General features: G+C 38.7%; 185 protein-coding genes, 6 tRNA genes and 1 pseudogene (2 of these 192 only partly in view). 111 read left to right on the top strand and 81 right to left on the bottom strand.

The genetic code is table 11. The features are described from left to right. The 23 genes and pseudogenes from JKA74_RS06940 to JKA74_RS06830 form a co-directional block, all read right to left on the bottom strand. Nucleotides 1-2,547, bottom strand: partial view of an FG-GAP-like repeat-containing protein gene (locus JKA74_RS06940; protein WP_201430434.1) — the 5' portion only. 1,827 nt of this gene lie to the left of the window's left edge; only the first 2,547 of its 4,374 coding nucleotides appear in the window; the start codon lies at nt 2,545-2,547; the stop codon falls past the left edge of the window. Nucleotides 2,548-2,552: 5 nt separating this feature from the next. Next, nucleotides 2,553-12,398, bottom strand: a complete 9,846-nt coding sequence (locus tag JKA74_RS06935) for a hypothetical protein (protein WP_201430433.1) — start codon at nt 12,396-12,398, stop codon at nt 2,553-2,555. Nucleotides 12,399-12,403: 5 nt separating this feature from the next. After that, nucleotides 12,404-13,408, bottom strand: a complete 1,005-nt coding sequence (locus JKA74_RS06930; protein WP_201430432.1) for a hypothetical protein — start codon at nt 13,406-13,408, stop codon at nt 12,404-12,406. A gap of 4 nt (nt 13,409-13,412) precedes the next feature. Next, on the bottom strand, nt 13,413-15,509 hold the full coding sequence (locus JKA74_RS06925) for a fibronectin type III domain-containing protein (protein ID WP_201430431.1): 2,097 nt from the start codon (nt 15,507-15,509) through the stop codon (nt 13,413-13,415). Next, on the bottom strand, nt 15,496-20,148 hold the full coding sequence (locus tag JKA74_RS06920; protein ID WP_201430430.1) for a hypothetical protein: 4,653 nt from the start codon (nt 20,146-20,148) through the stop codon (nt 15,496-15,498). Before JKA74_RS06920 ends, JKA74_RS06925 begins: the two co-directional genes overlap by 14 nt. Nucleotides 20,149-20,714: 566 nt before the next feature. Continuing rightward, nucleotides 20,715-20,798, bottom strand: a tRNA-Leu gene (locus JKA74_RS06915). Between the two features lie 144 nt (nt 20,799-20,942). Continuing rightward, nucleotides 20,943-21,572, bottom strand: a complete 630-nt coding sequence (locus tag JKA74_RS06910; RefSeq protein WP_201430429.1) for a response regulator transcription factor — start codon at nt 21,570-21,572, stop codon at nt 20,943-20,945. Then, nucleotides 21,573-22,328: a sensor histidine kinase gene (locus tag JKA74_RS06905; RefSeq protein WP_201430428.1), complete on the bottom strand. Its 756-nt coding sequence runs from the start codon at nt 22,326-22,328 to the stop codon at nt 21,573-21,575. Between the two features lie 126 nt (nt 22,329-22,454). Further along, the gene (locus JKA74_RS06900; RefSeq protein ID WP_201430427.1) at nt 22,455-23,129 is read right to left on the bottom strand and encodes a hypothetical protein; all 675 of its coding nucleotides are present in this window, start codon (nt 23,127-23,129) and stop codon (nt 22,455-22,457) included. A 188-nt stretch (nt 23,130-23,317) separates the two neighbouring features. Continuing rightward, the gene (locus JKA74_RS06895) at nt 23,318-23,752 is read right to left on the bottom strand and encodes a hypothetical protein (protein WP_201430426.1); all 435 of its coding nucleotides are present in this window, start codon (nt 23,750-23,752) and stop codon (nt 23,318-23,320) included. 118 nt (nt 23,753-23,870) lie between these two features. Continuing rightward, entirely contained in the window at nt 23,871-25,754 is a 1,884-nt protein-coding gene (locus tag JKA74_RS06890) for an ABC-F family ATP-binding cassette domain-containing protein (RefSeq protein ID WP_201430425.1), read from the bottom strand. A gap of 421 nt (nt 25,755-26,175) precedes the next feature. Continuing rightward, nucleotides 26,176-28,083, bottom strand: coding sequence for a RecQ family ATP-dependent DNA helicase (locus JKA74_RS06885; protein ID WP_201430424.1), 1,908 nt, complete (start codon nt 28,081-28,083; stop codon nt 26,176-26,178). Between the two features lie 8 nt (nt 28,084-28,091). Then, the gene (locus JKA74_RS06880; RefSeq protein WP_201430423.1) at nt 28,092-28,421 is read right to left on the bottom strand and encodes a helix-turn-helix domain-containing protein; all 330 of its coding nucleotides are present in this window, start codon (nt 28,419-28,421) and stop codon (nt 28,092-28,094) included. Next, on the bottom strand, nt 28,408-28,761 hold the full coding sequence (locus JKA74_RS06875) for a type II toxin-antitoxin system RelE/ParE family toxin (RefSeq protein ID WP_236587581.1): 354 nt from the start codon (nt 28,759-28,761) through the stop codon (nt 28,408-28,410). The genes JKA74_RS06880 and JKA74_RS06875 overlap by 14 nt, the downstream gene beginning before the upstream one ends. A gap of 42 nt (nt 28,762-28,803) precedes the next feature. Next, nucleotides 28,804-29,577 (bottom strand): enoyl-CoA hydratase/isomerase family protein, encoded by a 774-nt coding sequence (locus JKA74_RS06870; RefSeq protein WP_201430422.1) that lies wholly within the window; start codon nt 29,575-29,577, stop codon nt 28,804-28,806. A gap of 2 nt (nt 29,578-29,579) precedes the next feature. Next, complete coding sequence (locus tag JKA74_RS06865; protein ID WP_201430421.1) at nt 29,580-31,697, bottom strand: ComEC/Rec2 family competence protein; 2,118 nt, start codon at nt 31,695-31,697, stop codon at nt 29,580-29,582. 103 nt (nt 31,698-31,800) lie between these two features. After that, the gene (locus JKA74_RS06860; RefSeq protein WP_201430420.1) at nt 31,801-32,193 is read right to left on the bottom strand and encodes a MerC domain-containing protein; all 393 of its coding nucleotides are present in this window, start codon (nt 32,191-32,193) and stop codon (nt 31,801-31,803) included. 394 nt (nt 32,194-32,587) lie between these two features. Next, the gene (locus tag JKA74_RS06855; RefSeq protein WP_201430419.1) at nt 32,588-33,130 is read right to left on the bottom strand and encodes an RBBP9/YdeN family alpha/beta hydrolase; all 543 of its coding nucleotides are present in this window, start codon (nt 33,128-33,130) and stop codon (nt 32,588-32,590) included. A gap of 34 nt (nt 33,131-33,164) precedes the next feature. Continuing rightward, nucleotides 33,165-33,463 (bottom strand): annotated as a pseudogene (locus JKA74_RS06850) (HigA family addiction module antitoxin). Between the two features lie 172 nt (nt 33,464-33,635). Then, entirely contained in the window at nt 33,636-34,451 is an 816-nt protein-coding gene (locus JKA74_RS06845) for a hypothetical protein (RefSeq protein WP_201430418.1), read from the bottom strand. Between the two features lie 780 nt (nt 34,452-35,231). Further along, entirely contained in the window at nt 35,232-36,083 is an 852-nt protein-coding gene (locus JKA74_RS06840) for a tetratricopeptide repeat protein (protein WP_201430417.1), read from the bottom strand. 617 nt (nt 36,084-36,700) lie between these two features. After that, nucleotides 36,701-37,138, bottom strand: a complete 438-nt coding sequence (locus tag JKA74_RS06835; protein ID WP_201430416.1) for a GNAT family N-acetyltransferase — start codon at nt 37,136-37,138, stop codon at nt 36,701-36,703. Beyond that, entirely contained in the window at nt 37,135-38,103 is a 969-nt protein-coding gene (locus JKA74_RS06830; RefSeq protein WP_201430415.1) for a PhoH family protein, read from the bottom strand. Before JKA74_RS06830 ends, JKA74_RS06835 begins: the two co-directional genes overlap by 4 nt. 92 nt (nt 38,104-38,195) lie before the next feature. Here JKA74_RS06830 and JKA74_RS06825 point away from each other — a divergent pair, with 92 nt between their 5' ends. Continuing rightward, the gene (locus JKA74_RS06825) at nt 38,196-38,975 is read left to right on the top strand and encodes an SAM hydrolase/SAM-dependent halogenase family protein (protein ID WP_201430414.1); all 780 of its coding nucleotides are present in this window, start codon (nt 38,196-38,198) and stop codon (nt 38,973-38,975) included. A 58-nt stretch (nt 38,976-39,033) separates the two neighbouring features. On the opposite strand, the gene JKA74_RS06820 is transcribed toward JKA74_RS06825, so the two are convergent. From JKA74_RS06820 to JKA74_RS06805, 4 genes are all read right to left on the bottom strand, one after another. Continuing rightward, a complete protein-coding gene (locus JKA74_RS06820; RefSeq protein ID WP_201430413.1) occupies nt 39,034-39,861 on the bottom strand; it encodes an alpha/beta hydrolase in 828 nt (275 codons plus the stop codon). 87 nt (nt 39,862-39,948) lie between these two features. Beyond that, the gene (locus tag JKA74_RS06815) at nt 39,949-40,680 is read right to left on the bottom strand and encodes an MIP/aquaporin family protein (RefSeq protein WP_201430412.1); all 732 of its coding nucleotides are present in this window, start codon (nt 40,678-40,680) and stop codon (nt 39,949-39,951) included. 4 nt (nt 40,681-40,684) lie between these two features. Next, entirely contained in the window at nt 40,685-42,184 is a 1,500-nt protein-coding gene (gene glpK, locus JKA74_RS06810) for a glycerol kinase GlpK (RefSeq protein ID WP_201430411.1), read from the bottom strand. Nucleotides 42,185-42,210: 26 nt separating this feature from the next. Further along, nucleotides 42,211-43,776 carry a glycerol-3-phosphate dehydrogenase/oxidase gene (locus tag JKA74_RS06805; RefSeq protein WP_201430410.1) on the bottom strand — a complete coding sequence of 522 codons (1,566 nt, stop codon included), beginning with the start codon at nt 43,774-43,776 and terminating at the stop codon, nt 42,211-42,213. Between the two features lie 133 nt (nt 43,777-43,909). Here JKA74_RS06805 and JKA74_RS06800 point away from each other — a divergent pair, with 133 nt between their 5' ends. From JKA74_RS06800 to JKA74_RS06740, 13 genes are all read left to right on the top strand, one after another. Further along, nucleotides 43,910-44,671 (top strand): DeoR/GlpR family DNA-binding transcription regulator, encoded by a 762-nt coding sequence (locus JKA74_RS06800; RefSeq protein WP_201430409.1) that lies wholly within the window; start codon nt 43,910-43,912, stop codon nt 44,669-44,671. An 82-nt stretch (nt 44,672-44,753) separates the two neighbouring features. After that, nucleotides 44,754-47,492 carry a hypothetical protein gene (locus JKA74_RS06795; protein WP_201430408.1) on the top strand — a complete coding sequence of 913 codons (2,739 nt, stop codon included), beginning with the start codon at nt 44,754-44,756 and terminating at the stop codon, nt 47,490-47,492. A 5-nt stretch (nt 47,493-47,497) separates the two neighbouring features. Next, nucleotides 47,498-49,132, top strand: a complete 1,635-nt coding sequence (locus JKA74_RS06790) for a mechanosensitive ion channel family protein (protein ID WP_236587578.1) — start codon at nt 47,498-47,500, stop codon at nt 49,130-49,132. 21 nt (nt 49,133-49,153) lie between these two features. Next, nucleotides 49,154-50,311, top strand: coding sequence for a cystathionine gamma-synthase (locus tag JKA74_RS06785; protein WP_201430407.1), 1,158 nt, complete (start codon nt 49,154-49,156; stop codon nt 50,309-50,311). A 9-nt stretch (nt 50,312-50,320) separates the two neighbouring features. After that, on the top strand, nt 50,321-52,006 hold the full coding sequence (locus tag JKA74_RS06780; protein WP_201430406.1) for a 1-acyl-sn-glycerol-3-phosphate acyltransferase: 1,686 nt from the start codon (nt 50,321-50,323) through the stop codon (nt 52,004-52,006). Further along, nucleotides 51,999-53,039: an NAD(P)H-dependent glycerol-3-phosphate dehydrogenase gene (locus JKA74_RS06775; RefSeq protein WP_407659041.1), complete on the top strand. Its 1,041-nt coding sequence runs from the start codon at nt 51,999-52,001 to the stop codon at nt 53,037-53,039. The genes JKA74_RS06780 and JKA74_RS06775 overlap by 8 nt, the downstream gene beginning before the upstream one ends. 180 nt (nt 53,040-53,219) lie before the next feature. Next, nucleotides 53,220-53,993: a ParA family protein gene (locus JKA74_RS06770; protein WP_201430404.1), complete on the top strand. Its 774-nt coding sequence runs from the start codon at nt 53,220-53,222 to the stop codon at nt 53,991-53,993. Between the two features lie 3 nt (nt 53,994-53,996). Beyond that, on the top strand, nt 53,997-54,911 hold the full coding sequence (locus JKA74_RS06765; RefSeq protein WP_201430403.1) for a ParB/RepB/Spo0J family partition protein: 915 nt from the start codon (nt 53,997-53,999) through the stop codon (nt 54,909-54,911). Nucleotides 54,912-54,913: 2 nt separating this feature from the next. Continuing rightward, entirely contained in the window at nt 54,914-55,528 is a 615-nt protein-coding gene (locus tag JKA74_RS06760) for a DUF5683 domain-containing protein (protein WP_201430402.1), read from the top strand. 19 nt (nt 55,529-55,547) lie between these two features. Then, the gene (dapB, locus tag JKA74_RS06755) at nt 55,548-56,258 is read left to right on the top strand and encodes a 4-hydroxy-tetrahydrodipicolinate reductase (RefSeq protein ID WP_201430401.1); all 711 of its coding nucleotides are present in this window, start codon (nt 55,548-55,550) and stop codon (nt 56,256-56,258) included. A gap of 37 nt (nt 56,259-56,295) precedes the next feature. Continuing rightward, nucleotides 56,296-57,426: a signal peptidase I gene (lepB, locus tag JKA74_RS06750; protein ID WP_201430400.1), complete on the top strand. Its 1,131-nt coding sequence runs from the start codon at nt 56,296-56,298 to the stop codon at nt 57,424-57,426. A 139-nt stretch (nt 57,427-57,565) separates the two neighbouring features. Further along, a complete protein-coding gene (locus tag JKA74_RS06745; protein WP_201430399.1) occupies nt 57,566-58,468 on the top strand; it encodes an RluA family pseudouridine synthase in 903 nt (300 codons plus the stop codon). 68 nt (nt 58,469-58,536) lie between these two features. Further along, nucleotides 58,537-59,469 carry an NAD(P)-dependent oxidoreductase gene (locus tag JKA74_RS06740; protein WP_201430398.1) on the top strand — a complete coding sequence of 311 codons (933 nt, stop codon included), beginning with the start codon at nt 58,537-58,539 and terminating at the stop codon, nt 59,467-59,469. 424 nt (nt 59,470-59,893) lie between these two features. Here JKA74_RS06740 and JKA74_RS06735 read toward each other — a convergent pair whose 3' ends face one another. Continuing rightward, nucleotides 59,894-62,590 (bottom strand): putative LPS assembly protein LptD, encoded by a 2,697-nt coding sequence (locus tag JKA74_RS06735; RefSeq protein WP_201430397.1) that lies wholly within the window; start codon nt 62,588-62,590, stop codon nt 59,894-59,896. A gap of 85 nt (nt 62,591-62,675) precedes the next feature. Between JKA74_RS06735 and JKA74_RS06730 the strand changes: the two genes are divergently transcribed. The 4 genes from JKA74_RS06730 to JKA74_RS06715 all read left to right on the top strand — a co-directional run bounded on the left by JKA74_RS06730 (nt 62,676) and on the right by JKA74_RS06715 (nt 66,993). Next, nucleotides 62,676-63,461: an N-acetylmuramoyl-L-alanine amidase family protein gene (locus JKA74_RS06730; protein WP_201430396.1), complete on the top strand. Its 786-nt coding sequence runs from the start codon at nt 62,676-62,678 to the stop codon at nt 63,459-63,461. Between the two features lie 11 nt (nt 63,462-63,472). Beyond that, the gene (locus tag JKA74_RS06725; RefSeq protein WP_201430395.1) at nt 63,473-64,405 is read left to right on the top strand and encodes an MlaD family protein; all 933 of its coding nucleotides are present in this window, start codon (nt 63,473-63,475) and stop codon (nt 64,403-64,405) included. Between the two features lie 75 nt (nt 64,406-64,480). After that, entirely contained in the window at nt 64,481-66,112 is a 1,632-nt protein-coding gene (locus JKA74_RS06720) for an acyl-CoA carboxylase subunit beta (protein WP_201430394.1), read from the top strand. Nucleotides 66,113-66,123: 11 nt separating this feature from the next. Then, nucleotides 66,124-66,993 carry a transglutaminase-like domain-containing protein gene (locus tag JKA74_RS06715; RefSeq protein ID WP_201430393.1) on the top strand — a complete coding sequence of 290 codons (870 nt, stop codon included), beginning with the start codon at nt 66,124-66,126 and terminating at the stop codon, nt 66,991-66,993. 64 nt (nt 66,994-67,057) lie between these two features. Here the strand turns inward: JKA74_RS06715 and JKA74_RS06710 are convergent, their stop codons facing one another. Together JKA74_RS06710 and JKA74_RS06705 are read right to left on the bottom strand one after the other, a co-directional pair. Further along, on the bottom strand, nt 67,058-67,639 hold the full coding sequence (locus JKA74_RS06710) for a redoxin domain-containing protein (protein WP_201430392.1): 582 nt from the start codon (nt 67,637-67,639) through the stop codon (nt 67,058-67,060). A gap of 5 nt (nt 67,640-67,644) precedes the next feature. After that, nucleotides 67,645-68,280, bottom strand: coding sequence for a 4'-phosphopantetheinyl transferase family protein (locus tag JKA74_RS06705; protein ID WP_201430391.1), 636 nt, complete (start codon nt 68,278-68,280; stop codon nt 67,645-67,647). Between the two features lie 16 nt (nt 68,281-68,296). On the opposite strand from JKA74_RS06705, the gene JKA74_RS06700 reads away from it, so the two are divergent. The 3 genes from JKA74_RS06700 to folB all read left to right on the top strand — a co-directional run bounded on the left by JKA74_RS06700 (nt 68,297) and on the right by folB (nt 70,420). Next, nucleotides 68,297-69,211, top strand: coding sequence for a WD40 repeat domain-containing protein (locus JKA74_RS06700; RefSeq protein ID WP_201430390.1), 915 nt, complete (start codon nt 68,297-68,299; stop codon nt 69,209-69,211). A gap of 111 nt (nt 69,212-69,322) precedes the next feature. After that, complete coding sequence (locus JKA74_RS06695) at nt 69,323-70,057, top strand: DivIVA domain-containing protein (protein ID WP_201430389.1); 735 nt, start codon at nt 69,323-69,325, stop codon at nt 70,055-70,057. 6 nt (nt 70,058-70,063) lie between these two features. Further along, entirely contained in the window at nt 70,064-70,420 is a 357-nt protein-coding gene (gene folB / locus JKA74_RS06690) for a dihydroneopterin aldolase (protein ID WP_201430388.1), read from the top strand. A gap of 19 nt (nt 70,421-70,439) precedes the next feature. Here the strand turns inward: folB and JKA74_RS06685 are convergent, their stop codons facing one another. From JKA74_RS06685 to JKA74_RS06675, 3 genes are read right to left on the bottom strand one after another with little or no spacing between them, the layout of a single operon-like run. After that, nucleotides 70,440-71,141: a hypothetical protein gene (locus JKA74_RS06685; RefSeq protein WP_201430387.1), complete on the bottom strand. Its 702-nt coding sequence runs from the start codon at nt 71,139-71,141 to the stop codon at nt 70,440-70,442. Continuing rightward, a complete protein-coding gene (locus tag JKA74_RS06680) occupies nt 71,131-71,910 on the bottom strand; it encodes an LVIVD repeat-containing protein (protein WP_201430386.1) in 780 nt (259 codons plus the stop codon). Before JKA74_RS06680 ends, JKA74_RS06685 begins: the two co-directional genes overlap by 11 nt. A gap of 36 nt (nt 71,911-71,946) precedes the next feature. Beyond that, on the bottom strand, nt 71,947-72,501 hold the full coding sequence (locus JKA74_RS06675) for an LVIVD repeat-containing protein (protein ID WP_201430385.1): 555 nt from the start codon (nt 72,499-72,501) through the stop codon (nt 71,947-71,949). A 254-nt stretch (nt 72,502-72,755) separates the two neighbouring features. Between JKA74_RS06675 and JKA74_RS06670 the strand changes: the two genes are divergently transcribed. After that, the gene (locus JKA74_RS06670) at nt 72,756-74,738 is read left to right on the top strand and encodes a tetratricopeptide repeat protein (RefSeq protein ID WP_201430384.1); all 1,983 of its coding nucleotides are present in this window, start codon (nt 72,756-72,758) and stop codon (nt 74,736-74,738) included. Between the two features lie 6 nt (nt 74,739-74,744). On the opposite strand, the gene JKA74_RS06665 is transcribed toward JKA74_RS06670, so the two are convergent. Both JKA74_RS06665 and JKA74_RS06660 read right to left on the bottom strand, forming a co-directional pair. Beyond that, nucleotides 74,745-75,812 carry an agmatinase family protein gene (locus JKA74_RS06665; protein WP_201430383.1) on the bottom strand — a complete coding sequence of 356 codons (1,068 nt, stop codon included), beginning with the start codon at nt 75,810-75,812 and terminating at the stop codon, nt 74,745-74,747. A gap of 10 nt (nt 75,813-75,822) precedes the next feature. Continuing rightward, entirely contained in the window at nt 75,823-76,320 is a 498-nt protein-coding gene (locus JKA74_RS06660; RefSeq protein ID WP_201430382.1) for a SixA phosphatase family protein, read from the bottom strand. Between the two features lie 133 nt (nt 76,321-76,453). On the opposite strand from JKA74_RS06660, the gene topA reads away from it, so the two are divergent. Further along, nucleotides 76,454-78,886, top strand: coding sequence for a type I DNA topoisomerase (topA, locus tag JKA74_RS06655; protein WP_201430381.1), 2,433 nt, complete (start codon nt 76,454-76,456; stop codon nt 78,884-78,886). Nucleotides 78,887-79,282: 396 nt separating this feature from the next. On the opposite strand, the gene JKA74_RS06650 is transcribed toward topA, so the two are convergent. Then, nucleotides 79,283-80,050 carry an XRE family transcriptional regulator gene (locus JKA74_RS06650; protein WP_201430380.1) on the bottom strand — a complete coding sequence of 256 codons (768 nt, stop codon included), beginning with the start codon at nt 80,048-80,050 and terminating at the stop codon, nt 79,283-79,285. A 78-nt stretch (nt 80,051-80,128) separates the two neighbouring features. Beyond that, nucleotides 80,129-80,392, bottom strand: a complete 264-nt coding sequence (locus tag JKA74_RS06645; protein ID WP_201430379.1) for a hypothetical protein — start codon at nt 80,390-80,392, stop codon at nt 80,129-80,131. Between the two features lie 107 nt (nt 80,393-80,499). Between JKA74_RS06645 and dinB the strand changes: the two genes are divergently transcribed. The 5 genes from dinB to JKA74_RS06620 all read left to right on the top strand — a co-directional run bounded on the left by dinB (nt 80,500) and on the right by JKA74_RS06620 (nt 87,282). After that, the gene (gene dinB, locus JKA74_RS06640) at nt 80,500-81,696 is read left to right on the top strand and encodes a DNA polymerase IV (RefSeq protein WP_236587576.1); all 1,197 of its coding nucleotides are present in this window, start codon (nt 80,500-80,502) and stop codon (nt 81,694-81,696) included. Between the two features lie 69 nt (nt 81,697-81,765). Beyond that, on the top strand, nt 81,766-84,732 hold the full coding sequence (locus tag JKA74_RS06635) for a DNA polymerase III subunit alpha (RefSeq protein ID WP_201430378.1): 2,967 nt from the start codon (nt 81,766-81,768) through the stop codon (nt 84,730-84,732). Between the two features lie 132 nt (nt 84,733-84,864). Continuing rightward, nucleotides 84,865-85,467, top strand: a complete 603-nt coding sequence (locus tag JKA74_RS06630; RefSeq protein ID WP_201430377.1) for a SatD family protein — start codon at nt 84,865-84,867, stop codon at nt 85,465-85,467. A gap of 1 nt (nt 85,468) precedes the next feature. Further along, nucleotides 85,469-86,161 carry a DUF3307 domain-containing protein gene (locus JKA74_RS06625; RefSeq protein WP_201430376.1) on the top strand — a complete coding sequence of 231 codons (693 nt, stop codon included), beginning with the start codon at nt 85,469-85,471 and terminating at the stop codon, nt 86,159-86,161. 149 nt (nt 86,162-86,310) lie between these two features. Further along, nucleotides 86,311-87,282, top strand: a complete 972-nt coding sequence (locus JKA74_RS06620; RefSeq protein WP_201430375.1) for a hypothetical protein — start codon at nt 86,311-86,313, stop codon at nt 87,280-87,282. Nucleotides 87,283-87,562: 280 nt separating this feature from the next. Here JKA74_RS06620 and kdsA read toward each other — a convergent pair whose 3' ends face one another. Both kdsA and JKA74_RS06610 read right to left on the bottom strand, forming a co-directional pair. Next, nucleotides 87,563-88,396, bottom strand: coding sequence for a 3-deoxy-8-phosphooctulonate synthase (gene kdsA, locus JKA74_RS06615; RefSeq protein ID WP_201430374.1), 834 nt, complete (start codon nt 88,394-88,396; stop codon nt 87,563-87,565). Between the two features lie 3 nt (nt 88,397-88,399). After that, on the bottom strand, nt 88,400-88,978 hold the full coding sequence (locus JKA74_RS06610) for a KdsC family phosphatase (RefSeq protein ID WP_236587574.1): 579 nt from the start codon (nt 88,976-88,978) through the stop codon (nt 88,400-88,402). Nucleotides 88,979-89,054: 76 nt separating this feature from the next. Here JKA74_RS06610 and JKA74_RS06605 point away from each other — a divergent pair, with 76 nt between their 5' ends. Next, on the top strand, nt 89,055-91,478 hold the full coding sequence (locus JKA74_RS06605; RefSeq protein WP_201430373.1) for a penicillin acylase family protein: 2,424 nt from the start codon (nt 89,055-89,057) through the stop codon (nt 91,476-91,478). Further along, nucleotides 91,475-91,846, top strand: coding sequence for a hypothetical protein (locus JKA74_RS06600; protein ID WP_201430372.1), 372 nt, complete (start codon nt 91,475-91,477; stop codon nt 91,844-91,846). The genes JKA74_RS06605 and JKA74_RS06600 overlap by 4 nt, the downstream gene beginning before the upstream one ends. A 34-nt stretch (nt 91,847-91,880) precedes the next feature. On the opposite strand, the gene JKA74_RS06595 is transcribed toward JKA74_RS06600, so the two are convergent. Then, nucleotides 91,881-92,414, bottom strand: coding sequence for a DUF4920 domain-containing protein (locus tag JKA74_RS06595; protein WP_236587572.1), 534 nt, complete (start codon nt 92,412-92,414; stop codon nt 91,881-91,883). A 113-nt stretch (nt 92,415-92,527) separates the two neighbouring features. Between JKA74_RS06595 and JKA74_RS06590 the strand changes: the two genes are divergently transcribed. The 3 genes from JKA74_RS06590 to JKA74_RS06580 all read left to right on the top strand — a co-directional run bounded on the left by JKA74_RS06590 (nt 92,528) and on the right by JKA74_RS06580 (nt 96,419). Further along, entirely contained in the window at nt 92,528-92,716 is a 189-nt protein-coding gene (locus tag JKA74_RS06590; RefSeq protein WP_201430371.1) for a hypothetical protein, read from the top strand. Between the two features lie 149 nt (nt 92,717-92,865). Then, nucleotides 92,866-96,096: a leucine--tRNA ligase gene (gene leuS, locus JKA74_RS06585; protein WP_201430370.1), complete on the top strand. Its 3,231-nt coding sequence runs from the start codon at nt 92,866-92,868 to the stop codon at nt 96,094-96,096. A gap of 86 nt (nt 96,097-96,182) precedes the next feature. Continuing rightward, nucleotides 96,183-96,419: a hypothetical protein gene (locus JKA74_RS06580; protein ID WP_201430369.1), complete on the top strand. Its 237-nt coding sequence runs from the start codon at nt 96,183-96,185 to the stop codon at nt 96,417-96,419. A 78-nt stretch (nt 96,420-96,497) separates the two neighbouring features. Here the strand turns inward: JKA74_RS06580 and JKA74_RS06575 are convergent, their stop codons facing one another. Both JKA74_RS06575 and JKA74_RS06570 read right to left on the bottom strand, forming a co-directional pair. Continuing rightward, nucleotides 96,498-98,288: a 4Fe-4S binding protein gene (locus JKA74_RS06575; RefSeq protein WP_201430368.1), complete on the bottom strand. Its 1,791-nt coding sequence runs from the start codon at nt 98,286-98,288 to the stop codon at nt 96,498-96,500. 104 nt (nt 98,289-98,392) lie between these two features. Further along, nucleotides 98,393-99,730 (bottom strand): NAD(P)/FAD-dependent oxidoreductase, encoded by a 1,338-nt coding sequence (locus JKA74_RS06570; RefSeq protein WP_201430367.1) that lies wholly within the window; start codon nt 99,728-99,730, stop codon nt 98,393-98,395. 136 nt (nt 99,731-99,866) lie between these two features. On the opposite strand from JKA74_RS06570, the gene JKA74_RS06565 reads away from it, so the two are divergent. Continuing rightward, nucleotides 99,867-100,592 carry a DUF547 domain-containing protein gene (locus tag JKA74_RS06565; protein ID WP_201430366.1) on the top strand — a complete coding sequence of 242 codons (726 nt, stop codon included), beginning with the start codon at nt 99,867-99,869 and terminating at the stop codon, nt 100,590-100,592. Between the two features lie 325 nt (nt 100,593-100,917). After that, a complete protein-coding gene (locus JKA74_RS06560) occupies nt 100,918-101,667 on the top strand; it encodes a flavodoxin family protein (RefSeq protein ID WP_201430365.1) in 750 nt (249 codons plus the stop codon). A gap of 144 nt (nt 101,668-101,811) precedes the next feature. Here JKA74_RS06560 and JKA74_RS06555 read toward each other — a convergent pair whose 3' ends face one another. Genes JKA74_RS06555 through JKA74_RS06545 form a run of 3 tightly spaced genes read right to left on the bottom strand, consistent with a single transcriptional unit; the run spans nt 101,812 to nt 103,137 of the window. Beyond that, a complete protein-coding gene (locus JKA74_RS06555; RefSeq protein ID WP_201430364.1) occupies nt 101,812-102,357 on the bottom strand; it encodes a type 1 glutamine amidotransferase domain-containing protein in 546 nt (181 codons plus the stop codon). A gap of 39 nt (nt 102,358-102,396) precedes the next feature. Next, a complete protein-coding gene (locus JKA74_RS06550) occupies nt 102,397-102,849 on the bottom strand; it encodes a ferritin-like domain-containing protein (RefSeq protein ID WP_201430363.1) in 453 nt (150 codons plus the stop codon). 39 nt (nt 102,850-102,888) lie between these two features. Then, nucleotides 102,889-103,137 carry a DUF7218 family protein gene (locus tag JKA74_RS06545; RefSeq protein ID WP_201430362.1) on the bottom strand — a complete coding sequence of 83 codons (249 nt, stop codon included), beginning with the start codon at nt 103,135-103,137 and terminating at the stop codon, nt 102,889-102,891. A 357-nt stretch (nt 103,138-103,494) separates the two neighbouring features. On the opposite strand from JKA74_RS06545, the gene JKA74_RS06540 reads away from it, so the two are divergent. After that, entirely contained in the window at nt 103,495-104,382 is an 888-nt protein-coding gene (locus tag JKA74_RS06540; protein ID WP_201430361.1) for an EamA family transporter, read from the top strand. Nucleotides 104,383-104,454: 72 nt separating this feature from the next. Here JKA74_RS06540 and JKA74_RS06535 read toward each other — a convergent pair whose 3' ends face one another. The 3 genes from JKA74_RS06535 to JKA74_RS06525 form a co-directional block, all read right to left on the bottom strand. Next, nucleotides 104,455-105,996, bottom strand: a complete 1,542-nt coding sequence (locus JKA74_RS06535) for a S8 family serine peptidase (RefSeq protein ID WP_201430360.1) — start codon at nt 105,994-105,996, stop codon at nt 104,455-104,457. Between the two features lie 293 nt (nt 105,997-106,289). Beyond that, nucleotides 106,290-107,084 carry a hypothetical protein gene (locus JKA74_RS06530; RefSeq protein ID WP_201430359.1) on the bottom strand — a complete coding sequence of 265 codons (795 nt, stop codon included), beginning with the start codon at nt 107,082-107,084 and terminating at the stop codon, nt 106,290-106,292. 14 nt (nt 107,085-107,098) lie between these two features. Next, on the bottom strand, nt 107,099-108,337 hold the full coding sequence (locus JKA74_RS06525; protein WP_201430358.1) for an ABC transporter permease: 1,239 nt from the start codon (nt 108,335-108,337) through the stop codon (nt 107,099-107,101). 162 nt (nt 108,338-108,499) lie between these two features. On the opposite strand from JKA74_RS06525, the gene JKA74_RS06520 reads away from it, so the two are divergent. The 3 genes from JKA74_RS06520 to JKA74_RS06510 all read left to right on the top strand — a co-directional run bounded on the left by JKA74_RS06520 (nt 108,500) and on the right by JKA74_RS06510 (nt 114,162). Further along, a complete protein-coding gene (locus JKA74_RS06520) occupies nt 108,500-109,765 on the top strand; it encodes an asparagine synthetase B (protein ID WP_201430357.1) in 1,266 nt (421 codons plus the stop codon). 1,100 nt (nt 109,766-110,865) lie between these two features. Continuing rightward, nucleotides 110,866-112,422: a DUF4842 domain-containing protein gene (locus tag JKA74_RS06515; RefSeq protein ID WP_201430356.1), complete on the top strand. Its 1,557-nt coding sequence runs from the start codon at nt 110,866-110,868 to the stop codon at nt 112,420-112,422. A 210-nt stretch (nt 112,423-112,632) separates the two neighbouring features. Further along, nucleotides 112,633-114,162 carry a hypothetical protein gene (locus JKA74_RS06510; protein ID WP_201430355.1) on the top strand — a complete coding sequence of 510 codons (1,530 nt, stop codon included), beginning with the start codon at nt 112,633-112,635 and terminating at the stop codon, nt 114,160-114,162. 90 nt (nt 114,163-114,252) lie between these two features. On the opposite strand, the gene JKA74_RS06505 is transcribed toward JKA74_RS06510, so the two are convergent. The 3 genes from JKA74_RS06505 to JKA74_RS06495 form a co-directional block, all read right to left on the bottom strand. Continuing rightward, complete coding sequence (locus JKA74_RS06505; RefSeq protein WP_201430354.1) at nt 114,253-115,194, bottom strand: DUF6929 family protein; 942 nt, start codon at nt 115,192-115,194, stop codon at nt 114,253-114,255. 440 nt (nt 115,195-115,634) lie between these two features. After that, the gene (locus tag JKA74_RS06500; RefSeq protein ID WP_201430353.1) at nt 115,635-115,877 is read right to left on the bottom strand and encodes a GIY-YIG nuclease family protein; all 243 of its coding nucleotides are present in this window, start codon (nt 115,875-115,877) and stop codon (nt 115,635-115,637) included. A gap of 37 nt (nt 115,878-115,914) precedes the next feature. Next, nucleotides 115,915-115,988: transfer RNA gene (locus JKA74_RS06495), tRNA-Arg, on the bottom strand. 266 nt (nt 115,989-116,254) lie between these two features. Between JKA74_RS06495 and JKA74_RS06490 the strand changes: the two genes are divergently transcribed. After that, complete coding sequence (locus tag JKA74_RS06490; protein ID WP_201430352.1) at nt 116,255-116,995, top strand: outer membrane beta-barrel protein; 741 nt, start codon at nt 116,255-116,257, stop codon at nt 116,993-116,995. Between the two features lie 162 nt (nt 116,996-117,157). On the opposite strand, the gene JKA74_RS06485 is transcribed toward JKA74_RS06490, so the two are convergent. Genes JKA74_RS06485 through rpoN form a run of 3 tightly spaced genes read right to left on the bottom strand, consistent with a single transcriptional unit; the run spans nt 117,158 to nt 119,988 of the window. Beyond that, the gene (locus JKA74_RS06485; protein ID WP_201430351.1) at nt 117,158-117,937 is read right to left on the bottom strand and encodes an enoyl-CoA hydratase/isomerase family protein; all 780 of its coding nucleotides are present in this window, start codon (nt 117,935-117,937) and stop codon (nt 117,158-117,160) included. A gap of 3 nt (nt 117,938-117,940) precedes the next feature. Beyond that, nucleotides 117,941-118,510 (bottom strand): PA-phosphatase, encoded by a 570-nt coding sequence (locus JKA74_RS06480; RefSeq protein WP_201430350.1) that lies wholly within the window; start codon nt 118,508-118,510, stop codon nt 117,941-117,943. A gap of 50 nt (nt 118,511-118,560) precedes the next feature. Next, nucleotides 118,561-119,988 (bottom strand): RNA polymerase factor sigma-54, encoded by a 1,428-nt coding sequence (gene rpoN / locus JKA74_RS06475; protein ID WP_201430349.1) that lies wholly within the window; start codon nt 119,986-119,988, stop codon nt 118,561-118,563. A gap of 245 nt (nt 119,989-120,233) precedes the next feature. Here rpoN and asnS point away from each other — a divergent pair, with 245 nt between their 5' ends. Beyond that, nucleotides 120,234-121,685: an asparagine--tRNA ligase gene (gene asnS / locus JKA74_RS06470; RefSeq protein WP_201430348.1), complete on the top strand. Its 1,452-nt coding sequence runs from the start codon at nt 120,234-120,236 to the stop codon at nt 121,683-121,685. A gap of 295 nt (nt 121,686-121,980) precedes the next feature. Here the strand turns inward: asnS and JKA74_RS06465 are convergent, their stop codons facing one another. From JKA74_RS06465 to JKA74_RS06430, 8 genes are all read right to left on the bottom strand, one after another. Further along, nucleotides 121,981-123,591: an energy transducer TonB gene (locus JKA74_RS06465; protein ID WP_201430347.1), complete on the bottom strand. Its 1,611-nt coding sequence runs from the start codon at nt 123,589-123,591 to the stop codon at nt 121,981-121,983. Nucleotides 123,592-123,990: 399 nt separating this feature from the next. Beyond that, nucleotides 123,991-124,596 (bottom strand): hypothetical protein, encoded by a 606-nt coding sequence (locus JKA74_RS06460; RefSeq protein ID WP_201430346.1) that lies wholly within the window; start codon nt 124,594-124,596, stop codon nt 123,991-123,993. 283 nt (nt 124,597-124,879) lie between these two features. Continuing rightward, nucleotides 124,880-126,046 (bottom strand): MFS transporter, encoded by a 1,167-nt coding sequence (locus JKA74_RS06455; RefSeq protein ID WP_201430345.1) that lies wholly within the window; start codon nt 126,044-126,046, stop codon nt 124,880-124,882. Nucleotides 126,047-126,064: 18 nt separating this feature from the next. Continuing rightward, nucleotides 126,065-126,637 (bottom strand): NUDIX domain-containing protein, encoded by a 573-nt coding sequence (locus JKA74_RS06450; protein WP_201430344.1) that lies wholly within the window; start codon nt 126,635-126,637, stop codon nt 126,065-126,067. Nucleotides 126,638-126,724: 87 nt separating this feature from the next. Beyond that, nucleotides 126,725-127,093, bottom strand: a complete 369-nt coding sequence (locus JKA74_RS06445) for a CoA-binding protein (protein ID WP_201430656.1) — start codon at nt 127,091-127,093, stop codon at nt 126,725-126,727. 32 nt (nt 127,094-127,125) lie between these two features. Next, complete coding sequence (locus tag JKA74_RS06440; RefSeq protein ID WP_201430343.1) at nt 127,126-128,697, bottom strand: NAD(P)/FAD-dependent oxidoreductase; 1,572 nt, start codon at nt 128,695-128,697, stop codon at nt 127,126-127,128. 19 nt (nt 128,698-128,716) lie between these two features. Further along, the gene (locus JKA74_RS06435; RefSeq protein ID WP_201430342.1) at nt 128,717-130,552 is read right to left on the bottom strand and encodes a toxin-antitoxin system YwqK family antitoxin; all 1,836 of its coding nucleotides are present in this window, start codon (nt 130,550-130,552) and stop codon (nt 128,717-128,719) included. Beyond that, nucleotides 130,552-131,499 (bottom strand): tryptophan 2,3-dioxygenase family protein, encoded by a 948-nt coding sequence (locus JKA74_RS06430; protein WP_201430655.1) that lies wholly within the window; start codon nt 131,497-131,499, stop codon nt 130,552-130,554. Before JKA74_RS06430 ends, JKA74_RS06435 begins: the two co-directional genes overlap by 1 nt. A gap of 180 nt (nt 131,500-131,679) precedes the next feature. Between JKA74_RS06430 and JKA74_RS06425 the strand changes: the two genes are divergently transcribed. The 5 genes from JKA74_RS06425 to JKA74_RS06405 all read left to right on the top strand — a co-directional run bounded on the left by JKA74_RS06425 (nt 131,680) and on the right by JKA74_RS06405 (nt 136,583). Then, on the top strand, nt 131,680-132,867 hold the full coding sequence (locus tag JKA74_RS06425) for an acyl-CoA dehydrogenase family protein (RefSeq protein WP_201430341.1): 1,188 nt from the start codon (nt 131,680-131,682) through the stop codon (nt 132,865-132,867). Between the two features lie 8 nt (nt 132,868-132,875). Beyond that, nucleotides 132,876-133,478 carry a hypothetical protein gene (locus JKA74_RS06420; RefSeq protein WP_201430340.1) on the top strand — a complete coding sequence of 201 codons (603 nt, stop codon included), beginning with the start codon at nt 132,876-132,878 and terminating at the stop codon, nt 133,476-133,478. A gap of 122 nt (nt 133,479-133,600) precedes the next feature. After that, a complete protein-coding gene (locus JKA74_RS06415; protein ID WP_201430339.1) occupies nt 133,601-133,882 on the top strand; it encodes a sll1863 family stress response protein in 282 nt (93 codons plus the stop codon). 225 nt (nt 133,883-134,107) lie between these two features. After that, nucleotides 134,108-135,430 (top strand): serine hydrolase domain-containing protein, encoded by a 1,323-nt coding sequence (locus JKA74_RS06410; RefSeq protein WP_201430338.1) that lies wholly within the window; start codon nt 134,108-134,110, stop codon nt 135,428-135,430. A gap of 67 nt (nt 135,431-135,497) precedes the next feature. Continuing rightward, nucleotides 135,498-136,583 carry a mechanosensitive ion channel family protein gene (locus JKA74_RS06405; protein WP_201430337.1) on the top strand — a complete coding sequence of 362 codons (1,086 nt, stop codon included), beginning with the start codon at nt 135,498-135,500 and terminating at the stop codon, nt 136,581-136,583. Nucleotides 136,584-136,588: 5 nt separating this feature from the next. Here JKA74_RS06405 and JKA74_RS06400 read toward each other — a convergent pair whose 3' ends face one another. Together JKA74_RS06400 and JKA74_RS06395 are read right to left on the bottom strand one after the other, a co-directional pair. Further along, a complete protein-coding gene (locus JKA74_RS06400) occupies nt 136,589-138,856 on the bottom strand; it encodes a patatin-like phospholipase family protein (protein WP_201430336.1) in 2,268 nt (755 codons plus the stop codon). A gap of 128 nt (nt 138,857-138,984) precedes the next feature. Next, nucleotides 138,985-139,629, bottom strand: coding sequence for a response regulator transcription factor (locus tag JKA74_RS06395; protein WP_201430335.1), 645 nt, complete (start codon nt 139,627-139,629; stop codon nt 138,985-138,987). A 47-nt stretch (nt 139,630-139,676) separates the two neighbouring features. On the opposite strand from JKA74_RS06395, the gene JKA74_RS06390 reads away from it, so the two are divergent. Then, nucleotides 139,677-141,095 carry a response regulator gene (locus JKA74_RS06390; RefSeq protein ID WP_201430334.1) on the top strand — a complete coding sequence of 473 codons (1,419 nt, stop codon included), beginning with the start codon at nt 139,677-139,679 and terminating at the stop codon, nt 141,093-141,095. Between the two features lie 67 nt (nt 141,096-141,162). Here JKA74_RS06390 and pyk read toward each other — a convergent pair whose 3' ends face one another. Both pyk and JKA74_RS06380 read right to left on the bottom strand, forming a co-directional pair. Next, nucleotides 141,163-142,599 (bottom strand): pyruvate kinase, encoded by a 1,437-nt coding sequence (gene pyk / locus JKA74_RS06385; protein ID WP_201430333.1) that lies wholly within the window; start codon nt 142,597-142,599, stop codon nt 141,163-141,165. Between the two features lie 97 nt (nt 142,600-142,696). Then, the gene (locus JKA74_RS06380; protein ID WP_201430332.1) at nt 142,697-143,122 is read right to left on the bottom strand and encodes an IPExxxVDY family protein; all 426 of its coding nucleotides are present in this window, start codon (nt 143,120-143,122) and stop codon (nt 142,697-142,699) included. A 153-nt stretch (nt 143,123-143,275) separates the two neighbouring features. On the opposite strand from JKA74_RS06380, the gene JKA74_RS06375 reads away from it, so the two are divergent. From JKA74_RS06375 to lgt, 5 genes are all read left to right on the top strand, one after another. Beyond that, nucleotides 143,276-143,512 (top strand): acyl carrier protein, encoded by a 237-nt coding sequence (locus JKA74_RS06375; RefSeq protein ID WP_013453317.1) that lies wholly within the window; start codon nt 143,276-143,278, stop codon nt 143,510-143,512. A 23-nt stretch (nt 143,513-143,535) separates the two neighbouring features. Further along, entirely contained in the window at nt 143,536-144,789 is a 1,254-nt protein-coding gene (fabF, locus tag JKA74_RS06370; RefSeq protein ID WP_201430331.1) for a beta-ketoacyl-ACP synthase II, read from the top strand. Between the two features lie 9 nt (nt 144,790-144,798). Then, nucleotides 144,799-145,530 (top strand): ribonuclease III, encoded by a 732-nt coding sequence (gene rnc / locus JKA74_RS06365; protein WP_201430330.1) that lies wholly within the window; start codon nt 144,799-144,801, stop codon nt 145,528-145,530. A gap of 412 nt (nt 145,531-145,942) precedes the next feature. Next, the gene (nadE, locus tag JKA74_RS06360; protein ID WP_201430329.1) at nt 145,943-147,790 is read left to right on the top strand and encodes an NAD(+) synthase; all 1,848 of its coding nucleotides are present in this window, start codon (nt 145,943-145,945) and stop codon (nt 147,788-147,790) included. A gap of 50 nt (nt 147,791-147,840) precedes the next feature. Further along, nucleotides 147,841-148,917, top strand: a complete 1,077-nt coding sequence (gene lgt / locus JKA74_RS06355; RefSeq protein WP_201430328.1) for a prolipoprotein diacylglyceryl transferase — start codon at nt 147,841-147,843, stop codon at nt 148,915-148,917. Nucleotides 148,918-149,001: 84 nt separating this feature from the next. On the opposite strand, the gene yidD is transcribed toward lgt, so the two are convergent. Next, nucleotides 149,002-149,220 carry a membrane protein insertion efficiency factor YidD gene (gene yidD, locus JKA74_RS06350; RefSeq protein ID WP_201430654.1) on the bottom strand — a complete coding sequence of 73 codons (219 nt, stop codon included), beginning with the start codon at nt 149,218-149,220 and terminating at the stop codon, nt 149,002-149,004. A 41-nt stretch (nt 149,221-149,261) separates the two neighbouring features. Here yidD and JKA74_RS06345 point away from each other — a divergent pair, with 41 nt between their 5' ends. Next, nucleotides 149,262-150,824, top strand: coding sequence for a BamA/TamA family outer membrane protein (locus tag JKA74_RS06345; RefSeq protein ID WP_317193574.1), 1,563 nt, complete (start codon nt 149,262-149,264; stop codon nt 150,822-150,824). Here JKA74_RS06345 and JKA74_RS06340 read toward each other — a convergent pair whose 3' ends face one another. After that, the gene (locus tag JKA74_RS06340; RefSeq protein WP_201430326.1) at nt 150,825-151,475 is read right to left on the bottom strand and encodes a toxin-antitoxin system YwqK family antitoxin; all 651 of its coding nucleotides are present in this window, start codon (nt 151,473-151,475) and stop codon (nt 150,825-150,827) included. Between the two features lie 91 nt (nt 151,476-151,566). Between JKA74_RS06340 and JKA74_RS06335 the strand changes: the two genes are divergently transcribed. The 5 genes from JKA74_RS06335 to JKA74_RS06315 all read left to right on the top strand — a co-directional run bounded on the left by JKA74_RS06335 (nt 151,567) and on the right by JKA74_RS06315 (nt 159,470). Continuing rightward, complete coding sequence (locus JKA74_RS06335) at nt 151,567-152,385, top strand: PorV/PorQ family protein (RefSeq protein ID WP_201430325.1); 819 nt, start codon at nt 151,567-151,569, stop codon at nt 152,383-152,385. Further along, nucleotides 152,382-154,460: a ComEA family DNA-binding protein gene (locus JKA74_RS06330; protein ID WP_201430324.1), complete on the top strand. Its 2,079-nt coding sequence runs from the start codon at nt 152,382-152,384 to the stop codon at nt 154,458-154,460. Before JKA74_RS06335 ends, JKA74_RS06330 begins: the two co-directional genes overlap by 4 nt. After that, nucleotides 154,457-155,179 (top strand): hypothetical protein, encoded by a 723-nt coding sequence (locus JKA74_RS06325; RefSeq protein WP_201430323.1) that lies wholly within the window; start codon nt 154,457-154,459, stop codon nt 155,177-155,179. The genes JKA74_RS06330 and JKA74_RS06325 overlap by 4 nt, the downstream gene beginning before the upstream one ends. Nucleotides 155,180-155,340: 161 nt before the next feature. After that, entirely contained in the window at nt 155,341-158,886 is a 3,546-nt protein-coding gene (smc, locus tag JKA74_RS06320) for a chromosome segregation protein SMC (RefSeq protein ID WP_201430322.1), read from the top strand. 161 nt (nt 158,887-159,047) lie between these two features. Next, nucleotides 159,048-159,470 (top strand): hypothetical protein, encoded by a 423-nt coding sequence (locus JKA74_RS06315; protein ID WP_201430321.1) that lies wholly within the window; start codon nt 159,048-159,050, stop codon nt 159,468-159,470. 473 nt (nt 159,471-159,943) lie between these two features. On the opposite strand, the gene JKA74_RS06310 is transcribed toward JKA74_RS06315, so the two are convergent. Then, nucleotides 159,944-160,015, bottom strand: a tRNA-Glu gene (locus JKA74_RS06310). A gap of 92 nt (nt 160,016-160,107) precedes the next feature. Continuing rightward, nucleotides 160,108-160,179 (bottom strand) — tRNA-Glu (locus JKA74_RS06305). 172 nt (nt 160,180-160,351) lie between these two features. Between JKA74_RS06305 and gap the strand changes: the two genes are divergently transcribed. Both gap and JKA74_RS06295 read left to right on the top strand, forming a co-directional pair. Further along, the gene (gene gap, locus JKA74_RS06300) at nt 160,352-161,344 is read left to right on the top strand and encodes a type I glyceraldehyde-3-phosphate dehydrogenase (protein ID WP_201430320.1); all 993 of its coding nucleotides are present in this window, start codon (nt 160,352-160,354) and stop codon (nt 161,342-161,344) included. A 399-nt stretch (nt 161,345-161,743) separates the two neighbouring features. Next, nucleotides 161,744-163,777 carry a tetratricopeptide repeat protein gene (locus JKA74_RS06295; RefSeq protein ID WP_201430319.1) on the top strand — a complete coding sequence of 678 codons (2,034 nt, stop codon included), beginning with the start codon at nt 161,744-161,746 and terminating at the stop codon, nt 163,775-163,777. Between the two features lie 792 nt (nt 163,778-164,569). Here the strand turns inward: JKA74_RS06295 and JKA74_RS06290 are convergent. The 3 genes from JKA74_RS06290 to JKA74_RS06280 form a co-directional block, all read right to left on the bottom strand. Then, nucleotides 164,570-166,813 (bottom strand): Tex family protein, encoded by a 2,244-nt coding sequence (locus JKA74_RS06290; protein WP_201430318.1) that lies wholly within the window; start codon nt 166,811-166,813, stop codon nt 164,570-164,572. A gap of 69 nt (nt 166,814-166,882) precedes the next feature. After that, the gene (trpS, locus tag JKA74_RS06285) at nt 166,883-167,857 is read right to left on the bottom strand and encodes a tryptophan--tRNA ligase (protein WP_201430317.1); all 975 of its coding nucleotides are present in this window, start codon (nt 167,855-167,857) and stop codon (nt 166,883-166,885) included. A 27-nt stretch (nt 167,858-167,884) separates the two neighbouring features. After that, the gene (locus JKA74_RS06280; protein ID WP_201430316.1) at nt 167,885-168,262 is read right to left on the bottom strand and encodes a DoxX family protein; all 378 of its coding nucleotides are present in this window, start codon (nt 168,260-168,262) and stop codon (nt 167,885-167,887) included. Between the two features lie 174 nt (nt 168,263-168,436). On the opposite strand from JKA74_RS06280, the gene JKA74_RS06275 reads away from it, so the two are divergent. Further along, on the top strand, nt 168,437-169,537 hold the full coding sequence (locus JKA74_RS06275) for a DUF1573 domain-containing protein (protein WP_201430315.1): 1,101 nt from the start codon (nt 168,437-168,439) through the stop codon (nt 169,535-169,537). 368 nt (nt 169,538-169,905) lie between these two features. Here JKA74_RS06275 and JKA74_RS06270 read toward each other — a convergent pair whose 3' ends face one another. From JKA74_RS06270 to JKA74_RS06255, 4 genes are all read right to left on the bottom strand, one after another. Beyond that, nucleotides 169,906-171,261, bottom strand: coding sequence for a toxin-antitoxin system YwqK family antitoxin (locus JKA74_RS06270; RefSeq protein ID WP_201430314.1), 1,356 nt, complete (start codon nt 171,259-171,261; stop codon nt 169,906-169,908). A 237-nt stretch (nt 171,262-171,498) separates the two neighbouring features. Continuing rightward, on the bottom strand, nt 171,499-172,677 hold the full coding sequence (locus tag JKA74_RS06265; RefSeq protein WP_201430313.1) for an acetyl-CoA C-acyltransferase: 1,179 nt from the start codon (nt 172,675-172,677) through the stop codon (nt 171,499-171,501). Between the two features lie 73 nt (nt 172,678-172,750). After that, entirely contained in the window at nt 172,751-173,662 is a 912-nt protein-coding gene (locus JKA74_RS06260; protein WP_201430312.1) for a tetratricopeptide repeat protein, read from the bottom strand. Beyond that, complete coding sequence (locus JKA74_RS06255; RefSeq protein WP_201430311.1) at nt 173,659-174,627, bottom strand: vWA domain-containing protein; 969 nt, start codon at nt 174,625-174,627, stop codon at nt 173,659-173,661. Before JKA74_RS06255 ends, JKA74_RS06260 begins: the two co-directional genes overlap by 4 nt. 260 nt (nt 174,628-174,887) lie before the next feature. Between JKA74_RS06255 and JKA74_RS06250 the strand changes: the two genes are divergently transcribed. From JKA74_RS06250 to JKA74_RS06045, 42 genes are all read left to right on the top strand, one after another. Continuing rightward, nucleotides 174,888-174,976 (top strand) — tRNA-Ser (locus tag JKA74_RS06250). Between the two features lie 53 nt (nt 174,977-175,029). Next, nucleotides 175,030-175,103: transfer RNA gene (locus JKA74_RS06245), tRNA-Pro, on the top strand. 284 nt (nt 175,104-175,387) lie between these two features. Next, the gene (locus JKA74_RS06240; protein WP_201430310.1) at nt 175,388-176,635 is read left to right on the top strand and encodes a site-specific integrase; all 1,248 of its coding nucleotides are present in this window, start codon (nt 175,388-175,390) and stop codon (nt 176,633-176,635) included. A 78-nt stretch (nt 176,636-176,713) separates the two neighbouring features. Continuing rightward, nucleotides 176,714-177,082: an ArsR/SmtB family transcription factor gene (locus tag JKA74_RS06235; RefSeq protein WP_236587567.1), complete on the top strand. Its 369-nt coding sequence runs from the start codon at nt 176,714-176,716 to the stop codon at nt 177,080-177,082. Beyond that, entirely contained in the window at nt 177,079-177,468 is a 390-nt protein-coding gene (locus JKA74_RS06230; protein WP_201430308.1) for a metal-sensing transcriptional repressor, read from the top strand. Before JKA74_RS06235 ends, JKA74_RS06230 begins: the two co-directional genes overlap by 4 nt. 34 nt (nt 177,469-177,502) lie before the next feature. Beyond that, nucleotides 177,503-177,706 carry a hypothetical protein gene (locus JKA74_RS06225; protein WP_143156028.1) on the top strand — a complete coding sequence of 68 codons (204 nt, stop codon included), beginning with the start codon at nt 177,503-177,505 and terminating at the stop codon, nt 177,704-177,706. 42 nt (nt 177,707-177,748) lie between these two features. After that, entirely contained in the window at nt 177,749-178,348 is a 600-nt protein-coding gene (gene merTP, locus JKA74_RS06220) for a mercuric transport protein MerTP (RefSeq protein WP_201430307.1), read from the top strand. Next, nucleotides 178,349-178,561, top strand: a complete 213-nt coding sequence (locus JKA74_RS06215) for a GDCCVxC domain-containing (seleno)protein (RefSeq protein WP_073094976.1) — start codon at nt 178,349-178,351, stop codon at nt 178,559-178,561. It abuts the gene before it with no gap. A gap of 149 nt (nt 178,562-178,710) precedes the next feature. Next, the gene (locus JKA74_RS06210) at nt 178,711-179,091 is read left to right on the top strand and encodes a hypothetical protein (protein ID WP_201430306.1); all 381 of its coding nucleotides are present in this window, start codon (nt 178,711-178,713) and stop codon (nt 179,089-179,091) included. Nucleotides 179,092-179,263: 172 nt separating this feature from the next. Then, on the top strand, nt 179,264-180,562 hold the full coding sequence (locus tag JKA74_RS06205; RefSeq protein ID WP_201430305.1) for a hypothetical protein: 1,299 nt from the start codon (nt 179,264-179,266) through the stop codon (nt 180,560-180,562). Nucleotides 180,563-180,783: 221 nt separating this feature from the next. Next, nucleotides 180,784-181,218 carry an HYC_CC_PP family protein gene (locus JKA74_RS06200; protein WP_407659038.1) on the top strand — a complete coding sequence of 145 codons (435 nt, stop codon included), beginning with the start codon at nt 180,784-180,786 and terminating at the stop codon, nt 181,216-181,218. 106 nt (nt 181,219-181,324) lie between these two features. Further along, nucleotides 181,325-185,149, top strand: a complete 3,825-nt coding sequence (locus JKA74_RS06195) for an efflux RND transporter permease subunit (protein ID WP_201430303.1) — start codon at nt 181,325-181,327, stop codon at nt 185,147-185,149. Between the two features lie 10 nt (nt 185,150-185,159). Then, nucleotides 185,160-186,584 (top strand): TolC family protein, encoded by a 1,425-nt coding sequence (locus tag JKA74_RS06190; protein ID WP_201430302.1) that lies wholly within the window; start codon nt 185,160-185,162, stop codon nt 186,582-186,584. An 18-nt stretch (nt 186,585-186,602) separates the two neighbouring features. Further along, nucleotides 186,603-188,390, top strand: coding sequence for an efflux RND transporter periplasmic adaptor subunit (locus JKA74_RS06185; protein ID WP_236587565.1), 1,788 nt, complete (start codon nt 186,603-186,605; stop codon nt 188,388-188,390). Between the two features lie 249 nt (nt 188,391-188,639). After that, nucleotides 188,640-189,050: a DUF3347 domain-containing protein gene (locus JKA74_RS06180; protein WP_236587563.1), complete on the top strand. Its 411-nt coding sequence runs from the start codon at nt 188,640-188,642 to the stop codon at nt 189,048-189,050. 80 nt (nt 189,051-189,130) lie between these two features. Continuing rightward, nucleotides 189,131-189,583 (top strand): 5-fold beta-flower protein, encoded by a 453-nt coding sequence (locus tag JKA74_RS06175; RefSeq protein WP_201430300.1) that lies wholly within the window; start codon nt 189,131-189,133, stop codon nt 189,581-189,583. A gap of 92 nt (nt 189,584-189,675) precedes the next feature. Continuing rightward, complete coding sequence (locus JKA74_RS06170; RefSeq protein ID WP_201430299.1) at nt 189,676-190,113, top strand: hypothetical protein; 438 nt, start codon at nt 189,676-189,678, stop codon at nt 190,111-190,113. Nucleotides 190,114-190,141: 28 nt separating this feature from the next. Then, nucleotides 190,142-190,606 (top strand): YybH family protein, encoded by a 465-nt coding sequence (locus JKA74_RS06165; RefSeq protein WP_236587560.1) that lies wholly within the window; start codon nt 190,142-190,144, stop codon nt 190,604-190,606. 19 nt (nt 190,607-190,625) lie between these two features. Beyond that, the gene (locus tag JKA74_RS06160; RefSeq protein ID WP_201430298.1) at nt 190,626-191,312 is read left to right on the top strand and encodes a hypothetical protein; all 687 of its coding nucleotides are present in this window, start codon (nt 190,626-190,628) and stop codon (nt 191,310-191,312) included. A 10-nt stretch (nt 191,313-191,322) separates the two neighbouring features. Then, entirely contained in the window at nt 191,323-193,677 is a 2,355-nt protein-coding gene (locus tag JKA74_RS06155) for a multicopper oxidase domain-containing protein (protein ID WP_201430297.1), read from the top strand. 10 nt (nt 193,678-193,687) lie between these two features. Continuing rightward, nucleotides 193,688-195,001: an APC family permease gene (locus JKA74_RS06150; RefSeq protein WP_073094959.1), complete on the top strand. Its 1,314-nt coding sequence runs from the start codon at nt 193,688-193,690 to the stop codon at nt 194,999-195,001. Continuing rightward, the gene (locus JKA74_RS06145) at nt 194,998-195,711 is read left to right on the top strand and encodes a PepSY domain-containing protein (protein ID WP_201430296.1); all 714 of its coding nucleotides are present in this window, start codon (nt 194,998-195,000) and stop codon (nt 195,709-195,711) included. The genes JKA74_RS06150 and JKA74_RS06145 overlap by 4 nt, the downstream gene beginning before the upstream one ends. Before the next feature lie 32 nt (nt 195,712-195,743). Continuing rightward, complete coding sequence (locus tag JKA74_RS06140; protein ID WP_236587558.1) at nt 195,744-196,292, top strand: DUF2911 domain-containing protein; 549 nt, start codon at nt 195,744-195,746, stop codon at nt 196,290-196,292. Between the two features lie 18 nt (nt 196,293-196,310). Then, entirely contained in the window at nt 196,311-198,365 is a 2,055-nt protein-coding gene (locus tag JKA74_RS06135; protein WP_201430295.1) for a copper-translocating P-type ATPase, read from the top strand. 92 nt (nt 198,366-198,457) lie between these two features. After that, nucleotides 198,458-198,856: a hypothetical protein gene (locus tag JKA74_RS06130; RefSeq protein WP_201430294.1), complete on the top strand. Its 399-nt coding sequence runs from the start codon at nt 198,458-198,460 to the stop codon at nt 198,854-198,856. Nucleotides 198,857-199,005: 149 nt separating this feature from the next. Next, the gene (locus JKA74_RS06125) at nt 199,006-203,382 is read left to right on the top strand and encodes a CusA/CzcA family heavy metal efflux RND transporter (protein ID WP_201430293.1); all 4,377 of its coding nucleotides are present in this window, start codon (nt 199,006-199,008) and stop codon (nt 203,380-203,382) included. Between the two features lie 15 nt (nt 203,383-203,397). Continuing rightward, nucleotides 203,398-204,597 (top strand): efflux RND transporter periplasmic adaptor subunit, encoded by a 1,200-nt coding sequence (locus JKA74_RS06120; protein ID WP_201430292.1) that lies wholly within the window; start codon nt 203,398-203,400, stop codon nt 204,595-204,597. Between the two features lie 14 nt (nt 204,598-204,611). Next, nucleotides 204,612-205,028: a Fur family transcriptional regulator gene (locus JKA74_RS06115; protein WP_201430291.1), complete on the top strand. Its 417-nt coding sequence runs from the start codon at nt 204,612-204,614 to the stop codon at nt 205,026-205,028. An 83-nt stretch (nt 205,029-205,111) separates the two neighbouring features. Further along, complete coding sequence (locus JKA74_RS06110; RefSeq protein WP_201430290.1) at nt 205,112-205,447, top strand: hypothetical protein; 336 nt, start codon at nt 205,112-205,114, stop codon at nt 205,445-205,447. An 18-nt stretch (nt 205,448-205,465) separates the two neighbouring features. Next, the gene (locus tag JKA74_RS06105) at nt 205,466-206,083 is read left to right on the top strand and encodes a hypothetical protein (RefSeq protein ID WP_144606384.1); all 618 of its coding nucleotides are present in this window, start codon (nt 205,466-205,468) and stop codon (nt 206,081-206,083) included. A 13-nt stretch (nt 206,084-206,096) separates the two neighbouring features. Next, on the top strand, nt 206,097-208,046 hold the full coding sequence (locus tag JKA74_RS06100; protein ID WP_201430289.1) for a heavy metal translocating P-type ATPase: 1,950 nt from the start codon (nt 206,097-206,099) through the stop codon (nt 208,044-208,046). 44 nt (nt 208,047-208,090) lie between these two features. Next, nucleotides 208,091-208,939 (top strand): RteC domain-containing protein, encoded by an 849-nt coding sequence (locus JKA74_RS06095; protein WP_201430288.1) that lies wholly within the window; start codon nt 208,091-208,093, stop codon nt 208,937-208,939. 89 nt (nt 208,940-209,028) lie between these two features. Beyond that, on the top strand, nt 209,029-209,310 hold the full coding sequence (locus JKA74_RS06090) for a helix-turn-helix domain-containing protein (protein ID WP_073094955.1): 282 nt from the start codon (nt 209,029-209,031) through the stop codon (nt 209,308-209,310). A gap of 150 nt (nt 209,311-209,460) precedes the next feature. Then, nucleotides 209,461-210,087, top strand: a complete 627-nt coding sequence (locus JKA74_RS06085; protein ID WP_201430287.1) for a hypothetical protein — start codon at nt 209,461-209,463, stop codon at nt 210,085-210,087. Next, complete coding sequence (locus JKA74_RS06080) at nt 209,999-210,733, top strand: AAA family ATPase (RefSeq protein WP_317193566.1); 735 nt, start codon at nt 209,999-210,001, stop codon at nt 210,731-210,733. The genes JKA74_RS06085 and JKA74_RS06080 overlap by 89 nt, the downstream gene beginning before the upstream one ends. 56 nt (nt 210,734-210,789) lie before the next feature. Further along, entirely contained in the window at nt 210,790-211,014 is a 225-nt protein-coding gene (locus tag JKA74_RS06075; RefSeq protein ID WP_317041589.1) for a helix-turn-helix transcriptional regulator, read from the top strand. Then, nucleotides 211,011-212,297 carry a DNA methyltransferase gene (locus tag JKA74_RS06070; RefSeq protein WP_073094952.1) on the top strand — a complete coding sequence of 429 codons (1,287 nt, stop codon included), beginning with the start codon at nt 211,011-211,013 and terminating at the stop codon, nt 212,295-212,297. Before JKA74_RS06075 ends, JKA74_RS06070 begins: the two co-directional genes overlap by 4 nt. A gap of 1 nt (nt 212,298) precedes the next feature. Beyond that, the gene (locus JKA74_RS06065) at nt 212,299-214,503 is read left to right on the top strand and encodes a sensor histidine kinase (protein WP_201430286.1); all 2,205 of its coding nucleotides are present in this window, start codon (nt 212,299-212,301) and stop codon (nt 214,501-214,503) included. Nucleotide 214,504: 1 nt separating this feature from the next. Further along, nucleotides 214,505-215,755: a hypothetical protein gene (locus JKA74_RS06060; protein ID WP_201430285.1), complete on the top strand. Its 1,251-nt coding sequence runs from the start codon at nt 214,505-214,507 to the stop codon at nt 215,753-215,755. Between the two features lie 7 nt (nt 215,756-215,762). Beyond that, nucleotides 215,763-216,437 (top strand): HNH endonuclease signature motif containing protein, encoded by a 675-nt coding sequence (locus JKA74_RS06055; RefSeq protein WP_201430284.1) that lies wholly within the window; start codon nt 215,763-215,765, stop codon nt 216,435-216,437. A gap of 832 nt (nt 216,438-217,269) precedes the next feature. Continuing rightward, nucleotides 217,270-217,887 carry a hypothetical protein gene (locus JKA74_RS06050; protein ID WP_201430283.1) on the top strand — a complete coding sequence of 206 codons (618 nt, stop codon included), beginning with the start codon at nt 217,270-217,272 and terminating at the stop codon, nt 217,885-217,887. 264 nt (nt 217,888-218,151) lie between these two features. Further along, on the top strand, nt 218,152-218,574 hold the full coding sequence (locus tag JKA74_RS06045; protein WP_201430282.1) for a DUF6943 family protein: 423 nt from the start codon (nt 218,152-218,154) through the stop codon (nt 218,572-218,574). A gap of 492 nt (nt 218,575-219,066) precedes the next feature. Here JKA74_RS06045 and JKA74_RS06040 read toward each other — a convergent pair whose 3' ends face one another. After that, nucleotides 219,067-219,474, bottom strand: coding sequence for a DUF5675 family protein (locus tag JKA74_RS06040; RefSeq protein WP_201430281.1), 408 nt, complete (start codon nt 219,472-219,474; stop codon nt 219,067-219,069). Nucleotides 219,475-219,485: 11 nt separating this feature from the next. Beyond that, nucleotides 219,486-220,259, bottom strand: a complete 774-nt coding sequence (locus tag JKA74_RS06035; protein WP_201430280.1) for a hypothetical protein — start codon at nt 220,257-220,259, stop codon at nt 219,486-219,488. Nucleotides 220,260-220,450: 191 nt separating this feature from the next. On the opposite strand from JKA74_RS06035, the gene JKA74_RS06030 reads away from it, so the two are divergent. Next, entirely contained in the window at nt 220,451-220,651 is a 201-nt protein-coding gene (locus tag JKA74_RS06030) for a hypothetical protein (protein ID WP_236587555.1), read from the top strand. A gap of 520 nt (nt 220,652-221,171) precedes the next feature. Here JKA74_RS06030 and JKA74_RS06025 read toward each other — a convergent pair. Beyond that, nucleotides 221,172-221,933 carry a hypothetical protein gene (locus JKA74_RS06025; RefSeq protein WP_201430279.1) on the bottom strand — a complete coding sequence of 254 codons (762 nt, stop codon included), beginning with the start codon at nt 221,931-221,933 and terminating at the stop codon, nt 221,172-221,174. 139 nt (nt 221,934-222,072) lie between these two features. On the opposite strand from JKA74_RS06025, the gene JKA74_RS06020 reads away from it, so the two are divergent. The 5 genes from JKA74_RS06020 (at nt 222,073) to JKA74_RS06005 (ending at nt 229,011) form a co-directional block, all read left to right on the top strand. Then, complete coding sequence (locus JKA74_RS06020; RefSeq protein ID WP_201430278.1) at nt 222,073-222,678, top strand: PDDEXK family nuclease; 606 nt, start codon at nt 222,073-222,075, stop codon at nt 222,676-222,678. A gap of 1,430 nt (nt 222,679-224,108) precedes the next feature. After that, nucleotides 224,109-224,258: a type I restriction-modification system subunit M N-terminal domain-containing protein gene (locus JKA74_RS20860; RefSeq protein WP_262895926.1), complete on the top strand. Its 150-nt coding sequence runs from the start codon at nt 224,109-224,111 to the stop codon at nt 224,256-224,258. 238 nt (nt 224,259-224,496) lie between these two features. After that, on the top strand, nt 224,497-225,864 hold the full coding sequence (locus JKA74_RS06015; protein WP_236587554.1) for an MATE family efflux transporter: 1,368 nt from the start codon (nt 224,497-224,499) through the stop codon (nt 225,862-225,864). 458 nt (nt 225,865-226,322) lie between these two features. Then, complete coding sequence (locus JKA74_RS06010) at nt 226,323-228,371, top strand: serine/threonine-protein kinase (RefSeq protein WP_201430277.1); 2,049 nt, start codon at nt 226,323-226,325, stop codon at nt 228,369-228,371. A 4-nt stretch (nt 228,372-228,375) separates the two neighbouring features. After that, a complete protein-coding gene (locus JKA74_RS06005; protein WP_201430276.1) occupies nt 228,376-229,011 on the top strand; it encodes a hypothetical protein in 636 nt (211 codons plus the stop codon). 228 nt (nt 229,012-229,239) lie between these two features. On the opposite strand, the gene JKA74_RS06000 is transcribed toward JKA74_RS06005, so the two are convergent. After that, on the bottom strand, nt 229,240-229,404 hold the full coding sequence (locus JKA74_RS06000) for a hypothetical protein (RefSeq protein WP_201430275.1): 165 nt from the start codon (nt 229,402-229,404) through the stop codon (nt 229,240-229,242). A 56-nt stretch (nt 229,405-229,460) separates the two neighbouring features. Here JKA74_RS06000 and JKA74_RS05995 point away from each other — a divergent pair, with 56 nt between their 5' ends. Both JKA74_RS05995 and JKA74_RS05990 read left to right on the top strand, forming a co-directional pair. Further along, entirely contained in the window at nt 229,461-230,159 is a 699-nt protein-coding gene (locus JKA74_RS05995) for a hypothetical protein (protein ID WP_201430274.1), read from the top strand. 434 nt (nt 230,160-230,593) lie between these two features. Next, a protein-coding gene (locus JKA74_RS05990) for a nucleotidyltransferase family protein (protein ID WP_201430273.1) crosses the window boundary here: on the top strand, nt 230,594-230,686 show its beginning. Its footprint extends 216 nt past the window's final position; 93 of the gene's 309 nt are visible here — the first part of the coding sequence; the start codon lies at nt 230,594-230,596; its stop codon lies beyond the right edge, outside the window.

Genomic DNA, 230,686 nt, shown 5'->3' with positions numbered 1-230,686 from the left:
CAAAGTACCGGTATTTTTACTGTACCAGTTGACGCTTGTAAAACCAGGGCCCACATCAAAAAACAATTCACTGCCTGTACAGGCCAGGGTATCACTATGCAGTTTAAAATCCGGGAGGCTCAAAGCTTCAATAATAATGGTATCACTATTCTGACAGCCATTGGCATCCGTTACCAGCACCGATAGAGTATCGGTTTGCAACACTGCCCACTTAAGCACTTCCGAAACTTCGGTTAGTTGCCCTTCCTTTTTTGAGTACCATTCCACCAATGCCCAGTCGCCCGGTACTTCCAATGTGGTGGAATCTTTCCGGCAAATTTGCCGATCAACCCCCAGGCCTACAACAGGCAGGGCATTCACATTGACCACAACTGTATCCATCATGCTACAGTTATTCAAATTGATTTTCTCAATAAATATACTGTCACTTTCTGTGAAAAACCTGGAAATATTAGTCTGATCCTCTGCAATTAAGCCACTTTTGGCACTGTACCAGTTGACCTGGTTCTCCGTAGCTTCCAAGTATAATTCCGTACCGCTACAAATACTGGTATCCCTGATGGCAATGCTTTCCGGTAGTGCCCATACGTCAATAAAAATCGTATCCATTTGTGAACAGAAAGTCAGCTGGTTAATGGCTTCAATAACAATGGTGTCTTTTCTTTCCACCTTAAAAGAAAGCATGCTGCCGCTCAAAGGAGCAAAACTATTGTTGAGAGATGACCAGTTGATGGTATGATCAGCTAAGTCCAATTCAAAAATGGCTGTATCGTTCAGGCAATAAGAGGTGTTTTCAGCTAAATCTATGACAGGCAGGTCCAATGCAGTAACCTGAACAGTATCATATTTGATACAAGCCAAATCGGTATTGGTTACTTTTACTACTATCTCTGTATCCCCGGTAACAACATACTCAAGGGATTTGCTGTTTTCACTAAGTAAATCCCCGTCCCCATTGTACCAGTCTACTTTCTCCCCCACAGTATTGACTTCCATTCTTAAAGTATCCCTGCTACAGATTTCCAGGTCCGCGCCCAGGAATATTTCCTCACAAACCACAAATTCCAATTCGCCTGAAAACCCGCCACCTGCTTTGCTTTGGTCGATGGCATGTACTTTATAATAGTACCTGTCTTCAGGAATGCCAAATAGCAACAGGCTATCCATGGTAAACAAAGCTGTTTTGGTAGATGACCTGAAATAGCCATCAGATAAATCGGATTGTGCTGCCAAAATGATATCATTGGCCTCGTTCCGCAACTGCACTTCATAAGTTAAATTGTCAGCAATAGAATGATCATCAGTAGGCGCATCCCAGGCCAACATCACTGTATCATTTGCATGATAAGCTCTTAGGTTTGTGGGGGCAGTTGGTACCGTATTGGTAGCGGTAAAATTGTTGTTATAGAGAATGGATGCAGATTGATTGCCTACTTTCTCTATGGATAAGCCGGTTACAAATAAATCCGGAAGCAAGTCATTGTTAAAATCCACTAAGTTGGATTCCCCATTGATCATGCCCGGCAGTACGATGGCGGAATTGTCAAAAGTGAAGTCACCATTTCCAAGGAAAATCTGATGGTCCCTTTGATTGTCATCATCCAAACCAAACATATGCAGGTCCATGAACCCATCCGCATTAATATCCGCAGCTGACAAAGCACCACCTTTTAATTGTGTTAAGCCATGGGAAGTTTTTTCCACAAAAGTGCTCCCGTTATAGCTTATAATGGAAGTCTTTGGATCACCAGCACTATTTACCCCCATGTAGGTGATTTCAAGGTAGCCATCCTGATTCAAATCGTCAATTGCGACCTTCTGCATCAGGATATTTTGAATACCTGAAATAGAAATTTCGGTATATGCATCATCTTCAGGAAGATAGCGCATTACAGCAGTTGCATAAAGCCCATTAGTATTTATCCCGGAAATCAGGATATCAGCAAATCCATTTTTATTGAAATCGGCCGTATGAATAGCACCATTATAAAGCGCGGGCAAGTTATAATCTTTTTCCTCCCAGCCTGTTGGGGTTTGTAAATTCACTATCACTTCAATGTTGCCATCCTGTGTTAACCCACTGATAATAAAATCAATCTTACCATCTTTATTCAAATCAGCTCCATGAATTTGGGCAGCGCTTAAGCCGGTAAATGAAGTAAGCTTGCTAAAATTGCCATTGCCATCATTCTCATAAAGAGAAGTTTCGGCCACAGACTCAGCATCTATTCCGGCTATCAGGAGATCCAGGTCGCCATCATTATCATAATCAAATGATTCAAAGGCTGCATTCGATAAATCGAAAGGCTGAGCGGAGGATGAAAAGGTATTGTCTCCATTGTTCAATAGTAGCGTCAGGCTATAGTTTCCCAGCCCGTCATCTCCTCCAATCAACAAGTCCGGGTCTCCATCATTGTCAAAATCTGCCCACAATGATTTGCTATAGCCTAAATCCGGAATATTGCTTCCTGCAATGGACTGCATATCCTGTGCTTTGATGGCAATAGCACTTCCTACAATAAAAATGATAACTAATCTTACAATCATTGGAATTACTTAACTATAAATTTTCTTGACACTTCATCAAAATCGCTGCGTATTTTGAGTACATACAATCCTTCAGGCAGATGCATTTCTTTAAAATCTATGACATGGGTCTTATTGGCTTTATTGGTTTTTATTTCTTTCAGCTTCAGGGCCAATTGCTGATTAACAAGCATTACGGTAAGCTCAGATTCCACATTCATCTTTACTTCAAGGCGGAAATTGCCATCATTGGGATTTGGGTGTATGAGGATATCTAGAAACTTTCCTTCCACTGCATTTTTAGAGAGATGTAATTCATCTTGTAACTCTTCATCCGGCTTTTCAGTGACTTCAATCCATTTTTCGATATAGTCACTGCACTCACCTGAATGAGCCGTCATCCCTATTTTATAAGTACCGGTTTCCCTGAAAACGATTTTCTGGCTTAAATTACTTTGAGAAATTATTTCAGCTGCCTCTTCATTCAACCAATCAACACTCTGAGGCTGAGGCTTGGAGATATCCACCATTACTATAGTATCATGCACGTAGGAGGTGCTGGTCAATACAAAGTCAGCCACCAGAATATCTTCCTTTTTCACCAGCTCAAACTGAAACTCATCCTGGCAACCCTCAGCCGTGTTGGCATTGATGGTATAAATACCCTCCTGCTGAATAGTAGCAAACCTTCCGCTTGATACATAACCATTGGCAGAAGCCCATGAAACATCTGTCCATACTTCTCCTGCATCCAGCGTAACAGAGCCGCCCACACATATTTCAATGTAGTCTTCAATGTCCACAATTTCATACTTTGGCGGATCATTGAGACTAAAGGAGGTTGAGATGAAACATCCACTGGCATCGGTTACTGTGACAGAATACTCAGCTGCCGGAAGGTTTACCAGGTTTTCTTCCTGGCTTCCATTGCTCCACAAATAAGTATAAGGGGCTGTTCCTCCCACCACATCCAGCGTAATACTGCCAGTGGATGCCCCGTTACAGCCAGGATCCACCTTTTGATTTTGTCTGAAATCTATTCCGGCCGGATCGCTAATGGTGATATTAAATGGTAAAGAACAATTATTTTCATCGGTAACCACCACCTGATAACTTCCCTGGCTAATGCCTTCCAGATGATTGGAAGCATGTCCATTGTTCCATACATAGCTAAGCTCACCGGTTCCACCCGATGCCAGTACAAAAATTTCACCGTCTTCATCACCCACACAGGAAGGAGTAGCCGTAAACACGCTATCGATTACTATCCCCGGTGTGGCAGGAATTAAAAATTGCTTTTGAACAGAACAACCATTGGCATCATTAACCACTACATCATAGATCCCGGCTTCTACTTTGTTTAGCACCGCATCATCACTTCCATCACTCCATAAATAGGTATAAGTACCTGTTCCGCCCTCAATGTCCAATTCAATAGAAGCGTCATCTTCCCGTGCACAGGATGGTTGCTGAATAGTGAAGTCACTGATTTGCAGGAGTTCGGGAGAAATTAAGGTATAAGTAGCTGAAAGACGACAAGCTTTGCCATCATAAACTTCCACGGTATAATTCCCTTCTCCCAGTCCATTGATTGTACTGCCATTGGCACCAGTGGACCATTCATACCTATAGTTGCCATTGCCACCACTTGCACTTACAGAAATACTACCATTAAACCCGTTATAACAGCCTGGATGGTTAATTGTAGTTTCTGCTATTATTAACTCTAAAGGCTCATCTACTTCTACATTACCACTTTTGGTGCAACCATATTGATCTTCCGCAGTATATGCGTAAGTACCGGCAGGTATTCCTGAAAGTTTCTTACCAATCTTTCCATTGGTCCATCTCACGATTGGTGATCTCATTCCCACCACTTCCACAATGATGCTTCCATCACTCTCCCCTAAACAGGAAGGCTCAGTTATACTATGTTCAAAATAAATAGAATCCCGCTCAGGAATGCTGAATACGGTATCAATAGAACAGCCATTATTATCCACCACAGTAAGTGAATAATTCCCTTGTGCAGCAAGTAGGGAGTTTCCGGATGACCCGTTTTCCCATGTGTAATTATAAGGGGCAGTGCCTCCATTGGCCATTACTTTTAATTGTCCGTCAGCACCTTCTTCACAAGTAGGTGATAAGGCCAAAAGCTGTTCCAACGAAAGAATGGAAGGTTCGCCCAGGGAAATGGTTTTTTCAACAATACAGCTTCCTTTCTGAATACTCACAATATGTTCTCCGGCTGTAAGTCGGGAAGCCTTTGTTCCTGTTTCGCCATTAGGCCACACCACTTGCAGCTGATCAGAAGCCTGTGAGATAAATAATTCAACAGTGCCATCTGCACCACCAAAACAAGATGGAAGCACCTTTTGTACGGAATCCAATACAATAGGATCGTCATAAGCAATAAAGAAACTACTTTTGGCGGAACATTCATTGCCATCAATAAGCACCACTTCATGCCTTCCACTTGAAAGAGCTGAGAGGGAACTCACATCAGTAAAGGACGCTCCATTATCTACTATTATCGTGTAAGGAGATATTGCACCACTAATTGATAAATTGGCACTTCCATCGGCACTGGAAGGACAGCTGGCATTGGTTGTGCTTTCCACTGCAATAGTGAGAGATGAGTTTTCCGTGGCTAAAAAGTACTGAATTCTGTCAAACTCACAATTAGCGGTATCATAGGCTATTATTTCATAATGCCCACTCATTAAATTTTCGGCTCGATTGCTATGATGGTCCGGATTGTGACTCCAGCTATAAGAAGCAATTTTATCATCATTGGTGGTGGCCAGTTGAATAAAGCCTTCTGCATTTCCACAAGTAGGTTTATTAAAATCGGCCACCCATATTTTATCAGAGCCACCCTCTACCTCGAAATACTTTGTCAACACACAGCCGTTCTCCATGGTAATTTCCACCCAGTTTTGCCCGGCCTCAAACCCACTTGTGTGAAGTTCATTTTCATCTTCCTGATGTGACCACACAATAGCCTGAATGGTTTCCGTCCCTGTATTTTCAATGCTTAGCTGAGTATCATCACAGCTATTGTCCAATAGTAAGCTAATCTGTTCGGCAGGATCGGATTCCTCTATGATAAACTGCTCACTGGAAACACATCCTTCCCTGTCAAAAGCCCGGATGGTATAAACTCCGGATGCCAAACTTACTGTGGCATCCGCTGCTACCTCAGTATCGTTAATAAATACACTGCGAGCCAATGGATTATTAATCTGCACTTTTGCATTTTCCAGGTGGCAGCTTGCATGGTTTAAAATTTCATAATTTACCAGCTGAGTGTGGGTGTTTCCTATACTAAAAGAGAATTCATATGTGCAAGCATCCTCATCGATCAATTGTACCGTATAAAGTTTATCCCCACTTAAGCCATAAGCCCTTAATCCTTCTGTTTCTGTAATATCAGCAGGCCAAATCAGTTCGTAATCATCTGTTATACCCTCAATTTCTAATTCTGCCCAACCATTGGCCAGGCCACAGCTAGCTGATTTTTTATGTTTTAAACTGATAGTCGGGGGATTATAAGCTGTTATCGGGAACTCATAGGGAACGGCACAATTTAATTGATCACTTACTAACAATTGCTGTTTTCCGGCATATGCAACTTCCAATTCCAACAGACCATTTTCAGTTGAAAATTCCGAGCCACCATAACTCACCTGATAAGGAGGCAATCCACCATCAATGGTGATTTGTATATTGGCATTGCTTTCACAACTGAATTCGTTCAAAACAACATGAGTGACCTCCATAGATGGGGCTTCTTCAAGGAAATGATAATCCTCCCACTCGCAACCCAGGCTATCGGTAAAAGTTAGCCTGTAAAATCCGGCATATAAACTTTGCGCATCGGCTATATCCCCGGTCTGATCATATAATACAATGTTATAAGGCTCTGTTCCTCCTGTGGGAACAATAGTAATTTGCCCATTATTATTTCCGCAAGCAGGATTTTGAGAAACCTCCCAATCCGCCTCCAGTTTTATCGGGTCATTTAAAGATACCGGAATAGTATCACTATAGCAGGCACCCAATTGAAAGGCAGTCAGTTGATAATTTCCTGTATAAAGCGAATCGAAAAGACCACTTGAATTAACTTCCAGCACCTTGTCGTTTCCATCCAATAATTGATAGAGTACCCTGGAAAAAGGAGAATTTATTTCAATGACTCCGGTATTGCTGCCATAGCAAACAGGGTGCTGCACATCATTCACTGTAAGATCCAGTGTGCCAAAAGGAACGGTCATTTCAAACACATCTGTACAAAGGTTGATTGGATCCTGTAGAATGACCTGATAAGTAGCCGCACTTAAAGCATGAATGCTGATTTGTTTATTTTGATCAGGAATATAAGATTTAAAAGTAAGTCCGTTATCAATGGACACGTGATAACTTTCCCTTGTATACCCGCCATCTACACTGAACCTGATTACTCCATCGGGCTGTCCGCTGCATGTTAAGGCACCTACACTTTTTTGTATGGCCTTTAATGGTTTTGAAAGCGCCTCTATGGAAGCACTGAAGGTTTCACTACAAGTTGGAGAATTTTGATTAAAGACTACCAGGTTATAATCGCCCGGGCCAATATTATTCAGTAGAGCGGAACTACCTATTACTTTGTTGGAACCTGCACGGTACCATTTATAGTCGAAACCTAAATTAAGCGTACCTAAAACAGCCTGTGCTGTTAGGCTGGCATCAGTTGCTCCAAAGCAGGAAATAGGTTTTGTTGTAAATGTAACCTGGATTCTGTCTGTTTTTTCCAAAAAGTATTCATTGCTGATAGTGCAAATTTCCGAGTCATATTCCGGATGCCAATTGCTATCGCGCACATACATCGGGTAGTTTTTACCTCCTGCCAATCCCCCCCAAATAATATAGTTATGATGGATTTCATTGTAGTAAGTAATCGTGTCTGTCACTACGGTATCAATGAGTACTTCGCCTGGCTCAACAGTTTCATAATAGTTAATGCCATCAATAGAGAAGTAGTAAGGTGCATCACCTCCCTGAGCCACCATTTTTACAGAGCCGTCTTTGGTATCGGCACAGGTGGTTGCCTTGAAATCATCTGTTACAAGTACCAATGAATCGGTTCTCTCCAGTAAAAAAGTGCTCATAGTATCGAGGCAGGAAAAGCCATCTTCCAAAATAATATGGTAGGGTGCCGATACCAGCGAATCGAACAAATAGGCTGTATAATCATTTGCCAGGGCGCCCTCAATTTGTAGTTCATCAATTTGAACCGAGTCGGCATTGTATAAGCGGGCGGTATAAATACCCGTGGTATCCCCACCTTTGATGCCAAAGTGGATTTTCCCGGTGGTTCCTCCCCAACATAGTGGGTAGTCGTTACCATTGGATTGGATATTCAGTACCGGCCTGTTTTCCACAACAACCTGTTGTTCAAAAGGGCAACCGAAATCATCCGTTGCATTTAGTAGATAAGTTCCTTTGGCCACTTCAAAGGTTCCGGAAGCTGCGTTGATGGTATCAAGGTTAACTCCTGAAGCGGACTTTAATAGGACAGTATAGGTGTTTCCATTGATTAAATTACCCCCTTCAAAAACAAAATTAATCTGTCCATCTGCTGAATAGGAACAAATAGGCGGAACTACTTCAAGACTTGTAGTAGCAATTACCGGAGGCTGCTCTAATGCTATGGTCAAATCCTCTTTTTCACATCCCAAATGATCCTCAACAATTACTTTATACTCCCCTGCCGGTAAGCCGGTAAATACTGCCGGGGTATTGGCAGTGGTAACGGTGGTATTCTTACTGATAGCCGTACCGTTAAGGGAGGAAAGTGTTACATTATAAGGCAGTACCCCCCCTGATATATCCACACTGACCTGATCGGTATAACCGTTGCAAGAGATTTGATAGCCGTTATAATCGCTATAGTTGGCCTGATCGATGGACAATAATTCATCAGGGGCTTTTATGACAGTATCCTTTTCAATTGTACAACCCAGTAAATCCGATACGATCAGTTGATAAGTGACAGAGGTACCATCTGAGTTGACAGCCGGTAAACCATCGAAATATTTAGTATTACCAGGATTTTCAGGTGTTAGGAGAACATACGCGGTGTTATTGTGGGTATATTTTAAAGTATCAATTGTTCGGCCTATTCCACCGCCATCAAGGAAACCTCCACTGACTGTATAGGAAATTTTACCATTGTTATCGTACTTACAAATTACACCGTAGCCTTCTTCTCTCTCGCTATAATCGTGGATGGTATAATCGACAGCGAAGGGTGCAGCTGGCTGATTGATAGCAATTGTTTCTGATTCAATTGTTGGGCCACAATCATGATTGGTTTGACTCTCTACTGAAATTTTGTAATCTTTTCCGTCACTATGTGCCACAGCATCAAAAAAATAGGTGCCAGGTCCTGGTACTTCCTTAAGATAAGTATTAGTGCCATTATTACTGACATTACTTAACTTTATGGTTTTTGGGTAGCTGGCTTCTCCGCCTGCTATTCTAAAGTTTACTTGAGTGGTACTATTATAACAGGCAATATGATAATTGTAATCATTGATTTCAGTTGCATCTAAATTTGATATAACAAGTGGGTTAGGGCTGCTTAAACTAATACTGTTATCATCTCCTTTGGATAAAGCTTCAGTGCAATTCAATTCATCTATTAAGGTGAATTTATAAAATATTTGTTTGCTTACTCCATCTATCTCAGTTGTGGCGGACAAATTATAGAAGGTAAAACTTTTTGGGTCGAGCACTCCATCAACATCGCTATTTATGGTTGAATCATTTAAATACGTAAAGGAACTTTCTCCTTCTATTTTTTTATAAATAGTTACAGTATGGTTGCCAAATCCTCCTGTCGTCCCTACTGTAATTTCACCATTCGAGGCATTGTAACAACTTACATTGTAGCCAGAATATCTTTTTTTTCCAACACCAGAAAAGAATCTAAGTTCATGAGAAGGAGTAACTATTTGAAATTCTTCTGAATCTACAAAGCAATTTGGATCTACAGCATCGTCATAAACACGAAGAAAATAGGTGTTAGATGGTAAGCGAGGGGTTTTAAATCCAGTAGCATTAAAACTTGTCACTTCACGTATTATCGTACTTCTGTTGCTTCTTATTTCTACATAATAGCTATCATCATCATCATTTGTAATGGTGGAAGTCCACCCACCATCAAAAGTTACATTAATTTGAATTTCATGATCATAACATTTAGCATGGTGATTACCAGCAACAGGTACTGGAGTAGGAGTACCAACAGCTAAAATAGCCGGATTGGTAAAAGATATATTAGCAGTTTCTTTTTCACAACCTAATTCATCTGTTAATAGAAGAGTATATGTTTCACTCTCGTTACTTTTTAAGCCCGTTATGGTTGCAGTAGTGCCCGTAAAATCTATTGTATCAAGTGTAACAACACTAGAACCTGTAGAATATCGTTTTAACTGTAATGTTTTAGTACCCACACCACCGCTCAAACCTGATATAACCAAACGCCCATCATCTGCATCATGGCAGGAAATCCTGTAATCTTCATGATTAATATTATTAATTGAAGGAGTATTAAGACTTGGAGGCTTTGTAAAATCAATTATATCGGCTTCGAACCTAAACCATTCACCTTCTGGATCAGTAGGCCTTCCATATAAAGAATAAACTCCCGTCTCAGATATAGTAACATCATTGTTGCCATCTTCAATAGGTTCATTCAACAACAAATTTGAAGAACTTGTCCCAAGTTTAAATTCTACTGGGGCATGATTTGGGATACTAAGACTAATTGAAACATCAGTAGTTTCTGAATGACATTTTGTATAATATACAGTCCCATTTATTTCATCTTCCTCATCAGGTAAAATAATATTTGATATACTCGGAGCACTAATGTTATATGTATTGTCATTATGTCTGGTAACACCTAAAGTATCTTTTACAAAAAGTTTATAATTGCCGATACCTAATTCATCGAACACAACTGTCCCTGCAGATTCGCTGCGAATACTTTTCTGTATTACACCAGCAGTATTAGTCAGGTAAAACCAATAAGGGCCAACGCCACCACTTACTGAAGCACTTAAAGCACCGGAATTTACTGAAGGATTAGCAAGATCTATTTCATCGACAAAATTAAAATTCAAAGGTGCCTCAGGTTCCCGAATGATCAAATCATAGAAGCTATAGCATAAATCATAACCCTCCTGCACATTTTCAACCACTAAAATATACTTTCCCTCTGCCAGTACTCCCCCTTGTTTAGAATCATCTGGAAAAGCCACAGGGAAATCAGAAGCAGTTACTCCATCAATATTATAGGTAGTTTTGGTGCCTACAGTAATATCAGGATCATTGGATTCCATTCTGCGGAGATAGAAATTATACGTACCTGTGCCGCTGGCTACTTTATGAATGGTGATTTTCCCACTTGCGTTGGATGCTTCAGAATCAGCTATATGATCAACAATTAAGGTGGGAGTAGGAGCACTTGGCGGAACTGGATCCAATCCTCCATCAATAGGCCCGGGCACTTTATTTCCCTCTTTTCCTCCCTTTATCGGACCTGAGAATGGAGTAGGAATGGTATCGGCAATGTGAGCATATTCAGTTACATAATTAAAAGCAAAATCATTGATCCTGCCATCAGCTACTGAACTGTGCAAAACAGGCTCAGGGGCATTAATGGTGATAGGTGCGGTTGAAGGTGATGCTGTACTTGATCCGCCATTTTTAACAATGGTTACCTTATACTTTATTTTGGTTCTTGACTGGGAACCATAGCGGGTAAGATTTGGTAAGTCTACTTTATAGAGTCCATCTGAATTTACCTCTAAACTCTCTATTCCCATTGTTTTTTCAGTTCTCCATTTAGGCGTCCGGTGTTCTGTTGTTACACATTCCTGGCAACTGGGATCATAGGAATAACTGCCGCAATAATTGGTATATTCTCCTTCGCATTGAGGGGGGGCTTGTGCGCTCTGGGCTTGCATTCGTTGTTGCTCTTCAAAGCCGGTTCCATCTTTATATTTTACCTCATAGGTGTAAGTGACGTCCTCCTCCCCTTCCTTATTGGATTCAATCTTAAATTGAAAGCCACCACCCTCAAATAAAGTTGAATTAGCCGGCTTTGGGATTAGTAATTGAGCATCTCTCGTTTCGCAAATCTGGGCGTTGTTGACAAAGGGTACAAATTCTATGTTTTCATTATTACCATTACCCTCATACTCTCTATCTCCAGCATTACCTAAATTTTCAACTTCTGTTTTTAATCCGGTTGGGCTTCCTGCTGTTAATGTAACTGTCAACCAGCCTTTAAAGTATCCTGAACCTACCTGAATCGTAGTAGTTCCTAATTTAAAATTATTGATATTGATGGTTTCATTATCAGTTACTGCATCTGGTCTGCCATCCGACCTATTATACACTAACCAGCACCCGCCACTTAAGTCATCTGAATTAGGAGGGCAATTATCAAATTCGTCCTTCTGATCCTCATATCCTACAAAATGAAAATCAAATTGGGGTAATGACTCACTAGATAATATTTCATCATATAATAATGATTCAGTACTATTTAATGTATAATAATAGTTTCTATCCTTATTTCTCTTATTGATACATTTTTCCACCAAAAAATTGGTGGGTCCAATATGTTTAAACGTATAATACCAGCTATGTCTATTATTGGTATTACAATCATCCCATGCATTGGAATAGACCCTATTAAGTTTTACTGTCACTTTTAATTCACCATAAGCAGGTGCCTGGGGAAACGCCTTATTATTGATTAATAAAACAAAAAATAGTATAAGAAACAGCTTAGGGCAAGTAGTTGTATTAATCATAAAAGCTATTTAAAATCCGCATTATTAATGGCCACCTCAAATTCTACATAACTTTCCAGACCGCCTTCTACAATATCAGTTACTCTTAAAGCAACTTCATTAGAACTCCTTAAAATAAATATTTCAAGTCCAATTTCTACATCTACTATATGCCTAGAACTGGTAATATATCTGTCATAAGATTCCAGCAAATGTAGCCTCTCCCAATTGAAACTGTTTCCCTCAGAAAGTATGAATTCGTATAAATTTGTGATATTTTGCCCAAATCCAAAAGCCGGTATAAATACTTTGCCTTCCATATTAAAATTTTCATCGTAGGTGAGATTGATCAATAGGGCTTGACCTATTGAGCATTCTGTTTCGCTACTACTGTAAAGGGCACATAAGTCATGAATATATTCCCTGGTAATAGGATTATACCCCACTCCCGTACTATCATTGGGATCTTTGCCTACATAATTATTGTAGAGTCTGAATTTATAATTTGTATAAGAATTCTCAATCTCAATACCTACTTCAGCAGAGGATGGTTCTATTGGTTCATCATCATTAGTAATTTGCTCGGTATGAGAACCATATAATGTAAAAACCCATCGAAGACCGATATGATTATATACATCAGAATCTAAATCGAAATCAGGCATTATTATTCTTAATTCCTCTATAGAATTTTGATTTCCAATAGCTAATTCCGGAATTAAGGTAAATGACAACTTATCATTAAATAGGTTGATAACATCCTGATGTCCGGTATAATTTTGATCATATTCCGGGACCGCTACAATGGAGTCTAAACGGACAGTTTCATACTGATACTTCACTCTTATTTCAAATGAAAGATCAATTGTATCTTTCGGCCTAACTTTGATACTATATTCCATCTGATCCCCATTCCTTTCCATATTATTTAATTGCATATCCACAAAACCCAGGTTAGGTGATTTCGGAACTTCTCCGGGATCACAAGCTAAAAGCAGAAAACTAGCTAATACGTAAATTATATTCTTCATATCCTTAATATTTAATTTCTTTAATTTGGCTGATTTTTGAGAGGGTTCCGTCTTCATACTTTACCCTTAGTGCATATTTATAGGAAGTGTTTACCACTAACTTTTTATCAATGTAAATACCTTCATCAGGCGTTATTTTCATAAAATGCCTTAGCGGTGTAGTTTCATCTCCACGGTAAAGCTCTATACTGTGTATTTCTTTATTTTTTGATAACTCCCATTCAACACTTATAAATTTCTCTTTCCTGTTTGCCTCCAAACTGAAAAATTTAATCCCTTCCTTTAATTGGAAATCCTTATAAGTTATCGGGAGCGCTCTTTGAGGGGCTGATTCATTGCCGGCCGAATCGACAGCAATCAATGTATAGTGATAGGTTATATTGTTGGTCAGATCTCTGTCATGCCAGATGGAATCTTTCCCACTCATGGCATGCACCAATTTCCAGTTTTTTCTCCCTCCTTCTTTCCTGTAAATCAAATTGGCCCTAATATCCTTGCTGCTGCTATTTTGCCAGTACAAAGCTACTCCCAGAGAATCCTGCAATACTTTATTGAGCACAGGGCTAACCGGTGCCACCACATCAGGAAAAGTGGCTTCAAATATATGCGATGATTTTGAGTGATTGTAATGCTTATCCAGGCTAATAATTTTATAAAATACTTTCCTGGTAATCCTGTTTAGGTTTAAGGTATCCACATAAACCGAATCCTTCAAAATCTGCCCATTAATTAAACTGAATTCCGCTGTTCGGTCATAAGCTTTCATTACTTTATAGCCATAAAAATCCGGTTCGGTATTTCGGTGCCAGTTTATCTTAGCTACTCCGCTGGTATCCACTTCTACTTTAATAATACGCGTTGGTGCAGGAGGGATACTATCTTCTGTTTGCGCCATATGGGTAACAGAAGCCTGCATATCCCCGTGCTTTGAGGCTGCAATTATTTGATAATAGTTGGAAGTTAACGGTTGGTTATCCAGAAAGCTACGCTTATCTGCCCGGATGGGTGCATCATTTAATTTCACCACCTTACCCTTGTCCAGATTTTCCACCCTTACAATATGAAAACCTTCAATCATGTACTCAAAACCCTCATCAAACTCCCAACTTAAAAGAATATTTCCTTCTTCATTATAAGTGTGCGCAATATTGAAAGGCTTTACCTGTAACTTCACTTTTCCTTCACCTTTTACCATGTTGGAACCGGGACCTTCCTCCCCAAAGGGACTAATTCCCTTTACCCTATAATAATAAGTGGTCTTGTTTTCAGGCAATGAATCAGCTGCATACAATAAATTCACCGGCTTGTTTCTATCGAAACCTGCATTCACCAGGGGTCTCTCATTTATTTGCTCAAAATGGATACTATCAGTTGATCTTTCCACATTGTAAGCGGTATAGTATTCAAAGCCATAAGTAGTATTCCACTCCAACTTTGCAGATCTGTCTCCAAACTCCGCCTTCAATGATTTGATCCTCGGCAACTTCACCATTTCATTGGCACTTAGGTACACCATTCCTGTATCCAGTGGCTTAGTGGATTCAGGTATGAATACTTTGTATAAATAGGTCTTGTTCTTTTGAACTTCCTTGTCCACAAAATATAAGCCTGAGTATTCTGCTGTTATGGGTGACAGATCTGCGGCTAACAAGCTAAAACTAAACCTTGACTCTTCCTCCCTGGATTTATTGATAGCTTCCATCATATTAGGGCTTCCCTGCCTGCTAATAGTAAAGGTTTCACCAAACAAAGCCTGGGCTGCCACGGGTGCATAGGGTTCGTTAATAATAGCTTCCCAATCGGCTTCCGGTCGGTAGGTGATTTTATTGGGTGTTAAATCTGTGAATTCCTTGTCATCCGTAATTTCACCATCTACTTTAATAGTATACCTATATATTTTATAGCCCTTCGTATTTCCTAAACTCCAGAGTACGGCTGATGTAGGTGCCCATCTTAAATGGATTCCATCATCTTTTACATTGGCTATTACTTTTACACCTTTCACCTCTTTTTGCACAGAAGGAGCTTGTGCAAGTATTCCACTAAGTGGTAACCCCCAACAGGCAAAAATCAATATGATGATGTACTTATTCCTCCTCATTATAGTCCATATTAAAGTTGATCGTGCGCAATGGTGTGCTTCTTCCCGGTAGTTTATAATATATCTTTAAAGGATAAACCCCACTTGAGAGAGTTGGAAAAGTGGCATTCAGAATGTTATTGATATACCCTGAACTATTGGATAATGATAAACTTGCAGCCTGTGTCCTTATGTCCATATAATCCTGTTGCATAAAATAGGGTAAATAGTAATTGAATGTACCTATAGTGGAGGTAGATCCTGCAACGCCTATAGCTATTTCATCTTCGGTCAACTTTTTATAATAATCCATTGTAATTAAAGTACCGAATTTAGGAGGTGTACCTAAAGGCATTTCATCTCTGGATAAAGAGATTCCACTGGATGAAAGGCCTGAGTATACCAATGGACGTACTTTATTCCAATACCAGGGTGTATTCCTTAAATCGGCTTCAATACGGATTAAAGCATGCTCATCCAAAGTAGCCTCAGCATAATCGAAAAGTTCATTCCCGTTAAGATTTACACCCAATTCATGAACCCCAACCATTACTACCCACTTCCATACTGCAGATTTACTAATTGAATTAAATTTTTCTTGAAAAGTGGAATACTCACTTGTTCTAAAGCTGTAGGACAGTATATCCTGCACTTGTAACACATCCCTGCTTCCTTCAGCATCATTAGTTGTAAACTCTACATTGGCAGATTCTCCCTCATAAGCATTCGTGGTTACTTGTGAAACATTTTCATCTACATTTGCTATGCTTGCCGTAGGCCTGTCAATCAGCTTTAAGGAATGAATAGAAGAAGCCCTTAAATCAGTAGGCATATTAAACCTTACTTCTTTTTCGGCTACCGCATAGCTAATGTCGCTCTCATACGAGAACCCTTCATTGGTGGTCAATAAAAGCTTTTGTTCCCAATCGGACGAATGGTTAAACAAATAACTCTGTCCGTCTTTTAAGATTACATATCCATTGTTTGTTTCTTTAGGATAATAATTGAATTGATTTTCTATGGGATACATATGTGCAATATTCTCTTTCGGAATATATGGAGGGGCTTCCCCTGTAATAAACTTCACTGAAGAGCTTTCCTTTATTGGCACTCCATTTTCAGTTACAGCTACCCATTGACCACTCGCATTTCTTTCTTCAAAGCTGAGTTCCACATTAAAAATGATTGTTTTTTCCGGAGGTAATATCTCATGTGCATCAAAAGCAACTACCATATTATCGGGAGACCACTCTTCTATTCCGTTAATTATTTGGTTGTCGTATTTCAATTCAAGCTTGTCCAGATTGATCCTGTAGGTAAAAACAACTCCATCGACATCTGAAAACTCAAAAGACTGATTCACAGGCAGGTTAAAAACAGCTTGTGGACTATTAAATACGCTTACATCTTCGGAAAAATTAGCAGGGGTTAATTCAGAAATCACCTGCACACCAGCAATGGCAGAACCACCGATCATATCACAGCGCTTCCCGATTTCAAATTCAAAATCACATTGTCCTTTCACCAATCCCCCTAAAATATTATACTGTCCGGCAGCCATTCCTCTCATGTAGAGAGGGTTGGGAAGTTGAGCTTGTAGTAATGCAGCCAGGCCGACATCAAATATATCAAAGTTGCCTTTATAAAATCTCAGGTTCACCTTTATGCCTACCTTTCCTTGTATATAGGCATAAGCCTGTCCGCTGGCATACCAGTTGTTCACACCAAAACTACCGGATGAACCCGCACATCTAACATCCTCATCATACTTTTTCAACATAATGTCAAAACCGGCACCCACCTGAAATTTGGCATAAAACATTAAAAATTCCAGATCACCTGTTCCAAATTGCATGCTTGCCCCAAAAGCAAAACCTTCTCCGGAACTTCTTTCTCCCATATCTTCTTCAAGGCCTAAATCCTTTCCTGCAAAAAATTGTTGTAATTCCGCTGGTGGATCAGGAAATCCCGGAATAGCAGTACCTATCATTAAATAACTGGTAGTTTCAAATAAATCGGCAAAAATTAATCCTATTCTTCTATCCGGGTGCCCTATGTGAATATACCATTTTGCCGGGGAGAAATAAATTTCAGCTTCACCTGCTAAATTACCTTCATTTGAGCCTCTTACTTTACCATTGGCCATGTTAACAAATACTGATAAGTTACCATGAAGCGTTTTGGCCGGAATATCATAATTCAAAAAGATACTTGCGGTAATTTGGGCAGTACTTCCCCCTGAGCTATTGCTTCCCTCTTCATCTTCTGATCCGCTGGCAAAACCTGATACCTTATCAGTTAATGCACTCCCGGTTAATTCAGCAGGAGCTGAAGCAAACTCTCCATAACCCTGGAAACCCACATTAATCAATCCCCAGTTTTGATTAAAGCTAAGTTCAAATGTAGCATCACCTGTAAAGGCATCCCTCGAAGGTGTTGTTCCTAACACTACCGTAGCCCTTAAACCCATGAATGTTGATGCATCCGGGATGTACTTGATACCACTTAACGATTTCCCAATTTCAAATCCATTGGAAGCTGCATAACCATCTTGTTTCATATGATGATATGCCCCACCTCCAAAACCATAAATTGCAAATCCCGGGAAAACAGGTAAGCCGGTTCCAGGGAAAACTACTTTACCATCAACAAACCAATATCTAAACTGTCCGGTATTACCGAATAATGCCACCGCATCAATTTCAAGTCCGGGTTCAAAAGTTGCACTTATTGATCCCTGAAATCCATTTCCATAGATGGGATCCTGTCTAAAAAAATCTACCCTGCCATTCAATGAGAATGCTCCTGCATTAACATCTATTGCCAATTGATTGATGTTTGTCCTTACATACTCAAAATTCACCAGTCGATCAGTGTCCAATTGTCTTGTTACCAGTTCAATTTGGCCTTCTGCACCAAATCCTGAGTCCTCTCCTCCGGCAAAATTAACAGTTACATTTATCAGTAATCCTATTTCCCCATTTTCATAATTAGACACTCCTACAGGAACTATAGTAAGAGGGAAATTTGAGAAATTACTTGAACCCATGAACTCTATAGTGCCTACTTCTACAATAGGGGCTTCCGTAGAAATATGGAGATTCTGAAATTTTACAGAGGGTAGGGAAATTTTAGAGGATGAACCTTCCCCTATGGAGGTATCAATACTCAATGTCCCATTCAAATTAGCAGATGGCATGAATTTTCCATCATAAATTGTCACATTCAATGAAGAACTTCTGTCAAGTGTTATATTAGCTGCCCATAAATTAGATTCTATATTATCATTATAGGAAGCAGTAATGGAATAGAAATTAGCATTGGTAATGGTGGCATTATAAGCTATGCCTGCTTTCTTTTTATCAATAGGCAACACAATCTCTCCCCTGAAATCCCCTGAAATTAAACTGTTCTTATAAAACTCAAGTGCTACATTGTCAACTGAAAATGCCCAGCCACTGGCATCTCCCTCGCCCAGGCTTAAAACATTCACACCATTGATGGTTCCTGTGAAACCTTCTTTATCAATGATTAAATTGGAACCATTTATGGCTGTTCTTTGGGAATGGTTGTTAAATTGAGGAGGTAATCTTACACTCACACTTTCGATAAAAATACCGGTCCACATATTTTGATTGCCCTCTAAAAAATCTACTGACTCATAATCAGGAGGGAAAATAACCGCTCCATGATTGGACACTTCTGAAAAGTCAAATACCGCATTGGATACCTCAAATCCCCAACCCTCCATTCCGGTCACTTGAAATGGCTCCATCTCCACGGAAGCAATAAAACTATCCCAACTATCCAAACCTGCTACCTGAATTCTCGCTTTGGCCCTCCTGTCAGTTATTAAGGTGCCATCTTCATTTTCGGGGATTAATAAATCCCTGGAAAACTCCACTTCTGCATCTATGGACAGGCTAAAAAAACCGTTACAATCAATTTCTATATAGGTTCTCTCACTGGCAGCCAAGAAATTTAAGGCTACTTTATTCCCTAGGGGCACCGGAACATCCTCCAGCAACATTAATTGAGCTACACCTGATATACCTCCCTCTTTTGTAAAAGGCACTATTCCCCTAAAAGCCAAATTGATACCAGTACCAGGAACAGGCAATGACATATAGGCCACTATGAAAGACCTTTCCGGGGTAAAATAAATACTATCAATTGCTACTACATAATCGTAACCTGCTATTGTTTTTTTAATTCCCATAGGCAAATCCTGTGCAACCTCAGCATTAATTAAATTGACAAACCTACTTTCAGTTGTGATTTTTTCAAACAGGGAATGTGCTCTTTTTACATAATCAGAAATAGAATCTATAGGATTGTCGTCATAATTATATTGGATAACATCTTCTTCAAGCGCTGTAGTTTCTTCAAAATCAAAACGCTTATTAAAATCTGGAATGTGGGAAGTTAAAGGATCATTAGTTATGGAAATGTTTTCAGGAATGAAAATTCCCTGATCTTTCTGAAACAAGACACTTCTAATATTGTCTTGTTTCCCCACCCATTTGATGTGAACAGAAGCAGGGATGGGTGCTAATTTTGCTAAAATTATTTTCGATTCTTCATTTTCAACAATGAGAGAATCTGTAGATGATGTAAAAGCTGATTTCGGTGAGACGAAGAAAGCGATAATACATAGCAATAAATAATAATTGCGGGGATGATTTACTTGGAAATGTATAATAACTTTGAGCGTATGATGAAAGAATTTTTAAAGAACTTCAAAGATAAATACATTTCTATCTTATTGTAACTTCTTCTAAGAATATTCGTAGTTCAACTCTTATTTCAGTAGAATAATTACACAATTATAGAAATAATTATACTATTTAACAGAATACTAACCGTTCATTATACCATGTATTGAATATTTGAGAGTCAGGGATTTATGTCGGGGCTTGTCTTTAAAAATATTTTCAAGTAGTGGAGTTGCTAATTCTGTTCAAACTGTGTCAGCTATACGGCTTCTATTTGACCTGAAGGAATGCCTTTGACTCTTTATCAATTCCCCTATCCGTAGAGTTCCGCAGGACTCTACGGATTTTCAATAATTGGAGAGTCTTTGACTCAGGCATTCTACATAGCCCATCAAAAAATAGGATCAAATACTCCTTCCCAGCCTTTCCGATTGATCCCAAATATTGCTTACTCCCCTTTCTGATACAAACAAAAAAGCCCTGAAAATCAAATGATTAACAGGGCTTCTAGTACCTTGGGCCGGAGTCGAACCGGCACGAGTGTTACCTCATTGGTGTTTGAGACCAACGCGTCTACCAATTCCGCCACCAAGGCATTTCCTCAACGGGTTGCAAATATAGATATTATTCTGAAAAAAATAAGGACTCTTTGAATTTTTAAAAATAAATTTTTCATCTTTTTCAAACTCCCCACATAACGCTTCAATGGAGGTTGGAATTTTAGATAAAATGGGATCCCTCACAAACCATTCTCTATAGCAAAGCGTACCAGGCCAATGGTGTTTTTCACTTCAAGTTTAAGGATAATATTTTTGCGGTGAGTAGTAACAGTAAGCACTGATAAATTCAGTTTATCCGCTATTTCCTGGTTAGTCAGTCCATCTTTAACTAAAACAACAATTTCAATTTCTCTCTTGGACAACTTATATTTCCTTATAAAATCATCAGGATAACGATCATTACTATCAGCTTGTCTTAGGATATGCTCGAAATGAAACTGGTAGCGGTTTTCTACCACTTCCTTAATAGTAAAAGCCAATTCATCCGGTTCCGCATCTTTTAGTACATAAGCATCCACTCCTATTTCCTCTGCTTGCTTTACTAGTTTTTCATCTGCATAGGTTGATAGAATGATCAATTTACAGAGTATCCCCTCTGCTTTAATATGCTTAATAGCTGTAAACCCATCCATCTGAGGCATATTCAGGTCAATTAAAGCTACATCTGTTGGGTTTCTCCTGAGGTGATTGATCAGTCCTTTACCATCATTAAAAACACCTTCCACGGAGAACTCGCGCTTCCTTCTTAAAAGATTTGCCAAACCTTCTGCGAAAAGGTTGTGATCGTCTGCCAGTACAATTTTTATCACTTAACTATCATTTTGTGGAAGTAAAATATCTATTTGCGTACCATTGCCCATACTGGATTTGATTGTCAGATCCACTCCTATAATCTTAGCCCTTTCTTGAATATTAACCAATCCTAAACCATTTTTAGCCTGACCCTGATCAAAACCTTTGCCATCATCTGCAATAAGCAAATGTTGATCCCGCTCTATTACAAATTTAATTTGTTTTGCCTCTGAATGCTTCAATGTATTATTGATGCATTCCTGAATGATCCTAAATAGAATAACTTTATTCTCATTGTTGGAAACAACAAACTCTCCTTGCTTCTCAAACAACACTTCAAAATGTCCAATATTTCGTATTTTTTGTACTTCTGCCTCAATAAAATTTTCCAAACTGACTTCAGCGGCCCAGTTAAGGTTCATCTTGTGCGACAAAGAACGTAAATCCTTGATAGCATTGGTCACCAGGTTTTTTGACTCTCTGATTTGATCTGCTTCAGGATTGCTTAAATTCAATTTAATGAGAGATAAAATCTGGCCAATATTATCATGAAGTTCCCTCCCTACGTATTCAAGGGTTTTTTCCTGCATCTCCATTTGAGCCTTCATGGTTTCCTCCTGATATTTTGCATTTAAAAAGGTCAGTTTTCTCTGATGCTCAAAGTATTTTCTTTGGTGGATAAAAAGAAATGCTATAATGAAGGTGACCAAAAGCAGTAAAATTACTGTTCCGGCACTCACCATAAATACATAATCCACTCCTGATTCAGCCATAATTACTCAAATAATTTCATCTATTGTTGAAGGACTTCTACTATAATACAATTACAATCTCAAATATAATGTAAAGGGAAGTATAATAAGAGGGAAAGAAGTATAATTGGTAGTCAACTTAAAAAGTTAATTCCTGACATGGGTAAGCTGCTTTTTCCTTTGCAAGAGAATAGCTATGGCAAAAAGAGAATAGGTCAGGTAATTAAGTAACAACAAAACTATCGTTATTTCCTGTGCACTTACCATATCAACCCTTATTAAAAAATTAAAAAAGCTATAATAGGTAAACGTGCCAGCATAGAACATTAATAACGCTATGGAAATATAAAAATGAGGATTATCAATTAATGGTTTTTCAGGAGAATCTAATAAAGCCTTAAAGTGTAATAGTGTGAGGATAATGATTATAATTGCCCCAAACTGAACTGAATAAGTATTTACTATATGAAAGCCCTGAAAAAAAAACAAATTCAGAAGATAAAAAACAATAACAGTAAAGAAGAGTATATTCTCAGCCAATGATGTCTTATTCTTCAATTGGCTGAAAATAATTTTAATAAAAATAGGCACTGAAATAAGTACCCATATATTATATACCCATGAATTATATTCTCCTAAATATCTTATATACAAAGCTGTCATCTCAATAAGAAATGTTAAAACCAGATAGACTCTAAGTAATAATATAGCTCTGTCAGATGATTTAACAACTAATGCAACTATAAAAGCAATGCATAAAATAGAATGATAGATAGCATTAGACAAATCCATCTTAAAAATGAAGAAAAAATAAACTTCCACAAGCAGTATTTTAATGTAGTGATAATTAAACTTCGATGAACTTAAATCAATAGATAATTTTATAAACGCAGAGGAATAGGAAATTATCCCCTGCGTTTTAAAGCATCATTATATGCAGTATATTATAATGAAGTATGCTTCTTCATTTTGAGTAATCTATTTAAACATTACCCTATGCTTTCTCTATTTTAACAATTAGGAGGACACATAGTACCAGTATCAAAAATATTATCCTCATCTTCAGTAGATTGAGTACTCACAGAGCCTTCAACTTCTTCCCGATTAGTTCCGATTAGCACTACACTTTGATGACCTTTTAAATCACCTTCGTAATTGACACCGAAATAAATTCGAATGCCATCCATATTTGGATTAGCTCGAAGCATTTCTTCAAAAACTTCTTTCTTAAACCAAACAGAACGAGTATCATCAATTTTGTAAGCTTCCTTAATCAAAGGTAAGCGCAATTTTTTGTACTCATTTATCATTTTGGTTGCTTGATCTTTACTGATAGGAGAGCCTCCACCAGGATTTTCTGAAAATGTAGAATCTGACATAATAATTATTTTAAGTGTTGTTTTTAAAACCACTTCTAAAATAGCTTTAAAAATCACTTTATCCAAGCAATACTCTTTCTAAAATAGAATAATTTCAATAAAACAGTGTAATAAAACAATACTTTAGTAAGGGTTAGCGATGAACGCTTCCAATAAAGGTACCAACCATTATTTCTAAAAAAAATCATGAATTTTCGGTAAGCTCAAGCCATCTCATTTCTTTCTCGTCCAGCTGGTCTGTCAATTCTTTCAACTCTTTGCCCCATTGAGCAAAATCATCTGCAGAACCATCTCCTTCGGCCAATTTTTCCTCCAGCTTATTCTTCCCTTTGGTTAATTGTGGAATTTCCTTCTCCAAATCCTCAATTTCCTTCTTTTCCTTGTAGCTGAGTTTTTGATTATTTTCTGTTTTTACCTTCGCAACGGGTTCAGCTGCTTTTTCAACTTTGGCAGGGGTTTGTTTTTTACCCAATTCCGATTCCCTTTTGCTTTCCCTGTATTCTGAATAATTACCATTAAACAGCTTAATTTGATTGTCCCCTTCAAACAAAAACAATTGCTCTGTTAAGCTATCCATGAAATACCTATCGTGGGATACTATTAGTAAACATCCCTGAAATCTATCCAGAAAGTCTTCCAAAATAGACAAAGTTTGTAGATCTAAATCATTGGTAGGCTCATCCAGTATTAAGAAGTTAGGATTTTTAATTAATACCAAAAGTAATTGCAATCTCCTCTTCTCTCCCCCGCTCAACTTATGTACAAAGTCATATTGCTGCTTGGGAGGAAATAAGAATTTATTTAAAAATTGAGAAGCCGAAATTTCAGTACCATCAGGTAATTTAAAATGCTCCGCAATTTCCAGTACTACATCTATTACTTTTTTATTAGGATCAAACTGAATCTCCTGCTGTTTGTAATAGCCAAAATGGGTATTTACCCCTCTGTCCAATGAACCCTCATCAGGCGTAATATTGCCTGTTAGAATATTCAGAAAAGTACTCTTACCCGTACCATTTTTACCTACTATACCAATTCTATCACCTTTTTTGAATACATAATTGAAATCCTCAAACAATACATCTCCATCGAATTGCTTTTTGATGTGCTTAAGCTCCAAAATTTTTCCACCCAATCGTTTTTGGGAGACTTGTAAATCTACCTGATCTCGACTTAAATTCTTAGTGGCTTTTTCTTTCAGTTCTCCAAAAGCTTCTACTCTATATTTGGCCTTGGTGCTACGAGCTTTGGGCATTCTTCGCATCCATTCCTGCTCCTTTTTCATTAGGTTTTTAGCCTTGTCCACTTCCATCTGCTCATTGGATTCGCGCTCCTCTTTCTTCACTAAAAACTCTTCATAATTCCCCTGGTATTTGAAGATGCTTTGTCGGTCAATTTCCAAAATACCGTTACATACCCTGTCCAGAAAATACCTATCGTGGGTAACCATCAACAAAGTAATATTCTGGGTAGATAAATATTTTTCCAGCCACTCAATCACATCAATATCCAAATGGTTGGTAGGCTCATCCAAAATCAGTAAATCAGGCTTAATTACAAGCTGTGCTGCCAGTGCCACACGCTTCTTTTGCCCACCGGACATAGTGCTTACAGGCTGCTCAAAATCTTCGATACCGAGCTGACCCAATATTTGCTCTACCTGACTTTCGTAATCCCAAAGCTGCAGCGATTCCATCCTTTCCATCAGATCCTGGAATTGGTTCTGTTGCTTCTCATTCATATCAGGATTGGCAGCCAAAGCCTCATATTGCCTGATGATCTGCAAAGATTCGTGCTCACTGCTAAAGATAGCTTGCATAGCATTGATCCCTTTGTCAAATTGTGGATTTTGTGAAAGAAAGCCAACAATGATGTCATTTCTAAAACTGAAATTACCGCTGTCAGGGGCCTCCTCTCCTGTAAGAATTTTCAATAGGGTTGATTTTCCGGAACCATTGATTCCCACAAGAGCCATTTTATCTCCCTGGGCAAGGCCAAATGATATATTTTTAAAAAGGACTCTGTCTCCAAAGCTTTTAGTAAGATTTTCTACTGACAAGTAATTCATGTGTATAGTTTATTTTTATCTACCACATGGAATTCCCATAAATCTATTCATCTCTCGGTTGGTATATTTAGAGATTCTATATTTATGCTCATTTCATGTGTATATAATTGTTTTTTAATCGTCACATGGAATTCAATAAATTTTATTCATCCTTGGTTGGTATATTAAGGATGAATAAAATTTATGTTCATTTCATAATGCAAAATTAGTGGGAATATTCAAGAAATAATGGAAAGCGGATAAAATATTAAACAAATACCATAATGTTGAAAAACTATTTGAGAGACAAAAATTATACACGTAAAATCAACTTCTACAAGTGTATTAGGAGTACTTTGGATAGTATAAAAGTTACAGAAATAGACCGTAGTTGTAAAATCCCTAATATGATAGTTGAGATGACTTAATAGTACCATAGTAGTTATAAAACCAAACTAACGAGTCCCGTTTTATCCATTTTTATGGTTCCCGCTTCATCCATCCCCCTTAAGGTATCAATTACTTTTTCTTCAGAATATTTATTGAGCATACCAGATAAGACCCTATAATTTAGAGGCTTCTGTTTTAATTTCTCCAGAATTTGTTGCTCCAAATCCTTAAAAGAAGGATGCTTCTTTTTCTTTTCTATACAAATATCACAAACCCCACATGGTTCATCTTTATGTTCTCCAAAATATTGTAAAAGAGATAAAGTGCGACAGTAGACTTCATTTTCCGCATAAGCCTGAACAGATTTCAATTTGTTCAGCTTGTTTTGCTTTCGCTCCTTTAACCGTTGTTCTTTTAAAGGCAGCTTATTGGCATCATGCCGTTGTTCCAAAAATGTCAGCTGTGGCTGCTCCGATTGGGGTGTATAATCCACTACTCCCTCTTTATCAAGATAGCTTAATTGTGTAAATACCTGTTTGGCATTCAGTTCGGCAATTTTCCCTATTTGATGTTCATTGATGAAAACCACTTGCTGGTAAAGTTCTCCCCCATAAATTCTCAATAAGGATTTGAGCAGTTTTTCAAATCTCTCATTGGCAATTTCATAGGAATAAAGTGCCTTATAGTCCAGATTGATATGCAAGCCCGATGGACGGTAAAAATGTTCATTAAGTTGAATAAAACCTTCCTGCTCCAAAATTTTCAAACCATGAAACACTTCAAATGCTTCCATTTTTGTTTGCTCACAAAAAGATTTGATATTGAATGGGTAGCTCTGCATTTCCCCGGAACCAATTGCTATTTTATAGTAGTTGGCCAAGGACTGATAAAGTTTCCTCAAATAGGGTATTTCCGGATGGGCCAAATGCAAGCGTTTTTCCATCTCCACAAAATCCTGAGGATGGTAAAGGGCTACGGCAAAAGCTTTTCTTTCATCCCTGCCTGCGCGTCCTGCTTCCTGATAGTAAGCCTCCAGATTATCCGGTACTTCCCAGTGAATAACTGTCCGCACATCCGCTTTGTCGATGCCCATCCCGAATGCATTGGTGGCCACCATAATCCGAACCTGTCCTTTTATCCATGCATCCTGCTTACTACTACGCTCCGTTTGAGAAATCCCAGCATGATAATAATCGGCACTAAAACCATTTTTTTGTAGAAGCACTGCCAGGTCCATGGTAGTCCGCCTTGTACGGGCATAGACTACAGAGGTACCAGGGATTTTGCTCAATATCTCAAACAACTTAGCCTCTTTATTCTCTACAACTCTGACAGAATAAGATAAATTATCCCTTGCAAAGCTCTTTTGAAATACTTTACCTTTTTTGAAATTGAGCTTTTCCTGAATATCTATTTTTACTTCCTCTGTGGCGGTTGCCGTAAGTGCCAGGCAGGTAACATCCGGATAAAGCTCACGAAACTCAGCAATTTGCAAATAAGGTGGCCGGAAATCATATCCCCACTGAGAGATGCAGTGCGCTTCATCTATGGCCAAAATTGAAATATTCATCTTCCTTGCCCTGGCCAGGAACAAATCTGTTTTTAAACGTTCTGGAGAAATATATAGAAATTTATAAGCTCCATGCGCTGCATTATCTAAAAGGATATCTATTTCCCTTGGAGTCATGCCGGAATATATAGCCGCAGCAGGAATCTGGCGTTTCTTCAATTGCTCTACCTGATCCTTCATCAAAGCTATCAGCGGGGAAATGACCAGGCAAATACCCTCTTTCATTAAGGCAGGCACCTGGAAACAAATAGATTTACCTCCTCCCGTGGGTAGTAGAGCCAAAGTATCATTCCCTTCTAATACAGACGATATAATATCTTCCTGCATACTGCGAAAGGCAGCATAACCCCAATACTTTTTAAGAATTTCTAATGCTGAGAAATTTAACATACGTTAGCTTATGAAAGATCTAATTGACGATCATCCATTTCAACATGAAAGCTTACTTTTGCATTGAGCGCTTTAAAAACTTTTAAAACAGTATCAAATCGGGCGTTCGTAAGGCTATTTTCAAGCTTAGAAATTTGTGCTTTTTTTACACCCACCAATTCTCCTAACTGCGATTGTGTGAGTTTTTTTTTCTTTCTGGCTTGTTTGATAGCTGATCCTAATAATTCAATACGCAATTCTTCTTCAAACTTATCTCTGCTTGATGAACCCTGTCTCCCTATATGCTTATCCAGCATTTCATCTAATGAAACTGTTTCAAATTTTTCATTTTCTTTCATCTTCTTTTTGATTAAAGTATCCCCTCTTTATTAATTCAGCTTTTTCAATTTCATTTTTGGGAGCTTTATTAGTTTTTTTATTAAAACCATGAGTTGCCAAAACAAAAGATTGGTATTCTTCTTTATCCCAAAATGCTAATATTCTGATGGAACTACCTTTATATAAAGTCCTGAATTCCCAGATACTGTCATTAAGTTTTTTAAAAACTGTCGCATCATTTACATACTGAGCTTTCTTTAAATTATAGAGTACTTTCTCTTTCGTTTTCTGATCTAATTTTTCAATAAATAATCTTGCCTCAGTTAGGATTTTAATTTCAAATTTTTTCTTCAATTCCATAACTCCAAAATCAATATAAAGGTTTCCTTATTAAGAAACAAATTACCAAACAGGCGTTTCTTTATTTAAGAAAGCTGCTATACCTTTTTTGCAATCTTCGGAAGCCCTTGCTTTTGCATTTTGCTCTGCTGCATATTGCAAACCTTCTTCTAAGCTCTTTTCCTGCACTTCCGCTATCATTTGCTTGGTAAAAGCCATGGATTGTCCTGAGTTTTGTGTGATCAGCTGCTGTGCAAATTTCTCAACATGGCTCACAAGCTCTTCTGCAGGAATAACTGCATTAACAAGTCCAAAATTTTGTGCTTGTTCAGCAGTATATAGCTGTCCGGAAAGCAACAATTCTTTGGCTTTGCCCTCCCCTATTTTTCTTAAAAGGAAGACTTTTACAATAGCCGGAATAAATCCAATCTTTACTTCTGTATAACCAAACTTGGCCTCGGGCACTGTAAATGAAAAATCGCAAACAGTTGCCAATCCACAACCGCCTGCCAAAGCATGTCCCTGCACCTGGGCAATCACTACTTTTGGATAGGTATAAATTTCGTAAAACAATTCTTTCAGATGATTGGAGTCCTCCAAATTCTCTTCATAAGTGTTATTCTGCAAACCTTGAATATAAGCTAAGTCCGCACCGGCACAAAAGGCTTTTCCTTCAGCACGTAATACAATTACCTTAGCATCATCATTGGTTTTTAACTCTCCAAAAGCTTGTTTTAGCTCAGCTACAAATTCGTAACTTAAAGCATTTCGTTTATCAGGTCTGTTTAAAGTGATGTATCCAATTCTGTCTTTGATTTCTATTTTTGTAAATTCCATGATCAAATTTTTAATTCAAAAGCTCCTTTTTCACTCACGACATAAAAGTCGATATTTTCCTCCTCAAAATTAGCTTTTAACTTTTGAATGGTGAAATAAGAATTAGATGCATCTATAATTATTAGTGCGGGCCTGAAGAATTGACGAATTTGTTCAGGCTTACGAACAGCATCATTGCTAAGGATCAGCAAATCTATGGGGAGTTCCTCTGCTAAGTGAATGCTGTCAGAAGCCTTAACATCCCAATAAGCTATTGTCTTATTCTGCCAAACAGAGAAACTAATCCCCTGCCACTTTTTAAAAATATTCAATTGGTTTTTGGGTTCGAATTTATCCGGATGAAAATCTGCAATACCTGCTTGTAACTGGCTGGGATATACATGAAATCGTAATTTATTTTTGTCTGCAGCCAATTCTTCAGATACCCACAAAAACTGGTCAAACCCGGATCTTACAGCCATAGCATTTGTATTACCCACATCATAAACAGTTAAATAATTGGTATTAGCATTTTCTATTTGTCGGGCAATCAATGAAACAGAAAAGCCTATGCTTAACATAAAAGCAGCTACCAGATAGCCGGATTTTCTTTCTGCTATGATGAGAGCCATGCATGCTATCATTAAGTATATGGCCCAGGCTTCAGCTGTAGTGATAAATATTCCATCAATTGTACTTTTGGGAAAAACATCCAATCCGAAGACCAGAAAATTTACTCCCTGGATAAAGTAATCGATCAGCGATCCCCACACTGTGGCCAAAGCAGGGAGAAAGGAAATAGATAGCAGCACCAATGTGCTATTGAGGATCACAAAGGCTGCCGGTATAACCACGAGGTTGGACAAGAAAAAGTAGGTAGGGAATTGATGGAAATACAACAATCCTAATGGAGCTGTGGCCAATTGGGCAGCAACAGAAACGCAGGTAATAGCCCATATTTTATCTGCAAGAACATACTTAAATTGTAATAATTTATAGAGCTTGGGTTGAAAAAAAACTATTCCCAGTACTGCCAGGTAGGAAAGCTGGAAACCCACCGAAAACAGTAAGTACGGATCGAAGGAAAGTAAAACAAAGGCAGATGCCGCCAAAGTATTATAAATATTGGTGCGCTTTCTGGCTGACTGTGCAATAATGATAAAACTAAACATCGTTGCTGCTCTCAGAACCGATGGAGATAAGCCGGTAATGAATGCATAGAACCATAAAACAAACAAGCTGACACAGGCAAAAAAGAATCTTCCATTTTTATGATATCGCCATTTCCTAAGCAAAGAAGCCACTATTAAAAAGATAATCCCTACATGTAAACCGCTAACAGCCAAAACATGCATGGCTCCGGCAGTGGCATAAGCATTCCTCAAATCATTGTCCAATTCATCCTTAACACCCAGAGTAAGAGCTTTGGTAATAGCCAGTGAGCGGGGATTTGTGATATATTTATCTAGTTGTTCCTCTAAAAATTGTCCGGTTTTGATAGAGGCGGCTATTATAGAATTTCCCTTGCTGCTATCAATTTTTATAAAATCAGATTGAGGAATATATTGCTGATGGTAAATCTGGTCAAATCCCAGGAAACGTTTGTAATTAAATTCCAGTGGATTTCTTGGAGGTTCCAGTTCCGACAACTTTCCTTTTACCAAAAGAACATCCCCATACTGTAACTTTTCAGAAATGCTATCTTTTTCAAGGTACAAAAGGACTTTTCCGGTTACCGGATACCACTGGCCTGCTATTTTCAGCCGGGAAACAGAAGCCTTAAACCCATAGGTTTTAGGAGTAGGTTTTCCTCTATTGATCAATTTTCCATCAAATGCTTCAATTTCCGTTTCATCAAAACTAAGTAAATGATTAGATGCATGTTTTTCAGCTTGCCAATAAGCATTCAGATAACCAAAGGCAAAACAAATTAAAAATGCCATCACGCTAAAGGAAATTGAGAGGGAAATCTTGAACTGGCTCCCTCTTAACAAGTGAACAGCAAAATAGGAAAAGGCAAGCAATATCAACAAGCAAAAAACAAAAGTGAAATATTCAGGAAGAAATACACCTGCAATAATGCCTATTGCCAAAAACAGTACAAACCTGATAAAAGCATACCTGTTCCATGATTGCCGCATAAGAACAATAATAAAAAATACTTATATATTAATAAAAGTTATTAAAAGAAAATCTTTATTATTCTCCTAAATTTTTAAATCACTTTTCACAATAAAACTTTTATTAACATGCGGTATTCTTTAGGCGAGTAATAAAGTACCAATTCAATCCGTGTGCAAATGCAACAAAGGCGGCTCCTAATGCGGTAAAAATAATCTCAGAATCTGACTCGCCCAAAAGCTGTCCCAGGCCTATCAACAAAAAACCAAGTCCCACCACTAATAATGGAGCAAAGTGATAATGATATTTATTATAGGCAGGAAAGAGTGACAACAAAGCCAAACCTAAACTAATTACAATCACCGAATATTCTACCCAGGGATTTGCCAAAAAGTGAAGGCCTGCCAAAGAAGTGAAACTCAGGAAGAAGGGTAGAAAAGCACAATGGATAGCGCATAATAAGGAGGTGGAAATTCCTAAAAAATCAAGCGGGACACTAAAAAATCTATTTTTCATCTTCTTCACACATCTGTTAACGCAATCTATTTGCAAACATAACAGTAAATAAAATAAACGCAACTATATTGCATTTAAAAATCATCTCAGACTATTCATTTTTTATCCCTTTTGGGAAAAACATCCATTTCAAAAATCAGTTTTTCTAATTTTGTCTGTTGTCAATGGAAATAAGCTTACGCCCATGATAGTGTCCTGCTGAAGGGCGCCTCATTAGCGTAAGCTTCCAGCACAACACGATCAACATTCCCTGCTTTAAAAACAAAGGTTTTGTGGAGGGAACAATAGTTCACTATTTAAGAAATTGGGTTTTAAGGTCTGATCAAAAACTAAATTAAAAAATTTGAGGAGCAACTGTTCAATTATTGATCTAACATAACATGATTTAATGCTGTTACCTTTTAATATGGTTTTTCTCCAACTCTTTCACCAACTTCAATCCTACATCCCATTTCCCAAAACCACTTTTGGATTCAATATGGCCCGCATTTTCCAATATCACTAATTTACTGCCCCAGTTATTAGCAAATTCTTTTGACCTGTCAAGCTCCGTAACATGGTCATTAATGCTTGCCACCACTATTGTTGGAAAAGGTTGAATATTTTTAGGAATAGGAACGAAACCATTTATGTATTTGGGATAATTTTTTCTTTCTGAGTCGCTAGGTGCCACCAATAATGCTCCTTTAATTTTATGCTGATATTTTTCAAACCATTTCAGAATGGCAATGCAACCAATAGAATGTCCAATCAATATTAAGTCTGGATGATTAAAATTAGAAAGCTCCTTTTCAATGGTATCAATCCAGGTTTCGCAGTCCGGTTCATCCCAGTTTTCCTGGTTCACCCTGAAAAATTCATCCGGCATCAATCTTTCAAAATGGCTTTGCCAATGATTAATATCTGAATTATGTAGACCTGGAATATTTACTTTCATATTTTGAATATACGAATATTTACCTCCACAACATTTAGGCCGCATTCGTATTGAGAGGTTGAATATTATTTAGTTCTTCTTCCTTGTTGATTTTCCCTTCTTCTATATCAAACTCATCCTGCAGACCCAACCAAAACTTGGCAGAGGTGCAAAATATTTGGACAACCTTAAAGCCGTGTCAGCGGTAATTTTTCTCCTTCCTTTGATGATTTCACTTATTCTTGTTTGCGGAATGAAAGTATCTTTAGAAAGCCGATAGGCAGAAACTTCCAGTGGTTTGAGAAATTCCTCCAGCAGCACCTCGCCCGGATGTATGTTTTTTAATTTTTCCATAATCGTATTTTTAATCATAATCAGTAATTTCTATATCAGTGGTTTTGCAATATGTTCGTTAAGGCAAGTTGTTGCCAACGCTTAATGTATGAATCTGTAGCTTTGGTTCGTGCGATGGCTTTGCACTGCTATGATTTCATACATAATGTTGGCATTTCGTTGTTTTTTTCTTTCAAGGTCCATAATCATAAATTGCAGTAAACCACTCTGCGCTCTGTCTCCAATTCCAATATTCCTCACAGTTCACAGAGTCAGTCTCAATTTGGTTTATCAATTCCACATAGTCGGTATCCTGACTTTCTGATTCGCCAAATAGAAGTTCATTTTCATAGCGAATTAAATTGTTGGCCGAAGAATACAAACCTATACTTTTTAAGTATTTGTGGTAATCAATGTTTGTTTTCTTTAGTGTCAAGGAATCACTTTCTTTAAGTTTTACCTCAAAATAAAGAAGTCTCGTAAGGGTAGGTTCCAATTTCCAATGCAATTTCTCGGGGTTTGTATCAGAATCATATGTACTCATGATGTCAGTTAATATTTGTAAAACAACGGATTCATTTTTGTCAGCTTTTCTACGATTCCAAAATTCTATGTAGTATTTGTCAAATCCAGTTGTATCGGAATAAGATTGGATAAGGTTTTGTACTATTTGATTTATAGACTTATTTGCCCAAGAGGTTTCTGCCCAGTGGTCAGTAAATAATGGCTTATTAAATTCTTCTTCGGAAATGAATCTTTTAAGGCCAATTTGCTTTAATGAAGAATAAACTATTTTTAGGCTTTCAGACTTTCTAACCCATAAATTTTTAGAATAAGCTCCAAACTGACGGAAATCAACGATTGCCTCTAAATAGTTAAAATTCGATTGTCTTTTAATATCTACAAGAAAGTCATATTGTTTTTCAGGCAATCCTTTTCTACATGTCTCTTTGTATGAGGTACATCCGACTAAAAGTCCGATTACGATATATGTAAAAAGTCTCTCCATAATGAATGTCAACATGTGGATATGTGCACCTCAAGGTACACATACTTACAATATATTTTTAAGTAACCCACAACAAGCGATTGTAAAAGCTTACCAACATTTACACACAGCTTTAAGCCGGTTACTGTATTCAAAGTGTTGAACATAAACGATTGCCTTATCTAATCCTAATATTTCATCGAATAGCACAGCAAAATACCTATAAGTAGGTAGTAGTTTAGGTGTTAAATGATGGGGAGGGTTGAAAAAGGGGTTTCTTTTCTGGTTTTTCAGCTAGTTGAAGCCATAATCCCCCTGCCCCTCCCGATGCTATTGAAAGAAAAGGGGAGAGTTCCAATACTAAGATAAAAAGTCTGCGGGGAATGCAAATGTCTGACATTGAATGAAGCACTGCGCTAGCTTTAGCTGTAAAGTTCAATCTTAATTCCTGATTAGCTAATTCAGTAAAGGTTAGTGTCCGACATTGGTAATAAAACCATCGGAGAATACTTGGTGGTTTTTGTTAGGAAGCAGGATTCCTGGTCAGCAAGTCAGACAGGTTTTAGTAGGGAAAGGCTCGCATCTCTGGCTTCTTTGAAATACCGAATTGAATAGCGTTTTTATTGTATCCAGCGAGCAATGTCAGGCACTTTGAAAACGTCCGACATCCCATAGGAGCACTCTGCCAGCATAATTCCCTGGCCAACCTTTCAGGTACTCAACAAGTCTGACCTCTTTGAGGTACCGACTTGGGGACTTCATTCACGAATCCTGTCATGGCTTGTTATAAAAAGGTTTTCTTTAATGCCACCTCATTTGATAGGGGTAGCGTTCATATATTGCATTATCTTCATTTATAGTAAAGCCTTTTCTTCCATTTATTTCAGCAATTTTATATAACTTCTCAGCCTCTTCAGTTTTCCCTAATTTGCTTAAGCACTTAGCTTTATAGACTTGTACATCAGAAAAATCCGGATAAAATGCCAGGGCCTGGTCGAACATTTCAATAGCTCCCGTATAATTTCTTTGTTCATATCTGCTTATGCCATAGTAAAATAAATCCAAATGATGGAGCCAGTCTTCGCCTTTTTCTATGAGCTGCCATGCATGGTCTTTCTCAAAAATTTGTTCTGCTTTCTCAAATTCATTCAATTGCAGGTAAGACAATGCGATGTAAAAATCATAAGTATGATCCATCACAAAGCTATTTCCGTATTTCTTTTTACAATCTTCAAAATCTATAATTGCAGCCTTGTAGGTTTTAGCAAATACACATTTTATAAATGCCCGGTAGTCCTGATAACGCCTGGGATCATATTTAACCGCCTGATCGATAAACTCCATCCCCACTTCATATTTACCTTGTTTAAATAAAGGCATAGCCTTTTGCTGCCATAAATAGGAAATGGTGCTGTCTTTTTCCAAACCTCTGTTGATCGCTTCCTGATATTCTCTTGAATATAGATCATGGCGCCAAGCGTCATTCTTCAAATGTTCGTCTATAATTGCCTTTTGTTCTTCCGTATAAATTTGAAATTCTGTCGATTGATGTTCTTGATTTTCAGTTAAATTTTCTGAAGAAACCTCCTTTTGTTCACAGGCTGAAGTTACGAATAAAAAGCTTATTAATAGAGTTAGGATGTGGGTTCTCATTCTTTTATTAGGTTTTTGTTCAATAGTTTTGTGTGGGTAAGATAGTGTTTTCGGAGCAATTCACTATCCATTAAAAGCAATTTTACTACTCAAATGTCTGACATTCTTATAAGCCCTAAGCCGATGTAGGCACGTTGAAAACGTCAGACATCTTAGAAGAACACCTAGCCAGCATAATTCCTTGGCCAACCTTTCAGGTACTAAACAAGTCTGACCTCTCTGAGGTGCCGACTTGGAGGTTGCTTTATTTAATTACGATTTGATGTCAATACTAGAGCCATTGCTGTACGGTTGTCTTCGGTCTGACTATCGTCTGACCTAGGCAGGATCCAGGTGTAGCAGAAAAATAGTAAAACTGTGTGAATCTTTTTATTAATAAATTTCATGTTGAAAACATGAAATTTAAAATATCCAAATTTTAGCTATTAGGTTTATATAAATGCCTAGGCAAAACCTGTCTTAATCATTTGAAAATCAATTATTTAATATTATCGTCATTATTCATCCACGAATAAAGAATGCCAAATTTTTGGATTGTGACCCGAATTGGTTAGGACGGAATGTAGAGACGCAATGCATTGCGTCTCTACATTCCGTCCAGATCAAATAGAAATCCTCTACAAATTCATCTCCATCTGATAATGCATAATATTACATTCCTCAAATTGCTCGCCCACTTTTTCAAAGCCAAAGCGGGAATACAATGACACCGCCTGCAACTGTGCATGCATATACATTTTTTTGCCCTTTGATTCAGGGTGAGCACGAATGTTATCTAATACTGCTTTGACCAAAACCTGCCCTACTCCTTTTCCCCTGGCAGATTTCAGTACGGCAAAACGCTCCAACTTGATACCCTTATCAGTAAATCTCCAACGAGCAGTGCCACAAGGATTGTCTTCCTCATCTTTGGCAATAAAATGGAAGGAAGTTTCTTCAAATTGATCATACTCTTCTTCAGGAGCTACTTTTTGTTCTTTTACGAACACTTCTTCCCTTATGGAAAAGATTTGCTTCAGCTCCTCAGGGGATTCAACGGTTTTTACTGTAATCATTTATCTTCGGCTTCCGAGGCATCATGCTTATCGTATGCCTCAATTATTTGTCTAACTAATTTATGTCGGACTACATCTTCACCAGTCAGGTGGATAATGCTAATCCCTTCAATGTTCTTTAGTATTCTGGTAGATTCAATCAAACCTGATTTTTGCTTTTTAGGTAAATCCACCTGACTCATATCTCCAGTGATGATGGCTTTTGAATTAGGGCCCATGCGCGTCAGAAACATTTTAATTTGCATGGGAGTTGTATTTTGTGCTTCATCCAATAAGATAAATGCATTATGCAAAGTTCTACCACGCATATAAGCCAATGGAGCAATTTCAATTACCCTGTTCTCCTGGTAATACTTCAATTTCTCTGATGGCACCATATCCTCCAGTGCATCATAAATAGGCCGCAAATAAGGATCTATTTTCTCTTTCAAATCACCGGGAAGGAAACCTAAATTCTCACCTGCCTCAACAGCCGGTCGGGTAATAATTATTTTTCTTACTTCTTTGTTTTTAAGAGCTCTAACCGCCATGGCCACGGAAATATAGGTTTTACCTGTTCCTGCTGGACCTATTGCAAAAACCAAATCATTTTTATAAACACTTTGTACCAGTTTAATTTGATTGGGCGTTTTGGCCTTAATAGCATATCCTTTGGTGCCAAATACCAACGTTTCTTCGGCATCTATCTGAAGTTTTCTTTTGGATTCGGACTGCTCTTCGCTAAGGTAAGACTTGATACTTTCTTCAGTCACTTTCCCATATTTATGGTAATGGCCAACCAGTGACTGAACTATTTGATTAATACGAATAATTTCTGGCGAACTGCCTTGTATTCTTATTTCGTTGCCCCGGGAGATAATTTTTGACTTAGGAAAGGCAGAAGACAATTCATTGATATTACGATTTTCCACTCCTAAAAAATCAACCAAGGACACATTTTCTAAGGTAATTACTTTTTCTACCAAATGCTTTTTTTGTTTAAGGTTTTAAAATGAGTTAGTACTAAATTTTATGTAGTTTTGTTTTAAACAAATTTAATAATAATTCTACTGTTTGTATGCCTTTGATTACTTTTCTATCGGATTTCGGCTGGCAAGACCACTATGTTGCTTCCGTGAAGGCCAAAATATTGACCGAAAACCCTGAAATCCAAATCATTGACATCTCTCATAAGATCAAAAAGTTCGATATCATTCATGGAGCGCAGGTATTAAAATCAGTTTATCAGGACTTTCCTGAAGGAACCATTCATATAGCAGCTGTCAACATGCGTACAGTGGCAAATGAAAGTATGATAGCCATTAAACTCAATAATCAAATCATCTTAGGGAGTAATAACGGTATGCTGGGTTTGCTGGATGAAAAATCACCGGATGAAATTATCAAAATAAAGGAAGAAGAACCCTTTAGTAATTTTCCTGCAAAGGACACTTTGGCTGTTGCAGCTTTGAAACTTCAGAACAAAAAACCCATTGCGCAATTAGGTGAAGCAATGAGCCAGGAAGATTTTGTACGTTACTTGCCGCAAAGGGTAAAAGCCACAAGGGAAATCATTCAGGGGCATGTAGTACATGTGGATGATTACGGCAACCTCATCACCAACATAGGCAAGAAAGACTTTGACATCCTAAGCAAAGGGAAAAGTGTACAAGTGAAATTCCGGAATTACGTGCTTTCTAAAGTACTCAGTTACTACCACGAAACCAGCGGAGGCGAGGCCTTTGCGTTATTCAACGACCAAAGCGTACTTGAAATCGGGATCAAAGAAGGAAATGCTGCTGAGCTTTTGGGAATGGAATATGGAAGTATGGTAAGTATCAAATTCTCTGACTATTAAGAGAGATAATGTATCCTTCCCTTCTTTACGTACAATTTATCACTCTTCAGAAGCATTTTTATTTATCCTTTAACCACTTCCCTATATCTTCCATTAATTGGTGAAAAGCGTTATCATTATGGATTTCATGTTTATTACCTTCGTAACTATGCCAGCTAAATAAATCATTTCTGGCAGACAACTCCTGAGTAGTAGCTGCATCAGTCACTTTATCCGCTGAACCATGCGCCAGAAAAATAGGATGATGGAATTTATCTGCTTTTGAAAGAATATTCTCACCGCCCTTTGTAATCACTTTAAACATTTTTGCTGAGATTTTATTATGATTCAACGGATCCCTGGCATATTTTTCTACCTCTTCAGGTATGGAGGAAATCTCATTTACATCAAGCCCATTACTTTGCGTGAGAGTGGGAATAATATCGGCCATTATATTTCCTACAACAGTTTTCCATTTCGGAGGCTCAAAAGCCAATTTAATCCAGGGGGAAGTGACAATTCCTGCATTGATTTCACTGGATTGATCCTTCAATAAATAATTCAATATAATATTTCCTCCCATACTGTGACCATATAAATAAAGCCTGGCATCAATATGATTACACCTAATTTGACGAACAAAATACTCTACATCAAGTACCAACTGTTCCATTGAAGGTGCATGGCCTCTTTTTCCGTCTGACTTCCCGTGCCCTCGTAAAGTCAACACTGCACTACTATATCCCTCTTTCCCAAAATATTCAGCCACATGCTGATAGCGAACGGCATGATCTCCAAGTCCGTGAATAATTAAAAGTATTTTCTCCGGCTCCTCCTGGTAAAGGTAGTTTTGTACCTCTAATGAAAGATTATCTGAAGTTTTAAAAGATGAAATGCTAGCTTGCATAAATATATATTTTGATTTTGTACGTAAAGAGCTAATGCAGAAACTTAGCATTCACTTTTCCTGAAATAAATTAATATTATTTTTGACTTACTTAAGCAGTAGATAAACCCCTGCTGCTAAGGCTGCCCCAACAATTGGCCCTAAAACAGGCACCCAACTATAAGCCCAGTCACTACTCCCTTTTCCTTTAATAGGTAAAAGCTGATGCACAATTCTGGGTCCTAAATCACGCGCAGGATTAATGGCATAGCCTGTGGTGCCTCCTAAAGACAGACCAATTACCCAAACCAAAATAGCGACCGGTAAAGCGCCTAATGAACCGAGTCCTATTGGTGTATCCGTTTCACCTAATAAAGCTGCCTGGGTGGAATAAAGAATCACAATTATTAAAACAAAGGTTCCTACTACTTCGGAAGTGAAATTAGAAGCATAATTCCTAATAGCCGGAGCAGTACCAAATGGCGCAAAAATCAAACCCGTATCTCGGGTTTTCGCAAAATGATCTTTATAAATAAGCCAGGAGATAAATGCACCGAAGGCTGCCCCTAAAATTTGTGCAGGGATATAAATCCACAAAAGTTCCCAGGCAAAATCACCAGTTAAGGCTAAAGCCAAACTTACTGCCGGATTAATATGTGCCCCGCTATAAGGCCCTGCAACCACTACCGCAATAAAAACACCAAAAGCCCAGCCTGCAGTAATTACTATCCAGCCACCCTGACTTCCTTTGGTTCCGGGCAACACCACATTGGCTACCACACCAGATCCCATTAATATCAATAAAAATGTACCTAAAAACTCCGCTATAAATAAGTTCATAATTTTACGATTCCAACCATTCCTGACTTCTGCTCACTGCTTTGTGCCAAAAATGCAAATTTTTCTCCACTTCTTCTTCACTATTTTTAGGTTCGTAGGATTGATCAATTTCCCAAAGAGATTCCAAAGCTTTCATATCAGGCCAATAGCCCACAGCCAAACCGGCTAAAAAAGCCGCGCCTAAAGCAGTAGTTTCAGTAATTTTAGGTCTTTTAATAGTACATCTAACTAAATCTGACTGAAATTGCATTAGGAAATTATTTTCTGAGGCGCCACCATCTACCCGCATCTCCAAAGTTTTTTCTCCTGCATCTTTTTCCATGGCTTTCAGTACGTCATTTACCTGAAAGGCTATGGCTTCTAAAGCAGCCCGCGCCATATGTGCTTTTCCAGTACCTCTGGTAAGCCCGAAAAATGCTCCCCTGGCATCCTGATCCCAATAGGGAGCACCCAAACCTGTTAGAGCCGGGACAAAATACACCCCTTCATTGCTTTCTATTGAGGTAGCCAGTTTCTCTGATTCGCTGGCATGACGGAAGAGCTCCAGACCATCGCGTAGCCATTGAATAGCTGCACCACCAATGAACACACTGCCTTCAAGGGCGTATTGCACTTTATCGCCTATTTGCCAGGCGATTGTAGTCAAAAGTTTATTGTTTGATTTTACAGGTTTGTCTCCTGTATTCATTACTAAAAAACAGCCGGTTCCGTAAGTAGTTTTTGCCATACCGGGCTGTGTACACAATTGTCCGAAAAGTGCAGCTTGCTGATCTCCCGCAATTCCTGCAATAGGTATTTTATGAGAAAATATATCTCCCGCTGTGGTACAATATTGCTCACTACTCGCTTTTACCTCAGGTAAAATGGAAGCCGGGATGTCAAATATCTCGAGCAATTCCTTATCCCATTTTTTATCATGGATGTTAAAAAGCATGGTACGGCTGGCATTTGTAATATCGGTCATATGATGTTTGCCACTGGTGAGCTTCCAAACCAGCCAGCTATCAACAGTACCGAAACATATCTCCCCCTTCTCCGCTTTTTCCCTGGCTCCCGGCACATTGTCCAGAATCCATTTTATTTTAGTACCGGAAAAATAAGCATCAATAATCAACCCTGTTTTATCATTGATTTTTTCTGATAACCCTCTCTTTTTTAATTCATTACAAAAAGATGCCGTACGTCTGTCCTGCCATACAATGGCTTTATGAATAGGCTCTCCTGTTTTCCTATCCCACAAAATAGTAGTTTCACGTTGATTGGTGATTCCAATAGCAGCAATTTGAGAGGGTATAATATTAGCTTTCGTAATAGCTTCAGTTGCAACTGAGGCCTGCGAAGTCCAGATTTCCTTTGCATCATGTTCCACCCATCCTGATTGAGGGAAAAACTGTTGGAATTCTTTTTGAGCAACTGATACTATTTCAGCTTTTTTGTTAAAGACAATAGCCCTGGAACTGGTTGTACCTTGATCTAAAGCTAAAATATATTGAGGTTTACTCATAATTCTCTGTGGTTTAATGTCAAATATTACTCTTTAATAATATATCGCTGGGCTAATTTATTAAAATCTGCCAATTGCTTGTCAATCCACAACTGATCTTTCTCTAATTCTTTTGCCATTATTTCTGCAACTACGGGTGCCATTTGAGCTGCCGCCCTTGCATCGAGGAATAGTATTCTGATCCTTCTTGCAAGCACGTCTTCCACTTTCATAGCCATTTCGTTTCTTACAGCCCATACTACTTCTGCTTTTGTATAAGGATAACTGGGATGAAGCCTCTCAGACATTTCAATACTTTCTTTCCAAAGCTTATCTATCTCCCCTAAATCCGATCCATAAATACTTAAATAGCTTTTGGCCTTTTCAGTAGAATAAGCATATATTTTTTGTGTGGCAGATTGGCTTTCTTTTAATGGCTCACCAGTAACTTTACTGAAAAAAGCAACAGTATCCTCCCCCATTTTCCTAAAAGTAGTCCATTTACCGCCTGTTAAAGTAACCAGCTTGCTAGTTGAAATAAGTACTTTATGACTTCTGGAAATCTCTTTCGTCTTTTCGCCCTCATCATCCGGTGCCGCCAAAGGCCGTAAGCCTGCATATACTGATAATATATCCTTGCGTGTAGGGGCTTTTGTTAAATAAGCCGCAGCTGTATCCAATACAAAATCAATTTCTCTTTCCAATGCAGCTGGTTCCAGTTTAGGCTTTTTTCTTAAAGTATCGGTGGTTCCCACTACCAGTTTATCATGCCATGGTACCGCAAATAAAACGCGCCCATCACTGGTTTTCGGAATCATCAAAGCATCATTTTTTGACATGAATGAACTATCCAACACTAAATGGATTCCCTGACTGGGCTGAATCATCTTTCTGGCTTCAGGATTGTCCATCTTCAATATTTTATCAGCAAAAACACCTGTGGCATTTACTACCATTTTTGCATTTATCTTAAAAGCTTTTTTAGAAAGCTGATCAGTTGCATGTACACCATTTACCTGGCCTGATGCGTCTTTATTCAGGTGAGCTACTTTCACATAATTCAACATCACCCCTCCCATGGCTTCACAAGTCTGAGCAACATTAAGGGCCAATCGGGCATCATCAAACTGGCCATCATGGTAAACTACACCACCCTTGAGTTTATCTTGCCTTAGTGTTGGAAGTCGTTTAATGGTTTCTTCTTTGGAAATAAACTTTGATCTCCCTAAACGTAACTTGCCAGCCATCACATCATATAACTTTAGGCCAATTGTATATTTTAAACGATCAAAGAAAGTATAAATAGGAATAATAAAAGGCTGATCATGTGCTAAGTGAGGTGCATTTTTCAGTAGTCGGCCTCTTTCCTTCAATGCTTCCAAAACTAAAATTATGTTTCCCTGAGCCAAATAGCGCACTCCCCCATGTACCAATTTAGTACTCCTGCTGCTAGTTCCTTTCGCAAAATCAGCTTTCTCTAAAAGAATTACTTTTAATCCTCTGGATAAGGCATCCAATGCCACACCCAAGCCAGACGAGCCCCCACCTATGACAGCAATGTCCCAGAGAACATTTTTTTCAGCAGCTTTCTTTAGATTGTCTTTCCTATTCATTTCGCATCGTTTGAATCAAAAGTATAACAAAAGGAAACAAAATGAAAGTATTTATTGATTTTTAAATAATTTTATACTTTCTTTTTACTTCTAATTGTTGCTTTTTCTTTTCATTTGATTAGTTTTGAATATCATGACTATAGCTGAAAGACATAAATACATACTAGATCAATTGAATAAAGCAGGTTTTGTAAGCGTGACAGACCTGAGCGACAACCTTGAAGTCACCAAGGTAACTATTCGAAAAGACCTCAAGCTACTGGAAGATAAAGGCTTGCTCTTTAGGTCCCATGGAAGTGCCACCTTAGTTTCTCCTTACGTAAACGATAAACCTGTATATGAAAAGGAATGGTTTAATGTAGAAGAAAAAAAATTGATCGCAAAGGCTGCCGCAGGCCTTATAAAAGATCAGGATGCCATCATCATTGGGTCTGGAACAACAGTGAGCGCTTTTGCACAGGCCATTCCAAAAAATGCGAGGCTTACAGTTTTGACCTCTGCAATGAACGTTACCATGGCATTAATGGACTCAAGGGAAATCGAGATAGTGCAGTTAGGAGGCGTAGTAAGAAAAAGCAGTTCATCAGTAGTAGGCCATTATGCAGAAGAAATGATGGAGAGTTTTGCCTGTAGTAAGCTTTTTTTAAGTGTAGACGGCATTAGCCTGGAGCATGGATTTACTACCTCAAATATGATGGAAGCCCATCTAAATGCCAAAATGATTAGATCAGTTCAAAAAACTATTGTTTTAGCCGATTCCAGTAAATTTGGTAAAAAAGGATTTGGTAAAATTTGTGATCTGGAAGATGTGGATCAAATTATCACCAATAAGGATTTACCTCAAAAATTTCTGAATGCCCTGGAAGAAAAAGGAATAGAAATCACTTTAGTTTAAAATATTAAAAGCAAATCATCCTTAATAGCTTTTGAATAAATTCTATATTTGCAACAAACTTCAAAAAACCGCAAAACATACCTTGAAACGAATTTTAACAATACTTTTTATTCTTATCCTGATCCTGACCAGTGCTTATGGAGTTTATTATTTCTGGAACAAACAGAAATCAATGGAAGTATGGGCGCTAGTGCCGGAGAATGCGCTATTAGTTTATGAAAACAATAACCTGATAAGAAGTTGGAATTCTGTACAAACCAACCCTATATGGGAAGACTTACAAAATATTGAACAGTTTAAAATAATAAAAAGCAATTTTGAAAGTCTTGACAGTCTTACAGGTGCAAAAGGTGCTTTGGATGAACTGTTCAGGGACAATGCCCTACTAATCTCCATGCACGTAACTTCAAAGGATGATTTTGACTTTGTTTTTTATCAATCTTTAAATACTACTGCACAAATTAGATTAGTTGAAAATATTGAAGAAAATATTCCCCAGCTCAAAAAATCCGAAAGGAAGTTTGATAATTTCACCATCACAGAATTAAAAAACAATTCCAATCAGGTAGTATTCAGCTACTTATTTCTGAAAGGAAATTTTGTCGGAAGCTTTTCTCCTGTATTGGTAGAAGATGTGATCAGGAAAATCAGCAAACAGGAGCCGGGATTTCGTGAGAAGAATGAATCCAGCTTTAAGATAGCCAAATTTCAAAATGACGCTGGTAACCTATTCATCAATTTTAACAGGTGGAGTTGGTTTTTCAAAGTTTTTAGCGATGAAGCCAACAATCATTTTCTTCAAATCATCGATAATTTTTCCGGAGCTACATTTATGGATTTTGTTTTTGATGAAAACCAACTTTATTTTAATGGATATACTTTTCTGAATGACTCCAATGCCTATTTAAAAATTTACGAAAATCAAAAAGGCGGAGATATTACTTTAGAAAATCTTTTACCTGCCAGAACAGCCTTGCTAGTGCACGAAAGGTTTGCCGATCCGGCACGATGGTACAGGGAAACTCTTCAATTCTGGAATCAAAAAGAAACAGATTTCCAAAAAAAGCAAAATTCCATTGCTGATAAATATCCGGTTGATTTTAGAGAGTTTTATCAGTTTATGAGTGGTGAGAATGCCCTGGCAATGTTAAATAATAATTCATCAAAAGAGGAATCAGACAAACTGATTTATATTAAACTAAATGATAAAAATGAGGGCCTTAATAAATTCAATAAACTAGCGGAAGAAGCTGCTAAATTCAACGGTGACACCCTTTACTATGAATTTTATGCAGAAAAGGAAATCAGGGAACTAGCCATTGATGAGTTTCCTTATTGGCTGTTGGGACCCAATTTTGAAGGTTTTCAAAATACCTTTTACACTGTTTTCAACAACTTCATTGTCCTAAGCAACAATATCCAAACCATTAAAACCCTTGTGATGGACATTGAAACTGAGAGCACATGGGGAAAATCAATCAAACAAAATCAATTTCTGGAAACCACTTTACAGGAATCCAACCTTAGCATCATTATCAACAGTGTACAAGCATGGCCTATGTTGATGCCTGCATTGAAGGATAATTGGGCCACTTTCTTTAAAGAAAATGAATACCCTTTAAAGAACCTGGAATTGATCGCCATTCAGTTCAGTAATGAAGCAGGTAAATTCTACACTAACATTGAACTCAATCATTACGAGCAGGAAATCGCTTCTGATTTAGATCATTTTGATGTGGTTAACTCAACAACCCTTCCTGCTCCAATCACAAGCAAGCCTTACGTAGTTAAAAATCATGATAATGGATTGTATGAAACCATTCTCCAGGATTCTGCCAATAACATACACCTCATCTCCAATAAGGGTGAAATTCTTTGGACAGAGCCGCTGGATGATCAGATCATCAGTGAAGTATTTCAAATAGACTTTTATAAAAACAATAAATTACAATATGCCTTTGCCACCAAAGATAAAATACATGTTTTTGACAGAAATGGTATTGCTTTGGAAAATTACCCTATTGATCTGGGTATAGAAGAAAACATCTTGTTCTTCAATATAATTGATTATGATAAAAGCAAGAATTACCGCTTGATCACTGCTACTGAGCAAGGGAATATTTACATGACAGATAAGTATGGAAAAACCCTGGGAGATTGGAGTCCCATGAAACTGGGTGACAAAATAGCTTCCATTCCGGAGCACATCAGGATCAGAAGCAAGGATTTTATGGTAATTCTTCAGGAAAATGGCACTGTAAATGTGATGAGTAGAAGCGGGGAAATGAAACCTAATTTCCCTGTTAAAATTGATGACCGTTTGTCGGACAATCTGTTCTTTGAGGTGGGTAATAGTTTTGACAAGAGTTATCTGGTCACTTTAACAAATGGAGGAGAATTAGTGAAATTAAGTTTTACTGGCCAAATGGAGGAGAAATCCCAGCTATATATGCCAACAAAGGAAACTATATTCAAAATAATTCCGGATGCAACTAATCGAACCTACCTCCTGGCAAGGCAGGATCTTAATAGAATAAGTCTTTTAAATGCAAATAGCGAACTGTTATTTGACAAGGATTACCTGAGTCGGGAAGAAATGGATATTCAGTATTATCAATTTGCTTCAGAGAAAGAGCTAATTGCCATTACTGATAGAATTCAGGAATTTACTTATATATACACTAAAGAGGGCACCTTAATTAATAAGCAACCTATTGAAAGTGGAAATAAAGTGGCAATGATTTATTATGGGAATGACGACTTAATTCATATTTACAAATGCCATGGTAATACTTTCAGTATTCTGAGATTTAACTTTTAACAATAATGCGTCTTTTACTTTTCATACTAATTTCTTTTTCATCCTGTATAAGCCTTTATGCTCAGCAGGAAAGTGAAGCGGAAACAGATAAGCTAACCTATAGCTTGCAAACACCAAAAGCTACTGTAACCACTTTTCTCACCTACCTTCAGGAAGAAAATTTTCATCCTTCGGTTGCCGCAAAAACCTTACACCCGGCTTTTGTGAAAAATAAAGACGAGGAAAAACTTATTGTACAGTTGAAGCAAATAATTGATGGAACAGGCATCATGATTGATCTTGAGGAACTCCCCCAGGATCCAAACTATACTGATACCAGCTCAAACAAACAAAGACTTGTACTTTCTGCAATTGAATTGCCCGATGTTTACCTTGAAAAGCACCAGGGTAAATGGTATTTCAGTAGCCGTACGATAGAAAGAATCCCTGAAATGCATCAAAGTGTGTATCCTTTTGGTACGGATAAGCTGATGAATATTCTGCCCAAATTAGGGCATCAGAAATTTCTGGGACTCCATGCATGGCAACATATTAGCATCCTTATCCTCATCATTTTATGCATATTGATTCATAAACTGCTAACCTTTATTTTTGATCGGTTAATATATCAATTACTTAATAAAAGAGGATACAAAAGAGTTGCTCGTGATTATATAATTCCTGTAGCACGACCATTTAGTTTGGCCATTGTTGTCGGCCTGCTAATCATTTTTGTGCCTGTATTACAATTACCCATTTTTGTCAACTATTATTTAATCCTGCTACTGAATGCCATGGTACCTTTATTTGGAACAATGGTAGTGTATAAGCTGATAGACATTATAGGCGAATACATGATGAAAGTGGCTGAGAAAACAGAAAGTACTATGGACGATCAAATTGTGCCGATCGTCAAACGCGTACTGAAAATATTTGTATTAATTGTTGGTTTCCTGTTTATCCTAAGCAAGTTACGATTTGATATTACAGCACTATTGGCCGGTATTTCAATAGGAGGATTGGCATTTGCCCTGGCTGCACAAGACACTATTAAAAATTTCTTCGGGTCGTTGATGATCCTGTTTGACAAACCTTTTCAAATTGGAGATTGGATTACAGCTGGGGATATAGATGGAACTGTGGAGGAAGTAGGTTTTAGATCCACAAGGGTGAGGACTTTCAGAAACTCGCTGATTACAGTACCTAACGGAAAGTTAGCCGATATGTCAGTGGATAATCATGGGTTGAGACAGTACAGAAGGTTCTACACTACTATCACTATTACTTATGACACACCCACACATTTAATTGAAGCCTTTACAGAAGGGCTGAAAAGAATTGTTGAGGAACATCCTAAAACCAGAAAAGATTTTTATAATATTTACTTCAATAACATGTCCGCCTATTCACTGGACATTATGTTTTATATATTTTTAGAAGTGCCAACATGGGGGGAAGAGTTGGAACATAAAGAAAATATTTTATTGAGCATTATGAAGTTAGCTAAGAACCTGGGCATTCAATTTGCTTTCCCAACTCAAACATTGCACATGGAAAACTTCCCAGGACAGCCATCGTTATCTCCAAAATATGATGAGAAGGATGCTGTTCAAAGTAAAATAAAGAGTACATTTCAAAATTCGAATTCCGATAAGTCATAATTTAAATAAAAGAAACATATTATGAGCAAATCAAAAGATTATCGTTTTGGTACTAAAGCAATACACGCAGGAGTAGAGCCTGATCCTACCACCGGAGCTATAATGACTCCGATTTATCAAACATCTACCTATGTACAGAGCGCACCCGGCCAACATAAAGGCTTCGAGTACAGCAGATCAGGAAACCCTACCAGAACTGCTCTGGAAAAAAGTATTGCATCTTTGGAAAATGCGGATTTTGGTCTTTGTTTTGGCTCAGGATTGGCTGCTATTGATGCAGTATTGAAAACACTAAAGCCCGGTGATGAAGTCATCAGTACCAACGACCTTTATGGTGGATCCTATAGAATATTCACTAAGATATTTCAGGGTTTTGGCATCCACTTTCACTTCATTAACATGGAGAATATTGATGAACTGGAGAAGCACATTACTGAAAAAACAAAATTGATTTGGATAGAAACACCTACCAATCCAATGATGAATATCATTGATATAAAGGGAGCAGCCAAAATTGCAAAAGCGCATGGTACTTTATTGTGCGTGGACAATACATTCTCAACTCCTTATTTACAGAACCCATTAGATTTAGGGGCTGATTTGGTAATGCACAGTGTGACAAAATACATTGCAGGTCACTCAGATGTAGTGATGGGTGCTTTGGCCACAAGCAATAAAGAATTAGCCGAAAAACTATATTTTATCCAAAATGCAAGTGGCGCAGTGCCCGGTCCTCAGGATTGCTTCCTGGTGTTAAGAGGAATCAAAACTTTGCATTTACGCATGCAAAGGCACTGTGAAAATGGTTCCAGCATAGCCAATTTCCTAAAAAGCCATCCTAAAGTGGACAAGGTATTCTGGCCAGGATTTAAAGAACACCCAAATCATCATATTGCTTCCCAACAAATGCATGACTTTGGCGGAATGATTGCTTTCTCCCTTAAAGAAAATACAGAAGCGGCTGCTGTTGAAGTATTGAAAAAATTTAACTTATTCACATTAGCCGAATCTTTAGGCGGAGTGGAATCATTAAGCGGTCACCCTGCCAGCATGACTCACGCCAGTATTCCTAAAGCAGAAAGAGACAAAGTAGGCTTATCAGATTCATTGATCCGACTAAGTGTAGGAATTGAAGACATTGAAGATTTGAGAATGGATCTAAAACAGGCTTTAGCTTAAGATAATTATATGAAGTTAGGTCGCTACAGGAACAAAAGAAAATATGAACCCATTTTACCCGGGCCAAGAGAATGGCCAGTGGTGCAAATTAGTAGAAACCGCAAACAATTTGTTCAGGATGTAAGCGATGCTGCCTTTGAAAGGATCAAAAGCATTACCAGAAACAAGACTGCCCTTATTGAGGAGTTGGAAACAACCCTTTTTAAAGAAAAAGCCCGTATACGTGAAAATTCATGGAAAGTAGATCCTGATGATGACAACGCTTTTTGGAGTGGTGTTAAAAGCAAGCTTCTGGACATATCGCAGTCAAAAAACAAAAATAGTGAAGAAGTAGACCTGATCCTTAAGGAAATTATCCACAGATATGCCTCCGAAATAGCTGGTAATTTCAATACCAGTCATTATCGGTTTGCAAGGGCCATTGCTACTTTTGGTTTCAACAGATTACTCAATGCAGCTCGAATCAAAAAATTTGGTTCCTTTTGGAGCGATCGACTCACCATGAATGATAAAATCCAAATCAATGGTGAGGTGGAAAAACTTAGGGAAATGGCCAAAAAAGGTACAATTGTTATTGTACCCACACATTCCAGTAATTTGGACTCCATATTAATAGGATGGGTAATTTATACCTTAGGTTTGCCACCTGTTATTTATGGAGCAGGTTTAAATTTATTTAATATTAGTATCATTTCCTATTTCATGAATAGCCTGGGTGCCTACAAGGTGGACCGAAGGAAGAAGAACATTATCTATCTGGAAACTTTGAAGGCCTATTCTACCCTGGCACTTAAAAAAGGTGCCCAAAGTTTGTTTTTCCCGGGTGGCACAAGGGCAAGAAGTGGCAAAATTGAGAGAGAATTGAAATTAGGTTTGTTAGGCACAGCTATAGAAGCACAAAGAATTAATTTTCAGGAAAAAGGAGATAAAGCAGAGAAAATTTTTGTGGTACCTGTCAGTTTGAACTATCACTTTGTGTTGGAAGCTCCCAGCCTTATCCATCAATACCTTGAAAAACAAGGACAGGAGAGGTACTATGTTGAGAATGATGAGTTTTCCTCTTCCTATAAGATCATTACTTTTTTATTCAAGTTCTTTACCAAGGGTTCTAATATTTCAGTATCAATTGGTCAACCAATGGATGTGCTAGGCAATAATGTAGACAACGAAGGTAACAGTATTGACAAATACAACCGTAAATTGCAGGTGCAGGATTACTTTACTTTTCAGGAAAACATTACTGTAGACAAACAACGGGAAGAGGAATATACCAGAATGCTGGCAGGTAAAATTGTGACCCAATACTGTAAAATTGCGAGAGTATTTTCCAGCCATTTGGTAGCTTTCGCTGCATTTGAAATGCTTAGAAAAAGAAATAAAAAATTGGACTTATTTTCATTATTGCGATTGCCTGACGAGGATATAATTATTTCTTACAATGAGTTTAGAAAGGTATGTAAGGATTTGAAAGACAAGATTCTTGAACGAGTGGAAGAAGATAAAATGTCTGTAGCAGAACATATGCATGAACCTATTGACAACATCATTGAACATGGTCTTTATAATGTAGGAATGTATCATTCCAAAAGACCTCTGATTAAAACCAAGTCGGGGGATATCACTACCATGGATATGAACTTATTATATTTTTACAGAAACAGATTAGACGGATATGGCCTTGAAAAATATGTTTAGAAAGCCTATCGGTGTTATTGGTGCAGGTAGCTTTGGCCTTGCAGTGGCCAATTTGTTGGCGGAAAACAATAAAGTACTTATATACGCCAGAAATATAGAAGTAGTAGATGCCATTAACACAGCCAAAAGTTGGAATAAATACAAAATGCATGATAATGTACATGCAATTAATGACATGCAGCAATTGGCTGAAAAGTGTGAGGTTATATTCCCTGTAATACCTTCTGCCAATTTTAGGGAAATGATGCAAACCCTTTCCCCTTTCCTACACCCTTATCACATTTTAATTCATGCTACCAAAGGTTTAGATCTAAATCTTCCGAAAGGAAAAACCCTGGTGGACATGGAGACTTTAGAAAGACACCATATCAAAACCATGAGCGAAGTCATTATGGATGAAAGTATGGTAGTGCGAATAGGTTGTTTGGCAGGTCCTAATCTGGCAAGGGAAATTGCGCAAGGGTTACCTGCTGCTACAGTAATTGCCAGTCATTTCAATGAGGTTATTCAAATAGGACAACAGCTTTTAAGAAGTGACAGATTTCAGGTATATGGCAATCCTGATCTTACAGGAATTGAATTATGTGGTGTTTTAAAAAACATTATTGCTATTGCTTCCGGAGCTTTGAGTGGAATGGAATTGGGAGAAAACGCTCGGGCTTTGCTCATCAGTCGTGGCATGGTGGAAATGATCTACCTTGGCCGGGCCATGGGAGGAAAAACAGAATCTTTCATTGGCTTAGCAGGCATAGGAGACTTAGTTGCTACATCCACTTCAACCCTAAGTAGGAACTTTACAGTAGGTAACAGATTAGCCAAAGGAGAAAATTTAGATAGCATATTGGGTGATATGCAAGAAGTAGCTGAAGGGGTGAACACTATCCGGATTTGTAAAAAAATTGCAGATAGCTTCAAAATCAGAGCCCCAATTACCGAGATCCTGCACAGGGTATTGTTTGAAAAGATCACTATGGAAGAAGCTGTACAATATTTAATGAAGTATCCGTTAAATGTAGATGTGGACTTTATGTAACCATCCCAAAAGCATTCTAAAATTCCATTCAATTTCTCATTAAAAATTTTATCTTTGTGGTTCGCTAAAAATCCCGGCACTCCGGGGTTTTGGTTTTTGAGAAACATCTGCATAGTGCATTAAATCTCAAAAACGATGTGTATAATTCATATTTAGGGTTAAAACAAACATATATATAGCATGGGCAAAGTTATAGCAATTGCTAATCAAAAAGGAGGAGTGGGTAAAACTACTTCCGCCATTAATTTGGCTGCCAGTTTAGCTGCATTAGAGTACAAAACATTAATTGTGGATGCCGATCCTCAAGCCAATTCAACTTCCGGTATCGGTTTTAACCCAAAAGAAATTGAAAGTAGCATCTATGAATGCATGGTAGATGAAGTAGATGCACAAGATATCATTATTGAAACAGATCTGGATTATCTGCATATCCTACCCTCCCACATTAATTTAGTGGGTGCCGAGGTTGAAATGGTGAGCATTAAAGACAGGGAAAACCGTATGAGGGAAGCATTAAAAAAAGTGCGAAAAAAATACGATTTTATCATAATTGATTGTTCTCCTTCGTTAGGTCTTATTACGATCAATGCCTTAACAGCAGCCGATTCAGTCATAATACCTGTACAGTGCGAATACTTTGCTTTGGAAGGATTAGGCAAATTGCTTAATACCATAAAAATTATTCAAACACGGCTCAATACCAATTTGGAAATAGAGGGTATTTTACTGACTATGTACGATGTGAGGTTGAATCTTTCCAATCAGGTAGTGGATGAAGTTAAGCAGCATTTTAGTAAAATGGTATTTAATACATTGATACCAAGGAATATCAAGTTAAGTGAATCGCCAAGTTTCGGACTTCCTGCCATTGTGCATGATGCAGAAAGCAAAGGAGCAATCAGTTATCTGAACCTGGCAAAGGAAATTATTAACAAAAACGGATTAGGAAAATAGCGGATGGCGGCAAAGAAACCCAGAAAAGCATTAGGAAGAGGCTTAAGCGCTCTTTTACAAGACTCAGAAACATCAAATAAATCTTCTGATCTTGAGAGAAATATATCTGATGTAGAAAGTGCAGCAGGTATTAATGAAATTCTCATCAGTCAAATTGAAGTCAATCCTTTTCAGCCCAGAAGTCATTTTGACAAAGAAGCGCTGGAAGAATTGGCAGAATCCATTAAAGTTCAGGGTATCATTCAGCCTATAACAGTAAGGAAGCTAAGTGATGACAGTTATCAGTTAATTTCCGGGGAAAGAAGAACCCAGGCTTCCAAGTTGGCTGGCCTTAAAAAAATTCCAGCCTATGTAAGACTAGCCAATGACCAGCAGATGCTGGAAATGGCCTTAATAGAAAACATTCAGCGGGAAAACCTGAATGCTATGGAAATTGCAATCAGTTATCAAAGGCTATTAACGGAATGTAATTTAAAACAGGAACAGTTAGGAGATAGAGTTGGTAAAAACAGGACCACGGTAAATAATTATCTCCGTTTATTGAAGTTACCACCTGATATTCAGTTAGCACTAAAAGAGAAAAAAATAAGTATGGGCCATGCCCGTGCCATCATCAATATTGAGGATGTAGATAAGCAATTGGATGTTTTCAAAAAAACAATCAATGAAGACCTATCTGTGCGCAAAGTAGAAGCCTTAGTACGCGATATAGTAACTGGTAAAACTACTGAAAAAGAAAGTCCGGCTAAAAAAGAGATGCCATATGAAGCTAAAAATGTACAGAATAAATTATCCTCACATTTTGGCACTAAAGTTGGATTGAAAATTGACGGACAAAATAAAGGTGAAATTAAGATTCCTTTTTTATCAAAAGACGACCTCAATCGTATTTTGGATTTGTTAGAAGTTGATCTCTAAATATGCGTTGTATTTTTCTTTTAATTCTCTTTTCTAGTTGCTATACCTTGCCCCTATTCGGCCAGGAAGAAGACTCTGTTATGATATTGGACAATTCTGAAACAGTAGTTACCTCCGAAGAAGACATTGAAACTTTTAGAGAGTTGGAACCTGAACATTCCCCCAGATTGGCAGCGATGTATTCAGCTGCCATCCCGGGACTAGGTCAGTTTTATAATGAAAAATATTGGAAAATCCCTATCGTTTATTCATTGGGAGTGTTTGCAGCTTTTCAAATAAAATCCAATCATCAAAATTTCATGCTTTTTAGAAATGCATATATCAATATTGTGGACGGAAATCCAACTAATGATATAGAGTTACAAAGATTTTACGATAGAGGTTTGACTACAGAATCTATTGAAAGAAGAGTGGAACGATTTAAACGAGACAGGGATTATTGGATTATTTTGGCCGGTCTGTTTTATGTGCTCAATATAGTGGATGCCACTGTAGATGCCCATTTAAGAGAATTTAATATCAACCCGGATTTAAGTATTAAAGTGGAACCCACTCTTCACAGATCTCCTTATAACAACATGCAAGCCGGATTAACCTTTAGTCTGAGATTTAAATAATAAAAATCATCTGGTAAATATGAAAATATTATTGATAGGTCATGGAAAAATGGGACAAGCCATAGAAGCTTATGCAATCCAACGTGGTCATAGCATTGTAGCCATTGTGGATGTACAGGATTCCATTACTCCCATTCTTACGCAACAAGCCGATGTGGCCATTGAATTTACTCATCCTGATTCAGCTTTTGAAAATATTAAATGTTGTCTGGAAAACAATTTACCCATACTTTCAGGCACAACCGGATGGTTGGACAGAAAGCCTGAAATTGAACAAATTTGCAAGAAAAACAATGGTACCTTTTTATACGCATCCAATTTCAGTATTGGCGTGAATTTATTTTTTAAAGTAAATAGGTTCCTGGCTAAAATAATGCAACAGCATGATCAATACTCTCCTTCAATGGTGGAAGTGCATCATACTCATAAAAAAGATGCTCCAAGCGGAACAGCTATTACTTTGGCCGAGGGTATTATTGCAGAAAACAAGAACATCAAAAGCTGGACAAACCAAAAAACAGAAAATTCCGGTGAATTGCCCATTGTTTCTGAAAGAATTGGAGAAATCCCTGGTACACACAAGGTTACTTATCAATCGGAAGTAGACCAGATAAGTATAGAACATGAAGCTTATAGTAGAGACGGCTTTGTACAAGGTGCTGTGCTGGTGGCGGAATGGTTGCCTGCTCAAAAAGGAGTGGTTAAAATTGATGATTTTCTAAAGTTATAAGAATAGAAAACCGTCATACATAATTAAATATAACAACATGAAAATACCGTTTTTCAATAAAAAGAAAAAACCTGCCAAGCCCAAATCCAAAGCACGGGAATGGATAGATGCCATAGTATTTGCAGTAATAGCTGCTACACTTATTCGCTGGGCTACCTTGGAAGCATTTGTAATTCCTACACCTTCTATGGAAGGTACTTTGCTAGTGGGGGATTATCTATTTGTAAGCAAGCTTCATTATGGATCCCGAACCCCTATCACTCCACTTCAGTTACCTTTAACACATCGCAGGTTTTACGGAACTGAAAATGTACCTTCTTATTTGGATTGGATCCAACTACCCCAATTCAGATTCCCGGGGTTTAGTGAAGTAAAAAGAAATGATGCAGTGGTATTCAACTACCCGGAAGAACTACAATACCCGCTCGATTTGAGAGAATATTATATCAAAAGATGTGTAGGTATACCAGGAGACACATTGAACATTGAATCGGCTGTGCTTTATGTAAATGGTGAAGAAGCTTTCGTTCCGGAAGATGTGGAATTTAGCTATTTTATTAAAACTGATCAAACCATCAGGGACAGGGTATTTGAAGAATATAAAATATGGGACAAGAATTATCAACCTGGATATGGTGGCTATAGCGTTCACGCCCATCCAAGGGAAATTGAAAAAATGAAAGCCTTGCCTTTTATAGATGAAATAATCTTCTCTCCCACGGTTAGAGATGGGGAGATTATCACTACTGACAGTGCGGTTGTAGAATCATCAACTTTCCCCAAAACTCCGGAAACACAGTGGAACAAGGATTTCTACGGACCTATATACGTTCCTTCTGAAGGACAAACTATACCCATCAACCACGATAATTTAATATTATACGGAGATGTTCTACGCTATTATGAACACCTGAAAGATGTGAAAATCAAAGATGATCAATTATTCATTGATGGAAAACAAGTGAATGAATACACTTTCAGCCAGGACTACTTTTTTATGATGGGTGACAATCGGCACAATTCATGGGATAGCAGGTACTGGGGTTTCGTTCCTCATGATCATGTGGTTGGAAAAGCTATGTTCATTTGGATGAGCATGGATCCTGCCAAACCATTATTTAGTTTGGATAAAATCCGTTGGAATAGATTGTTCAATGGGATTGACTAAAATAAACAACTGATAGTCCGCTCTTCAAAGTGAGCAAAGCTATCTAATCATTCTATATTTTTACAAAGGTGGTTCCCGTTGAACCACCTTTGTTTGTTTCCGTACTTATTCACATTATCTTTATAATCAAAATGCCTCCATGGAAAAGCAGAATAGTCCCTCCAATCAACTAAATGAAACAATCACCATTACGGAAGAAAATGAATTATTGAAATTTATCATTACACATTTCCCTCATAAAAAAAGACCTATTCTAAAATCCATTTTAAGTGGGGGGCAAATAAAAGTAAACAACCAGCCTACCACCCAGTTCAACCATCCGCTAAAGAAGGGGGATGAAGTTACTGTAAATTGGAACAAGCCTGCAAAAAAAGTGAAGTTAAGTCACCTCAATATTATTTTTGAAGATGAGTATCTCATCGTGATAGAAAAAGCCGAGGGATTATTATCAGTAGCTTCCTTAAAAGAGAAGAAAAAAACTGCCATTCAGATCTTGAAAGATCATATGGAAAAAGTGGATTCTAAGGTAAAAGTGCATGTCGTACACCGTTTGGAAAGGGAAGTTTCAGGGATTCTAATTTTTGCCAAAACATCTGAAGTACAACAAAAACTACAGGAATCGTGGGAAACTTATATCACTGATAGAAAATACATGGGCGTAGTGGAAGGAAAAGTAAAGAAAGAAGAAGATACTTTAAAAAACTATCTGATGTCCAATAAAAACAATCAGGTATTTGTAGTTGACAGTCCTGAAGGCGCAACTGAAACCATTACACATTTTAAAGTAGTGAAACAAAGCAATGCCTTCTCCATGTTGGAATTCACCCTGGAATCAGGTTTCAAAAACCAAATCCGGGTACAGATGCAGCATTACGGACATCCAATAACAGGCGACAAGAAATACAAAGCCAGAAAAAACCCATTAGGTAGAGTGGCTTTACATGCCAGCATGATAGAGATGATCCATCCTGTTACCGGTAAGAAACTGAAATTTGAATTAGTAGCTCCAGCAAATTTCAGGAATTTGGTTGCGAAAGGATAATAAAGATTAGACTCTACAAGCTAGGTATTAACTAGTAAGATCAATAGTTAACAAATACGATTTCAATCTTGAATAAGAAAACACTTTTAACAAGCGGGAAATTATCAAAGGAATTCAAGGGTTTTATAGACAAGAATTATAAGGAAATCAAATGCCTGCAAACCAATAATCCTGATGAAATTGCGGAAATATTGCCTGAAGCTGATTTTGTAGCAGGTTTTAATTTTTTAGAAGGTCATAATATTTCTCATTTAAAATGGATTCACTCCTTTGGCGCTGGTGTAGATTCATTTCTAAAGTTACCCATCAAGGAAAATTGTCACCTTTCCAAAACAACTGGCAAAATGGGCAAAAGAATGGCTGAATATTGCTTGGCCTTTGTGTTGGAAGATTTAAAGCAATTGTTAACAATCCATGAAAACCAGCAGAATAAAAAATGGAGCACACCAAAGCAAAGGTATCTCTTTCAACAAAATGTATATATATTAGGTACGGGCTATGTGGGAACAGAAATAGCTAAGCTATTTAATCCTTTGACCACTAATGTAACAGGAGTTAATTCCGGTAGTAGCCATGCTTCAGTATTTGATCAATGTTATAAGTGGGACGATTTGAAAAAGGTAGGCATTCCAGATAATTCCATTATTATCAATACCCTTCCCCTTACAGCAAAAACTATTAATCTATTGGATAAAGATTTTTTTGAGAATCTCAGAAACTGTATGTTGGTGAACATTGGACGAGCCGGCACAATCAAAGAAACCGATTTGATCACTGCCTTATCAAATCACAATATCCGAAAAGCTATTTTAGACGTATTCAATGAAGAACCGCTCTCTCACAACTCACCCTTATGGCATCATTCGGGATGCATTGTCACTCCTCATTTGGCAGGTCCCACCAGCATAGAAGATGTAACCGAAAGTTTTACCATTGCTTATAATGATATGAAGCGCGGTAGAGTTGGTTCTCAATTTGTGAATAAATTAAGGGAATATTAACACAGTTGAAAAGATTGTATCCACGATTCAGAACTTCAAATGGCGTTTCTTGCGGGTCCTCATGAAAATGATTTTGAAATAAAATTCATCTCTGTGGATTTTATAAAGCGCTTTCCGAAAGCATTTTAATAATGAAAAATCTCAAAAATTAGGGTTTTCATCAAAAAGCGAGGTGTTATATTGAGTTTCTAACATTTCATTTCCAAATTTTATTTTCTATTTGTCCCGATACTCGGGAACAAAACAATGCTTCTACGCTTGTCCCAACGCTGGCCCGCTGTTTTGTCCTCCCTCCCGCTCTCTCCGAGCAAAACTTGTCCCGGTAAGTCGGGATTTTATTTGGTTGGGAAACTTTCAGGTATTTATCGAGAGTAGCCTCTTGCAAGAATATTCCTCTCATAAAAACCAGCACACAATCCAGTTTTTAATTATCGAACCAGCTTCTGCGCCTGTTCAATTTTAAATCCTGCAGTATGGAAGCTTTCACACCAATATCCACACTAAATGATTGAAACCTTCCAAAAGGTGTCCAGTTGGCGTTAATCTGCCAGCAATGTAAATCCCTGAAAATATTAAATGAGGTCTGGGTAAAATCGTTTTTCTCAAAATCATACCCTGAGGTAAATCCTACTTTCCATTTTTCAGTGAAATTGACATCTCCGCTAAAATTTGCTGTTTGGGTGATGGTAGGTTCTTCAAATCCTATTCTACTCCATCGAATGTTGTAACGTACCCGTAAATTCCATGGCACACTAAAATCAACATACATATCCGGATTGTTTGCTATAGCCTGCACCTGGTCTTCAGTAGCTCCTGCCTCTCTTGCTCTGCCTTCTAAACTGTTTCTATTTGCATCATCACTTTTCTTCCCTTTGGGATTTAAGTTGGTAGATAATGAAAGTACAGCATTGGTGAGCTTGCCTATCCCTTGCCCTGCTTCCCACGCATATGTATCTACTCTTCTTTGATGATACTCCATTGCCCCTTTTGCTTCTGTAGTTACACTATCCAAAATAACCAGATAGGGATTGATAGTTGTTTGCAGGTTTACATCCAGCTTTCCATTAAATAAATTTGTCCTGGCATTAATATTAATGGGTGCCAACCTAAAAGAATCTGCAATAACATTATAACTGGTGCTAAAAGAAAGGTTATCAAATATCTTCACCTTTTGAGGAGTGTCAGAAGTATCATTTTTCTTCTTTACTTTCATTTCTATAGTATTTGCCAATGAAAGACTAATAGTTCCTGATTTACCTCTTCCTGGGCTTCCGTAGACAAAACCTTCATACTTAGAAAAAATCCTTGTATTGCCCAAAGAATCTGTTTGTACCTCTTTGTATATACCATATTGTTCCTCACCAAAATCCGGGCGCCAGGACAGATTTACTGATGGTGTCATGATATGCCTTACAGCTTTCACTGCTCCTTTAGAGGGATAAATTGTTCCATATAACCTGGTGGTAAAACCTATACCGGCACTATAAGAACCAGCTCTTGAAAATTGGTTTATTGTATCAATTACAACTGTTTTTAAAGAGTCACTGTATCTGTGATTCAATTCCTTTAAATACCAAATGTCTTCATAGCTAAAATTAGGACTGGCTGTAATAAATTTAAGTAAGTTAAAAGAAGTAGAAACAGGAATTTTGTGTCTACCACCATTATTGGCTCTTTCCAATAGATATGGTAAAGTTTCCATATTAAAGGGTGCAATACTATCTTCAGTGGCCTCGGGTCCTACTCTACCAATATTATTGGTAATACGATTGGTAGAGGTAAAGTTGTAAGAATAATTTAATTTCTGAACCCAGTTTAGCCCTTTTACATTAAGTTGCTTAAAAGGGTATTGCCGGTTCATGTTCAATGCGACTTCAGGTAGTAAAATATCTATTTCATTGGTGATAACATTTTGATTATGCCTGGCACTAACTGCATAGTTGAATGGCGTCCCCTGAATTACATTGGAATAGGATATATTAGAGGTAAAGTTGGCATTAACTTGTTGTTGGTAATCCGCAGTTGGATTATTTGAATTAAAGGATGAAGTACCACCATTAACAGAAGCGGAAAACCTACCAGTTCCTTTTGATTCCGGTCGGTGAGACCATTGTACCCAGAAATCCCTTGCTATAGCTGAATCGGCCTCGGTCTCTCCTATTCTTTGTTGGTTAAAACGTATATTTAAATTCCCATTGTAGGAATATCTCTTTTTATAATTGGATGCCAATGACAAACCATAGCTTCCCTTCGAGTAAATCTCACCTCTCAAAGCCATATCAACATATTCACTCATTGCCCAATAATAACCTCCGTCCCTCAGGAAAAACCCTCGCCTGTTTTCCTCGCCATAGGTGGGGAAAAGTATGCCTGAAGTTTTGGTATTAGGCATAGGAAACAAACCAAAAGGCAATAAAAGGGGAGTTGGTATTTCACTAATTTCCAGATTGAAAGGACCTATTAAAATCTTGTCATTGGGGATCATTTTGATTTTGTTGGCTGAAATACCAAAATGAGGATGTTCTAAATTACATGTGGTATATAACGCATGTTCACCAAATAATTCATCTTTTTCATTTTTCTTGATCCACTCGGAATGCATAAAAGCCTCACCTTGTTGGGTAATCACTCCTTTTATAATCGCTTTCTTTGTATCGAAATTATAGGTGATTTCTTCTGTTTGATAAACTTGCCCCTTATCTGTAAAAATAGGTTTCCCTCTTACTGTACCCAATGTATCGGCCAAACCCTGGGCATCCAATATTTTTGACTCGTAATTTACTTTAATCTTATCCGCATCAAGTTCAATGTCACCATAATCCACATGGGCAGTATTGTACATAATAATATCCTGTGTTTTTAAGTTGAAGTTTACAGAATCTTTGGCCTTATAATTGACAGTAGTTTGTATATCTCCCTTTCGGGTAGTTTTAGTTGTGTCAACAACATTAGCTTGGGCAGAGTCCGATAAAAGTTGTACTGAATCAACCTCTGTGCGTATAGTATCGTTAGTAGTGACAGGAGAAGCATTGTCATTCTTTTGGGATACAGTATCCACTTCCTGTGAAACAGATAAAAAAGGAATGAAAAAGATGAATAAAATTAATATATACCGCCTCAAATTCTTTGTTGGATTTTTCCGATTTGTTGAAAATTTTACAACTTTGTGTAAAATTATACTATTCAAATTTAACAACCGAAAGATTGTGAAAAATATTGTCATCCTTTCTCTACTTACTTTTTTGACAGTGCTCGGCTCTTTCACAAATCTAAACAAACCTTCATACAAAGTAGACCGTGTAGTAATAGATGCCGGGCATGGTGGCAAAGATGGTGGCACCAGTGGTGTAGTGTCAAAAGAAAAAGATGTTGCCTTAAATATTGCTTTGGAACTAGGTACTATTATAAAAGAATATTTGCCGGATGTAAAAGTCATTTATACTAGAACTAATGATGAATTTATTGAACTGGATGAACGTGCTAACATCGCAAACAAAAATGGTGCCGACCTCTTTATTTCAATTCATTGTAATGCCGTGGATTATAGTAATAAAGTTTATGGAACAGAAACCTGGGTTATGGGTTTACATAAATCGGAAACCAATCTTAATGTGGCAAAACGTGAAAATTCGGTGATATTGATGGAAGAAAACTATGAAGAAAAATATGAAGGCTTCGACCCTAATGATCCGGCCTCACATATATTATTTTCTTTATACCAAAATGCATATCTTTCGAATAGTTTGAACCTTGCGGAAAAAGTTGAGTATCAATTTCAAAAGCGGGTGGGCCGACATAGCAGAGGCGTTAAACAAGCTGGGTTTGTAGTTTTATATAAAAGCTCCATGCCAAGTGTACTAATAGAAACTGGCTTTTTAAGTAATCCAAAGGAAGAAAGATACCTGAATGATGATCTGGGACAGACCTATATTGCGTCTGGTATTTTCAGGGCCATTAGAGATTATAAAGTAGAAATTGAATCAATGAACTAAATTATAAAATTTTGAAAATAGCAAAAGAAGTTAAAATCGCCATATTGGCCATTACATCCCTGGTAGTGTTTTATCTGGGATTTAATTATTTAAAAGGAGTCGATTTTTTTAATCCCACTAATGAGTATTATGCTATTTATGAAGAAATAAATGGCCTGACGGAATCCAATCCTGTGTTGCTCAGTGGGTTATCCGTGGGAAGAGTAAGTGATATAGAGATATTACAAGATCAGGAAAATAAAGTAAAAGTTTATTTTGAAGTTCGTGAGGACATTACTTTAGGTAAAGAGTCAGAGGCAATTTTGCATACAGACCTATTGGGTTCACAAACAATTGTACTAAACAGAGGAAATGTGACTGAAGTAGTAAGTGAAGACAACCAGATAAATGGATCTGTCAAACAATCGTTAACTTCCCAAATACAAGAACAAGCTTACCCCGTGCTACAAACCCTGGATTCAGTTGGAAAACACCTCAATGGTATTCTTGCCAACATTGACAACAACGAACAATTAATTAATGGCATTTTAACTGATGTGAAAACCACTACTGATGCTTTAGCAAATGTTTCCAAAAAAGAAGCCACTATTCGGGCACTCATTGATGATTTCAAGAAAATTTCAGGAACCTTAGCCGATGAAAAAGAGGGATTATCTTCCATATTAGCAAAAGTAAATGGCATAGCAGATTCCATCAATGCCCTGGAAGTAGGAAGAGTAGTGAAGAGAATAGATACTACATTAACAAACGTCAATGCTGTAATAGCTTCAATGCAAGATGGTGAAGGCACTATTGACAAATTGTTGAATGACGATTCGCTTTACAACACTTTAAACAAAACATTGGAAGACCTGGACAAATTACTGATTGATGTAGAACAACAGCCAAAGAAATATGTTCATTTTTCACTATTTGGTAAAAAGGATAAGGATAAAAAAGATTGAACCGATTGATCTGCGAATAAAGTTTAACGTAACTTGAAATTCTGATTTTCATAAAAACACATTTTAAAAAGCTACATGGATATTGCATTCAACAAAAACGAAGACCTTAACAAACAATCAATAGACCAACTAAAATATAAACTGGAGAAAGTTTATTTAGGTGGTGGAGAAAAAAAAATCGCTTCTCAACATAAAAAAGGGAAATTAACTGCCCGTGAAAGAATTAATTATTTATTGGATAAAGATGCCGAATTTCTGGAGGTAGGTGCTTTTACTGCAGAAGGGATGTATGAAGAAGTGGGTGGCTGCCCATCAGCTGGTGTAGTTACCGGCATTGGTTACGTTGAAGGCAGGCAAGTGATGGTAGTGGCCAATGATGCCACAGTAAAAGCAGGAGCATGGTTTCCCATGACTGCAAAAAAGAACCTGAGAGCTCAGGAAATAGCCATGGAAAATCGGTTGCCCATTATTTACCTGGTAGATAGTGCCGGTGTTTTCCTTCCCATGCAAAATGAAATTTTCCCTGATAAAGAACATTTCGGACGACAGTTCCGGAATAATGCCAAGATGTCTTCCATGGGTATTATCCAGGTAGCTGCTATCATGGGCAGTTGTGTGGCAGGAGGAGCTTATCTTCCTATTATGGCAGATGAGGCCATGATTGTAAATGAAACAGGATCCATTTTCCTTGCGGGTTCTTACCTTGTAAAAGCTGCCATTGGTGAAAATATAGATAACGAAACTTTAGGAGGAGCTTCCACGCATTGTGAAATCTCTGGTGTTACAGACAATAAATATGAAACTGACGAAGAATGTTTAGATGCTATTAGAAAAATATTTAATAAGATAGGCTCTTACGAAAAAGCAGGATTCGATCGCGCTGAGCCGGCAAAACCGGCTAAGGATGAAAAGGAAATATATGGCATATTACCTCATGACAGAGTAAAACCTTACGATACCAAAGAGATTATTGAACGTCTGGTAGATAATTCTGAATATGATGAATACAAGGCACTTTACGGAAAATCACTTATATGTGCAACAGCCAGAATAGATGGATGGGCAGTGGGTATCATTGCCAATCAGCGCAAAGTGGTAAAAACCAAAAAAGGCGAAATGCAAATGGGTGGGGTGATTTATTCCGACTCAGCAGACAAAGCGGCACGCTTTATTATGAACTGTAACCAAAGAAAAATCCCCTTACTATTTCTACAGGATGTAAGTGGTTTTATGGTGGGTAGCAAATCCGAACATGGAGGCATTATTAAAGATGGAGCTAAAATGGTGAATGCAATGGCCAATTCGGTGGTGCCTAAATTTACCATCATTACAGGTAATTCCTATGGAGCAGGAAATTACGCTATGTGCGGAAAAGCCTATGATCCAAGGCTAATTTATGCATGGCCAAGTGCTCAAATTGCAGTAATGAGTGGAGCTGCTGCGGCCAAGGTATTGCTCCAGATAAAAGTAGCCACGTTGAAAGCCAAAGGGGAAAAAGAAATCACCGAAGAAGAAGAAAAGAAAATGCTTGCTGAGATCACAGATAAATATAACGAGGAACTTTCCCCTTACTATGCGGCTGCCCGGCTATGGGTGGATGGGATCATTGATCCATTGGAAACAAGAAAAGTAATTTCGATGGGAATAGAAGCAGCTAACCACGCCCCTATCGAAAAACCATTCAATGTAGGTGTAATTCAAACCTGATATCTGCAATTATGATTGATATAGATAAAAAAGAATTTAAAGCCCTGGTTTCTCTTCTCGATGACGAGGATGCGGAAGTAAACCGCCATGTGGAAGAGAAAATAATGTCTCTGGGCAGTGAAATCATTCCTTACCTTGAAGAACAATGGGAGAATAGTTTTGATCCCGAAATTCAGCGTAAGTTGGAGGATATGATTCATGTACTACAATTTGATCTGCTCAAGGAAAGGCTTGTCAAATGGAAAGACAAAGGCGCTTCTGATTTACTGGAGGGTATGTGGATTGTATCTACCTATCAATATCCTGATACTGAACTGGAAGAACTGAACAAGCAAATAGAGCAAATATATTATGATATCTGGGTAGATTTAAAGCCGGATCTACATCCGTATGACCAAATCAAAATTATCAATGGTTCTTTATTTTCCAAGCTAAAGTTCCGTGCCAACACCAAAAATTTCCACTCGCCCAATAATTCATTAATTAAATCTGTTCTGGAGAGTAAAAAGGGAAACCCTATTACTTTGTCCGTCATTTACATATTAGTTGCCGAAAAGCTGGGATTACCTGTTAAGGGTGTCAATCTACCTAATTTGTTTATTATCACTTACAAAACGGAGGAATTGCAATTTTATATAAATGCTTTCAACAGAGGATTGATTTTCTCCAAAAAAGACATAGATAATTATGTGGCTAATCTTAACCTCACACCAAAAGAAAGTTTTTACCAGCCTTGTAACAATGAGGAAATAGTAAAAAGAGTATTAAGAAACTTAATTATTGCTTACGACAAATTAGACGAGCATCAAAAGTCTGAAGAAATTAAGGAACTACTAGTATTACTTTCCGGAGGCATTGATTTTGATGCTTTAGGTTTATAATTGTCAGAATTAACAACAATCTGGCATTGCTTGATTCTGGATATCTTTCCGGCATCAAGCTCTACTAAAATCTTTTAATCCTGCAGCCCATTGCAGGCATTTTTGCTGGTTGTATTTTTGCACCGGACTCAAAAGAGGACAGCGCATTTTCAGCATAATTTTTAGTAACTTCAGCAGCATTCTGCGGATTATCATCTATAGCCCCCTGATATAGCACCTTCAGTTGATTTCCTGAAACTTGCACAAAAAACACTTCCGGCAGTTTAGTTGCCCCTAATAATTTGACCAGCTTGTTCTCAGGGTCAGAATAATAAGCTCCAGACCAATTTTTTCCACTAAAGAATTTTTGCATAGAGGCCAGATTATCAGTAGAAGGGTTGTTCTTTTCATGCGGATTCACAAATAAAATCGAGTACCCTTTTTCAGTTTGTTTTTGCGAAAAAGAGCTAATCCTGGAATTATAGGAGTCTACAAATGGACAAGTATTATCCACAAACATAATGAAAGCACCTTTATTGCCAATTTTGCTTCCTAAGGCAACCGATTGACCTGATTTCACTTCTTTTAGCTGAATACTCCCTATATCCTGCGCTGAGATTATTAAGGTGCTAAAAACAATAATGATACTGAGCGTAAAAGTTTTCATGATGTTTAATTGGTGTTAAAACAAATAAAATACTCTTGTAAGTTAATAAATTTAAGTAAGCATTCTTTCCTGTAGCCATCCTTTATTATTTCCCCCTTCATTTCTGACCAGTTCTCATCAACGGGTTTCAAAAACAAATGCTCTCTGAAATCTATTTCCCTTTTCATATACAACTTGTAAAGAACCTCTTTAGCAGACCACATTTTGCTAAAGTGCAGCAATTGGTCATTGCAAAACATCATTTCCTCTTGAGTGAGAATCCTCGGGGCTACTTTCCGCATCTTCTCATGAGGCTTCTCTATATCTATACCAACATCTATGCCATTTCCAATAATCACTACTACGTAATCGGCTGTGTGTGATAAAGATAAACTATAATTGGAATCTGGCATTTCAGGCTTTCCAAACACATTCCTATAAATAGGCTGGTAAGTCTTCTGCAAATCGTGAAAAGCTTGAAAACACAGCATCCTTCCGGCTAAAAACTCTAAAGCCTTGCCAGCATGGTGTATTTCCTTATAGATTATTTTATCTCCGGCACTTAATCGCACCTTTTTTTCAAGAGAATCCAGGTCTTCAACAATCTTCCAAACTGCTAAATGAATATTTTCGTTGACTTCTGTAATGTTTATGAGTGGCATCCTTTAAATTTACATCATGCCTAAAATTAACGTAGAAAAAATTCAAACCCTAACGGGACACAAAGATTGCTTGTATACATTAGAGGCCGGAGCTGATCCACAACACTTTTTTTCAGCAGGTGGAGATGGAATAATTGCCCATTGGGATCTTGAAAACCCTGAATTGGGCAGTATGGTGGCCAGAGTAAAAAATTCCGTTTATGCACTCCATTATCTACCCCACAAGCATCAGCTGGTAGTGGGGCACAATTATGAGGGGATTCATTTAATAGATGTGGATGCTAAAAAAGAATTGAAATCTGCAAAAATTACCTCCAGTGCCATTTTCGATATAAACTCTATTGACAACATGATCATTTCAGCCTGTTCAGACGGACAAATTATATTATCGGATGTGAATGACTTAAGCACCATAAGAAAGATCAAACTTGGGGAAAAAAGTGCAAGAACTATTGCTATTCACCCTAACAAAGAAGAAATAGCAGTAGGAATGAGTGACAATAGCATAAAAATCCTGAGTACAATAGATTGGCAAATTAAACATAATCTCCAGGCTCATAAAAATTCAGTTTTCACCCTACAATATAGTGCTGATGGGAAATTACTTTTAAGTGCCGGACGTGATGCACATCTAAAAATTTGGAATTCAACCAGCGAATACAGCCTTCAGGAATCTATCGCAGCACATATGTATGCTATCAACCATATCAGCTATAGTGCTGACGGACTTCATTTTGCTACTTGCAGCATGGACAAAAGCATTAAGATTTGGGATGCAAAAGCTTTTAAACTCATTAAAGTGATAGATAAAGCAAGGCATGCAGGTCATGGCACATCCGTGAATAAATTGTTGTGGACGAATTATAAAAACCAATTAATTAGTGCCAGTGATGACAGAAGCTTGTCAATTTGGAATATTCAAATCGATTAATAAAAATATACCTGTATATTTACTACCTTGAAAATGTTAAACTTTTTTCTTACTATAAAGTAGACAAAAGCAGGTCTTGGTCGTTCTATTTATAAATACTGAATTAAAACAATGAAAATTACCCCTTTAGAAATACGACAGAAAGAATTTGAAAAAGGATTCAGAGGATATGACAAAGATGAGGTAAGCGCTTTCCTCACTTCATTATCGCAGGAATGGGAAAGGGTAATGGACACCCAGAAAGAGCTTCGGATGAAGTTGGAAACTGCGGAAAAGGAAGTTGAAAAGCTACGTCAGGTAGAAAGTTCTCTTTACAAAACATTAAAAACTGCAGAAGATACCGGTGCCAATGTAATCAGCCAGGCCAATAGAACAGCTGAATTACACATAAAGGAAACTCAGATGAAAGCTGACTCTATACTGAATGATGCACAAAACAAAGCACATGCCATGATAGAAGATGCTACCCATAAAGCCCAAAATATTATGGAAGAAATGGAAGAAGAGTTGAAAGAGCTGGCAAGTGGGTTTAAAGTATTGGAAAACCATCGGGACAATATGGTGGAAGAGTTGAAAAATCTTAGCACAAGCTTACAGGACAAGGTGAAAAAGGTAGAGGACAGGTTGCAGCATGTAGATATAGAAACCCACTTGAAAAGAGCCAGAAAAGCCGTGAAAAAGATACAAAACACAGACAATGACCATACTCCCGGACGAGAGACGGCAAATACTCCCATCAAGGAAGACCCGAAAAAACACCTACTGGAAGAACCCACAGCAGAAAAAACAGAGAAGGGATCCAATACAAAAGGAGAAGATACTTCCTTTTTCGATGATATTCAATAAGTACAAATGAAAGGAAAAGTAGCATTATCCGGGATGGCCTTCTATGGCTACCATGGATATTATACCGAAGAAAACAAACTAGGTAACCATTATACAGTTGATTTAATAGTAGAGACTGAATTAACAGCTATGAATGATGAATTGGAGAGTACCATCAACTACGAAAAACTTTATAACAGTACAAAGGAAGTGATGCTCCAACCACTCAAGCTGTTGGAAACCTTAGCCTACCGAATAGGAAAAAAAATATTGAAAGAGAATACCGAAGCCATTAAGGTGTATGTGAAAGTAATCAAACACCAACCACCCATCGGTGGCATTTGTGATCATGCTTTTGTGGAATTGGAGTTGGAGAGAGAATAAGCTCCCCTCCTATTTAGATTCACTTAAATCTATACCCTACATGAATACCTACACGAAGATTTAACTGGGCTCCCGAGACAATTTCACTCTTTTGCCCATTTTTAAAAAAGAATCTATCCGGCTCTGGTTCTTTAGGGATATCTGTCTGATCAAAAACATACCGCATTCCCAGTCCACCAAATATGGTCACATAAAAAGGATTAAAATCGTACATCTTGCCGACCTTAAAGTTAAGTCCCGGAACAAACCTTTTTACCTGGGAATCGAAATAACGATAGTAAAGACAATCTCCCTGCTCGTCATTGCATGAATAGCCCGCTATGCGTTGGGAATTATACCTAACAAAAAAGAAAGCAGGTTCTATTTCAAAAAAATTGCGAGAGTTGGACGGGTAATTATTTTCAGCACCTGAATAAATTCGGTATTGAAAATAAGCTTTCACCCCGCTTCCATCTTTAAACCAATCTTTATCTACATTGACATCTGATCCATAAATGTCATAAATATATCCTAATTCAACCCCTATCGCTCTATTGTTACTTATATTTTTTATGAGTCCTATATCCGCAGAGTTATAGTTTTCCAGATGGCTTATTAATGAAAGCTGAAGCATATACTTTCCTCTCTCACTAGCAGTATTTTGGGAACTATCAATTTGACTAAAAGCACAGCTTATGTTAAGGATACACGCTATTGGTAATAATAGTAGTTTATTCATCATTCCCCGGCAGGCTTAAAATTTTACTTAGCTGTTTCAATTCATATGGGTTAGAAAAGTCATATTGAAAAACACCTTCTTTTCCTGTGACTATCAGTTCTTTTCTGCCATAGTTGGCAATTACATCATAACTGGGGATACTATCATGATGAGCAATAAGGACAGGATCACTTTTTTGTTTGATATTAAACACTTTCAGACCATAATCCCCCTCACAAACAAAAAGCACAGTATCACTTACAGCCAGTCCATGAGGATTTAGCATATCGACAGTATTGAGCAGAGTGGGATTTCCTAAATCCGTTACATCCACTACCTCCATCCGATTTGGGCCCGACTGACAAGTAGTTCCATTTCTGAGAGTTACATAAGCTGTATTCCCTGAAACTACCACCGGATCGCATGAATAGGAATGTTGAAAATTGGATAAAAAAACCGGAATAGGATTGTCTTCCACAGAGTAGATGTACATACCCCATTTGGTACCAATGAAAAGATAATTTTCATAAGGAAAGATAGTTTCCACTCCTGCGTTTATTTCTGTAGTACCAATAAGGTTTGGATTGTCAGGGTTGCTGATATCAAAAGTTTTAAGGGAGCTTTCTTCCACTATATATAAATATCCTTTAAGAAAAGTGAAACGGGCCATAGACCCACCTTTTCCCTCTCCCGAAGTATCAATTCCTTCACTATCAGAGTTGCATCCCGAAAAGAAAAAAGCAATAGCCAACATAGCCAACAATAGTATAGTCAGCCCTTTTATATTTTTCATAGAGTTTATTTTAAAAGTCATTTATCAGCTGTTAGTTTAATGATAGCACTCCGGATAATTTAAAGTTGCTCTTTCCCAACCTATCACAACCCCTTTTGCCGAGTCAGGACATTCATAATAGGTATTTTCTTCCTGCGGATGTTGCGAAGCAAATGGAAAAACATTTTTTACTCTGGAGGCTAATTGAACGTTTGCAGGATTGCTAATATCAATGGCCAAAAGATCCCTGGCTTGGTCTACATAAAGAATGTTATTTCTAATAGCTATATCATTGCTTCCGGCTATTTGAATAAAACCAATATTTTGAGGATTCTCAGAATGGGTATTATCAAAAACATGAATCCCTTTGAGCCTGTCCACTACTAAAAGATATTCATTGATAACATATATTTTCCCTGGATTTTCTATCTCCTGTGCGGTCAGGCTTTTTATTTCAATCTCACTTTCAGTAGCATAAATGGGCCTGAATCCCTCAACTTGTGCTACATCAAAACTTGGTACAGGTTCCCAAGTATCACAGGCTGTCAGAGCCATAAGAATTAACAAGGTTGGAAAACAATTGAAGGTAAGTACTTGTACACTTTTTTTCATATCGGTAAAATATATTTGGCCTGCTTTGTTCTTGCCAATAATGACACCAGTATTCGATCAAAGGTTGTAAGGTATTGTATAATAATCGAAATAAATACCATTATTTAATGGAGCTTAGTAACCAAATGAATAACAAATAAATACATGTATGTTCCTAATACTGTCTGTTTTCGAAATAAGTAAGAGTGATAATATTAAGATTAAATGACTTATTCCAAAAAATATAGCATCTTAGCAATATAGATATTCTGTATATGCCTGATCAGTCAAAACAATTTATTTCAACGTTTATCTTGATTCTTTTCTCCCTTTTTTCTTTCTCACAGGAAAAAACAGGAATTGCTGACACATCAGAGGTTAACCGTTTAAACAACCTATTCAAATCCAGCAGGTCCCAAAATCCCGTTGAAGCTTTCATGTTCGCAAGTAGTGCTTTGCAACTAGCCGAAGAACTCAATTATAAAAAAGGACAAGCAACTGCTTTGAATAACCTTGGAGTATACCACAAGCAAAAGGGTGATTATGATGCTTCTCTACAGTATTACAAAAGAGCCCTGACCCTTTATGAGGAAATCAATCATAAAGATGGATCGGCTAAAGCACTTAGTAACATTGGGAATATTTATTCCATCAATGAAGATTTTGAGAATGCATTGGATTACTACCTAAAGGCACAAAAAATATTTGAAGAATTAAATGACACCTCCCGATTAACAAGAATTCTTAATAATCTGGGAAACGTTTATTTGGACAATGGTCAGGAACTTGAGGCTGTTAAATACTATAAAGAGGTGCTTGATATATTCGAAAATAGTCCCAACAAAAAAGACCTGTTTGACCCTTACAGTAATATTGGTAAAATATTTTTCAATCGGGCAGAATATGACAGTGCCTTAAATTATTTTAAAAAATCATTGGAATATGAAGTTAAAGCCGATAATAAATTTGGAATTGCCGGCTCACTGGTCAGAATATCCCGACTTCAGAATGCGAAAAGAAATTACCCGGCCGCACTTAAAGCAGGAATTAATGCTATGAATTTGGCTGAATCTGTTGATTCCAAACCCATCTTAATGGATGCTTACAGTACCCTGGCTGAAATATATCTACACTTAGACGATCTCCGCAACTCCTATTTGTATATGAACCAATACCATACCATAAAGGAAAGTCTTTTCAATGAAAAAACGCGAAAGGCCATTGCTGAATTGGAAAAGAGTGTAGAATTGGAGCAAAAAGAAAAGGAAATTGCACTATTAAAAAAAGAAGCAGAAATAAGTGAGTTGGAATATCAAAACAGTCAGTTATATACACTTGGCTCTATATTATTATCAATCTTACTCTTGTCATTAGCCATTGTTATTTTTCTGAAATTCAAGGAAAGTAAAAAAGCCAAATCCTTGTTGGAATATCAAAACAAGGAAATCTTAAAAAGTAAAAAGACCCTGGAAATTCAGAAATTAAAACTTGAAAGCTGGAACCGGAATATTACTGACTCTATTGAATATTCCAAAAGTATTCAGGAAGGTATTATGAATCATAATAATTTTGAGAACAATATTCCGCAATCATTCATTTTCTACAAGCCAAAGGACATCGTAAGTGGTGATTTCTACTGGTATGCCAGAAAAGGACATATAGACATTTTAGTACTGGTAGATTGTACAGGACATGGTGTGGCTGGTGCTTTTATGACCGTAATTGCCAATTCTATCTTAAACCAAATTGTAAATGAACAAGACACTACCGATCCTGCTACCATTTTAAGATTGATGGATTCTAAAGTAATGGAAACTTTAAAACAAAAAGAAGTAACCACCAAGAACCATAGCATGGATATGGCTATTTGCAAAATAGACAATGATAACCACACACTTACATATGCCGGAGCCAAAAGACCATTGTATATGGTTTCAAAAGGAGAGTTAGAGGAAATTAAGGGAGACAAATATACTATTGGAGAATATTATGACACTCCACATAAAGAATTTAGAAATAATGAAATAAAGCTTCATCCGCAACTCCGGTTTTATCTGAGTTCAGATGGGTTTGCAGACCAATTTGGTTATTCCATTGAGAAAAAATATATGACTCATAGGTTCAAAAACCTGTTAAAAACCATTTCAGGAAGAACTATGAAGCAGCAAGGTGATAGCCTGGCACTTGAAATGCAACGCTGGCAGGGAGAAATGGAACAAACCGATGACATGCTCGTCATCGGTTTTAGTTTGAATTAAAGAATTCTAGTACTCGCTCCATTTGAGTTTGCCCCTGGATACACCCATGAGGTTACATAAACGATATAATAAACGTGCGCCTACATTGCCATTCCAGTCGTTATCACCAGGAGCCACTTCGTTTAAATCAAATCCGATAATCTTCTTCCCGTTCTTCACTAACTTGGTCAGTAAATAAACTGTTTCGGAAAAGCTCAATCCACCGGGAACAGGTGTGCCAGTATTAGGACAAAGCTCAGGCCGTAAGCCATCAATATCCAAAGTCACATACACATTGGTAGGTAATTCTTTGATAATCCGGTCACATATAATCGTCCAGGATTCCCCTTCGAAAGTACCATTTTTAATGTCATCATCATAAAAAACTACTACCCTGTCATTGGATTTTTTTACATATTGAGCTTCTTCCTCACAGAAATCACGGATACCCACCTGCACCACGCTTTCCACTTGTGGTAATTTCAAAGCATTATAGGTAATGGAGGCGTGAGAATATTCAAAATTCTCATAAGATTTTCTCAAATCCATATGGGCATCAATCTGTAAAATACCGAAAGATTCGTATTTTTCAGACATGGCTTGTATAGCTCCTAAGGGTGTACTATGATCCCCCCCTACAATACCAACCAGTTTATCGTTATTTAAGTGTGTTAAAGTTTTCTCCTTTACCCAATCAACCATTTCAGCGCAAGCAGTATTGATCAGCTTTAACAATTCTCTGGCTTCATCATTCTCTTCAGTTCCTGCTTCCAAATGAGCGATATAGCTCTCTGCCAATTTTCTATGTTTTTCACTTTTGCTTTCTATTCCCTTATCTATAGGAAGCAAATGAATTCCTAACTTCCAGGCATCTATAATGTCTCTTTGATACAAATCCACCTGGGTAGAGGCATCCAGTATATGTTGAGGTCCTTCTGCTGTACCTGCCTCGTAGGATACGGTAACCTCCCATGGTACTGGTAATAAAATCAAATCCGCTGTTTTTTCATTGAAGGGCAAGCCGAAAATGTCGCCACTGTTCCCCATCCCATTAGGATCATAATTTTCAATCAACTTCTTTTTACTATCTGTCATAAATTCAATATCAATAAATATCTTCCGGACTTATATATTCAATAAAGTCACAATTTTTTTCTGAAATTTCTGACCAGGAAGTAAAAGGCACGCGAATATGCACAATGCCTCCAGTGCCTACATGGCCAATTTCAGCACCAGTAATGTATTCTGATAAATAAGATATAGCAGGGTTATGCCCTACTACAATAGCTGAACGTAACTCAGCAGGTATTTCTGTTATTATACGGATTAAAATCCGGACAGATGCTTCATAAATATCCTCTAAAGACTCAATATGATCCTGGTCAACACCTAACTGCTCATTAATCCTCCAAACGGTTTCGGTAGTTCTTACGGCACTACTATGAAGAATAATATCAGGAATAAATTCGTTTCTTTTTAGATATAACCCAATTTTAGATGCATCTTGATAACCCTTGGAGGTTAGCTGACGTTCTACATCTTTTGTGTTAGCCGATTGTTCCTCAGCCTGGCCATGACGGATAAGATAAAGTTCTTTAACCATTTGTTTTCACCTGTTTAAAGTAAAATTAGGATTAATACTGAAACTATTTAAAAAAAAGAGGAAAAACCTAAATTCTTTTTTTCTAACTTTTTTTGTAGATATTTGAAACTCATTAGCATCAAAACAATTAATTATGTCGAAAAATCTAGTCATTGTAGAGTCTCCCGCAAAAGCAAAAACGATTGAAGGATACCTTGGAAAGGATTATAAGGTACTTTCCAGTTACGGTCACGTACGTGATTTGCAAAAAGGAAATAATGCAATTGATGTTAAAAACGGATTTACTCCTACCTACGAAATTTCAAAAGATAAAAAAGAGTTGGTCAAATTATTAACCAAAGAAGCAAAATTGGCAGAAATGATCTACCTCGCGACTGATGATGACCGCGAAGGAGAAGCTATTTCATGGCATTTGAAAGAAGCTTTAAAGTTAGATGATACGAGAATTAAAAGAATCGTATTCAGGGAAATTACAAAATCAGCTATTCAGAATGCGCTGAACTCTCCTCGTACAATTGATGATGATTTGGTGAATGCACAGCAAGCCAGGAGAATTTTGGACAGGTTGGTAGGTTTTGAGCTTTCTCCTATTTTATGGAAAAAAATTAAGACCGGACTTTCTGCTGGCCGTGTGCAATCAGTTGCCGTGCGGATAGTAGTTGAAAGAGAAAGGGAAATAGATAAATTTAAAGCACAATCATTTTATAAAATACAGGCTGTTTTTGAAGTAGAAGGAGGGAAAACTTTAAAAGCTGAGCTTCCGGGAAGGTTTTCTACTGAAAAAGAAGCCCGGGAATTCCTTGAAAAATGTATCAATGCAGATTTCAGCATTGGTAAACTGGAGAAAAAACCAGCTAAGAAAACCCCTGCACCCCCATTTACCACTTCAACGTTACAACAAGAGGCTTCCAGGAAATTAGGTTTTTCAGTATCACAAACCATGTCATTGGCACAGAGGCTTTATGAAGCAGGTAAAATCTCTTATATGAGAACAGATTCATTGAATCTATCTGATGATGCCGTAAAAAGCGCAACAGCTGAAATCTCTTCCGAATATGGAAATGAATTTGTGCAGACAAGGAAATTTAAAACCAAATCAGCAGGCGCACAGGAGGCTCACGAAGCCATAAGGCCCACCAATTTCAGTAGCAAAGAAGCAGGCTCTGACTATAATGAAAAGCGTTTGTACGAACTGATCTGGAAAAGAGCCATTGCCTCTCAAATGGCTGATGCGCAGATTGAAAAAACCAATGTAAGTATAGATATATCCACCACTAATGAAACCTTAAGTGCCAGTGGTGAAGTAATTAAATTTGAAGGATTCCTTAAAGTTTATATCGAATCGGTAGACGAAGATGATGAACAGGAATCAGAAGCTAAAGGAATGCTTCCTCCATTGAAGTTGGGACAGGATTTACAGCTAAACAAAATGACTTCCAGAGAAGGCTTTACACGTCCTCCTGCAAGATATAATGAAGCTACTTTGGTGAAAAAACTGGAGGAATTAGGTATTGGCCGTCCGTCCACCTATGCCCCTACTATTTCTACCGTTCAAAAACGTGGATATGTAATCAAAGAGTTCAGGGAAGGAAAGGAAAGAAAGTACGTAGAGCTAATATTGGAAGGTAAAAAAATAGTACGCTCTGAAAATACAGAAATTACCGGAACTGAAAAGAATAAGCTCTATCCAAGCAATTTAGCAATGGTGGTAAATGATTTTCTGGTAGAGCATTTTCCGAATGTGACAGATTATAATTTCACAGCCAAGGTTGAAAAAGAATTTGATGAAATTGCTAAAGGACTCAAGCAGTGGAATCAAATGATCGAGCATTTTTATGGTGACTTTCATGCTAAAGTAGATGAGGCAGAAAGTCTGGAAAGAAAAGATGTTAATACAGGACGAGAGCTGGGAATTGATCCTAAAACAGGTAAAAAAGTAATTGTAAGGTTAGGAAAATTCGGACCACTTGTTCAATTAGGTGAAACTCCCGAAGAAGGAGATGAGGAGGGGGAAAAACCTAAGTTTGCCAGTCTCAGAAAAGGACAGTTTATAGAAAGTATTACGCTGGAAGATGCCTTGGAATTATTCAAACTACCAAGAGACATTGCTGATTACGAAGATCAGAAGATGGTCGCTGCCATCGGTAGGTTTGGGCCTTATATTCGTCATGAAGGCAAGTTTTACTCCATCCCCAAGGAGGATGATCCTTTGGAAATCAATGCAGAAAGAGCAATAGAAATTATTGAAGAGAAAAGAAAAGCTGACAGGGAAAAGTTTATTAAAGGTTTTGATGAAGATGCAGAAATGCAAATACTCAATGGTCGATGGGGGCCATATATTAAAGCCGGTAAAAAGAATGTAAAGATACCGAAAGATAAAGAGCCCGAAAGCCTTACCTATGCGGAATGCGTGGAATTAGCTGAAAAAACACCTGAAAAAGGCAAAAGAGGCGGAGCTGCAAAAGGAGCAAAAGCTAAAGCTGATACCACTAAAACCGCTACTAAAGCTAAAGCCAAAGGAGCTGCAAAAGGTGGAGCTAAAAAAGCACCTGCTAAAAAGAAATAAAGTAGAACCATACCCAATTAGAAAAGCCATTCCGAATAAATTTCGGAATGGCTTTTTTTGTTTATAATTTTTCATCCAATGTCGGTACGTTGAAAACATCAGACATCCCAGGGTAGCACTCAGCCAACATAATTCCTTGGCCAACCTTTTCGCTACAAATACAAACGAGATGCAGACTTGGGAGTGCTTTGATCCATCACTGGCCTTACTAGCCATCCGGTCTGAATATCGTCTGACCTCGGCAGGATATTAGGTCAGTACCGCAGGTCGGACCGGTTTTATTTCACCTTCAATCGAGGTATGTTGAAAACATCAGACATCTTAATTTAAAACTGCAATATTTGCTATTTCAATCCTATCTCCCATTTAGAGATATCCATGTCTGACATGGGTGTGTTACTTCTTCAGCTTAGTTACTTCTGCTTTAATATCCATTACCATTTGTGTGAGTTCCTGCATGCTCAGTGGATTACCTGAACCCGCATTTGCTTGTGGGAATTGGGTACTAATAAATGCTTTAGCTTCCCAGATTTCCAGAATACCTGAGGCTGCCAGCTCATAAGGCGCATATAAAGTATTATCCGACACTAAATAAAGAATTCCCTTCTCAGAAATATAGTTGAAAGCTCTTTTATAGACTACCCCTTCCTGCTCACTCACTATCACATAAGTATTACCATTTTTAATATCAGCAGCACTTTCCAAATACTGACCAATAATGATAGTTCCCGGCTGTATGGGTAACATAGAATCACCGGAAATTTCAAAAGCCCGGTAAGTGCGGTTTTTAGGCAAATTGGGCAGCTGAAAACGAGGTAAGTCCTGTAAATATTCCGGATCTGCATAGCCACTGGTATATCCCGCAGCTGCTTTTTGAGGAACTAATTCTATATTCTCATTCTCCTGGCTATCTACAGTAATAGCCAATATTTTTGTAGGCTTTTGAGGCCTGATATGTTGTGTTAAATCCTGCGATAATAAATCATCTATGCTCAGATTAAATACCTCCGCTATTTTAAGCAAAGTGCTGATACGTGGATCGGCCCTACCCTCTTCATAGGAACCTATAAGTGAACGCTTAATTTCCAGCCGGTCGGCCAAATCCTGCTGTGTCCAACTTTTTTGCTTTCGTAAATGTTTGATATTGCTGCTTACTAAATTCACTACTTTTTATTTATAGCATCGAAATTTCCCTAAACCGAATCTATTCGCTAAGATATATAATCTCTTTATCATAATCAGCTATTTCCGATCTCTAAAAATCATCAATCTATCTTGCTGCGTACGGGAGCTACCCATATTATAAAGCATTTTCTGATACGGGCTTAAGCGTTGCTTACGTTCCATAAAACGGTTTTCTATACGTCCCACCACTTCTTTTAATGTTTCCTTTGGCTCGGCCAATGCATAACCATACCAGCTATCTCCTGTACCCTCCTCAGCTACCTGGAACCGTACCTGGCATTTCCCTGAACGCAATCTCTTACTTGATAATTTAATTTTCATTTCTGAATTCTTTAGCAATAAATACTATTTTTATTAGTAATTTTGATGATAAATTTAGTATTATTATTTTAACAATCAAATAAATACTAATTATTTTAGTTTTTAATATGATAAATAGCCCACGATCGATCATTCACATGGATATGGATACATTTTTTGTGTCGGTAGAGCGATTGATAGAACCTAAGCTCCTGGATAAGCCGGTGATCATTGGTGGAAGCAATCGGGGTGTAGTAGCTTCCTGTAGTTATGAAACAAGAAAGTTCGGAGTACACTCTGCCATGCCCATGAAGCTTGCCTTGCAGCTCTGTCCCGATGCTACAGTTATTTCCGGAGATATGGAAGCCTACAGTCGCTATTCTCATCAAGTGACGGAAATTATTACTGAAGTAGCTCCCATATTTGAGAAATCATCCGTAGATGAGTTCTATATGGATGTAAGTGGCATGGACAAGTATTTTGGCTGCTTTCAGTGGGGTAAGGAGTTACGCAACAAAATCATTAAAGAAACCGGGCTGCCACTTTCCATGGGCTTATCAGTCAACAAACTGGTTTCCAAAGTAGCTACCGGAGAAGCCAAACCTAACAATACCCGCCAGATAGAACCGGGTATGGAAACTGTTTTCCTGGATCCAATGTCCATCCGGAAAATTCCTGGGATAGGAAAGAAAACAGCACAGTTTCTAATGCAAATGGGTATTCACAAAGTAGAGACTCTCAGGAATATGCCTCGCCAGTTACTGGAGCAAACTTTTGGTAAAAATGGAACGCTCCTCTGGCAACGCGCCAATGGTATTGACCACTCTCCTATTACACCTTATAGCGAGCAAAAATCGATCTCTACAGAAAGTACTTTCCACCATGATAGCATGGATGTAAAGCAAATGAAAGTGATACTGACGGCCATGGTAGAAAAACTGGCTTATAAATTAAGGAGTAAAAACCAGTTGACCTGCAATATTTCCATTAAGATTCGCTACAGCAATTTTGATACAGAGAACAGACAAAAAAAGATTTCCTATACGGCCAATGACGAAACGCTGATCCGCTATGCAAAGGAACTGTTCGACCAATTATATACCCGCAGAATGCTGATCCGGATGATTGGTGTACGTCTCAGCGGACTGGTACACGGCAATTACCAGATCAGCCTTTTTGATGATACGCAGGAGCATATTCAGCTTTTCCAGGCAATGGATACCATCCGAAATAAGCACGGAATCGAAAGCATTATGCGTGCTAACACTCTAGGATTGGATAAAAGGCTGAGGGAAAACAAGAATATGTTTAGTGGGGAAATTTAGCATTAAAAAATTCAATATAATTACTAATATTTTTAGTTTTATTCGTAATTTCACTAAAAATATTAGTAAATGTATCTTAATTGCCACACATATTTCAGCTTTAAATACGGTACGCTTTCTCCTAAAGAACTTATTCTGGAAGCCTACCAGAAAGGTGTGACCTCGCTGGCATTGACTGATATCCACAGCACAGCGGCTTATATCGAGGTTTTTCGTTTGCTCCAAAAAGAATACCCTCATATTCCTTTAAAGGTTATCCCTGGCATTGAATTCAGAATAGAGGAGCAATTGGCCTATATAGGTTTAGCGCGAAATAATGAAGGGTTTGAGGAATTGAATGCCTCCCTCTCTTACTATAACCGGAATGAACTGCCTTTACAAACCAGACCTCATTTTACTGATAATGTAGTTATTATTTATCCTTTGAATACCTGCCCTGATCAACTAAACAACAATGAATTTATAGGCTTAAAACCAGAAGAATTAAATCGTTTAAAGTTTGCAAAAAGCAATATCCCCAAGGAAAAGCTGGTGGCTTTATTGCCTGTCACTTTTAAAGATAAAACCGGCTATAATATGCACCGCTTGCTTCGTGCTATTCAACAAAACCAACTATTAAGCCGCCTACCTTCCTCTCTGCAAGCCGGACCTACAGAATTTATGCGTAAGTCGGAAGAAGTAAAACACATTTATCAGGGTCTGGAATTTGTACTGAGAAACACAGAAAAGCTATTAGAGGAATGTCATTTCGAAATCAGCTTAGGCACTTCTAAAAATAAAAGGACTTTGCTAGGCTCGGCCATTGAAGACTGGCATTTTTTTGAAGCAGAAGCCAGAAAAGGTTTTATGAACCGTTATGGAAAGAAAAATGACATCCTCACTGAACGCTTCGAAAGGGAAATGGAAATCATTCGTCAGAAAGACTTTACGGCTTATTACCTTATTACTCATGATATGATCCGGTTTGCACAGCGAAAGGGTTTTCCACATGTGGGCCGGGGAAGCGGTGCCAACAGCATGATTGCCTACTGCATGGGTATTACCAATGTAGATCCCATTGCGCTGGATCTGTATTTTGAACGCTTCCTCAATCCGTCCCGAAGTTCCCCACCTGATTTTGACATAGATTTTTCCTGGCAGAACAGAGATGAAGTAATTCAATATTTATTTGATAAACACGGGCTGAGGCATACCAGCTTGCTTGGTACACACACCACGATGAAAGCCCGCATGATGATCCGTGAACTGGGAAAGGTTTTTGGCCTACCGAAGGAGGAAATTGATAAGCTGGCAGAAAACCCTGAGAATTATGGAAGAACCGATACTTATCTGCAAAAGGTATTGCACTTTACCCGGCATATGGTAGCAAGGGAATTTCCCGCCAATATTTCCATTCATGCGGGAGGCGTATTGATTACGGAACGTCCTATTTATGCTTATACCGCAACAGAAATGCCACCCAAGGGCTTTCCTGTCTCACATTTCGAAATGCACAATGCAGAGGACATTGGTATTTATAAATTTGATATTTTAAGTCAACGGGGTTTGGGACATATTAAGGATAGTATTACACTCGTTGAAAAAAATCAGGGCAAAAAAATAGATCCAAGGAAAACACATACCACCGTACTGGAGAAAGATCCGAAAATCAAAGCCCTGATCAGTAAAGGAAACACCATGGGCTGTTTTTATGTAGAATCCCCCTCTATGCGGATGCTTTTAGGAAAACTGAATTGCCAGGATTATATTACACTGGTAGCAGCCAGTTCCATTATTAGACCGGGCGTAGCGCAATCCGGGATGATGCGGGCCTACGTGGATCGCCATCACAGCAATGGCAATTATGAAGCCATTCACCCTGTGATGGATGAGCTGATGAAAGAAACTTATGGCGTGATGGTATATCAGGAAGATGTAATCCGTGTAGCCCATCATTTTGGGGGACTTACACTGAGTGAATCTGATATTTTACGCAGAGGAATGTCGGGTAAATTTCGCTCAAGATCGGAGTTTCAACGAGTGGAAGATCAGTTTTTTAAGAATTGCAGAGAGAAGGGCTATGAGGAAAAAGTGATTCAGCGGGTATGGTATGAAATTTCCAGTTTTTCAGGGTTTTCTTTTGCAAAAGGCCACTCGGCCAGCTTTGCAGTAGAAAGCTATGAAAGCTTATTTCTTAAAGCACATTTCCCACTGGAATTCATGGTGGGTGTAATCAATAATTTCGGAGGTTTTTATAAAACAGAATTCTATTTTCATGAAGCCAGAATGAATGGGGCCAACATACTACCACCTTGCGCGAATAGCAGCGAATATCTAACCAATATTTCAGGGACTGATATCCATATTGGTTTTGTTCACATCAAAGATTTGGAACAGAAAATAGCTCAATTGATTCCTAAAGAGCGTGAAAAATGGGGACCTTTCAGAAGTTTGACTGATTTTGTGGAACGTATTCCTGTTAAACTGGATCAACTACTCATTTTGATCCGGGTAGGAGCATTCAATTGGATTAATAAACCAAAAAAGCAAGTATTATGGGAAGCCCATACTCACTTTAATAAGCATACGAAACGTACTTATACAACTCAACTATTTGAAGAAGGTGCGCGTAATTACCAGTTTCCCGATCTGCAAAGTGAACCATTGGAACAAGCCTTTAATGAATTGGAAATACTGGGGTTTCCATTATGCAATCCATTTTTGCTAATGGATAGCGAAGAAAAACCTGAAATACATGCACATGAACTTCTACAACATTTGAGCAAAAAAGTAAAGCTGATAGGTTATATGGTAACTACCAAATACACTCACACTAAAAATCATGAACTGATGCATTTTGGTACTTTTTATGATGAAAAAGGTCAGGTATTTGATACCGTACATTTTCCGAATGAAGCTAAAAAATATCCCTTCAGAGGAAAAGGCTTTTACCTGATACAAGGTAAAGTGGTACAGGATCACGGCTACCCTATGATTGAAGTTAATTATATGCAAAAGCAAGGATGGAAAATACCAGAGGCGATGAAAACGGCTTAGAGGGAAATTAGGTTAGAACAAAAGTCAATAAGAATATAAGGTTATTTCCTTATATTCAATAATTATAAGGTTTTTACCTTATAATTTGTCTTTATAAGGTTATTCCCTTATAATTGTAAACAATAGTAGCAGATGCAAGCAGTAATAACAGGCGATATTATCAATTCCTCCTCTATAAAGAATAGAGATACGCTAATTAAGCGTTTAAAGCAGGAATTTACTCAACTGGAAAAAGTGAAATCCAACAGCTTTTCACTTTACAGAGGAGATGCTTTTCAAGGTATATGTCAGGCTAAGGATGCTTTCATCATTTATATGAAAATTAAAGCTTTATTAGTTAACAAGGAATCAGATGTGCGGATCGCTATAGGGATAGGGCCTATTGAGCATATGAAAAAGAATTTGGCAGAGTCAGATGGCACTGCTTTTCGTTTATCAGGCAGAACATTAGATAATCTAAAACCTGAAAACAAAAAGTTTATGATCAAAACCATGTCGGAGGAAATCAATAAAGAGCTGGAATTGGAGTGCAGTATGCTGGATGCACTATTGAGTAACTGGAGCGTAAAATCAACTGAAGTCATTTATCATGTGCTGGAAGATAAAACCCAACTGGAAATTGCCGAACTCTTGGGAATTTCACAATCAGCGGTACAGCAAAGACTGAAAACTGCTAACTGGCCAATTATTGAGCTTTTTATGAAAAGGTATGAAGAAATAGTAAAACAATTGTAATATGGAGATATTCCTTAAACTGCTGTTAAGTCATCTTGTTACTGATTTTATTTTGCAACCCACATCATGGGTGAAACATAAATTTGAGAACAAAGGAAAATCAATATTTCTGTACTTTCATGGTTTAATTACCGGTCTGTTTATTCTATTGGTTTTCTGGGATTTATCCATATGGCCCGTTGCACTTTTTATAGCGTTAACTCATACACTTATTGATTGGATCAAATTACAATTTTCAGATAATTCAAAAGCATTCTTTATAGATCAATTTGCCCACCTCATTATCTTGGCGGCTTGCACTTTGTATTTAAATGATTTTGCTTTTTATCCTGAATATTTCAAATTGGAAGGGAATGAAATCAAAATACTTACCGCCTACATCTTCATCACACTTCCTGCAGGAGTGCTCATTGGCAAGCTGACTGAAAAATGGAAAAACGATGCAGTACCGAGCTTAAAAAATGCAGGTCAATGGATTGGTATTATGGAAAGATTACTGGTGTTGACTTTAGTACTCCTTCAACAATACACAGCCATCGGCTTTATCATTGCCGCCAAATCCATTTTACGAACAGCTACTTCCCGGGAAGAGAAGCAATTTGCCCAATCGGAATATATACTCATTGGTACCTTGTTAAGTTTTGCCATAGCCATTTTTACAGGAATTATCTTACAAGGGACATTAAGTCTTTAATAATAAGGAGATAATATATTGCTTCCAGATTCCCTTTCTATTTTTCAATATGAAAGCTTTTAAGGAATGAAACACTATGTATTTTAATCATAAATACATAATGGTACGGTTATTGAATAGTGAATTATTTTTCACTTAAATATTATAACATGAATTTAAAACTATCTCATCTATTAAGCATTGTACTGTTGAATATGTTAATTTTCACAGCATGCGATGAAAAAGATCCTGAACCAAAAGCCGAAGTAGAGGAACAAGAAAAGAATGGTTTGATTTTAGGAACCGTTAGCGGGCAGTTGAAAAATGGAGACCCTTTCAATGAAGTAATTGAATTGGAGTATGGTGATAAAACCGGGTTTGAAACCGTTGATCTTATTAAATCTTTACGAATTTCTTCTCAAAGTAACATAGCAGATCACAAGAATAGCTCTTATATTTCTCTCGAGCTTGATGTATTTAATAATATAGACGGAAAAGAATTAGTTGAATTAACCGGTTTCTATTATCGTAAAGAACAGGAATTACCTGAAAATAAATTACTAACTGTAAACTCTTATTATACACCACAAATCTCTGAATTTTTACTCCCTATTAGCCCTGAAAATAATACGTATGGTTTTTTAAATCATGGCCGCTCTAATACAAGCAGAACAGATGAGGACTCTGGTATTCAATATGAAATTTACTCTTTAAGTAATGGGGCAAAAGTGGAACTTGAAAGACCCACCACTAATTATAATAGTGAGTTGGGCTATCATTTTGGGTCTTTTTATAAACTATATAATGTAGATGGTTCCATTAACCCTAATGACGAATCTTTTCATAAACTACAAATCAGACCGAATAGTGAGCATTATTGGCAAAATGAGTTTTGGGAAGAAATTGGAGAAACCACAAAGGAGCTTTTCGAAATCATAATAGTTCCAGCTGATGAGTATGAAATCACAAATTACGAATACGATGAAGCTAATAGCACAGTAAATTTCGATATATTTATTAAAATTAATGGTGGAAGAATTAATTTTAATGGAGGTAGTAATAACAGTACAGGAAACGATTTAACCTTTAATTTAAACGTCACATCAGAAGTATATTCAGAAATAGTCTATAAAGACAACTAAATTTAAAAGCCTCGAATAGACCAATTATTCGAGGCTTTTGTTTTTATAGTATTACCTACTTCTATCTCCGGTTCAATACCCGTCCTGGGTTTAATTATTGTAAGCCTTAACCCTTTGATAAACTAAATTTTTCCTGTTCATTTTATCATCAAGTAAACCCGCTAAAAAAGGAGATAATACAGCTAGTAACATTAATGAGTAATTAATAAGTGCTTCTTTATTGATCTTTATCATAGTTTATATTTTCTCTACTCAACGACCTGAAATTAATTTTGTTCCCTCAAGCATATTTCCTGCCTAACACCCAAACTTCTTTAAGCATACTTAAAAAAGATTCCATCTCAGCCAAAGGAATCATATTGGGTCCATCACTTTTTGCTACTGAAGGATCAGGATGCGTTTCCACAAAAAAACCATCAATTCCGGCTGCAGCCGCTGCCCTGGCCAGAAAGGGTGCAAATTCACGCTGCCCACCGGAAGTACCACCAGCACCACCAGGTTGTTGCACACTATGGGTAGTATCAAAAACCACAGGAGCATATTGACGCATAATGGGTAAAGCACGCATGTCCACCACCAAATTATGATAGCCAAATGAAGCTCCTCTTTCAGTCAGGCATACATTTTCATTTCCACTCTCCTGCACTTTGGTGACTGCATATTGCATATCCTCCGGTGCCATGTACTGACCTCGCTTTACCTTGATACACCTACCAGTTTCTGCCGCAGCTACTAATAAATCGGTTTGTCTGCATAAAAAAGCAGGTATTTGCAGTACATCTACTACTTCAGCTACTCGTTTTACCTGAGTAGTTTCATGTATGTCAGTCACCAGTGGTAAACTATACTTTGATTTAACGTCAGCCAACATTTCCAATCCTTTTTCAAGACCCGGTCCCCGGTAAGAATTTAAAGAGGTACGGTTCGCTTTATCAAATGAAGATTTAAATACTAAATCAATATCTAATTTGCTACATATACTTTTCAATTCAGAGGCCGTTTCGTCTAATAAACCAATGCTTTCCGCAGCACATGGGCCTGCAAATACCACTAATCTATTTCCCCCTAATTGTATATTTTCACTTACCCTGATTGGCTTTTTGAATATTTCCATTAATTACTTTTTTACTAAATATTGTTGAACAACTTTCTCTAAATTTCCCTGAGAAGCCAAAATTAAATCTCCTATTTCACGAAAAACACCCTCTCCTCCTCTCTTCGTACTGATAAAATCAGCATAATATTTCACATATTCTATTGCATCTTCAGGGCACACCCCTAAACCTGCAGCCTTCAAACAAGGTATATCTGTTAGATCATCACCTATATAGCATATCTCTTCTGACTGAAGCTCGAAGGTGGAAAGGATTTCTTCAAAGTAATTTATTTTATCTGACCTGCCATGGACATGGTAATCAAAATTTAGCTCTTCCAAACGTCTTTTCACTACCGGGGAATTTCTCCCTGTGATAGCGGCAACAATTATAGCATTCTCCCGCAAAGGCCTTACAATTTGGCCATCTTTCACATTAAATTGCTTCCATTCCTCTTTCCCTCCATCATAAATAATACCTCCATTACTCAAAACACCATCTACATCAGTCACAATTGCTCTGATTTTTTTCGCTTTTTGTACAATTTCTTCAGGAAATTTCTTAATTACTTGTTGCATAAGGCCACAAAGATACAGATTCATTAATATTTATTGAAGTACATTGTCATTCAAAACCATTTTTTTATACATTAGGAGATCATTTCAAGAGCTACCATTTATGAAATTTATAAAATTCCTGTTTTCATTCATTATTGCAGTTGCCTTAGTAGTGGGCTTAAATGAGAAATGGGGCCAGGTCCCGCCCCTTGGTAAATTTCTTGATCCCTATAATGGATTTTGGGCTAATTCAGAAAACAAAGAGATTACATTTGATGAAAAAATAGTTATTGAAGAGCTAAAAGAAGAAGTTGCTGTTCATTATGATTCCATACTTATACCTCATGTGTTTGCCAAAAATGATGCCGACCTTTATATGACTCAGGGCTATGTAACTGCACTTAACAGGCTGTGGCAAATGGAATTTCAAACACATGCCTCTGCCGGTAGGGTTTCTGAAATAATTGGTGGAGATGCCCTGGATTTCGACCGCTACCAAAGGCGAAACGGGTTGCTTTACGCTGCAGAAAATGGAATTAAATCGATGGAAGAAGACCCGGTGGTAGGCCCTTTGCTCAATGCCTATACTACAGGAATCAATAGTTTCATCAACTCCCTGTCCTATAAAGAATTACCACTAGAGTATAAATTATTAAACTATAAACCGGAGCCATGGACGAATTTAAAATCAGCTTTACTTTTAAAGTATATGGCGAATGATTTAGCCGGCAGCGATGTAGATATTGAAAACACACACCTGCTAAAAATATTAGGTAAAGATCGTTTCGACTTCCTGTTTCCAGATCGTTACGCTAATATGGATCCTGTTATTCCAAAAGAGAAAAAGTGGGATTTCAAACCTCTCCCTATAAACCGACCAGACTCTATAGCTTTCCCTTTGGTTTTCCCTGATGAAGAAGGCCCACAACCCAATCCTGATAATGGCAGTAATAACTGGGTGGTATCAGGTAAAAAAACCAGTTCCGGCAAACCAATATTAGCAAACGATCCGCATTTAGGGCTTAATTTACCTTCCATTTGGTATGTTATGCACCTAAACGCACCGGGCATCAATACTTATGGAGGTACCCTTCCCGGAGCCATGGGAGTTATTATAGGCTTTAACGATAGCATTGCCTGGGGAGAAACCAACGCCACACGAGATGTGAGGGACTGGTACCATATCCAATTTAAGGATGCTGATAAAACTGAATACTTTTATAACGATAAGTGGTTGAAGACGCAGAAAATAGTACAAACTTTTAAAATAAGAGGAGAGAAAGAATTCACCGACACTATATATTATACGCACCATGGACCTATCGTTTATGATGAAAACTACAAAGGAGAGAACGACAAGGCTAATTTTGCCTTACGGTGGACGGCACATGACCCTTCCAATGAACAACTTACTTTCCATCTGTTAAACCGGGCAAAAAATTATAATGAATATAAAGAAGCCTTATCTTATTACGAAACCCCGGCTCAAAATTTTGCATTCGCCAGCGTACAGGGAGATATCGCTTTGTGGGTAAATGGTAAATTTCCTTTACGATGGGAAGAACAGGGCAAGTTTATCATGGATGGCTCCAGGGCCGATATGGATTGGGCGGGTTTCATCCCTCATGAACACAATGCATTTATCAAAAACCCAAAACAGGGATTTATAAGTTCTGCCAACCAAATACCGGTAGATAGCACTTATCCTTACTATCATTACGATAAAGGGTACGAACATTATAGAAACAGGAGAATAAACACCCAGTTGGCCACTCTTCAAAATATTACCATTGAAGACATGAAGCGATTGCAAACAGACAATTATAATTTATTTGCTTCTGAGATACTACCTGCCATGCTTGACAGTTTGGACAAAAGCAAATTAAATGAAGTCCAGAAAAAAGCATTTGACGTATTATCAAATTGGGATTTTATTAGCCATAAAAATGCCGTGGCTCCTACTTATTTTGAGATTTGGTGGGATGAAGTGTATAAATGCCTCTGGGATGAATTTCTAGTAAAAGACAACAAACTCAGGAAGCCCGAGCTTCCGGTTACAGTAGAAATCCTGAAATACCATTCGAACGATCCTTTCATTGATAATAAGAATACAGATAAAAAAGAAAGCATTGCTGATCTTTATTTATCCGGATTTAAATCTGCAGTTGATTCTGTAGAGAATTGGAAAAGTGAAAAAGAGTTAGAATTGAATTGGAGTAATTTTAAAAACACTACTATTCAGCATTTAGCACGCCTACCGGCATTTAGTACTGAAAGAGTGCCAATTGGTGGTAATAAACATATTGTAAATGCCACATCTGCAAGACACGGTGCCTCATGGCGAATGATTGTCTCCATGGAAAATCCAATTAAAGCTTATGGAGTATATCCCGGAGGACAATCAGGGAACCCGGGAAGCTATTATTATGACAATATGATCGATAGATGGAGTCGTGGGGAGTACTATCAATTAGATTACAATCCTCAGGCAGAATCTTTAAAAAACATTATTTTCACGCAAACATTAACACCTAGCGAAGAATGAAATTCCTATTCAGAACAATACTAATTGCCGTAGTTGCCCATTTTTCCCTTCTATATTTCCCATGGTGGTCCATAGCAGTTTGCGGTTTTTTTGCAGGTGCTTTATTAAGCGGAACCAATGCAAGTTCATTTTTGAGTGGTTTCCTGGGAATAGGCTTTCTTTGGTTTATCAAGCCCTTGTTGATCCACAATAACTCCGAAGGTTTACTCTCAGATAAAATAGCTTCACTTTTTTCTTTTCCCAATGGTATTTATATGGTACTAATAACAGCCATAATTGGTGCATTGGTTGGAGGTTTTAGCACATTAAGTGGCTTAAGATTTCGGAGATTATTTAAAAGGGAAAAAAGCAGAGGGCTTTATAAATAAAACCCTCTGCTTTCTAATACAGAATATTGATATTTTAATTGACAAGTTTCACTCCTGTAGCAACAAAATTATAACTCTGCTCAGCTTTATCAATAGCCAATACCTCTTCCTTGGATTTACCGGCATCCTCAGCATAATGTCTTAAAGTTTCAATATCGGTTTCAGAATATTTAGCCAGACCAGTGAAGATCACCTCTTTGCCTGCAATATCCTTTGGCATAAAAAAGCCATAATCTTTAAAGGTTACGCGCATAGATTCTCCCTCTCCCAAATCAATAGTCATCCAACAGCCTTTGGCCTGGCAAACTTCTTTTACAGTTCCTTTTAATGTAGTTTCTATTGAATCCTGAGGTTGCAAATTTACTAAAACCGCTTGAGGTTCCTGAGCATTTTCAATAGCAAATGTTGCCCCAAAGTAAGATGAATCTGTTTCTTCAGCCATTACTTGCTCAGTTTTATCTCCTTCCCCATTTTTTGAGTCGTCCTCGGTATTCTGCTTCTCTTTCGTATTACATGCTATTACAGCGAATGACAATAGCAATGCTGAAATTTTAATTTTAATATCCATATTTTCCTGTTTTTAAATACGAAGATATTTATTTAATCGTTAAAATAAAACAAAAGGTGATGCAACCTTTTTGATTCTGGCACAATCATTGTGTTAGATATTAAAGAGAATTAATGATGAAAAGAAACTTACCAAAAAGAAAACAAAGAGGATTGATGCTTTTAATAGGTATTGTCGTAGGCATTGTCTTATTCATGGGAGGTTTCGATTTCAGTAAAAACATAAGTCATAATAATAAAGGGAAAATGGAAATCAAACCTAAAAACATTTCTACTCCCATTTTATACCGCTTTTTTAGTTAGTTTATAGTTTAGTGATTAGTTGGTTAATGAAAGGAAGGTGTCGAAAGACACCTTTTTTTTTTGAAAAGATTGTATATTTTATTCTATCCATCCACAAAAGACCTATTTTTGCAATTCGTTAACTCATCACCTGATAATATTTAGTAGAAATGGCAGAATATCAATTCCGAGCAACAGAAAAAAAATGGCAAGCCTTTTGGGAAAAAAATCAGACTTTCAGTGCTTCTGATGATTTTGAAAAGCCCAAATATTATACTCTTGATATGTTTCCCTATCCATCAGGGGCAGGATTACACGTAGGCCACCCATTAGGATATATCGCTTCTGATATTGTTGCGCGTTTTAAAAAACAACAAGGATTTAATGTATTGCACCCAATGGGTTTTGATTCATTTGGTCTTCCTGCCGAACAATATGCTATTCAAACCGGACAACATCCGGCCATAACAACCTCAGAAAACATTACCCGATATATTGAGCAATTAAAAAATATTGGTTTTGCTTATGACTGGAAAAGAGAAGTAAGAACCAGCGATCCCTCATTTTATAAATGGACACAGTGGATTTTCATGCAACTGTTCAATAGTTGGTATGATTACCACGACAATAAAGCAAGGTCTATTTCTGTGTTAACAGAGCATTTTGAAAAAACGGGAAACCAATTAATTAAAGCTGCCTGCGATGAAGACACTCCTGATTTTACTGCAACTGATTGGTTACATTTTACTGAAGAAGAGAAACAAAAAATACTATTAAAATACCGTATAGCGTATTTATCCGAAGCTGTGGTCAATTGGTGCCCGGCAATGGGCACTGTACTGTCCAATGATGAAGTAAAAGATGGGTTTAGTGAAAGAGGCGGACATCCTGTTGAGCGTAAAAAAATGATGCAGTGGAGCATGCGAATTACCGCTTACGCCAACAGGTTACTGGAAGGTTTAAATAAACTGGACTGGCCGGAACCTGTGAAGGAAATGCAACGCAACTGGATTGGTAAATCTGTAGGAGCTGAATTGGATTTTGAAGTGGTAAAGAATTCTTTTGACCCCTCCCTTGATCCCTCCCCAAAGGAGAGGGAGATGCCCGGCTATATGACGGGTGATCAGGAAATTTGGGAAGCTTTGAAAAGATTTTCCAGAGAAAATAGAAAAGATCCAACTGAAGAAGAAGATATATTTTGGCAAGCAGTAAGAAATAAAAAAACGGGTTACAAATTTAGAAGACAACATCCAATCGGAAATTACATAGCTGATTTTGTATGCCTTGACAGGAAATTAGTGATTGAATTAGATGGTGAAGAACATAAAATAAACAAAGAATACGATCAACTAAGAACTGACTATTTAAATTCATGTGGATTTAAAGTATTGAGGTTCTGGAATGCTGAAATAAAAAAGAATATTTCTCATGTTCTGGATAAAGTTATTGAAGAATTGCGCACTTCCCCCTCTCTTTCGGAGAGGGGGGCAGGGGGTGAGGTTTTTACTGACAAAAACCCCTCCCTTGATCCCTCCCCAAAAGAGAGAAAGGCCAATGATCTAAAAATCAAAGTCTTCACCACCCGTGTAGATACTATTTATGGAGTAACTTTTATGGTGTTGGCTCCGGAGCATGAGTTGGTGAAAGAAATCACCACCAGCGAGCAAAAAGAAGCGGTAGAAGAATATGTGAAAATTGCCAAAAACAGGTCAGAGCGTGAGCGTATGACTGAAGTAAAAAGAGTTTCAGGTGTTTTCACTGGCGCTTATGCCATTCATCCTTTCAGCGGAGAAAAAATTCAGGTATGGATAGGCGACTATGTTTTAGCCGGTTACGGAACAGGTGCCGTGATGGCCGTACCATCGGATGATGAAAGGGATTTGGCATTTGCCGAGCATTTTGGATTGCCTGTAAAACAAGTGGTGGAAGATGGTAAGATTATTAATTCAGATTTCCTGAGCGGATTACCAATTAAAGAAGCTATTGCAAAAGCGATTGAATATGTAGAAGAAAAAGGCATTGGTAAAGCCAAAGTCAATTTCCGAATGCGCGATGCCATCTTTAGCAGACAGCGTTATTGGGGAGAGCCTGTGCCAGTGTATTATAAAAATGGCATTCCTTATCTATTAAATGAAGACCAATTACCTTTGGAATTACCAGAGGTAGACAAATATTTGCCAACTGAAGATGGTGAGCCACCATTGGCCAGGGCCAAAACCTGGAAAACTGAGGAAGGATATGAGCTGGAAAAAAGTACCATGCCGGGCTGGGCAGGTTCCAGCTGGTATATGTTCCGCTATATGGATCCTCATAACAATGAGGAATTTGTAGCGCCTGAAAAGCAGGAATACTGGAAAAATGTAGATTTATATATTGGCGGATCCGAACATGCCACCGGTCATTTATTGTATTCAAGATTCTGGACGATGTTCCTGTATGATATGGGCTATCTGAACGTAGATGAACCATTCCAGAAGATGATCAACCAAGGAATGATTCAGGGCAGAAGTAACTTTATTTATAGAGTAGAGGGCAAAAATACGTACGTTTCTAAAAACCTGAAAGACCAATATACCACCCAAGCTATTCATGTAGATGTAAATATCGTTTACAATGATGAACTGGATATTGAAAAATTCAGAAGATGGCGTTCCGAAAATGCTGATGCTGAATTTATTTTAGAAGATGGAAAATACGTTTGCGGTGCGGAAGTAGAAAAGATGTCCAAGTCTAAGCATAATGTTGTCAATCCTGATGATGTAATTGAACAGTATGGAGCAGATACATTAAGACTTTATGAAATGTTTTTAGGACCATTGGAGCAATTTAAACCATGGAACACTAATGGTATAGATGGTACTTCTAAGTTCCTGAAAAAACTATGGAGATTATTCCACAATGAGAAAGGAGATTTTAGTCTTTCTGATGAAAAAGCAGATAAAAAAGCTTTAAAAGCATTGCATTTAGCTATTCAAAAAGTAGAGTATGACATTGAGCATTTTTCTTTCAATACCTCAGTTTCTACTTTTATGATTTGCGTAAACACGCTGACTGAACTAAAATGCAACAACAGAGAAATTTTAACTGACTTAATGAGGGTAATTGCTCCTTATGCACCTCATATTTGTGAGGAATTATGGCAACTTGCAGGAAATAGCGGAAGCATTTCTGATGCGGGATGGCCAAAATTCAATCCGGAGTTTATTAAGGAAAATGAATTTACCTACCCAGTTTCTGTCAATGGGAAACACCGTGATAATATGACTTTCTCATTTGATACGCCAAAAGAGGAAATTGAAAAAGCAGTACTGGAAAATCCTAAAATCCAAAAATGGATCGAGGATAAACCTGTTAAAAAGTTCATTTTCGTTCCTAATAAAATTGTGAATGTGGTAGTGTAGAACCTGAGATTCCGGATAAATTTTCTCTCTGAAAAAATAGAGAAAAATTTTCCGGAATGACGGAAGTTGTTACTTAATCAAAACCTATGAAAAGTAGTTTAGTAGTACATGAATATTATAAAAGGGTGTTTGACGATTATATCGTACTGGTACAATTAAACCCTCTTGATTATACAGGTTTGGAGCTAATTATCCATCCTGATAAAAAGATAGAAAAAACCAAAATGACTTTTGATGAAGATATCAAAGAAGATTTGGAAGTTGATGGGTTCAAAAAATCAAACGCGCTTGAATTTAATATGTATCTGAAAGGGCTGGCTTAATTCTTTCTAAAAGGATCTTGAATGGCTATATATTTCCATATTACCATTCAAGATCAATTGATAAAGGGTTATATCATATTAGCTTGTCACTCCAAAGCTATCATTCCCTGTTAAAATTGGCTGGTTAAATCTGCCATTCTCATCTTTATTCTCCAGGTTAAGCACTCCACGCGGACAAACAGAAGAACATACTCCACAGCCTACGCAAGAAGCACGTATAATATTTTGGCCACGCTGTGCATACCAACGAACGTCTATACCCATCTCGCAATAGGTAGAACAGTTACCACATGAGATACACTGACCACCATTGGTAGTAATTCTGAACTTTGATTTGAATCTCTGGATGATGCCAATATATGCAGCCAAAGGACAGCCAAACCTGCACCATACTCTGTTTCCCATTAAAGGATAAAAGCCGGTACCTATTACTCCCGCGAAGATAGAGCCTATGGCAAAACCATAAACTGATCGAATGGAATAGGTGTTAATTCCGGCAAGTGTTTGTGATTCGGTAAAATAACTATACAATACTGCAATGGTCATAACAACTGCGAAAACCAATACAGAATGGACTGAAATGCGCTCGAACTTCCAGGCTTTTAATGATTTATCAGACAGCTGACGGTAAGGATCTCCTGCCGTTTCTGCTAAGCCTCCACAACCACAAACCCAACTACAGTACCATCTTTTCCCATATAAATAAGTGAAAAGAGGGACAGCAATAATGATGAGTGCAATACCCCAGCCCAACATAAATATCCCTATGGTGCCGGCAGTAATCATTTCATTCAGTTTATAATCAAAAAAGAAATCATAGTTTAATGGCCAGATATTTTTTAAATCCATGTACGGCTGATTCAGCCTTACCAGGATTTCAGGAATAAGAAAGGCAAAAGATAACTGAAAGAACATAACAGATACTGTCCTTGCCATCTGGTACGGACTATGTCTGTACTTAATGATCATCCTTACTCCCATGGTAAGAATAGCCAAAGTGTAAAGGAAACCATATAAAAACCATCTGCTGGCAGGATTTCCACTTAACATCATACTTAGTGGGTCCAGCATTAATACCCAGGTAGTCATGTATTCGGGATACCAGTAAAGTACTATGTAAAACAAGATCAAAAATGTTCCTAAAAAAATACCCAACCAACCTCTACTGGTAAGTGACCTGTGATAAATATGATCATTCTTAATTCCTGCATCTGTTGTTTTCAGACGAGGCAGCATATACATCAATGCTCCACTAATAGGTAAAATGATTGATAATAATAACCATAACCACGGATTTGATGCTACATGGCTCTTATCCGAAGCTTTGGTGATACTCGTAGTATGATTCTTCACATTGGCATCTTCATAGCCTTTGCTTCTTACTATTTCTGAGTTGATGTCATTGATGGAACTGCGCAATTGAGAGGCCAGGGCTTCCTCTGAATCAAATTTTTTATCCTGCATCCAATCAGTGTAGGATAAAAATTTATCTTTTTTCCAGCTACTGATTTCATCATTACTCTGATAATAATTTCCTATAAGCTCTTGTTTATAAACATTTCCGGAAGCTTCAGCAGCTAATTTCTCAGCCACACCTTCTTCAATACGGTACCTGCTTTGAATGGAATCGTTGATCTTTGAAAATACCTCCTTTATATCTGAGACAAAGGTGAACTGACTGGAGTAGGTAGTGCTAATCATCTCCTGGAAATGAGGTGCTGTTTTTTCATATCTATCCTCTCCCAATTGATTTTGCAGTACTTCTTTGGTGATATGATATTCACCAATGAAAAACATACTCATAAAAAACCCAAAACCAATCAAAAAAATGATCAGGCCTGCTTTATGTACTGCTTTTAATTTTTTCATTCTTTCGTTTATTTATATTGAACTGCTTTTCTGAGCAGGTAATTAAATACAATCAATTCTCGTATAGTTCAACTCGACATGTCGTCATTTTGAACAGGCTCATATTAAAAATTAAAAATGCCAAATCTCTTTTTGGATTTTATCTTCAAAGGCTCATCAGCATATCTGTTATTATACATTTTCCTCAGCTCTCCTTCATAATGTTTAAAAAACTCAGGATCGAAATTGGCTTTATCCAATTCCTGAAAAACTTTTTTCATAGGCCATTTATCCCGGATCATTTTATCGCACACTTCATGACGATAACGCACTCCCATCACATTCACACCTTTCAATGTTTTATCTTTTTTATGAAAAACAAGTCGAATGGATTTTGCACCATCTTTATGTTCCCAGTAAAAATGTTCTTCATTTTCTTCATCAGGTTTACTTCCTATTTGGCCATATACCTGGTATTCCAGATCAATAAATTTGGCTGAGTTAAACCAGATCCCTGGCTTATAAGCAGTTTTATTACCACATATGGTCTGGGCCAAAGTTTCGCCATGCATTCTTCCGGTATACCATACTTGCTCAATAGGTTTACGGTCCCCTGCCGGAGCTTCATGAAATTCAGCACAATCTCCTATAGCATAAACATCAGGCTGGTTGGTTTCAAAATATTCGTTTACTTTTATACCTCTATTTAACTCAAGCTCAGTCGCTTTTAAAAAATCAATATTAGGACTCACCCCTACTGTAAGTCCAACAAACTGGCAATCAATCTGCTCTCCTTCTTTAGTTATAACTCCTGATGCTCTTCCATTGCCATCATCCAGAATTTTCTCCAGCTCCGATTCAAGCATTAAGGTCATTCCTTTTTTCCTGATCTGTCGGTTCACCATTTCTGACTCCTCAGCAGGAAGCACATTGTTCCAAAAACTCTTTTCGCGAACTATAAAGGTAACATGAATGTCCCTTGTGTGGAACATCTCTCCCATTTCTATACCAATTAAACCACCACCAACTATCACCGCATGTTTGGTAGTAGGAGAATATTTTTCCATCGATTCCAGATCCTGATAACTGTATAGTCCTTGAACTGCTTCTAAATCCTGTCCCGACCAACCAAATTTATTAGGCTTTGATCCTACAGCTAAAATCAACACATCATATTCCAATGGCTGGTGGTTTCTTAATTGAAGTTTTTTACTGGAAAAATCTACATTCTCCACGTAATCACGTACTAAATCAATCCTGTTTTTACCCCAGAAGAAATCTTCATAAGGTTTGGTATGTTCATATTTCATGTGCCCCATGTAAATGTACATCAGAGCCGTTCTTGAGAAAAAATGATCTGTTTCAGCTGAAATTACTGTAATAGCATCATCGCTATGTTTTCTAATATGTCTTGCCGCTGTGATTCCGGAGATTCCATTTCCAATAATAACAATTCTCTTCATAAAGATGTTCTTACTACCTATTTGCAATGATAATTTAAATTAATCTGGGTAAATGTCTATTCAATGACATTTAAGTATAATCTATTTTATGCATGTTTACGTATGTAAAGCATAAAATAAACTCAAAGAAATAAAAATGAAACATTTAATCAACAGCTTTCTGGTACTAATACTAGCCACCCATTCTTTATTTGCTTTTAGGCAAGATATAAATAATTTCAATCAACAAGCGGATAAGTTTCTTTCAAAATACGTAATGAAAGGAAACGTAGATTATAAGAAATTAAAAGAAAACTTTACTGAGATTGATAATCTATATAAATCAATCAGTACTGTTAATGTGAAAAACATCAGCGATAATGAGTTAAAAGCGTTTTACATCAATGCTTATAACATCATTGTTATTCATCAAATCACTGAATATTACCCTTTGAAATCAGCCTTAGACAGGAATGGCTTTTTTGATAAAGTGAAGCATGATGTTGCGGGTGAAAGGCTAACGTTGGACCAGATAGAAAAAGGAAAAGTGATCTTGAAATTCAGAGATCCCCGCGTGCATTTTGCTTTTTCATGTGCCGCTGCGGGTTGTCCGGAGTTAGCTAATTTTGCATTCACCCCAGAAAAATTGGAGGCTCAATTAGAAAAACGATCAGCAAACTCCATTAACAATCCGGATTTCATCCGTGTTGATCCGGATAAAAAAGAGGTAGGACTTTCTATGATTTTTAAATGGTACGGAAAAGAATTTACAGAGGAAAACGATAATATATTAGCTTACCTGAATAAATATAGAACCAACAAAATACCGGACAATTACTCAGTTGTGTTTTATCCATATGACTGGACATTGAATGCACAGTAATTGGTCTGTTTTAGTATTGAGCCACTGTTATTCTCCACAGTGGCTTTTTTATACCTAAGATTTATTTATTGAAGCAAAAGGGCAAATAGTACAAACATTTCTAAATTACTACGTATTAATAGAGAGCAAATATTACCGAATAATAAATGGTCACAAAGTAATACCATAAAATGAGTATAAATTTTAGACATCTCCACCCCGATAGCCCCGATAGTTATCGGGGGGGCAACTGAAGGTGAATAAAATTTGTAAGGAATTCTCCCAAAAGGTCCCTGCGGGATATAAGGCGGCAAAAGTTGTGATCGGTGAAAATAAACACATACATATGAAACTTAATTCTCTTCAAGAAAAACTCAATAACGAAAACCCATATGATTTTTCTGGTTTGAAAGCAGTTTTCATTAACTGTACGCTGAAGAAATCTCCTGAAATATCACATACACAGGGCCTCATGGATATGAGCCGTACGATAATGGATGCCAATGGAGTAGATACTACCATGATAAGAGCTGTGGATCATGATATTGCTTTTGGTATTTATCCTGATATGAGAGAACATGGCTGGTCCAATGATGCATGGCCTGAAATTCATCAAAAAGTAATGAGTGCTGACATTTTGGTGATTGGAACTCCCATTTGGTTAGGCGATAAATCTTCTGTGGCCACTATGGTAATAGAGCGATTATACGCCAATTCAGCTGAGCTAAATGACCAAGATCAGTTTGCTTATTATGGTCGGGTAGGCGGTTGCATTATCACAGGCAATGAGGATGGCATCAAACATTGCTCTATGAATTTACTTTACTCCCTTCAACATTTGGGCTACACCATTCCTCCCAATGCAGATGCGGGGTGGATAGGCGAAGCGGGTCCCGGCCCCTCCTACCTTGATGAAGAATCAGGTGGCCCGAAAAATGATTTCACTAATAGAAATACTACTTTTATGACATGGAACCTGATGCATTTAGCCAAAATACTGAAAGATAAAGGAGGAATACCTGCTTATGGAAATCAAAGCACTCTATGGACTGAGCGCGAAAATAAGGATCATCCAAATCCGGAATACAGGAATTAGGTACGATTGAATTAAAGCTAAACCTTTTGAAGTGGGTATTGACATAAAAAACTGCCTCACTAATCAACAATGAGGCAGTTTTTAACAATTAATAAACTATAGATTATCTGTCGTCTAAGTTTGTAATTGCCTAATAGGCTCTATTTAAGCATGCACTCCTTCAGCAAATTCTTCTATCATTTTAGAATTAAAAGCATCCAGATCATCTGGTGATCGGCTGGTTGTCAGCCCTTGATCTACTACTACTTCCTTGTCTTCCCACAGGACTCCGGCATTTTCCAAATCTGTCCGGATACTTGGAAAAGAGGTCATTATCCTGCCTTTCAGTTCACCTGTTTCAATTAATGACTGCGCTCCATGACAAATGGCAGCAATAGGTTTGCCATTTTTAAGAAAGTGACGAATAAATTCAATTGCCTCCGAGCTTCTGCGCAATTTATCCGGGTTAATAACTCCTCCTGGAAGCATTAAACCATCATAATCTGAGGCATTTACTTCATTTACCAATTTATCCGCATTCATCTCCAGGTTCCATTCACCTTTGTGCCAACTACGCAATTTTTTGGTTGGTGATATTATATGAACTGTAGCACCTTCCTCTTCCAATTTTTGCTTAGGATCTGTTAGCTCAATTTCTTCAAATCCTGTTTCTGTCAAAATGGCGATTTTTTTATTATCTAATTGTCCCATGGTTTATAGTTTTAAAGGTTAAAAAATATCAATTTTAATTCATGAAGAATGAAGAGTTTTCCTCATCCCCTCAAGCTCAGCTTTGGAAGTCTTGATAGACTCTAAATGATCTGTCAAAATACGTTTATGTTCAACCCGTAATGAAGATAACTCCAATACTTCCTTATAATCATTGATGGCATAGTCTTCTCCTCTTATTGCTTCATCAAGTACGGCCTCTTTATCTTCTCCTGTTAATAAATCCCGCACATTTATTAAAGCACGATGAGTATCTGCTATAAGACTCGTTCCTTTGTCAGGTTTGGCGTCATAAGCTTTTAGTATGTCTTTAATTTCGTGTCCGAAGTGATATCGTTCTTTATAGGCATGTTGGAAGAAACCCTTTAATTCCTCTCTTTCAATTTTATCAGCTAACAGCTCATAGCCTTTTTCCGCATCATAGTTTCTGGTAAGTAGTTTATTAAGTGAATCCACAATTTCCTGATCTTTCATAATTACAAATTTTAAGAAGTTTATTTTATAATCTGAGTATCATTTGCCCTTTCTCAAGGCTTTGATTAACTCTTCTTTTTTCATTTTACTCCGGCCTTCTATCCCAACCTCTTTTGCTTTATTATATAATTCTTCTTTGGTACGTTCTTCATATTTCTCCCCACCACTACTCATTTCCTCATTAGGGGTATTCGCTATTCTGGCAGCTTTTTTCTTGCTCACTCCCTGATCACGAAGTGCCTCATATTGCTTTTCGTTTTTTATCCTAGGATTACCTTTCTCAGCCATAACTTCTTTTTTAAAGTAAAAAATAGTGGAACCGTTTTAAATTGAAATCAGTATCTAATAAAGCTTACGCATCTGACACAGAAATGATACATATGGATATATAAATCATCAACCGGGTAAAAAGCACTATCAAACCGTAAAAAGATTGACAGATGTAAGAGAACTTCATTGGTAAAGCAAAACCTTGGCGATGAAATAAAAAATTTTTTCCACTGCATTTATCTTTCCAATTACTCTCTGGAAGTACTTTTATGAGTTCATAGCTGAACAAGGGGGTTTATTTTCTTTAAGATTTATTCAGTGAATGCTGTTTGCGCTCAAAAATTTCCTCATTTTTGCAATCCCAAATTTTAAAATATGATTAAAGGTGCCATATTAGTTTTCCTTGGAGCTTGTAGCTTTGGAATTCTTACCACATTAGTAAAACTTTCCTATCAAGAAGGATTCACGCTTGGAGAAGTAACAGGAGTGCAGGTTTTTTTCGGAATGCTCATTCTCTGGGTGATTTTACTGGGAAGGATACTCATCCAGAAAATAAAAATAAAATTCACCTGGAAAAGTAGCTGGCGTATATTACTGACAGGCATAAGCACGGGATTAGTGAGTGTTTTTTATTACAAATCCATTCAAGAACTACCTGCCTCTATTGGTATTCTCCTCCTCATGCAATTCACATGGATTAGCCTTTTGATAGAAATTGTTTTGCACAGAAAATATCCTACCCCTATGCAATGGGTTTCAGTATTGTTTATCTTATTCGGTACTTATCTTGCCGGAAATGTATACAGTCTGGAAAATATCCCGTGGAGCCTTGAAGGGATTGGTTATGGTTTATTGGCCGGATTCTTTTATGCTGTATTTATCTGGGCAAATGGCAGGGTTGGAAACAAATTGGTTCCTGTACAAAAAAGCGCATTGATGATCACCGGATCTTGTATGTTTATATTCCTGTTGTTTCCTCCTGAATTTTTATGGAATGGTAGTTTAGCCAAAGGCTTAACCGAATGGGGAATTATATTCGCCCTATTTGGAACAGTTATCCCTCCACTGTTTTTTGCCTATGGTATTCCTAAAACAGGTGTGAGTGTTAGTGCTATTTTAAGCTCTGTGGAATTACCTGTAGCCGTGTTCTTTTCCAGTTGGCTATTAGCTGAAAAAGTCACCTTCTTACAGTGGATTGGAATTGTAATTATTCTGTTGGCCATCGGTGTTTCAAAATTAAAAGGAAGGCAAAAGTTTGATTAACAGCCTCAACCAATACAAAAAGCCAACCCATAGTTGATGGATTGGCTTTGAAATCTTATTTATAAACTAAAGTTATTGTACTGCAGTAAGCGCATTTAAATTCCCATAGCCAAAGCTGGAATTACGGTTAGGATAAAAATCAGCCGATTGCTTCAGCTTGTTTAGCACCTGATCACGGTTCCATCCGGGATTCTTAGACCAAACTAAAGCAGCTATTCCTGCTGCGGTTGCAGTGGCAACGGAGGATCCACCTACAGTAGATGGATCAGAACCACTCATAGCCAAAGAAAGCGGGTGAGCATTTGTGCCTGCTTTTTCCATTACTACTGTAAAATCAACCTTATCGCCTGAATGACAAACATCACAACGCACATACTGACCTTCTTTTACACCTGTAACGGCCACAGTCTCATTCATAGTTGCTGGGAAAATAACTCCAAACCAGTTAGTAAAACTGGTAGAAGTTCCCGCTGCGGCAAATATTAATTTCCCTTTTCCATGTGCATACCTGATAGCATCTGCTACTTTGGAATTATGAAAAACATCCCCTATAGACATACTAATGATTTTTACATCATTTCTGTTTCCTAAATAAATCAAAGCATCGGAAACTCCTGTTTTTTCATTTCCACTATTAACTACTACATCCCCGGTGCCTCTTACGCCAATCAGGTTGGCATTGTACGCTACTCCTACAGAAGAGCCTGAAGTACTTCTTGGGGCAGCTATAACACCAGCCATTGCCGTTCCATGACCACATTGGTCATCAGGGCCATCAATGGCTTTCCACCACCACATTCCTGTAGCATGAAAGCCAAATCGTTCTACCGTTCTATTGGCTGAAGAACCAGAATTAAATTCGTTCCCTAATTTTATTTGATCAGGTGAAAGTCCTGTGTCAATCAATCCTACTGTAATGCCCTGACCTGTGCTATAGTTCCAGGCCTGATCAATTCCCATTCCAGGGTAATTCCATGACATTTTAGCATTAGGGGAAATTGTAGAGTAATTATCAGATGCTAAACCAAAATCAGGACTATTGGAACAACCCGAATCACTGTATCTTTCACCTGACCCGTAGGTTTGAAAATCCACTTCATAGCCTAATGGCTCAATATATCTTACATTTTCCAATGAGCGTAACCTGTTAATCACTTCCAAATCGCTCGCTTTCATTTCTACAAAAGGCAATACCTCATGAGTGAAACTCGGTAAATCATCCACTTCCACTGACTTATTATACTTTCTGGACAATACACTCGCTGTTTCATCAAACACTTCATCCCGAGACTTTATCCATTCAGGATCCTGAACATTAATAGAAGTCATTCTTTCATTAATGTTGGCTTGACCACTTGCGGTATAGCCTACTGTCAATATGCTGTCAGCATGTACTAATGCACTCCAAAGCATTACATCATTGACCTCTGACCAGTTAAATTCATTGTTCTTTTTTAAACTATTGATAATAAATTCATCAATCTTTTCCTTGGGGATTATTTCAGTCGTTTGTTGTACATCAACAAGCTGTTCCTCGACTTTCAGGTTTTCTTCATCTTTTGAACATGACCAAAGAATAGTCATTGCTACTAATACGGTTAAAATTCTTTTCATCGTTTGTTAGTTTTTTGGTTATAAATTAAAATTTTATGCTGTATGCAGAGTAAATTGAGAAATATTAACCTAACTAACAAACGTTTATAGAAATTTTGTATGGATTTATCTTGTCACATATTGAAGAAGTGAATCAACTGTTAAGGGATTCTTTCAAGCCAAAAAACTGTTATAACTACTTTACAGCGTTTTATAGGTGACATGTCCATCACTATACTTTGAGATAAGGAAATTCTGTGAGAGCAAAAATAAATTTTAAGAATACTACAACTTATTGAAAGGCCAAATGGAAATTATTTCTTTTTCTCAAAAGGGTAGTCCTTACCTTCATAACGGATTATATAAGATGCATAAGGCAACTTCCTGATATCGCAAGAAACAGACTTTCCACGCATGATGATCCGTCCACCGGCATTCAATAGCTGAAAGCTAACTTCTTCAGTGAATTCAATTGACCATTTATCAGTATCAATTACATGACTGATTTCACTTTTGTCGGAAAAATAGTTGAATTCATCTGAACTCATAATTTCACCTTGAGGATCTTTATATAATACCCGGTAAGTATTGTCCCCTTTATTATGGTCCAGCTCCTTGCTGTGCTGATTAATAAAAATCCCCCCTTTGGCTTGCGTAGAATCTATTGTTTCCCATTCTCCTGCGGATTCACGTTGGATAACATAGCGTCCTTCCTTATCCTCTTTGGTGGTAATCCAAATAATGCTTTCTTCATTTACATATAATTTCAACCAGGAAAACTTAAGGTCATTCTGAATTACCTCTGGGTTGATCAATTCAGGCTTACAGGTATTATGGTGTACTATACGGATTACCACTCTACTATCCAAAGGCAAATCCTCCATAGACAACTCGTAGGCAGATCTGCCTGGCGAATCCGTAATTTTTTTACCATTCAGATAGATGGACTGAATGCAAAATTGTTTTTCAGATTCAATATAAGGGTTACGGACAAAGACGTTCCTTCCATGGTAAAAACCTCTAAAATAAGTATCTTGACTTAACGCCACCTGGTTGTCTACCAAAAGAAAGCCCGTAAGTAAAAATAATATAAAGTATGTCTTCGTCATTAAATTTTTAGCACTTATTCGTAGCGTAACGCTTCAATAGGGTCTAATTTTGAAGCTTTATGGGCAGGATAGTATCCTGAAATTAAACCAACCGCCACACAAATCACTAATCCTGTTATCATCCAAAGCCATGGAATTACAAACCCTCCCTCGCTAATGAGCGAGGATATACCATTACCAATAAGTATACCAAAAACAACACCTGCCAATCCTCCCAATTGGCAAATCACAATGGCTTCCCATAAAAATTGCAACCTGATTTTTGTAGGAGAAGCACCAATTGCTTTCCTGATTCCTATTTCACGGGTACGTTCGGTTACAGAAACCATCATAATATTCATTAAACCAATGGAAGCCCCAAGTAATGTAATGGCTCCAATAGAAAAACCTCCAATTCTCAAATATCCAGCTATTTCATCCATTCTATCTGCCAAAGATTGACTTTTTTCAATTTTAAAAGAACTCTCCTCACCTATCCTATCTCCTCTCACACCTCTCATCACCCCGGTTGCTTCACCAATAGCCGGTTCCATAAATATGGGATTTTCTACCGATACTGTTAGTGAATATTGCAGCTCTCTATCCGCTAAGATTGTGGAAAGCCCAATAGGTATATAAATAGATTGGTCAGATCCTCCTCCACCCATTCCTCCTTTTTCTTCCAAAACTCCAATCACCTTAAATTTATTACCTAAAAAAGAAATATTCTCATTGATAGGATTAACATTTTCAGGGAATAATTTTTTCACAACATTCGCACCTATAACTGCCACATTATTATTTTGTTGGATTTCAAGAAAAGTAAAATTTCTACCCTCCGCTATTTCGAAAGCATTTTGAACAAAATAATTTTCATCAGTGGCCGCTATATTGATGGTAGGTGTTGTAGTGGTTGATTGGTATTTCACCTCTCCATTTCCCGTTATTCTTGCATATATGGAAACAGAGCCGGTAAAATCGTACTTACTTTTAAATTGTTGTGCTTCTTTATAGCCTATCGGTTCATACTTTTTTTCCTGCACTCCCTGGGAAGTACTGCTTCTGCCGTCAAGTCGCTTGGACTCAATATCAAAATTATTAGCCCCTAAACTTGCAAAGTTACTTCCTACTGAACTTTGAATTCCCTCAATAGCGGTTAAAATACCCACTAGCGAAGTTATTCCAATAGCAATAATCAGAGCTGTTAAAATAGTTCTCAATCTATTGCCTTTTATGGAACGAATTCCCTCCTTTATGTTTTCTAAATAGTCCAATGCCTTATTTTTTTTTGTAAATTTTAACAATTAATCGCTAATTTTCACGATATATTACATAAAATACACATTTAATTATTTGAATAACAATTAGTTTTTTATTTAAATATAGAATCTACTACTTTACCGAAGAGATTCATCATTTAAACATCACAGATATTTATGTATAAAAAAATTCTCGTCTCCATTATCCTTGTTTTAATAGCTTTTCAGCTGAAGGCTAATTATATCTTAATCCCTATGGATGACAAACAATCCAACCATTTAAAAGCATACGGGATTTCATACTGGATACTTGGTAATGATGTTTCCATGGATTGGCTCCTCAATTTTAGAGGGGGTAGTTTTCTTGTGGAAAGCAGACAATCTATTATTAATGAATTGATTATAAGAGGAGTTAGTTATGAAATTATTTCTGATGCTCAAACCAACCAACTTCTTGATGAAATTGCCAGTCCTTCTTCCAATAAAGATGCTATGAGGTTGGATAAAGTGCCAAAAATTGCTGTTTATTCTCCAAAGTCTAAACAACCCTGGGATGATGCAGTAACACTTGTCCTCACCTATGCAGAAATTCCTTATGATGTGATTTTCGATGATGAAGTGATGAACGATGAATTGGCTGATTATGATTGGTTGCACCTTCATCATGAAGATTTTACTGGTCAGTTCGGGAAATTTCACAGAACTTATTCCAACCAACCCTGGTATATTGAGCAACAAAATGAATATAAGGCATTGGCTAAAAAATATGGATTCAAAAAAGTATCAGAATTCAAATTAGCCGTAGTTCAACAAATACAATCATTTGTAACAAAAGGAGGTTTTCTTTTTGCCATGTGCTCTGCCACTGACACTTATGATATATCCCTGGCCGCTGCAGGAATTGATATTGTGGGGAGGGTATATGATGGAGACCCTGCCGATCCGAATGCGCAGGAAAAATTAGATTATGACAAGACTTTTGCTTTCAAGGATTTTGTATTGGAAATGAATCCACTGGAGTATGAATACTCCAACATTGATCAAAATATTCCTGACAGGCCTGGTATTAAAGAAGGAAATGATTTTTTCACACTTTTTGAATTTTCCGCCAAATGGGATCCCATTCCTACGATGCTTACTCAAAACCATGAGAAATTGATAAAAGGATTTATGGGGCAAACCACTGCTTATAAAAAAGACTTGATTAAATCTGATGTAGTGATATTGGGAGAAACAGAATCTATCAATGAAGCGAGATACATTCACGGTATATTTGGGAAGGGTTTCTGGACTTTTTATGGCGGGCACGATCCTGAGGATTATCAACATTTTGTAGGCGAACCCCCTACAGACCTAAACTTACACCCTAACTCTGCAGGTTATCGATTGATTCTGAACAATATTTTGTTCCCTGCGGCTAAAAAGAAGAAGAAGAAAACCTGATTAAGCCGGTTTTATCATCTCTATTTAAAAATGCATTGGTTAACTTTTCTCAAGCTTGTCCACCAATGTGTCAGGATACAGTATTAGAATTAAAGGGAATAAAATCGGCACGTACAACGTATCCTCTGGCTACTATGCTTCATAGCAAGCAGCCAGTTTTAATAACTTATCAGTTGAAATACAAATCAACTACTCAAATAGAAGGCCCACTTTGTCATACCCCCTCTCCTGTCCGCCCTCATAAGATAAGAGAAAAATTATAACTCCAGCTTATCTGTATTTAACCTATAGAGCAGGACACTATCTTTTATCCACTCAAGCTAAGCAGTTAAAACTCTCCCACTATTCACAAACTCTATCGGAAAGCCCATGTTGACTAATAACCTAAGTTCGACAATTAATGATAGCGTCCCCGTATACGGGGCAGGCTATGCCGCAAAATTAAGACTTACTTTTTCAAAAAGTCTTTATTTATGCGGTATCTCATACTAAACACAATGAGATTACGGATACCGCTGTGGCGGCACAAGCTAATTCTCTTTTTTATGAAAAATGTAATCCCGATGCATCGGGACCGAAATAGCCAGTCCCGCCCTAGCGGGAACGACTTACAGCAATTCTTACTAATATTTAAAATCGAACTCAGGTTAATACCGCATCATTCAAATGTTGATGAAAGAGGAAACCTTGATTTAAAGGTTAACTAGCACAAAACTAAATGTACCTTTTAGTTATATATTTAATATATTTATTTACAAAAGCACTTATACACCCTCTTAATCATTAAATAATCCTATAACTAATTAGGTTAAATCCTAAAAAATACAAATACAGGGTGTGTGGATCATATAAATCATAGTGAATTCTTTTAAAAATAAAAGAATATATGGGAACAAATCAAAAAAACGTACGTCCAACTATATACAACAGAGGGTAATAAATGCGCAATTACATCAATTGAGCACTTAACACCGTATTTTCAACTATTTAAAACTAATCACATCATGAAACCTTCAATAAGATCGCCCGATTTTAATGTAATATTTATTACTTTTTTAACGAAAAAAAATCACAAACTTTTTAATCTAAAAACCAAAATTATGAAATACCTTAATAAACTTTTCAACTTATGCCTGGCATCAATGGCAATAGTTTTCATGTACTCCTGTCAACAAGACGACATAGAGGTGAGCGAGAAAAATGGAATTGAATTAATACTTGCAGGTGACAGGGTAGACGATGGCAATTCCTCACAAAGAGCAGACCCGGACTTTCCTACCGTAGAAGAAGGAGGATGTGATCTTTCTTATGCATCGTATGCCATAGTGACTATTAATGACAACGATTACAAAATCGACATTAAACAATGGGGCGATGACTTCAAAACAAATTTAATTGAATTAGATCCGGGAAGTTATACCGTAACAAGTTGCCAGCTATATGACGAAGATGATAATCCAATATTTGCAACCCCGATGGAGGGAAGTGAATTCGGTAAATTTGTTTCTCAACCCTTACCTATTGACATTGAAGTTGAGCAATACAGGAAAATAGAGTACGATATGGAAGTGCTTTGTGTGGAAGATTTCACCCCACCAATGTTTGGCTTTACATCCTGGAGCATTAGCCTTAAGGAGGTGAAAAATCTTTGTATTTTTGCTAACTTCTGCGAACCTGATATGGGACATCAAGTAGCTACCTTAGAAGCTTATGTTTATCCTGATGCTGAAAATACCAGCGATGAAGATCTCATCTGGAGTGGATCAGCTGATGGTGATTATGAAAGTGAAACAGAGGACAATGAGTTACTTTGCCTTAAATTCCCTTATGACGCTAATCAACCAACCGAAGAGCAATCTTATTATGTAAATCTTTACATAAACGGATCCTTATTTTCAGGAACAATTTATCTCGACAGAGTGGATATGATCAATTCAGAGTATGGCTATCTGCACCTGAATGAAGATTGCGATGGAGATTTTGATTTTCTGGAAACTTCATATAATGTTTCATGGGAAGATATCAATGACGATGTAGCTCCGGATGGGGAAGACCTTTTGGAAAATGACCTTGATTACAATGATTTTGTACTCCAAACTACAGTAAATACTGATATGACTACTGGTCATTTAAATTTTCAGTTCAAGCCATTGGCAAGGGGAGGTACTTATACTCACGCTTTCAAAATGTGGTTCCCTGGAACTGGTTATGTGATATCAGGTGATGCTGAAAGCGTTTTAACAGAAGGTGGTAATACTGTAGTAACAGTTTACTCCAATACCAATCAAGCATTTAATCCAAATGCAAGTTTCATCAACGTGATCTGTGGTGAAACAACTGGAACTGGTGTAGAGAGAACAGTAACAATAGAAAATGCTCCCGAAGAATTTACTTATTATCTGGTAAATCCTTTCACTGCTAATTTGGAAGTTGCAGGCGATGCGGTTTATGATCTGATGATAGGTGACATGTTCGAGCTATCAACTTTCACCAAAGATGGTGAAACTTTCAGGAATGGGCTAGTTACACCTCTTGATTGGCAATGGCCTCAAGAAAATGTAGATATCAGAACTATCTATGGTGTTGATTTTGAAACGAACTTCACTCCTATTTCCAATACAGATGATTTATATGCTAATTGTCCGGAAGGTGCATGAGCATCATAATTCATGATATAAACAAAATGATGGTTCTTTTAAAACCATCATTTTTTTTTTAAAAAAGCAAAAGTTTTCTAGATGTAGTGTTTCCGGTTTAAGGAGCAAATTATACTTGAAACATGTATTTAGCTATCGATTCACTACATTTTGAGAACAAAAAATAAAATACTAGCAAGCGTATAACACTTTTTAAACTAAGAACGAATTATGAAAAACTTTAAAACTTTAAACATATGCCTGGCTTCCATGGCAATGTTTTTTATGTGTTCTTGTCAGCAGGATGAAATTACTGTAGACGAGAAAAACGGTATAGAACTAATACTCACCGGAGACATGGTAGATGATAGTAAAACCTCACAGAGAGACGAACATGAAAACGGTGTGTCAGATTGTGATATTTCTTTAGCGGCTTATGCTTTAGTGGAAATTAGCGGAAACAGCTATAAAGTAGACATAAAGCAATGGGAAAGTAACTTTAAAACTGATTTAATTGAATTAGGACCAGGAAGCTATACTGTTACCAGCTGCCAGTTATATGATGAAGATGACAACCCGCTATTCGCTACTCCAATGGAGGGAAGTGAATTTGGGAAATTTGTCAACCACGCATTACCTATTGATTTTGAGGTTGAGCAATACAGAAAAATAGAATATAACATGGAAGTGCTTTGTGTGGAAGATTTCACTCCACCGCAATTTGGTTTCGTATTCTGGAATATTGAACTGAAGGAAGTCAAAAACCTTTGTGTATTCGCTAATTTCTGTCAACCTGAAGCAGGTCATGAAGTTGCAACCTTAGAGGCTTTCATTTATCCTAATTCGGAAGAAACAACAGAAACGGATTTAATATGGAGTGGTTCAGCAGATGGTGATTTTGAAAGCGATGATGAAACTAATGAGCTCCTTTGTCTGAAATTCCCTTATGATGCAAATATGCCAACTGAAGAGCAATCTTATTATGTGGAATTATATATAAATGGCATATTATTCTCAGGAACTATCAGTCTGGACAGAGTAGACATGATCAATGAAGAGGATGGTTACCTGCACTTAAATGAAAATTGCCAAGGTGATTTTGACTTCCTTGAAAACTCATATAATATTTCCTGGGAAGATATAAATGATGAACAAGAGCCTGGGGAACTACAGGAAAATGATCTGGACTATAATGACTTTATAGTGAGAACCACAACTTATACTGATATTAACACAGGTTATTTAAATTTTAAATTTGAGCCATTAGCAAGAGGCGGTTCATATAATCACGCTTTCAAAATGTGGTTACCAGGAACCGGTTATGTGATATCAGGTGATGCCGCCAGCGTAACAGAGTCAGGTGGCAATACTATTGTAGTTGTTTATCCGGAAACCAGGGATGCATTTCCTATCAATGAAAAATTCGTGAATGTTAGATGTAGCGGGTATTCAGACGTAGGTATTGAGAAAACTGTTACTATTGAAAGTGCTCCAACAGATTTCACTTTCTGGTTAACCAATCCATTTTCAGCAAACCTTGCTGTGCAGGGTGGTCCGGATTATGATTTGACTATGGGCAATCTTTTCCCGCCATCAACTTTCACTAAAGATGGAGAAACTTTTAGAAATGGCCTTATTACTCCTCTGGACTGGAAATGGGCTAGAGAAAGTGTTGACATCAGAACTATTTATGGTAATAATTTCGAAACAAACTTTATTCCTATTTCTAATCTCTATACATTATATGCCAACTGTCCATAAGCTCTGATCACAGTTGAAAAAGGATATCTTCAATAGAAGGTATCCTTTTCTATAGAATACATCTGGATTTGAGAGAGGTTTACCCTCACATCACCACTTCAATCGGCCTCTCAACAAGAGAGATTCACCCCCATCGCTATCAGTCACCAATAATAGCTCTGCTTCATTAGCTGATATTTGATTGAAAACAGACACAGATTCCACCTTGATAAATTTATTAGTAGCACCTATTAAAGTCCAGCGCCAGGCATTCTGATCATCAATACTGGCTATATCTACTATCCCAATGAAACTCCCTAGAATTGCCCCGTCATCATATGCGTTATCAGTATCTTCCACTGAAGCGGAAAGGATTAAATGTGTGGAATTGTTAGTGATAGTAGCTCCGGAAACACCTGCTTCAATCCCTTTAATAGCTGGCAAATCCATTTTAATTATTTGAGGTTTGGGAAAAGGTATTTCATTCTGAATAGCACGCAAAAAATTATCGTAATTAAAAAGGAATATTAAATTACCACTTCGGTTAAACAATAACAATTCTTGATCCACCAAAGCAACGGCTTCAATATTCAATTCATTATTATGTACTTCTTGTATCCCTTTTAAATAATGATAAAAAGCACTGATCTGATATTTCTTAATAGATAGAGTTTTGCCTAATAATACCCTAACAAAATAATCCCTTTCAGGTGATTTAGAGCCTGATCCGAATAAAATAATCTCATCTTCATTCACCATTTCCATAGCTTCAAAATCAGGCTTCAATGGCTTGGGGATTTGTTCATCAGATAAGTTTTCTATTGAAAAAATAGTTGTTTTAGACACTATATTAAAGTTGTCATCCAATTGAAATAGAAAAGGGCTATCATCCCCTATTAAATAGATGTCCATACCAGAAATAGCCATTCCGGAAGCACTAGGTACGCCATCTAGAACTTTTGTTTCTAAAATTTCAATTTGTAATGTATTAGGTTGACAAGCCATGGCAATGAAAGAAAACAAGAGAGCTATATTATTTTTATAAAGATGCATATATTGTTAACTCTACACAATTTCATAAAAACATTCTTTTCTTCATTATCCCTAATTAGTGGGTTAAGTAAACATTTAGAGGACTTTCATAGTGATAGCTGCAAGTAATAACTCCATCCACAAAAAGAGACTGCCGGTTAGAGCAAGCTTTTGTGACCTCGGCAGGATTCAAATGCCGAGTAAGTTCGGCACAGGCTCTGCTAACTCCTGAGCCGTAATCATATGCCCTATTCTTCCCATAACTATCGGAAGAGCTACGAAGCCATAGCTTGAAGATAGATCATTTAGAAAACGACCCAAACCACAGAATAGGTAAACTTGAAATTTTGGACATAAAAAAAGCCTGCCGGTTAGAGCAAGCTTTATAGTGACCTCGCAGAATTCTGCAACCTTCCCGCTGATAGCGGGATGCTCTATTCAATTGAGCTACCTAGCCATAGCTATGAAGGTAAATCCTTTAAGAAACGTGCCGCTCCTCGTTTCTTTATCTTTGTCTCTAATTTCATTGCTTCACTCCGATCAGCTACCTCAATGCTCCAAACCAAAATCCAGGGAACGCCCTTCCTTGTATGCTTCCCATGACCTAGATTATGCCTTATGAGTCGCTCTTCTATATCGGAAGTTTGACCTACATAATATTGACCAAGCTTTTTACTGTATAATATATAAACTTGAAAACTCATGACATAAAAAAAGCCTGCTGGTTAGAGCAAGCTTTAGTGACCTCGGCAGGATTCAAACCTGCAACCTCCTGAGCCGTAATCAGGTGCTCTATTCAATTGAGCTACGAAGCCATATATTGACTGTTTTATTTATTCTTTTAAAGCTTGCTTGTGACAGGACTCTATCCTGTAACCTTCCCGCCCTAGCGGGATGCTCTATTCTTCCGATAGCTATCGGAAGAGCTACGAAGCCATTACAATAAAAATTCTGAAACTACGTTTGAGAATCAGTTTGCAAATCTATGGAATTATTCAGGATAAGAAAAGCCTTTTAATTATTTATGCTATAAATTAAAACACTATCTTTGTCCGCTGAAAGTGAAAACCACAAATCATTTATGAAGAAATTATTGACGCTTAGCCTTTTATTTATCACAATCCTATCAGCGCATTCGCAAAACCTTAAAGAAAAAAATACTTTTGGTCCTCGTCCTGACCTTCCCGGAGATTTAACTTTATCATTCGGGCTAAACATGTTGGCACATAATAGTGTGGAAGCCATGAAACTAAAGACTTTTGGAAACAACTATTTCTCAGCAGGTTATTCCTATCCTGTTCGTCTCGGGAATACAAATTTCACTTTCAATGGAGGTTTTTCTTTCTCTTTTGAAAAATATGCTTTAGACACTGCTCTTACACTTAATTACACTGAAAGCGTTCTTGATGAAGGGCAAACTGTTTTTCTTGATTCCATTGGCAACAATATAATTGGAGATGGATTTGTTGAGAAATCAAAATTTGAAGCCAATTATATCAATATCCCTATTGAATTCAGGTACTACTTCAATAAAGACAAAATTGGAAGAGGTTTATTTCTTGCTGCCGGTGGAAGTATTGGTTATTTAATTAACGGTAAAACAAAAATTAAATATGTTGAAAATGAGGATACTAAAAAGCTTAAACGAAAAGAAGGCTTTGAGTTAAATCAATTTCGCTACGGAGCTCATGTGAGGGTAGGAATTGCCGGATTTGGTGCTTTCTTTAATTATGACGTATCTGAATTGTTTAATCCGGGAAGAGGTCCTGAAAATACTTCAGCTACCCCATACAGATTTGGATTAAGTATTAATTTATTTTAAATAGAGCCTATTAAGCAATTACAAGAGAATCATTTGTAACTACTTGAAAATAAGCCCCCCGATAGCCTATCGGGGAAATGACGAACATTTGATACCATAAAAAAGTCCATGCTCTTGAAAAGCATGGACTTTTTTATGGCATCTACTTTTTTATTAAAATATTTAAACTCCTTTAAACTCGGGCTTTCTCTTATCCAGAAAAGCCTGTTTACCTTCTTTATAATCATCAGAAGTGCCAGCTATTTGCTGACTGTATTTTTCATATTCCAGCATTTCATCTAATGAAGACGAAGAAGCCTTGTTCAGCATTTTCTTGATCATACCTATAGATTTGGTAGGGGCTTTGGCAAAATAATCGGTATAGGATTTTACTGCTTCATCCAATTCCTCATCCGGCACAACCTTATTGATTATCCCCAACTCAAAAGCTTCTCTAGCACTTACTTTTGTACCCATCGCACATAGTTCAAAAGCTTTTTGATAACCTACCAGGTTTGGCAGAAAGAAGGAAGAACCTGAATCAGGCACTAAACCAATATTAATAAAAACTTCTACCATTTTGGCGGATTCAGCTGCCACAATCATATCTGCTGCGAGTGCCAGTGAGCAACCTGCCCCCGCGGCCACGCCATTCAACCTTGCAATGATAGGCTTAGGAAGGCTTCTCATGGATCGGATGATCGGATTATACCTCTTCTCAAGCGAATTGTAAAACATTTTGTCATCATCGTCCCTTGCAGATTTTAAATCCTGCCCGGAACAAAAAGCCTTTCCTTCACCTGTGATAACCACTACCCTTACCGCTTCGTCTTTGGCAGCACTTTTTAAGGCATTCTGGAATTCATAACTAATGCCATCATTAAAAGCATTATAAAATTCCGGCCTGTTAAAAGTGATGGTACAAACACCTTCACTTAGATCATATTTTAAAAACTCGTACATTTTTTATCTGTTTAAAATTAATATCGTCAGAAAATTTATCAAAAATCCCAATGCTAAGCCTGCCCAAACCTGACTTACACTATGTACCAGCAATTTTAAGCGAGCTGAGGCTACAAGGCCACAAAGGGCAAAGCAAAGAGCGAGCCCCATGTACAAATTGGAACTTTCCGTTTGAAACAGCAAAGCAAAATAAATACCTGTGGCTCCTGAAACAGCAATAGCATGTGCACTTATCTTCCAAAATAAAGTAATAATAGTGAGAAGTACAATGCTGAAAGTAATAGAAACCATTACATAATTGACTAAGGGAGGGAAACGAAATTTCTCCCAAAACAAATAAGTGGTAGCCATGTAAAATAAGGAATTAAAAAAGAATGGAATGAACCTCTCCCTCCTGATTTCCATATTTAAATTACTTATGTTCTTAGTGAAATTTAATAACAACACCCCCATTAATGGGATTAAAAAGGTGGTCATTAAAACCATCACCATAAAGCGCCAGCTCAAATCCGGCTGAAAACCTAATGAATAAGGGATAAAAAACAATATGCCCAGGAAGATATAGCTGGGCATAAGCAACGGCTGAAAAGCTATCGATATAAATTTTGCGGCACGGATGCTCACTACAATTCTTTTCTTAATCGTGCTACAGGAATGTTTAACTGCTCTCGGTATTTGGCCACCGTTCTGCGGGCAATCTGATACCCTTTTTCTTTTAATAATTTCTCCAATTTATCATCAGATAAAGGCTTACTTTTATCTTCTTTATCAATGAAAGACTTTAGTGTATTTTTAACTTCGCGAGAACTCACATCCTCACCTGAATCTGTAGCTATACCTTCAGAGAAGAAATATTTCAAAGGATAAATACCAAATTCTGTCTGTACTGATTTACTGTTAGCTACTCTGGAAACAGTAGAAATATCCATATCAATCTTTTCGGCTATGTCCTTCAGAATCATAGGGCGTAATTTACTTTCATCACCATCTTTAAAAAACTCATATTGATATTCCAAAATGGCCTGCATGGTATTCAATAATGTCAGCTGTCTTTGTTTAATAGCATCAATAAACCATTTAGCTGCATCCAGTTTTTGCTTTACAAAGCCAACTGTTTCTTTTAACTTCTTGTCTTTTTTATCGCTCTTGTCATAAGCTTTCATCATTTCAGAATAAGATGAACTCACGCGTAGATCAGGAGCATTTCTGGAATTAAGACTCAACACTAATTCTCCATGCTGATTATTGAGGATAAAATCAGGCATTAGATATTGCGTTTTTACCAGGCCTGATCCTGAGCCACCTGGCTTCGGATTAAGTTTGGTAATCGCATTAACCGCCTCTTTAAATAAATCCTCATCTTCAATATTGAGTTTCTTAATGATTTTTTCGTAATGCTTTTTACTAAATTCCTCAAAGCAAACATCAATAATCTGAGCAGCCAGCTTATTGGCTTCCGATTGTTCAATTCTTCTTTCAAGTTGTAGTAATAAACATTCCTGTAGATTTCGTGCAGCTATACCAGCCGGGTCGAAATCCTGGATCAACATCAAAACTTCCTCAACTTCTTCCTCATCTGTTTCCACATTTTGAGAAAAGGCCAGATCATTTACAATGGCATCAAGTTCTCTGCGGATGTAGCCATCACTCTCAATACTACCAATGAGTTGCTTCCCGATTTTCTCCCTTCTGGAATCCAACCCCAAAAAGCCCAATTGTGTCATGAGCTGATCATTCAATGAAGTGCTGACGGCAATAGGCATCTCCCTTTCCTCTTCCTGTCCGCCATTATCACTTTGCATTTTATAACCGGCATAATCATCATCCTGCAAATAATCATTGATGTCGATTTCGTCATTACTAGTATCCTCCTCATATTCATCAGCTGAATCATCCTCCTCCTTGCCTTCTTCCAAAGCAGGGTTTATTTCAAGTTCTTCTTCAATGCGGCTATCGAGCTCAGCAGTAGGAACCTGCAGCAATTTGATAAATTGGATTTGCTGCGGAGATAAACGCTGACCTAGACCTTGTGTTAATATGAGTTTCTGCATAGAAGTTTAAAAACTAAAAATTGTGCCAATTATTATTATTCTCTATTTTACACCTTAAGATAAGGTAATTTCAACTGTTTAAAAAATCAAAAACGACCACTAAACGCTGTAAATTTCTCAATAAATTCGGGATGGAACCAATAGAATCAATTCAAATTTATTTAAATTCTTTAAATCTTTGATAAAAAGGCTAAAATATCGTTTTTTTGCCTCGATTTTGTACCATTGTTAAACGCAAATATTATATGACGGTTCCAGCGAGAATTAAGATTAAAAAGTTATTAACGGAGCAGGCCAGCAATCAGCCGACTTTAGTAAAAGGATGGGTAAGAACTAAGAGGGGAAATAAGAATGTTAACTTTATTGCTTTAAATGATGGTTCTACAATCAATAACATCCAAATAGTAGCAGATCCTGCTGTCATCAGTGAGGATACATTGAAAAAAATCACTACCGGAGCTGCTATCAGTGTAATTGGTAAGGTGGTTGAATCTGCTGGAAGTGGGCAAGCCGTGGAAGTTGTTGCTGAGCAAATAGAAGTACTGGGAACAGCTGATCCTGAAAAATATCCTTTGCAGCCTAAGAAGCATTCAATGGAGTTTATGCGTGAAATAGCTCATTTGCGCATGCGTAGCAATACTTTTGGTGCTGTTTTCAGAGTGAGACATGCTCTTTCCTTTGCTGTACACCAGTTTTTCCATGAAAAAGGATTTTACAATTTGCATACGCCTATCATAACAGGGAGCGATGCGGAAGGTGCAGGCGAAACTTTTCATGTGACAAATTTCGACTTGAAAAAAATCCCTTTAACCGAAGAAGGTGAGGTAGATTATAAAAAAGATTTCTTTGGCAGTGAAACCAATTTAACGGTTTCCGGTCAGTTGGAAGGCGAGTTAGGTGCCATGGCCCTAGGGGAAATTTATACTTTCGGCCCTACTTTCAGAGCTGAAAACTCCAACACTACCCGGCATTTAGCTGAATTCTGGATGATAGAGCCTGAAATGGCTTTTTATGAATTGCAGGATAACATACAGCTAGCTGAGGATTTATTGAAATATGTGGTAAAATATGCCATTACCAATTGTCAGGATGATTTGCAGTTTTTATCTGCAAGGGCTGAAGAGGAAGAAAAGAACAAGCCGCAAACCGAAAGACAGGAAATGAGCCTGCTGGAAAGGTTACAGTTTATTCTTGACAATGATTTCGAGCGCATAACCTATACTGAAGCCATTGAAATTTTGAAAAACAGTAAGCCTAACAAAAAGAAGAAGTTCAATTATATTATTGAAGATTGGGGTGCTGATCTCCAATCGGAACATGAAAGATATTTGGTGGAGAAGCATTTCAAAAAACCAGTAGTAATTTATAACTACCCAAAAGAGATCAAGGCATTTTATATGCGTCAGAATGAGGATGATAAAACAGTGGCTGCCATGGATATTTTATTCCCGGGTATTGGAGAAATAGTAGGTGGCTCCCAAAGGGAAGAGCGACTGGAAAAACTACAGGCCAGAATGGGTGAAATGCATATTCCTGAAGAAGATTTATGGTGGTATTTAGATACCCGTAAATTTGGTACCGCCCCACATAGCGGCTTCGGACTAGGCTTTGAAAGGCTTATGCTATTTGTGACCGGCATGGGCAATATCAGGGATGTTATTCCTTTCCCGAGGACCCCGGACAATGCAGAGTTTTAAAGTATTGAAATCATAAGGTAGAAAGCGTTGAACGAAAGTTTGACGCTTTTTTTGGTTAAGGATTAGAACTCACTAAATCATTTTACCTAGTAAGAAGCATAAGGTTTTTCTAATTGCTAAGCCAGGACAGCCTTATACAATTGCCAAATCAACTGCTACTTACTATAGCTATGGTAAATACTTTTAATTAATAGGCTTTTTCTTTTGGTATTCGAAAAAACTTAAAAAATCTTTATCCACCCTTTTACTTTTATTGCTTTACCCCACTACAACATCCCTTTCTTTAACTTAATATTCAATACCCCATTGGCGAAGCAGGAGGATTAAAATTGTTCATCATCCTCTGGTGATGCATGTGCATGTGTAAGTGATTAAGATGATAATAGTTTACAGGCTGGCGATAATACCTATTAATGCTAAATTCAACAGGAGCAACAAATTCACTGTATCTTTTAACTCTATTTTTCTTGTATGGACGAAAAGCACGTTTATTGAAAAGGTAATATTTAATAAAGTTATTCACCAAACCGTTTATTTGGGGATGAATTTCATTTAGTAAAGAGTAATCCACAACATTACCTCTATCATCAAGCACAAAATGTATGAGCAAAAACCCTTGTGCATTAACACTTAATGCCTCATCATAAAAGTATTGGTTTATGTGATTAGTAAATTTTTTCTGCAACCTCTTTATTTTAAAGTTATACCTATCATCTGTTATTTGGAATATCGTATCCGAATCCTCTCCAATTCTATAAGATGATACTAAGGTATTCTTGCGGAAAATATTGGTATGTGTTGTATTGTTTAATTGATCATATTCATTTATCTCTGTATAATTATTTGATTCTAAAATATTTGTACCAGTAGAATCTATAATAGAAATATATTCAACCTTATTTTGCGCACCATATGTATTAGTTTCTATATATTTGTAATACTTTTTTAAATTTCCCTTTTGATTATATATTTTCACTTCCTTAGGGTCATTATCTTCATATATAATTTCCTGCCTGATATAGCCATTTGGATAATATGACTCAAAAATTCCATTTTTTATATTAGGATAAAAAGAAGAATAAGTCGCTGAGTACAACTTAATAGTATCCTCTATATTATAATAATCTAGATTCCACAAGGAGTCCTTTTTTTCAACTATTTTAGAATAAAAAAATGCATTTTCGATGTTCCCGGTTTCCTGCCAGTATTTATCATAAAGTATAGGCTCGTCATTATGATATTTTTCGTAATATTCTGCTGTTTTTATAATGGAAAGTATGTTATTATACTCATATTGACCGGAGGTGATCTTTTCTTTCAAACTGGGGATATCAGAAAAATATTTTAAAGCTTTTTCTTTAAAATATTTGTTATCTGGAAAGTTTTGCCAAAACTCGCTACCTTTTTCTTTCACCAAATAAGTTTCTACAATGGGGGACTGACCACTCGAATACATCTTCCTGAAATGATAATGTTTAGCAAAAGTCATGTCACCAAATTCAGAAATAAACTGTGCATAATCAGGCTTATCTTTTAGCGTATTCTGATTAAAATATTTCGAAATAACAAAAAAGGAATCTACCCCTATTACAAAACCCTGGACTTCTTCCGGTTTAATTTTATCCCGAAATTCACCTTCCCCATTCTTAAACAAAATTTTATCCCCTTTAAATTTAATCAGTCCTCTTACTTTACTGCCCGAACGATTATAGTAATGGCCAATTTCATAAGATTCAACATTGAAAATTTCAGTTAATTTGTTTTCGGGCGAATAAATAATGGGATCAAAATATCCATCGAAAATATTACCATTCCAATCAGTTTTATAACCAACATATGTCTGTGAATACCCACTAGTGCACGTGCAAATAAGTATGGCTACAGTAATTTTAATAATTTTCGTCATTTTTTTTATATGAAGTTTTTGATTTTCAAGAATAGCTAACCGATTGGTAAACACTCAAACTTTGAAAAATAATCAAAATCGTTTCATCTCCTTCTATCAAGCTATTTTTGAAAAGAGCGTTAATAATCTTAAGCATTCTACCTCCTTTTCAAAGCCTCAACCAATAAGTTATGTAAGGTTTAATAAACCGCTAAGCTAGGTAAATAATATTCAATTTAAACTGGAAGATTTTACATTTCATCGAATAGGCTACACAGAATAAATTAAAAGATTCGAATGGTTGAGAATTGGATTGAGATAGGATTTAATATTTGAATGCAGCTGACGGCTTAAAGCCTTCTGACACCAGTCAGAGATAGGTGTCAGACGGTTTACGAACCGTCTGACGCATGATTAGAGTTAAGCAACATCATACTGCAAATCTATCTTTGATTTAACAGTTATGTACCCTAAGATACGCTTTAGATAAATCCATTCACCCTTAACTTTGATAAAAATAGCTGCGTTTCCTTCTTCGTAACCATTATCAAAATGATCATACTGTACATAGGCCGCATAAGAATCATGGTTAAAGATAGGAGGGTATAAAACACAAAAAGCATCTTTCCCTTCATGTTTTAATCCCAATAAATCTTTATTGAAACTATTCAGATTTAAATTATCTGTATGCTTGCTTGATGCTTGAATCTGATATTTCTCATGTCTTTTTGTAACAGAATATCCGAAATGAATCTTCAAGTCAATTTTTTCAATCAAGTATTCCTCATTCTTCCACTCGTACCCACCATCGGGTGGTGCAGACTGTACACTATCATTATTATACTGTATTTTGAAGTATTTATAAGTCTTAAGCTCGGTAGAGATTGCACCATATTGATTTAAAGAATCATGAAGTATTAATTTTTTCAAAACATTCAGGGATTCATTAGAATCAGAAATCCTACTCTCTTGACTACTGTTGCAGGAGAATAATGAAATAATTAATAAGATAAAGATTGATTTCAATCTAAATCGGTTAAGGCTTAAAATAAGCTGTCGTTTTGTTTAAATATAGTGAATATTTAAGAAATCAATTGGTCAAAATGCTATCAACTTTTTTGGTAGAGTCTATCAATACAACTAGTTGTTCTCAGCTTTTGAACCATCTCGTTTACACTACATGCGTCTGACGGCTTAAAGCCTTCTGACGCCAGCCAGCTAGAGAGGCTTCAGACAGTTTCGAATTATCAGAAGTCTGGCAACTAATAGCACATGATTTTTATCTTTCAGGCTTACCTATTAATCAGCATCATTTAAACGACCTCTTCGGAGCCAGAAACCTCAAATACAAAAAACCAGCAAATGCAAAACCCGCACCGGTGAAAAATGTCAGTTTAAAATTAGCGCTATCATTGGCGTAAACCCATCCTGAAATAACAGCCCCTAAACCTACTCCGATTTCAAGAAATATGTACAAAGTAGCCAGGGCCTTTCCTCTTTTATCCTCTTCCGCAAGATCAATGGCCCATGCAAATACAGTAGGCGAGTTCATGCCAACTGCAAAACCAAATACAATCCCCGCTCCTATTAAGGTAACAAGGGAGCCAGAATAAGCTATTAAAACCATGGCCACCGATAACAGCAGGGCCGAAACAGTTAATACCTTTACCCTACCTATCCTATCAGATATTTTACCTGCCACTATCCTCACCACCAGAGAAGCCAATACAAATACAGCAAAAAATAACCCTTTATTACTTATGTTAAGATATTCACTATAATCAGGCATAATGGTAAGCACCAAACCGAAAGAAAAAACTGTCAAAGCCATAAAAATGGCTGGAGGCAATACATTTACATCTATGATCTCATTTCTCTTCAACTTTAACAAACGAAAATGAAAAGGAACTTTGTCAGCCAGGGTTTCATTCATTCCAGCCAAAATAATGATACTGAGAATTGCCAAAACAGAAGAAGTATAAAATACCACATCCACAGGATACATACTGCCCAGATGACCACCCACTGCATTGCCGGTAGCCGTACCTACACTAATGGCCACTCCAATTACACCCATTGCCTCACCTCTTCTTCTTGGCGGTACAATATCAGCCACATAAGCAGCATTGCCGGTAGGGGTAAAACCAGTAGAAAAACCATGTACCAGTCGCAGGACCAGAAAAGCTACTACTGTGGTCACAAAAGGATAAATTAAGCCAGTGACAAAACAAATGACCGCGCCAAAAATCATGACAGGTAACCTGCCTATTTTATCAGCCAATTTCCCGCTGAAAGGCCTGGAAATTCCTGCAGTAATAGTGAATAAGCCAATGATCCAGCCTTTATATTCTGCTCCGCCCAAACTGGTAATATAAGCTGGCAGCTCAGGAATAATCATGTTAAAACTGGCAAAGAATAAGAATGCACTAAGGCTGAGGAGTAGGAAAGACTTATTGAGAAGAGGTGCTTTTTGCATAATGTTAAGAGGAATATATCAGCTATTTATGTTTCCTGTCTTTATCTCTCTATCCAATTTCAAAAGTGCCGCCATGCTAATGGAATCCGAAATTTCTCCTCTCATCACCATTTCCAGGGCTTCCTGTAAAGGTAATTTCTTTATTTTCAACTCTTCAGTCTCTTCAAATTCAGTTTCACCCTCCGTTAAACCTCTTGCTAAAAACACATACCCCACCTCATCTGAAACAGAATTACTGGTATGGATACGCATAAATTGCTCCCAGTGAGAAGCCGTAAGCCCGGTTTCTTCCTTCAATTCTCTTTTAGCAGTGGCTAATAGATCTTCTCCTTCCGGGCTCCCTCCTTCCGGGATTTCCCAGCTGTACTCATTTAAAGGGTAACGATACTGCCCCACCAGCCAGGTATTACCATCTTCATCAATAGGAATTATACCGATGGCTATATTTTTAAAATGCACCCTTCCATAAATACTTTCCCCTCCGGAAGGGTTGATTACCTGATCCTCCTCCACTTTGATCCATGGATTTTCATATTTAATTTCAGAGCTGATTTTTTTCCAGGGATTATGAGTGGGATCTTTATCAGGCATTTTTCTTGATTTCAGGAATTATTGAAGGGATAAAATTCAGAAAATTAAACATAGAAATCAAAAAACTCCTTTATTAAGAATTGTGAATCAATAAACCCCACTGCCCAACATCACTAATGTACAGGAATTTTCGGTTTCAATACCGTTTCCGGATGCCTTCACTGCTAATTCAGGATTTTCCGTTCCGGGATTGAAAATGATTCTCTTGGGAGCCAAACCGATCAGGTAATCGTAATATTCCGGTTGATGCTGTGGACCTATATACATGGTAATGGTATCTATGTCTTTCAAAACAGGGGCAGTTTTTATGTCCAGTATTTCATGGCCTAACACTTCTCCTTTTTTAATTCCTATAGGTACAATTTCATGGCCTGCACGGGTTAACCTTTCCGCAGCTAAATAAGCATATCTTGATGGGTTATTGGTAGCTCCTACTATTAATGTTTTCTTGCTCATCATTCAATTATTTATCTAAAGATTATCAAAATCTAATTCCCTTCTCCGTAAAGTGCCAGAATTTGTTCAGCACACCTTTCTCCATCCATGGCCGCTGAAACAATGCCACCGGCATATCCGGCACCTTCCCCACAAGGAAAAAGCCTTTTTGTGCTTATGTGTTCCAACGTTATTTTATCACGAGGGATACGTACAGGTGAGGAAGTACGGCTCTCTACTCCTACAATCTGAGCTTCATTGGTCAGGTAGCCCTTCATTTTTTTTCCGAAAGAGACAAAAGCTTCTTTTAATCTTTGAGAAATAAAATCGGGCAGAACTTCTTCCATGTTTACAGATTTTAATCCCGGTTGATAAGAAGTATCAGCTAAATCTTTGCTTACTTTTCCCTGGGTAAAATCTATCAATCGCTGGGCAGGTGCGGTTTGTGTTTTCCCTGCTTTTTCCCAGGCTTTATGTTCAATATTCTTTTGCAGTTCCAATCCTTTTAAAGGACCCAATTCTGCGTATTCTTCCATATCTTCCAACTCCACCGCTACTACTATTCCTGAATTGGCATACTTTGAATCTCTGCGTGAAGGACTCATTCCGTTAACTACTACTTCTCCATTAGAAGTTGCCGAGGGAACAATAAAGCCCCCGGGGCACATGCAAAATGAAAATACACCTCGCTGCTTTCCTTTAAAATGAGTTTGGTGTACCAATGCATAAGAGGAAGCCGGAAGGTAGACTCCTCTGTCATCACATTTGTACTGAATTTTATCAATTATATGTTGCGGATGTTCTACTCGTACACCTAAAGCAAATGGTTTGGCTTCAATAGTAATTCCTGTATTGTGCAATAGTTCAAAAATATCCCTGGCTGAGTGTCCCGTTGCCAAAATAAAGGCTTCCGCATTATATATATTGCCTTCTTCAGTTTTAACTGCTCTCATTTCCTGATTTTCAAGAATAAAACCAGTCACCTTTGTGTTAAAGTGAACTTCTCCACCTTTTTCAATAATGGTTTCCCTAATACTTTGTATAATTTTTGGTAATTTATTGGTGCCAATATGTGGGTGTGCATCAATCATGATATCTTCGGAAGCACCATGAGCCACCAGGATTTCCAGAATGCGATAAATATCCCCTCTTTTCTTGGATCGGGTATAAAGTTTCCCATCAGAATAGGTACCGGCACCACCTTCACCAAAACAGTAGTTACTTTCACTATTCACCAGGTGCTTTTTATTGATATCTGCCAGATCACGCCTTCTGGCTCTTACATCTTTTCCGCGTTCCAAAAGAATAGGTTTCCACCCTAACTCTATCAAACGGAGAGCTGCAAACATTCCGGCAGGACCAGCTCCTATTATCACTACTTTTTTACTTTCGGAAACCCTCGGTAAATTTTCAATGGAATAATTAATACGATTAGGCACGGGCTCTTCCCCAAAAACTTCTACCTGTAAACGCACTACCACAGACTTTGAGCGAGCATCAATGGAGCGCTTATGTATTCTTACAGCTGAGTTTTCCTTTAACCCGAGATTACGCCTGACATGTTCCAAAACATGTTCCTCATCAAAAGCCTGTTCCGGTGTTAAAATAATTTCTTTAATAAACATATAATGCTGTTCCTAAAAATTATGGATTTAAGGTAGATACCTTTTTAATGCGAAAAACATAGCCAAATGAAAGGCCTACAATGGGTTGAAGAATGAACTTCTTATTCTTTAATTCTTCAAAAATATTGGGTTGATCAGCCGTATTATTTTCATTTCCATAGAAGTAATAATTGAAATTGATGCCGGCATTGATATCAAACGTAAACCCGCTATCATTCAGATTTTGTAAAATCCGACTTCCCACCAGCAATCCATAACGTACACCCTGTGCTTGAATTTGAGCTTTGATCTCCGATCCATTATTGCTCGATTCATAAAGCTTCAAATGATTCACATTGGTGTAGGAAACCGAATGGCCAAAATAGGGTACTCCGAATTTTGAATCTTTGTGATAAAACCTTTGTCTGAAACTAAAACCGTAGCCATTGAAAAAATCATCCCCTGCCCGCAAATTAAATGAATTAGCAAAAAAAGGATTTCTGAAAGTGTGCACAAGCAATTCGTATCCTATCCGTTGTTGAATATTGTATTCAACAGATACCTGTAAATCGCCAAAGATCATATTGAATGGGTTGGCCTGAAGAATTACTGTCGGGAAATCATTGTTCCTTGATTGGAAATAGGAACCACTTTTAGATTTGAACCGATATTCCGGTTTATTATATTTTGTTCCTGCCGTATTACTGTCCGATTTACTTTTGGCTTGCCTGAGAATAGGCTCATATTCTTCATAAATAGGTTTGTAATAACCCACCAATTGTCCTTTTTCATCATAAAGTTCCCAAGTGCCACGTTTTACACCTTCTTCTATCTCACCAGTCATTTTCAATGTGCCATCTTTGTAAAAGCCGGAGTATTCACCAACACCTTCTTCATAATTTATCTTACCTTCCAGCTCACCTGTTTCGTAATAGTAGGTCCATGGCCCATGGTTTTTACCCTCTAAAACCTGGCCCTTCAACTTTAGCTTCCCACTTTCATAAAACTCCTTATAACTGCCACTTCCGGCTTCATACACCCCTTCTCCTTTTAAAACACCATCATTATAATATAACTTCCAATAACCCTCTCTTTTTCCTGCCCTTTCCGCACCCTCTGCTTTCACAGCACCATTTTCATAATAGTAAACCCATTTCCCGTGGCTCAGGTTATCTATAAAATCACCTTCTCCTGAAACGTTTCCATCTTTAAAATAATAGGTCCATTTTCCATCTTTGGCACCTTCTAAATAATGTCCTTTAGATTTTAACTCCCCTGTTTCGTAATAGCTTTTCCACAGGCTGTCACTTTTTTCGTTCCTAATAAAACCTTCCAGTTTCAAGGCTCCATCGGGATAAAACTCTTTATACAAACCATTTCCTAAGTCATAAATCGCCTGCCCCTTTAAGGTACCATCTTCATAATAGTAAGACCACAGTCCATTTTTAATGTCGTTGAGGTAGGCACCTTCACTTTTAATAACTCCTGTTTCAAAATAATAGACCCATTCCCCCTCCCTTTTGCCTTCATAAATATTGCCTTCCATCCTGAGCTTGCCATTTTCGTAATAATAAGACCAAAAGCCATGGTTTGAATTATCTTTCAGTTGTCCTTTCATTTTAAGACTTCCATTCTCATAAAAGTATTTCCATTGACCAAAAGACTCATTATTTTCATACTTTCCCTTACTCTTCAACTGACCTGAAATATAATAGGATTCATAGTCCCCGTATAAAACTGAATGATCCATATCTTTTACAAAATACCTCTCTTGCAAATGTTCTCTTTCGTCATCATAATAAACCCTCACCTCTTTGCTTTGAGCATGAAGGTGAAGTGAAGAAAGATACAATATGGCCCAAAATATTATCCTCATTAACTCACGGGATTTCCTCCTAAAATTTGCTCCATTACCCATCCTTTTCCCCACTCTTCCTTTTCCTGGTCAGTCCAAAGGTCAGGAAAGAATATCCTCTTTTGGAAACGTGGCGGCAGGTAATTTTGCCAGTTGGTTCCACCTGAAGCTGCAATATCAGAATCTTTAGTATGCAAATAGCGCACTGCAGATTTATAATGCACCAATGGCCAAAATACGTTCACTTGTAAATCAAAATTACGCATAGCCTCTCTTAATTTGGGGTTTTGCTGATCTTGTTCGTCCAGCTGATTGAATTTTCCCCAGATATTATTTTTCTCAAAACGTTTAATCCACGCAAGAAATTCCGATTTGTATTTTTTCTCAAATTGTTCCAAAGTCAATGTTTTCTGACCCGTGGCTATTTCAGTAGCACCTTGTTTCCAGTACACATATTCATATTGCTTTTCAAGATTTTCATTTTTTACAAACTCTCTTCTATCCTTTTGTACCAAATTAATTAAAGAAGTGGAAGCAAACTCGATCAACCTATACTGGGCAGACTGAAAACCACTTGCTGGCAAAAGTGCCATCCTGAATCTCTGAAATTGTTCCTTTTCCATCCCGACAACCATAATGTCAAAAGATTTTGTTAAAGCTTCAAAATAGCGATCCAATCTTTGTAAACGATCAATAAAGAAATTGATATCCAATGACTTATTCCATCCTTTATCTTCTCCATTGGCATCAATAATTTTACCATTTCCAGCTATCTGTTCCATTTCATGCAAGCACAGCTTAAAATACAATTCTGTAATTTGATGATACATGATAAAGATATGCTCATCAGGAAAATCAGTTTTAGGCCTTTGCAGTGTCAGCAAAGTGTCGACATTAATATACTCCCAGTAATTCGTGAAATTTGAAATCAGCAAACCATCTAAATAGGCAGAAATGTCCTGTCCCATAGATTGATACTTTTCATTTAGCTTCTCCAAATTTTCCTTTGTTTGATTTTTATCCACTTTCAAAAAATTAATGTCCTTATTCAATTATTTATTTAACCAATGGATTCCGAAAAATCCTATTAAATTTGCACTCATAAATTAACACACACAAAATTACAAAAATATAAACCAATATAATATATGACTACAGCCTCAAAAGACCGCTTTGAATCACCTGACTTTTATGCCTTGGATGGTTTGCTTAGTGAGGAGCATTTATTAATTCGTCAATCTATTCGGGATTTTGTAAAAAAAGAAATCAGCCCAAATATAGAGGAATGGTCTCAAAAAGCGCATTTCCCATATGAAATAGTGAAAAAATTCGGAGATGTAGGTGCTTTCGGGCCAACTATTCCACAAGAATATGGTGGAGGTGGCTTAGATTACATCTCTTACGGACTTATTATGCAAGAAATAGAAAGAGGTGATTCGGGCATGCGCTCCACCGCTTCTGTTCAAGGTTCTTTGGTGATGTACCCTATTTACAAATTTGGGAATGAAGCGCAAAGAAAAAAATACTTACCTAAATTGGCTTCAGGTGAATGGCTGGGCTGCTTCGGATTGACTGAACCTGATCATGGATCAAACCCAAGTGGTATGACTACCAATTTTAAGGATGCGGGCGATCATTATATATTGAATGGTGCTAAAATGTGGATTTCAAATGCGCCAAAATCAGATGTGGCAGTGGTATGGGCTAAAAGCGAAGAAGGCAGAATACACGGGTTGATTGTGGAACGTGGAATGGAGGGATTCACTACTCCTGAAACCCATGGCAAATGGTCATTAAGAGCCAGCACCACCGGAGAATTGGTTTTTGACAATGTGAAAGTACCGAAAGAAAACCTTCTGGAGGGAAAATCCGGGTTAGGTGCACCTATGATGTGTTTGGATTCAGCAAGGTTTGGAATTGCATGGGGTGCTATTGGTGCAGCGATGGATTGCTACGATTCAGCAAAAAATTATTCTCAGGAGCGTATCCAGTTTGGTAAACCCATTGGTTCATTCCAGTTGATCCAGAAAAAATTAGCTGAAATGCTGACTGAAATTACCAAGTCACAATTATTGAATTACCGCTTAGGACAGTTATTTAATGAAGGAAAAGCAAGTACTGCACAAATTTCTTTAGCCAAAAGAAATGCGGTAGAAGTAGCGCTTAATATTGCAAGGGAAGCACGTCAAATTCATGGTGGCATGGGAATTACCGGAGAATATCCTATGATGCGACATATGGCAAACCTGGAATCAGTAGTTACTTATGAAGGCACCCATGATATTCACTTATTGATTTTAGGCAAGGAAATAACAGGAATACCAGCTTTTGAATAAATATTCGCATGAAAAATCCAGGGAAGAATAACATTAGTATATTGGTAATATTGATTTTATTTTTAAACTCATTTTCACTAAACGCACAGGATATTATTGTTTTGAACAATAATGAAAAAATTTCCGCAAAAGTGATAGTGGTAGGTTTAACAAATATTACTTATAAAAAATTTGAAAATCTTGACGGTCCAAGCTATGAAATAGCCAAAGATGATGTATTGAAAATCACTTACGAAAATGGTCAGGATGAATTCTTCCTACAGAATAGTGAAACAGGTTTGACAAGTAAAAAAGGTATTGATCCTTCAATTAACTTAGCCTACAAAGGATCTGTTGATGCTGATTATTATTACAATAAAAATTGGCCATTATGGACCACTTTTGGCGGTACTATTATTTTCTTACCTGTTGGTTTAGCTGCCGGCCTCATTAGCGGGATAGCCACTCCAAACATTGAGGTATTAATACCAGATAAAGATTTATTAAATTCTCCTGAGTATTATAATGCCTTTATGAAAAGGGCCCAACAAAAGAAATGGGGTAAAGTTGGGAAGGGGTTAATATTAGGAATCGGTGTAAATGTGCTTTTCTTCATTCTAGTCACTCAGTAATCCTTCCTTATCAATTTAAGGGAAACTATAACCAATTTTGTTTTTATACGATTAATATTACTGGCAGCATAAGTTATGCTGCCAGTAATATTAATTAACCTTAGCCCCTAAAAACAATAGTTATGGCAAATTTGAAAAATAAAGAACAAGCTAAGCAAAGAGTAGATGAATTGCTCACAGAATTTGAAAAACTGAAAGCTAAAGCCAGAAACGCACAATCAGAGCGTAAAAAGGAGATTGAAGATAATATGAGAGAGTTAGAGCTTGCAGAAAGGGATTTGCGTGAGAAATATGATCGAATGGACAACTTTGGACAAACTACTTTGGAAGAATTCAGTAAGGAATTTTTTACCTCGGCAGAAGCTTTTTCTAACAGCTTAGAAAGTGCAAAAAGAAAATTCTGAATGATTTCCCCAATACATACAAATACCATTTACTCCCAAATTTTCTAACTTAGTTCAAAATAAAACCCTAAAGATGAAGAAATGAAAACCTGCTTCTTTGTCTAACAGCTATTCTTTATCTGGAAAAATAGCAACCACCACTCCCATTCAACTACCCTTGTATTAATTGAATTTTTGGGCTAAATTTAGTATTCATTACTATTAACCTACTAATTCTCTTGCCTCATGAAACTTTTACTCACTCTATTTATTTGTTCATTGGCCAGTGCTGTATCAGGACAGCACTTAAATACCCAAAAAATGGACAGTCTTTTTACTGTTATTGAAAATGAAAATCAGGGAATGGGTAATATTGCCATTCTAAAAGAGGGCGAGCTGATTTATAGCCTTGCTTATGGAATGTCAGAGGTGGAGAGTGAAAAAAAAGCCAACACAGAAACTATTTATAGAATTGGTTCTATTTCAAAAACCTTTACAGCCACACTAATTATGCTGGCTGTTGAAGAAAATGGCTTACTAAAGCTGGATGACAAACTTTCAAAATACTATCCACAGTTTGAAAATAGTGATAACATCACCATAGAGCATTTATTAAGACATAAGAGTGGGCTATATAATTTCACTAACTCACCCGATTACCCCACTTACATGACCAAAGAGCTAGGAAAAGATGAATTGCTTGCAATAATGGCAGAAGGTGGAAGCTCTTTTCCGCCCGGTGAAAAGTTTGAATACTCTAATACCGGCTATGTTCTTTTATCCTACATCCTGGAAGATGTATATCAAAAACCTTATGCAGCTATTCTAAAAGAAAAGATAATTTTGCCCCTCCAACTAAAAAGGACAGCATTTGGAGAGGAAATAGAAACCCGTAATAATGAAGCTAATTCATACAGGAGAAGTGGCCGTTGGGAAAAACTCCCGGAAACTTTTATGAAAATCCCCATGGGAGCCGGAGCAATTACCTCCACTGCTACTGAAACAAGTATTTTCTTCCATAAATTATTAAAAGGGGATATAGTTTCAGAGGCATCATTGGATAATATGAAAGCCATGGAAAATAATTTTGGCATAGGTATGTTCAATATGCCATTTAATGAAAAAATGGCTATAGGCCACAATGGTGGTATTGATGGTTTTCAATCTGTTAGTGCTTATTTCCCGGAAGAACAGCTTAGTTTTACCATTTTGAGCAATGGGGTAAAATACCCTTTAAACAATGTTTTGATTGGTGCATTGAGTATTTACTTTAATGTGCCCTACAAAATCCCGGAGTTTCAAAAAGAAATAGTTCTACTGCCTGAGCAGATCCAACCCTATACAGGAATTTATTCTTCAAAAACTTTCCCGTTAAAAATCACCATTTCACTGGACGGCACTCAGTTAACCGGGCAAGCTACAGGACAACCCTCTTTCCCCCTGTCAGCTGAGAGTGCCAATACTTTCAGTTTCGATCCTGCAGGACTAAAAATTAGCTTTGATGCTGAAAAGCGTACTTTAGAACTCAATCAAATGGGAAATTCATTTATACTGACAAAAGAGGATTAGAAGTATACCAATTCTAGGATAAAACGGATTAATCCGTTTACTAATGCACACATAAAAAGATTAAATCATGATTTCATTAATTACTCAATGGAGTAATTCTCCGCTTATACATTTTTTTATTCTTGCTGTTCTTTCTTTTATAGTTGGTTTAATCATACGCTTTACATTTTTCAAAATACTTCATTTCTCCAGTGATAGAAAGAACAAAAAGCTAGTACACAGACTTTCCGTAAGATTTAAAGGAAGTATTTTCCTTTTCATTCCTGCAATGATTTTATTGGCCTATTTACCTGATCTAAACCTTTCTGAACAGTTAACCAACTCGCTTGATAATATTTTAGAGATTACTATCATAGTCTCATTTACAATCATTATTATTCGATTGATATACTTTATCCAGGACGTTCTATTAATGAACTATGACATAGATAAAGACGACAACATAAAGGAAAGGCAAGCTGTTACCCAAATAAATTTTTTAAGGAAACTTATAATAGTAATTGTCTCCATCATTGCAATTAGCCTGATTTTACTTCAATTTGACGGGGTTAGAAAATATGGTGCTACATTATTGACTTCTGCTGGTGTAGCGGGAATTATCATTGGATTTGCCGCACAAAAAACTATCGGTAACTTAATGGCAGGCTTTCAAATTGCTTTTACCCAGCCTATAAAAATCGGGGATGCGGTAATAGTAGAAAATGAATGGGGATGGGTTGAAGAAATAAACCTGACTTATGTAGTGATCAAAGTCTGGGATTTGAGACGCTTAGTGGTTCCCATCACCTATTTTACGGAAAAGACATTTCAAAACTGGACCAGGAATTCCGCAGACATCATGGGTTCCGTATTCCTTTTCACAGATTATACCATTCCAATTGCTAAATTAAGGGAAGCATTTGACGGATTTCTTGAAGAAACTCCACTTTGGGACGGGAAAGCCAAAGTTTTACAAGTAGTGGATTGTACAGAAAGAACAATGCAATTACGTTTGCTAATGACTGCCAAAAACTCTCCTACCGCATGGGATTTAAGATGTTTTATCAGAGAAAAAATGTTGGTTTTCATTCAGGAGAATTATCCTGATGCCTTACCAAAGACAAGAGTCAATATAGAGCAAGTAGCTAAAACAGTAGAAAATAAAGAAATATAAGTTCATTAATCTCCCAGTTCCTGATACAGAAACTTGATAACCCTCTGGTTTTCTTCTGCCCATATGGCATTGCGGATATTAAATTTCTCCCTGCCAGTAAGGCGCCAGCTTAAAGAGGCTCGTTCCTCAATATGCACTAAATCAGAAACTTTTTCATTGTTTATTTCCATGTCTGCATCATAGGAAATCCATAAATGTTGCAAATCTCCCTCATACCATTCCCTTGCATATTCTACCAGTAAATCATTTCGTCCATCTTGTATTTTAGACCAGTTATTATAAATATTCGTAATGGGAGTAAATATTTTATCCGTGATAGAAAGATTCTCCTTTTGCTCAATAATTGCTGCTTTCCTGGAATCCCTGATAGATAATATAATTACCCCAGAGGTATTCTCCTTAATCCAGCCCTGAAAATTATATAAAAATAAAACTGCGTCACTAATTCCGAAATTATCTGCAAGACCAGCATCCATGATCTCCAGTGAAGGATTGCTGGGCAAATTTACATTGGGAGTAATATAAGGGAATGATGCACTCATTCTCAATGCAGTAAGAAAACTCAGATTCTTGGAATCCTGCTCTTCAAAAGTCCTTAGAAAATCAATGCTCCTGCTTTGAAACATTATCTCGAGAGAATCACTCTTGTAAGGATTTTCAGCCATGTAGCTCACGGAATGAGGGGTAATATAGAGTTTCCTTCCATCGTTCACGCTTGTTGGTGCCAGGAACAGAATCGGGATATCAGCATTCAATTCCAATGTCCGATAATCGATTAATTTCTTATTCAATATCCCTTCAGTATTTCTATTAAGTTTTTGTTCAAACGCATAACCTCTGTCCTTGGGATAACTATATCCTCCGTACTTGAATTTTTGATATCTGATAAAAATATCATTCGTTAACAAGCTGAAAATAATCGGGTTCAACGCTTCTTGTCCAATATTATTAAGAAATTCTCTTCTATAAGGGCTTAAACCCGAGTTTACTTTTTCCTGATATTTCAATTCCCTGAAGTAGGCCGCTCCAATTAATCCTCCCGAAGCCCCTGTGATACTTACAGTATGATCAAACATTCTACCCGATGTTGCGCTATCAAGTTGCTGAAGGGCGTGCATAGTCCAGTAAGCTGCCCTCTGCCCTCCTCCGCTAGCAGTAAGCAGAATCATTTTAGGTTTATGATCAAACTTACTACGCCAATTCTCCAGTATTCCCAAAGTAGTCTGTTTGTCTTCCTGAATGATTTTTTTACTACTAAGTCTCTGAATATTCTCTATATTATAAACAACAGGCTCTGTTTTATAATTAAGGCCATGAGCATAATGCTCTTTACTTAAAAAGTCCAAAGTGACAAGAAAATTGATTACAAAGAATAAAGCAAGGCTAACTGTAATTGCCCAGCCCCTGAACCAAAAAGTGATAGCACCAATAAACATTAAAATGATTGTAATAAACAGAATTGTACTTGCTGCTGCAGGAATTTGAAATACAGGATATTCTCTAAACACTCCCAACAACAATATGAGTGCGAAAATGAAAAGCTCCGCTATTACAGTATTTAAATGATTCTGGTTAAAGATACTCGAAACAATTAAAGCAAGATGTCCTTTGTTCTTCTTATCCAATTTGCGCCATCCAAAACGGAAATCAAAATATCCAGATATTTTGATTTTGTTGTTTTTTATGGATTTATGCCGTTTAACAGCAACTATCCTTGCCACAGTTAACTTTCTTATCCTTTTTTCCACCCGTTCAGCTAATACATCCCTCACGTCTTTATTGGTAAACCAGAAGTAAACCTGCAAAGTGAGTATGGAAAGGATGACACCCAGTGGCAGTGCAGATGCCAGTAGAAGGGCATCAAATAAGCTCATAAACTCATATAACATTTGGTAATTAACAATTTGGATGATATAGTTAATCAAAAAAGCAAGCGGAATAAGAGAATTATTGAGGGAGAAATTAGAAAAAGGCTTTGAAATAGCACCAATGAATTGAAAGCGAGGGCCGTCTAAAATGTAAGAGGCTATATTAAATGCCACTATAAGCCCTCCTAAAGTGAGTCCTACAATCAAGAAACTCAAATAGCTTACTTCATTCAAATATTCAGGAGAAAGAAATAAATAAGGGATTCCCAACCCTCTGGCAAAGGATCCATTAATGATAAGAAATAAAAGCAACCAACATAATAGCAATACCTGGTTCTTTTTAAAATGGATAATAAGCAAACGTATCGGGAAAGAATTGCTGAAGATTTCGAATATTCTTTTCATATAATACATATTCATAATTACCGGCTTTCGCATCTTTGAATGTAAAAAACCGGAACTTACTTTACATCTTCATCTTTAGTTTAGAATAAAAATAGCTATTGATTAACTTCTTTTAAAAAGAATCAATTTTATAAGTCTTCAAAAAGGAAATTGTTGATGGCATACTTAACCAGTCCTGCCAGGGTTTTAGAGTTTGTTTTTTCCAATAAATTACGTTTGTGGGCTTCAACAGTCCGTATACTTATAAAAAGTTTATCAGCTATTTCCTGATTGCTCAACTCATCTATTATAAGCCTCAACACTTCTTTCTCCCGGGCTGAAATAGAAACCACATCATCGCTTTTCTTTTTCTTGCTCATAAAGTCCATAATGGCCTGAGTAGCTTCCTGAGCATAATAAGTCCCGCCTTTCATGATTGTATTAATCGCTTCTACAATTTCTTTTTCCCTGGCATTCTTCAATAAATAACCGGAAGCCCCTGCCTGCAACATTTGCTTTACATACTGGCTATCTTTTATCATGGTGAGGCCTAATACTTTAACTTCAGAAAAGTTTTTCTGAATTGCTATAGTGAAATCTACACCATTCATCTCAGGCATGCTAATATCAGTCATGACCAAATCCACCCCTCCAGGGTTCTTTTCTAAAAATATAATTCCTTCTTTTCCATTTGAAGCCTCTCCTACAATGGAAATATTATCCTCGGATTCTAAGTAAAAGCGGATACCATCCCTTATCAACCGATGATCATCTACAAGTAAAATCTTTATCATTTCGAAATATAATAATAACTTTAGAAACTTAGTAAATTAATTAACCAATGGAAAAGCCAATCAGTAGGAAACCTAAAGTGTTTTATCTTGACGATGACGAAATCAATATAGTATTATTAAAAGCCAATTTAGAGGACAATTATGAAATAATAGGAGAAACTGATCCTTCAAAAGCAATTAACTATCTGAAGGAAAAAGAGGTAGATGTAATTCTAACCGATCAAATAATGCCACACATGGATGGTATAGAATTTCTAGAAGCCATAAAAGATATTCAACCTGAAGTCGCAAGAATTCTACTTACCGGTGTAGTAAGTCAGGAAGTAATGTTTATGGCCATCAATAAAGTCCATATTTATCGCTTTCATGAAAAATCGCAAAATTTTGAAGCATTGAAATTGGATATTGAAAATGCCTATCAGATGGTGGAAGCGATGCGCCAAAAAAATTATTACCACAAACAGCTTCAGGAAACCATGGAAAAATACAGGCTGATTTCTGAAAATGTGCCCGCCCAGATTCTTCACACTGATACAGATGGTGTAATTAAAGAAATTAATATTGAATTTGGAGGAATTAAAATGGCTGACATCGGTAGAAATATCACCAATTTCATGCCTGAAGATGAGATGAAATCATTCGTAAAAGCTATGAATCAAGTAGTAAAGCACAGAAAAAATGTGAATATTATTACAAGAGGGTTCGATTTTTATAAAAACTACAATTGGCATTCCACATTAATTGGCCCTTTAACTTCAAGAGGAAAAGTATATGGTTTTTTAATGGTCATTCAGGACATAACAGAAAGAATTAACAGTGAGGAACGTATTATGTCTGCTGTATTGGAAGCTGAAGACAGGCAAAAGAGCAGAATTGCCCGAGATATTCATGATGGCCTCCAGCAAACGCTTACTATCGCTTTAATGAATTTCGAATCAGTAGGAAATGTATTTGAGCTTTTGGACGAGAAGAAGTCTGAGAAATATATGAGGGGATTCCATCATTTGGAAAAAGGACTCCATGAAACACGACATATAGCCTATAGTCTCATTCCAAAAGCAGTGGAAGATTTCGGCTACATAGAGACTGTTAAAAGCTTACTGGAAGATTTAACCAATAGCACCAACACTCAATTTAAATTTTACACCAACCTTAAAAAACGGGTAGAGAATCAGAATATAGAATATAATTTATTCAGAATTACCCAGGAATCCTTAAACAACATCATTAAATATGCGGAAGCCAAAGAAGTATTTTTGCAACTAGTGCTACAGGATCAAATTTTACAACTAACAATTGAAGATGATGGAAAAGGCTTTGATGTGGAAGAAAAACTGAATAAAGGAAGCAGTAGTTTTGGTTTATTCAATATGCGTAAAAGGGCAGAGAGCTTGTCCGGCAAAATGGTGATTGACTCAGCTCCCAAAAAAGGAACTTTGATATATGTTGAAATCCCCCTAAAATAATTATTTAAAAAAAGGGGAAGTACTATACACATTGTAGCCCTTCCCCCTTTTGTTAATACAAGATGATTTAATCTACCACCTTCACTTTAAGCATATTCGTTCTATGTTTTTCCTTAATAGGCATACTTGCGGTTAAAATGATGACATCTCCTTTTTGAACATGATTGTCTTTTTTAAGCCTGCTCTCAATATCTGAAAAAGTTTTATCAGTACTTTCATACTTATTGTAATAGAAACCTCTTACACCCCACACCAAATTAAGGGTTTCAAGTAATTGACTGTTGCCAGTAAAAATAAATATATCTGCTTTTGGCCTGTGACTTGCCAATCTATAAGCTGTATAGCCTGATTTGGTCATACCTATTATAGCTTTGGCATTGGTTTCCTCTGCTAGTTTACATGCCGTCTGCACCAAATTATCACTCATAAAAGTTTTTGACTCCTTGGTTACATGCCCATATTTAAAAAAGATATTATCATGCTTTTCTATACTCGCAATAGTTTGCGTCATACTCTGAACAGACTCCACCGGATATTTACCAGCTGCTGATTCAGCAGAAAGCATTACAGCATCGGCACCATCTAAAATAGCATTGGCCACATCATTGGTTTCAGCTCTTGTAGGTCGGGGATTTTCAATCATGCTCTCCATCATCTGGGTAGCAATAATCACCGGTTTACAGGCTTTATTGCACTTCTCAACCATCATTTTTTGCGCCAGTGGCACATCTTCCATAGGAATCTCTACTCCTAAGTCCCCTCTGGCCACCATCACTGCATCTGTAGCAGCAATAATATTATCAATATCTTTTAAAGCTTCAGGCTTTTCAATTTTAGCCACCACTTTGCAAGATTTCCCTGCATATTTAATCCTGTTTTGTAAATCCAAAACATCTGCTGCTGATCGTACAAAAGAAAGTGCAATCCATTCTACATCATTCTTCAATCCAAATTTAAGATCGTTCAAATCTTTTTCAGTTAAACTTGGAGCAGAAACATTGGTAGAAGGCAAGTTAATTCCCTTTTTGGATTTAAGCATACCACCATATACTACCATGGTGTGAACATTCCATCCCTCCACGTATTTAACCAACAACTCTATCTTACCATCATCTATTAATATCTGGTCTCCTTTTTTAACATCACTGGGCAATCCTAAATAAGTAGTGCTGGCCTTTTTATTATCGCCAACCATTTCCTGTGTGGTAACAATAAATTCATCCCCTTCTTTAATTTCAACTTCACCATCCTTTATCTCACCCAGTCGGATTTTAGGCCCCTGCAAATCTTGCAAGACACTAACATTAGTTCCCCATTCCTTATTTATTTCCTTAATAAAATCAAAAGTTTGCTGGTGCACTTTATGATCCCCGTGTGAAAAATTAAGTCGAAACACATCCGCTCCTGCCATTACCAATTTCTGAAGCATTTCTTTAGTATTGGATGCTGGCCCAACAGTTGCCACTATTTTTGATTTATTAAATTTAATAGATTGAGTTTTCATAAAAGTTAATGATTTTTAATGCAGTCTTATTCATCTCTGAAATAAAAAGAAAATCCAAAAAGACGTATCTATCTTATTCAAAATCTAATAAATATCGCTAAATATCGATTAGATTATCTACAGATTTCAGCCTTTCCAGATCCATTTTCTGAACCAAATTTACATTTTTTATTTTACTTAGTGTATTTTTTACAATAAGTATTTCCAAATCTTTTGTTTCATCCTGAATTACAAGGAAATAGTCTATATTTTTGGCTTCAGGTATCACATAAGCAAAATCTTCACTCTCTTCTACTCTGTTTTTGATAAGTTTTATACAAAGGTGCTCTGTTTTATATTGAAAATTGGAAGTCCGCAAAAATTGATTGTTTTTAAAAGCGATCTCATGGTCATTTCCTCTTTTCAAATGAATGTTTAGTACCTGGTTAATATGCCAGGCGAGTTGAAAATCAGGCAATGGAGTAGAAAATCCCAACAATTGGAAATCGAAAGGCGCATCTGCTTTTAAAACGTTCTTATGCATAGAAATCAAGATAATTAATAATTCGAGGAATCATATTTAGGGTTGATTTAATCATTAAATTATTTAAAATACCTTAAGAATGAAAAAATAGTTTGACATTAATGAGGGAAATACATTTCTTTGCGGAGTATTTAAAACTAAAATTCTAAAATAATGTCTGAAATAGCACAGAAAGTAAAGGCAATTATCATTGATAAGCTAGGTGTAGAAGAATCAGAGGTGACAGCTGAGGCAAGTTTCACTAATGATTTAGGAGCCGATTCACTTGACACAGTTGAGTTAATCATGGAATTTGAAAAAGAATTCAATATTTCCATTCCGGATGATCAAGCTGAGAATATCGGGACGGTTGGTCAGGCCATCTCTTACTTAGAAGAAAACGTAAAATAATTTCATATCACCAAAATTCATTTATGAATTTAAAACGGGTAGTTGTAACGGGACTGGGTGCGCTCACACCTATAGGAAACACAGTTGAAGAATACTGGGAAAGCTTATCTGCTGGTAAAAGCGGTGCCGGTCCCATTACTAGATTCGATGCGTCTAAATTCAAAACACAGTTTGCTTGTGAAGTAAAAAATTTCAACGCTGAGGATTATTTCGACAGAAAGGAAGCCAGGAAAATGGATCCTTTTACTCAATTCGGAATGATTGTAGCAGAGCAGGCTATTCAGGATTCCAAGCTTGACCTGGAAAAAATTAATTTAGATAGAGCTGGAGTAATCTGGGGATCAGGAATTGGAGGATTAAAAACTTTCCAGGAGGAAGTTGATAATTTTGTAACCAATGATAGAAACCCAAGATTCAATCCATTCTTTATCCCAAAAATGATCACTGATATTTGTGCCGGTTTGATTTCGATCAAATATGGCTTTAGGGGTCCTAATTTTGTTACTGTTTCGGCATGTGCATCTGCAACAAATGCCTTGATAGATGCATACAATTACATTCGATTGGGCACGGCTGACATATTCATATCCGGTGGTTCTGAAGCTTCAGTGACAGAATCAGGTATTGGGGGCTTTAATGCAATGAAAGCTTTGTCCGAAAGAAATGATGATTTCGCTACAGCTTCCAGGCCTTTTGACAAAGACAGAGATGGCTTTGTATTAGGAGAAGGTGCCGGGGCCCTTATACTGGAAGAGTATGAGCATGCCAAAGCCAGGGGAGCAAAAATCTACGCTGAGATAATTGGTGGCGGAATGTCCGCAGATGCTTATCACATGACTGCACCACACCCTGAAGGGTTGGGAGCTACCAATGTGATGAAAAACGCATTGAAAGATGCAGAAATTGATCATACTGAAATTGATTACATTAATGTACATGGTACTTCTACCCCTTTAGGGGATTTAAGTGAGTCATCAGCCATTAAGAAAGTATTTGGAGAGCATGCCTACAACTTAAATATAAGTTCAACTAAATCAATGACCGGTCATCTCTTAGGTGCAGCCGGTGCCATTGAAGCCCTTGCTTGTATTTTTGCGTTGGAAAAACAAATGATTCCTCCAACAATCAATCATTTTACAGATGATGATCAGTTTGATCCTAAATTGAATTTTACATTCAATAAGGCGCAATCTCGAAAGGTCAATACAGTATTGAGCAATACTTTCGGCTTTGGAGGACATAATACCTCCATTGTGTTGAAAAAACTTAATGACTAATCATTCACATTGATTAAGCATCTTTTTTTTCGACTTAAAAAATATTCTGATAAAGACAAAAGGCTTATAGCTGCAATAAAAAACATTGTGGGTTATAGGCCTTTTCGTTTAGAGCTATACCGCTTAGTGACCCAACACAGTAGCATAGCCAAATCGCACCACAACGGCTTCAAACAATCTAATGAGCGCCTTGAGTATTTAGGTGATGCCATATTAGGAGCTGTAGTAGCAGATTATCTTTTTAAAAAATATCCTTTCAAAGATGAGGGTTTTCTTACAGAAATACGCTCCAGGTTAGTCAACAGAGAATCACTGAGCCAATTAGCCAGAAAAGTAGGGATCAAAGCACTACTGGATGTAGATCTCGTCCAAAACAAATACAGTTATAAGTCTTTGTATGGAGATATGATGGAAGCTTTTATTGGGGCAGTATATTTGGACAAAGGCTATAAATCTTGTCGGAAATTCATAATTAACCGACTACTTCAGCCCCATTATGATTTGGATGAAATCATCAAAAACAATACGAATTACAAAAGTATTCTTATTGAATGGTCACAAAAAACCGGTAAAGAAATATCATTCAATATTGTAGACATAATTCAAGAAAAAAGAAAAAAAGAATTTAAGGCTGTTATTGAAATTGATGGAAAAACGATAGCCCACGGATCAGGTTTAAACAAGAAAAAAGCTGAACAAAATGCAGCTTTCAAGGCCTGTCAATTGTATAAGTTAGATTAGAAGAGCAAATAATATCTATAAAAGTCCTTTAAAAAAATGGGGAGGGCAAAGTGATTCAGCAAGTTTGCAACTTATATCAAAAATCTATCATCTATTTCATTAAATTTGGTTAACTATCGCTTATATTCAAGCTGAAAAGCAGAAGTTGATTGGTTTTGTCCACTCACGATAAGTTAAACAATCACCTATATTACTATAAATTCATATTCACAAACGACATGAGGAAGAATTCGTAGTTGATTAATTGATCAAACCACAATAAACTACAATTTTCCAAATAACAATAATCTATGAAATAACCATAAGCCGAACATACCAACCGAGGGTGAATATTTGGAAACAAAACGTTCATTCAGCAAGAGAATTATGTTCAGGTTATACCATGTGATTACTAAAAAACAATTATATACACATGAAAATAGCAGGAGCTACATTGAACCAAACTCCATTAGATTGGAAAGGAAACTCTGAAAACATAATCCATGCATTGGAAGAGGCGAGGAAAGAACAAATAGATCTTATCTGCTTTCCTGAGTTAAGTATTTGTGGATATGGTTGTGAAGATATGTTCTTAAGCAACTGGTTGTGGAAAAAGTGTTTTGACATATTGATAGAAAAGATTCTTCCAAACACCAAAAACATTGCTTGTGCAGTAGGACTTCCAGTAAAACATGAGGATAATCTCTATAACTGCGTAGCATTTATTCAAAATGGTGAATTACTTCATATTATCCCGAAGCAAAACCTGGCTAATGATGGCGTTCATTATGAACCTCGCTGGTTTACTCCCTGGAAATATAGCCAGCAATCCAACATTCATTGGAAAGGGAAAGATTATCTGATGGGAGACTACATCATTGAGTTTGCCAATTACAAAATTGGTTTTGAAATATGTGAAGATGCCTGGAGGGTGGATCGCCCTGCTTGCAGGTTTATGGAAAAAGAGGTCAATTTAATTTTAAACCCAAGTGCTAGTCATTTTGCCATTGGCAAAAGCATTATCCGGCAGGAATTGGTCATCAGCAGTTCCAAACAATATAAATGCACCTACATATATGCCAATCTATTAGGCAATGAGGCAGGCCGTATGATCTATGATGGAGAAGTAATGATTGCCAAAGAAGGTACGCTCATTTTGAAAAACCAATTACTTTCCTTTCATGATTTTCAGATTTGCTGCTGGGATACCAATGATGAAACAAAAGAAGCTGAACTTTACGAAGCCAGGTCAAATGAAGAATTTCAACATGCAGTGGCCTTAGCCTTGTTCGACTACTTAAGAAAAAGCAAGAGCAACGGCTTTGTATTATCCTTAAGCGGGGGGGCTGACTCTTCCACTTGTGCAATCCTGGTAGCGGAAATGGTCAGGCTAGGGCTGAAAGAATTGGGCCTTGCAAGATTTCTGGAAAAAATCCACAAAAAAGAGTGGCTCAATGAAATTACCAAAAACCAGCAGCCGGAGCAATTTATCACCCACAAATTACTGACTACGGCCTATCAAAGCACTAAAAATTCCGGGCATAACACCTATGAATCTGCCAGGAAACTGGCCAAAGAGATAGGGGCTGTATTTTACCACTGGGGTATTGATGATGAGGTGGAAACCTATACTAAGAAAATAGAACAAAGCCTTAACAGACAGCTAAGTTGGGAAAGGGATGACATTGCTTTACAAAATATTCAGGCACGGGCCAGGTCTCCCATCATATGGATGCTCGCCAACATCAATAATGCATTGCTTATTACCACTTCTAACAGAAGTGAGGGAGATGTAGGTTATACCACAATGGATGGAGATACAAGCGGAAGCATTGCTCCAATTGCTGCTATTGATAAATTTTTTATTATTCAGTGGCTAAAATGGGCCGAAAACACACTAAACTATAAAAGTCTGGGTTATGTGAACAAGTTACAGCCAAGTGCCGAACTACGGCCAAAAGGTGAAAATCAAACTGATGAAACAGACCTAATGCCATATCAGCTACTTCTCTCTATTGAAAAGCTGGCCATTGAAGAAAAACTTTCCCCTGTAGAGGTTTATGAGAAATTAAAAGAAATAACCCCTCATGAAGAGAGAAATTTAAAAGAAGCGATTATAAAGTTCTTCAAATTATGGGCTCGAAATCAGTGGAAAAGGGAAAGGTTAGCCCCCTCCTTCCATTTAGACACCTTTAATGTAGATCCTAAAACCTGGTGTAGATTCCCCATTTTATCTTCAGGATTTCAGGAAGAGCTATCTATTTTGGAAAAATGGAATTAACACATTGAATTCTTAGTTTTTACCCTAATTTTGTCACAAATAATAAATTTATGTTGAGTTACATTGTTTGGTCACCCAAACCATATATTGTCGATCTGGGTTTTACAGAATTAAGGTGGTACGGATTATTATTTGCATTAGGTTTTATTATCTCACAGCAAATAATGTTTCACATATTCAAGAAAGAAGGTAAATCTGAGAAAGAGGTAGAAGTACTGACATTCTACATGGTAATAGCTACTATAATAGGTGCCAGGCTTGGGCATGTGCTATTTTACGAACCTGCCAAATACCTCAGCAACCCGCTGGATATTCTCAAAGTGTGGGAAGGTGGACTTGCAAGTCATGGGGGCGCAGCAGGAATACTGATCGCTTTGTATCTGTTTTCCAGAAAATATAAAGATATCAGCTATCTCTGGATTCTGGACAGGATAGTAATTGTAGTTGCCATAACAGCCACTTTAATAAGAACCGGCAACTTTGTTAACTCTGAAATAATCGGTCTGCCAACAGATAGCAATTATGGGGTAGTGTTTGGACGGGATGTCGAAACCCGAATTAACTATTTAAACACAGCCATAGAGGATGTTTCCATAGAAAAAGCTTCTGCACAAGAAGGTGTCGACTACGAGTTTAATCATCCTATAGAATTAAGTATAGAATACAGTGCAGGAAATGACATAGATGTAGTGAAAAATTACACGGAAAAAACATTGACTGACTATTTACAAAACGAACAAATCACGGAACACGCAGTATTTGGTAGTAAACCCAAAATACAATACTCAGAGAAAGATGGAAAGGTAACAGCCACTATATATGGAGAAGGCATACCAAGACACCCTGCTCAATTATATGAGGGGATTTCTCATTTTTTCCTATTCCTTTTGCTTTTCTATTTATGGAATAAAAATAGAAGTGGGCTGGCAGATGGACGTCTTTTTGGTATCTTTCTAATTGGAAGTTTTGGATTGAGGTTCTTCTACGAATTTTTGAAAGAAAACCAGGTAGCTTTTGAAGAAAATCTTGCATTAAATATGGGGCAGTGGCTAAGTATTCCGCTTGTACTGGCGGGCGTTTATTTTATTATTATGTCCTTTAAGGCAGAGAAAGGAATTAAAAGCTGAATCTTTTTTTTCTACTCAATAGTTTATTAATTGATGATTCTACATGAAAATTGCTATTCTAATGGAATAATTGATTAAAGTGGATCAAGGAACAGGATCGTGACCTGATCCGCCCCAGGGATGGCATTTGGAAATTCGTTTTGCCGCTAATTTTGACCCTTTGATGATTCCATGTTTTAGAATCGCTTGTTTGGCATATTCAGAGCAGGTGGGGGTATATCGGCATGAAGCCGGGAAAAATGGGGAAATTCCATACTGATAAAAAATGATTGGCAAGGAAGCGAATTTCCTTATGAGCTTTATGGTTTTGAGTTTTGTGAAGAAAGCCAATTGATTGATTTAAAATTTTTAATACAGAGATTATTAACAAATATAAATACTATAGGGCATCTAAAAGCACACTTTGTAAACAAAGTGAATTTATACTATATCCTCTCCTTTTTATTTTTCTGCTTCTATCCTCCTATAATGGGTTTTCCCAGATTTCAGTTCAGAAAAACAACAATCAGGTACAAATTAAAAATATTGAAATTGATAGTGCCGATACCAGGATAGTAAATGTTCGCAGCATACAAATAGTAGGGAATAAAAAAACCAAGAATAGAATTATCACAAGGGAAATTGATATTGAACCAGGCTTGGGCTATACTTTGCTTGAATTAAGAAAACTAGTGAAACTGGATGAAAACAAAATATTCAATACAGGTTTATTCAATTCAGTACAAGGAGAGATTGCCTTTATAGAATCCGGAGGGAATGATGTGGAAGTTAAATTTTTTATTGAAGAGCGATGGTACATATGGCCAAGTATTATATTCAACCTGGCTGACAGAAACTTTAGTGACTGGCTGTTTAACCAGGATGCTGCAACAGACAGGTTTGAATACGGTTTCCGATTTGATCAATTCAATGTGAGAGGCTTAAATGAAAAATTGAGGGTAATGGCCCAATTTGGCTTTAAAAGACGCTTTACCATGGGGTATAGAATTCCCTATATTAATAAGAAACAAAAACTCGGAATTGGCTTCAATTCTTCTTATAGTGAATTTGATCAAATTGATATAAAAAACATTAAAGACAAAAGAGAATTCATTGATGCTGATAGCCTTTTTGGGGACAATTCAGGCAGGAATCTGCTATCCACAAGATTTTACACCTCTCTTGATTTCACCTATAGGGAAAATTTTTATAATGCACATGCAGTGGCGCTGTCCTATAATCAAATATCTGTGGCTGACACAATTGCCATACTCAACCCTGATTACCTGGGCAATGGCAAATCTGTACAGCGATCGCTCAACCTACGCTATAACTTTAGACGTGATTTCAGAGACAGGAATAATTATCCCCTGAAAGGCTTCCTGATAGATGTAACTGTCGAAAAAAATGGTTTGGGAATATTCAATGACATCAATCAGGGAAGTTTAAATCTAAAAGTGAGCCGATATAAGCCTCTAAAGCATAACTTTAATATAGCCTCCTCAATCACTGCCTATACCAGCTTCCCACAAAACCAGCCCTATACCACACTTAACGGCTTGGGTTTTGCCAATGAACTGCTTAAAGGGTACGAGCTTTATGTGATACAAGGACAACATTATATTATGCATAAAAGTGAATTGAAAAAACGATTATTTTCTATCGAAGCTAACCTCGGTAAATTAATGCCGCTAAAGCAGTTTAGAAAAGTACCCATTGCCGGATATGTGAAAATATATTTTGATCAGGGATATGTAGAAAACAATCTTGATATCTCCACCGGATCCATTCTTTCCAATCGCTATCTCTATAGTTATGGTGTAGGAGTGGATCTTGTCACTTATTATGACGCAGTATTACGACTGGAATATTCTGTTAATGCATTGAATGAAGCTGGTTTTTTCATTAATGTAAAAGCTGGTATTTAATTACTCCTCTTCAAGCTCATCCGGGTTAATTCTTTTCTTTCTACCCCATCTGGAGAAATAAAACCACTCTCCTACTCTTTTATCATCCTTGAAATGACCCTGATAGGTCTTATTCCCCTTTAGATCAAAATATTGCCATAAACTATCTGCCTTCCCTTCTTTATAAAAACCTTTTTGCTCTATATTTCCTAAGGAATCATAAAAAAACCATGGGCCATGGGGTGTACCATTTTCATAGTTTCCAATCTGTCTTAAATGTTCATTTTCATACCAGAAATGCCATTCTCCCTCATATAAGCTATTCTTATATATTCCTTTTTTTTCTAAATCTCCATTTTCAAAAAAGTAATAGGCGCTATCCTGCAACTCGTCATCAACCCAAAATTCAATGGCTGATTTTTGTCCATTGGGATAAAAATACAAAGCTTGCTTATCAAGAAGTCCCTGCTTGTAGTTTTCCTCCGCACTCTTCTCTCCGGTGGGGTAGTAAAATATCCAAAGACTATCTTTCCTATTATCAATCTCTTTTCCTACAGCTTTTAACTCCCCAGTGGGATAAAAAAGAGAATCGGGACTCTGACTATATACGTGCTGCCCATAAAAAAGAAGAATAATTAAATATATGCTAGTGATTTTATAAATATTTTTCATATTTGTTTAATATTTCCGAGTCAATCTATTTATAACTAATAGATAATAGATGTACTAGTATCTTATGACTTCATTCTCAAATTTCCAAAGAATGAGAAAAATTATACTGTTTACTACTATTATGGGTTGTTTCATTTCAGCAGGATTTTCTCAATCCATTTATGCTCCCATTGGTGGACGTGCCATTGGTATGGGAGACGCTTCAGTTACAATTTCAGACCTTTGGGCCGGATTTCAAAATACTGCCGGGATTTCCCAGTCAGACAAATTTGAAGTGGGAGCCAATTATGAAAATCGTTATGGAATGGATGGATTTAACTTTATGGCTTTGGGAATTTCCAGCCCTATTCCATCAGGCAATGCTTTTATTGGTGTTTTTCGTTTTGGCGATGAATTTTATAACGAACATAAAGTTTCTTTAGGTTACGCGACAGAAATTGGCATTATTCAATTAGGAGGAAGGGCAAACTATTTGCAATATCAGATCATGGGTTTTGGCACAAAAGGCACCTACTCTATTGACTTTGGTGGAATTGCTAATTTAACTCCTCAACTAGTGATAGGTGCTCAAGCACTCAATATTACTCAAAGTGTATTAAGCAACGAAGATAGTCAAGCTGTACCTACCTTATTGAAGTTTGGAGCTTCCTATAGGCCAAAAGCTTATTTTATGCTAAATACAGAAATTGAAAAAGACATACAAAAGAAATCTTTGATGAAAATTGGAGCCGAGTATAACTTCCTTGAAAAATTTTATTTGCGCAGTGGGGTGCAAAGCGGCTCATTTCAAACTTTTTACGGGCTTGGGTTCAAATATTTATCATTACAATGGGATTATGCATTGAGCAATCATCCTGAATTAGGATTTTCTCATGCTATCTCCATGCAATATGCTCTACGCAAAAAATGAAGTCATTTAATTTTATACTGGCATTTTCTTTGTTTTTAGTCTCCTTCCCCATGTTGGCTCAAAATGACTTCAATGATTTTGATCTGGAAGAATTCATTGAAAGTAATTTCTCAGTGCAGGATGATGACACAAATTATGAAGATGTATATGAGGCTCTATTTCAGCTTTATCAGTCCCCGGTAAATCTCAACCAGGCCAATCGTCAGGATTTACAATCCCTGCTTGTCCTAAGCAATATTCAGATCAACGCATTCCTGAACTACAGAAATACCAATGGCAAATTTCTAAGTATTTACGAATTACAGGCCATCCCTGAATTTGATTTGAATACCATCTATAACTTACTGCCTTTTGTAGACATACGAGAAGGAGGATTACAATCCGATAATCGTCCCTTATTGAAAAGGATTTTGAGTGAAGAGAATAATTATTTAATCATCAGAGCAGACCGTACATTGGAAGAGAAAAGAGGCTACACTTCCTCAGATGAAAGGGAACATCAATATTTGGGCGACCCTAACCGCCTATATGCCCGTTTTAGAGTAAAACACACTAATGACTTTAGTTTAGGGTTTACAGCGGAAAAAGATGCAGGTGAACAGTTTGCCTGGGATACCAAAAAAGAACAATATGGAATGGATTTCTTTTCTTTCCATTTCCAATTACAGAATCAAGGCAAATTAAAAAATATCGTATTAGGTGATTACCAGATGCAATTTGGTCAATCTTTGATTTTTGGTGCCGGATTTGCCGTAGGTAAAGGGAGTGAAACTGTAGCCACTGCCAGGAGAAGTAACTTGGGTATTTTACCCTATACTTCCGTTCTGGAAACTAATTATTTTCGTGGACTTGCTGCTACTTATGAGCTCAGTAAACAAATTGACCTTACTACATTCTATAGTTATAATTCAGTAAATGGAAATGTGGATCTTGATTCTGCCCAAAGTGCAGAGGAATTTTTTACCTCTATACGATTGACAGGATTTCACAGAACCGAAGCAGAGTTAGCTGGTAAAAATGCCATTCAATCTCAAAATTTTGGTGGCAATCTTCTTTTTCATAATACATCCGAAGATCTTAATATTGGATTGAATTACATCCAGACAGTTTATGACAGGGATTTTATACGAAATCCAAAAAAATATAATCAATTTGAATTTTCAGGTAAAGTAAATCGTATCCTCGGGCTTTTCGCCAACTATTATTGGCGTAATTTCCATTTTTTTGGAGAGTCTGCCATTAGTCAATCCCAAGGAGTTGGAGCAATTGGTGGCTTTATAGCTTCCATTTCCCCTTCCTTACAAACCAGCTTCATTTTGCGGAATTACGACCGTGATTTTCACTCTTTTTACGGAACTTCCTTTGGTGAAAGTACCCGAAACATAAATGAACAAGGTGTCTATTGGGGAATTAAATTTCAACCGTCAAAGAAATTCATTATCTCTTCCTATTATGATCGCTTTACATTTCCATGGCTCAGGTTCAGGGCAGATGGTCCCTCAAAAGGCAATGAGTACTTGGGAAGAATCACCTATAATTTTAATCGTAATATTTCCCTATATGGACAAGCGAGAGTAGAAAGTAAGGAGAGAAACTTAAACAGGCCGGAAAATCCCAACATCTATGGATTGGCCACTGCACAAAAAAGAAACTATATTGTAAATCTGGATATTAGGCCCAAAAGTCTTATCTCAATCAAATCAAGAATACAATTCAGTGAGTTTTTATTCGATAATGAATATACTACAGGAATGGCACTCATTCAGGACATTAATTTCGACTTTGGAAAATTGCGATTAAGCACTCGTTATGCTATTTTTGATACAGAAGATTTTGAGAACAGGCAATATGTATATGAAAAAGATGTATTGTATGCTTTTTCTATTCCTGCCTATCAAAATACAGGTACGCGTACATATGCATTGCTTCAATATAAGTTATCTAAGAAACTTCAAATTTGGGCAAGATGGGCCCAGTTTAAATATCTTGATGCAGAAACTATAGGTACTGGAAATGAACAGATTGAAGGAAACACGCGTTCGGAAGTCAAGTTACAAATGATGTATAAGATTTGAAAAAACTATTAAATTATATATTGATTAGCTGTGCACTGCTTACTAGCTGTAAATATGAAGTACCTCCTGAAATGGTGATAGGGAACTGGTATATTGAAGCTATCAGTGAAAATGGACACGATTTTACCTCCAAATATGTAAATCAATACAATCGGCACCTTGCTTTCCATGAAAACGGAACCTTTACCTACGGCACTCCTGATACAAAAGAAAAAACCTGGTTGATATATTCAGAGAAAAATGAATTAATTCTGCTTAATGGTAGCCCTGTAGAAAATGTAACAAAATGGAAAATAAAAGCTTCAGATGAACATATAGAATTAGAAGACAAACATGGCCATTATAGAATAATACTTAAAAGAATTGAAAAAATCCCGGAATTAAACCTTTTGGATAAGAATGATTTAATAGGGAAATGGAAAGTCGAAAAAGTAACTATCAATGGCTATGACAATACTTCTGAATATGCTTTCACAGATCGATGGATTTTGCTATCAAAAGAAGGGAAGTTTTATAACGGGGGAAAAGGACAGAACCAAAATACAGGTTATTGGAAAATGGATGAATCTTTATCACAAATTAATTTTTTCAACAAAAAAACTTCTGAAGAATCATTTATTGCCTTTCATATAGAAGATGAATTACTTTGGTATGAGAAACAAGAGTCAGGTTCAAGTAAACCAAAAGTGAGGATTTATTTTAAAAAAGAAGACCAGTAAAAAATCATCTGACAAACATAAGAGCTTTAACTCTATTTTCAATCCTGTACATCAAATCCAATTATTCCCTTTCCTATTTTAGCTTTTTCATTATAGACTTGTGCAAATAAATGATAAATTTGTTATTCGCTCTACTGAGCTATCTATCGTTTCTATAAATTATGCAGCTTACCAAACTGGAGATTAAAGGATTTAAGAGTTTTGGGGACCGGATGGTCATCAATTTTGACAAAGGAATTACCGGAGTGGTAGGCCCTAACGGATGTGGTAAATCCAATGTAGTAGATTCTATTCGCTGGGTACTGGGAGAGCAAAAATCTCGTATGCTCCGCTCCGATAAAATGGAAAACATCATTTTCAACGGAACTAAAAAAAGAAAACAAAGCAATTTAGCAGAAGTATCCCTTACCTTCAGTAATACAAAAAATCTTTTACCCACAGAATATTCCAACGTTACCATTACCCGTAGATACTACCGATCAGGGGAAAGTGAATATTTACTCAATGGCGTAAGCTGTAGATTAAAAGACATTACCAATTTGTTCATGGATACAGGCATAAGTTCCAATAGCTATGCCATCATAGAACTTAAGATGGTAGATGACATCCTTACTGATAAGGACAATTCCCGTAGAGGGCTTTTTGAAGAAGCTGCAGGGATTAGTAAATTCAAAATCAGGAAGAAAGAAACGCTTAAAAAACTGGCTGATACAGACACTGATCTGGAACGTGTGGAAGATTTACTTTTTGAGATAGAGAAGAATCTTAAATCACTGGAAAAACAAGCCAAACAAGCAGAAAGGTATTACCAGTATAAAGCAGAATATAAAGATAAAAGTGTACTACTGGCGAAAAAAACAGTAGCAGAGAAACGCGATGTATTCTTATCATTAACAAAGCAGGTACAAGCAGAAAACGATAAAAAAATAAGCCTTAACAGGCAATCTGCAGAGCAGGAAGCCATACTTGAAAAAGCTAAAACTGAACTATTGCAGCAGGAAAAATTATTGGCCACTCGGCAAAAAGCCCTGAATGAGCACGTCAATAAAATCAGGCAATATGAAAGTGAGAAGAAAATCAAAAATGAAAGATTACGTTTTCTTCAAGACAAAAGCGATAGCCTGAAACAACAAATAGAACAGGACAAACAAAGCAATGAGCGCGCTTCCTTTAGTATTAAAAGCCTGAATCAGGAAAAGGAGTCAGCCCAAAAGATATTTTTAGAAACAGAGCAGCGTGTTCAAGTTTTACAGGAAGAATATGAAGCGCAAAAAGCAAAAACAGCCGCCATCAGGGAAGAAGTAAATACGCTTAACACACAGCAAAAAGAGTTTCAGAATCAAGTATATCAACTAAATAAATCGCTGGAAATCAAAGAAATTCAGCTTTCTTCCATCAAGCAGGAATTGGAGAAAAGCACCAGTGATAGTTCTGAACAAAGCGCCAGTGTAGCTGAGTTTGACCACAAAACAAGTACACTTTCTACTTTACTGGCCGAAAAAAATGAATACCTCCAGAACCTGAAATCTAAGGAAGACCATCTGAACCAACAGATGGAGGAATCAAAACATACTATTGAACTCATAAAAGAAGAACTCACGCAATCTTCAAGAAAGCTGGATGCCCGGGAGAATGAATATAACCTCACGAAATCACTGGTAGATAATTTGGAGGGATTTCCGGAAGCCATTAAGTTCCTAAAGAAAAGCTCTAAGTGGGGAAAGAATGCTCCTTTATTATCTGATATCCTAACCTGCTCTGAAGACTACCGTATTACTATTGAAAATTTCCTGGAGCCCTACATGAATTATTATATTGTAGAAACTGAGGCTCAGGCATATGAGGCAGTTAATTTGTTAAGTGATGCCAGTAAAGGAAAAGCACATTTCTTTATTTTAGACAGCTTCGAAAAATTCCTTCCATCAGATACTAAATTATACGACAATGCAGTGGCGGCCACTGAAATTGTAGAGTACGATGCAAAATATAAAAGATTGGTGGCCTACATATTGGACAATGTATATGTAGTTAAAGGGGATTATAATAAAATTCCTGATGACAAGGACAGCACATTCATTACAGAAAGTGGCAAAGTAACCAAAAGAAAGTTCAGCATGTCCGGTGGTTCAGTGGGTTTGTTTGAGGGTAAAAGAATAGGACGTGCCAAAAACCTGGAAAAGTTACAGGAAGAAATTAAGCAACTCAATAAAAAAATTACAGGCATAAAAGAAAGCCTGGAAACCAGACAAAAGGACTTAGAAAACCTAAAACAGCACAGTTACAGGGAAAATATAGAATTACTACAGGCTGAAATTAGTGAAGTCAATTCAGAATATATATCCGTAAAAACCAAACAAGAGCAGTTTGCACAAATGCTTAGTTCCGCGGCCAATAAAAGAGAGGGCTTAGAAGAACAAAGAGAAAAGCTATTTGAAGAAATTGAAACCATCCGACCTGAGGCACAGCAAAAAACTGAGCGACTGAAAGAAATTGAGCAAAGACTTAACCTTATTAGTGAGGATTTAAGCATTCAGGACGATTTATTGAGCCAGAAATCATCTGCCTTTAATCAGGAAAATATAGAGTTTCACCAACAACAGAATAGGGTCAATAGCCTTGAACAGGAAATTGGCTATAAGCAAAATGCATTCGAGAGCAGCTCGGAAAGGCTCGAAAAGAACCAGGTACAACTCAAACAAAATGATGAGGACATCAAGCATCTGATCGATACAGCTGAAAGCAGTGATGATGAGCTTTTAGGTATGTATGAAGAGAAAGAATCGATTGAACTGGGTGTAAATGAGGTAGAGAAAGCATATTATGCAGCCCGTGGTGGGATTGATGAAATAGAGAAGGAAACACGCCAGATACAGCGTAATAAAGAGCAGGTAGACACTCTTTTGATGGAGATGCAGAACAACCTCAATGAAACCAAACTGCAACTTAACAGCGTGAAAGAAAGGCTTTCTGTAGAGTTTGATATTGATTTGGACAAAATCATGGCTCAGGAAGAGGAAGAAACTGAGGACAACACAAATGCTGATGATTTAAGAGAAGAAGTTTCGCGTCTGAAAGAAAAGATGGAGCGAATGGGACCTGTTAATCCTATGGCCATGGAAGCGTATGAGGAAATAAAAGAAAGAAATGACTTCATCATCACCCAAAGAGAAGATTTACGAAATGCCAAGGAATCACTCTTATCTACCATCAGTGAAATTGACGAAGTAGCAAGAGTCAATTTCATTGAAGCTTACGAAAAAATCAAAGAAAATTTCATGAAAGTGTTCCGCGCTCTCTTCACTGAAGAAGACGAATGCGACTTACAACTTTCAGATCCGGATAATCCACTTGAGTCCAAGATTGAGATCATGGCGAAACCCAAAGGGAAAAGACCACTAACCATTAATCAGCTTTCCGGTGGTGAAAAAACTTTAACAGCCATTTCCCTCCTATTTGCTATTTACCTTTTAAAACCTGCTCCATTTTGTATTTTTGACGAAGTGGATGCACCTTTGGATGATGCCAACATTGATAAGTTCAACAATATCATCCGGGAATTTTCAAATGAATCTCAATTTATAGTGGTAACCCATAACAAACGTACCATGTCCAGCACTGACGTAATTTACGGAGTAACCATGATAGAACAGGGCGTTTCCAGGGTAGTTCCTGTAGATTTAAGGGATTTAGCTGATGCCGTTGAGTGATCATTAGCTTCCTTAGAATAATGAACCTTGCCTCCCAATACCATCAACAATACTCAAAGCTTAATACAAGTAGAAATTGATCACTCAAATTCTATTGTTGGTCGATTATAAATTGTTAAATTATAAAGTAATTGATAATTTAAAGAGAGAGATTTGACAATATGGATAATTCTGAAACCAATGATATCGAAATACTAATAGATGCATCATATGCTGAAGTGGCATATTTCCCATCCAGGCAAATGGTAAGGATAAAATGGAAAGGCTCTGTGACCAACGAGCAGTATAGAAGTGCATTTGAGGCTGCTCTAAAACATGCACAATCTGGCTATCCTGTTAAGAGATTTTATACCGACACACGAGAGCAAGGGGTAATTGGACCAGAAAATAGAAAATGGTTTGAGCAGGTTATGTTGCCTAAAGCAATAGAATCAGGTTTAAAAAGGGCCGGAACCATAAGTGATGCAAGTATCTTTAAAAGATATTATTTAAACATGCTTCTCAAATCTGTTAATAAATTCAATTTACCCTTCAAACTTTGTGGAAGTGAAGAAGAAGTAGTTGATTTTTTAATGAGTGAGTAATTAGGCTACCAATAGGTAGGTTGAATATATTAACACCTCAATAAATAATTAATTTTGAACGAGTCTATAAATATTGGCCTAGAAGAATTAAAGCGTAATAATTTGCAAAAAGTACTGAAATGTGGGACTTTTTTTTTGCAAAATGGTTATCTAAAATGAATGCACACAAAGAGCATCTTAGTCTGGAAGCTTGGATGAACAAATCATTATCGATGGGGAAATGATTTGTTCCTTGGCTTAACTTAAAGAGGAGCTTCAGGGACGTTCTGAGACGGCCATCAAACGCTCTTTTTGACAGGCTTCAAAGAAGGAACTATACTCTATTCACCTCACCTATCTGTAGAGTTCCGCAGGGCTTTACGGATTTTCGATAATTGAGAATCCTTGACTCAGGCTTATAAATCTTATTTTTAAATACTAAAGTAATTGATTTAGTGGAAATAAAAAAAGGCTGCCATTTCTGACAGCCTTTGTAGCCCGTAGGGGAATCGAACCCCTGTTTCCAGGATGAAAACCTGATATCCTAACCCCTAGATGAACGGGCCATGATATTTTATTAATCCTTACAGACATTAATCTACGACTAAAAATCTGCTCAGATGATTGAGCCGTCTGCTCAATTAACCCATTAAAAAAGTAGCCCGTAGGGGAATCGAACCCCTGTTTCCAGGATGAAAACCTGATATCCTAACCCCTAGATGAACGGGCCATTTTTAAATGGAGATGCAAATATAGATGGCTAAATTTTAATTGCAAAGTATCGGCCTAAAAAAGATAATATTTATTTTTCACCGGAAAGGAATAGCCTTCTAATTTGATAATACTACTAAGTAGTTTTATATTTACTGCTTAATTACAATTCAACAAAACTATATATCAACATGTCAAAAGTAAAAGTTGCTATCAATGGGTTTGGTCGCATAGGCAGGCTAAGCTTTAAAGAATTACTAAAGAAAGATAATGTGGAAGTTGTTGCCATCAACGATCTTACAGATACCAAAACTCTGGCGCATTTATTAAAATATGATTCTGTACACGGAAGGTTTCCGGGCGAAGTTTCCCACACAGATAAAGCCATTATTGTAAATGGTAAAAGTATTTCAGTAACAGCTGAGAAAGACCCTGCCAACTTACCATGGAAAGCTTCAGGTGTTGACATTGTTTTAGAATCAACCGGTTTCTTCGTAGATAAAGAAAGCGCAAGCAAACATTTATCCGCTGGTGCCAAAAAAGTGGTAATCTCTGCGCCAGCTAAAGGAGATATTCCTTTCGTTGTTCTTGGTGTGAATGACGAAAGCATTAATGACAATGATAAGATTTATTCTAATGCTTCTTGTACTACAAATTGTTTAGCTCCAATGGCTAAAGTATTAAATGATGCTTTTGGTATTGAAAAAGGTTATATTTCTACTGTTCACGCCTATACTGCTGACCAAAAATTACAGGATGCACCTCATTCAGATTTAAGAAGAGCAAGAGCTGCTGCTTATTCAATTGTACCTACCTCTACAGGTGCCGCAATTGCGGTAGGAAAAGTATTGCCTGCCGTACAAGGAAAATTGGATGGGATCGCTTTAAGGGTACCTATTCCTGATGGCTCTTTAACTGATTTGACAGTAATTCTTTCTAAAGAAACTACTGTTGAAGAAGTAAATGCTGCTATGAAAAAAGCTGCTGATGGTCCAATGAAAGGAATTTTGGAATACACCGAAGATCCTATTGTTTCAATTGACATTGTAGGCAACACCCATTCTTGCATTTTTGATTCTGCCTTAACTTCAGTAAATGGAAATTTAGTGAAAGTTGTAGGTTGGTATGATAATGAAGCCGGCTATTCTGCAAGAACTGCTGACTTAATTGCAAGACTAGCTTAAGAAAACCCATATATATAATAAAGGCAAGCTATTTATATGGCTTGCCTTTATTGTTTTTACAGCAATCTACCCGGATAAGCTCTTTGATTTTCATTGCTTTTTCCAAACTAATGTTCTCTAAATAATTATATAGAGTTTGTCAAGTGGATCCGGGTTTCACCTCTCTATAATCCCGTCCCATCGAAACATTTCATCATTAATAGGCTATTTAATAATTTTATTTTATGTTTATAAACATATCAGTGAACTATATAAAGTAATAAAGCAAAAATAGTACTGACAACCATTTTTTGAGACACAACAGCTGACAAAGCTATTATTTTTTTTACACTCGACTTATTGTAAATTTTTCTGTCTTACTATGATAATTTGAATTGAATAAGTAAACCAGTAATCCCCATGTGTAGATTAATTTGTAGCATTTTCATGTCCCTTCTCCTTTTACCTGCTTTTGCTACAGGAACTGACAGTTTGCAGTTTTTATTAAAACAAAAGCTTCCTGATAGTAGTCGCGTTAAAGTTTTAAAGGAGCTATTATATTTAAATAACACTAAAGAGCCCTCTCAATCAATACTTTATGGATTGGAAGGATTGGAACTTTCACGGAAAATTAAAGACACCAATTCTGAAATTCAGCTACTTAATAATTTAGGAATTGCTTATTATAGCCTTGGAGATTATAAGAAAACACTTGATTTTTTCTTATTGGTATTAGACAAGGAAAATGAATTGAATAATCCTCAATCAAAATCCCGTGCACTCAACAACCTGGGAATTATCTATGATGAAATCGGAAGGCTGGATAAGTCCAGCTTTTATTATCAGGAATCACTCGATATTAAAAGAGAACTTAAAGACACAGCCGGAATTTCCAATACAATGAGTAACCTGGGCTTAGTTTATATGAAAAGAAACTTGCCTGAAAAAGCAATCATTTTCTTCAGAGAAAGTTTGATGCTGGATAGTATGAGAAATAATATCACAGGAATTTATAACTCTCTTCACAATATTGGGCTCTACCACAGAAGCTATGGAGATATCGATTCTGCTGTCTATTATATGCATCAATCTCTATCTGCTATACCTGAAGATGAGGAACATTATGACAAAGCCTATATCATCAAAAGCATGGCACAGTCTCTTTCAAAACAACAAAAGCATACCGAGGCAGAAAAATATTTCAAACAATCAATTGAACTGGCCACCAAAGTAGAAGCCATAGATGTACTTAAAGAAGCTTATGAGGGATTGTCGGAAATTTATGAAAAGAATGGAGATTACAAAAACTCCTTATTGGCCTTTCAAATGTTCAAAGCACTGAATGATTCTATCTTTAATGAAGATTTCAATCGACAGGTCTCCCAACTTGAAAAGAATCATGAAATACAGGAGAAGGAGAAGGAAATCCTGATGCTAAAAAACGAAGCTGATATCACAGGCTTGCAGTTAAGCAGAAGAAAAAACACTAACTATTTTTTATATGCACTGGGAGCTCTTTTGGCGATGATAGCGGGAATCAGCTACAATAGGTATAAAATCAAACAACGAGCCAATGACCTGCTACGGTTAAAAAATGAAGAAATTAATCTACAAAAATCCGAGATCAAAGAGCAAAAAGACGAAATAGAAACACAGCGTGATAATATTTATTCCCAAAAGCAAGCCCTGGAAGAGGCCAGCACTGAAATTATGGAAAGTATTTGGTATGCTCAAAATATTCAAAGGGCTATTCTCCCTGACATGAACCAGATTAGGGAATACTTCAAAGAAATATTCATGATCTACCTACCTAAATCAATTGTAAGTGGTGATTTTTATTGGTACACCAAAAAGAAGGAAAAAGTATTTTTCGCTGTAGCAGATTGTACAGGCCATGGCATACCCGGTGCTTTCATGACAGTAATGGCCAATGATTTACTGAATAGCATTATTATCCAGAGAGATATCAACGATTGTAGCCAGATTTTAAAAATGCTTGATGAGGCCGTACTCAACAGCTTACAGTACAAGGAAAACTCAGCCAATGATGGATTGGACATTGCATTGATATGTTGGGAAGAAAAAAAACGAAAACTGACCTTCTCAGGAGCTAACAGTAACCTGCTATTGTGCAGGAAAAACACATGGGAGGAAATTAAAGGAGAACGTTTTTCTATAGGTGGTTTTGCAGATGGTATTGATAAAAAAGCCATAAATGTAGAATTAAAAATGGAGGAAGATGATCAACTTTATCTCTATACAGATGGTTATCCTGACCAATTTGGAGGGCCAGATGATAAAAAATTCATGAAAAAGCGGCTTAAAAACCTATTGTGCAGCATGAACAAACTACCTATGCAACACCAGGAAACAAATTTGGAAGAAATCCTATTTAATTGGAAAGGCAATAAAGAACAGACGGATGATATTACTTTGGCTGGAATTAGATTCTAGCAAAATCATTTCCAGAGCCTTATTAAATGGTTAATTGTAGCAAATAAAAGAGGGAGCCCTTGATAAATGCTTCAATGTTTGAGAGCCAAATAAAATTTGCTCGGAGTATGCGCGTGGGTGGACAAAAAGGCGGGGAGCGCGTGGGACTGTAGCGTGGAAGCCAGCCAAAGGCTGACATCTTTTTGTCTTGTTCCGATAGCTATCGGAATTCTATCTTTTGTATCAAGTCATCGCAGTCTTTGAACTGAACTTCAAAGGAGATAACTTGAACCTAATCAGCAATTGCTTACTTCAGCTTTTCCCAACTCATCCCGATCCCGATACTCGGGACCACTCTTCTCTTTTTCCCGATGGGTCGGGACAGGTTAGGAAGAGAAGGGAATATTGATTTCAACCATTCTTGAATAAAGAATCTTTGTGCTTCTAACAAATATTAAGGAAAGCGTTAATTTATACGGGATTTCTCCCCTCTTTCCTCGGGAGAGAGGGGACAGATTTGTCGAAGATGAATCAGGGGTGAGTTATAAAAGGCTGCTTAGCAACTGGCTAACAGAGCTAGTTATATAGTATGGACTTGCAACAAAAAACCGGACATTAAGTTAAGCTCAATACTAAATGAAATTCCTGTTTTTTGAGGTTTTGTACTTAGTTTTAAATTTAAAGAAACACTAATAAAAGCAAGGATATCCGGTTTATAGGTGAAATTTATTTTTCATGAGGAGCCTAAAAGAAGGAACTAAGTTCTGCTTTATTTCTATCCTAATAAAGCAGAACTCAGTCACCTGGAGCCTATCAACCAAATTTACCTTTGAGAGCAGCCAACTTAGACTGAAAATCCCCCTCTGGAGTTTTTTCTTCTTTTTTCTTGTTGAATTTTCCTTTTGGTTTATGTTCTGCTTCTTTGCTAAAGGGATCCTTCTTTAATGACAAGGAAATTCTCTTTCGTGATTCATCTACTTCCAGAACTGTTACCTGCACTTTTTGCTGAACAGAAACTACCTCTGCCGGATTGCTTACAAATTTATCGGCCAAATGGCTCACATGCACCAATCCATCCTGATGAACCCCCACATCTACAAAAGCTCCGAAGTTGGTGATGTTAGTAATGATACCTGGCAGCTTCATTCCTACTTTCAGTTCTGATATTTTGTTAACCCCCTCTGTAAAAGAGAAAGCCTCAAACTGCTCCCTTGGATCACGGCCTGGCTTAGCCAATTCCTGCATAATATCTTTCAGGGTAGGCAAACCAATAGTTTCAGTAATATATTTTTTCATATCCAACTGCTCTCGCAATTCTTTACCTGTCATTAAATCCTTTACTGAAGCTTGTACATCTTTGGCCATTTGCTCTACTATATTATAGCTTTCCGGGTGTACAGCACTACTGTCCAATGGATTGGCAGCATCACCAATTCTAAGAAAGCCCGCAGCCTGTTCGTAAGCTTTATCACCCAGTCGAGGTACTTTCTTTAACTCATTTTTACTTTTAAAAGGGCCATTCTCATTCCTGTAATCAACAATATTTTGAGCTATCTGGGGACCTAATCCTGAAACATAAGTTAATAATTGTTTACTGGCTGTATTTACCTCCACACCTACTGCATTTACACAGCTCATCACTGTGTCATCAAGTCCGGATTTCAATAAATTCTGATCCACATCATGCTGATACTGCCCTACTCCTATTGATTTGGCATCTATTTTCACTAGTTCAGCCAACGGATCCATTAACCTTCTGCCAATGGAAACTGCACCACGCACTGTTAAATCATAATCGGAAAATTCCTCTCTTGCAATGTCCGATGCAGAATAGATAGAAGCACCACTTTCATTCACCATCACTACCATCACATTCTTGGGCAAGCCAATTTCATTCATGAATTTCTCTGTTTCCCTGCCCGCAGTACCGTTGCCAATAGCAATGGCCTCTATATTGTACTTACTCACCAGTTGTAAAATCAAAGCAGCAGATTTCTGCACTTGTCTCTGTGGTTCATGAGGATAAATGGCTTCATTAAATAGCAGCTTGCCTTGTTTGTCAAGACATACCAGCTTACAACCTGTTCTGAAACCAGGATCGACAGCCATTACATTTTTCTGTCCCAATGGAGCAGATAATAAGAGTTGCCTGAGGTTTTCAGAGAACACTTTAATTGCTTCTTCATCTGCTTTTTTCTTGGTCAGAATCCTGATTTCTGTTTCCATAGAAGGTTTTAGCAATCGCTTATAAGCATCCGCTATCGTGATCCTTACCTGCTCTCCCAAATCATTCTCTGCCTTTACAAAATGTCTTTCAAGTAAAGCTATGGCATCCTCTTCCTCAGGCTTGATGTCCAGCATGAGAATCATCTCTTTTTCTCCCCTCCTCATCGCTAAAACTCTATGCGAAGGTGCCGTTTTCACCGCTTCATCCCATTCAAAATAATCTTTGTATTTATGTCCCTCTTGCTCTTTTCCTGTTAATACCTTAGCATAAAACCTCCCTTTTTCATAGAAAAGTTTTCGCAAAGCTTCACGCACTACAGCATTTTCATTGATCCACTCCGCCATAATATCCCTGGCACCATGTAGTGCATCTTCAATAGTGACTACCTCTTTCTCTTCATCAATATAATGAGCAGCCTCTGTCTGAAGGTCGAAAGGAATCTGTTCAAATACCTTTTTAGCCAAAGGCTCCAATCCTTTTTCTTTGGCAATGGTGCCTTTGGTTCTTCTTTTTGGTTTATAAGGAAGATAAATATCTTCCAACCTTGCCATAGTCTCGGCAGCATTAATTTCTTTTTCCAGTTCAGGGGTTAACTTTTCTTGCTCTTTAATAGATTTCAAGATAGCCTCTTTCCTTTTGTCCAGATCCTGTAACTGCTGACTTCTATCTCTGATAGCTGCTACAGCCACCTCATCAAGACTGCCTGTCATTTCTTTTCTATAGCGGGAAATAAAAGGGACTGTAGCACCCGATTCCAATAGTTCCACTACGGCCTCTACTTGCTTAATTTGAACAGATAATTCCCCGGCTATTTTGTGTATGTTATTCATTCTTAATTACTAATTATTCTTACTATAAAATATTTTTTCCTGCAAGTGGTGAATAGATCATTATCAGAATTACCTTCCGAACCCTAACACTTTCCTTACTTTTTCCAGTGTCTTATTCGCAATTTCGGCTGCCCTTTCTTCTCCTTTTTCTAATTTCCTGTTCAACTCATCAGGATTTTCCATCAAACGGTTGAACGCTTCACGTTCTTTGGCATACTTATCTACAATCAATTCAAATAAAGCTTGCTTAGCATGTCCGTAGCCATAATTTCCGCCCTCATAATTCTTTCTCATTTCTACAATTTGTTCTTTATCTGCCAATAATTTATAGATATTGAACACATTGCATACATCAGGATTTTTAGGGGATTCCATGGGTGTACTATCTGTAACGATACTCATTACATTTTTTCGCAACTGTTTATCATTTAAAAAGATGTCGATGGTATTACCATAGGACTTACTCATTTTTTGCCCATCCGTGCCTGGAATTGTCATAATATCCTCATCAATTTTTGCTTCCGGTAAAACAAATACTTCTCCATATTGATGATTAAAAGAACTGGCAATATCTCTGGCCATTTCCAAATGCTGTTTTTGATCTTTCCCCACAGGAACTATATCAGCATCATACATTAATATATCACAAGCCATGAGAACAGGGTAAGTAAACAAACCTGCATTCACGTCTGCCAATCTATCAGATTTATCCTTAAATGAGTGTGCATTGGATAGCATGGGGAAAGGTGTGAAACAGCTTAGATACCAACTCAATTCGGTTACCTGAGGCACTCGTGACTGACGATAAAAAAGATTCTTCTCAGTATCAAAACCAAAAGCTAACCAGGCAGCTGCCACAGCATTTACATTATTGACCCTGCTTTCAGCGTCTTTAATGGTTGTGAGTGAATGTAAATCTGCTATAAAAAAGAAAGATTCATTTTTAGGGTCCTGAGATAATTTAATGGCAGGAATGATGGCCCCCATTAAATTGCCCAAATGTGGTTTACCTGAACTTTGAATACCTGTTAAAATACGTGACATGTTACTGAATTTAAAATGCTTAAAATTTTATTTCCCTCTGTAATGATCGATACTGTATTTCCCGGGACCACTTAAAGCTGCCACTAAAAATAAAGATAAATACAATAAACCGAACTCCTGCTTAGAAAATGGATCATCACCATGTACAATAAACACAGCTACTACCATAGTAAAAGCTAAAGGAATAGCTACCCAACGGGTAAATAAACCTAAAACCAGGAAAATAGAGCAGCCAAATTCAGCCAGCACAGTTAAAATTAATGAGAGTTCCTGACCAATCCCTATCGGGTCAGCAAATCCAAAATCACCACTGATAAGTTTTAGAAACTTTGGATACCCGTGGGTTAACATCATTCCACCAGCCGCAACCCTTACAATCAGGAGGCTTATATTAGCATTCTTCATAATTTATATTTGTTATTTATTGAGTCTCTTTCTCTAAAAAGATCAGATAGAACCGCCATGCAATTAAAATGAGTAATATTTTTCACTTAGCATGAAATCAGTAATATCTGCGTTGTATCATTAAGCTTCAGAGAAGAAATGTTTAACTTAGCATTATTAATAAAAAACGAATTTATGAAGAATATTCATTTGCTTAAGAATTCTATCTGTATTGTTTTTGTGTTTTTTATCCACAGTTTTAGTTTCGCACAAGAAAATGAACGCAAAATCACATTTCTGGAAGAATCCTATGATTTCGGCACTCTTCAAGAACAGCAGGGAGAAGTCAAACATGTCTTCCAATTCATCAACATTGGAAAGGATTCTATTCAACTATCTTCCGTAAGGGCTTCATGCGGTTGTACTACACCCTTTTGGGAAAAAACTGCACTAATGCCTGGTGATACAGGTAAAATTGTTGTGGCCTACAACCCATTGAACAGGCCCGGAAAGTTTGACAAAACTGTTACCGTAACCAGTAATGCCGAACCGGGATTGAAAATTTTAAAAATCTCAGGCTTTGTGACTCCCAAAACCCTAACTGTAGAGGATAATTTCCCTACAGAGATAGGAGACATCAGGTTCAAAAGCAAATTTTTAAACTTTAGTACCATTACCACCAAAGAACCTGTAACAAAAACTTTTGTTATTTATAATCAATCGGAAGATACAGTGACTTTTTTTGACAGGGTGGTTTCAGGTGATTTTATAAGTGCCAAAGTTATTCCTTCTGCTATTCCTCCAAAAGAACAGGCCGAAATACAAGTGACCTATGCCCCTAAAATGAGGGATGACCTGGGATTCCTCAATGATCAGTTGACTTTATTCACTGATGAACTGGAAAACAGTAATAAATCCTTATCCGTAATTGCCACCATTCTGGAGTATTTTCCGCCAATGAGTGAAAAAGAACTAGCCAATGCACCACATATATTATTCGAAGAAGAAACTTATGATTTCGGACATGTTAATAGGGGCGATTTATTAAAGCACACTTTCCTATTTAAAAATACTGGTAAAGAGCCTCTTAATATCAGAAAAACCAAAACTACCTGCGGATGCACAGTTACCGATTTAAAGAAAATGGATTATGAAGGCGGAGCAGATGGTGAGCTAAATGTGAATTTTGACACTTCAGGTTTAAGTGGCTCACAGGTAAAAAGAATTACCTTGTTTACCAATGACCCCACTGCCCCTGCTAAGGATATAATTATAAAAGCTTATGTGAGAGAATAAAGTAGGGAGCTCATGATAAATACTATAATGTTAGAAAACCAAACAATATTTGCTACGAACGGGCGGGCTGGGCGACAAAAAGGCGGGGAATGGGCTGAATTATAGCGTAGGAGCATCTTTTTGTCTTGATTTTTTGTATCTTTTGTATCAAGACAAAAGATAAAGAATAAAATTTGGTTTTAATAAGCTTTAAAACTTAAGTTAAACCTAAATATGCAGTGAAATTCTAGTTGTTGAGGTTTTGTAACTAGTTCGAAATTTTAAAAACAGCAATCAAACAAAAAGAGAACTGGTTTTTAAATAAGATTTATTAATAAGGAGTAGCCTATAAAAGCTTATGTGAGAGAAGATTTAAGTAGTTTTAGCACTTACTTTTCCTCTTCAGGAAGTATGGTTTCTTTCAATTGATCATTGAAGTAAATTGCTGTTTTCACTAACTGGTTTTTCTCATTATAATAGAGCCATTTACCTACTTTCTTATCTCCGGCATATTCTCCTTGTAAAGCTTTAATCCCATTCTCATGGTATTGGATATATTCTCCATGAGCCTTACCAAATTTGAAGATTTTTGAAGACTTCTGATTACCGTTCTCATGATAAGTCTGCTCCATCCCGGTTTTCTTACCCGCCTGGTATTCCACTTCAGATTTTATTTTTTCATTAGGGTAATAAGTAGTATTGCCGCCCTGAAGCATACCATTACTATAGTTTTCCACCTTTTTCACAAAACCACTTTCGTAGAAGTATTTCCATTCTCCCTCAGGCTTATCATTTCGGAAATAAGTAATGGATTTTTCCTTTCCGTTTGAATAATACTCAATTACTTCCTTAGTTTCCTGTTCGTTACTATAAGAAGTTTTTAAAACCAACACACTATCAGTACCAAAATCAAATACCTCACCGGAAAGAAATCCATTCTTATAATTTCTGATGGTTTTTGTAAGACCATTTGGATAGTAACTGATATTTTCACCATGCAAATTGCCATTCACATAATTGCTTTTTAGCAACAAATTTCCCTGCCTGTCGAAGCTTCTCAACTCCCCGGATTTTTTGCCTTTCGAAGTCTCAAAAACCGTTTCTTGCTGACCATTATCAAAATAGGTTTCAAAAGCTCCGTTCAAATCCCCATTCACATAATTCTCCCTGGTTTTTAGCTGTCCATTGGCATAGTATCTTTCTGTCAGACCATTTGGTTTCCCATTTTTATAAGTGATTTTTTGGGCTAAAGTGCCATCCTCAAAATACTCCAACACAAGGCCATCAGGTTTCCCTTTTAAAAAATTACTTTCACTTTTTATTTGGCCTGAATTATAATACACTTTGAGCTTGCCATTTAATGTATCATTTAAGAAGGTTGCTTCTTGTAGTTTTTTATTTCCCTCACTAAAGACAATGGTTTTTCCGGCACGTCTACCTTCTTCAAATTCAGTAGTACGCATCAACTTACCATTTGGATAGTACATTTCAAACACACCTTCTTCTTTGCCATTTTGAAACTGACCTTCTGCCAATAGCTCTCCTGACTGATAGTATTTTTTATATTCCCCTTCTATATGAGTACTATCATTATTGGCAATAAAATACACTTCTTTAGGAATGCTTTGGGCACTATCGTAATAATTAGTTACCTTTTTTAGCTCTTGACTCCTCGCGCTGAAGCAAAGTAAAAACATCAATAAAAAAGAGAAAATAATTTTATGGTGGTGATTTGAATTGTTCAAGGGCAATTGAATTTTATAAATGACAAAGCAGATTTTCTCAACCAACTAAATTTCAGTTTCTAAGTTAGAAAAAAATGGGAGGAAAATTTAAAGCAGAACCTCTCTAACGCAGGACTTGTTCCTCTCTTCTCATTTTTTTTTAATAATTACTTAATAAAAAACCCAATCCTAATCATATAAAGATCAGAATTGGGAAATATTGTTCAGAAACAAATCAAGTTGTTGTGAATGATTTTTTTACATTTTCTCAATAACAATAGCGGAAGCACCTCCACCACCATTACAAATACCGGCCACACCAATATTTCCTCCTTTGTTTCTCAACACAGAGTGTAATGTTGACATGATCCTTGCGCCTGAAGCACCTAATGGATGCCCAAGAGCTACAGCACCACCAAATACATTCACTTTAGATGGATCTAAATTGAGTTGCTGGTTATTGGCAATAGCTACAGCCGAAAATGCTTCATTTATTTCAAAATAATCAACTTCACTCTGGGAAACACCTGCCCTTTTCATAGCAATAGGAATTGCCAATGAAGGCGCTGTAGTAAACCAGATAGGATCTTGTGCAGCATCACCAAAACCTCTTATTTTTGCAATAGGTTTTAATCCTAAAGCATCTGCTTTTTCCTTGCTCATCAGGATTAATGCAGAGGCGCCATCATTAATGGTGGAAGCATTGGCTGCAGTTACAGTACCTTCTTTAGAGAAAACAGGTCTTAAACCAGGAATTTTATCAAAGTTTACATTTTTATATTCCTCATCCTCGGTCACCATGATAGGATCACCTTTTCTTTGTGGCACTTCCACAGGAACAATTTCATCCTTAAAATGGCCTGCCTCTGTAGCAGCTGCAACTTTTTTGTATGAATTGATGGCATATTCATCCTGCATTTCACGGCTAATATTCATTTCTTTGGCGGTATTATCAGCACAATTACCCATCGGAAATTTATAATACACTTCCCAAAGACCATCTTTCAATAAACCATCAACCAATTCTCCGTTTCCATATTTATAGCCATATCGGGCTTTCGGAATATAATAAGGGATGTTGGACATACTTTCCATTCCTCCAGCCACAACAGTGTCCGCATGGCCCAGCATAATACTCTGTGCACCAAACATGACAGACTTCATTCCTGATGAACAAACTTTATTGATAGTAGTACATGGTACATTGAAACCTAAACCTGCACCAACAGCTGCCTGGCGGGCAGGAGCCTGGCCCAAATTAGCAGAAACTACATTGCCCATAAAAACTTCATCCACTTCCTTAGCTTCCACATTGGCTTTTTTTAAAGCACCCTTAATAGCAGCAGATCCTAATTCTATAGCAGTTAAGCTCGATAGACTTCCTCCAAAACTACCAATGGGGGTTCTTACTGCAGATATAATATATACTTCTTTCATTGTTGATTATTTTGATTTTTGTAAAAGTAAAATTAATGAAAAAGGCCAGTGATAAAAAGAGAGTTCATCATGATTACCAATCCGGCTTATTAGATTTTGGTCTTTCTGTAGCCTTTTTTCTCATTTGCTGAAAATATTGGGCTTCTTTATTTCTTAAAGCCTCTAATATCATTTTGGCCTTTTCTTCAGAAACATTCATCTGTTCCAACTTTTCACGAGTAGAAGGCTCCATAGGTTGTTGTTCTTCGCTTTCTACCTCCTGGGTATCTTCATTTTGTTTTTGTTCCTGGTCCTTTTTCTGTTCAGCATCAGATTTTTGCTCCTGCTCATCCTTGCTCTGCTCACCATCTTCTTTTTGTTGGTTCTGCTCAGCTTCCTTGTCTTCCTGAGATTTCTCCTGATCGTCCTTTTGCTGCTGGCTCTCAGAATCCTGATCTTCCTTGCTTTCCTGCTCTTTATTTTCTTCTTTTTTATCTTGCTGGTCCTTGTCCTGATCTTGCTGGTCTTGTTGTTGATCCTGATTTTCTTCCTGCTCTTTCATTTTTTTCTTCAAGAGCTCATAATTGTAACGGGCCTCTTGATTAGCCGGATTTGCTTTCAGGGCTTCTTTAAAATAAGAAAGAGCATTCTCATACTCCTTTTGTTGTTCAGACAGATTCCCCATCTGTAAAAAAGCCCTGGATTGAATATCTTTAGAGCTGGCTGTACTCAAACTTCTGTAATTATCGAAAGCATTAATGGTATCTTTCAACTGGAAATAAGAATGTGCCCTGTTCAACTGTGCCTCTTCGCTCTCATAATTGAGAGAGTCCAGCAGGTACGAATAATGTTTGATGGCTTCCTGATATTTTCCATTGATATAGGCTTCTTTAGCTAACTCCTTTGCTTTATTGGCCTTGGCAATTTTGCTCACCGGATCAATGGCCAACACATTTAGACTGAAAATGAAGCCCAATAAGATGATGAAAATAATTTTACTGTTCATATTTTTATAATTTTTACAGTAGTAAAAACATCCAGAAGCAAAAGCAAAAATGCTATACCCAGGAAATAATGAAATTTGTTTGCTGATACATCAACAACTTTTGTGTCTTTTAATTCCCCTTCAATGGCATTAACAGTGGCAATTAACCTTCCTACTTCATTGTCAAGGTAATTGATCTCAAAATATTTACCATCAGCATCATAGGCAATATCTTTTAACGATTTAGAATTAAGCTGAGAAATTACCTCATTTCCATTTCTGTCCTTTTTATAGCCTGTACGGGTACTGATTTTACTCCCCTTCTCAGTACCTACACCTAATGTAAAAAGCCTAATACCTGAATCATTTATTTTTGAAACGGCTTTATCGGTTTCATCTCCAAAATCTTCCCCATCACTTATCAGTATAATTATTTTGGATTTTTGATTACCAGCCGGTTCTTCATCTTTGGTCAATTTATCATAAGCCATAGAAAGTGCTGCGCCAAAATCAGTACCAGTACTTGGCACCAAACCTGTGTTTAATGTTTCTATAAAAAGGTTGAGTGCATTTTGATCGTATGTTAAAGGACACTGAACAAAAGCCTCCGAGGAAAAAATCAACAATCCTATTCTGTCGGAACTGAAAGCATCAACAATGTTTTTCAACTCGTACTTTACTTTTTCCAGCCGGGTAGGTGCAATATCAAATGCATTCATTGATTGGGATAAATCCACCGCAATCATAATATCCTTTCCTACTGCCTTCACTTCTTGCTTGTCTTCCCCAAATGAGGGTCCCATTAATGCCATAATAAGCAATGCAAATATCACAGATCTTAAAAGAAATTTAGGCAGCACATTTGAATAGGCCTGTCCCATTCTTTTGGCTATACGGAACACCCTGAAGGTATATGCCAGATAGAGTCCCAGGAAAAGTACAATAAAAACAATTTCCTCTGTTCCCAGAGAATTTATCCACGTCATAGTTTATGTTTTGCACAAAAATATAAAACGAAACGGAAAGGCCAACAGTATGTTGAAAAGGAATCTATTTAATTTAAAATATAAATGAGCCGCAAAAAATAATATTAATTGAACGACAAGCATTAATATTTGATTATCAATTATTTAGAAAGTATATTGAATTTTTTATAAAAATATGACTGGTGTCATTTGTATAAGTTTAAATCATTCCCTTATATTTGCATTCCAATTCGGAAAGAGATAGCAATATCTAACGATTTGGAGGAGTGGGTGAGTGGCTGAAACCAGTAGTTTGCTAAACTGCCGAACTTAGTAATAGGTTCCGGGGGTTCGAATCCCCCCTCCTCCGCACGGGGTTCTGAAAAAGCGTTTCAGAGAAATAAAGAATTAAAGATAATGTCGCGGGGTGTAGCGTAGCCCGGTATCGCGCCTCGTTTGGGACGAGGAGGTCGTAGGTTCGAATCCTGCCACCCCGACAACAAAGGTTCATCAGAACCCAAAAGCCTGCAAATCTTACGATTTGCGGGCTTTTTTATTTTTTACGTATCAGTTCGATTTAGACAATTTCAGCAAAAATGAGACCTATCCGGTGAACCAAATGAATGGTTTATTTTAGTTCACCAGATTGATGCAAATAGCTGTAAAACAGATAGTTGCATCGCATAATTTGAACTGTTTTAGGTCTGTTTGAGTGACCTTGTGGAAGCAGTTCACCACGAGAGGAATCATTTTAACACAAACACTCAAAAGCTGAATTGTCATGAGAACTACAAACACCTTCGGAGTTCAGTTCATCACAAGAACGAACAAGGCCAAAGATGGCCTACTCCCAATCTATGCCAGGGTCACCGTTGATGGCCGCAGGGTAGAAATATCATTGAAACGCTGGATCAAACCAGGCGACTGGAATGGTAGCAAAGGCATGGCCAAGGGCAGCCGGGAAGAAATCAAATCGCTCAATCATTATTTGGATGAAGTCCAGGCCCGTATCATGGAATGCTACCAGGAAATGCAAGTGCAAAAGCGACTGATCACCGCAGATGCTATCAAAAGCATGTTCCTGGGTACAGACCAAAAGGACTTCACTTTATGCAAGCTGGTGGATTATCACAACCAGGCTATGCGAGATACACTGGCTTGGGGCACGATGAAAAACTACTTCACCACTCAGAAGTACATCCACAGATTTTTGAAAGAGCGGTTCGGTACAACTGACATGTTCCTTTCAGAACTGTCGTACAAGTTCATCACCGATTTTGAATTCTACCTCCGTAACTACAAACCCAAAGACCACCAGAAGCCACTTGGCAACAATGGAGTGATGAAGCACTTGGAGCGTTTCCGGAAGATGGTGACCATGGCTGTAAAAATGGAATGGGTAAGCCGGGATCCATTTGATAAATACCAGCTCAAATTTCACCGAGTGGATAGGGGTTTCTTAGATGCCGAAGAATTGGAAACATTGGAAAACAGGGACTTCAAAATTGTGCGTTTGCAGTGGGTAAGAGATCTGTTTGTATTCAGCTGCTACACTGGACTGGCTTACATCGATGCTATGAACCTAACACCTTCCAACATCACCATAGGCATAGACGGAGAATACTGGCTCTCCACCTGCAGGCAAAAGACTGACCAGCCTGTAAGGGTTCCCATTCTTCCCAAAGCCTGGGAGATCATAGAGAAATACAAAACCCATCCAAGGGCTTTACAGAAGGGAACAGTATTTCCAGTGATCTCCAACCAGAAGCTCAATTCCTATTTGAAAGAAATTGCCGACCTGTGTGGGATTGAAAAGAACCTGACTTTCCACTTGGCCAGGCATACATTTGCCACCACCGTTACCCTTTGCAATGGTGTCCCGTTGGAGACCGTAAGCAAAATGCTCGGCCATTCAAAAATTACTACTACACAGGTTTACGCAAAAGTGGTGGAGAAGAAGGTAAGTGAAGACATGCACACTCTCCGGGAGAAGCTGGCAGCACCAAAATTGATGAGAAGGGCGAAATAGCCCTTTTCTGTATTTAAGTGCTTGCTTAAATACATTTAATTCCTTAGCTTTGTTAAGCAAATGCTTAAATACGAAGTTATGAATACATGTATTCGTGTCTTTGCCGATAGCGACCAGATCAATAGGTGCAGGGAAGACTTGAAAAGCAAGGAGGAAGGACTTTTAGAACTGGCAGATGTACTGAATCTTGCCGGTAATGCGGTCCGCCTCAAAATCCTGTACCTCTTGAAGCAGGAAAATGAACTTTGTCCGTGCGACTTGTCAGACATCCTGGGCATGACCGTGCCGGCCGTCTCACAGCATTTGAAAAAACTGAAGGATGCAAGAATCGTGACGACTAAAAAATCGGGACAAACCATATTCTATTCAGTAGAAGCGCAAAGTCAGCGAATCATTTCATCTGTGCTCGATTTGTTTAAGCTCCCAAATTCAATTCCTACCTTATGATACCCCATGATCTCACTCAAAGCATAAAGGTTTCACTAAAAACAGCAACAGGTCAGCTGGGATACATCCTTAGCAAAATAGATGATGTGGACCAGGTTGAAAATATCCTTTTGCAGCTAAAAGCTGTGCAATCCATGCTTGCTAAGACTACTTACGAGTTATTGGATGATGCCTACAGGAAAGCACTAGCAGAAAGGATCTCGTCAGCTTACCAGAGCTGCCCTGGCGACTGTGGCAATGAAGAAACAATAGAAAAGCTGAGAAAACTATTTCCAGAGCTTAAACTCGAAGAAGTGCCTAAAAAACTACGAGAAGCCCGCATGGTGGAAGAAGAATTGAAGAAATTTTTATCCGAACGTTTGGATACCCCCTCCCCCCGTGACTGACCTTTGGAGAGATGTTTCATTAAAATAGATTGATATGAAAAGTAAACTCATGATTTTCGCAACAGCGAGTATTCTCGCAATTGGTGGCCTTGCCTACGGGATCAACTCATCTCCAAAAGCTTGTCCTTTGGAAGGTACTCCAGATTGTCCAAAAGTTACCTGCCCTTTGGCAGGCACTCCTGAATGTCCTTATGACATGAAAGTGGCGGAAGTACCCGCCTGCTGTAAGAAAAAGTAACTGGGAGGGCGCAGAGCCCTTCTTTTTTTGAAAATTAAGTATATGAAAAATTCCCTTTTAACCAGCGGCCTTTTAGCCGCTTTAGTAAGCTCCCTTTGCTGCATCAGCCCGGTGCTTGCATTAGTGGCCGGTGCAAGCGGGATTGCGTCCACTTTCTCATGGCTCGATCCGGCAAGGCCTTTTTTTGTCGGCATCACAGTGGTTGTATTAGGCTTTGCCTGGTATCAGAAACTCAAACCAAAGGCCAAAAAGGAAAAAGAATGTGCCTGTGAGGAGAACCTTCAGCCCTCCTTTTGGCAAACAAGAAAGTTCCTTTCAATAATCACGGTCTTTGCTGCCCTGATGTTGGCGTTCCCGCTTTATGCTCACATTTTCTACCCTAAATCTGAAAAGCAAGTGATCATCGTTGATAAGTCAGACATTCAGACCGTAAATTTTCAAATCAAAGGCATGACTTGTCAGGGGTGCGCAGCGCATGTAGTGCATGAAGTAAATATGCTCAGCGGCATCCTGAATGTAACCGCCTCCTACGACCAGGGCAATGCCATCGTAGAATTTGATAAATCCAAAACGGACGTCCTTGAAATTGAACAAGCCATCAACTCAACCGGATATTCAGTGACCAATAAAACAGAGAAATAAATGGAAATCATCTTAGAATCTACCATCACTTGCCCCAACTGCGGACATCAGAAAGAAGAAACTATGCCGACTGACGCCTGTCAGTATTTCTATGAATGTGAAAACTGCCACCAGGTGCTAAAACCAAAGGAAGGGGATTGCTGCGTGTATTGCAGCTATGGTTCAGCACCTTGTCCACCAGTACAATTGGATTCTGATCAAGCATGTTGCTAGGGTAGACAATGCTTTATGTGACATACATCATGTTTTGACATGTGCAATGTCATAGCCCTCTCAATAACCGTTGCGTACTTTTGGGTCATATTGAAGGGAATACTAAATAGATACCCTTTCAATGAATGGCATTTTACATCAAAAGGCTCATGAAGCGCAACTTATATATCGTCCTGCTCATTGTAATGCTTCTCCCTGGCAAAGGGATGGCAGTGTTTCAGCACTTTTGCGGGGGCGAACTGATCAGCTTCGAGCTTTTTCTAAAACACCACGAACCATGCTGTGACGATCACAGCAACCCTTGTGATGGTTGTGAGGATCAGGAAACCATCTTCTCTCTCGATGATTTCAGGACACCTCATTCTGACATTCCGGTCATTGCTTCTTCACCAGCGGCATTGGCTCAGCCATCTTTTCATTTGCCTTCTACACAATTTTTCGAGTCAAGAAACTACACAACTTCTAAAAAGGCTCCCCCCGGCTGGTCAGGGCGGTATCGCTCTATCCTGTTCCAGTCATTTCTTCTTTAGCTAACATCTGATTATCAGTTAGTTGTCCGGGTTACAAAACCTTCGGGCAATGTCGGAAATGGTTCTGTGAAATATAGCTGTTCCGGGATATTTAAACAGCATTAGACACGATCTATCCGACAAAACTATCATCAAGTTTCTTTAATCAGACTTTCAACAAAATGTTAAAATCATGAAAACATTTCATAAAATTCAATTGGTATTTATTGCCTTGACACTGATGGTGATCAATACCACATACGCCCAACAACCAGGCTTGCAGTTTTTTAGGCCAAACGATAAAAACGGCCTGAATGTATTTGAGCCCTCAAAAGAGGATACAATCATCTTTGATGGCCTCAAAGTAAGAGTAGGCGGTGATTTCGCCATGCAATTTCAGGGCCTCAACCAAAGTAATGATGCAGGTACCTTGGTTGAGCTTGGTTCCGATTTCAATTTACCTTCAGCTAACCTCAACCTTGATGTACAGGTAATGGAAGGTGTTCGGATGCACCTCAGAACCTATCTTTCTTCCAGAGCACACAACGAAGCATGGATTAAGGGTGGATACATGAGAGTGGATAATCTTGACTTTGTTAAACCCGGGTTTCTGGAGGGAGTCATGAAATATACAAGCATCACCATAGGGCTAGATGAGTTTAACTATGGGGACGCACATTTCAGGAGAACAGACAATGCGAGAGGTATTTTCAACCCTTTTGTGGGGAACTATCTTATGGATGCATTCTCCACCGAAGCATTCGGAGAGATCACCGTTCAAAAGAATGGTTTATTGGCAGTGGTTGGGTTGACGAACGGTAAGCTCAATCAAAATGTAACGGTGAATGACAATACGGACAATAAGCCTTCTTTCTTCGGAAAGTTGGGATACGATAAACAACTGAACGAGGATCTGAGAGTACGATTGACCGGATCCTGGTACATCAATAAAGGCACCTCAACAGGCACATATCTGTATGGTGGTGACCGAGGAGGCTCCAGGTATTACAATGTGCTTTTTACAGTACCGGATGTGGATGGCAATACAGAAGGTGGTCCTCGTGATGGGCAGTTCAATGCAAGGTTCACAAAACTCACAGCCTTGCAGATTAACCCATTCATCAAGTACAAAGGCTTGGAGTTCTTTGGTATTTATGAGCTGGCTGATGGAAGCAATGAATTCACAACACCTCAAGCCGACACAGAGGGTGCATTCACACAAATAGCCGCAGAGGTATTGTATAGGTTTGGAGCTGATGAACGTTTCTATCTTGGTGGCAGATACAATACAGTGAGTGGCAAGATGCGTGAAAGTGCCACAGAAGATTTGGAAATCAGCAGGGTCAATTTTGGTGGAGGCTGGTATCTTTCAAAGAACGTTTTAACAAAAGTTGAGTACATGAAGCAGCAGTATGAAGGCAATGCCTGGACAGGGCGTTTTGCCGGGGCTGAGTTCAGTGGAGTCGTGGTTGAAGCGGTGATTAGTTTCTGACGGAACTCCCGTGTGGGTGACTCATCCACACGGGATTCTTTCTACTGCTGTGTAAAAGATAATGACTCCAAAAATAAGCATCAGCAAACTATGATTTTCCAATAGAAATAAAGCATAAACATCCACATGTTAAAGTATTTGAAATGCAAACCGTCATTTTTGACGTTAAAATCGAACATTCTGAACTAAATTCCGTATATTCGCATTAGATCTTCTCCAAAGTGCAACGTTTTAGAAAAATATCGGCCATCCTGCTTTCCATTCTGGTGCTGCTCAGTTCCACGAGCTTCACCTTTGGCATGCATTTCTGTATGGGCCAGCTAGAGAGCATTGCACTTTTTGCCGGGGCTGAGCCCTGCGAAATGGCCACTCAAAAATCCCCTTGTGCCAATGATAAGCATGATCCGGATTGTGAACACCAGCAGGTGACTAAGAAAGGGTGCTGTGAAGACCAGACTGTTGTAATTGAGGGTCATGAAGATCTTACGCAAGTGACCAAAGTTGCAGTTCCTGATTTTCAAATGATCGCAGTGCTCTACGCTGTGGTATCGTTTCTTTTCAGCGCTCCTGCAGTTGATTATTATTCGTATAACGATTATTCCCCCCCTCTGATTGAGCGTGACATACCTGTGCTCGTTCAATCCTTCCTTATTTAAGCTTTTCATTCAATTCTTTCACTAGGCATAGCATTATGCTGCGCCACAAGTGCATGCATTTGTATGCGCTCAAGTCAATCCAGTTTTAAAGAAAATTGAATGAAAAATGCTCAATTCCATAATCAAATTCTTTCTCGAGAATAAGCTCGTTACCGTTCTCGTATTGCTACTCATTGTAGCCTGGGGCATTGTTACAGCCCCGTTCAACTGGGAGGTGGGCTTCCTCCCTCGTGATCCTGTGCCTGTAGATGCCATCCCGGATATTGGAGAAAACCAGCAAATCGTTTTTACCGAATGGATGGGGCGGTCTCCGCAGGATGTGGAAGACCAGATCACCTATCCGCTCACCACGGCTTTGCTGGGCCTTCCCGGTGTAAAAAGTGTGCGGAGTAGTTCAGCTTTTGGCTTTTCTAGCATCTACATCATTTTTAATGAAGACATTGAGTTCTACTGGAGCCGGTCACGGGTGCTGGAAAAACTCAACTCTTTACCGGCAGGTTTGCTTCCACCGGATGTGCAGCCAAAACTTGGCCCTGATGCTACCGCCCTGGGGCAGGTGTATTGGTACACGCTGGAAGGCCGGGACAAAGACGGAAACCCTACCGGAGGTTGGGATCTCCACGAACTGCGCACCATCCAGGACTATTACATACGCTACGCCCTCACTGCAGTGGAAGGGGTGGCAGAGGTGGCTTCTGTGGGTGGATATGTCAAAGAATACCAGGTAGATGTTGACCCTGCCGCACTGAAAGCGCATGGGGTTAGCCTCATGGATGTGATGCAGGCCGTAAGAAACAGCAATATCGATGTGGGAGCCAACACCATTGAAGTAAACCGGGTGGATTATTTCGTAAGAGGCCTGGGTTATGTAGAAGAGCTGGCTGATCTGGACAAGGCTGTAGTAAAAGTAACGGACAATGTCCCGATCCGGGTAAAAGATGTTGCCAAGGTAAACATTGGCCCCCAACCAAGAAACATGAGCGGCATCCTGGACAAATCAGGAGCTGAAGCTGTGGGCGGAGTGGTCATTGCCCGCTACGGTGACAACCCCTTGAAAATCATCAATGCGACAAAAGCGGAAATTGAAAAAATAGCCGATGGACTTCCGTCCAAAACACTGGCAGACGGCACGGTTTCTAAAGTAACGATAGTACCCTTCTATGATCGCACCGGCTTGATTTACGAAACCCTTGGTACTTTGTATGAAGCCATCAGCCTGCAAATATTGATTACCATCATTGTGATCATTGTGATGGTGTACAACCTGCGGGCATCTATCCTCATTTCAGCGCTTTTGCCACTGGCGGTACTCATGTGCTTCATATTCATGAAATACTTCGGAGTAGATGCCAACATTGTAGCCCTGTCCGGTATTGCCATTGCCATCGGCACCATGGTCGATCTTGGTATTATCCTCAATGAAAACATTCTCCGGCACCTGGAAATTGCCCCGGAAGGCCAGTCCAAGTTAAAAACTGTCTATGATGCCACTACAGAGGTAGCTTCCGCCATTGTTACCGCAGTGAGTACCACCATTGTCAGTTTTTTACCAGTTTTCACCTTGCAGGCAGCTGAGGGTAAGCTCTTCGGGCCATTGGCCTACACCAAAACCTTTGCTTTGGTTGCTGCTCTGATATTTACCCTCATCATCATGCCTGCCTTTTCTCACTGGATATTCTCCATGAAAAAAGGCAAAGGCAAAACAAGTCTGTACCTGAATTACCTGTTACTCATTGCTGGCCCGGTAATAGCCTTCACCGTCTGGTCTTGGGCAGGATGGTTGCTGTTTGGTTTTGGTTTGATCAATGTGCTGCTGCATCATTTTCCTGAAAGATTAGGTAAGTACCGTGACCTGATGATGGTAGGAGTTACAGTGGTTGCGGTTGCTTGGCTGTTGGCCACCGAATGGGTTCCGCTGGGTGTGTCCAACAGCTTGCTGGTCAACTTCCTGTTCATTGCGGCCATACTGGGTTTTGTGCTGGGCACATTTGCCTTATTTCTGCGCCTGTATCCTAAAATCCTCATGTGGTGCCTGGATAACAAAGGGCTTTTTCTTATTACTCCTGTAATCATTATTCTGATAGGTGCGAATGTGTGGCTGGGCTTTGACCGGGTTTTTGGTATCATCCCAAAGACCACAGAAAAACTGGGATGGAACCTGAGGGAAACCTCCGGCTGGGAAACCATGATGGGCGTGTTTCCGGGCTTAGGCGAAGAGTTCATGCCGTCTCTCAATGAGGGTTCATTTCTCCTGATGCCCACATCCATGCCGCACTCCGGCATAGAAGTAAACCGTGAGGTACTGCAAAAACTGGATATGATGGTAACAGCCATTCCCGAAGTGGAAATGGTGGTAGGTAAGGCAGGCCGTGCGGAAACGGCCATTGATCCGGCCCCTATGTCCATGTTTGAAAATACCATCAGCTACAAAAGCGAATATGTTTCGGATATCGATGGAACCAAGCAACGCTTTCGGGTGAATGATGATGGTCAGTTTCTGCTTCAAAATGGAGACGTTTATGACCCGGAAACCATGTCCCCTGAGCAAATAGATATAAAGCATCTCACTCCTGATCCTGATGGAGAATATTTCCGCCAGTGGCGGGATCACATCAAAACACCGGATGACATTTGGGACGAAATTGTTGGTGTCGTCAATATTCCGGGCGTAACCTCCTCTCCCAAATTACAGCCTATTGAGACACGCCTGGTGATGTTGCAAACGGGTATGCGGGCCCCTATGGGTATTAAGGTGTATGGACCTGATTTGAAGACCATTGAAGAATTCGGCCTTCAACTCGAGAAATACCTGAAAGAAGTGCCATCGGTAAAAAGTGAAGCTGTCTTTGCTGACCGGATTGTGGGAAAACCTTATTTGGAGATTGACATAGACCGGGATCAGATTTCCCGCTACGGATTGAACGTACGGGACGTGCAAGACTATATAGAAACAGCCATCGGTGGCATGAAGCTGAGCACCACGGTGGAAGGAAGGGAGCGCTTTCCGATAAGGGTACGCTATGCCCGTGAATACCGTGATGATCCTTCATCCATTGAAAACATGCAGGTGCCCACGCCCTTAGGCAACTACATTCCGTTGGGTCAATTAGCGAAAATCACCTATCGCCCCGGGCCCGAAATGATCCGTGGGGAGAACAGCTTCCTTGTAGGCTATGTGCTATTGGACAGGAAAAAGGAGTTTGCAGAGGTTACCGTAGTAGAGGATGCGCAACGCTACCTGAGATCAAAGATAGATGCAGGTGAACTGACCATTCCTGCTGGTGTCCGCTATGAATTTTCGGGAAGCTACGAAAACCAGGTGCGGGCAGAGAAACGACTCGCAATTGTAGTCCCGCTATGCCTTATGGCCATTTTCCTGATCCTGTATTTTCAGTTTCGAGCCATCTCTACCACCTTATTTGTATTCTCAGGCATTGCTATGGCTTTTTCAGGTGGGTTCTTGATGCTCTGGCTGTATAGTCAGGGTTGGTTCATGGATTTTTCGGTCTTTGACACCAATATGAGAGAACTCTTCCAGATGAAGACCTACAACCTGAGTGTGGCCGTCTGGGTAGGCTTCATAGCACTGTTTGGAATCGCTACCGATGATGGCGTAGTGGTGGCTACTTACCTCAAGCAAAGCTTTGAGAAACGGGAACCTGAAAACGTGAAGGAGGTTCGCAAAGCTGTATTGGAGGCTGGTCAAAAGCGGGTACTCCCGGCCATGATGACCACCGCCACCACTTTACTGGCCCTCTTACCTGTACTCACATCTTCCGGGCGAGGATCCGACATTATGATACCCATGGCCATTCCTTCATTCGGGGGCATGATCATCGAAATTATGACGGTTCTGCTGGTGCCAGTCCTATACTGTTGGTGGGCAGAGCGCAAGATTAAACGCAATCCCGAAGTATTTACTGAATCATAAATAGAGGAAGATGAAAAAAATAGCAATCATATTCCTGTTGTTTTTAGGAGTTCAGTCCACAAGCTTTTCACAAAGCCTGGATGAATACCTGAAAGTAGCAGCAGAAAACAACCCGGAGTTAAAAGCCTACTTCAATGAATATCTGGCCTCTTTGGAAAAAGTACCTCAGGTGGGAGCACTTCCTGATCCTGAACTGACCATGGGTTTCTTCTTTCAACCAATGGAGCGGTTCATGGGCAACCAGCAAGCCGACATCCAGTTGATGCAGATGTTTCCCTGGTTCGGCATGCTGAAAACCCAAAAGGATGAAGCAAGCAAAATGGCACTGGCGCAGTACGAAGTGTTTCAGGATGCCAAATACCGCTTGTTTTATCAGGTAAAAAACACCTGGTATCAACTGTATCGGCTAGAAGAGGAAATCCGCATTACGGAGGAAAACCTTGAGATTCTTAAACAGTATGAGCGGCTGGCGCTCATTCGTTTTCAGAGTGCAGATATAGGAACCGGTTCCGGCCCTAGCAATATGCAGCAAGCTACAAGCATGAACAGCGGTTCCTCCACCTCATCAGCATCGTCAATGGGTGGAATGAGCGGTGGAATGACCAGTGGCACTTCCGGTAAAAGCAGTTCAAAAGGTGGTTCTTCAATGGGTACTTCCTCATCAATGAACGGGGGCGGGTCAGGCATGAGTGATGTGCTCAGGGTAAGGATTCAGATCAAGGAACTGGAAAACACACTTGCCTTGCTTGAAGACTCCCGACTGCCCATTAAAGCCGAATTCAATCAGTTGCTTAACCGGGATATCAATGAAGTGGTAAGCATAGCCGATTCATTGAGCGGATCAGTAGTCTCTTGGGAGCGCCAGGCTTTGCTGGACAGCATTACGCAGAACAATCCCATGTTGAAAATGCTGGATGCCGAGGAAGAAGCCTATGAGGCACAGAAAAAGATGGCTCGGCTGGAAGGCAGGCCTATGTTGGGGGCAGGCGTCAACTATATGCCCTTTAGTCCAAGGACAGAAAATGGAATGCCGATGGGCGGCAATGACATGGTGATGCCCATGTTGAGGCTGACTATACCCATCTATCGGAAAAAGTACAATGCTTTACAGAAAGAGGCGGAATTGAAACAATTGGCCGTTCAGCAGCGCAGGGAAAACACCGTCAATCAGTTGACCACCCGATGGTCAACCGCCTTGCGGGATTTGGACGATGCAACCAGAAGGACAAAGCTGTACCGGGAGCAAACCGACCTGGCCGGGCAAACCCTGAACCTGCTGATGACCAGCTACGCTACTGACGGACGGGATTTCGAGGAAGTGCTGCGGGTACAACAGCAATTGCTCGATTATCAACTCAAGCTGATCACTTCAATAGTAGATCAGCACGTCACCATTGCCATGCTGGAAAACCTGGCAGCAACAGAACTGAATTAATTGATCTAAAAAGTTAAAATGATGAAAGAAATATTTAAAAATAAAAAACTCCTACTGATCGTGCTCGTAGCGCTGACATTGGGAGGCGTACTCGGCTGGATGGTAAAACCATCTTCAGGTCATCAGGAGACGGAAGAAGCTGTTCACGTACATGATGAAGATTCTGATCAAATATGGACTTGCTCCATGCACCCACAGATACGGCTTTCAGAACCGGGCAGTTGTCCAATCTGCGGGATGGACCTGATCCCAGCTTCAAGTAAACGGTCTGCTGCCTCGGCCAGTCCACTTATGCATGAGATGACACCCGAAGCAGTGGCCATGGCCAATGTCCATACTTCCCTGGTTACAGGAGTATCTCCTGAAGGGGAGCTTTTTCTAACCGGAAAAGTGAAAGCCGATGAACGCCAACTGGCTTCTGTCACGGCCAAATTTCCGGGACGTATCGATCAGCTTTTTGTCAATTTCACCGGCCAGGTTGTCCGGCAGGGCGAAAGGTTGGCCACCATTTATTCACCCGAGCTGGTTACAGCACAAAAGGAACTTTTGGAGGCTGCTTCTACCAAATCCACCTATCCCGAACTTTATCAGGCAGCCAGGGAAAAACTGCGCTTATGGAAACTTAATGAGAAGCAAATTGACGATCTTGAAGGTTCTGGAAAAGTGCAGGATCAATTTGATGTGCTGGCCGACAAAAGTGGTATTGTAACCCAGCGGAATATTTCAGTTGGTGATTATGTGAACACTGGATCAGTTTTATTTGATATAGTTGACCTGAACCGGGTATGGATAATGATTGATGCGTATGAATCCGATCTCCCATTTGTAAAAATCGGTGATGAGGTCAACTTTACCGCAGCAGGCATTCCCGGAGAGACCTTTAAAGCTAAGATTACCTACATAGATCCGGTCATAAATTCTTCAACCCGTGCAGCCTCTGTGAGGGCTGAGGCCTCCAACAGCAACGGAGAGCTGCGACCTGAAATGTTCATCAACGCCAGGGTGCGGACCACTTTACGCAAAGGGCAATCCTCTTTGGCCATAACTCGCACCGCTCTGCTTTGGTCGGGCAAGCGTTCAATCGTGTATGTAAAAGTACCTGATACTGAATTTCCAACTTACGAAATGCGTGAAATCACCATAGGCCCCCGAATGGGTGAAATGTGGTTGGTGGAAGCTGGGCTGGAGGCCGGGGAGGAAATAGTGACCAATGGTGTGTTTGCCATTGATGCTGCAGCCCAACTTTCCGGTAACTACAGCATGCTGATGCGCCCTGAAACAAAGACTATGGAGGTGCCTCAGGAATTTCGTCAGCAAATGACTGCCATAGCCGATGCTTATTTCCCAGTGAAGAACGCCCTGGTGAAAGATGATTTTCAGGAAGCCCGATCCGGTTTGGTAGAAGTGGAAAATGCATTGGCAAAAGTAGAAATGCGTAACCTCAAAGGGAAAGCGCATGATCATTGGATGGCGCTAAAGGAACAATTGGCAGTAGCTGTCACCATGATGAAAGGAGCAAAAGACCTGGAAGCACTTCGTCAGCACTTCGCTATGCTTTCAGAAAGCATACTGGAAGTGACAGAGTCCTTCGGGTTGGAGAAAGATAAAGTATACAAAGATTTCTGCCCCATGGCTTTTGACAATAAAGGGGCTTTTTGGCTCAGTGAATCGGAAGAGATTCTCAACCCCTATTTCGGTGAGGCTATGCTTTCCTGTGGGGAAGTAAAAGAGACGTATCTCAAAGGTCAAAAAGTCTTTGAGGATGGAGGGCCTGCCAAGCAAGCAGCCAGTGGACATAACCATTAAGAGATGAAAAGTTGCTGTAAAACCGGAGATGAAAAAGCTCCTTCAACAATAAAAAAATGGGTCAGCCGGATGGTCTGGGGAGTAGTCATTCTTCTGGTCACTGGTTTAGCCCTGATTCAAGTATTTAACCTTTAAACAAATAGAAAAATGAAAAAAACAATGATCATGCTATACCTGGCTTTAGTAAGCTGGGGAGCAACCGCACAACACGACCATGCAGCGCATGGTGCACAAACAAGCAGTCAAACGATGGAACCAATGTTTAAAGACAAGGCACTGGGTTCTTCCTACACGCACTACATCCATTTGAAGAATGCTTTGGTGGCGTCTGATTTTCAGAATGCAAAGTCTGCTTCTGAATCTTTGGTGAAGGCCCTTCACAATATCAAAGGAAGTGATAAAGTCCATACAGAGGCGGCCAATGTTGCGCAAGCAGGTTCACTGGAAAACCAGCGAAAGGCTTTTACCGCCTTAAGCAATGAGATGGCCACCTTGGTGAAGGGAGCTGATATCAGCATGGGAGAACTCTATCTGGAATACTGCCCCATGGCCAACGGCAACACCGGAGGCTATTGGCTATCCAACGAAAAGGAAATCCGCAATCCCTACTTCGGTGACAAAATGCTGAAGTGCGGAAGCGTGAAAGAGACGATCAATTGAATCAAAGACCTGTATGAATCGGATGGAATGGACTTTTGTACTACTCCCTCCTTTTCATGCAGGTACAAATTAAATGTATCATGAACAAGCACATCATTTTCAGCATCGTATTCCTTGGAGGAATGCTGCTGGTAGCACATGGGGTCTTGGCACAGCCAAGTAGCAAGACAGAGCAACGCCTTATTCACATCAATGGAAAAGGAGAGGTATCGGATGACCGGGGCACCAAACTCGGGCACATCAGTAAAGAAGACATAGTCTTTAACAACCAAGGTCAAAAACTGGGCTTCATCAAAGGCGGCAGGGTTTACGATGCGGAAGGCAATTCATTAGGAAAGGCTAAAAAAGATGGCCGCTATTACAACAACGATGGAGTCTTCATCCTGAGCACCAAAACGATAGGGGATAAATGCGAGATTCTGGATCCGGAAGGTCACAAGAAAGGCACAGTACACAAAAACTATAAGCTTCATGCGTGTGCTACACACTGTTTCTTCTTGGAACAGGAAATGAAAAAAGAGGAAGATAAGTAAAATTAAAGCCCTGTTGGAGAGTGGCCCTTGTGTAGGTTGTCATGCATACAATCCTGCCGCCACTCTTCCATCAGGCACCAAACGGAAAAGTCATGAAGAAGAAAAGCAACAAGGACAACCCTAAGACATCTACCCGGAATCTGGTGTATGCCTACCTGACCATTGCGGCATTATTAGTGACAGCCACAGCATTGGTGTATTGGATTAACCATCAGCAGCTACAGCCTTCTATAGGCTATAGCCCAGATGAAATTGAACGACCGGTGGAACCAAGCCTGGTATGCATGGTGAATGACGCCTACATGGGCAAGCCGCAAATCCCGGTACCGGTCAATGGCAAAACCTATTATGGTTGCTGCGAAATGTGCGTGGATAAGCTCAACAATATAGAAAGTGCAAGGATCGCCATCGACCCTTTTAGTGGCAATCAGGTAGATAAATCGGAAGCATTTATTGTAGTGACTAACACGCAAGGCGCAGTTGCATACTTTGAATCAGAGGCTAATTACAGCGCATTTAAGAAAGAATAATTGACAATCATTTAACCCCAAAAAATCCATGAAATTGAACCTGCTTTTTTTAAGTCTTGCTGCCATAGTGGCCGTGAAGACTCAAGCGCAACAGTCGGATGAAATTAACCAGGTAAAACAAGTACTGGAATCATACAAACAGGCCATTGAAAGCCTCGACACAACGGGCACAGGTAATTTATTTGTATCACAATCAATTGTTGTTGAATCAGGCAAAGTTGAAGGCCGATATCAGGACTATCTAGCTAACCACCTGGGCCCGGAGCTCCATCATTTCGAATCTTTCAAGTTTAGTGACTATGAAGTAGCCATAGAAGTCGCTTTGCCATTTGCCTTTGCCACTGAAACCTACATATACACAATTGTGCTAAGCAATGACAAATCAGTTATTGAGCGAAAAGGAGTTGCCACCAGCATTTTGAAAAAAGAAAACGGTCAATGGAAAATATGGCAAACTCATTCGTCAGCAAGAAGACCACAGACCAATCATTAATCACCTAAATAATTTAACAATGAAAAATATTCTAAAAGCAGTCGTATTGCTACTATTCACTACGGCAACCGTATCGGCTCATGACGGCCACAAAAGCAAACAAGACAGCACCGCCCAACAAGCGGATACTGTGATGACCACCCCCACCAGCGAGGCAGATCAAAGTGAACATGAACATACCAGTGAGGCAGTGAGCCACGATGCGCATGAGAAAGATGCACACCACGAAAAAAAGGTCACGGCTGATCTTGCGGACTTTCCCACAATCCATCCGCTAATTGTGCATTTCGCTATCGTATTACTGATTGTGGGGGCCATTCTGGCGGTTGTCAACATCTATTTCATCAAAAAGGAATTGGCGTGGACAGCCTTTGCCCTGGTGCTGGTAGGTTTTGTAGCTGCGTACTTGGCCGGCAGAAACTTCCATCCGCATACGCACGGCCTCACTGAACATGCCAGGCTCGTATTGGAACAACACGACTTCTGGGCTGACTGGACAATCAATCTTGGGTTTATCGGCCTGCTATTGCAAGGAATCAACCTATTCATTTTCAAATCGAAAAGGTGGGCAATGGCTATTGTGGCAGTGGTGTTATTGGGTGCAGCTTATGCTGTGGCACAGGCAGGACATTACGGAGCACAATTAGTACACATAGAAGGTGTAGGACCGCAAGGTGATTTTTTGGAACTGGAGCATGAACATTAAACATCAGATAATGAAAAAATTCCCTAATATAATTTTAGCAATTTTCGCATTTGCCTTGTCTTTTTTATTATCAGGGCTAACTAATGCGCAAAACCTCACTCAAAAATCAGTCGAAGGCAACACTGATAATCTTCCTGTAAGAGAATATGCCATTTCCATAAATGAGCTGGCAGTGAACAAGGCAGGCAAAGAAGTCATGGGAATGGCCATTAATGGCAGTGTCCCGGGACCCACACTTACTTTTACTGAAGGTGAATATGCCGTAATATATGTAAAAAACGAGATGGATGAAGAAACTTCCATTCACTGGCACGGTTTGTTGTTGCCAAATTTTTATGACGGGGTTCCTTACCTCACCACTCCGCCCATCGCGCCTGGGGAAACACAGAAGTACGAATTTCCCCTGAAACAAGCCGGTACCTATTGGTATCATTCACATACCATGCTGCAAGAGCAGAGTGGTGTTTTTGGCTCTATCGTCATCCATCCTAAAGAAGAAACCCTGGCCTATGACAAAGAGCTTGTTATAATACTTTCGGACTGGACAAATGAAAAGCCTATGAACGTACTTCGTTTCTTGAAACGAGGAACCGAATGGTACAACTGGCGAAAAGGTACGGCCACACCCCTCAACCGCGTTATTGCCAGAGGTGCAATGGGAGCCCAGTTAAATTTCTGGAGGCAGAGAATGGAAAGTGCAGACATTGCCGATATATATTACCCGGCCTTTTTAGTTAATGGTGAACAAGTTCAGGAATATTCCAATTTCAAACCCGGAGAAAAGGTTAGGCTTAGAATTATTAACGGGGCAGCTTCTACCTCGTTTTGGATGACGTTTGGTGGTGAAGAGCCGACTTTAGTTGCAGCTGATGGACTAAATGTTGAGCCGGTCAAGCGCAATAAAACATTTATTGCCATTGCGGAGACCTACGATTTTATTGTAAGTATTCCGGAAAGTGGAAAGATGGAATTTCGGGCCACCGCTCAGGATGGTTCGGGAACAGCCTCTGCTTTTTTGGGCCAAGGTGAAGTTTTAGCAGCCGAAGATGTTCCCCGCCCTGATAAAATAGGGATGATGATGCAAATGGCAAAAATGGACATGCGCATGGGGGCTCCTGCCCTAAAATTTAATCCTAAAAAGGACGATCCCCAAAAAATGATGGAGAACTGGGGAATGCAAATGAAAGGCGACAAAAACCCGGATAATGATATGCCGGGTATGAATATGGCCGGAAATAAGGAAGAGGTCTCCCAAATGGATCATTCCTCAATGGATATGTCTGATGATAAAAACTCCAAAATGGATCCGCCAAGTGCTCCCATGGCTGAAATGCCCGGGATGGAAAACATGGACATGTTTTCAGAATTCAATTACAATTATCTGAAATCACCTGAAAAAACGGTTTATGGTAAGGATGTTCCAGTCAATGAAATCCTCCTCAATCTTACTGGGAATATGAACCGCTACATCTGGAGCATGAATGGTATTCCCCTATCTGAAACCGATAAAATAAAAATCAAAGAGGGGCAAATTACCCGAATCACCCTTAACAACCTGACGATGATGCACCATCCCATGCACCTGCATGGTCATTTTTTCCGTGTCATCAACGAAAGCGGTGATTACTCACCCCTGAAGCACACGGTGAATGTGCCCCCCATGCAAAAAGTAACCATTGAGTTTTACGGGAACGAATATGGGGATTGGTTCTTTCATTGTCATATTCTCTATCATATGATGGGTGGTATGGCACGGGTAGTCAGCTATGATACACCGGAAGACCCTAGAATGAAACCCTTTCCAATTTCCAAACTGATTCACGAAACCAACCGCTTCTATAGTTGGGGAATGGCAGATGTTGCCTCACATAATACAACAGTCAATCTGACCACTTCAAACATTCGCAATCAATTCAATTTATCAATGGAATACGGATGGAATCAGAACCTGGAAGCTGAATTTTCTTATGAGTATTATCTGTACGATTATTTGAGGGTTTTTGGAGGTATTAATGTTGAGAATACCACCAGGAATAGTTTGGATGATATGAAGACAATTGCCGTGGCTGGTATCCGGTGGTTTACACCTTATATGTTCAATGTTGACCTAAGGATAGATAATGAGCTTCGGCCTAGAATTGGAATCGGTCGATCGCTGATGATATTTCCGAAGTTATCAATTTTTGGCTATTACGAATATCAAATTGATGCAGGATTGGTAAACGGTCTGGAGGCCGGCCAAAATTACAAAGAAGAAATTGTATGGAGTGCCGGTGCACAATACATGCTTTCTAAGAATTTTTCACTGATGACAAGCTATGACAACCGCTTCGGAGCAGGGGGCGGATTATCTGTCATGTTTTAATTAGGAAGTTATGGAAGAAAGTTATAAAAAAGGAAGTTTAAGTTTATTAGGATCAATTGCTTTAGGCACTGGTGTAATGATCGGTGCAGGAATCTTTGCATTATTGGGCCAGGTGGCTGAACTGTCAGGGACCTGGTTTCCTTACATTTTCGTTTTGGGAGCTCTCATTTCAGCATTTAGTGCTTACTCCTACATCAAAGTTTCAAATACGTATCCTTCGGCTGGGGGGATAGCCATGATTTTGAAAAAAGCTTATGGTAAATCAACAATAACAGCTTCTGCATCATTATTAATGGCACTATCCATGGTAATCAACGAAAGCCTGGTTGCCAGAACTTTTGGCTCTTATACCCTACAACTGTTCGAAGTTGAAAACAAGGAACTTTGGATTCCCATATTGGGTGTTGCTCTTTTGGTTAGCGCTTTTTTGATTAACATATCTGGCAACAAGCTGATAGGAAAGTCATCACAGTTCATGTCATTTATCAAAATTATCGGAATTCTGATTTTTGCCATAGGAGCTCTCTGGGCAGTGGGTTTTTCTCTGGAAGGGTTGATACCAAAAGCCATCAAAAACACTGATTATTCAGCAACCAGTTATATTGGGGCTTTAGCACTTTCCATTTTGGCCTACAAAGGATTCACTACAATAACTAATAGTGGTGGCGAAATTACAGAACCTCAAAAAAATGTTGGCCTGTCTATTATTATTTCTTTGTTGATATGCACAGTGGTGTATTTTCTGGTTGCTTTCGCTGTAAACTCAAGCCTTACAATCTCTGAAATTATTCAAGCCAAAGATTACTCCCTTGCTGAAGCTGCCAGACCTGCTTTTGGAGATTTTGGTCTTCATTTTACCGTTGCTATTGCCATAATAGCTACTATTTCGGGAGTGATTGCCAGCATTTTTGCAGTCTCTCGTATGACGGCTATGCTTACAGATATGGAACTTATTCCACATAGTCATTTGGGCATGTCAGGCCGAATACAGAAGCATATGTTGGTGTATGTGGTGTTTATCGCTATCATCCTGACTATTTTCTTTGATCTGTCCAGAATTGCTTCCATAGGAGCCATTTTTTATTTGGTGATGGACATCATTATTCATTGGGGTGTATATAAGTATTTGAGGAAAGAGGTGAAAGCCAATGGAACAATTGTACTCACAGCGATGGTGTTGGATTTCATCGTATTGGCAGCTTTCTTATGGATCAAGGCATCATCTGACCTTTTGGTTCTTATTGTTTCTGCATCTGTGATGCTAATAGTTTTCGCAGGTGAAAAATGGTTCTTAAGTCGGGCAGATAAATCCACCCAAAAATGAAGCGCAACAGAAACTACTACATCCGCAAAACGCACCGGTATCTGGGGCTTTTTATAGGCATTCAGTTTATTGGGTGGACGATCAGTGGCCTCTATTTTAGTTGGACGGATATTGACAAAATCCATGGAGACCAGTTCCATCGTGAACATGTAATGACGCATTCACCCCCGGACTTAATCAGTCCGGCTCAGTTAGATTCAACGCTTGGTATTTCATCCCTTGAGCTTCGCTACATCAATCACCAACCGCATTATTGGGTCAACGATAGTCTGCTCTACAATGCCCAGACCGGGCAAATCAAAAAGGGCATAACCGAAACGGAGGCGGTCGAAATCGCACAGAACCATCTCGTAAAAAACCTGAAAATCCTGAAAACCGAATGGATTACTGAAACCGACAACCATCATGAATACCGTGGCAGGCCGCTACCAGCCTGGGCTGTCCACTTTGATCATCCCGAAAAACTGGTAGCGTATATTGATGCCTCCAATGGCCGCTTTGAGCGGGTAAGGCACAACAGTTGGCGTTGGTTCGATTTTCTCTGGATGTTTCACACCATGGATTATGCCGGGCGGGACAACTTTAACAATTGGCTGCTCAGGGCATTTTCAGTCTTTGGCCTTTTTACAGTGCTTTCAGGCTTTACACTTTACGCAGTATCCTCTAAAACTTTCTTAAAAACCACTTCAAAACTTAAAAAGAATAAATGATGAAAAAACTGATTTACACTCTTGCGCTGGCATTGCTGATCGCATCTTGCCAAAACAAAAAAAGCGGTCACGATGGTCACGAACACCACCAGCCTGAAGCTGCATCCGCCACGCAACCCGAAAATTCAAAAAAGAGCATCCCTCAGGAAGCGCATGGCAATGTGGGTAATGCCCATGTTTCTGTGTACTACCACTCACCTGCGGTTCGAAGTAGGGTCATTTGGGGCGGCCTGGTACCTTATGAAGAAGTTTGGGTTGCGGGTGCCCACAGTGCTACCAGCGTGGAGTTTTCCAAAGCAATCAAGATAGCAGGTACGACCATCCCCAAAGGCAAATATGCCTTCTTTACCATTCCCGGACAGGAACGCTGGACATTGATCCTGAACAAAAACTGGGAGCAGCACCTGGCTGATGATTACGATCAGGCAGAGGATGTCATCAGGATAGAAGTAACTCCTGAAACAGGAATGCCCCTTGCCGAGCGGCTTACTTATACCATTGAAGACAAGGGAGAGGGCTCAGGCGCTATACGCATGTCATGGGAGAAGCTAAGTGTTTCCCTTCCATTTAAAACAGATTAACCACTAAAATTTTTACTCATGGAAAAGCATAATCACGAACACCACAAGCATCATACACACGAGGATCACCAAAAAATCCAATCATCAGATCATCAAACCACCAGCAAATCAGATCATCAGCATGGACACCACGACCATCATGCCATGATGATCGAAGATTTCAAAAAGCGTTTTTGGATATCTCTGGTGCTCACTGTGCCAATCCTTGCATTGTCTCACATGATCCAACAATTACTGGGATTTGAGCTGACCTTTTTTGGTGATCAGTACGTCCTTTTTGGGCTTTCCACTATTGTCTTCTTTTATGGGGGCTGGCCTTTTCTCAAAGGACTTTGGGACGAGCTGAAAGACAAAAACCCCGGCATGATGACCTTGATTGCAGTGGCCATAACCGTGGCTTACGTGTACAGCTCGGCCGTGGTGTTTGGTTTGGAAGGGATGGACTTCTTCTGGGAGCTGGTCACACTGATTGTCATCATGCTGCTGGGGCACTGGATCGAAATGAAATCGGTAATGGGAGCATCAAGGGCACTTGAATTGCTGGTGCAAATGATGCCTTCCGAAGCGCACCTGGTACATGGAGACCAAATCAAGGACATCAAAGTGGATGAACTGAAAAAAGAAGACATCATCCTAATAAAAGCCAATGAGAAAATACCTGCGGACGGCACAGTGGTGGATGGAGAAAGTCATCTGGACGAAAGCATGCTCACCGGTGAAAGCAAGCCGGTGAAAAAATCCAAAGGAGACCAGGTCATTGGCGGATCGGTAAATGGCAGCCAATCCATCAAAGTTAAGGTGTCCAAAACCGGGAAAGAAAGCTACCTCAATAAAGTGATCACGCTGGTGGAAGAGGCTCAGAAAGCCAAATCGAAAACCCAAAACCTGGCCAACATTGCCGCCAGATGGCTCACGTTCATCGCCATTGGTGCCGGTACAGCTACGCTGGTGACCTGGATCAGCTTGGGTAAACCACTTGATTTTGCCCTTGAACGAATGGTGACCGTCATGGTCATTTCCTGTCCACACGCATTGGGTTTGGCCATTCCATTGGTCGTAGCAATTTCCACAGCTGTTTCCGCAAGCAAAGGCTTGCTGATCCGTAACCGTACCGCTTTTGAAAATGCCCGGAAGATTACCGCAATGGTATTTGACAAAACCGGGACACTGACCGAAGGAAAGTTTGGGGTTTCCCGCCATGAGAGTCTGTCGGATGACATAGCCAAAGAGGAGCTTTTGTCATTTGTCGCTTCGCTAGAACAGCAATCGGAGCATCCCATAGCGCAGGGAATTGTGAAAGCAGCGAAAGAGGCAAAACTAAAACTGAAAAAGGTAGAAAATTTTGAATCGCTGACGGCCAAGGGTATTCAGGGCAAGATCGATGGGAAAAGCTGGAAGGTGGTCAGCCCAAGGTACCTGAAGGAAAACAAAATAGAGATACCAGAAAAAGCTGGCTCTGATGCAGCTGAAACCATAGTGTTTGCCCTCAGGGAAGAAAAACTTATTGGGTTCATTGCCCTGTCGGATAAGATCAGGGAAGAAAGCTCCAAGGCCATCGAAACGCTTCGGGAAAAAGGTATGAAACTGTATATGGCCACTGGTGACAATGAGAAAACGGCCAAAGCAGTAAGCGATAAACTTGGGCTGGATGGCTACTATAGCGAGGTGCTTCCACACCAAAAAGTAGAGATTATCAAGAAGCTTCAGAAGGAAGGCCACTTTGTGGCTATGACGGGTGATGGGGTAAATGATGCCCCTGCATTGGCACAAGCCAATGTGGGCATTGCTGTAGGTTCCGGTACCGATGTGGCTGCCGAGACAGCCGATATCATATTGGTCAACAGCAACCCAAAAGACATTGCCAACCTGGTACTGTTTGGCAGGGCCACTTACAACAAAATGATCCAGAACCTCGCTTGGGCTACCGGCTACAACGCGATTGCATTGCCGCTGGCCACAGGCTTTATTCCAGGTCTGGTGATCAGTCCTGCAATAGGTGCAGTATTCATGAGCCTGAGTACGGTCATTGTGGCCATTAATGCGCAATTGCTGAAAAGGAAGATGTTGTTATAACGCTGCTATTTTTTTGAAATAAGGATAGTGCAATGGTAGTGAAAAAAAATGCACTACCCTTGCACCTTTATTTTGCGTATATTTGCAGGCAAATGAATTCCATCTTATCCATATCGTTCAGTTTTCTGTTCCTGATGCAGGCAATGGCACCTGGTATGGATTTATGTTGCGAGCTGCAAAAGCTCCCCAACCTTTTTGATCACTACGAAGAACATCAGGAATTTGATGGGGATTCATTTTTGGATTTTTTGGCTGAAGATTATTTCAATGATACGGGTGATGCTCAAGGGCACCACGATGATTCTGATCACGATGATCTACCCTTTCATGGCCAGCACCAGTGCTGTCACGTCCACATTTTCATGACCCCTTTACTGGGGCAGCCAGAAATAGCCACTTTACACTTTTCTACCCAAACCAAGGGTAGTCATTATAATTTTTCTCTTTGTTCTGAGTACTCAGAATCTCCTTTCCAGCCCCCCAAGGCCTGATTTACCGGACACTTTAATATGAGCCTTTTACTTCATTGCACTGCGCAATGAAGTAAAGATTTAGTCTTTTTATTGCCGTCCGGCATCCCTCCGATGGGCATTTTCGCCCCATTCAATTCATTAAAATCAGGATTCAAAATGCAAAATAAATGCTGGATAAAATCATTCAATTTTCGGTCAAGAACAAACTGATCATTGGCCTGCTTACGCTAGGCCTGGTCATTTGGGGAGGCTACTCACTGACGAGGCTTCCCATTGATGCCGTACCGGATATTACCAATAACCAGGTACAGGTCATAACCACTTCCCCTTCGCTGGCCGCTGAGGAGGTAGAACGTTTAATCACTTTCCCAATAGAGATCACCATGGCCACCATCCCGGAGCTGGACGAAATCCGTTCTTTCTCCCGCTTTGGGCTGTCGGTGGTGACCATTGTGTTTAAAGAAGATGTGGACGTGTATTGGGCACGTCAGCAGGTAAACGAACGCCTGGCCGATGTGCAAGCCCAAATCCCACCGGGAGTCGGTCAACCGGGCATGGCTCCCATTACCACTGGGTTGGGCGAAATCTACCAATATGTGGTAGGTACCGAACCCGGCTATGAAGATCAATATGATGCCCGTGAACTACGAACCATTCAGGACTGGATAGTTCGCAGGCAGTTGCTGGGTACGCCCGGTGTTGCCGATGTAAGTAGCTTTGGTGGCTATCTCAAGCAGTACGAAATCGCCATAGACCCGGACAGGCTCAAGGCCATGAACGTCTCCATTGCAGATATTTTTCAGGCTTTGGAAGAAAACAATGAAAACACCGGAGGTGCTTATATCGAGAAAAACCTCAATGCCTACTTTATCCGAAGTGAAGGCTTGGTGGGCGACTTGGACGACATCCGAAACATGCTTGTTAAAAGCAATGAAGATGGTATCCCTGTCCTCATAAAAGATGTGGCCAAAGTACAGCTTGGTAGTGCCGTTCGATATGGAGCTACTACCCGCAATGGTGAAGGCGAGGTAGTTAGTGCCATTGTGATGATGTTGAAAGGAGAAAACTCAGCTGAAGTTATCGAGAACGTAAAAAGCCGGATTGCGGAAATCCGCAAAACATTGCCGGAAGGCGTTACAATAGAACCATTTCTCGACCGCACCAAACTGGTCGATACCGCCATAGGGACGGTAACCAAAAACCTGACTGAAGGGGCTTTAATTGTGATTTTCGTACTGCTCTTGTTGTTGGGCAACCTCCGGGCAGGTCTCATAGTTGCTTCGGTCATTCCCCTTGCGCTCATCTTCGCCTTTGGCATGATGAACCTCTTTGGCGTGTCGGGTAATCTGATGAGCCTCGGGGCAATTGACTTTGGCCTCATTGTGGACGGAGCGGTGATCATTGTTGAAGCCACACTGCACCACTTAGGTTTGCTAAAGCTGGGCAGGAAACTCACCCAGCAGGAAATGGACATGGAAGTGTATCAATCTGCCAGCAAGATCCGAAATTCAGCCGCATTCGGGGAAATCATCATTTTAATCGTTTATCTCCCCATTTTGGCTTTAGTGGGTGTAGAAGGCAAGATGTTCGGCCCAATGGCGCAAACCGTAAGCTTTGCCATTCTTGGGGCTTTTATTCTTTCACTCACTTATGTGCCCATGATGTCAGCACTTGTACTAAGCAAAAAAACTAAATACAAGCCCAATATTTCCGATAAGATCATGGCCTTTTTTCACCGCCTCTACGATCCTGCCATCCGATGGGCCATGCACAAACGACCACTGATGTTAGGTGTTGCACTTGGATTGTTTGGGGTATCGCTTTGGGTATTTTCCAATATGGGCGGTGAGTTTGTACCTACCCTGGAGGAGGGCGACTTTGCCGTTGAGACCAGGGTAATTACCGGAAGCTCTCTTCAAAATACCATACAGGCTACTACTCAGGCAGAAAAAATCCTATTGGAACAATTTCCTGAGGTAACACAAGTGGTTTCAAAAATTGGAGCAGGTGAAATTCCAACTGATCCTATGCCCGTAGAAGCGGCAGATTTGATGATCATCTTAAAGAATAAGGACGAATGGGTCACGGCCTCCAATCGGGAAGAATTGGCGAATAAAATGGCTGAAGCTTTGGAAGTAATACCCGGGGTAACCTTTGGATTTCAGCAACCTATCCAAATGCGTTTTAATGAGCTGATGACCGGTGTTCGTCAGGATGTGGCTGTGAAAATTTACGGGGAAAACCTGAACGAGCTTTCCGAATATGCCCAACAGATCGGTCAGCTTGCTTCCGGTGTGGAAGGCGCAGTTGACCTCTACATTGAAGAGGTAACAGGAGTTCCGCAAATTGTCATCAACTACAAGAGGGATCAATTGGCCAAATACGGACTCAGCATCCGGGATGTAAACCGCTCGGTACAAGCTGCTTTTGCAGGATCATCAGCAGGCCTGGTGTATGAAAATGAAAGACGCTTTGACCTGGTGGTGAGATTGGATAAGACCAACCGGGAGGATGTGGAATCAGTCCGCAACCTGTACATCGCTCGTAAGGATGGCCACCAGATTCCGCTCTACCAGGTGGCAGAAGTGGAAATCAGGGAAGGCCCCTACCAGATCCAGCGTGACGATACCCGAAGAAGGATCATTGTCGCATTCAACGTTCGCAACCGGGACGTGGAGAGCATAGTCACAGAACTTCAGCAAAAAATTGATGAGTCGGTGGTGTTTGCTCCGGGCTACACTGTAACCTATGGAGGTCAGTTTGAAAACCTGGTAGAAGCCCGTGAACGATTGGCTTTTGCCGTACCGTTGGCTTTACTACTGATTTTTGTATTGCTCTATTTCACCTTTGGTTCTATCAAGCAGGGCATCCTCATTTTTACAGCCATCCCACTTTCTGCTATCGGGGGCATCTTCGCCTTATGGTTCAGGGACATGCCTTTCAGCATTTCCGCGGGGGTCGGTTTTATTGCCTTGTTTGGGGTAGCCGTTTTGAATGGGATAGTGCTCATCAGCGAGTTCAACCACCTGAAAAAGGACGGCATTACCGATATTTTCGAACGGATTTACAAAGGAACAAGCATACGTCTGCGCCCGGTAATAATGACGGCTTCCGTAGCTTCCCTGGGCTTTTTGCCTATGGCGCTTTCCCAATCGGGCGGTGCGGAAGTACAACGTCCACTGGCCACTGTGGTAATTGGCGGCTTAATTACGGCTACCTTCTTAACGCTTGTGGTGCTGCCCATCCTTTACTACTATTTTGAAAGAGGAATAAAAGTAAAACCGGGAGCAGTAGCACCTTTGTTGATCATCGGCCTGCTTTTCTTCCAGTTTACGGAAGTAAAGGCGCAGGAATCACCGGCCAACTACCAATCGCTGGATGAGGCGATTCAAATAGCTATACAGAACAATCCTAACCTGAAAGCAGCAGACCTGCAAACCCAGCAGGAACGGGCGCTAAAAGGGGCAAGTTGGAATCTGTCTAAGACCAGTTTCAGCCTCACGCACGGGCAGTACAACAGTATTTACAATAATGACAACCAGTTCAATATTTCACAATCCATAGCCTTTCCAACGGTTTATACCAACCAAAGCAAGTTGGCCAAAGCGAGAATGGAAGCCAGCGAGTGGCGAAAAAACGCCACCCAAAATGAACTGGTGCAGCAGGTAAAGGCTACCTGGTACATCCTCTGGCTGGAGAAAAGCAAAAGGCAGTTATTGCTGGAGCAGGACAGTATTTACCAACGCTTTGTGCGGGCTGCCAACCTTCGCTATGAAACCGGGGAAAGCAACCTGCTTGAAAAAGCAACAGCCGAATCGCAGGTAGCTGAGATCAAAGCCATGTTACAGCAAAACTTGTCAGATATCGAGATTTACCAGACGCAGTTACAAACCCTGCTCAATGTGGAAAGCCCGGTGGACATCACGGTTGGCAAGCTCGAAGTACGGGAAAGCACTGTCCTTCTTGATACCACAAGTATTGCCAACAACCCTACCCTGGCATGGTTCCGGCAACAAATAGAAGTAGCCGAAAGGGAAAAGTCGGTGGAAAAGTCAAGGCTGCTACCCGACCTTACGGTGGGTTATTTCAACCAGTCGCTCAATGGGCCGAATCAAGATCTGGATGGCAATCCGGTCACTTTCTCTTCCAGCGACCGCTTCACAGGTTTTCAGGTGGCTATAGCCATTCCCCTTTTTGGAGCAAAGGCACAAGGCTCGGTCATCAAAGCTGCTGAACTCAGAAAACAGGAAAGTGAGGCAAGGCTGCAAGCTATAACCAATGAACTGCAAGGCAGATTCAGGTCGCTCTTTCAGCAGTACCAAAAGTTTCAAACCAGTCTGGATTATTATGAGCAAAACGCCCTGCCTCAGGCAGAGCTTATTCTCAAACAAGCCCAAAGGGGTTTTGAAAGCGGTGAAATTGGCTATGTGGAATATATTCAGGGGCTTAACCGGGCATTGACAGTCCGGTTTAATTACCTGGACATCCTCAACCAATACAATCAAACCATTATCGAGATCGAGTTCATTTCAGGTGTTCAATAAAAAAAGAAATCAACAATGAAAAATACATTCAAATACATTAGTAAAATTTCGATGGCCCTTCTCTTAGGAATGGCTATAACATCTTGTGGATCAAAAAATGAGGAGGCCACAGAAGAACATCACGAAGAAGGTGAAAATACAGTGGAACTGTCGCAGGCGCAATTTGAGCAGGCAGGTATCAAAATAGGAAACGTGGAACAGCGGGTTATTGGCTCAGAACTTCGGGTCAATGGAGTTATTGACGTGCCTCCGCAAAGCAATGTTTCTATCAATATGCCCTATGGAGGCTTTGTGAAATATACTGAGATGCTGCCCGGCACAAAGGTGAAAAAAGGGCAGTTGTTGGTGGTGATTGAAAACCCGGAGTTCATTCAATTTCAACAGGACTATTTGGAAAGCCTGGCCAACCAGGAGTTTCTGAAAGCGGAATATGACCGACAAAAGGAATTGTTTGATGAAAAGGTAGCCTCCGGCAAATCCTTTCAACAGGCAAAAAGTGACTTCCTGGCCAATGAAGCCCGTATCAAAAGCATGGAGGAAAGGCTGAAATTAATCGGTTTCAGCATCCCCAAGATCAAAGAAGGTACCGTTTCTGCGTCCGTCAACATCTATTCTCCGGTAACAGGCGCTGTTCGTGAGGTGTTCACCAATGTGGGCAAATACATCAACCCACAGGACGTGATCATGGACATTACCAACTCGGAAGACCTGCACGTGGAACTCACCGTTTATGAAAACGACATTCCACGGGTCAATGAAGGTCAGCGCATCCGTTTTGCCCTTGCAAATTCACCCGAAGAATGGCGGGAAGCCGAAGTGTTCCTTGTGGGCAGTGGAGTAAGGGAAGACCGTTCCGTAACCGTACACGGCCACCTAAAGCAGATGCATGAAGACCTGAAGCCGGGCATGTATGTGGCGGCTAAGATCGAAACCGACAGCAATGAAACCTTGACTGCACCGGAAGCCTCCATTGTGCGGTTTGGCGGCAAACAATACGTTTTTTCTTATGCGGGTAAGAAATCAGAGAACGGTGAAACCGTACACGATTTTCAAATGCTGGAAGTCATCAAGGGATATACCGAAGACGGCTATACGCAGATTTCTTTGGCCGATACAGCGGAGGACTTGAGCAACATTCAACTTGTCACCGAAGGTGCCTTCACCTTGTTGGCGAAAGCCAAAAATACAGAAGAAGAAGGAGGACACGGGCATTAAAATAAAGGACACCTATGATCAAAGAACTCGAAAATAAACTCAAAGAAAAGGACATCCGACCAACAGCCATGCGGCTGTTGGTGCTGGAAGCCCTGACCAGTCAGGAGGCAGCCATCAGCCTTTCTGACCTGGAAAAAGCATTTGAAAAGTCGGACAGGGTGACACTATTCCGCACCCTGAAGACCTTTCAGGAAAATGGACTGGTGCACAGCATAGATGATGGTACCGGAGCGCCCAAATACGCCTTATGCGAAGAAGGCTGTGAATGCAATATCGAACGGGATTTGCACGTACATTTCCATTGCAGGGTGTGTAGCGAAACCTTCTGTTTGCCCAAGTACAAAATCCCGGAAATTGACCTGCCAGATAAGTTCAAAGGCGAAGAAGCCAACTTGGTGGTAAAGGGAGTTTGCGGGAAGTGTGCAGGATGAAAATTGCAATTACTGTGCATTGTGTTTACACGTATTTTCAGGTAGGTACTTAACAAGATGAGATTCAATACTCATAATCATGTATGCCCCACGAACTTCTTAAAGCAATCACTATGGACGAAAACAAAATCACTTGCAAGCTCACTACTCTGGAGCTGAGGTTAAGAAAAGCTACTGTGATAGCTTCCTTAAAAGAGATGGTATTAGAAAAACAGGAACTTGTCAACGGGTTCAGGTACAGGTTTGATGGCTCGGATCAAACGCTGGACCTAATCAGCGACTTCATCAAAACCGAACGGCTTTGCTGTGACTTTTTCACTTTCAGTCTTACGGTTGCCGGGCCAAGATCTCCTATCTGGCTTGAACTATCAGGGCCCGGTGGAGCAAAAGCATTTATCGAAAACGAGATAGAATTCTAGATTTAACCCAAGCCGAACATGACCACCTTACTCACCGGTACCATCATGCTCAGTCTCCTGCACGGTCTGATCCCCAGCCATTGGTTGCTTGTGCTGGCACTGAAAGAACGGTTTGGCTGGCAAGGTAGCAAGACGGTTCGCATTGCGGCTATGGCAGCTCTGGCTCATTCGCTGAGTACCTTTCTGTTGGGCGTGTTTCTGGGCTTATTCAGCCTTTCACTGGCAGAAACGCTTAACAGTTACACCCGTTGGGTCATTCCTGCTTTGCTCATTGCCATAGGGTTCTATTTCATCATCCAACACCACAGACACCATCATTTTCACTTCAATGAAAAGCAAAAGCTGGACCAGGCCGGAGCAACACAAGTAGTGACCTTGCTGGTATTTATGATGTTTCTTTCCCCCTGCCTGGAAATTGAAGCCTACTTTCTGATGGCAGGGACTCATGGATGGCCGATGATCCTGACCGTGGGCTTGCTCTACACCATCGTTTCCGTGTTAGGGATCACCTTTTGGGTGTACCTCGCCCAGAAAGGCCTGCACCGTTTCAACTGGCACAGGCTGGAGCATAATACCGGGCTGGTTTCGGGGTGCATCCTCATTGTCACGGGCATCATTTCCTTTTTCACACATTAAAACAGACAAGCGTATGACTAATACTAACAATATAGACAACAAAGCCTGCTGCAGCACCGACCAGCATCCGGACAAACCAAAAAAGCAGGAGGAAAAAACCTCCTCCAGTTTCCTGCAAACCTGGGGAAGTGGTATTGTAAGCCTTGTCATTCTGCTTGCAGGAATAGCCGCTGATCAATGGGGACAGCCTGCATTTTTCCAGGGATGGATCCGCATAGGCTGGTATGTGCTGGCCTATTTGCCTGTGGGTTGGCCGGTATTGGTCAAAGGCTGGAAGTCCATACTGAAAGGTGATGTGTTCACTGAATTTTTCCTCATGGGCATAGCCACTCTGGGAGCTTTTGCCATAGGCGAATATCCTGAGGCGGTGGCGGTGATGCTTTTCTATGCCATCGGGGAGCTGTTTCAGGATGCAGCAGTGAACAGGGCCAAACGCAACATCAAAGCCCTGCTGGACATACGCCCGGATTCGGCCTCTGTATATAGAAGCGGGCAAATGGTGTCCGTACACCCGGAAGAAGTACAAATTGGGGAAACCATACAGGTGAAACCCGGAGAAAAAGTACCGCTCGATGGGGAAATGATCAGTGAAAAAAGCAGCTTCAATACTTCCGCCCTGACTGGTGAAAGTAAACCTGCCACCTACAACAAAGGAGAAAATGTGCTGGCTGGGATGGTGAATCTCGACAGGCTGATTGAGCTGAAAGTAACCAGACGGTTCAACGAAAGTTCACTTGCCCGCATCTTGGAGCTGGTGCAGAACGCCACCGCCCGCAAGGCAAAAACCGAGCAGTTCATCCGTAAGTTTGCACGGGTTTACACACCCATTGTTACCTTTCTGGCAGTGGGATTGACCTTCCTGCCTTACTTTTTTGTAGAAAACTATGTGTTTGAAGACTGGCTTTACCGGGCATTAATCTTTTTGGTGATCTCATGTCCCTGTGCGCTTGTCATTTCTATTCCACTTGGTTATTTCGGAGGGATTGGGGCAGCTTCCCGCAAAGGCATATTATTCAAAGGTTCCAACTTTCTTGACCTCATGACCAGAGTGAACACCGTGGTGATGGACAAAACAGGTACGTTGACCAAGGGAGTGTTTGAAGTTCAGAAAGCCGTGACCATGGACGGAATTACTACAGATTGGCTTAGTCTGGCGGCTGCTATGGAAAGCAAATCCACCCATCCCATCGCAAAAGCCATTACAGAATATACTAAAAAGCAAGGCAAAGAAATTTCAGAACCCGAGCAACAGGAAGAAATAGCCGGGCACGGTCTGAAAGGAAAAGTAAATGGTAAGCATGTGCTCATCGGCAATCAAAAGCTGATGGACAAGGAGGGGATCGTTACCTGTGCTGATGCTGCCGGAGAGGTTAATACCGTCATCCATATAGCCGTTGACCAAAAATATGCCGGTTACCTGGTGATAGCAGATGAACTCAAAGAGGATGCTGCCCAGGCAATCAATGCATTACACAAATCAGGAGTTCGGGAACTGATCATGCTGTCAGGAGACAAGAATGCAGTGACCCAACAAGTGGCAAAATCACTCGGAATAGATAAAGCCTTTGGTGATCTGTTACCGGAACAAAAGGTGGAAAAGGTTGAAGAACTGAAAAAGGATACCAACCGTATCATCGCTTTTGTGGGGGACGGTATCAACGATGCTCCCGTCCTTGCTCTGGCAGATGTGGGCATGGCAATGGGTGGTTTGGGTAGTGATGCCGCCATCGAGACAGCCGATGTGGTCATTCAGACCGACCAGCCCTCTAAAATTGCTACTGCTATTCAAATAGGTAAACAGACTAAACGGATCGTATGGCAAAATATCGGCCTGGCTTTCGGTGTAAAAGTCATAGTCCTTGCCTTGGGTGCCGGAGGCCTGGCCACTATGTGGGAAGCCGTATTTGCCGATGTGGGAGTGGCACTACTGGCAATATTGAATGCGGTGAGGATGCAAAAGTAATTAGGAATATTTAAAGCTATGGAAATGATAAACTCACTTTTTAAATGTCTGATAACTATAACCAACTATATGAAGATTTAGAAGAAAAGCTTAGAATGATCGATTTGGAGGAAGATAACCTCCTCAAAAAATCTGAACAGAGCTTTCAAATGGTCCTGATTGCCATTAACCAGTTAAGGGAGGGCTTGACTAAAAACCCATTAGATTCTCAAGCTAGCGAAATCCTGTTTTTCAAGGAGATCAAACCGAAATTCGTCAGTAAGCTCATCTACCATCTTAGTGTGTTCAACATTGAAACCAACAAGCCCAATGGAGGTATCAAAGTAAGACGCAAATACTATCAGAATGAACTGGACAAACTGAAACGATATTTTGATGACAATCTGGAATTTTACCGCTATTACCGTACTCACAGCAATTACCTGGATCACAAATATTTTGTAAGGGGCAAACAGGACATAAGGTTAACGCTTGATTCTTTCTTCTTTGAAACTGACCCGAACTTCTCAACTAGCCATGATTTTAAGGTTTCCAACATCCTGGCCAATGACCTGCTCAATGTCTATCTGGAAGATGAGTTGAACAAGCTGAGCTTGACAGATTTAAACAACGGAAAATCACAAGTCGAACCGAAGGTGAAAATAACATGGACAGACTCCAAAGTAGCGTTGATTGAGCTGATGTACGCCCTCCATGCCCGTGGGGTTTTTAACCATGGTAGAGCAGACTTGAAAGAAATTTCCAAATGTATGGAAGACACTTTTGGAGTTGATTTAGGACAATACCACCGCACATTCCTCGAAATACGTATCAGAAAGACAGGAAGGACGAAATTCCTCGATTCCCTGCATGAAAGCCTTATCCGCAGAATGGATGAAGCTGATGAGAAATAGAATAAAATCTTTCCCAACTTCGGTTTGCCTTGTGAATAAAACCCACTAAACGGGAACATCTTCGCTGTTCAATCAACATTTGTTAAGATATGGCAGCAGAAGTAATTACCACGGACGACCTTCGTGAGTTCAAGATCGAACTCCTGGAAGATCTCAAAAGGCTACTCAAAGAACATTCCGGGCAGCCAACCAAGAAATGGCTGAAATCCTATGAAGTCCGCAAGCTCCTTGGTATTTCACCCGGCACCTTGCAGAACCTGCGGGTGAACGGCACATTGCCTTTTACCAAGATCGGGGGCGTAATCTACTATGACTATACCGACATTCAGTCCATGCTCCAGTCCAATAAGTTTCAGAACCGCTTGAGGTAAAGCACATGGCCGGGCATGAACTACATCAGGCACCTTTCCGCAGCGTTCCAGCAGATGGATGCAGATACCAGGCTCACGCCCTACCATATCAGTCTGTATATGGCCTTGTTCAGGCGGTGGAACCTCAACTTTTTCAAGAACCCGATATCCGTGTCGCGGGACGAGTTGATGAGGTTGTCAAAAATCGGTTCGGTGAACACCTACACCAAGTGCCTGAAACAGTTGGATCAATTCGGGTATATCCGTTATGAACCGTCATACAATCCGCATCGGGGCAGCCTCATTTACCTGTACAGTTTTGATAAAGGTGATGATAAGGGTACTGATACAGGCAGTGAAATAGCTGTGAGACCTTATACAAACAATACAAACCCTTTAAACTATGAAAACGAAACAAACTTGGGTAAGCGAGCTAAAAATTTTGAGACAAGTTCAAATGATTCGGAAATGAAGAAAGAGAAAAGTTCCGCTAAAAGAGAAAGAATGACCGGCTATGGCCCGGACATTCCACCTCTGGAAGAACATGTCAAAATCTACTTTGATGAAAAAGGATATCCTTCATTGGAGGCCGAGAAGTTCTACAACTACTTTCAGAGCAATGGCTGGCTGGTAGGTGGCCGTTCCAAAATGAAAGACTGGAAAGCAGCCGCCCGCAACTGGATGCTGAACGCCCAAAAATTTAATGCCTATGCAAAAGATCAGCGAAACCATCAGCCAGGTCCTAAACCCGGAAACCTCCACTCAGGAACCGGCAAAGACTATGGCGAGCCACTCTAAGTCTTGCTCAGAGAGTGTTCAAAGCAACATCATCCAATTCGACAAATGCCTTGAATTTCTGGAGAAAGCAGGCAAGGCCTACACCAGTCCAAAATTCCGGATATGGAAGGAAGACCACTTGATTATATTCAAACTTCTGGTCTACTTCTACCAGGACAAACCCAATGCTGAAAAGCACGGCATTGACTTACACAAAGGCATCCTGCTGACCGGTCCGGTCGGTTGTGGCAAAACCTCCCTGATGACCCTGCTTCGCTTCATGCTCGCACCCAAAGAGCAATATCTCATCAAGTCCACACGGGATATTACGCTGGAATTCATTCAGGATGGCTATTCAGTCATCAACAAATACTCCAAAGCAGCCTTCCAGCAGACAGGTGGAGAGCTGTGCCCGAAAGCCTATTGCTTTGATGATCTGGGTGTAGAGTCCAACATCAAATATTATGGAAACGAAACAAATGTGCTGGCCGAAATCCTCCTCAGTCGCTACGACATGTTCATTAGCCGGCACATGATCACACACGCCACCACCAACCTTTCTGCCAGCGAAATTGAAAACTGCTATGGAAATCGGGTTAGAAGCAGATTAAGGGAGATGATGAACGTGATTGCTTTTGAGAAGGAAGCGAAGGATAAGAGGGTGTGAGCAGATTATTTGGCATTTACTTGGCGGTTTCATTTAACTCAATATATTTGCATGAGATGCTAATCAATATGAGCAAAATAGCAATAAATCGTCTTAAAGTAGTTTTAGCAGAGCTAAACCGAACAAACAAGTGGCTGTCAGAGCAGTTGGGCAAAAGTGAATCCACAGTATCCCGTTGGTGTACCAATGAGATTCAGCCCTCTCTCGAAACCCTTCATCAGGTTGCTAAAGTACTCAACGTTGATATCCGTGACTTATTAAATCCAACGAAACGAAAATGACTACTGCCATACATAATCCTATCACCGATATTAGACGAAAGTTCCAGGAAATCCCTGTTAGCCCAGAATGGTGCTTCAAAAACGTGCGTTCAACTGAACAGTGGACACATGGGTATCATCGATACCCTGCAAAATTTCTACCGAATCTGGTGAAAAAGCTTATAGAGGATTACACAGATCAGAATGATTTGGTTGCGGATCTCTTTGCAGGATGCGGAACCACTCTTGTAGAAGCCAAAGTTCATGGCCGGGCTTCTATTGGAGTAGATATTAACCCTGTAGCCATTTTGATTACTCAGGCAAAGACGACTCCTATACACCCTGATGAGCTACAACGTACAACCCAAAAAGTCTTCAATAAAATCGAGAAATTCAGTGGCTTTGAATCGAAAACTCTCAAGCTTCATGAAAGAATCGATTATTGGTTTTTTCCCGAACACAAGCAAAAGATAGCATTCTTATATCAACAAGTATTAGAAGAGCAAAATACATCAATCAGAGACTTCTTTCTTGTAGCTCTGTCAAACATCCTAAAGAATTGTTCAAAATGGTTACAATCAAGCACTAAGCCCCAAGTTGACCCTAAAAAGAGTCCTGTTGATCCGTTCAAAGCATTTCGCATCCAGGTTAATCAAATGGCCAGGAAGAATAAAGAGTTCTATGAACAGCTTGAGACCAGCCATTTTATCACGACAAAATGTGAAATAAAACTTGAAGATGCTAGAAATACGAGCATACCTTCAAACAGTGTTGGAGCAATTATTACTTCTCCCCCATATGTCACCTCCTACGAGTACGCTGATATCCATCAACTCACGGGATATTGGTATGAATATATAACAGATCTGTACGGATTTAGAAAGGGGTTCATCGGAACTTTTTATTCTCTGAATCAAGAGACTAGTACACCATCATTTATAGGACAGGAAATAGTTAATAATCTGCTTGAAATGGACAAGCGCACAGCAAAAGAAGTTGCTAATTATTTTAACGATATGCTTTCAGTAGGAAAGGAAATGTTCCGGGTACTACGGGCTGGAGGTCACGCTTGTATTGTGATCGGTAATACGACATTGATGGATGTGAAAATTAAATCATCTGAAGTCTTTGCAGAAATCCTCACCATGCAAGGTTTTGAGATTGTAGATATCATTAAGCGCTCTATTCCAAACAAATTGATCCCTACAATACGAGATAAAAAGTCTGGTAGATTTTCAAAGTTGGATAATAAGAATAGCAAACTGGTTTATCCTGAGGAGTACATTTTAATAGCAAGAAAGTAATATGGCAATAATAAAGTCAGGTGAGACCCCATTTCAGGCGTATGCCCGTCTGATTAGCGTATTAGGTGACCAGCTTATCAGTGATAAATGGGTAGGAGTAATTGAATTGGTGAAGAACAGCTACGATGCTGATGCAGAGAAAGTAATTGTAAGATTTTTGAATTTTGACAATCCTAGTGCTTCTGCAAAGCCAACAATAGAAATTGAGGATGACGGACATGGTATGAATATCGATACCATACTGGATGTCTGGATGAAGCCAGCTACACCAAACAAACTCAACAAAAAAAAGGCTGGTGACAAAAGATTCACTGAAAAGGGCCGGGTAATGCAAGGGGATAAAGGAGTTGGTCGCTTTGCGATTTATAAGCTTGGGGATTATGTTGAGGTTTACAGTAAGACTAAATCAACTGGTGAAGTAAAATTGACATTGGACTTTCATGATTATGCAGATGATGAGTTCAAGGAAAGTGAACATCAAGACAAGTATTTACATGAGATTTTGAATAAATGGGAAGTCAACGATAAGCCTGAAAAAATCATTAATGCTAAAGAACAAGGTACACTTATCAGAATCTCTGATATTAGGAGTGATTGGAAGTTTGAGGATTTAATAAAACTAGATAAGGCTTTTTTCAGAATGAAACCGCCTAAGCTACCTGGGCTAAGCATTCCAGAAGACTTCCAATATGAAGTTATCTGGGATCACCGGAAACCGCCAAAAACTTATAAAAGGTTTGATGAAATTTCTGATTTGGCACCTTATTATTTTGAAGGAATGCTTGATAGCCATGGCAATTTAGATGCAATCTATACGCATAACAAATCGACAGTTAATATCCAATTTAATCTATTTGAAGATGAATTGGACATTATATCATCTGGAATAAGGAGCTTAAAAGCCTATAGAGATCAATTTCTCAAATACGATAAGAAGGAAATCGTAGAAATCCGTAAGCCGGAAATTGGTGGTTTTATGTTTTTCTTCTATGCCTATGATTTACGTGATCCAGCATTGACAAAAGACGAGATTGAGTTTCTGAAGGAAACTTCAGTTTACTTATATCGAGACAATATTAGGGTATATCCTTACGGTGAGATTGGTGATGATTGGCTCAAGCTAAGTAAATCAAGGGGAGAGTTGAAGGCAGGTGATTATTTTACATATAATGATCTTCTTGGTTTTGTTTTTATTACTCAAGATGAGAACCCAAAACTCCGTGATGCAGCTGACAGAGAAGGTTTGATGAATATCAATGGAGCTAAGGACGACTTTATAGCACTAGTTCAGACCGTTCTAAAAGTCATGAAAACAAAGGTCGACATTGACCGCAAAAAGGAGGAATTAAAAAAGCAGAAGGCAATAAAATCCCTCAGCAAATCTTATGAAGAAAGTTACAACACCCTTCAAAAGAAACTGCTAGAATATGATGATGCAGAATTAATTGACCGCTCTAAGAAATTCTTCAATGCCACCAACAATCTGATACAAAAGGTTCGTGAGGACTTGAAAATCACCCAAGAATTGGCCGGTACCGGCATGGCTGTCGAAAAGGCAACCCACGATACCATGTCACTCTTGAAAAGGTTGAAAGTCAATACTGAAGATTTTGTCAATCGCTTTGATAAAGGGAAAATACAATCCAAGGAACTCAGGGATTTTTTAGTAGAGCTTCAGGAAAACTTAGAGTTTCTGTACCAGGAGTTGCAGGTACTCCAGCCACTGTTTCGGGTGGCCAGAAAAGTAACCAAGGATGTAAGCGTCCGAAATGTTACCGAGAGGGTTATAAAATATTTCAGGAAAGAGCTTGAAGGAAAGATCAAGGTGAATCTAGATTCCAATAAGGACATAGTGGTAAAGACGAATACAGGACTAATTCTTCAAGTCATCCTCAACCTCATGGATAACTCCATTTATTGGCTGGAGCAATTATCAGATAAGGACAAACAGATTAGTATTGTTTTTAATGAAGATGATAACACTGTAATTTTTGCCGATACTGGCCCTGGCATTCCAGAGGATATAGAAGATCTGATATTCACAGAATTTTATACAAAGAAATCTGAAGGCAGGGGATTGGGCCTATACATCGTCAAAGAGTTACTTGATAGGATTGATGCTGAAATTTCCCTCATAACCAACCCCAATTTAAGAATTCTAAAGGGAGCCAATTTCATCATTAAGTTTAAAAAAGAAGAAAAGTAGCATGGAAGGAGTTGTTTTATTTGCTGACGATCATATCTACTCAGAAAACCGCCCTGAGAGAGCTTTATTTGAATCTTTACGGTCGGATCTTCCGGTGCTAGGTGTTCAATCATTAGAGCTTGCCAGCAAGGCAGTCCAATCAATTGGCACCTTTAGCGCAGTTGTTTTAGATTGGCAATATTCCCAAGATGATAGTTTTGAAGACATTGCCGAGGAATTAGGGGCTGGAAAAATATCAATTACAACTGCACAAAAAGAAGATGCTGCATACGACTTTCTTTTAACCAACAATTTTTATTCACTCATTTATATCTTCTCAGAAAAGGATATAGAAGAAACCTACGGTCAGGCTCTTCGTGAGAAATTTGGCAATAGGATTATTATCGAAAAGAAGGATGAGAGTTTCACTACGGATAGAGTGTCTGAATTCAAAAAGAAAATATTGGAAGGCATTGATGAATGGAAGGAATCTAATAAAAATCTATCCTTACCTCTTAAATGGACAGTTGCAATTAATGAATCAATCCAGCAAATATTCAAAGAGCTTTCCGAGGCTGAAAAGGATTGGATATTAGAAATTTATAAATCAGCGCAGGGTGACGGAGTTGATCCTGAACTTTTTGTCATAGAACTTTTACAGTTGATACTCTCTGAGTCCTTGGTTCAAAACGCAGGTTTAATTGAAGCATTAAAAAATGAAGGTGATCGACAAATTGAAACAAATGACTCGGACGACAAGAAAAAGTCATTATCTAAACTGTTCAGCCGACTACACTACTCTGAACTTAAACCTGACGCTCCATTGATGACAGGAGATATTTGTGAAATAGAGGACAATGTGTTTGGCATAATAATTACCCCAGAATGTGACATAAAAAAAGTAAAGACCAACAAGGAATTGAGCTTCGATCTTTTAAAGTTTTCCCACAACTCACTTGAAGAGATACTTAAGCTGGATCACGTGAAGAAAAATAAAAAGAGTATTTTCTTTCAGGTCATGCAAAGTCTTCACTTTTTTCCTTCTCTGCCTCTATTATCAGATGATCTTAATAAGGGTTGTGTCATTGATTTTACAACCGATTCTATCAAGATCAATTCGAAAACCCTTCAGGAACGAATAAAAATTAGACCGAGAAAATTCAAGGTAAATTCCCCTTTCATTCAACAGCTTAGGCAACGATACATCTCACACCTTGGAAGGGTGGGTACGCCTGCTGTTCATACATTGGTGAGAGATTGGAATATAAATTGAATTCGTTATGACCAAGACTCGAAAATCCATACCCCAAAAAACTAAAGCTCTTTTACAACAAGAGATTAACTCCCAGTGTCCAATCTGTGATGATTCAAATGTTGACCATTTTGAAATTCATCATATTGACGAAAATCCGGAAAACAATGCTTCTGAGAACCTTTTGATGATTTGCCCGATTTGCCATTCCAAAATCACCAAAGGTGACATTAGCGAGGAGGAAGTGAGGCAAATCAAGAACTATCTCACGTTAAAGGCTAAAGGCAAAGCCAATGCAAAATCATCAAATACCATCAACATCAAAGGCAATGTGGCTAATTCTACTGTGGCCAATTCGATCAGTGCACAGACAATTGTCTATAAATCTCGAAGCAAACCAAAGATGGAATTTGCCGATGGGGCCATTGGCAAAAAAGCTGAGCTAAAGAACTACATTAAGCATTTAATCGATCGTTATAACGAATACAAGGAAGGCGATGTTGGCAAATCCAAAATGAATTATGCTGCCATTTGGGGTATCATCAAAAAGGAATTTAAGGCAAGTGCCTATCAGATCCCCGAAACACAATTTGAGTCGTTATGTCTATTCCTTCAAAAGCGTATTGACAACACAAAACAGGGCAGGATCAATAAGGGAAAAGGACACAAAAATTACTCAGGGTTCGATGACATTTACGGGTGACCTCCCCATACCCATGTGCCTCCAGCCTGCTCATTCCGCTGCGCTGCACTCACAAGCTTCCAGCACCGCACAGCAAGAGTAGCCCGCTATTGCATTCCGCTTTGCTCCATTTCATACCGCGCCACACTTGCTTTTCCCAACGCTCAAACCCCACGCAGGAAAAGCGGTGTTCGTCTATCGCCCTCGGCATAGCATCATGCCAGGCCACCACAGCCCATTTTTTGAAAGTGTTTGTCTTTTATTGGTCAAAAAATAAGCTGTGTTGCCTTACGGTCTCCGCTGAAGCTCCGAGCCTGTCATGCTGCTTGCAACTCGGTTGTCATCCTCACGGCAGCCTACTCTGTCTGCTCTTGCCGCTTCTCTGCTCTCCGCTTTCGCTTCGTTCCGCTCAGCCGCAACGCATCCACCGGCTGCCCGTGTTTTTGCTCGCCTGCGGGTCGCTGCGGGCTGCAGGCTGTCATGCTTTTTGCACCAACGCATGGTATCCCACCACACAGGCAATCGCTTATACCTTCCCAACGCTCAAAGCAAAAAATCTCGCCAGCCCTTGTGTAGTTCCGTTCCATTCCGGGCTTTTGTCGAAAGTCAAAATACAAAAGCCCTGCATTCCACTACTCACATAGCCATCCCCCACTGTTCGTTCCTCACAGCTTTCCGGTCTGGCCCCCTTGCTCCACTCGCAGGACGGCTCGCAAGCCTCCGTTCGTTCCTCTCTCCGGCTGGCTTGGCCGTTCGTCCATTACGCTGCGCTCCACAGCCTCCGGCCAGCCGTTTTTGGTTTTCCTGCGTTCCCGCACTAAATTAAATCCCACAGTTAACCATTGCCACAGTTATGAATTGTAGAACCAGAAAAAGAAAGGAAGAGCTCAACCGAAAATTTTATATTCAACCCGTTAACTACTTGAAACTTCTTAATGGTCAACACAAACAAGGCTGTTGCGGGTCTTTGGATGATAAATACTACATCTTTTCATATAGACCCAGGGGAGATTATAACGCTCAATCGAAATATTTTTTTGTCGGTACTCATTGTGCCAACGAATTCCTTGATATTATCAAACACGATCCCCTTCCACTTTTTAATCCTTTGATACATGAACAGGGGAATTATGTACCCGGGGATGGTAATTCTTCCGGATCCAAAGACAAAGCACCAATTCATCCCTTCAATCGGGAGCTACTTACCGCAATTAATATGCTTTGTATTTCATGGGATATTATTCCAGAGTCAGGACTCGAAAGCATCATCAAATTCACTAATAATAAGTCAACTGATCCTAATCTCAATGGGATCGAGTGGTTCAATAAGATTGTCGCAAAGGATGCCAGAAAAAGAACCCTTAGACAAATGATCGATGAGTTAAGAGAAACCAATGACATAAAAGAGATGAGATTCGATCTGATGAACCAATACCTTAATGAGAAGGGATTCGAAAATTACATCCGATAACCAATTAGAACAAAACAAAGAGTGCAGCTAAGTTAGGCGGGCCCCACAAGGCCAACCCTGATCAGGACCGTCAAGGTCAAGCCCTGCGGGTTTTTAAAAAAATCTCCACCCGCCAACTGGCGGGTAGTATTTTTCCAAAAAACCTTGACTGCCCTGTCCATGCCCACCTGACCAAAGGCTTTCTCTTTTCTTTTTTTCCCTTTTTTCTTTTCTCTTTTGAAATGTGTGCGAAGCGGAGCGAGCTAAACTTTAAATGCTCGTACTATGCACAATTTCCAGATGAAAACTTACAGGGATGGACTAACCACGGTAAAGCCTCACTTTTTCATGCTTTCCAAAGGACTGAATGCGGGAAAGCCGCTCGAAACCCCTTGTCCCAATTGCTTCACCATCACCACAGAATCGGAGGAGGCACGGAACTTTTATTTCTGGCTCTCTTACGGTCTTTGGCAGGCACAGGCGTTTATGCCACACCTGACCGGTTCTGTTGTCCCATTCATCAGGATAGGTGATGCCAGAGCGGTATTGCTGGCAGGGCAGGAAAAGGCCTTGAAAGACCGTAGGAAGTACCTAAAGTCATTGGCACTCCTTCAGGACTTTGAGAAGAAAGCTAAGATCCTGCAAAAGCAGGTAGAGCTGGTAAAGCAGGTCAAGAGAGCCATCATTTTTCAGATACTCCTGGAATGAAAAAAGGCCCCATGAGGAGGCCTTTTCATTGAGAGGAACACAAACTTTCCCGACTTGCGGGAATCACATCCCCTTCGGAGGTGGATGTTTTCTTTTGAACCGTTGGAATAACACCTTTAGCAGAATGGACACGGTAAAGCTCACTATCGCTCCAACAGCAGCTAACACACAGGTGTGGAGGATATCCCCGGAGCTGATATTCACCAGGACACTCAGCAACGTGCCTCCGGCAGTTCCTGCCTTCGTGCCACCTCCGCTTACCAGGTTAGCCATCTTTCCTGTCCGCTTTTGCGCTATCCTCTACGGTCACTTGACTGACTGCAGTCAGTACCGTCCCGCCTACGGTGAGATAGCCGCCCAGAGCAACTATTCCGACTGGTAAACTGATCGGTGCTGCCAACAAAGCGCCACCAGCTGCCGCTAGTGCCAGACCTACATTACGGAGCACCCTGAAAAACTTGGGGGTTGGGGCTTTCGCCCTTTCTATGATTGTCATACGATTTTTGCTTTTTGAATAATGAGAAATACACTTTCGCCTCTTTCCATGGCCTCAAACACAAGGGTTTTCAGCTTGGAATCGGCAATTTTGGATTGCGTCCCTTTACCTGGGCCAACAACTTGTGAAACCGGGGCTATACAACCCTTCAGTTCCTTCAGGGCATCATTGGCGGGGTGAAAGAGGATGCCGCTTCTGTTGGGCACATTTTTTACCAGCAAGTGCCAGCCCCGTTTTTTGGTATATCGCTTTACAAGCTCATACCTCCCTTCCGGGATGCACGACACCATTCGCTGGTTTTCCCTCCAGGGAAGTTCGATAGTGGAGCAAACCAGCTGCTCCCCATCGAACAGGCTACCACTCGTTCCCTCCGGATGATAGTTTCTTGTCAGAATCAATTCCATCCGAATCTGGATTAGGTTTGTTGAACGGCAGGGGCACCATCAATAGCCACCAACGCCAGGGCGTTGTAAGACCCGTTTTTCAACGGGTAAAAGCTCCCGTTCACTTCCTGGTAGAACTCTACACCAAAAGCCAACAATAGGGGTTTAGTACTGTTAGCGGGCAAAGCATTGGTCAAGCTTACAGCCGCTTCGGCCTGTGGGCCGATCGCAATCTCACCGCTTTCGGATGTCACCAGCGTGAAGTCATCCGACTCAAAATCAATCTCCGCACCTGCAGAGACGAATTTCAGGTGCGTAGCACCTTGAGGTGCAGCGATGGTATTCTGGGGCACAAAGCCCGGCACATTCACTACAGCTTCACCTGTTGCCCGGTCAATGCTTACATCGAATGGTGCATACATGGTAGCTCCCAAGCGACCGTTTGCATTGAACTCAAAGCCCTGCAAAAGCTCCAGTTCACCATCGAGAACGTTCCGTTCTCCCCGGGAACTGGTTGCATCCGCTTTGATGACCTTCACCATTTCCCTGGTCAGCCTGGAGGTCAACCGGCTATCAGAGGTTCGCAGAAGAAGCGGCCTGAAGGCCGTTCTCAAAGTCCGTCCGGCTGCACCGGCACGGCCAAACTCAGCACCGTTTTCGCGGGTACGCTGAAAAGCCGGATCGTTCTGGATCCGTTCCTTGTCCACCCCGCCCTTTTCACGGGCCAGGTAGCCATCTCTAGTTTTGTAAAAGGACATGTCACCGACCTTGCCCTTCAACTTGATAATCCCAGCTTGTCTTGCCATATCATTTGAAATTTTGATTTGTTGCTTCGTTGCAACTCACCGAAAATCAGATAAATCAGGAGGGAAGACAAAAGACAGGTTCCGCATAGGAACATTGGATACCGTTTATTCCGATTGGTTCAAAATGAACTGCCAATGGCATTTCCTATATTTACAGTACACCAAAAGCATAGATGAAGCATAGATAAAGTATGATTGAAACCAAAAGAGCCTGTATCTATCCAAAAGACGTGCAGCGAATCACGGGCATGAGCGAGCGTTACGGAAGAAAGCTCCTAAACAAGATCAGGGAGGAGCTTTCCAAAGAACCGCATCAGTTCATCAGCATAGATGAATTTTGCGAGTTCACCGGCCTTGCACCGGCCATTGTTGAGCGTTACATCACCGATTGATCTTGCCAGATGAAGGCAGTCAAACGGCACTAAAATCTATGACTCTTTGCCAATAAATTTTAGCACTTTTTGCCACGATTTGAACCCAAAACGTAGGCTTTTTTGTATATTTACAAAGGTTTCGGAGTTCACCAAATGCACTCAAACCAGTTCGAATAAATTGAGAACTGAACGGTGAACCCGCTGAAATACGTTCTTGTAACTTACTGATACATAAAGATTTGCGTGGGGTGGTTGTAATCCAGTCACCCCGACATAAGCCAGTAGATCAATCTGCTGGCTTTTTTTATGTCCATTTTTTTGATTTATTAAAGATTGCAGGCAGGATGAGAACGGATTGTGCGGCATGGTTTTGTGCGTATGAGTAATCCTGCCACCCCGACTATAAAAGCCTCATACATTACGTATGGGGCTTTTTTCATTTTAGTAGTACCAATCATAGTACCATTTTTACTTTAGTATTGTTATTCATGAAAAACTATAACTAATACTCATCATTTAATTATGGTTACAATATCATTTATTGATTGCTCTGGTTACCATAATCTGTAATATTAATATGAACAGGTGAAGACGGTGCATTATTTTTCCTTATTCTATCTACAACTTCTGCCCTTGATAATCCAAAAGCATTTGATAAATAATGTAAATGAGCTTGTCCATTTTGCCAAGGTTCTTTTCCAGCAATACTACGAAATGTAATGTAGAAGCAATGCCAGTGATCTCCTTTGTCTAAGAATTTACCTATTGTTTTATTCCTAAATTTTATCATATGTCTAAGCTGACCATCAGACAAGCTTGTCTGTCCAAATTTTACAATCTTATCACCATCGATGTAAGTCATCTTTGGCAATTCCGATTCTTCAATTTTTAATGGCAATGATTCTCCGATGTACTGACTCATTTTAAATCCCCTTTCGGAAGTAATTTTATAAAATTTAAATAATTGATCTGTTGTAAGTGTTAGGTTCTTAAGTAAGTTTATTTGTCTTGCTTTTTTATTTTCTGAAAGTAAGAATTCTAATTCTTTAGGCAATTTGCAATTCTCAACTTCGCTGAGTCTCTTCTTCCAGTGTTCTTGAGCTGCTTTTTTTGCTTTAGTTTCGATAAGTCCTTTCGGAGCACTAGGGAAGTCTGCTGTTAATAAAAAAATAAATTTGGACTTGATAGAATTAACTTCCGATTCATGGTAGATTTCCAAAGGATCAGAATATTCAAACTCACCAATCTCAAAAATATGATAATGACCACCATTACCTGTACTAAAAATTTTCTCTTGCATCTTTATAAAAATTGATCTTTAATATAGTCAATAAAAACTCTAGGAGACCAGTAACTCGCATTTTTTAACATCTAAAAGAATAAATATTTATTCAATAATTAGCACTTTAAGAACAATTTTAAACTAAAAACTAATTATTATGAGTAGTATCAACACTTATTTTCAATGGGAATCAGACCTTCAAGAATCACTTTTGATGACTGATAATGAGAACAGATCAATTTTAGAAAAACAACTGATTAGGTATCCTTTAAATGAACAAGCAATCATTAAAGATTTAAAAATTTATAAAGAATTTGAAATCCAAAAAGGTTTGATCGATCTATTAGCAGTCCATAAAACAATTGAAAAAAAGACTGAGTTCTTTGATGTCCATATTATTGAATTGAAACGAGACGGTATAACATACAGAGCTTTAGATCAAATTTTACGATATCGAGAGTATGTACAAAATTATTTTGCTGGCTGGGACTTTACTGAAATGCTGATTGACAAAAAAAGGTTAAGAATATTTTCACATTTAGTTGGTACAGAATGTGATTGGACTAGTGATTCTTTTTATACAATGATGCACCTTCAGAAGAATTATAACATCTACAATCATGAATATTATTTAGACCCAGTAAATGGATTAACTTTTACTTCATATTCTAATTGCCAACAAACAGAAATTGAAGTAAAAGAGTGCGCTATGGATGAAATAGTTGATATGTGCATTAATCAATTTAAACCAGATGATAATTAAATCAAATAGAGGCTGATTATAAAGCCTCTCATTTTTTAATAGGTATGATTTAATTAATGCCCACATGACACTTTTATTTATTGATGAATAAGAATAGAAGATTCTCAAAATCTATTTAGGAAATAGTAAGGTTTTGATGGCTTAATGTGGTATAAAGAAGGATGTACGAAATGATATCAAATTCTTTTGATAGTTGATCATAAATAACATATTTTTGTAAAAGAAAATGGAGGCTTTAACACCTCCGTTTTCATCTGTCCTTAATCACTATTTCGGATATACCACTCAACAATGAGTTGTATAATGATAGGTAAGAACATTGCGACCACTTCAATTATGATCTCTTGCATATGTTATCTATTTTAAGAGTGAAGTACAGAGGACAAAATCCAAACCTAATGAACTCCACTTCATTAGGTTTTTTTTCTGCCATGACGATTACAACAAATTTAACTAATCATTTTGCATACTCAAAGGCTTAAAAGTTACCTACAGAAAGGTGTGGATAAGTTATTAAACACCTGTATACCAATTAGTTGTTTGTATTTTTTCAAGTAGAAATATACCCTATAGGTATCTAATTGGGCATTATGAAAAAATACAATAAAGTTTCCCACAGCCAACAGCAAAAAAAAATATTGTAATTTTCAAATATTTACACTTCTTTACATTTAAATTTTAACTCTGAATTATAATTCTTAAAATATCCTTAACAGATACCGCATTCTGATACAGAAGGCTATATTATCCAATTTTACATAAATCAAAGTAATTGCTAGTCAAAAACAAGCAAATAAAGCATTGCAAGCAAGTATTCCAAGCGCATAAAATGTATTTGAATATTATTAAGGGTATTTTTATTAATAGTTGCTTGTTTTTGCTTTCTTTTTTTACTTTAGGTGAATATTACTATAAAGAGTCGGAAAATTGTCGAAAAATTCATTATAGAACATAATATGATAGATATTGCTTTTGTAAATCGAGTTCCAATTAATGCAGGTAGTTATAGATATGAACTTAGAATTAGGATTTTAAAAGTGGAATTAAATAACTTAGATAAAGATATCAGACCTATAAATCATTAAGATGTTAATAATTATCAAAAGTAAAGCAAATAATTTATAACTAAGGATTTATAAATGACAATAGAAAAAACTGTAACATTCAGAAAAATGGTATCTAATTAAGAAATTTATTTCTTTGTAAATTGATATAATTTAAGTTTCTAAAATCGAAGAAGCCTTAATGAAAAAATCTAACTCTTCCTTTTATTAAGATGTAAAACCAGTATAACCAAATCAATATCCTCGCTTCTTAGAAATATTATTATCACCAATTCAGCGGGAAACTGCATGTATATTTAATTGCATCTACAATCTTTTCACCTTAATTTTAATGACTTTTTAATTAAATAAATTTAGTTTAGCCAAATGTCAATAACAGAATTAGAAATACTTGAAGCTTGGCTTTGGGACTCCGCCAACATCCTTCGAGGTAGTATAGATTCCTCAGATTTCAAAAATCACATTTTGAGACTTCTATTCCTGTCACCCCTCCACAAGCTCTTCATAGAAATATGAGGAGCTTTTTTTTGTTTATAGCCACTTATATATGAATATAAAAGCAAGATGAGAAGGATCAAGCAAAAATTTCGGAGAGTAAATTGAAGTTTTAATATCTCTGCAAGGAAAAGATAAGCGGGATCAAAATCAATACACCTGGAAAATCAATTGTATTAGTGCCCATGAGCTGGTAAATTTCAAAGTTTAACCAAAGTCTCAGTATCTTCGTGCATAATAGAGAATAATCCATTACAATTTGAACAAGTCAAAATACACAGAAGGAAAAATACTCAATTCGCTGGTAAGCCTGGCCATACCTATTATTATGGCCAATATCTTGCAAACTGCTTATCAGCTGATAGATACTTTTTGGCTGGGACGCTTAGGTGCCAATGCTGTGGCAGCCGTGAGTTTGAGCTTCCCTGTTTTATTCCTCATTTTATCTTTAGGGGCAGGTTTAACTTTGGCAGGCACTGTAATAGTGGGAAACCACAAAGGAGCCGGAGACCAGAAGCTGGTGAATTATAGCTCTTCTCAAACTGTAATTGTTATTTTCTTTATTTCCCTCTTACTTTCCGCCATCGGTTATTTTGCTGCTTATCCTTTAATGAAACTCATTGGGGCAGGTCCGGAAATTCTTAAAGATTCTGTGGATTATTTCCAGGTTTCCTCCTTCGGTTTCCTATTTCTATTCATGTTTTTCGTGTTTCAGTCGCTCATGCGAGGCATTGGAAATGTAATGCTCCCCATGTTTATCGTGCTGGGAACTGTATTGCTCAATTTGATTTTAGATCCCCTATTTATCTTTGGATATGGAGATATACCGGGCTATGGCGTTTCAGGTGCAGCCATTGCAAGTGTGATCACCCAGGGTATATCAGCTTTTATTGGTATTGTTATTCTATTTAGAGGCAAAATGGGGATCAAAATTAATTGGCATCAAATGAAGCCGGATTTCCCATGGATCAGGAAAATGTTTTTTCTGGGAATTCCTGCAAGTTTAGAGCAATCCTCCCGCTCAGCCGCTATGACAATCATGGTGATGCTGGTTACCAGCTTTGGGAGTGCTGCTATTGCTGCTTATGGCATTGGAGCCAGAATACTCAGTTTGGTAATTGTTCCGGCACTTGGTTTTGCTATTGCCACCACTACTTTGGTCAGTCAGAATATTGGTGCCGGGCAAATTAAAAGGGCAGAGAAGATTGGAAATCTAAGTAATAAAATTGCTTTTTTTGGTCTTACAAGTGTGGGTTTATTGTTGTTTGCTTTAGCAGAGCCTGTTACCCGCTTTTTTGTTCCGGGTGATGAAAAAGTAATTAAAGATGGCGCTTTATTTATTAAAATTATGGCGCCAAGTTTTGGTCTTTTGGGAGTGCAACAAGTATTAAATGGCGTATTTAATGGTGCGGGCTTCACAAAAGCCTCCCTCCTTATTTCCGTATTTAGCTTATGGATGATCCGGTTTCCCAGCGCATTTATTCTTTCAGAAAAAACCAGTTTAGGAGCCGAAGGTATCTGGTGGGCCTTTCCTGTTTCCAATTTAATAGCGGCTATTGTGGCTTTCACTTACTATAAAATGGGCTACTGGAAAATAAGGACTATAAGGAACCGGCATATGGATTGAATTTTCAACCCATCAAATCCTGCTGGATTTAATATCAAAGCTGGATAAAGACCTTGCCGACTGGCAAATCCTACCCCTATTCATTTATCTTATAAGACTGGAAATGGCTAAAATCATTCCATTGTTCATTCTCCATAGCCCACAGCTTAAACCATGGACTCCGGAATTATCTCCACATTTCTCCTCCTCACTCCTCTTTTTGGCTAAAACCACTACCTACATTTAGGTATTTTACATTGCTTTTCGATGAATAATTAGTATTTGATGAGGGAAGGGAGTATGTTCAGCGCTTTAATTAGTATATCCGATAAAACTATTTGTAAATGTTTGTAAATACTTACATTTGTTTGTTGTCGGTGAATTAAAATATAAAGTGAGTATGTGTACCTTGAGGTGCACGTATTCAAATGTTATGCACAAGCGTAATGACCCAAAGATAAATGTAAATTAGAAAAATAATGGCACTCATCAATCAAAGAATCAAAGGTTACACTTTTACTGATTTTATAGGTGCTGGGGGTTTTGGGTCAGTTTATAAAGCAATCAAAGAAGGAAACACTTTTGCAATAAAGGTTTTCAGAGAAGATTACATACTTCAGGAATACAAACACAGCGGAGAAAACAACCGCATTCAAAGGGAGATTGATATAATGAAAACTGTCAATCATCCTTCCTTAATAAAGTATGTTGATGATTTTAAAGGAGAAGATTTGAGTGTGCCTTCTTACTTTTTGGTAATGGAATTTGCAGAAGGAGAAACACTGCAAAAGATTATAAAGAACAAAGGATTAACAAGTGAAGCACAGATAGTTTCTATTTTTAAAAATATTTTGGAAGGCATCAAAGGTTTGCATCAGGTACGGGGCGATGATGAAACAAAGGGAATTATTCACCGTGATTTGAAACCTGAAAATATTATTGTCAATGGCGAACAAGTGAAAATTTTGGACTACGGAATCTCCAAAGTCATTGATTACACAACACTCACGAGTACTGGAAATTTTTTAGGGTCTCCACTTTATTCATCACCCGAACAAATTACAGACAGTAAGAATATAGATAAGCGAAGCGACCTTTATACTTTGGGTATTATTTTTTATGAAATGCTTACATCAAAAGTTCCCTATGTTTTCAATAGTCTACCCGAACTCATTGACAAAATAAAGAATGAAAGCCCTATTCCACCGAGGAAATATTTTGCCGATATCACCAACAAATTTGAAAACATAATTTTCAAGTTACTTGAAAAAAATCCGTATCAACGTTATTTAAATATTGACGAACTGATTACCATTTTCAATTCAAAAGATGCAGTACTAAAAAGATATTATGACACCACGCCAAAATTTGTTTTGCGCTTATGGAATGATGGAAGTGTTTTAGAAGAGTATTTAAAAACTTCTGATGAAACTATTTTTGTTGAGTTTCCGGCAATTCACCAATTTCAACAAAAGAAATTATTGGGGCTAATACAAGGCCATCAATTTTCAAGAATTATTGACCCCGAAACAGTCCGCTTTGCTTACGACACTTACACTGATAGAAAAGGTTTAATGCAACTTCCATATTGCCCACCAACTTTTGAAGTTATTACTCCTTCATATCTCAACACCTATAAGAAGCAACAAGATTATGTTAAATTGGTAATTGATGAAGAAGCTAAATTGGGAGCTGATATTTTTGTTTCGCCTTATCATTACACTCATAACACAAATGTCTTGCCTACATACAAACAGAACCCCGTTGAACAATGGTTTGATTTGGATATTAAACTGCTTAAAGAAAGTATTGATTACAAAAATTCAGTTCCTGAATATGCTGACAAAAAATTGTATGCTGGAATTTGTATCAACAGTAGCAGCTTAACCGACCAACAATACAAAAATGATTTACTCAATTATTATTCAGCTCATGAGTGTGATGGATATATTGTCTATGCAGATGGTATCGATAGAAATAGTTCAGCCATAGTGTTATTCCATTACATTGATACTCTTTTGAATTTGCAGCGCTTTACTGGCAGGCCAGTCATTGCAGGGCGGTTGAATAGTTTAGGTTTAGGTTTAATATCATTGGGCCTGGTTGGTTTCTCTGCAGGAGCAGCTAGATTTGAAAGTTTTTCAGAAGACTTACATAAAGAGGCAGGAGTAGGATATAATTTATATGAGCGATATTATTTTCCCGAATTGTTAGGAACAGTTTCCATTGAAAAGAAAAGACCAACTAGATTAAATCAAATCTCAAATGTATTGGGTGCTTGTCATTGCAGGTATTGTAATGGTAAGTCGGCAGAGGATGTAATCAATGCCCAGAATAATAAATTACACTATATCTATTCTGTTAATAAAGAAGTGGAGCAAATAAAGAATGTTTCAAACAAACCTTCTTACTTTCTGGGTAGAATAAATCAGGCTATCAGTAACTATCAAAAGCTTACTGCTGTTTATAAAAGGGATGAGTACAAACACTTATTTGTCTGGAAAGAAGTGTTTGAAAAAATGTGTTAAGAAAATGTTTAGATACGAAAGTGAAATGATACCTGTTTTGATTGAAAATCTCACAAAGACTTTCAATACCCAATACATTACCACTGAATTTGGTACAGGCAATGGTGTGGCTGATTTGGTTTTTACTACCGAAATGAATGAAGAAAACCTTTTTTTGAACAGTTACGATATGATGTCTCTGTTTGTGAGTTTGTTCCAACAAAAACAAATATTGAATTCAGATTTGCTTTATGAAAATTGTTTTGATAAAATGCGTTTGAAAAAATTATTGAATTGCCTTAAAAGTGAAAATTTCATTTGCATGGATGGCAATAAAATTATTCAGAAAAGGAAGTATAAATCGCATACCCAAAATTTATTCTCAATAGAAGCAAAACTCAAAGACTGGAAATCGGGGTTCTATCAAGCACTACGGTATAAGTTTTTTTCTCATAAATCATATTTGGCTTACCCTAAACAATACATACACCGGGTTGATTTGAATTTGCTTAAAGAAAGCAATATCGGATTAATTTCAGTAGACTTTGACAGTATTGAATTTGTTTACAAACCCAAAACCGAAAAACCACAGGATGTTACTTCCTATTTCTTTTTATCTGAATTGTTTGCCAAAGAAATACTGAAGAATGCCTGTGCATAACAATGTAAAAATAATAGCCGATTCAGTAGTAAATTCAGGGGTTGTTTCTCGCTTAGCATGTTTGTAATTTGACAGGAAAGATCAACACAGTCGACTACTATTCTTATACTAAACGTTACATCATGGCAGCTTGATAAATTATCTCATTAAATCACATGATAGCTATACTTGCACTGATTATCGCACTGGTTTCCATAATATTCTGAGCAGTAAATAACATGAGCTATCTTAGTTTACATTCCGGGAAATCTGAACCAGTAGATTTTTTGGTGCTCTTTCCCCATCTTTTTGAACAATAAAGAACAGGAATGATCTGACAGAGAACTCCACAAAACCATCTTCATCTACCTCACCCCTCACATACATAAAATAATACCAATATTTACTTGACATCTATTGTTGGCCTTTATAAATTTCACCAGTATAATTTTCAACTAAACCCCGGAAAAATGTCAAAAGACAATTTTGAAGCCCTAAAAGGCAGTATTGAAGCACTTCTACCTACCGAAACACAAATCCCTAACATGCCTGTTGATGTATTTTTGCAGGAAGCCTCCGACCTGCAGGAATGGAGTCGGACAGACCAGGAAAAACTCATTGCCGTGGGCGTGGACCAAGCCTTGTTTGATGGACTTGAAGCCCGCATTGGCGCATTGCGCTATGCCCAGTCGGCCTGGAACAAAGCCCGGTACACCAAAGAACAAGCCCAGCAGGAATGGGACGAAACAAGCCCGAAAGCCTACGATTTAAAAAATCAAATGGAACACGCCTTCCGTTTTGCCTTCCGTAAGCGTACCGATTTACTGAAGAAAGTGCAAAGCGTGGAAGAAGGCAGCGGCCATGCCGACCTGGTGCAGGATTTGAGTGATCTTTCCGCACTCGGAATGGCCAACTTACCTATGTTGCAAGCCATCAATTTTGAAGAAGACAAACTCAACCAGGCCGCCAGCCAGGCATCCGACTTAAACATACTGTTGGCTAAATCCAATGGCGAAAGAAGGGAAGACAACCAGCCCAAAATCACCCGGGATAAGGCCTACTCCTACCTGAAGCAAGCTGTAGATGAAATCAGGGAAGCCGGAAAATACATCTTCTGGAAGGATGAGGTGAGGAAAAAGGGGTATACAAGCAAGTACCACAACCGTTAAATTTGCTTTTTCATGCTCTCCCGGGAGAAATTCAGGCTTCCCGGGACACCTTAAGTGCTTCCCGGGAGACTTTGGGGGTTCCCCGGGAGCCGGGAGCACCGCAAATTCACCCGGGACGGGTATATATTCACCCGGGAAAGGTGCCAACTTAGCCGGGAAGCCTGCTAACTCTCCCGGGACGGGCAAAATTAAGCCGGGAGACTGATCACTTCGCCCGGGAGAGCTTTTAATCCTGAAATAGGTTGGCAGTGCCACTCAATAAAATGTACCCTGTATGCCCCGACAGATTCAATTAACTTTTCGGAACATTTGATAATAATATATAAACACAATGTTGTTATATTGTGGTTAAACTCTCTATAGAGTTTAGCGAATTGTTGTGCACCATACAGCATAGATTAAGGATTATTCAAAATTTCATGTATCTTTGAATTATGGTTGATTTGGTTCAAAATAAACTTCATGAGATTGTAGACGCATGTAAAAAACATCATGTGGTTGCTATTGCTTTGTTTGGATCAGCTGCA

This window comes from Marivirga aurantiaca, assembly GCF_016679925.1.
GTDB classification, from domain to species: domain Bacteria; phylum Bacteroidota; class Bacteroidia; order Cytophagales; family Cyclobacteriaceae; genus Marivirga; species Marivirga aurantiaca.
Note: the sequence above shows the minus strand (reverse complement) of the source record. Positions and strands in the feature narration are given on the sequence as shown.

What these genes read in the sequence shown, in the direction of transcription:
- JKA74_RS06065 (WP_201430286.1), top strand. Translation starts at nt 212,299, where the DNA reads ATGGCAATAATAAAGTCAGGTGAGACCCCATTTCAGGCGTATGCCCGT.
- JKA74_RS06535 (WP_201430360.1), bottom strand. Translation starts at nt 105,996, where the DNA reads ATGAAAAGAATTTTAACCGTATTAGTAGCAATGACTATTCTTTGGTCA.
- JKA74_RS06450 (WP_201430344.1), bottom strand. Translation starts at nt 126,637, where the DNA reads ATGCCTGATAAAGATCCCACTCATAATCCCTGGAAAAAAATCAGCTCT.
- JKA74_RS06540 (WP_201430361.1), top strand. Translation starts at nt 103,495, where the DNA reads ATGATTAAAGGTGCCATATTAGTTTTCCTTGGAGCTTGTAGCTTTGGA.
- JKA74_RS06130 (WP_201430294.1), top strand. Translation starts at nt 198,458, where the DNA reads ATGAATTCCATCTTATCCATATCGTTCAGTTTTCTGTTCCTGATGCAG.
- JKA74_RS06155 (WP_201430297.1), top strand. Translation starts at nt 191,323, where the DNA reads ATGAAAAAATTCCCTAATATAATTTTAGCAATTTTCGCATTTGCCTTG.
- JKA74_RS06770 (WP_201430404.1), top strand. Translation starts at nt 53,220, where the DNA reads ATGGGCAAAGTTATAGCAATTGCTAATCAAAAAGGAGGAGTGGGTAAA.
- JKA74_RS06595 (WP_236587572.1), bottom strand. Translation starts at nt 92,414, where the DNA reads ATGGATATTAAAATTAAAATTTCAGCATTGCTATTGTCATTCGCTGTA.
- JKA74_RS06695 (WP_201430389.1), top strand. Translation starts at nt 69,323, where the DNA reads ATGAAAATTACCCCTTTAGAAATACGACAGAAAGAATTTGAAAAAGGA.
- lepB (WP_201430400.1), top strand. Translation starts at nt 56,296, where the DNA reads ATGAAAATACCGTTTTTCAATAAAAAGAAAAAACCTGCCAAGCCCAAA.
- merTP (WP_201430307.1), top strand. Translation starts at nt 177,749, where the DNA reads ATGAAAAATTCCCTTTTAACCAGCGGCCTTTTAGCCGCTTTAGTAAGC.
- JKA74_RS06805 (WP_201430410.1), bottom strand. Translation starts at nt 43,776, where the DNA reads ATGAATAGGAAAGACAATCTAAAGAAAGCTGCTGAAAAAAATGTTCTC.
- JKA74_RS06510 (WP_201430355.1), top strand. Translation starts at nt 112,633, where the DNA reads ATGAAAAACTTTAAAACTTTAAACATATGCCTGGCTTCCATGGCAATG.
- JKA74_RS06405 (WP_201430337.1), top strand. Translation starts at nt 135,498, where the DNA reads ATGATTTCATTAATTACTCAATGGAGTAATTCTCCGCTTATACATTTT.
- JKA74_RS06020 (WP_201430278.1), top strand. Translation starts at nt 222,073, where the DNA reads ATGAGTAGTATCAACACTTATTTTCAATGGGAATCAGACCTTCAAGAA.
- JKA74_RS06880 (WP_201430423.1), bottom strand. Translation starts at nt 28,421, where the DNA reads ATGAAAGAAAATGAAAAATTTGAAACAGTTTCATTAGATGAAATGCTG.
- dinB (WP_236587576.1), top strand. Translation starts at nt 80,500, where the DNA reads ATGATAAATAGCCCACGATCGATCATTCACATGGATATGGATACATTT.
- JKA74_RS06115 (WP_201430291.1), top strand. Translation starts at nt 204,612, where the DNA reads ATGATCAAAGAACTCGAAAATAAACTCAAAGAAAAGGACATCCGACCA.
- JKA74_RS06165 (WP_236587560.1), top strand. Translation starts at nt 190,142, where the DNA reads ATGAAATTGAACCTGCTTTTTTTAAGTCTTGCTGCCATAGTGGCCGTG.
- JKA74_RS06420 (WP_201430340.1), top strand. Translation starts at nt 132,876, where the DNA reads ATGAAAAATCCAGGGAAGAATAACATTAGTATATTGGTAATATTGATT.
- JKA74_RS06555 (WP_201430364.1), bottom strand. Translation starts at nt 102,357, where the DNA reads ATGGGACAATTAGATAATAAAAAAATCGCCATTTTGACAGAAACAGGA.
- JKA74_RS06710 (WP_201430392.1), bottom strand. Translation starts at nt 67,639, where the DNA reads ATGAAAACTTTTACGCTCAGTATCATTATTGTTTTTAGCACCTTAATA.
- JKA74_RS06330 (WP_201430324.1), top strand. Translation starts at nt 152,382, where the DNA reads ATGAAGTCATTTAATTTTATACTGGCATTTTCTTTGTTTTTAGTCTCC.
- JKA74_RS06465 (WP_201430347.1), bottom strand. Translation starts at nt 123,591, where the DNA reads ATGACGAAAATTATTAAAATTACTGTAGCCATACTTATTTGCACGTGC.
- JKA74_RS06560 (WP_201430365.1), top strand. Translation starts at nt 100,918, where the DNA reads ATGAAACTTAATTCTCTTCAAGAAAAACTCAATAACGAAAACCCATAT.
- JKA74_RS06240 (WP_201430310.1), top strand. Translation starts at nt 175,388, where the DNA reads ATGAGAACTACAAACACCTTCGGAGTTCAGTTCATCACAAGAACGAAC.
- JKA74_RS06820 (WP_201430413.1), bottom strand. Translation starts at nt 39,861, where the DNA reads ATGCAAGCTAGCATTTCATCTTTTAAAACTTCAGATAATCTTTCATTA.
- JKA74_RS06035 (WP_201430280.1), bottom strand. Translation starts at nt 220,259, where the DNA reads ATGGCAAGACAAGCTGGGATTATCAAGTTGAAGGGCAAGGTCGGTGAC.
- JKA74_RS06760 (WP_201430402.1), top strand. Translation starts at nt 54,914, where the DNA reads ATGCGTTGTATTTTTCTTTTAATTCTCTTTTCTAGTTGCTATACCTTG.
- JKA74_RS06150 (WP_073094959.1), top strand. Translation starts at nt 193,688, where the DNA reads ATGGAAGAAAGTTATAAAAAAGGAAGTTTAAGTTTATTAGGATCAATT.
- JKA74_RS06225 (WP_143156028.1), top strand. Translation starts at nt 177,503, where the DNA reads ATGAAAAGTAAACTCATGATTTTCGCAACAGCGAGTATTCTCGCAATT.
- JKA74_RS06670 (WP_201430384.1), top strand. Translation starts at nt 72,756, where the DNA reads ATGCCTGATCAGTCAAAACAATTTATTTCAACGTTTATCTTGATTCTT.
- JKA74_RS06575 (WP_201430368.1), bottom strand. Translation starts at nt 98,288, where the DNA reads ATGAAAAAATTAAAAGCAGTACATAAAGCAGGCCTGATCATTTTTTTG.
- JKA74_RS06280 (WP_201430316.1), bottom strand. Translation starts at nt 168,262, where the DNA reads ATGAAGAATGCTAATATAAGCCTCCTGATTGTAAGGGTTGCGGCTGGT.
- trpS (WP_201430317.1), bottom strand. Translation starts at nt 167,857, where the DNA reads ATGTCACGTATTTTAACAGGTATTCAAAGTTCAGGTAAACCACATTTG.
- JKA74_RS06055 (WP_201430284.1), top strand. Translation starts at nt 215,763, where the DNA reads ATGACCAAGACTCGAAAATCCATACCCCAAAAAACTAAAGCTCTTTTA.
- JKA74_RS06620 (WP_201430375.1), top strand. Translation starts at nt 86,311, where the DNA reads ATGAATTTAAAACTATCTCATCTATTAAGCATTGTACTGTTGAATATG.
- JKA74_RS06840 (WP_201430417.1), bottom strand. Translation starts at nt 36,083, where the DNA reads ATGAGAACCCACATCCTAACTCTATTAATAAGCTTTTTATTCGTAACT.
- JKA74_RS06825 (WP_201430414.1), top strand. Translation starts at nt 38,196, where the DNA reads ATGCCTTTGATTACTTTTCTATCGGATTTCGGCTGGCAAGACCACTAT.
- JKA74_RS06815 (WP_201430412.1), bottom strand. Translation starts at nt 40,680, where the DNA reads ATGAACTTATTTATAGCGGAGTTTTTAGGTACATTTTTATTGATATTA.
- JKA74_RS06290 (WP_201430318.1), bottom strand. Translation starts at nt 166,813, where the DNA reads ATGAATAACATACACAAAATAGCCGGGGAATTATCTGTTCAAATTAAG.
- pyk (WP_201430333.1), bottom strand. Translation starts at nt 142,599, where the DNA reads ATGAAAACTCAATCTATTAAATTTAATAAATCAAAAATAGTGGCAACT.
- JKA74_RS06265 (WP_201430313.1), bottom strand. Translation starts at nt 172,677, where the DNA reads ATGAAAGAAGTATATATTATATCTGCAGTAAGAACCCCCATTGGTAGT.
- JKA74_RS06180 (WP_236587563.1), top strand. Translation starts at nt 188,640, where the DNA reads ATGGAACCAATGTTTAAAGACAAGGCACTGGGTTCTTCCTACACGCAC.
- JKA74_RS06630 (WP_201430377.1), top strand. Translation starts at nt 84,865, where the DNA reads ATGCAAGCAGTAATAACAGGCGATATTATCAATTCCTCCTCTATAAAG.
- JKA74_RS06860 (WP_201430420.1), bottom strand. Translation starts at nt 32,193, where the DNA reads ATGAAAAATAGATTTTTTAGTGTCCCGCTTGATTTTTTAGGAATTTCC.
- JKA74_RS06505 (WP_201430354.1), bottom strand. Translation starts at nt 115,194, where the DNA reads ATGCATCTTTATAAAAATAATATAGCTCTCTTGTTTTCTTTCATTGCC.
- JKA74_RS06440 (WP_201430343.1), bottom strand. Translation starts at nt 128,697, where the DNA reads ATGTTTATTAAAGAAATTATTTTAACACCGGAACAGGCTTTTGATGAG.
- lgt (WP_201430328.1), top strand. Translation starts at nt 147,841, where the DNA reads ATGTTGAGTTACATTGTTTGGTCACCCAAACCATATATTGTCGATCTG.
- fabF (WP_201430331.1), top strand. Translation starts at nt 143,536, where the DNA reads ATGAATTTAAAACGGGTAGTTGTAACGGGACTGGGTGCGCTCACACCT.
- JKA74_RS06315 (WP_201430321.1), top strand. Translation starts at nt 159,048, where the DNA reads ATGGATAATTCTGAAACCAATGATATCGAAATACTAATAGATGCATCA.
- JKA74_RS06040 (WP_201430281.1), bottom strand. Translation starts at nt 219,474, where the DNA reads ATGGAATTGATTCTGACAAGAAACTATCATCCGGAGGGAACGAGTGGT.
- leuS (WP_201430370.1), top strand. Translation starts at nt 92,866, where the DNA reads ATGGCAGAATATCAATTCCGAGCAACAGAAAAAAAATGGCAAGCCTTT.
- JKA74_RS06705 (WP_201430391.1), bottom strand. Translation starts at nt 68,280, where the DNA reads ATGCCACTCATAAACATTACAGAAGTCAACGAAAATATTCATTTAGCA.
- JKA74_RS06170 (WP_201430299.1), top strand. Translation starts at nt 189,676, where the DNA reads ATGAAGAAGAAAAGCAACAAGGACAACCCTAAGACATCTACCCGGAAT.
- JKA74_RS06050 (WP_201430283.1), top strand. Translation starts at nt 217,270, where the DNA reads ATGAATTGTAGAACCAGAAAAAGAAAGGAAGAGCTCAACCGAAAATTT.
- JKA74_RS06885 (WP_201430424.1), bottom strand. Translation starts at nt 28,083, where the DNA reads ATGTTAAATTTCTCAGCATTAGAAATTCTTAAAAAGTATTGGGGTTAT.
- JKA74_RS06520 (WP_201430357.1), top strand. Translation starts at nt 108,500, where the DNA reads ATGTATAAAAAAATTCTCGTCTCCATTATCCTTGTTTTAATAGCTTTT.
- JKA74_RS06095 (WP_201430288.1), top strand. Translation starts at nt 208,091, where the DNA reads ATGTCTGATAACTATAACCAACTATATGAAGATTTAGAAGAAAAGCTT.
- JKA74_RS06105 (WP_144606384.1), top strand. Translation starts at nt 205,466, where the DNA reads ATGACCACCTTACTCACCGGTACCATCATGCTCAGTCTCCTGCACGGT.
- topA (WP_201430381.1), top strand. Translation starts at nt 76,454, where the DNA reads ATGTCGAAAAATCTAGTCATTGTAGAGTCTCCCGCAAAAGCAAAAACG.
- JKA74_RS06835 (WP_201430416.1), bottom strand. Translation starts at nt 37,138, where the DNA reads ATGATTACAGTAAAAACCGTTGAATCCCCTGAGGAGCTGAAGCAAATC.
- JKA74_RS06090 (WP_073094955.1), top strand. Translation starts at nt 209,029, where the DNA reads ATGGCAGCAGAAGTAATTACCACGGACGACCTTCGTGAGTTCAAGATC.
- JKA74_RS06340 (WP_201430326.1), bottom strand. Translation starts at nt 151,475, where the DNA reads ATGAAAAATATTTATAAAATCACTAGCATATATTTAATTATTCTTCTT.
- JKA74_RS06060 (WP_201430285.1), top strand. Translation starts at nt 214,505, where the DNA reads ATGGAAGGAGTTGTTTTATTTGCTGACGATCATATCTACTCAGAAAAC.
- JKA74_RS06745 (WP_201430399.1), top strand. Translation starts at nt 57,566, where the DNA reads ATGGAAAAGCAGAATAGTCCCTCCAATCAACTAAATGAAACAATCACC.
- JKA74_RS06645 (WP_201430379.1), bottom strand. Translation starts at nt 80,392, where the DNA reads ATGAAAATTAAATTATCAAGTAAGAGATTGCGTTCAGGGAAATGCCAG.
- JKA74_RS06135 (WP_201430295.1), top strand. Translation starts at nt 196,311, where the DNA reads ATGGAAAAGCATAATCACGAACACCACAAGCATCATACACACGAGGAT.
- JKA74_RS06195 (WP_201430303.1), top strand. Translation starts at nt 181,325, where the DNA reads ATGCTCAATTCCATAATCAAATTCTTTCTCGAGAATAAGCTCGTTACC.
- JKA74_RS06935 (WP_201430433.1), bottom strand. Translation starts at nt 12,398, where the DNA reads ATGATTAATACAACTACTTGCCCTAAGCTGTTTCTTATACTATTTTTT.
- JKA74_RS06275 (WP_201430315.1), top strand. Translation starts at nt 168,437, where the DNA reads ATGAAGAATATTCATTTGCTTAAGAATTCTATCTGTATTGTTTTTGTG.
- JKA74_RS06295 (WP_201430319.1), top strand. Translation starts at nt 161,744, where the DNA reads ATGTGTAGATTAATTTGTAGCATTTTCATGTCCCTTCTCCTTTTACCT.
- JKA74_RS06490 (WP_201430352.1), top strand. Translation starts at nt 116,255, where the DNA reads ATGAAGAAATTATTGACGCTTAGCCTTTTATTTATCACAATCCTATCA.
- JKA74_RS06430 (WP_201430655.1), bottom strand. Translation starts at nt 131,499, where the DNA reads ATGGGACAGGACATTTCTGCCTATTTAGATGGTTTGCTGATTTCAAAT.
- JKA74_RS06215 (WP_073094976.1), top strand. Translation starts at nt 178,349, where the DNA reads ATGGAAATCATCTTAGAATCTACCATCACTTGCCCCAACTGCGGACAT.
- rpoN (WP_201430349.1), bottom strand. Translation starts at nt 119,988, where the DNA reads ATGCAGAAACTCATATTAACACAAGGTCTAGGTCAGCGTTTATCTCCG.
- JKA74_RS06660 (WP_201430382.1), bottom strand. Translation starts at nt 76,320, where the DNA reads ATGGTTAAAGAACTTTATCTTATCCGTCATGGCCAGGCTGAGGAACAA.
- JKA74_RS06905 (WP_201430428.1), bottom strand. Translation starts at nt 22,328, where the DNA reads ATGGCTGAATCAGGAGTGGATTATGTATTTATGGTGAGTGCCGGAACA.
- JKA74_RS06635 (WP_201430378.1), top strand. Translation starts at nt 81,766, where the DNA reads ATGTATCTTAATTGCCACACATATTTCAGCTTTAAATACGGTACGCTT.
- JKA74_RS06400 (WP_201430336.1), bottom strand. Translation starts at nt 138,856, where the DNA reads ATGAAAAGAATATTCGAAATCTTCAGCAATTCTTTCCCGATACGTTTG.
- JKA74_RS06530 (WP_201430359.1), bottom strand. Translation starts at nt 107,084, where the DNA reads ATGACGAAGACATACTTTATATTATTTTTACTTACGGGCTTTCTTTTG.
- JKA74_RS06075 (WP_317041589.1), top strand. Translation starts at nt 210,790, where the DNA reads ATGCTAATCAATATGAGCAAAATAGCAATAAATCGTCTTAAAGTAGTT.
- dapB (WP_201430401.1), top strand. Translation starts at nt 55,548, where the DNA reads ATGAAAATATTATTGATAGGTCATGGAAAAATGGGACAAGCCATAGAA.
- glpK (WP_201430411.1), bottom strand. Translation starts at nt 42,184, where the DNA reads ATGAGTAAACCTCAATATATTTTAGCTTTAGATCAAGGTACAACCAGT.
- JKA74_RS06100 (WP_201430289.1), top strand. Translation starts at nt 206,097, where the DNA reads ATGACTAATACTAACAATATAGACAACAAAGCCTGCTGCAGCACCGAC.
- JKA74_RS06025 (WP_201430279.1), bottom strand. Translation starts at nt 221,933, where the DNA reads ATGCAAGAGAAAATTTTTAGTACAGGTAATGGTGGTCATTATCATATT.
- smc (WP_201430322.1), top strand. Translation starts at nt 155,341, where the DNA reads ATGCAGCTTACCAAACTGGAGATTAAAGGATTTAAGAGTTTTGGGGAC.
- folB (WP_201430388.1), top strand. Translation starts at nt 70,064, where the DNA reads ATGAAAGGAAAAGTAGCATTATCCGGGATGGCCTTCTATGGCTACCAT.
- JKA74_RS06930 (WP_201430432.1), bottom strand. Translation starts at nt 13,408, where the DNA reads ATGAAGAATATAATTTACGTATTAGCTAGTTTTCTGCTTTTAGCTTGT.
- JKA74_RS06500 (WP_201430353.1), bottom strand. Translation starts at nt 115,877, where the DNA reads ATGAGTTTTCAAGTTTATATATTATACAGTAAAAAGCTTGGTCAATAT.
- JKA74_RS06580 (WP_201430369.1), top strand. Translation starts at nt 96,183, where the DNA reads ATGAAAAGTAGTTTAGTAGTACATGAATATTATAAAAGGGTGTTTGAC.
- JKA74_RS06545 (WP_201430362.1), bottom strand. Translation starts at nt 103,137, where the DNA reads ATGGCTGAGAAAGGTAATCCTAGGATAAAAAACGAAAAGCAATATGAG.
- JKA74_RS06785 (WP_201430407.1), top strand. Translation starts at nt 49,154, where the DNA reads ATGAGCAAATCAAAAGATTATCGTTTTGGTACTAAAGCAATACACGCA.
- JKA74_RS06000 (WP_201430275.1), bottom strand. Translation starts at nt 229,404, where the DNA reads ATGTCAAGTAAATATTGGTATTATTTTATGTATGTGAGGGGTGAGGTA.
- JKA74_RS06890 (WP_201430425.1), bottom strand. Translation starts at nt 25,754, where the DNA reads ATGAATTACTTGTCAGTAGAAAATCTTACTAAAAGCTTTGGAGACAGA.
- JKA74_RS06480 (WP_201430350.1), bottom strand. Translation starts at nt 118,510, where the DNA reads ATGCCCAGCTATATCTTCCTGGGCATATTGTTTTTTATCCCTTATTCA.
- JKA74_RS06765 (WP_201430403.1), top strand. Translation starts at nt 53,997, where the DNA reads ATGGCGGCAAAGAAACCCAGAAAAGCATTAGGAAGAGGCTTAAGCGCT.
- JKA74_RS06435 (WP_201430342.1), bottom strand. Translation starts at nt 130,552, where the DNA reads ATGAGGATAATATTTTGGGCCATATTGTATCTTTCTTCACTTCACCTT.
- JKA74_RS06600 (WP_201430372.1), top strand. Translation starts at nt 91,475, where the DNA reads ATGAAATTCCTATTCAGAACAATACTAATTGCCGTAGTTGCCCATTTT.
- JKA74_RS06675 (WP_201430385.1), bottom strand. Translation starts at nt 72,501, where the DNA reads ATGAAAAAAAGTGTACAAGTACTTACCTTCAATTGTTTTCCAACCTTG.
- kdsA (WP_201430374.1), bottom strand. Translation starts at nt 88,396, where the DNA reads ATGGAAATATTCAAAAAGCCAATCAGGGTAAGTGAAAATATACAATTA.
- JKA74_RS06380 (WP_201430332.1), bottom strand. Translation starts at nt 143,122, where the DNA reads ATGCATAAGAACGTTTTAAAAGCAGATGCGCCTTTCGATTTCCAATTG.
- JKA74_RS06190 (WP_201430302.1), top strand. Translation starts at nt 185,160, where the DNA reads ATGAAAAAAATAGCAATCATATTCCTGTTGTTTTTAGGAGTTCAGTCC.
- JKA74_RS06205 (WP_201430305.1), top strand. Translation starts at nt 179,264, where the DNA reads ATGAAAACATTTCATAAAATTCAATTGGTATTTATTGCCTTGACACTG.
- JKA74_RS06230 (WP_201430308.1), top strand. Translation starts at nt 177,079, where the DNA reads ATGATACCCCATGATCTCACTCAAAGCATAAAGGTTTCACTAAAAACA.
- JKA74_RS06845 (WP_201430418.1), bottom strand. Translation starts at nt 34,451, where the DNA reads ATGGAGAGACTTTTTACATATATCGTAATCGGACTTTTAGTCGGATGT.
- nadE (WP_201430329.1), top strand. Translation starts at nt 145,943, where the DNA reads ATGAAAATAGCAGGAGCTACATTGAACCAAACTCCATTAGATTGGAAA.
- JKA74_RS06235 (WP_236587567.1), top strand. Translation starts at nt 176,714, where the DNA reads ATGAATACATGTATTCGTGTCTTTGCCGATAGCGACCAGATCAATAGG.
- JKA74_RS06790 (WP_236587578.1), top strand. Translation starts at nt 47,498, where the DNA reads ATGCGTCTTTTACTTTTCATACTAATTTCTTTTTCATCCTGTATAAGC.
- JKA74_RS06715 (WP_201430393.1), top strand. Translation starts at nt 66,124, where the DNA reads ATGATTGATATAGATAAAAAAGAATTTAAAGCCCTGGTTTCTCTTCTC.
- JKA74_RS06685 (WP_201430387.1), bottom strand. Translation starts at nt 71,141, where the DNA reads ATGATGAATAAACTACTATTATTACCAATAGCGTGTATCCTTAACATA.
- JKA74_RS06145 (WP_201430296.1), top strand. Translation starts at nt 194,998, where the DNA reads ATGAAGCGCAACAGAAACTACTACATCCGCAAAACGCACCGGTATCTG.
- JKA74_RS06590 (WP_201430371.1), top strand. Translation starts at nt 92,528, where the DNA reads ATGATGAAAAGAAACTTACCAAAAAGAAAACAAAGAGGATTGATGCTT.
- JKA74_RS06030 (WP_236587555.1), top strand. Translation starts at nt 220,451, where the DNA reads ATGATTGAAACCAAAAGAGCCTGTATCTATCCAAAAGACGTGCAGCGA.
- gap (WP_201430320.1), top strand. Translation starts at nt 160,352, where the DNA reads ATGTCAAAAGTAAAAGTTGCTATCAATGGGTTTGGTCGCATAGGCAGG.
- JKA74_RS06665 (WP_201430383.1), bottom strand. Translation starts at nt 75,812, where the DNA reads ATGACAGATAGTAAAAAGAAGTTGATTGAAAATTATGATCCTAATGGG.
- JKA74_RS06415 (WP_201430339.1), top strand. Translation starts at nt 133,601, where the DNA reads ATGGCAAATTTGAAAAATAAAGAACAAGCTAAGCAAAGAGTAGATGAA.
- JKA74_RS06120 (WP_201430292.1), top strand. Translation starts at nt 203,398, where the DNA reads ATGAAAAATACATTCAAATACATTAGTAAAATTTCGATGGCCCTTCTC.
- JKA74_RS06125 (WP_201430293.1), top strand. Translation starts at nt 199,006, where the DNA reads ATGCTGGATAAAATCATTCAATTTTCGGTCAAGAACAAACTGATCATT.
- JKA74_RS06445 (WP_201430656.1), bottom strand. Translation starts at nt 127,093, where the DNA reads ATGAGCAAGAAAACATTAATAGTAGGAGCTACCAATAACCCATCAAGA.
- JKA74_RS06700 (WP_201430390.1), top strand. Translation starts at nt 68,297, where the DNA reads ATGCCTAAAATTAACGTAGAAAAAATTCAAACCCTAACGGGACACAAA.
- JKA74_RS06160 (WP_201430298.1), top strand. Translation starts at nt 190,626, where the DNA reads ATGAAAAATATTCTAAAAGCAGTCGTATTGCTACTATTCACTACGGCA.
- JKA74_RS06925 (WP_201430431.1), bottom strand. Translation starts at nt 15,509, where the DNA reads ATGAGGAGGAATAAGTACATCATCATATTGATTTTTGCCTGTTGGGGG.
- JKA74_RS06800 (WP_201430409.1), top strand. Translation starts at nt 43,910, where the DNA reads ATGACTATAGCTGAAAGACATAAATACATACTAGATCAATTGAATAAA.
- JKA74_RS06780 (WP_201430406.1), top strand. Translation starts at nt 50,321, where the DNA reads ATGAAGTTAGGTCGCTACAGGAACAAAAGAAAATATGAACCCATTTTA.
- JKA74_RS06875 (WP_236587581.1), bottom strand. Translation starts at nt 28,761, where the DNA reads ATGGAATTGAAGAAAAAATTTGAAATTAAAATCCTAACTGAGGCAAGA.
- JKA74_RS06570 (WP_201430367.1), bottom strand. Translation starts at nt 99,730, where the DNA reads ATGAAGAGAATTGTTATTATTGGAAATGGAATCTCCGGAATCACAGCG.
- JKA74_RS05995 (WP_201430274.1), top strand. Translation starts at nt 229,461, where the DNA reads ATGTCAAAAGACAATTTTGAAGCCCTAAAAGGCAGTATTGAAGCACTT.
- JKA74_RS06210 (WP_201430306.1), top strand. Translation starts at nt 178,711, where the DNA reads ATGAAGCGCAACTTATATATCGTCCTGCTCATTGTAATGCTTCTCCCT.
- JKA74_RS06185 (WP_236587565.1), top strand. Translation starts at nt 186,603, where the DNA reads ATGATGAAAGAAATATTTAAAAATAAAAAACTCCTACTGATCGTGCTC.
- JKA74_RS06855 (WP_201430419.1), bottom strand. Translation starts at nt 33,130, where the DNA reads ATGAAAGTAAATATTCCAGGTCTACATAATTCAGATATTAATCATTGG.
- JKA74_RS06870 (WP_201430422.1), bottom strand. Translation starts at nt 29,577, where the DNA reads ATGGAATTTACAAAAATAGAAATCAAAGACAGAATTGGATACATCACT.
- JKA74_RS06080 (WP_317193566.1), top strand. Translation starts at nt 209,999, where the DNA reads ATGCAAAAGATCAGCGAAACCATCAGCCAGGTCCTAAACCCGGAAACC.
- JKA74_RS06070 (WP_073094952.1), top strand. Translation starts at nt 211,011, where the DNA reads ATGACTACTGCCATACATAATCCTATCACCGATATTAGACGAAAGTTC.
- JKA74_RS06335 (WP_201430325.1), top strand. Translation starts at nt 151,567, where the DNA reads ATGAGAAAAATTATACTGTTTACTACTATTATGGGTTGTTTCATTTCA.
- JKA74_RS06610 (WP_236587574.1), bottom strand. Translation starts at nt 88,978, where the DNA reads ATGAATCTGTATCTTTGTGGCCTTATGCAACAAGTAATTAAGAAATTT.
- JKA74_RS06605 (WP_201430373.1), top strand. Translation starts at nt 89,055, where the DNA reads ATGAAATTTATAAAATTCCTGTTTTCATTCATTATTGCAGTTGCCTTA.
- asnS (WP_201430348.1), top strand. Translation starts at nt 120,234, where the DNA reads ATGACGGTTCCAGCGAGAATTAAGATTAAAAAGTTATTAACGGAGCAG.
- JKA74_RS06175 (WP_201430300.1), top strand. Translation starts at nt 189,131, where the DNA reads ATGAACAAGCACATCATTTTCAGCATCGTATTCCTTGGAGGAATGCTG.
- JKA74_RS06550 (WP_201430363.1), bottom strand. Translation starts at nt 102,849, where the DNA reads ATGAAAGATCAGGAAATTGTGGATTCACTTAATAAACTACTTACCAGA.
- JKA74_RS06680 (WP_201430386.1), bottom strand. Translation starts at nt 71,910, where the DNA reads ATGAAAAATATAAAAGGGCTGACTATACTATTGTTGGCTATGTTGGCT.
- JKA74_RS06515 (WP_201430356.1), top strand. Translation starts at nt 110,866, where the DNA reads ATGAAATACCTTAATAAACTTTTCAACTTATGCCTGGCATCAATGGCA.
- JKA74_RS06455 (WP_201430345.1), bottom strand. Translation starts at nt 126,046, where the DNA reads ATGCAAAAAGCACCTCTTCTCAATAAGTCTTTCCTACTCCTCAGCCTT.
- JKA74_RS06425 (WP_201430341.1), top strand. Translation starts at nt 131,680, where the DNA reads ATGACTACAGCCTCAAAAGACCGCTTTGAATCACCTGACTTTTATGCC.
- JKA74_RS06865 (WP_201430421.1), bottom strand. Translation starts at nt 31,697, where the DNA reads ATGCGGCAATCATGGAACAGGTATGCTTTTATCAGGTTTGTACTGTTT.
- JKA74_RS06010 (WP_201430277.1), top strand. Translation starts at nt 226,323, where the DNA reads ATGGCACTCATCAATCAAAGAATCAAAGGTTACACTTTTACTGATTTT.
- JKA74_RS06260 (WP_201430312.1), bottom strand. Translation starts at nt 173,662, where the DNA reads ATGAACAGTAAAATTATTTTCATCATCTTATTGGGCTTCATTTTCAGT.
- JKA74_RS06005 (WP_201430276.1), top strand. Translation starts at nt 228,376, where the DNA reads ATGTTTAGATACGAAAGTGAAATGATACCTGTTTTGATTGAAAATCTC.
- JKA74_RS06720 (WP_201430394.1), top strand. Translation starts at nt 64,481, where the DNA reads ATGGATATTGCATTCAACAAAAACGAAGACCTTAACAAACAATCAATA.
- JKA74_RS06375 (WP_013453317.1), top strand. Translation starts at nt 143,276, where the DNA reads ATGTCTGAAATAGCACAGAAAGTAAAGGCAATTATCATTGATAAGCTA.
- JKA74_RS06625 (WP_201430376.1), top strand. Translation starts at nt 85,469, where the DNA reads ATGGAGATATTCCTTAAACTGCTGTTAAGTCATCTTGTTACTGATTTT.
- JKA74_RS06390 (WP_201430334.1), top strand. Translation starts at nt 139,677, where the DNA reads ATGGAAAAGCCAATCAGTAGGAAACCTAAAGTGTTTTATCTTGACGAT.
- JKA74_RS06110 (WP_201430290.1), top strand. Translation starts at nt 205,112, where the DNA reads ATGCCCCACGAACTTCTTAAAGCAATCACTATGGACGAAAACAAAATC.
- JKA74_RS06045 (WP_201430282.1), top strand. Translation starts at nt 218,152, where the DNA reads ATGCACAATTTCCAGATGAAAACTTACAGGGATGGACTAACCACGGTA.
- JKA74_RS20860 (WP_262895926.1), top strand. Translation starts at nt 224,109, where the DNA reads ATGTCAATAACAGAATTAGAAATACTTGAAGCTTGGCTTTGGGACTCC.
- JKA74_RS06395 (WP_201430335.1), bottom strand. Translation starts at nt 139,629, where the DNA reads ATGATAAAGATTTTACTTGTAGATGATCATCGGTTGATAAGGGATGGT.
- JKA74_RS06775 (WP_407659041.1), top strand. Translation starts at nt 51,999, where the DNA reads ATGTTTAGAAAGCCTATCGGTGTTATTGGTGCAGGTAGCTTTGGCCTT.
- JKA74_RS06255 (WP_201430311.1), bottom strand. Translation starts at nt 174,627, where the DNA reads ATGACGTGGATAAATTCTCTGGGAACAGAGGAAATTGTTTTTATTGTA.
- JKA74_RS06485 (WP_201430351.1), bottom strand. Translation starts at nt 117,937, where the DNA reads ATGTACGAGTTTTTAAAATATGATCTAAGTGAAGGTGTTTGTACCATC.
- JKA74_RS06410 (WP_201430338.1), top strand. Translation starts at nt 134,108, where the DNA reads ATGAAACTTTTACTCACTCTATTTATTTGTTCATTGGCCAGTGCTGTA.
- JKA74_RS06565 (WP_201430366.1), top strand. Translation starts at nt 99,867, where the DNA reads ATGAAACATTTAATCAACAGCTTTCTGGTACTAATACTAGCCACCCAT.